Here is a 230,686-nt window from a genome sequence, read left to right on the forward strand (position 1 = left end):
CTGATCTTCTTGTTCGGGTCGTAGAAGGTCCTCACCGCTCGCTGGATACCTTCCACCGGGCTGGAGTTACTGAACGGGTTCCAGTTCTTGATGCGGCTCAGGATCGCGCGGCGGCGGCCGGGTGTATCCGGAATCCACTTGCCCCGGTAATTCGGGAACATGTAATCGCCCATGTCATTCAGTACCTGTATGCCCTTGACGCTAGGATAGAGGTCCAGGGTATTGACCATCTCATCGATCATGCGGTCCCAGCCGTAATTGAACATACTGCCGGAGGTGTCGATGATGAAGACGATGTACTCACTATCAACGGGGATGCCGCCGATCACATTGTTCTTGCGCTGGTAATTCTCACCGAGCAGGCGCTTCATCTCGTCGGTGAGGCTCTGCAGGGCGATGGTCAGCTCGCCCTTGATCTTGCCGGTCTCGCTTTCGCCTTCGGTCCGTTTCGCATATAGCGCTTCCAGGGTTTCCAGTTTGCCGCGCAGGTTGGCGATGCGGGCGCGCTCGATATCGAGCTGTTCGCGTTTGGCGTTGAGATCGCGGTTGTAAACGCGTGTCTCGCCGCGAATCGTGTTCAGTTGCTCCGTGAGGAGGCGAACCTGCCCGTCGAGATCCACTTCGGACTCCTCAAGCGGCAGCTGGTCCACGGTTTTGGCAATCATCAACAGCAGTACAATGGCGCCAAAGCCACAGCAGATCACGTCCAGGAAGGAAACGCTGATCTCCTCTTGTCCACGCCTTTTCTTTTTCACGCCATCTCTCCTTGCATGGGCGCCACGCTGTAATCAGGGCCAGTCCCTGGAGGGGCTGAGGAAGGATCCCCTGGTATCCTGCGCCAGGCGCCAGAACTCGCTGGCGGCGTAGGGGTCACCTTCCATGGGTGCGAGAATCACATTGACCGGGATGGATTCAGGCAGCAGCTTGACCGCACGCTGGAACAGCTTGATGCGATCCCGGCCGCTGATATTGTTGGCTTTCGGCCGTTCCATGCCCTGGGTCGGCAGGCCGTCGGTCAACAGGATGATGTTGTCCGGCATCGGCGACAGCTGGCGTACTGCGGCGAATACCCGCTCGAGGCTGGTACCGTTTTCGGGCACCATCTCGCGAACATTCTCAATTGCCTGATCCAGCTGGTCGCGGTCGTCGATATTGAGCCAGTTGCCCTCTGTTCCCGGTATTGCAGACTCGACTTCCGTATTGAAGGCATAGATCTGGTAGCGGCTGTCGCTTGGCAGCTGCGCGCTGATCCAGGAAACGGTATCAATACTGCGCACCCATTTTGGTGACGCGCGCTTCTCACGCGTCGACATGTTGCGGCGCCGGATGACATTGATAAGTTTGTCTCCCAGCATACTGGCGGAACGATCCATGAGAATCAGGACCCTGTCGCCGCCAAGCTTGAGACCGGTGAGGTACTGGCGGTCGCCATCACCGATGAACTTGCGCACGTTGTTGCCGAGCTGCCGGTTCTCCGCTTCGAGCTTTTCCTTGGCGTCCTCCATTTTCTTGATTTTTTCCTGCAGCTTCTTGATGTCCAGCTCCAGGTCGCTGGAGTCAATCTCAGCAATATTGCCGCGCACGTCGTCGATTTGCTCCTGAATGCGACGCGCCAGGCCCTGTGCGTCAGCAAGGTCGTCACTGACGGTATCCAGGGTGTTGCGCGCCAGCACCAGCTGCTCGCGGCCAAAAGTAACCTCCTCTTCGAGTAGGTTGACTTCGGCCTTGAGGTCCTGGTTGACCTCCACCACCTGGTTGTCGGCATCGTGCTTGATGATCAGGAAAATCAGCGCAACAGCACCGAACCCGCACGACATGATGTCGAGGAACGAGAGGCTGAATGCGTTGAACCTGCGTTTTCTTCGCGCCATGCTATTCCACGCTGATCGCTGTAATGGAGCCTGCGTGGTCGGAACTGCCGATCAGGTCGCCGGCATTCAGGCTCACTGGTGCTGCGATGGATTCACCGTTCAGGGTAAGGCGCGCATCGGCATCTACGCGCATGGCCAGTATCCCGCCGTGTTCCGTCACTGTCGCTGCCGGGTGCGTCGGCGGCTTGTCTGAAATCTCCAGCAGGCCCTCGCTGAAGCTGATAAACAGCGGGCGTTCGGCGGAAATGGCCTTGTGCCCATGCAGCAGGTGCGTGGCACTGGTAATACGGGAGCTGGTCAGCCGCTGCGGTAGTTCGGACTTTTTGGTGGCGCTCAGCAGGATGACGTGGCGCAGGGCTTCCGGGTCGCTGGCGATTTCCTGCCAGCGCCGCTGGATGGAGGTGGCGATGGCATGGGATGGCAGCAGTTCGGCACCACTGACAATGTGCGGCGCTCCGGGGATCTCTTTCCAAAGGTGTGAAAGAAAGACGATACCGCCCTCACTGGAGTTGGACTGCAGCGCACTGCGGATCTGCGCGATGATCGGCGCACTGGCGCCATGCAATTGGCCGAGTCCTACCTTGGCCGTACGCCCATCGAGCTCTGCCAGAACTTCGCCCTGATGTACCGCGGATTCCACCCAGGCAGGCAGCTGGTCGTAGAGGCGTTGCTCAGACGCAGCGGAGTGGTGCGGGTCGAAGCGGCTCTGCATGATGAATTCATCGATGAATACCTTGGCCCAGGCGTGCAGGAAGTCGTTGCGCCCGGCACCCGGAACCGCTTCCACGCCTTCCAGCACCACGCCTTCGGTCACCGATACCTTGCTGATCAGTGCCTGGTGCAATTGCAGGTCCAGGTGCAGGTGCTTTCCGGGCGGTGCAAACTGGCTCAGGCAGGCCACGGCGCTGTCGACCAGACCGCAGACGTTGAACGGGCTCTCCCGAATAATGCCCAGCAGCAGCCCGAGTTGCTCACGGGTGAAATTACCGGGCACCGCCAACACCAGCTCTTCCGGTGCCTGGCACTCCTCGGCGATGGCGCGCAGGTGGGCGAATGCGAGGTCCGCGTGATGGCGGCAGCTGTTATTGTCGCTCTGCAGGCTTTCCAGGCTCAGCCGGCGCCAGAACTGGTCGTTTGCCCTGAGCGGGTTGGTCCGCACCTGGCCGAGGGCGTCTGCGCCGGTGACTATCCGGTTCTGTTCGACAATGGCGATACCGGGGCTGAGCAGGATCGGCTGGTTACCAGCGAAAACACGCAAGCCGCAGTCGTTAATTTCCAGAACACCTTGCTTCATTTTTCACTTGCCTCTGCGAGTATTATCGTTGCTCAAATCAGCTGACTTTCAGGAACCTGACCAGCCGGTTATCGCAGTAGTTGTGCGTGTCCAGTACCAGTCGCTCCTGCATGAGTTGCAGCTGGTGGGTGAAAAACATGATGACGATGCTGATGACCAGCGCGATAAAAGTGGAGTTGAAGGCCACGCCCAGACTTACAGTCACGCCGGCAATGTCGCCCTGTACCGCCTTGTGCGCCTGCGCCAGGGCCTCGCCGATACCGCGCACGGTGCCGATAAAGCCGATCGATGGAATGGCCCAGGTGATGTAGCGCACCATAGCCAGTTCTGAATCCAGCCGGTCCCCTTCGGTATCGCAACTCTCGCGGATCGAGTTGGAAGCTGCGTCTATGTCCCGCGACGAGCCGAATCGCTGCAGTGCCGTCAGCAGGGTGCGCGGCAGCAGATAGTCGCGCTCCTCCTCCGGCAGGGCCTGGATGGGACGCGACAGGTCGCGCGCGTCCTCAGGCAATACCGTGGTGCCCTCATTCACATTGAGCAGCGACTTGTCCAGCAGCTTGCGTTCGCGCATGGTGCGCTGTGCCTTCAGGCCCATGATTGCGAATGCCCACAACATGAGGACAAAACAGGCCTCCTGCTCGTAATCCCGCATCACGATGTACAGAGAGCGCTGCTGTATATAGGTTTCGCCAGCAGCCTCTCGCGCCATCTGCTCCGCGATCAGGGCATCCGCATTAGGGCGGATGACGGTGACGTAGACTGCATGCACCAGAATCACCGCACCGATCAGGGCGAAGATCTGGAACATAAAATCCGAGGACTTGCTATTCATGGTTTTTTCCTCAATTAACGGCCGTCAGATGTCCACCGGATAGGACACGGAGAGATCTTCGGAGATCTCCTCTGTAGGCTTGTATTCCTTGTTTTTCGGTTGGTTCGGCATCAGCGGCGGTTTTTTTTCCTCAACTGGGGCACTGGCCGCGGTTTCCTTTGCCGGCTTTGCTTCCGCTGTCGCTTGCTTGTCGTCTGTCTGCTTATTGTCTGTCTGGGCCTGGCTGGCCAGCGCAGGTAGCGCAAACATCAGGGCGATCAATACTGATAGGCGTTTCATTCCCTTACTCCTGGTCGACCCAGCGCGCCAGGCGGAAGCCGACGTCCTCGCGCCCGTCCGCTCCGTAATCCCGGTAGCTCAGGCGCAGTTCCGTTACGCTGGCGTGCCGCCAGCTTGCATCGCGAATCACGTGGTAGTCGCCGTCACCGGGGCCAACCGGGTTGCGCTCGCGCTTGGTGGAAAGCCCGGTACCGATGCTGTAGAGGTCGTGAATCCACTCGGAGACGTTACCGCCCAGGTCATAAAGGCCCACCGGGTTCGGGCGGAACGAGCCGACCGGCGCGGTTGCCGGGAAATTGTCGCGGTAGTTCTGCAGGATTGCCGGCACTATGTTGGCGGCAGACAGGTCGGCAAAGTTACCGGCCTGTTCCACGATCGGCAGGTCATCACCCCACGGGAACTTCCGTTGTTTCTCTCCGGCGAAGCGTGCAGCCCAGGCCCACTCGGCCTCCGTTGGCATCCGATAGCCATTGGCTTTGGCATCGAAGCCTACGACCTTGTCTTTCTCGACTTTGTAAACCGGTTGCAGGCCTTCCTGCTCACTCAGCCAGTTGCAGTAGAGAGCCGCGTCGTTCCAGCTGATGCGAACCACCGGGTAGGGGTCGTTATCGAGGCTCACGCCCTGGATATGGCTCGAGGTGTGCATGCGCTTGAAGCGGCGGAACTCGCGGTTGGTCACTTCAGTGACACCGATATAGAAGGGCCGGTCGAGGGCGATATTGCGCAGCGCCTCATTCGCGCGGCGGCCCTGTTCGCGCCGCGAGGCGCCCATGGTGAATTCAGCCTGCGGACGGAACAGCTTCAGTTTGCCGCCGGCCCTGGTCTCAATGGTGGGCGGAACGCGGGACCAACGCGCCTGCTCCACGGTCATCAACTTGGTGTCGATGCGTTGGTCGAGGTCCGCGCTCGGAATCACGGCGGTTTCATAGGTTTCGTAGCCGGCCTTGCGCACACTGATCTTGTGCGGACGGGCGGGTAGCTTGAGAGTCTGGTTGGCGAAGCCAACCGGTTTTCCATCGACAAACAGCTTCGCATCGGCAGGCTTGGCGGAGACCCGCACCTGGCCGAACAGCGCTTTCAGGTTGACGGCAAGGTTGTCCACCGCGCCGGTGCCCACCTCGACGGTCTCCTGTACCCGCTTGTAGCCATCCTTGAAAAACTGCAGCTTGTGTTTCTGCCCGGGGGCCAGGTCCAGCGTGGCCGGTGTCTTGCCCAGGTACTCCCCGTTCAGGGTGATACTGGCACCGGATGGTGTGGAGCGCACATACAGCGTGCCGTCTGCGAGGGGCAGGGTGACCGGTGCCGGCGCCTGGGCGATGCCAGCCACGATATCCAGCTCCAGCTCGGTTGGCTTGCGGTCGGGCAGGGTAAAGGTCAGCTTGCGCTTGCCCTGGATAAGTTCGGCGTCGAGTGGCGTGGTGCCAATGACTCTGTCATCGACGGTGACAGTCGCGCCCGACGGAACCGTGTCCAGCGCAACATTCGCCCAGGCGGGCTCCAGTTTCGCAGTCAGGTCCTGTACCTGGTCCAGGCCGGTCACGTCGACTTCCACGATGTGATCCAGGTAGCGCTCGTTGCGCAGGGTCACGGTATGCACGCCGTGCGCAATGTTGCGGATTACACCGGGCGCTGTGCCCGCGGGTTCGCCATCGATCAGCACCTCGACGGTAGTGCCGGGTTCGGTGACCACGTTCAGGTGGCCGGGCTTCTTCTGCATCTCGACAGCGTGGCGGGTGTGGTTGTCGCTGGTGACAGAGACAGTACCTTCGCTATCGAGATAGCCATCTGCCACGATGCGGTACTGGTAATCACCGGGCATCAACAGGAAGCCCTCGCCAAGCCGGAAGTGCAGGCCGCTCAGCTGGATGTCGGCGTTTTCCGGGTCGGTATCGAAGATCAACGAGCGGGCGCTGACCAGATAGGTGAGTGCGGCAAGCGCAACCAGCATCAGCAGCGATGCGGAAACGGTTTTGCCGGAAAGCCGGAATCCCTTGCGTTTGACATCGCCGGATGCCGGGTTGAAATCCAGCACCTGGACAACCGCAGGATCTGCATCGGCAGGATTGGTATGCGTATTTATTTCTTTATCAGACTTCGACGCCATTGCGTTCCCTTCCTCTCCCTGTGCGGGCGCATGAACCTGGTGTGAAAATCAATTACCAGGATTTGTGACATCAGCTTGTCGAGTCTAGACGCCGTTTAGCGCACTATGACCAAACGCGCGACATAATTAAGGCTTAGGCGCCGGCGGGAAGAATGACCCTGGTTTGGCAAGTTGTTATGACAGGTGCATTTAACCGCTGGCGCTGGCGATAACTTTTTCGCCGCACTGAATCACGATTACCTGTTCTTTGTCACTCGGAGTAACAGTAAATTCCCTTCGCACGTCGCGGTATCCATCGCGACGTCCGACCGCGACATAGCGTCCCGGTTTCAGGGCGACGGCCTTGGAGGAAAAATTCCCCATCGAGCCGACGCGATAGATGACAACATCGGTCATGTTGTCGGATTGCAAGGTGATCGCCACCGGAATGGCTGCCTGCGTCAGGGCCGTTTCCAGTTTACTGATCTGTGCTTCCAGGCGCGGCGAACCGGGGTTGCGGTCGCGTACCTGGCGAGCCTCGCCCAGGAGGTCACGGGCGATTCGGTTGTTCTTTGCGTCACCGAGAATCAGAGGATCCTCGAGTGTCTTTTCGAGCCGGGTATCGAGCATGGCGCGCGCGGTGGAGCGGGCCTTGCCGGTGTGCGCATCGACCAGGCTGCTGTCCTGCTTCAACAGTGCCTGGTAAAGCGCCAGTGCCTGTTGCCAGTTCTCGGACTTTTCCTGCTTACCCGCCTGTGCAATCTTGTCCTGGATCAATTGTCGCGTAATGCCGGTCTTTGCCTGTTCGAGGCCTGTTGCAGGTGCTGTTTCCTGCGGCTTGAGTTTGGCAGCGGCGCTGAACCTGGTGCGTGCTGTTTTGAAATTCCCCGCCGCCAGGGCGGCGTAGCCCTCAGACATGGCTGCATCGTAGTCCCTGTCGGTGATGGCCTGGCGTATACGGGGCAGCAACGCCACGGCGCGGCTGGTGTCCGGGTCGATCTCGAGGGCCGCCTGCACATGCTGCAGTGCCTTGTCCAGTTGGCCACCGGCGAATGTTTGTTGCGCTGCCAATACATCTGGCCAAAGGTCTGGAAGCAGTTTGCTGCGGTCGGCGCCACGAAGGCCGCGGGGGTGGTCTTTCGACATGGTCAGCACGGTATCGAACGACTGTGTTGCGGTTTCTGCATCGCCGCTGTCGATCGCATCAAAACCCTGGCTGATCAGCTGCTCCAGCCGCTCGGGAATGCTGTCGCGCAAAGCCTGGAAGGCAGTCAGGGATTTTTCATACTGCGCCAGTGCGTCGTTGAAACGACGCTGGCGATAGATGCCGTCTGCTTCCTTCGCCAGCGCAGCTGCCGCCTCATAGGCATCATTGGCCCAGGCCTGTACCTGCCGTTCTTCCAGGTCCTCCTTGAGGTCCATGATGTCCTGCAGGATTTCCTGTACACGGCGGCGCTGGTTGGCAATCTCAGCCTCGGTAAATGGTGAGCTCTGCGCGACCTTGGCAGCGGGCGCGGGGGATGCCTGCTGGGCGGGCTGGATCACGATCGGCTTTGGTTCCGGCACCAGCCTGGGCAGCCCCCAGAATACGGCAACGAACATGCCGGAAAGCGCGGTGCCAATAATAAGGTTTCTGTAGCCGCCAGATTGCTTTGTAGCCCGGGGTGTTGCGGAAACAGGCTCCGGACCGGCCTCTGCTGCCTCGCTATTGAGGGCGACATCGGCCGGGCGGATGATGTCATGCTGTATGCCGCTTTTCTGATCTTTATTCATAGCGCTTTCAGTGGCTCGTTACTCAGTGACTCATTCCTACTGCATACCGCCTGTCTCGGCCTCATACATTTCCTGGAGTATGTCGCGCCACTGTCGATACTGGGTTTCCACACTGCCGGAGAGCGTGATGGTGCGATCCTCGAGCTCGACGATGCGCGGTTCAACTTCTGCTTCCATGGAGTCGCCCAGTTCCTGCAGGGCTTCGATATGCATCTTGGCTTCCGCGCGTCGGTCGAAGCCTGCCTTGACCATATAGCCCCCACCGGCCACAGCGACATTACCGGCCTGCCTTGCCGCACCACTGCCGGATCCGGCGGCGGCAATACCACCGATGATGGCAGCGGCCCCCATGATGGTGTTGTTGCGGGCCTTGCGGCGCAGCTCACGCATTTCCACCACTTCGTCATAACTCAACGCGCGCCACTGCTTGTAGGGCATTTCCATGGATTTCACGAAAGTCCCGTAATGGTCCTGCAGGGTGTCGATAAACAGGTAGTCGCGTTCCCGAATACGGCGAATGCGGCCCAGTGTGGGATCACTCTCCGCCGGCAGGGATTTGAGGTGGTACATGCCGGCCCCGTCGCGCACCAGGTGGCGGTCAAAGGCGTCCGGGACGAAGTCCCGCGCGAAACGGATCTCCGAGATGGTGCGCAGGTTCGCGATCTGTTGTTTGCTCAGGCTGCGCCTGTGGCGCAGCAAGTCATTGGCGATGCGGTTGTACAGGCCCTGGAAGGCGTCACCCTCGGTGGGGTGTTTGGGGTCGTAGGCATAGCGGGAGGCCACTTCTGTATATTCACGGGTGAACCAAAGTCCGCCGCGGGAATCCCGCACTGAGACTTCGACCGTCAGGGTTTCGCCGTCCGATTTGAGGATCCTGCCATCGACCACCACATCCACAGCCGTGCCGGCATTGGGTACAACGCGCACTGCGCCCCAGCCGGAGCTGCGTTGCAGGGCTTCTGTCAGGGTGACGGCAATAAAACGCGATTCGGCCTTGCGCAGTTCCGGGAAGACCAGGGTGTCTTCATCCAGCTCCACGTCTTCCAGTCCGGCATCGAATTGCACGATCCCCACATCAAGCAGGTACTCTTCCGGCACCTCTTCCTTTGCCACATCCAGCGGGTCAAAGGCGGTGGTCTTCACGGTGTGCGAAGTGCAGGCGCCGAGCGCCAGTGCCATCAGCAGGGCCGACAGCGTCGCGAATAATTTTTTTTCAGGTGCAAGGGCAGGCATGGCTCTTCCTTGAATCTCAGGTCCTTAAGTTTGTCCGGCTGACGCCGGTTTAAATTACTTCTGCTGGTTTTTGTACTTCCGGTATTCTTCCCAGAGTTTTTCACGGAGTTCCGGATCCTTTTCCCGGGTTGCCGCTTCGCGAATCTGACGGGCGACTACATCATCATCGTTGCCGGAAGGAATATCTGCCGGGACCACACCCGCACTGCCACTGTGGTCAAATTCACCCTTGCGACCCTTGGTGGGGAGCCCGGGGCCTGTGGCCTGGCCACTGGAATTGTTCTGTTCCGGGCCGGAACCGCCTTCGCCAGAGGGTGGCGGTGGCGGTAATGCGGCTTCTGCCTCGTCAATCAGGTCTTCCAGTGATTCACCCGGCGGGATTTCTTCAGGCGGTGTTTCACCATCTTCTTCCGCGCTGCTGGCCGGTTTATTGCGGACGTAATCCCGCTCGCGCAGGATCATGCCGTCGTAACTGGCCATGGTTGAATCAAGCTCGCCTTCAAGCTGTTCCAATCGCTCCTGGGCACTCATCGGGGATTCATTTGGCGCACTGCTGCTACTGCCGGGGCTGCCGGCACTGGCAGAGGACGCGGATTGTCTCGAGGCGGCGCTACTCGCGGAGGATGCGCTGCTGGCCGAGGACGCACTGGCAGCGCTGCTCGACGACGCACTGGAAGCACTCGATGAACTGGATGAAGAACTGGAAGAGGAGCTTGAAGCATTACTCGGGTTGGTCTGCTCTTCCTCGGAGAAGTCAATTTCTTCCGGTGGCTGGCCTTTGCTCTCGGAGCTGGGGTCTGGCTCAAACTCGCTGTACTCTTCGCTGTCCTCTCCACCCTGTGACTGGCTGCTTTTACGGCTCCGGGCCTGCTCGGGCGAGCCATCGCCAGGCATGCCGCTGCGCCGTGAACTCTCGGCGCCCTGGCTGCCTTCTCCCTGTTGCTGGCTACTGCTGGTGCTGCTTTGCTCGCCACTCTCGCTGCCACTTTCGATGGTCGGCATGCTGGGCATGCTCGGCATATCACTGCTGGAGACGGAAACATTGGGTGACGAGCTGGAACTGCTGGGCGAACTGGGGCTCGGCATGCTTGGGCTCGGCATGCTGCTTGAGCTCCGGCTCTGGCTCTGCCGGCTACTCGAAGACGAGGAGGAGCTCGGCTGAGAGGGACTGCTCGGCGAAGAAGAGCTCGGTGAGCTGGAGGATGGCTGCGATGGCATGGCCGGTGGCTGCTGTTGCGTCTGCTGGGTATTGCAGCCACTCACTAGGATGCCCAGAACAATACAGGACGCAGCGCCCCGCAGCCCCACAATCCTTTTGGGGTTAAATACAGCCATTATGCTCTCCAGTGTTTATCTGGCGGGCGTCTGACTGCCCGCCGTCTTAATTAGTCATCGAACACGAACCGCTGTACGACGCCTCTGGTCAGGACCGGCTCGCCGCCAGCAAAGCGCGGCCGGAATTTTGCGTTTCTCAAAAGTTTGCGAACCTTGGAGCGGGTCGACACAGAATCTGCCGGGCCTGAATCCAGGATCTGTACATTGCGGGCCTTGCCAAATTCGGTGACATCAAAGGAAACCAGGACATACTGCTCCGCACCGGTCTCTTCGTCAGGGTCGATCATCGGCAAATCGGGCAGCGCGGTAGGCTGGCCGAATATCTCTGTCATTTCGTCATTGGTCGCGCCGTTGTCCCAGAGCGCCTGGTAGGCGTGTTCATAAGTGCGCCTGGCGGTGCTCCACTTGTTGAACATCATGTACCAGTCGGCGAGCTCAACCTGGGCACGTGCGGATGCCGCAGGCGGGGCATCCGGGTTTCTCTGGTACACATCGACGATGCGGGTAATGGCATTGCGTCCGTTCCGGAAACTGTTCAACTTGTAGTGGTCGAAGCGGGCCTGCTCGGCAGTCGGGACATCGCCGCCGGGACCAAAGTTGGAATTGACGGTGACTGTCTGCGCTGGCTCGCCCCGGTAGGTTGCCAGGTAATAATTCGAGGCCTTCAGACCGCGCAGGGCTTCCACCAGCCTCAGGTCATCCTCGCCAAAGTTATTGGTAATGATGTCGACCGCCAGCTTGTAGAGATTCGTGGCATTCACCAGATGCTCGAACATGGTGCCGCCTTTCTCCTCCATGTAGGACTGGAGGTGCCACGCACTCAACTTGTTGATCACCGGCAACATGCGCGGATCGTTTTCGCCGAAGTTCTTCTTGTTGAGCCAGAAAAGGTAACTGTAGGTATCGGTCGCGCCTTCCCAGTTGCCCATGGCGATATTACTTTCGATCATCCGTTCGATGATTGGCGCCTGGTTCAAGGAGTAGAGCCCCTCGTTGACGCGGTTGACCAGCATCGCACGCTTGAAGTGGTCGATTGCCTCTTCGTGGGCACCCATTTCCTGCAGGGCGGAACCCAGCCCGATCAGGTGCTCGTCCAGGCCGTTGCCATAAGCGCCCTCGACTGCCTCGACTTCCTCCACCATTTGGCGATACCGCTCTACGGCTTCAGAAGGCCTGAGCTGCCGTTTGGTGGTTACGGAAGGTGCTTCGACGGCATCGATGTAACTCTTCGGCGGGTTATCCGCATAGGCAAAAGTGCCCAACTGGCTGGCAGCCAGGAGGGTGGCACTGAATGCAAAAACGCTGCGACTAACTTGCTTTTTCACGGTGAACCACTTCTCTTCCCTGTTACTTCTCCCGACCCAACTTCCTATTGGATTTAGGTCGAGGGCCTCAGTTCCTCACACTGCACGGAATTCATTTTCTTGTATCCCGTGCGCCAGTGTCCGGAGAAAAATTGGGTCGTTTACCTTGCCAAAAATGAAACTCACGAAATCAGTTTCGGTCGCACTGTCGCGAAAATCGGTAAACTTTTCCGCCTCTGTTTTCGAGTATAGCCAAGGCTTTTTTTTTCCCCGTTGAGGTAAACGACCGGCGTGTGATCCGCATAGAGGAGTTTGGCCGAGTTGGCGGGCGCCTTTGCGCGGCGACGAAGGTGTGATGGGGTTTGCGGCGCGTATCTCGCGTTCGGGTACTGGTAAGCGGATGGTTAATCTCAGGTTGGCAGGCGCGCCAGAATTTTGCAGTACCCCCTTCAGGGCAGACGGAGCGGTATTTCGCACCGGGTGGAATCGGGGGTACCGATAATGATTCACATCCTAAATAAAATGGATATTTGGGCCGGTTTTGTTGTGGTGCGGGCTTTTGGCGCATTTTTATCCGTTTTTGCTGCGGGTTTGCATGCAAAATTATTTGGAATGGAGCCTTGTCGCGGCCATAATCTTCCCATTGAGCCGGCGCTGGAATGCACCCCCGCGCCCGTAGGAATGCATTGAAACCCTGGTGGGAGTTGGAAGATGAGCATCGCAATCAGTCCGGAGGTTGCCGAACGGCTACGCGGGTTTGAGGCGCCGGAGCGACTGGGATTTGGCAGTGTCATGGCGCCGGTCATGTTCCGGGCCGTTTACCAGGACGGCTGCTGGTCTGGCGGCGAGCTGATCCCCTATGGGCCGCTGCAGATCGATCCCGCGGCCAAGGTGCTGCACTACGCGCAGACCTGTTTCGAGGGCATGAAAGCCTATCGTCGTGTGGACGGCAGCATTGGCCTGTTCAGGCCGGAGAAAAATGCGCGCCGCATGGCTTACTCGGCCAGGCGCCTGTGTATGCCTGAGATTCCGGAGGGCATGTTCCTGGAAGCAGTCCGGTGCGTGACAGCTTATTGTGCCTACCTGATTCCCGCTGCCAGCGGCGAGTCGCTGTACCTGCGTCCGCTGCTGATCGGTACGCAGCCGGATCTTTCGGTTTCGGCCAGCAATATCTACGAGTTCTATGTGATCGCCAGCCCTTCAGAGGCCTACCACAGCGGTAATATGCGGGTCTGGATCGAGCGTGATGACACCCGGGCGGCTCTGGGGGGCACCGGCGATGCCAAGGTCGGGGGTAACTATGCCGCCTCCCTGCAGAGCGTTGCACAGCTGAAAGCGCGCGGTTACGACCAGTCCCTGTGGTTGAGCCCCTCGGATCGCAAGCAGATCGAGGAGCTTTCCGGAATGAACTTCTTTGCGGTGATTGACGGGCAGCTGCATACGCCGAAGCTCAGTGGCTCCATCCTGGAGGGCGTGACCCGGGACTCATTGATCGAACTCGCCGGAACGCTGGGTTACCGGGTGCATGAACGGGAGATGGATATAGACGACCTGCTTGCGCTGATCGGGTCCGGGACCTGTTCCGAAGCATTCGCTTGTGGTACCGCGGCGATAATCAGCCCCATCAGCGTAATCGGCGATGCCGGTCATTCCGTCAGCTTGCCGCAAGTACCGGGCCCGGTATCAACGGCCTTGCGGAGCGCGCTGCTGGATATCCAGGAGGGCCGCGCGGAAGATCCGTTTGGCTGGATGCAGCAGGTCGAGCCAGCCTCGCCCTGACGAGCGCGCCATTCAACATAAGGTTGTGGTGCAATGTATCAAATTGCGCCAAAACTGTTTCCCAAGGAAACGCCGCCCGACAGAGGCGGCGTTTTGTTAAACAAACCGTTGACGTGGGGAACCCAGCTGTTAAAAAAGGAAGTGCATAAATATAAAAGCTGGAACTTCTCGTTTAGCCCGGGTGGCTTGCCGTTTTGACAGCAGTAACGAGGGGGAAATAGCTCGGTTAGCCCGGCTTCACGTCTGTTTACAGGCCTTGCCGTCGGGTGTGCGGTATCCGTGTGACCTCTCAAGTTCAAATAGCCCTTGTGGTTTTTGCAGACGTTCCTCTGACAAGAGGGCGGTATTATGCTGAATCACTTAGTTGGTCTTTTCTATCAGCCACGCAAAGAGTGGCAATCCATTGGCGCCATACCTGATGAGAGCCTGAAGCGCCATGTTCCATTTATCGTGATCCTATCATTGATCCCCGCGGTTGCCTGGTATTTCGGTACTACTGAAGTCGGCTGGCGTGTTGGTGATGGCGAGCTGGTGCGGATCTCGGCAGACAGCGCATTGAGTCTGGTGGCAGTTTTTTATGTCGCCATGATCGCCGGCGTCTGCGGGATTGGCTATTTTATCCATTGGATGGCCAAAACCTATGGCGGTAAAACCTACCCGATGAAAGGCATTGTCATTGCGACTTACACGGCCGCGCCGATCCTGCTTGCCGGCGTGGCAGGCGCCTATCCGGTATTCTGGCTGGATATCATCATCGCCACAGTGGCGGTGGGCTATTCACTCTACCTGTTGTACCTGGGTATCCCGATCATGACCGGTGTTTCCGAGGATAGGGGCTTCCTGTTCTCCAGTGCAGTGGTGATGGTTGGCCTGATCGCTGCGGTACTGGTGATGGTTGGCACCGTACTCTTCTGGGCGTTCGTGGCCGAGCCTACCTTCGTTTAATTCGGTTAGGTACGGGCCTCCGTTTATGACCCGGGGAACCGGGTCATTGCCTTTTCTTCAGAGCGATACTTTTGCTCCGCCACATTCCTGCGTGCGATATCTTTCTCGAGTAGCCATTGCCAGCTAAACAGCAGACCGTGGAAACGCAGGTAACCAATGGCTTCCTTGTTGCGCTGATGCGCATCCAGCAGTTTTACATAGGACCTGAACCGTTCTGAAATCTTCTGCACGTACTGTACCGGCTCGGTGCCGCGGGCGTAGCCGTATCGGGCGCGCTTGTAATATTTCGGGTCGGACAGGAGCAGCATGGCTTTCTCGACATTGTCGAACCAGATCTTGCGGTCCCAGCCCTTTTGCTCGGCCAGGTCCTGTGCATCGTAGACATGCCCCAGGCCCGCGTTATAGGAGGCCAGGGTAAACCACATCATGTTTTCCGGTGTGATGCCCTTGCTGTCAAATTTACGGTAGAGCCAGTCCATATACTTGATCCCGGCCTTGACACTGTTCTCCGGGTCAAACAGGTTGCTGATTCCCACCTGCCTGCCGGTGGCCGGCATGACCTGCATCAGGCCCCGCGCACCGACCCAGGATTTCGCTTTGGGATCGAACATACTCTCCTGGAACATCTGCGCGGTAATGAGGCGCCAGTCGAAGTCTGCCGGCTCCGCATATTTCTTTACCAGATCGTCATAGGGGGAAATACTGCCGTCGTCCTTGAGCTTGGTGATTTCCGGGCGACTCCGCTTGGGGTTCTTGAAGTAACGTTTGATACGCGTTGCCAGATCACTGCGCACTTCCTTTTCCGTCAGGAACTTATTGAGTGCGGCGAGCAACTCGTCATTTCCGTCGCGGACAATCCAGCCATGGTCATGATCGTGGTCGAGATCCAGGGCAAAGTGGATATCGTCGCGCCAGGTGCGCTCCAGCTGGACGATATGGTTGTCGGACATGGTCAGGTCATATTTGCCCTCTGCGACCCGGTCGATGATCTGTACGGTTTCCATTTCCTCCGGTGCCAGCTGTACCTTGATTGTCGGGTACTGTTTCTTGAGCTCCATCACAATGGGGTAGTGACTGCTGCTTTTTCGGATGTGGATAGTGCGGCCCTGCAAATCCTCCACCGAGTTGATCATGTCATCCTTGCGCGCCACGATGCCGACCTTCGCACTGTGATAGGGGTCGCTGAAGGCTACCCCCATTTTCTTGCGACGCTCGGTAATTGCCATAAAGTTGGCAACAATATCCCCCTTGCCTTCCAGTAGCATCGGGATCAGCTTTTCATTGGCCGGTGCGACTTCCACATCCAGGCGTACGCCGAGATAATCAGCAAAGTCCTTGAGGGTGTTGTACTCAAACCCCATGATACGGCCTTTCCACATGTGGTAGACGCCGGTACGGTTGCGCAACAAGACCCTTAAAACGCCGCGCTGTTTGATGCCTTTCAGGTCGCCGATATAGCGGTCGACACGTCCATAGGTCAGCAAACGCTGGCGAACATGCTGGTTGATCGCCTTGAGCAGATCCGGGGAGTTCTTCCTGATACCCCATGCCAGAAGCTGTTGTTGCGGGTAGCGCTTGTTGACCTTTAGATCGTCCCGGTATTGCTTGACCAGGTCGAAGATATGCTCGTCCAGCATGGTGAAATCGGAATGTTCCAATGCGACATCGATGGCCAGGTCGACAAAATTGCGTGGGCTGTGTGTCAGTACCATACCGGAATGTCTTTCCCGCAGGGACTCGCCGAATGCTTCGTAACTGGTACCCGCCGTGATCGTGAGGATCTTCCCTCGAAGGGGAGCATCTTTTTTCACCTCGGGCTCATCTTTTCTTGATACCAGGACCACCCGGGTACTGATGGTTGGATAGGAAAAGTCTATTTTGTACAGACGGTCTTCTGTGATGGTGAGATTGTTGGCGATCAGGTCGCCCTTGCCTGCCAGTAATGCCGGCACTAGATCGGAGAAGGTATTGACCAGCAGGAACACCGGGAACAGGCCAAGCTCCTCTGCAATTTTGCGGGCCTCCTCAATTTCAATATCCTGCTGGGTCGCGCCCCGGTGCAGGGCGCTCATACTGTAGGCGTCTACCAGGATACGCAGCTTGCCGCGCTTTTTCAGCGCCTCGAGATCACCAAACTCCTCGTAATTCTCGAACCTGTCCAGCAGGTAGACCTCGAATCCCTTTGGGCCGAGGTCGTCGAACAGTTCGCTGTTAAGCAGATATGCTGAATTAGGCGCGTTGTCCGGGTTGGCATGGCGGTAGGCGCCGGTATGGGGCGTGGTTTCCGGCAGGACCATTTCCGGCAAATCTGGTTTGGACTCCGGATCTTTTACAGCGCTCTTGTCTTTGGCTTTTTCAGTTTGATTTTCCTCTTTCGCGACGGGTTCTTTTTCAATGCCGGTATCAGCCGTGTCGGCCGGCTGCGCCTGTTCGGGCTCTGTTGCCCCGGGAGTTTCATCCGTCGCCCGGGACTCGGTGTTCATGGTACTGCGCACATCCGGAGCTGCGCCGCTGTCCTCAGGCGGGCGGTCGGGCGCACAGGAGATGGCCGCTGTCATCAGAAAAAGCAAACCGGCAAGCCGGAAGAGGAGTTTCACCACGTCTTCCCCACGGACTGGTACAGATGCTTAAAGTGTAGACGGGAGTGGCGTGAAAATAGTTGTAGTTGCTTTGCAGGTTGCGAAGACGGGGTTGCCTGGACGCGCCGAAGAAACAGTGTTGGCGGAAAGATACGGAATTGCGCCAATTTTCCGTCCTTGCACGCTATGGGCGCGATTTTTTTGCTAAACAATGCTTACTGAATGTCAGCGCTCACATATATAAAGGCAAACGCTATGTTGCAGCAGAGAAAACCACTTTTCGCGGCAATAGCCCTGTCGCTTTCCCTTGCGGCCCTGTCGGTCCCCACTCAGTCAGAGGCCCAGGCACAGGCCAAGCCGAACAGTTTTTGGTGGCCGGAGCAGCTGGATCTCACCCCCTTGCGCAGCCACAGCCCGGATTCCAACCCGTTTGGTGACGACTTCAATTATGCCGAGGCCTTCAAAAGTGTTGACCTCAAGGCGCTGAAGAAAGATATCGAAGCGGTCCTGACCACCTCCCAGGACTGGTGGCCGGCAGACTGGGGCCATTACGGCCCGCTGATGATTCGCATGGCCTGGCATAGTGCCGGTACTTATCGGGTACACGACGGACGCGGCGGGGCCGGGGGCGGGCAACAGCGTTTCGACCCGCTCAACAGCTGGCCGGATAACGCCAACCTGGACAAGGCCCGGCGCCTGCTGTGGCCGATCAAGAAAAAATATGGGCGCGACCTTTCCTGGGCCGACCTTATGGTGCTGACAGGCAATGTGGCGCTGGAGTCCATGGGCTTCAAGACGTTCGGGTTTGCCGGTGGGCGCGAGGATGACTGGGAGCCGGACCTCGTGTACTGGGGGCCGGAAACCAAGATGCTGGACGACAAGCGCTATAAGGGCGAGCGTGAACTGGAGAACCCCCTCGCAGCGGTTCAGATGGGTCTGATCTATGTAAACCCGGAGGGGCCGAATGGAAACCCGGATCCGGTTGCGGCGGCAAAGGATATCCGCGAGACATTCGGTCGTATGGCCATGAACGATGAAGAAACCGTCGCCCTGATCGCCGGTGGCCATACCTTTGGCAAGGTCCACGGCGCAGTCAAGGCGGACTGTGTGGGGCCGGAACCCGCCGCGGCCGCCATTGAGGAGCAGGGCTTCGGCTGGAAAAACAAGTGTGGTAAGGGCAACGCCGGTGACACCATGACCAGTGGTCTCGAAGGTGCCTGGACCGTCACGCCGGTGCAATGGAGCATGAACTACCTGCAGAACCTGTTTGCGTTCGAGTGGGTGAAAAGCAAAAGCCCGGCCGGGGCCACCCAGTGGATTCCGAAGGATAAAAGTGCCGCCAACCTGGTGCCGGATGCGCATGACAGCGCCAAGCGCAGCGCACCGATCATGTTGACTACGGACCTGTCGCTACGATTTGACCCGAGCTACGCCAAAATCTCCAAACGCTTCCTCGAAAACCCGAAGGAGTTCGAGCTGGCCTTCGCCAAGGCCTGGTACAAGCTGACCCATCGCGATATGGGGCCTGCGGCGCGCTATGTCGGTGCCGAGGTGCCGAAGGAACAGTTGATCTGGCAGGATCCGTTACCGGCGGTGGATCACAAGCTCATCAGTGATGGCGATGTTGCCCAGCTCAAGAAAAAGATACTGGATTCGGGCCTGACAGTGTCGCAACTGGTACGAACCGCATGGGGTGCCGCCGCTTCATTCCGGGGAACGGACTTGCGGGGCGGTGCCAACGGTGCCCGTATCCGGCTCAAGCCGCAGAATGGCTGGGCAGTGAACGACCCGGACGAGCTCGGCAAGGTACTGGCAAAGTTGGAAGGGGTGCAGGCTGCATTCAACAAGGGCGCGGGCGGCGGTAAGAAGGTTTCCCTGGCAGACCTGATCGTGCTGGGCGGTGCAGCTGCAATCGAGCAGGCGGCTAAGAATGGTGGCCACAGCGTAAGGGTACCGTTCAAGCCGGGGCGCACCGATGCTACACAGGAGCAGACCGATATTGCTTCATTCACCTTGCTGGAGCCGCAGGCCGACGCCTTTCGTAACTACTACGGCAAGGGCAGCCGTTACTCGCCTGCGGAAATGCTGGTGGAGAGGGCGAGCATGCTGAACCTGACTGTACCGGAAATGACGGTGCTGCTGGGGGGCATGCGCGCGCTGAATGCCAATACCGGCCAGAGCGACCACGGCGTGTTTACTGACAAGCCCGGCACCCTGTCGAACGACTTCTTCGTCAACCTGCTGGATATGTCCACCGTTTGGTCCAAGGCATCGGACAATATGTATGAGGGCAAGGATCGCAAGAGCGGCAAGGTGAAGTGGAAGGCGACTCCGGTGGATCTGATATTCGGTTCAAACTCTGAGCTGCGCGCAGTGGCAGAGGTCTATGCCGCAGATGATGGCAAGAAGAAGTTTGTGGAGGACTTTGTAGAAGCCTGGCACAAGGTCATGAATCTCGATCGTTTTGAAAGCTAATTTGCTCGTTCTGGCGACCAAAAGAAAAGGCCCCGCATCGCGGGGCTTTTTTATTGGCGGTAGACGCTGCGGGGTTAGAAAGAACTTTCGGTTTCCGTTGTGGTAGCCACTGCCGGCACCAGCCCTTTCAGCATCATGGTCACGGTGCGCTCCAGCACCGGAGATTCGATTTCCACCGCACCGGAGAGAATCTGGTATTCCAGGTTCATGATGGTGCCGTAAACAATCTGCGCTGCCGCGCCGGAGTCTGCAATCTGTAGCAGATCGAAGAATTCGCGGATCAGCTCCACACTGGCGTCACCGGAAAGGCGCACTGTCTTGGTGAGCTGCGGGTTGCGCACGGCTTCGTTGCGGAAAGCCAGCTCTACCAGACGGTTTTCACGGTCCGATGCCTGGTTGCGGATATGGCTCAGAATAAAGCGGGTGAGCTGCTGTACGATGAGTTTGCGGCCCGGGCCGGAGGCGAGCTCGGAGCGATCCATGCGGCGTGCCGCAGCAAAGCTGTCTTCTTCCAGCTGACGGGTGTCGGCGAGGCTTTGCTCAGCGAAGTAGGTGAAGGCATCGCTGATCAGGTCGTTGAGATCCTTGAAGTAATAAGTGGTGGCCGCGAGCGGAACTTCTGCTTCCTTGGCGACAGCGCGATGGCGAACACCGCGAATCCCTTCCCTGACGATAAGCCTCAGCGTGGCCTCGAGAATGGCCTTGCGACGCTGACGACTATCGGCACGCTGGGCACGGCGGCCCTGATAAACGAGTTCAGACTTTCCAGTGTCTTTGATCATTTTTGTGTCCCTGCTTTTATTATTTACTTCGTTATACGAAGCCACCGGAACTACCTCTAGCCCCAGATTCCAGCGGCGCGCCATCCTGGCTTGTGACAGGCGTTTGTGACGAAATTGCATGCAAGCCTTGCATGCTCGTACACATCCCGATGCCTGTCGCATTCGCTACTTGGCACAGTTTAGCGAATAAAGTGTTTCAGTTCACAGTTTATTAAAGTGGATTCGGCGACATAAATTGTCGATTCGTCCTACTTGAACATGAAAAGTCCCAAGTGTTCTGAATGTCAGGTTGTGCCGCAGGTGGACCCGCGTAACTGTGCCTTTGCTTAAAGAGTAACCCTGTACCAGCGCATTGGGCAATTACTGGATATTGCCTGTTGTACGTACGCGCTTGGACCCTCGTACCACCTGTCGATTCAGCTTCGCGCGGCGCTCGAATTCCGCGTCGATGGCATTCTTCGCAGCGATCAGGAGTCCGGCCACGAGGAAAGCGCCGGGTGGCAGGATGGCGATCAGGAAGCCCGGGTAGTCTTCGCCCAGCAGGGTCAGCTTCCAGTCTTTGGCCGCATCACCAAAGATCAGGTCCATATCGGCAAACAGGGTGCCCTGTCCGAGTAACTCCCGGATGGCGCCAATGGCGATCAGTACCAGCAGGAAGCCGACGCCCATCATGAAACCGTCGAGCGCTGAAGGCCCGACAGGGTTCTTGCTGGCAAAGGCATCGGCACGGCCGAGAATCGTGCAGTTGGTGACGATCAGGGGAATGAAGATACCGAGGATCTGGTAAAGCTCGTAAGTGAATGCCTTCATCAGCAGTTCGGCGCAGGTCGTGAAGGTGGCGATGATCATCACCGATGCGGGTAGTCTTACCGTTGCCGACATATTGTTGCGCAGCAGGGAGACCGCGGTGTTGGAGCAGACCAGTACCGCCAGTGTGGCGAGGCCGAGGCCAATTGCGTTGACGACGGAGCCGGTGACGGCAAGTAGCGGGCACAGGCCCAGCAGCTGCACCAGTGCGGGATTGTTCTTCCAGAGGCCGTTGTGGGTGATTTCCCTGGCAGTCGGGCTGGCCATGACTCAGTTGCTCCCCGATTCTTCTTTGGTGGCTTGCGGGCTGTCTGCCTCGGCTTTGTTGCCCGATACCGGTACCGCGCGCTCGGATTCCGGCGCGCTGAAGATTATGTCGTGGTGGGCGGCCACGAACTCCAGTACCCGCTTCACCTGGCCGACCACAGCGCGCGGGGTGATGGTGGCGCCGGTAAACTGGTCGAAGTCACCACCGTCCCTTTCCACTTTCCAGCGCTCCGGGGGCGGCTCCTGCAGGGAGGTGCCGTTGAATGACAGGATCCAGTCGCTCTTCTTCAGCTCCACCTTGTCACCCAGACCGGGTGTTTCACTGTGGCCGATGACGCGCACACCGGCGACGGTGCCATCGCGGTTGACGCCCACCAGCAGGCGAATCGGGCCGGAATAGCCATCCGGTGCCACCGCCGGGACAATCGCGGCAGTGATCTGGCCGCTTTCCCGGGCCAGGTTGATATTGCCACCCTGTTCGAGGCCCAGGCGTGACCAGTAACCGCGTGGAATCGGGTAGGTATCCACCAGCATGTCATTGCTGTGCCGATCCAGCGGGATAATTTCCAGCAGGGCCTTGGCGGAGGCTTCACGGATCGCCTTTTCGATCGGTTCGCGTGTGACCGACTCCGTAAGGGCAAGGCTGCCCGCCGTGATCAGGGCGAATGCGCCCAGCATGATGGCATTGGAGGAGATCGACTTGCCCAGCATGTCAGTCTTCCTTCTCTGTTGCGCGGCGCGGCGCGGCGTGACCGTAGGTGCGCGGCAGGGTGTAGTTATCGATAAGCGGGGCGGCAAAGTTCATCAACAATACTGCAAAAGCGACTGCATCCGGGTAGCTGCCCCAAACCCGGATCACGAACACCAGGATGCCCACGCCGATACCGAAGTACAGGCGTCCGCGGGTGCTGGTGGCGGAGCTGACCGGGTCCGTAATGATAAAGAACGCACCCAGCATGGTGGCGCCGGAAAACAGGTGCAGTAACGGTGAGCCTTCGCTGAGCGAGCTGCCGCTATCGTAAAAAACGGTGGAAAGCAGGAACAGTGCCGCGAGCATGCCAACCGGTGCGTGCCAGGTAAATACCTTCCGGTACAGCAGGTAAAGCCCGCCCACAAGGAAGGCCAGGTTCACCATCTCCCAGCCAGCGCCGGCAATGCTGCCCTTGGCAAGCACCGGCTCCTCGTTGTACAGCTGGCTCATGATGATGGAGTTATTGTGGCGCACGATCTCCAGCGGAGTCGCCATGGTGAAGCCGTCTACCTGGTAGTTGCCGAAAACCAGGGAGAAAGCTTCTTCGATATCGGGCAGGCCGTGTTCCACCGTTGCCGGGGCAACCCACAGCGTCATTTCTACCGGGAAGCTGATCAGCAGCACCACATAGCCGACCATGGCCGGGTTGAACGGGTTGAAGCCCAGGCCGCCGTAAAGCTGCTTGGCCAGAATGATCGCCGTGGCGGTGCCCACCACCGGGATCCACCAGGGGCAATAGGGCGGCAATGCGACGGCGAGCAGGGCGGCAGTGACCAGTGCGCTGTAGTCGCGCAGGTAGAACCCGATCGGGCGGCCGCGCAGTTTGAGCATCAGGGCTTCACTGGCCAGGGCGGTCAGGCCGCACAGTGCCAGGTTGAATAACACGCCGACGCCGAAGTAGGCCACCAACGCCACGATGCCCGGCACCATTGCGGCCAGCACCAGTTGCATGATGTTGGCCGAAGTCTGCGGCTGTGCCGTATGCGGGGATGAAGCGTGCATCAAGGCCATTACTGTTGTTCCCCCATCTGCTGGCGCTTCTCCGCGAGCTTGTTTTCCATCTTATCCAGGGCGGCCTGGAAAGCGGGCACATTTTCGTTGCCCTCATCCTGCGCTTTCCGGAGCCGTTGGCGCGCCTTTTCCACGCGTTGCTCCAGGCTGCTCAATTCCGCCGCCAGTTTTTCTTCGTCGCTCATGCCGGCGCGCGCTTGCGCGGCGGCGCGGGCACGCTCGATGGCCTGTTGCGCCTTGTCGTTCCCCGCCGGCGGCGTGGTGGCTTCACCCGGTTCCTGCTGTTGCAGCTGCGCGAGTTCCTGCTCCGCAACGACCAGCTTCTCCTGAAACTTGCGATGGTTGTCCCGGAGCGCGGCCTGCAGTTCCGCATCCTGCTCCTGCGGGATCTTTTCTTCCATCTTTTGAATGCGCTGGCGCAGGCTGTCCACACTCTTCTGCGCTTTCTCCAGCGGGGACATGGCAGCCTTGTTGCGCGCACGCGCAATGGCCGCATCCACCGCAGCGGCGGCGCTGGAAGTTTTTTCTGGCTGATCCAGTGCTGTCAGCTTCTGCTGTGCCTCGCCGAGTTTCAATTGTGCGGCCTTGAGCTGCGCCTGAAGCTGGTCGCGCTGCGTACCTTCGGCTGCGGAGGCTTTTTCCTCGAGTTTCTGCACCCGCTCTTGTGCGCTTTTAACGCTGCGCTCTGCGCGCGCCTTTTGCTGTTCCGGTGAGCTTTCTTTTGCCTTCACCCGTGCCAACGCCGCGGCGACGACATCGGCTTCGCTGCTGGCACCGCTAGTACCGGCCTTGTCAGAGGCTGGCTGTGCGGCCTTGCGCTTGCGCGCTTCCTCCGCGGCTTTCTTGCGGGCCTGGCGTTTGGCTTCTTTTTCCTGTTCGGCTTTTTCCAGTCGCGCCTTGCGGAACTCGAAGCGCTCGCGCGCGCGATCGGACTTGAGCTTCTCCTGCTCGGCTTCGCGCATGGTGCCCTTGGCAGCACGGTAATACTGGACCAGGGGAATGTGGCTGGGGCAGACGTAGGCACAGGCGCCGCACTCGATGCAGTCCTTGATGCTGTAGGCTTCCAGCTTTTCGTAGTCTTCGGCGCGGGCATACCAGTACAGCTGTTGCGGTAGCAGGGAGGCCGGGCAGGCCTCCGCGCAGATACCGCAGCGAATACAGGGTTGGGCTGGCACTGGTGCGGGCAGCTCTTTCCGGGCTGGCACCAGGATGCAGTTGGTGGTCTTGACCACGGGCACCCGCTCATCCTGGACGGTGAAGCCCATCATGGGGCCGCCAATGACGATTTTTGCCATCTGTTCGCGGTCAATACCATGGTTGGCAAGAATATGGCCAACCGGCGTGCCCAGCGGAACCTCGATATTGCGCTGAATATCCAGCGCCTCGCCCACCACCGTGGTAATCCGGCTGACAAGCGGTTCACCGAACTGGATTGCGCGGTAGATCGCCGCCGCGGTGCCGACGTTCTGGCAGATCACACCCACTTCCGCCGGCAGGTGCTCGGATGGCACTTCCCGGCCCGTGAGAATCTGAATCAGCTGCTTTTCACCCCCGGACGGATATTTGGTGGGGAATACCACCACTTCAAAACGGGTGCCCTCGCAGGCTTCGCGCATCTCCTTGATGGCTTCGGGTTTGTTGTCCTCGATACCGATCAGGACATCTGCCGGTTCGTGTAACAGGTGAGCGAGGATTTCGGCACCTGCGACGATTTCCTCCGGGCGCACGCGCATGATGGTGTCGTCGGCGGTGATATAGGGCTCACACTCGGTTCCGTTCAGGATCAGGGTATCGATCGGTGCATTGCCCTTCGGGTTCAGCTTGATGGCGGCCGGGAAGCCGGCGCCACCGAGGCCGGCAATGCCGCACTCGCGGATATGGTGGAGGACCTCTGAGCGGTCCCGCTCACGATAGTCCTGCATCGGGTACAGCTCGCACCAGGTATCCGAGAAGTCAGAGCTGATTTCAATCGCCTCGGCCTGCAGACCGGACGGGTGCGGCATGGTGTAGTCGCCAATACGGGTAACGGTGCCTGATGTGGGCGCATGCACCGGCGCACTGATAGGACCGTCTGCTTCTGCAATTTTCTGGCCCTTGAGGACCCTGTCTCCCTCTTTTACCAGTGCAATGGCCGGCGCACCGATATGCTGGCTCAGCGGCACGATCAGGCTTGGTGCTAGCGGAATGTGCGCGAGCGGCAGCTGCATGGACTGCGCCTTGTGCTCCGGTGGGTGCACACCGCCGGGAATGTCCCAGATCCGGCGGCTGCTGCGGGTGCGTTCGGTGGTGTGCGCCATTACGCAGCCCCCCTGATTTCACCAATCTTGTCGGTGGCGATCAGCTGGCTGTGAGCCCCCGGTTTTTCCCAGACCCAGCTGCGCGGGGTTGTCTCCACCGGAATCATATCGATACAGTCTACGGGGCAGGGCTCGACACACAGGTCACAGCCGGTGCATTCGTCGGCAATAACAGTGTGCATCTGCTTGGCAGCGCCGAGGATGGCATCAACCGGGCAGGCCTGGATACATTTGGTGCAGCCGATGCACTCGTCCTCACGGATGAACGCGACTTTCTTGATGTCTTCCGAGCCGTGCTCCTCATCGAGGGGAACGGCTTCCACGTCCAGCAGGTTGGCCAGCTGGTTGATGGTGGCCTGTCCGCCGGGTGGGCATTTGTTGATGGCATCGCCGTTGGCAATGGCCTCGGCATAGGGGCGACAGCCGGGATAGCCGCACTGGCCGCACTGGGTCTGCGGCAGTATAGAGTCGATCTGGTCGACAATGGGATCGCCCTCGACCTTGAAGCGGATGGCGGCGAAACCCAGTATGGCGCCAAATACCAGCGCCATGCCGCCAAGCACCAGCATGGCATCGGAAACAGAAGCAAACCAGCTCAATGCATTCCCCCTATACCAGACCGGTAAAGCCCATAAAGGCCAGTGACATCAGGCCGGCGGTGATCATGCCGATGGCCGCGCCCTTGAATGGGGTTGGTACATCCGCCACGGCGAGCCGTTCACGCATTGCCGCGAACAGGATCAGTACCAGTGAGAAGCCCAGGGCGGCGCCAAACCCGTAAAAAGTGGATTGCAGGAAGTTATTGGCCTTGAGGGTGTTCTGCAGGGCGACACCGAGCACCGCGCAGTTGGTGGTGATCAGCGGTAGGAAGACCCCAAGTACCCGGTAAAGGAGCGGGCTGGTCTTCTCGATAAACATGCGCGCAAACTGCACCACCACGGCGATCACCAGGATGAAGGCGATGGTGCGCAGGTACTCCAGGCCGTAGGGTGCCAGCAGGTACTTGTTGACCAGGTAGGAGCAGATTGCTGCCAGGGTTAGCACGAAGGTGGTGGCACCACCCATACCTACGGCGGTCTCCAGTTTATTGGAGACACCCATAAACGGGCACAGCCCGAGGAACTGCACCAGTACGTAGTTGTTCACCAGGACAGTGCTGAGCAGGATTACGGCGAATTCAGTCATGGCAATCCACAGGTTGAATGACCCGTTATTATCGTCGCTTCCATTATTCCCTTCAATACAGGTTCCATTTTATTGATAGTCGAAAATGGAATAACGCTAGTCACAATACCCCTTTTCCTTCTGGTAACTGGTACGTAGTGCGCTAGTTTGGACCCATTGGCAGGGCTACGCTCAGAAGCCACACGCGGCAATTCGCCGTGTGCCACTGCAAGGAGGCGTTATGCGTATCAGCAAGCAGGTGTGTGTAGCGGTAATGGTGGTATTCAGCGGTTTGGTTTCTGCCGCTGAGGCTGTTCAGGAGAAACAGCAGCAAATGACCCCATACCAAGGGGAGGAAGTGAGCGGCCAGTGGATCTACGATGCCAGTGCCGCGGGAATCTACCAGCGCAGCGGATCCATCGATAATGGTCCGCTGGTCATCACGTCCGATTCGGCCAGTGGCGACTCCCTCGGTTACGTCATGAAGCGCCTCGATGCCAGTCATTTCCGTGGCAAGCGGGTGCTCGCGACTTTCAGGGCCAAGCCAACGAAGGTCAGCCACACCGTAGTGGCATGGATCAGCGCGGCCGACCAGAAAGATGATCAGCGTGAGTACCTGACGTGGGACAACACCTGGGTAACCCCATGGGCGGGCACTTCTGACTGGGCTGAAAAGCGTATGGTGCTGCAGGTTCCGCTGGAAGCCGACTACCTCTTCGTAGGAGCCGGGCTGGCGGGGACCGGGAAGGTCGAGATAGGGCCGATTGACCTGGAAATTGTCGCAGACTCTGTTGCCGTGACGGACAAGGGGTTTATCAGCAAGCTTTACAAGGCCGGTAAGTACCGAGCCTACCTGGCTGAGCTCGACAAGATCGACTTCGGGCACCGCTACGATTACCGCTATGCGGTGTATACCCTGCAACGTTTTTACGCGCTGAGTGAACTGGGTGATGACGATGCGGCCGATGAGGCGCTGACGGAAATCTACGACCTGGTGGAAAGCGCCGACTGGCAGAGCGTGAACAATACCGCCTGGGGCCAGGAGCTACGCGCCGAAGTCCTGTTTCTTGCCGATGAAATGGGGCCCGAGGATTATCTGCGCACAGTCAGTAGTATTGAGTTCCCGGCGGAGCGCGACAGCAAGGCAGCTATGAAATCTGCGTACAGTGCAATCGGGTTTTACCACCGGATGACCGGCAATTACACCGCGGCAAAAGGCGCCTATGCCAAGGCCGCTTCACGGGAGTGGGGCAAGGACCTCAGTTACGACAGCGCGGACAGGCGACTCAAAGAGATGGAACAGCAGCTCGCAGCGATTGAGGAACAGTAGTTAGAGGGCAGGTCGTAAAAATCGAAGCCCGGCATTGCCGGGCCTTTTTGTTTCTGTCGGGTTATTTTGCCGCGGAAGGCGCGACAGTCAGCAATGCTTGAATCGAGGTGAAATAAGGTGCTGGAAGTTTTTGTGAGGTCCGTCACATACTGAAAATTAACCCTATATTCTGCATGTGATTAACATGCGTCTATATAGGTATAAAGTCGTGCGCAAACTTCTTCTTCCCCTCGTTTTCATGCTCTTCTCGATTCATCTGCATGCCCAACCAACGGAAGCGCCTGTCGATGCCGACTATTACCCGCCAGCATCGGACGAAAAGGTTCGCCTCGGGCAGTTATTGTTTTTTGACAAGATACTGAGCGGCAATCGCAATATCTCCTGCGCAACCTGCCACCATCCGATGGCTGGTACGGGCGATGGCTTGTCGCTTCCCGTAGGTGAAGGCGGGCGTGGAATCGGCGTGATGCGTGTTGCGCCTGTGAGAACAATATTGCAGCGAGTTCCGCGGAATGCGCCGCATATCTTCAATATTGGTGCAATGGAGTTCACCGCGATGTTTGCGGATGGTCGCATTGAGGTAGACCCAACGCAGCCCAGCGGTTTTCGAACGCCCGCCGGCGATGATTTGCCGATGGGGCTGGAAAATGTGGTCGCGGCTCAGGCGATGTTTCCAGTAACAAACCCGATTGAGATGGCCGGTCAGCCTGGCGAGAACCGTCAGGGGCGACTGGTGGATAATCTTCCCGCTCTTTGGAATTTCATCGCGCGGAAGTTGCGACGTAATGAAGAATATGTCGAGCTTTTCAAGGCGGCTTTTCCGGACAAGATATTCAGCGCAGGTGATATCACATTCGTGGATGCCGCCAATGCCATTGCTGCTTTCGAGATTGCAGTGGGCCGTTACGACAACAGTCCGTTCGACAAATTCTTACGTGGCGACCAATCCGCGCTGACGGACAACCAGAAAGCGGGCATGGACCTCTTCTATGGCGACGCGGGATGTGGTGGTTTCTGCCACAGCGGCAAGTTCCAGACCAATCATCGCTATTTCTCGATTGCGATGCCCCAGATTGGACCCGGTGTGGGCGATGGGATAGGCGGTGTGGAAGACTTTGGTCGCGAACGGGTCACCGGAAATGAAGGGGATCGGTATCGTTTCCGCGTACCCAGCTTGCGCAATATTTCAGTCACTGCACCATACGGTCATGCTGGCGCCTATGACACGCTGGAATCGGTGGTGGAGCACTATAACGACCGGGTTGGCTCCCTGATGTCTTACGACCCTGCCGAAGCTGTTTTGCCGGCTAACAGGAACCTGGATCCGCTGGACTTTGTGGCAATGTCCAACCAGGAAATTCTTGCGGCAATTGCGGCATCTACCCGTGCAACTGAGCTCGAGCTTACTGATACCCAGAAACGGCAATTAGTGGAATTTATGGGGGCGCTCACCGACCCGGGTGTTTACGATATGCGCTGGCAGGTGCCGGACAGCGTGCCCAGCGGCCTGCCGGTTCGCGATTAGGGTGCGGCCTGTTCGCCCGCCTGTTCGTTCTAAAGCGCGGTGATATTGGCAGTGACCCCATCGAGGAGTCGCTGTCGTGCTTCACGGCTGATCCATGCGCTGTGCGGGGTGATCAGCAGGTTGGGAATATCCCCGTCGAGTAGCGGGTGATCGGAAGGTGGAGGCTCCACGCTTAATACGTCCAGCGCGGCGCCGCCGAGTTTGCCAGACCGCAATGCCGCCGCAAGTGCAGCCTCATCCACCAGCCCGCCGCGTGCAGTGTTCACCAGCAATGCGCCGGGCTTCATGTTCTGCAGAAACGCCGCATCGACAAGCCTGTCCGTCTGCTCGGTGAGCGGGCAGTGCAGGGAGATCACGTCGGACTGCGCCAGCAATTCTTTGAGGGAAGTGCGTCCGGCATGCTCGGTGCCGGTAAAAGACTCGGCGACCAGCACCTGCATTCCGAGCGCTTTGAATAACGCTGCAGTACCCTGGCCCAGGTTGCCATAACCGATAATGCCGGCGGTCTTGCCGGCCAGCTCCATCACCGGGTAATCGAGGCGGCAGAAAACCGGCGACTCGCTCCAGCGCCCGTTTTTTACGTCGGCATCGTACTGGTGCAGGCGTGTCGCCAGCGCCAGCAACATTGCCATGGCGTGCTGCGGCACGGAGGCGCCGGCATACCCCTCCACATTCCTGACCGGGATACCACGCTCCTCTGCCGCTGCCAGGTCGACATTGTTGGTGCCGGTCGCGCAGACGCAGATCAGCTCCAGGTTAGCGGCGCCTTCGATCAACGCCCGATCCAGCACCACCTTGTTGGTGACCACCACCTCGGCGCTGGCAATGCGCTCCGCCACCTGTTCCGGGCTGGTGGTTTCAAAGAAGTCCCAGTGATCCAGGCTGGTCTCGAAGGCTGAGGTGTCCAGCTCATCGAGCTGCATGGTGAGGGTATCGAGGAATACGCCGCGCATTGCAATTTCTTCTATTGTTGCGACCGGCCATTGTGGGCGGCGCTGAGGCGCGGTCCGGGACGGGGTGACAAAACATTTGCAGCCAGCTGCAGCTTTGGAACCCCGTACCGGTAAAGCGCCGTGATAATCTTGGGTTTAGAGGACTCTCATTCCCGGCTGTGCGCCCTCATGCGGTTCCAGAATCCACAGATCCTTGCCGCCCGGGCCGGCTGCCAGCACCATGCCCTCGCTGATACCGAAGCGCATCTTGCGCGGCGCCAGGTTAGCGACCATTACGGTTAGCTTGCCCTGCAGGTCTTCGGGCTTGTAGGCGCTCTTGATGCCGGAGAACACCTGACGGGTTTCGCCGCCCAGATCCAGGGTCAGCTTCAGCAGCTTGCCGGCGCCTTCCACGTGCTCGGCCTTGGCGATCAGCGCCACGCGCAGGTCCACCTTGGCGAAGTCGTCAAACTGGACCTCTTCGGCAATCGGGTCGTCGGCGAGCGGACCGCTCTTGGTTTCGCTGGCGGCGCCCGGTGTTGCCATGGCCGCTGCCAGTGCTTCCTTGGCGGACTCCATCATGGCGTCAACCTGGGTCTGTTCGACGCGCTGCATCAGTGGCTTGAATTTGTTGATGCTGTGGCCAAGCAGCGGCTCCAGTTTCTCTCCCCAGGCCAGGTCGGCACCGAGGAACTCGGTAGCCTTGGCGGCGGTGTTCGGCAGTACCGGTGCCAGCCAGGTCATCAGCGCACGAAACATATTCACGCCCTGGGAGCAGATACCGAGTACTTCTGCTTCGGTGCCTTCCTGCTTGGCCAGTGACCACGGCGCTTTCTCTGCAATCCAGGCATTGGCGGTATCGGCCAGCGCCATGATCTCGCGCATCGCCTTGGCGAACTCGCGCTGCTCGTACAGTTCGGTAATCTGCGGTGCGGCGTCGACGAACTGCTGCCACAGGGCTTCGTCGTGAATGCTGTCTGCCAGCACGCCGCCGGACTTGGATACAAATTTGGCAGTGCGCGAGGCAATGTTCACCACCTTGCCCACCAGGTCCGAGTTGACCCGCTGGATAAAGTCCTCGAGATTCAGGTCCAGGTCGTCCACGCCGGCGGTCAGCTTGGCCGCGAAGTAGTAACGCAGGTACTCGGGGTTCAGGTGTTCCAGATAGCTGCGCGCATTGATAAAGGTACCGCGCGACTTGGACATCTTCTTGCCGTTCACGGTCAGGAAGCCGTGCACGCACACCTTGGTGGGGGTGCGGAAATCGGCGGAAGTCAGCATGGCTGGCCAGAACAGGGCGTGGAAGTTGACGATGTCCTTGCCGATAAAGTGATACACCTCGGCACTGCTGTCTTTTTTCCAGTATTCCTGCCAGTCCAGGCCCTTTTGGTCGCAGTAGTTCTTGAGGCTGGCCATGTAACCGATCGGTGCGTCCAGCCACACGTAGAAGTACTTGCCCGGTTCCCCCGGGATCTCAAAGCCGAAGTAGGGCGCATCGCGGGAGATGTCCCACTCCTGCAGGCCTTCGTCCAGCCACTCGGACAGCTTGTTCGCCACTTCGGTCTGCAGGGTGCCGGAGCGGGTCCACTCTTTCAGGAAGTCGGTGAATTCCGGCAGGGTGAAGAAGAAGTGCTCGGACGCCTTTTCCACCGGGGTCGCACCGGAAATCACGGATTTCGGGTTGATCAGTTCGGTGGGGCTGTAGGTAGCGCCACAGGCTTCACAGTTGTCGCCGTACTGGTCTTCGGTCTTGCATTTGGGGCAGGTGCCCTTGATATAGCGATCCGCGAGGAACAGCTCTTTTTCCGGGTCAAAGGCCTGGGTGATGTTGCGCACAGCGATATGGCCATTGGCGCGCAGGCGCTTGTAGATCAGCGCAGACAGCTCGCGGTTTTCCTCGGAGTGGGTGGAGTGGTAGTTGTCCACGCCAATCAGGAAGTCGGCAAAGTCGCGCTGGTGCTCGGCCTGCATATTGGCAATATGCGCTTCCGCGCTGATACCGAGCTGCTCGGCCTTGAGCATGATGGCGGTGCCGTGTGCGTCGTCCGCACACATGTACAGGCAGTCGTGACCTCGCGCTTTCTGGAAGCGGGTCCAGATATCGGTCTGGATATACTCCAGTACATGCCCGAGGTGCAGGGACCCGTTGGCGTAGGGCAGGGCGCTGGTGACAAGGATTTTGCGCGGGTGACTCATATTGCTGCCTGTATAGATGTTCACGATTCAAGGGCCTGGTCGGATGGCGGGATTTCAAAACCGTCGCGCACAAGGACGTGCGCGCCGGAGCTACATGGATGTATTCATGCGCTTTTGAAATCCCGTACCCGGACAGGCCTGGGTGGCACAGGGCCAAAAAAGAGCGCGAAATATAGCAGATTTCACGCCCCGCTGACACGCGCAGCCTGCTCCGGGGTCCATGCAGCTTGGCGCCCGCGGTCGCTCGACTTAGTATTCGCACTGGACACACAAGGACACCGGAGATTCAAGTGACCGACGATCATCACGAACACGACCTCAGCCCCGAATTGACCGAGGCCCTGGAGGGCATTGCAGAGGCCCTCGGCAGGCTGGTGGACCCGGTGACCGGCATGCCGCTGGATGAGACCGAGGCGGAAATCGAGGTGGGGTATGACGATGGTACCGTGTTTGCCGGTGTCACCCTGGGTTACCCCTGCGGGGGCCTCGCCGGGCAGTGGGAAGAGATGGCGCAGGAAGCCTGTCGCCCGTTAATGGAAAAGGCACCTCTCGTCGGCAGCGAGCTGCAGTTTGACCTGTTTTTCGAGGCCGCCGGCACCGAGGCCCCGGACCACTCTGAAACCCTGGCCGGGGTGAAGCAGATTATTGCCGTAGCGTCCGGCAAGGGCGGCGTCGGCAAGTCCACCACCGCGGTCAACCTGGCGCTGGCGCTGGTAGCAGAGGGGGCCCGGGTGGGCATTCTGGACGCGGATATTTATGGCCCGAGCATGCCACTGATGCTGGGGGTGAAAGAGGGTACCCGCCCGGAAGTGGAAGAGCAGAAATTCTTTGTCCCGATCGAGGCGCACGGGCTCAAGACCATGTCCCTCGGTTACCTGATGACAGAGGATACCCCGGCGGTATGGCGCGGGCCCATGGCCGGCGGCGCACTGCAGCAGATTCTGGGGCAGACCCGCTGGGGCGATCTGGATTACCTGATTGTGGACATGCCGCCCGGGACCGGTGATATCCAGCTCACCCTGTCCCAGAAGGCCACCCTTGCCGGTGCGATTATCGTCACTACGCCGCAGGATCTGGCGTTACTCGATGCGATCAAGGGTGTGGAGATGTTCCGTAAAGTCGAAGTGCCGGTACTGGGTATTGTCGAGAATATGGCGATCCATACCTGCTCCAGCTGTGGCCATAAGGAGCATATTTTCGGTGCGGGCGGCGGTGAGAAGATGGCGGAGAGTTACGGCGTCTGCATGCTGGGCTCGTTGCCGCTGGCGATGTCGATCCGTGAGCAGGCGGACAGTGGTAACCCGACTGTGGCGGCGGACCCTGACAGCGATGAATCCCTGATCTATCGGGCTATGGCCCGCCGGGCTACGGCAGAGGCCTGGCTGAACGCCGATGACGGCCCGGAGATTGAAATCGTCTGATCAGGTGTGCCTTAAATAAATTCTTCGGAGCAGGAGGCGGAAAACCCCCGGCCGCGCATGGGCGGCAGGGGGCAACACATATAATCTTGAGGCTTTCTTACCAGAGAATCTTCAGTTTCTTTGCGCCAAACTTTCGCGCGGCCTTCACGTCGGATTCCATCCAGATATCGATCTTGTTCCTCCAGCGCTTGTTCATCCGGTCGCGCACGGTAAAGACACCCAGCCCTTCAATTTCCACTTTGGCACCGTTGGTCAGGCCCAGTTTTTCCAGGTCGCGGGAAACGGCGATGATCTTCTGGCCCGGCTTCAGCTTGTTGTTCCAGGCTGCCAGCCATGGAGTGTCATCCGTCTGCCCGGGTACGGAGTTGTAGGCGGTGGCCGTTACAACGCGCTTCCTTTTCTTTTCGCCGGCTTTGGTTTCAATACCTGCGAATGCAGTCGGCGCAGTCATTCCGATGAAACCTGAAAGCATCAGAAAAGCCAGGTTTTTGGCGAGTTTTTTCATAACGGTCACTACCTCTCTGTCTTGTCGCTAATCCGTATTCGACGATGTAACAAGTACAAGATCGAATAACTGATTAGTTTTTAAGCATTGGTGGCTATGATACGGGTCAAAAATTGACCATCAAGGGCGGGGGGGTAATTATCCGGAAAAGACAATTGACCGCTCAGGCAGGGTGGTTCAGAGCGATATCGCCCTAGCGCATCGGGAAAATTGCGGATAATTCGATCCGCTGATTACGCTGTCATCGGACCAAAACAGGTGTTCGAATGTGCTTTTTAGAGAGGATTGCCGGTCATTCTCGCTAGAGAGCTGTCGTGCTGGAGCGGATTTCTGTCTGTAACTGACTCTTCAGGTCGTTGAGGTAGGCGAGATCCTCGGCCAGATCGGTAAATCCGTGCTCACGATCGAGCGCGACTGCCTGTTCCAGGAAATCCACCGCGGCTGACAGGTCGCCCCGCCATTCCGCCAGCTGGCCCAGGTTGTAACAGGTGATCGAAAGGTTGTGCCAGTCGCTGCCACTGATCAGCTCCTCCCGGGCATCCAGGTAGAGGCCGTTGGCGCGCCGGGTGAGCTGGCGGAATTCGACAGACTCTGTCGACAGTTGCAGCGCCTGCTGGTGATAGCTGTGCGCGAGCGCCGACAGGGCACGTCCACGCAGGATCTTGTCATCCTGCTCGTCGGCAAGCATGCGCGCAAACTGCTGGCGTGCCAGGGGCAGCATTTCAGGGCGGGCACCGAGGCCGATATGCATCAGCAGTTTGCCGTACTGGAAGCGCAGGCTGGGAGATTCGGCGTCGGTTGCGGCGGACAGGGCGGTCTCGTAGGCAAGCAGTGCCTGCTCGTATTCGCCTTGTGCCGCCAGTTGGTCGGCTGATAGCGGGCTGGCCGGCAGCTGGTTGACCGGGACCTGGTCGATGGCATCGGTAGCGCCGGCCGCCGGCATGGCCGGCAGTGCGGTCAGCGCCGCAAGGAAAAGCGGCGCCAGAATTTTTTCCCGAATTTGCCAATACACCGGTGTTTCACCCCGCAGGAACCTTCCTTCAGGTTACGCGCCATCGCGCAGCTGTGCCAGCAGTGCCTGCAGAGGATGGCGTACTTTTTCACCTTCGAGGCGCGATATCTGGCAGCGGCAGGAGTAGCCTGTTGCCACCAGGTTCTGGCGGTTGGTCGCGGTGGCGACGGCAGGCCCCCAGGACTGGCGGTAAATACGTTCTGAATCCTCGCGGTTGGCCGCTTCGTGGCCGTAGGTTCCCGCCATGCCGCAACAGCCCAGCTCGGCAATCTGCAACTCCTGGCCCAGCGCTGAGAACACCTGCTTCCAGTCTGCCATGGAGGCGGTGGCGTTGGTGCGCTCCGTGCAATGGGGCAGCATCTGGAACTGGCCGCCGCCGAAGCGCCCAGCCTGCTCCTGTAGTTGCTGGTGATTTTCTGCGAGCCACTCCTGCAGCAGCTGCACGGGTGGGGCCTTATTGCCCATCAACTTTTTATATTCGGAGCGGTAAGTCAGCGTCATCGACGGGTCTATGCCCACCAGCGGCAGGTTTTCCGCCGCGAACAGGTTGAGCATGGCGGCGTTATCGATGGCCGCGCGCTCGAACTGGGCCAGAAAGCCGTGCACGTGCAGGGGCTTGCCATTGGGCTTGAACGGCGCGAGAAAGGGTACAAAGTCCAGCTTGCGCAGCAGGCGCATCACATCGAGCACCAGCTCTGCCTCGAAATAGGAGGTGAACGCGTCCTGTACAATGATCACCGCGCGGCGCCTCTGCAATGGTCCAAGGGAGGCGATGGCCTGCGGCGTTGCAACCGGCATGCCCGCCTTGTTGCAGAGTTGCTGCAGCGACTTGCGCGAGAGCTGCGGGTTGTCCACCAGCCCGCCGAGGCGTGCCAGCGCCCAGCGCACGGCGGGAAGCCGCAGCGGCCAGTTGTACAGTTGCGGCACCCGGGACAGCGCCGGTAACAGGAACTCGAGGCTGCCTACCAGGTAGTCCTTCATCGGGCGCAGATAGCGGCCGTAATACAGCTCCAGGAACTGGCTGCGGAATTCCGGTACGTTAACCTTGATAGGGCACTGCCCGACACAGGATTTACAAGCGAGGCAAGCCTGCATCGATTCATTGATCTCGTGGCTGAAATCATACTCGCCGCGTTTTTTCGCCAACGTATTCTTGATGCGTCCCGGCAGGCTGGTGATAAAGCTCTGCTCGCGTACAAGGTTGCTCTGCTGGACCGGGTCCACGCCGCGCTCCCCGAGCAAGCGCAGCCACTCGCGCACCAGCGATGCACGCCCCTTGGGGGAGTTGAGCCGGTTGCGCGTGCCCTTGTAGGACGGGCACATGGCATCGTCCGGATCCCAATTGAAGCAGGCTCCGTTGCCGTTGCAGTAGACTGCCTCGCTATAGCCTTCCCACACCTGTACCGGGATCTGCCGGTCCAGTTCGCCGCGGGTGGTGACCTCATCGATTTTCAGCAGCTGGCTGTTCTCACCGGGCGTGGCGATCTTGCCCGGGTTCAGCTGGTTGCGGTGGTCGAAGGCGGCCTTGATCTTCTGCAGTTCCGGGTACAGCTCGCCAAAGAATTCCGGCGCGAATTCCGAGCGCACGCCCTTGCCGTGCTCGCCCCACAGGAGGCCGCCATACTTGCGTGTGAGCTCCACCACCTGCTCGGTGATGGGGCGGATTTTTTCTGCCTGTTGCGGGTCCTTCATGTCGATGGCGGGACGCACATGCAGAACGCCCGCGTCGACATGGCCGAACATGCCGTAGCTCATGCCGGCAGAATCGAGCACCTCGCGGAACTCCCTGATAAAGTCGGCCAGGTTTTCCGGAGGTACTGCGGTGTCTTCCACGAAGGGGATGGGGCGTTCCTCGCCGCTGGCGTTGCCGAGCAGCCCGACAGCGCGCTTGCGCATGGCCCAGATCTTGCCGATCTCCGCATGGCCCCGGGCGATGGAGTAGGCAAAGCTCTTGCCGGCCTGGCCGCTGGCTTTATCCAGCAGGCTACAAAAGTTCTGCAGCGCAGCATCCAGCTTGTCTTCGCTGTCCGCAGTGAATTCCACCAGGTTGATACCGCGGATGGCGCGCTCCCCCTGGGGGAAGTACTCACTTACCTTGTGCCAGACGATATCTTCCATCGCCAGCTGTAGCACCCTGCTGTCTACGGTTTCAATGGAGGTCGGGCCTGCACGCATCAGGTCTGTGGCATCGGCAAGTGCGTCCTGGAACTGGTCATACTGGACGTTTACCAGGGCCGCGCACTTCGGAATGGGCACCAGGTTGAGCTTGGCTTCCGCAATAAAGCCCAGTGTGCCCTCGGAGCCACACAGTACGCTGTTGAGGTCGAACCTGCCGGCGTCATCATAGATGTGCGCGAGGTCATAACCGGTGAGGCAGCGATTCAGTTTCGGAAACTTGGCCTCGATCAGTTCGGCCTGCTCGCGCGCGATACGGTCTACTTCGCGGTGTACATCGGCCACGCGGCTGTCGCCATGACAGATGCCCTCGAGGGTGGCCCGGTCGATCGGGGCGGACTTCCACAGGTGGCCGCCGAGCAGCACCGTATCCAGTTCCAGCACATGGTCGCGCGTCTTGCCATAGAGGCAGGAGCCCTGGCCGGAGGCATCGGTGTTGATCATGCCGCCGATGGTGGCGCGGTTGCTGGTGGACAGGTCGGGGGCAAAAAACAGCCCGTGCGGCTTGAGCGCGCGATTGAGCTGGTCCTTGACCACACCGGTCTGCACCCGTGCCCAGCGTTCTTCCACATTGATTTCCAGGATGCCGTTCATATGGCGCGACAGGTCAACCACCAGCCCATCGGTCAGGGACTGGCCATTGGTGCCGGTGCCGCCGCCGCGCGCGGAGAGGACGACGCCATGGAAACGGGGTTCGTCCGCGAGGCGTGCGACACACTGCAGGTCGCTGCTGTCCCTGGGGTATACCACCGCCTGTGGCAGTACCTGATAGATGGAGTTGTCCGTGGCGAGCACTGTTCGGGAAGCGTAATCCGGGCAAAGGTCGCCGCGAAACCCCTCGGACTTGAGGGCTTCGATAAATTCGAGGTACAGGCTCTGAACGTCAGACAGTTCGTTGAGGGCGGGGATCATTGCAGCCAGGTCCATCTAATGCGGGTTCCGCCATTGTATCCGTGGCGCGGTAAGGCGCAAGAATGACGCAGAAAGTAGCCGAATTTTCTGCGGAAATTGCCGTATAATCTGCGGCAGGCGCGGAATGGGTGGTCTTTATCGCTAATTGCTGGGTAGCCCGATTGTTAGAGTACAGCGATTCCAAGCAGCGGTTACTTTCATGTTCAAGCCATCTTTCAGCAAACGCAGCGATATCGTCAGCCGGCCCGGCGGCGAGGTCTGGGCGGTCAGCGACAGGGCCCGCGAGCGCGCTGACGCGGGCGATGACATCATCTTCCTGTGTGTCGGCGACCCGAATTTTGATACGCCCGAGCCGATCCTGGATTACGTGCGCGCACGGCTGGGAGTGGGGCGTACCCATTATTCTCCGGCTGCTGGTGAGCCGGTACTGCGCAGCGCCATTGCCGCGATTGAAACCCGGGTGTCTCCGCACCCCTGTTCTGCCGATGACGTGATCATTTTCCCGGGCGGCACTAACGCGATCTACAGCGTCCTGTCGTGCCTGCTGGATCCGGGTGACAAGCTGGTGATTCCGGAGCCGATGTATATCGGCTACGTGGGGATCGTGGATGCGCTGCAGCTGCAGGTGCAGCCCGCGGCTTTTTCGGCCGCGGAAAACTTCCGCTTCGATATCGAGGTGATCAAGGCGGCGATCACCGACGAGACCCGCGCGGTCATGATCAATACTCCCGGCAACCCGAGTGGTGCCATGGCGACTCCGGAGCAACTGCGTGAACTCGCCGCCTACTGCCGCGAGCGCGGTATCTGGCTGATTTCCGATGAGGTGTATTCGATGATCACCTTTGCCCGCCGCCACACCACCCTGCGCGCGGCGGCCGAGCACCTGGATAACATCGTGGTGATCGATGGCCTTTCCAAGTCCCACGCCATGAGTGGCTGGCGCCTTGGCTGGGCGGTGGCGGAAGGGCCGCTGGCAGAACGGCTGGCGGACTTCGGTGGCGCCACCATTTTTGGTTGCCCGCAGTTCATCCAGGACGCCGCCGCATTCGCGCTGGAGTTCGACCGTTACTTCGTCGAGGAGATGCGCTCGGCTTATGAAGCGCGCCGTGACCTGGTGGTGCAGCGGGTCAACCGGATCCCGGGTATCCGCTGTGAGGCGCCTGAGGCCGGTATGTTTGTAATGGTGGATATCTCGCAGGTCGCCGATTCCAGTCTCGCGTTCGCCGAGGAGCTGCTGGATGCGACCGGGGTCTCTGTTCTGCCTGGCGAGGCTTTCGGGCCTGGTGCCGCCCGGCATGTGCGGGTGACCCTGGCGACTTCGGAGATCGAGTTGTCCCGGGCGCTGGACCGAATCGAGGCGTTTCTGTCTGTGCGGGCTTCCGGCGCGGCGTAACAGTAAGGATTAGCAGTGAAGATAGACCGACACAATTTACTGATTCTCAAGGCGCTGCAGGAGAACGGACGAATCAGCAATCTGCACCTGAGTGAGGCAATCGGCCTTTCCGAAAGCGCCTGCCTGGCGCGGGTCAAGAAGCTGACCTCGGAGCGCTATGTCCGCCGGTTTTTTGCCGAGCCCAACCTGGAGAAGGTGCGCCACGCCGAGTTTTACGTGAACGTGGCGCTCAAGCGGCAGGACGCGCGCACCAGCACCGGTTTTCGCCAGGCTATCGACGCACTGCCGCAGGTGGTCTCCTGTGTAAAGGTGTCCGGTGAGTTCGACTACATCCTGCACTTTGTCTGTCCCGATGCGGCGGACTTCAATCGCGTGTCGGAGCAGCTGCTGGCGGATGAGAACGCGGCCATCTCCCGTATGACTTCCCAGCTGGTGATCGAGAACACCAAGCCTTTCAGTGGCTACCCCCTGGAGATGCTGTTCGCGGATGACTGATCAACCGCAAACCGTTCAGTAGGCGTTTTATTTTGCACTTTCCGGGCCGCTCCGGTAGTGTACACGCCGAGCGGTGAAATTTTGTACAGTAGGCAAGTCCGGACACCGCAACAACAATCAGAAGCGGTATTCGGAATGAAGCTCTCACACCTGCTGGTTACCTTGACCGGTGCTCTGTATCTATTGCTGGCCAACACCGCGGGGGCGAACGCGCTCTCGCCCGGGGCGAGAGAGCAGAAGACAGATGTTCAATATTCAGTGGCCGCCGAGCCGGAGTGGCTGCGCCCGGTCGCGGTACCACCCCTGGACGCACCGCTGCCGGCGGACGGTTCCGGGGTGCGCTATATCCTCTCCGATACCCAGGTCAACACAGCGGCGGAAGAAAAGCAGGAATATTCCCGTTACATTTCGCGAGTTGTGCACCAGTCTGCCCTGCGTGAAGTTTCCAATATCAGCATCGGCTTCCTGCCGGCATTCCAGAAGCTGACGGTCCACAGTGTGCGGATCCACCGCGACGGCAAGGTAATAGACAAGCTGCCGTCGCTGCAGTTCCGCCTGTTCCAGCAGGAATCCCAGCTCGACAATGACATGTACATGGGCTCCTGGACTGCGATGGCGATCCTGGAAGATGTGCGCGTGGGGGATGTGGTCGAGTACAGTTTCAGCCGCACCGGCTCCAACCCGGTACTGGGTGCGCGGCATTTCGGGCGCGAGACGCTGGCCTGGAACGTGCCCGTGGACAAGGTGTCCGTGCACCTGATTTCCCCGCTGCCGAGCCAGTATCGTGTGCATGCCGCGGAAATCCCGGTGCAGGAAAGCCGCGCTGGCGATAACTATGTCTACTCCATCGAACGCACCAATGTGGCCGGTGTGCGCGAGGAAGATGGCGCGCCGCAGTGGCTCGCACCTTACCCGTATTTCGAATACAGCGCGTTTTCCGACTGGGCCCAGGTCACTGAGTGGGCCACTGCCCTGTACCCGCTGGATGCGGAACTGCCGGCCGAGTTCGAGAAGCTGGTAGACAGCTTCGATCAACCCGACAAGCTGGCCGCTGCAGCGGCTATTGCACAGTGGGTCCAGGACAATGTGCGCTACTTCGGCATCGAGATGGGCGTCAACTCCCACAAGCCGACCCCGCCAGCAGAGACTTTCCTGCGTCGCTTCGGGGACTGCAAGGACAAGACCATGTTGCTGGTTGCCGCGCTGCGGCGTCTCGGCTTCGACGCGGTGCCAGCACTGGTCGCGACCCAGGAGAGCATGGATCTGCCCAGAAGGCTGCCGTCGCCCGGGGTCTTTGACCACGTTATTGTGTCCTTCAGCCATGAGGGGGTGCGTTACTGGATCGACCCGACGGTGACCGGCCAGCGTGGTGGCATCGTGGAAATGGCCATGCCGGAACTGCACTTCGGCCTGCTGGTGGAGCAGGGCACTGCGGCGCTGACCGAAATCCAGGCACCACACGAAAAATCCCTGCTGGGCAGTGTGGTCGCCCAGGAAGAGTTCATTGTCGATGCCGACGGCGTGGGCGCGGACCTGAACGTGGTGACGACTTATAGCGGCTGGAAGGCCGAACAGGTACGCAACTATTTCCAGTACGCCGGCGCGCGCGAGGTGACCAATAATTTCGTGCAGCACTATGCGCAGCAGTTCGGCCAGGTGCAGGCCCGTGACAATATCCGGCTCGAGGAAGTGCCCGGCAGCAATACGCTGCGCGTGCTGGAATCCTATCGCCTCGAACGACTGGGTGACCTGCATGGAGGGCGTCGCGTGGTCGCACTGCAGTCCTCAACGGTCGGGGAAAACCTGGTGCTGCCAACCGTGCGGGTGCGCAAGCAGCCGCTGCAGTTGCCGCATGTAACCGACGTTTCCCATATCATCACCCTGCGCACACGCAGCCCGGATGCCCTGCTCTGGGCCGGGGCCGAGGAACAGTTTGAAAAGAACACAGACTGGTTTTCCTATTCCCGTTCCCTCGAGCACCAGGAAGACGGCCTGCGCCTGCAATTCCGTTTCCGCAGCAAGCAGCCCGAGGTAAGCGCGACTGGCTTTGATAACTATGTCGAAGCGGTTAATGAAATTGAAGGCACGCTCTCCCACCGAATCTGGATGCGTAACTCATCCGAGAATGAAAGCCGCCGCGAGCGCATCAGCCGCCTCGCCAGCCAGCTGATCGGGGAGTAAGTGCCAGTGCGATTCAACAACGCGTTGCCAGTCATTGCTGCGATCTGCCTGTCGCTTGCCGGCTGTGCGAGCGCGCCGTCGAAACAGGCTAGCGAGCCGGGGCAGTTCAGCCGTCTGGTGCAGGACTGGCAGGTGAGCGGTAACAAGCCGGCTTACCCCGAACTGTGGTCGGCCTATGTCCAGACCGGCCAATACGAAAACTGGCTGGAGCAGAAGAATCTGCGCGATGCCCTGCGCTCCACGGACGGCGAAGTTGCCTGCGAAGGCGTCGACTGGAATGAAATCTCCGGGCTGCACTTCTGGTCTGTCTCCACCCACCTGGACGCGGCGGACTGCCTCGATCGACTGGGTGACAGCACCGCTGCGGACTTCCACGAATCAGCCGCGAGCATGCTGGTCACTGGCATGCTCGGCAGTGGCGATGGTCTCAGTGCGGCTACCGCATTCGAAGTGCCGGTGTGGTCGGAGGCGGATGAACTGCTGGAGCTCGCTGGTTACGAACTGCTGGATAACTACGTAGAGCTCGACGCGGAGAGCGGCCGGTTGTACTACGTGTTGGTTGGCAACCAGCGGGACAGCGGCACGCAGCGTCATTTTTACTTCCAGAACCAGCAGGTACTGGGGCGGTTGCTCGGGGTCGGGGAAGTGTCCGGCGAAGCCACCGGGGATCTGCCAATGATGCAACAGGTGGCTTTTGTTGCCGGTATTGCAGACCAGGTTTATTCCGCAAAGCTGGCCTGGGCCGAGATTTCAAAAACGGCGGAACGCTATGACATCGCGGAGCAGTGGTACCAGAATTCCATTGCTGCCGGTGGCGTAGTGGCTTCCTATCGACTTGGCCTGATGTGCCTCGAGCGCGGCATGCAGGAAGCGGGTACTTGCGTCGACTACCTGCTGGACGCGGCTGAAATGGGCTATATCCCCGCAGTGGTTGCTGTGGCCTATGCGCAGCGGGAAGGGCTGGGTGTGGAAGCCGACCCCTTGATGGCAGAACGGCTGTTAGCTGGCGCCCGCAAACGTATCCAGCCCGCAGCCATTGAGCGTGCTCTCGCGGCGGTTGCTTCCGCGCGGAATTATTCTCTCAGGGCTGCGCTGGACGATGGCGATGTGGAGCCGATGCCGTAACTGAAAAAAAGAGGCGGCACTGGGCCGCCGGCCGGTATATGCGGCAAGGGGACGCAAAAATTCAGCAGGCTGAATTTCAACACACGCCGCGGATCTTAATGAACGGCTGTAAAGCTGGCCAATGAATAATTCCAATGCTGGCATTTAGGCGTTGTTGCCAGGCGTTGTTACTAGGTGTTGTCGCCGTTGCCCTCGAGATGGCGGCGCCGGTACTCGGTGGGGGTGACGCCGTGGCGGCGCTTGAACGCCGCGTTGAACGGACTGATGGAACGATAGCCCACATCCAGTGCGATACTGAGCACCGGCAGCTTTTGCTGCTCCCGCAGTGCCAGTCGTTCGCTTGCCTCATCAAGGCGGTATTTGTTGAGGAAGTCGTTGAAGTTACGGAAGCCAAGGCGCTTGTTGATCAGGCTGCGTAACAGGTGTTCCTGCGAACCCAGCTGCTCCGCCAGTTCGCGAATGGTCAGCCCGGTCTGACGATACCCACCCGCATCCATGCTGGCCTTGAGCGCATCGAGCAGGCGTTGTTCCGCCGGCGCGATTACCTCCGGTTCTGCACTCTCTGTTTTATCTTCGGTACTGGTCTTTGCGGCTGCGCTGTGTGCTTCCGCGGGAGCCACCGGCTCTGGCATGGATTCATTCAGCATGCCCGGCGACAGCGCCAGCAGCGCGTAACCGGTCGCGAAGGCCAGCAGCGTGGCAAATATTGCGTGGAGCAACTCGAGGTTGGCCGGTACCGGCAGGTACTCGAACAGGTACTCGGCGCAGATCACGATCACAAAGTAGATGCCGATAAAGATCATCAACCCGGCGCGAATATTGCGGCGCGACTCCACCAGGTCAGACTGGTACTGGCGCAGCAGGGTGAACATGCCAAGCGCCACCAGCGCAATCTTGAATGGCTGTGAAACCGAATACAGCAGCGTGGCAAGCTCATCCGCGTTGGGCCCTACCGGGTCGTAAGTTCCCATGCGCGTCGCGGCCAGGTGGATGGCACAGCTCAACGCGATCAGTACCCAACCCCAGAGTGGAAACGGGGCCTCCTCGTCACAGAGCGCATGGGCGAACAACCAGAAAGCACCGGGAATCAGCAGGGTAAAGAGCTCCAGGGAAAACGACAGGAGCGGCACACCACCGGGGGTGAGCGGGCGGACCAGGTAGCAGATGATGCCCACTAGCAGCAGTACCAGCCAGCGCCCGGCGTTGCTGTGGCGATTGTTGACGACAACTTTGATAAGGGTCAGGGCAAGCAGAGCAGAGGCCGCGCCGGTGAGGAAACTGTAAGACGTATTCACTGCGTAAGATCTTTAGCGCCAGCGGTTGGCCCAGGCGTCGAGGACCTTGCTGCTGTAAGTGTGGCGGCCGTAGCTGCCATTGTAATAGGCCAGCGCGTTGGGCATGTTGCCCTTGGCCTTCTCGATGTAGTGCTTGAGGATGGCGCAGCCGTAGCGCAGGTTGGTCTCAAGGTTCATCAGGTTGTCATCGGGGCGGCCGATTTCATGCTTCCAGAAAGGCATGACCTGCATGATGCCCCGCGCACCCACGCGGGAAATTGCGTAAGGGTCGAAGGCGCTCTCAATCTGGATTACGGCAAGTACCATTTCCGGGCTGACCCCGGCCCTGGTGGCCTCTCGGTGCACCGCCTTGAGGATGTGCATGCGCCTCTCCGGGTCCTTGATATACCGCTCCAGCGGGGCGGATTTTGCCATCAGCCAGACCTGCGCATCGTACTTGTCTTCGAAACTGGCCGGGTCCTCCATTGCAGACAGCAGTGCGAGGCGGGCGGAATCATCGACGTTACCGGCCCTGTCTATGCTGCGGGCCCTTTCATTGGCATGCAGCGGATTGCTGAAAAGCGTCGAAAGGAGCAGGGCGGCGAGCAGGGGAGTGCGCAGTCTTCGCATGGCAGTGGAGGCCGCCGTTGCCGGCGGCATACCCGATTTTTATTGGTTATTCAGTTTTTCCAGGATGAAGGCTTCAACGTCACCGGCAGCCACATCGGTGGATTCCGCATCACGCCGCCCCTTGTACTCGACAGTGCCCTTTTCCAGGCCCCGGTCGCCAATCACAAGGCGGTGTGGGATGCCCATCAGCTCGGTGTCGGCCAGCATGACGCCGAGGCGTGCCTTGGGCTCGTCCATCAAGAGTACATCATATCCAGCGGCGGTGAGCTGTTCGTAAAGTGCTTCACACTTTTCACGTACCGCATCGCTCTTCTGGATGTTGATCGGCACCAGGGCAAGCTGGAACGGCGCAATCGCCTGCGGCCAGATGATTCCGGCGTCATCGTGGTTCTGCTCGATGGCTGCGGCAACAATACGCGAAACACCAATACCGTAGCAGCCCATGGTCATGATGGTGTCCTTGCCCTGCTCATTGAGCACGGAGGCATTCAGTGCCTTGCTGTACTTGTCACCAAGCTGGAAGATGTGCCCCACCTCGATGCCCCGCTTGATCTCCAGGGTACCCTTGCCATCAGGGCTTGGGTCTCCGGCTTCAACATTGCGGATGTCCTCGATACGCTGCGCTTCGGCATCGCGGCCCCAGTTGGCGCCGGTGTAGTGGTAGTCATCCTTGTTGGCGCCGCAGGTGAAGTCGGCCAGGTGTGCAGCCGAGCGATCGATCACCATCGGAATCTGCAGGCCGATTGGGCCGAGGGAGCCGATGCCACAACCGAGCTCTTCCGCGATACGGGCCTCCGGTGCAAACTCCAGCGGGCTGGCGATGCCCGGCAGCTTCTCTGCCTTGAGCTCATTGAGTTCGTGGTCGCCACGCAGGATCAGTGCCACCAGAGGCTGCTGACCCTCTTCGTCTGCCTCGCCCAGTACGATCAGGCTCTTCACCGAGCCAGCGGCCTCTTCACCCAGGAATGCGCAGACGTCGGCAATGGTTTTTTGCCCCGGGGTGTGCACTTCCGCAAGTTCCGCCGCAGGGGCAGGGCGCTCTCCGGCCGGGGCAATCGCTTCCGCCAGCTCGACATTGGCGGCGTAGCGGGATTCGGAAGAGAAGGCGATATCGTCTTCGCCGCTCTCGGCCAGTACATGGAATTCGTGTGAGGTGGAGCCGCCGATGGAGCCTGTGTCGGCCAGAACCGGGCGGTAGTCGAGACCGATACGGTCAAACACTTTGCAATAGGCGGTATGCATCTGGTCGTAGGTCTGCTGCAGGCAGTCCTGGGTGGTGTGGAAGGAGTAGGCATCCTTCATGGTGAACTCGCGCGCGCGCATCACCCCGAAGCGCGGGCGGATTTCGTCCCGGAACTTGGTCTGGATCTGGTAAAAATTTGCCGGCAGCTGGCGGTAGCTGGAAATTTCATTGCGGATCAGGTCCGTAATCACTTCCTCGTGGGTCGGGCCGAGGCAGAACGGGTTGTTGTGCCGGTCCTGCAGGCGCAGCAATTCCGGGCCGTACTGTTGCCAGCGGCCGGACTCCTCCCAGATTTCCGCGGGCTGGACCACCGGCATCAACACCTCCTGGCACCCGGCGCGGTTCATTTCCTCGCGCACAATCTGCTCTACCTTGCGCAGTACGCGCAGCCCGGTGGGCATCCACGTATACAGGCCAGAGGCCAGCTTGCGGATCATGCCGGCGCGCAGCATCAGCTGGTGGCTGATCACGACGGCGTCTGAGGGCGTTTCTTTCTTGGTGGCAACTAGGTAGCGGGATGCACGCATAATCGGTTTGACTGCTTCTTTTAATAGGGGGAAATCGGCTGCCATTTTACGCAGCGAGGTCGCGGCGGTACAGGCCTGCGGCCATTTAAGCGCCGGTTGTCTCTAAGAGCGTCTTAAAGGGGCTCTCGGAGAGTGTCTCTGCGGGCGCAGGCCTGAAACGAAAAAGCCCCGCGCAGGCGGGGCTTTGGAAATGCCTGGAATATGCCGTATCAGGACTCGGCCATTTCCTTCATCTTCTTCAGCGGGCGAATCTTGACCTGAATGCTGGCCGGCTTGGCCTTGAATACGGTCTCTTCACCGGTGAACGGGTTGATACCCTTGCGGGCCTTCTTGGCCGGCTTCTTGACGGTAGAGATTTTCATCAGGCCCGGCAGTGCGAACTCGCCAACGGAGCGCTTCTTGATGTGGCCGTGGATCACGTCGGTCAGCTCGTCCAGGACAGACTGAACCTGCTTCTTGGTCAGTTCAGTATTCTCTGCGATCTGGGTGAGGATCTGGGTCTTGGTGAACTTCTCGGAGATAGCCTTGACCTTCTTGGCTGGAGCCTTGGCTGCAGCTTTTTTCTTGGCTGGTGCTTTCTTGGCAGATTTACGAGCGGCCATGATGATATTCCTTTTTTTGTAGAGTTATATCCAATTGCGCACCCCTGAGATCGCGCAATTTCCGCAAGTATATATGGATTTTTTTTGCTTGCACCTTAAAAACAAGGGGAAAAAGTGCTTTTTTTCGGAAAAGCAGCGCTTTTTCGGGCAAAAATATCCCAATCTGGCGAAGAAGCGAGCTGCGGGCAGACTCGCCGGCCATCAGGCTCCTGCATCGGGGCCGGTGCGCCGGTCAGCATTTCCTGTTATTTGAGGGGTGTTTTGCCGGATATTTGCCGCTGCGGTACCTTCGTCTGCGCGATCGCCTCATGTATAATCTGCGCCCCCCGGCCACCGCCGCGCCTGTCTGGAAGGCGGCCGCAGAGCCGGGTCTTTAGGTCGGAATGATCAGGTTCGAGGTAGCAATGCCAATTTACGAATATGAATGCAAGGCCTGCGGGCACAGGCTCGAAGCGCTGCAGCGCATGAGCGACGCTCCCCTGAAGGACTGCCCTTCCTGCGACAAGCCGGAGCTGGGTAAGCTGGTTTCAGCCGCCGGTTTCCGCCTCAAGGGCGGCGGTTGGTATGAAACCGACTTCAAGAGCAGTAACAGGAAAAACCTGGCCGGTGACAGCAAGGGTAGTGCCCCTGCCAAGACCGGTACCGATTAAGTAAAACCGAAAGATATATAAGGAAGCCAACTCAATGCGCAGCGACTACTGTGGCGACATCCGCGCAACGGACATAGACCGCGAAATCACCTTGTGCGGCTGGGTTGATCGCCGTAGGGACCACGGCGGGGTTATTTTTATCGACCTTCGCGACCGCGAGGGCATCCTGCAGGTGGTCTTTGACCCGGATGCCGCTGAACACTTTGCCCAGGCCGACAAGGTGCGCAATGAGTATGTGCTGGAAGTGACCGGCCGTGTGCGTGCGCGCTCCCCGGAAACCGTGAACCCGAATATGGCGACCGGTGAAGTCGAGGTCTATGGCACCGAACTGAAAATCCTCAATGCGGCGGAGCCGGTGCCGTTCCAACTGGATTCCCACACCTCCGTAGGTGAGGATGTGCGGCTCAAGTACCGCTACCTGGACCTGCGCCGCGACGAGATGCAGCACAACCTGCGTTTCCGCTCCAAGCTGACCAACGCCATTCGCAATTTCCTGGATGAAGAGGGCTTCCTCGATATCGAGACCCCGATCCTGACTCGCGCAACCCCGGAGGGCGCGCGAGATTACCTGGTGCCGAGCCGCACCCACGGTGGCAAGTTCTTCGCCCTGCCGCAGTCGCCGCAGCTGTTCAAGCAACTGCTGATGGTTTCCGGTTTCGATCGTTACTACCAGATTGCCAAGTGCTTCCGCGACGAAGACCTGCGCGCTGACCGCCAGCCGGAATTTACCCAGATCGATATCGAGGCCTCATTCGTGGATGAAGCCAGGATCATGTCGGTCACCGAGGCCATGGTGCGCAAGCTGTTCCTGGAGCTGAAAGGCATCGACCTGGGCGAGTTCCCGCGTATGCCGTTCTCCGAGGCCATGGAGCGGTACGGCTCGGACAAGCCGGACCTGCGTATCCCGCTGGAGCTGGTGGAAATCAAGGACCTGATGAAGGAGGTCGATTTCAAGGTGTTCTCCGGCCCGGCCAACGATCCCAAGGGCAGGGTTGCGGCGCTGCGCGTCGCCGGCGGCAATGAGAAGCTGACCCGCAAGCAGATCGACGATTACGGCAAGTTTGTTGGTATTTATGGCGCCAAGGGGCTGGCCTATATCAAGGTCAACGATGTGGCGGATGTGGAGAACGGTCTGCAGTCGCCGATCGTGAAATTCCTGTCCAACGATGTGCGTGCGGCCATTCTCGACCGCGTTGGTGCTGAATCTGGCGACGTAATTTTCTTCGGCGCGGACACCGCCAAGGTGGTATCCGAGGCGCTGGGCGCACTGCGCTGCAAGATTGGTGAGGACCTCAACCTGTACGAGCGCGAATGGGCGCCGCTGTGGGTGGTGGACTTCCCGATGTTCGAGGACGACGGTGAGGGTGGCCTGACGCCGTTGCACCATCCGTTTACTGCGCCTTCCTGTTCCCCGGAAGCGCTGAAAGCGAATCCGGAAGTGGCACTGTCCCGCGCCTACGATATGGTGCTGAACGGTTGCGAGCTCGGTGGTGGTTCCATCCGTATTCACGACCAGCAGATGCAGTCCGTGGTGTTCGATATCCTCGGCATCGACGAGCAGGAGCAGCGCGAGAAGTTCGGCTTCCTGCTGGATGCACTGCGCTACGGTGCGCCGCCACACGGTGGCCTGGCATTTGGCCTGGACCGTCTCGTAATGCTGATGACGGACAGCGATTCCATTCGCGATGTGATCGCTTTCCCGAAAACCCAGAGCGCCGCCTGTGTCATGACCGACGCCCCGGGTGCTGTAGACAGCAAGCAGCTGCGCGAGCTCAGTATTCGCCTGCGCCAGAAAGAAGAAACCAGCGCGTAAGTCCCGCATGAAAATGAAGACCGGCGCCTCCTGAACAGGCGCCGGCATCCCAGGAGATTGTTATGGCAGGCCACAGTAAATGGGCCAATATCAAGCATCGCAAGGCGGCCCAGGACGCCAAGCGTGGCAAGATCTTCACCAAGATCATCCGTGAGCTGACTGTCGCGGCGAAAGCCGGCCCCAACGCGGACGACAACCCGGCGCTGCGGGCCGCCATCGACAAGGCGCTCGGTGCCAACATGAAGCGTGACACCATCGACAAGGCGGTCGCCCGTGGTGCCGGCAACGCGGACGGAGATAACTACGAGGCGGTGACCTACGAGGGTTACGGCGTGAGTGGTGTAGCCATTCTGGTGGAGTGCCTGACAGACAACCGCAACCGCACTGTGGCGGAAGTGCGCCACGCCTTCACCAAGCGTGGTGGCAACCTTGGTACCGATGGCTCCGTTGCCTACCTGTTCTCCAAAAAGGGCCAGATCACTTTCGGTGAAGGGGTCGATGAGGACGAGCTGATGGAAGCCGCGCTGGAGGCCGGCGCCGAGGATGTGGTGACCAATGACGATGGCAGCATCGATGTCACCACAGAATTCCAGGATTACCTGAATGTGAAGGACGCCCTGGTTGCGGCCGGTTTCGAGCCGGTAAATGCGGAAGTCGCCATGATTCCGTCCACCACTGTCGAGCTCGATGAAGGCAGTGCGGAAAAAGTGATGGGACTGGTGGATATGCTGGAAGACCTGGATGATGTGCAGAACGTCTACTCTAACGCAGATATCCCGGAATCCGTGCTGGAAAAGCTCGGCTAAGTGCGCTTTTACGGTTTGTAATAAATAGAATCTCCAATACCTCGCCCTGCGGGGTATTTTTTTGTCCCGGGGAAGGGGGAGCTGGTTATGGGAAGTGCTGCTGGGGAAGTGGGTGTTGTGGAGATCCTGGCGCCGGGTGTGCGCCGGGTCGTTGCGCCAAATGGCGGCCCCATGACTGGTGCGGGCACCAATACTTACCTGATTGGTGAGCGGGAGCTGCTGGTACTGGATCCGGGGCCGGATAATGCCGGGCATCGCGCTGCGATCCTGGCTGCGGCAGGTGACGTACCTATCCGCAAGATACTGGTCACCCATACCCACTGCGATCATTCTCCTTCGGCACTGCCGCTCGCGCAGGAGACCGGTGCCTCCCTGATCGGCGCGCCAATGGCAAACGATGGGCACCAGGACGCCACTTTCCAGTGTGATATTTGCCTGAGTGACGGTACCAGCATTGAAATCGATGGCCTGGCACTGCGTGCGATCGCCACGCCCGGGCATGTCGCCAATCATTTCTGCTTCCTGCTCGAGAGGCAGGGCATCCTCTTCACCGGCGATCACATTATGCAGGGCTCGACCGTGGTGATTATCCCGCCGAGCGGAGACATGCACGCCTATATGCATTCTCTCAGGAAGTTACAGACACTGGGGCTTGAAGCGCTGGCGCCCGGGCACGGAAACCTGATACCGACTCCACATGAAACCATCGATGCCCTGATCCAGCATCGCCTCGGGCGCGAGCGCAAGGTGCGCGAGCAACTGGCGCTGCACGGCCCGGTTTCCCTGAAAGGGCTCACGCCGCATGTTTACGACGATGTCGATGCACGCCTGCACCCGGTCGCACAGTACTCGCTCTGGGCGCACCTGCTCAAGCTTGAGAAGGAGGGCATTGCCCGCAAGCAGGTGCGGGATCACTGGTTGTTCGGCGACGAGGTCTGGTCGTTACTGGAGGAGTAACCTTCCTGGCGGTGCGAGCGGGAGACGCTGGCTCGTCTGGCTATACTGGTTGGGTTTCAATTTGCAGCCCTACGGAGGTGACCTGTGGAGCCCAGCCAGCACACCATCAACGAACTGTTTTCCCAATTGGGTCTCGGCTCGGAAGATGGCGATATCGATGCCTTTATTGACGCCCACCAGCTCAAGAGCAGCGATTCGCTACTGCGTGCCGAGTTCTGGAGCGATTCCCAGCGCAGTTTCCTGCAGGAGGCACTGGAGTCGGATTCCGACTGGTGCGAGGTAGTTGACCAGCTGGACGCGCGTCTGCGCCAATAATTGTTGCAGGGTGACGTGGCGCCGCAGTTCAGTCCGGGACCGCTGGCGGCTATAATGCGGCGCTTTCTTATAGCGCGAAACCCTGCCTTTCATGGATAGACCCCATTTCACCCCCGCACTCCTGCATCCCCGATACTGGTTTACCTGGCTGGCCATCGGCCTCTGGGTGCTGGTTGCCCACCTGCCTTATGGCTGGCAGCTGAGCCTGGGGCGCCAGCTCGGGCGCTTCATGCAAAAGTTTGCCAAGCGCCGCCGGGTGATCGCCGAACGCAACCTGGCGCTGTGTTTCCCGGAAAAGTCGGATGAGGAGCGGGCACAGCTGCTACACGCGAATTTCGATTCCATGGGTATCGCGCTGATGGAAACCGGCATGGCCTGGTTCCGCAGCACGGCGTGGATCCAGAAACTCTTTACCCTGGAAGGCGCCGAGCACCTGGAGGGCAGGGAGCAGGGGGTGGTGTTGCTGGCGATGCACTTCACCACCCTGGAAATCGGCGCCGGCTACCTGAACTCCCGCTTTGCCATCGACGGCATGTACCGCGCCCACAAGAATCCGGTGTATGACTACGTGCAGCGCAAGGGCCGGGAGAAGCACAGCCGCTCCACCCGTGTATACCCGCGCGAGGATGTGCGCGGCATGATGCGCGCCCTCAAGGGCGGGCGCACGGTCTGGTACGCGCCGGACCAGGATTACGGGATCAAGCAGGGTGTATTCGCGCCGCTGTTTGGCATACAGGCGGCCACGGTTACCGGTACCTCGCGCTTTGCCCGCGCCGGCAAGGCTGCGGTGGTGCCCTACTGTGTCGAGCGCCTGCCGCAGGGGCGCGGGTACTGCCTGCGGGTGTACCCGCAGCTGGAAGATATTCCGTCCGGGGATGAGTACCTTGATGCCTGCAGCGTAAACCGATTCGTTGAGGCGCGCCTGCGTGAGCTGCCGGAGCAGTACATGTGGGTGCACCGGCGCTTCAAGACCCGCCCGGAGGGGGAGGCCGATGTTTACGGTTTGCCCAAACGCAAGCGCAAGCGCCGCCGCTCCAGGGAGCGTGAAAAGGCGGTGGTATCGTCCAAAAAGTAACCAGCTTGTGCGCAATGATGCCTGTCAGTAACATTGCGCCTTTATAGCCGCCCGGGGCAGAAGCCCGGGCCTGATTTCCGGGAGAAATTCGCGATGTTTTCAGGGAGTATGGTGGCCCTGGTCACACCAATGCATGCAGACGGTTCAATCGACTGGGAAAGCCTGCATAAATTGGTTGAATGGCACATAGAGCAGGGAACCCACGCGCTTGTTGCGGTGGGAACCACCGGTGAATCCGCGACTCTCAATGTGAACGAGCACCTGGAGGTGATTCGCCACGTGGTCGACCAGGCCGCAGGGCGTATTCCGGTGATTGCCGGTACTGGCGGCAACGCTACCCAGGAGGCGATCGAGCTGACTGAGGCGGCGGCGAAATGCGGTGCCGACGGTTGCCTGCTGGTAACCCCGTATTACAACAAGCCGACCCAGGAAGGCCTGTACCAGCACTACCTCGCCGTGGCGAAAGCGGTGGATATTCCCCAGATCCTGTACAACGTGCCCGGCCGTACCGCCGTGGACATGTTGCCGGAGACCGTGCTGCGACTGGCTGGGGTGCCCAATATTGTCGGTATCAAGGAAGCCACCGGTGACCTTGAGCGGGCACGCAGCCTGATTGAGGCGGCGCCGGCCGACTTTGTGGTGATTTCCGGGGATGACGCTACCGCAGTCGAACTGATGCTGATGGGTGGCAAGGGTGACATCAGTGTCACCGCGAATGTGGCGCCGGCAGCGGTCTCGCAGATGTGCGAGGCGGCCATTGGCGGTGACGCCGAAACGGCCCGTGCTATCAATAAAAGAATCGCGCAACTGCACCAAAACCTGTTTCTGGAGTCCAACCCGATACCGGTTAAATGGGCGTTGCAGGAAATGGGCAGGATGCCGGCCGGTATCCGCCTGCCACTGACACCTTTGTCAGAGCAATTCCATGAGCCTGTACGAGAGGCAATGCGCCAGGCGGGCGTACTTTAAGGTCGGCAAGGTCTGCCGTCCCGGAACGAAAATTAGGTAAAAATAATGAAGAGAATTCTGACGAGTGCTGCGCTGGCGGCCCTGGCTGTGTCGACAAGCGGTTGTGGAGCACTGTTTGGCGAAGAGGGCCTGTTCCGGGACAAGAGTAACGACTACCTGCGTGCCAGCACCCTGCCACCGCTGGCACTGCCGGCCGGGGTCGAAACCGCGGCCCAGGAAGAACTTTACGAGGTGCCTCTGGTAGCTGACCAGAGTCGTCAGGCAGAGGACTTCGAGGTGCCGCGCCCGCAGCCGCTGGCCGTCAATGTGATGATCGACCGGGTCAAGATCCAGAAGCTGGGCACCAGCCGCTGGGTTCTGGTAAACCAGCCGCCGGAAGAGGTGTGGCCGCAGGTGCGTTATTTCCTCAGCTCCGCAAAACTGCCGCTGGCCGCTGCTGATGCCAGTGCCGGCACGCTGGAAACCGGCTGGTTGCGCTTCAAGGACGATACCGCCAACAAGGACAAGTACCGCCTCCAGATTGAAGAGGGCGTTCAGCCGGATACCACTGAGATCCATGTGCTGCACCACAGTGTTTCCAATGACATGCCGGACAGTGTCCGCGTCGACTGGCCGCGCAAGTCCGACAATCCCGAGCGTGAGGGCTGGATGATCGACGAACTGTCGTCCTCACTGGCGACTACGGATGCGGGCGGTGCAGCTTCTGCTTCCCTGGTGGCGCGCGCGATTGGCGGCAATACGGCCAACAAGGTGCGCCTGGCAGAACCGCGCGGACAGGAGCCATACCTGGCGATGGCGCTGCGCATGCGTCGCGCCTGGGCAACAGTTTCCCACTCCCTGAACAACGGTGCTTTCCGCACCCACCTGGATGATTCCGATATCCATATCTTCTACGTGAGCTACGACGAATCGCGCCTGTCAGAAGAAGAGGATGGCTGGTTCTCCGGTGTGTTCCGTCGCGACAACAAAGAGATCCCGGCGGATACCAACCTGACCCTGCCGGAACTGTTGGCGAACATCGACCCTGAAGCCATGCTGGCGGTGCCGGAGCAGGACGTGAAAACCCAGCGGGATATCCCGGGCTATATCGTGTTCATGTACCAGGGCACCAGCAATATCGAGGTGCGGGTGCGCGATACCCGCGGTATGCCGATTTCCCGGAACAAGGCAGCCAAGTTGCTGTCCGAGATTCGCCGTAACCTGATTTGATCTGTCGATGACGCTTCGCTTTGCCTCTATTGGCAGCGGCAGTCGCGGTAATGGCACGCTGGTCGAGTCCTCCGGCCAGCTGCTGCTGGCGCATTGTGGTTTTACCATCAAGGAAACCGAGCGGCGCATGGCGCGGCTCGGGGCGTCGCCTGAAGACCTGTCTGCGATTGTCGTCACCCACGAACACAGTGACCACCTTTCCGGTGTCGCGCCGCTTGCGCGCAAGTACGGTATTCCTGTTTACATGACGCCGGGTACTTTCCGTGCGCGTGATATCGGCAAGCTGCCGCAGCTGCACCTGATCGAGGGCCATGAACCGTTCAGTGTTGGTGATATCGAGGTCACGCCTGTGGCAGTGCCACACGATGCGCGCGAGGCAGCGCAGTATGTGTTCGCCTGTGCCGGCAAGTCAGTGGGACTGCTCACAGACCTGGGAACTGTCACGCCGCACGTCGAGGCGCATTTCGGCCGTTGCGATGCGCTGGTGCTGGAGGCCAACCACGACCCGCAGATGCTGGCGGCCGGGCCTTATCCACCGTCACTCAAGCGCCGGGTCGGCGGCGCCTACGGGCACCTGAGCAACCAGCAGGCAGCCGGATTCCTGCACCGGACTGGCAGCAGTCATCTGCAGCACCTGGTGGTTGCCCATATCAGTGAGAAAAATAACAGTATTGAAGTCGCGCAGAAGGCGCTGGCAGAGGTTGCGGAAGCAGCAGCCAACTGCATTTATGCGTGCCAGGAGCAGGGCTTCGCCTGGCTCACGGTCGAGTAGCCGCGTCATTCAATATTCGCCGATTGCGGTAACGGGAAGGGAAGGCCTGTGGAAATATTACTGATCTATCTCGGTGTCGGTATCGCCGCCGGCCTGATCGCGGGCCTTTTTGGTGTGGGCGGGGGCCTGATCGTTGTGCCGGCGCTGGTGCTGGCATTTAGCGCGCAGGGATTCGACAGTGCTGTCCTGACACATATGGCAGTGGGCACCTCCCTCGCGACCATTATCATCACCTCCCTCAGCTCCATTCGCGCGCATCACCTCAAGGGTGCGGTGGACTGGCCCCTGTTTCGGCGCATGGCGCCGGCGATTTTTGTAGGCTCCTGGCTCGGTGGCATCACCGCGGATTATATTCCCGGCGCGAAGCTGCAGTTGCTGATCGGTGTGTTTGCCATAGCGATCGGTATTCGTATGTGGCTGTCGCGGCGCGCGGCCGCTGCCGATGGTGAAGAGCAGATTCCGGCTGCACCGGTAGTTCTGGGTGCGAGCGGCCTGATCGGATGGGCCTCGGCCATCTTTGGTATTGGCGGTGGCTCACTGACGGTGCCACTGCTGAGCCGATTTCGTGTGCGCATGCAGCGCGCCGTTGCCACCTCGGCTGCCTGTGGTTTGCCCATCGCAATATCCGGCACATTGAGCTTTATGGTGCAGGGTTGGGACAACCCGGCACTGCCGGCCTGGAGCAGTGGCTATGTCTACTGGCCGGCATTTTTGGGGATAGTCATCACCAGCAGCGTGATGGCCAAGGTCGGGGCTAAGCTGGCCCACAGCCTGTCCCCGGAGGTATTGAAAAAGCTGTTTGGCCTGCTGCTGTTCCTGATTGGCCTGCGCTTTCTCCTCAGTAATATCTAGAAACGCGTGATTTTTTCAGGCTGCCGCGGGCGCGGCCCCGGGTTGACGGGTAGCTGCCAACCAGCCTGCCATGCAGGCAATCATCCCCAGTACGGTCCCGAAGGCAAAGACAGCAATGGCGGACACATTGCTTAATGCCATCATCATGTCTTTCCAGGCATCGGTACGCCCCAGAGTCCAAAAAAGGATATAGGAGAAAAGCGTGATCGCACCGGCGAGTAGCCATGGCCAGCCATCCTTCCTGTTGCGCAGGTACAGGAAAATTGTAATCCCTACCGCCAGGGCCATGCTCAGTAGTACGTTGTACTCGAAGCGATACAGCGTTTCGAGCCCTGTGACCAGCAGACCCGGCACATAGTTGCCAAGCAGGCGGGCAAAAATCGGCGAGATCATGGCGATGACGGTGCTGAGCATTAGTGCCGAGTGAAGCTTCACATTCCGGCGGAACTTAAGCGCCAGATAGACCAGCAGCGCGGTAGCGAAAACATAAAGAATATCGGCGGTCAGCAACGGCATGCCGACTTGTGCATAAAACGGGCTCCCGGCGGCGAACCTGACTGCGCCCAGGTGGGATACCAGGGCAAAGGATCCGATCAGCAAAGGAACAAGCACGAATAGTGTTAGGCCTAACTGCTTGTGAGCATTAAAGTTTTTTCGGGTAGCCAGCCAGTTTTGTGCCGCAAGCAGGAGGATCCAGGCTGTTCCGGTGATGCCGTGCCAATGGTGGACGTAGTTCGCGGTGCCCAGCCGGCCAAAGTAAGATGGCCAGAATGCAATGACCGTGACGGGTATTAGCGCCAGTAACCAATAATGTGCGGTTTTGTAAGGCATTGAGGTGTCTCCCTCATTTTATTGTACCGTTCAAATATTCGGCAGCGCCTTACTGGTTGTCAATTACACAGCACTACGCAAATCAGCGCTTCTGCGCGAGCATCCGGTCGAGCTGGTTGGCGAATGCCTGTTTGTCCTGGGGGCTGTAGGGTGGCGCACCGCCGGACTGGACGCCACTTGAGCGCATGGTTTCCATAAAGTCGCGCATGTTGAGGCGTGCGCCGATGTTGTTTTTGGTCAGGCGCTCGCCGCGGGTATTGATGACCTGTGCTCCTTTCTCGATCACCTCTGCGGCCAGGGGGATATCGCCGCTGATCACCAGGTCGCCTTCCTGTGCCCGCCTGACAATTTCGTTGTCGGCAATGTCGTAGCCTTTCTCGACCTGCAGGAATTTAAGGAACGGCGACGGGGGAATGGACAACGTGTGGTTGGCCACAAAGGTCACCAGGGTTTCCGTGCGGCGCGCCGCTTTAAAAAGAACTTCTTTTACCGGTACCGGGCAGGCATCGGCATCGACCCAGATCTGCATTGCTTTAACTGTATTTCCGGTTGATCATCTCTGCTCGGGATGGTGCCACATAGGTCATGGGAAAACGACTACCACAGCAATCCTCTTTGATGCCTTGATGGGCCGTGCAGGTGCGTGGATGATTGTCCGTGTGTCACAGGGAGCAGAGATGGGAGCGCGCGTGAGAAATATGGAAGTATTTTTGCTGGATGGGGGCCGGGACCTGGACCCGGTCTGTACCGTGTTGCTGGAATTGCGCCCGCAATACACGCTGGAGTCCATAAGAGAAGCCGTGCTCGAACAGCTGGCAGAAGGATATCGGGTGGCGTACGTGAAGCATGCGGGGGAGGTCGTCGCAGCGGCCGGGTTTGTCATTTCGCGCAAACTCGCCTGGGGTAAGCATATCTACGTTGACGATCTGGTAACTGCGGAGCACTGCAGATCGGGTGGTGCGGGCAAGCTACTGATCAGCTGGCTGAAGCAGTTCGGGCGCGAAAACGATTGTGTCGAACTGCACCTCGACTCCGGTGTGCAGCGGTTTGCCGCGCACGGTTTTTACCTGCGGGAAGGTTTCCATATCTCCAGCCACCATTTCACGCTGACCGACCTGCAAGGTGATTCCGGCAGCGCTGAAAAATAACCACTCGGCTTGTGTGTGTAAATTTTATGCCGAGATGGTCCCTCTGATACCCTGACAGTCACCGGGATACGGGACTTGGCGGTTTCAATTGCAACGATTCGCCTGACAATCCCCCAGCTGTTACACTCGGGGGGTTTTGTTCTTGAAAGCCGGACGCCGGTTGAGCGCGGACGCAGCAATAAATTTTAATAACAAGTGGGATTCAGCTTATGTCGTCGAATGCACACCAGAACACCGAGGGCTTCTTCGGTCACCCGAAAGGGCTATCCACCCTATTTTTCACTGAGATGTGGGAGCGCATGAGCTACTACGGTATGCGCGCCCTGTTGGTCATGTTTATGACCGCCAGTCTGCAGAGAGAAGGCCTCGCATTCACCGCAGCTGCAGCCGCGGCCATCTATGGCCTCTACACCGGTGCGGTGTACTTCCTCGGCCTGCCGGGTGGCTGGATTGCTGACCGCCTGCTCGGTGGCCAGCGCACCGTATGGTACGGCGGCATCATTATCATGTGCGGCCATATTGTTCTGGCCATTCCGAGTGAAAGCACTTTCTTTGTCGGCCTGATTCTCGTTGCGACTGGTACCGGCCTGCTCAAGCCCAATATCAGTGCTCTGGTCGGTCACCTATACCAGCCTGATGATGTGCGCCGGGACAGCGGCTACGCCTTGTACTACATGGGTATCAACATCGGTTCATTCATTGGCTACATGGTCGTAGGCACATTGGGTGAGAAAGTTGGTTGGCACTGGGGCTTCGGTGCAGCGGCCGTGGGTATGGCAATCGGCCTGATCCAGTATCGCAAGACTATCGGTAACTTGGGCGATGCCAGTCTTGAGCCGGAGCACCCGATGAGTGCTGCAGGTGCTAAAAAGGCATGGAGCGTGATTTGGGCCGTCGTTGCTACTGCGGTGGCGATCACCGGCCTTACCATGGCGGGAGTAATCACTATTAACCCCGTAGCTATGGCCGAGTATGTAGCCTATGCGTTCACTGCAATTTTCCTTCTCTACTTCGGCTATATCTATTTTGGTGGTGGCCTTAGCGAGGCTGAGAAAAAAAGCATGTGGGCTTTGTTCCTGGTCTGTGTGGCTTCGGCCTGCTTCTGGTCCGGTTTCGAGCAAGCAGGTTCATCTCTGACTCTATTCACCCAGGATTTCACCGACCGCATGATCGGTTCCTTCGAGGTACCGGTGAGCTGGTTCCAGAATATTAACCCGCTTACGATTATTATTCTGTCGCCCTTCTTTGCCGCGCTGTGGATCAACTTGGGTAAGCGCATGATCTCCCCGTCGTACACCCTCAAGTGTGCAGTCGGCCTGATGATCATGGCTACTGGCTTCATCGTTATGTTTTTCGCCGCCCAGCAGGCGGCAGCTGGCCTCAAGGTGGCACCTTACTGGCTGGTAGCCACATACTTCCTGCACACGGTGGGTGAGTTGTGCCTGAGCCCGGTAGCGCTGAGTGCAGTGAGCAAGCTGTCCCCGCGCCGTTTTGCCGGCCAGATGATGGGTGTGTTCGTACTGACTTACTCTATCGGTAACGTAATCGCCGGTCTGCTTGCAGGTAACTTTGACCCGGAGAATGTTTCTACATTGCCGAACCTGTACCTGCAGATCGCGATCTTCAGTATTGGTATCGGTGCGGTGATCGCCCTGATCAGCCTCAAGTCCAAGTCTTGGGAAGCCCGAAGTGAGGGAACCCAGGCTGGCGTGAAAGGCGCTTCAGGCTCCGCAGCCTGATCCCTCTGACACCCGGATGATCGAGAAGGCCGCTGGAGACAGCGGCCTTTTTTGTGGGTGGCCGAATACCCGGGCATGTACCGGGACGCTCGAGGAGGGGATTGCAATTGCCCGCTCAATAAATGTACAGTCTTGTGGTGTGCCTTTTTGTCGTTGTATGAGCTGTATGACAACCGGGAGAATAATTTGAAGGGGCTGGTCCTCGTCCTGCTTTGCTGTGCCTTGCTCAGTGGCTGCGCCAACCCGCGCCAGCCTGTGATCCAGGAGCCCGTGGATGCGGGTTACCTGCTGAGCGGCGAGGCACTGCTGGGGCGTGAGGTGACTTCTGCCGAGCTGCCGGCGGACCCTGTGCTGCAGCTCTCCCCGGAGATGCGGGGCTTCCTCGATACCATCTCCCCGGATGCCTCCCCGCATACCCGCCTTAATCGCCTGCTACGGACCTGGGGCCGGGGCCGTTTCAATATGCAATACGACGCTTCCCAGACCTTTCCGGCCAGTGAGACCTTCGATAGCCGGGTTGGTAACTGCATGTCGTTCGCGAACATGATGGTGGCGCTGTCGCGGGAGCTGGGCACCAACGCCTATTACAACTTTGTCGAGGTACCGCCGACCTGGGGGCAGGACGACCGCAGTTTTGTGACCTACCAGCACATCAATGTGGTGGTGGAGCAGCCGCACGGCCGCCGGGTAATGGATTTCAACCTCGCCGCCTATGACGCCACCTATCCACAGTGGCGCCTGACCGACCGCGAGGCATTTGCCTATTACTACAGTAATCGCGGGGTAGAGGCCATGAACCGCGGGCAGCCGGAGCTGGCGTTCCTGAATATGCGCAAGGCGCTGGACCTCAACCCGGGCAACAGTTATTTCTGGGTGAACCTGGGCGGCCTCTATAGCCGCAGTGGCAAACAAGGCCCTGCTGAGCAGAGCTATCGCCAGGCGTTGCTTATCCGGCCGGATAACCTGCTGGCGATGAGTAACCTGGAGCGACTCTATCGCGCGCAGGGGCGCTTTGCCGAGGCTGATGCCTATGCGCAGATGGTGGTTTTCCATCGCCAGCGCAACCCGTTTTATCTCTATCACCTGGCAGAGCAGGCATTCGAGGCGGGTGACTACCGCACGGCCCGTAGCAACCTGCAGCGCGCCCTGCGCAAGATTCCCGAGGATCATCGCCTGCACTTCCTGCGCGGCAAGGTAAATCACCAGCTTGGCCGCTATGACCAGGCCAGAGAGGATTTTCGGACCGCGGTGACGCTTGCAGACACTGACGAGAGCAAGCAAATCTATATGCAGCGCCTGGCTGAATTCGGTGAGCAGATGCGTGCCGAGGTGGCAGAGCAGTGATCGGGTTGGCTGATTCAGTGAAAATCATGTGATTGAACATCCAGTGTGAGCCTGTCGCTCAGGTCCTGGATATTGCCTGCCACCACATGGATTACCGGCGTGGTTTCCACACCGTCGGCAAAGCGGCTTTCGGTACGCTGTACCGTACCCTTGATCAGCAACAGCTTGCCGCGCAGGATTTCCCGCTGGTGCCGCTCCTGCACACCCTCCCAGACCACGATGTTGCTGTTACCAGTTTCATCTTCCAGTGTCATAAACAGTACCCCGGCGGCAGTCGACGGACGCTGGCGGCAGGTCACCAGGCCGCAAATCCGCACGAAACGCCCGTGCGTCAGTTTCGCCAGATCCGCTGCACGGGTGCAGCGGCTGAACGGGTGCTGCGTACGTAACAATGCAAGAGGGTGGCGGCGCAGGCTGAGCCCCAGGTGCTGATAGTCTGCACTCACTTCTTCCACCTCCAGTGGTGTCGGCAGGTAACTGCCATCGTGCAGCGGGCCATCCTCCACCAGTAGCGGGCGCGACTCCTCGATGGCGCTGACTTCCCACTGGCTCTGGTGGCGGTGGCCGCTGAGGCTGTGCAGGGCATCACCGTGGGCAAGGCAGTCGAGGTCGCGGCTACTGAGCCGATAGCTACCGGCACGGCAGCGATTGTTGAGATCGCCGATACTTGCGAAGGGCGTTGTGCCGCGTGCGGTGAGCAGTGTTTCTGCGGCCTGCCTGGCGAGCCCGCGCACCAGGCGCAGGCCGAGGCGCAGCTGCGGTTTGCCCGGGTTGCTGGTGGCGATGAGGGTATGGTCCCAGTCACTGTGGTTGACGCACACCGGCAGGATTTCCACATGGTGGCGGCGCGCATCCTGGATCAGCTGTGATGCGGAATAGAAGCCCATTGGCAGGCTGTTGAGCAGGCCGCAGAAAAATGCCGCGGGGTGATGCCGCTTGATCCACGCAGAGGCATAGGCCAGCAGGGCGAAGCTCGCGGAGTGGGATTCGGGGAAGCCGTAATCGCCAAAGCCTTTCATCTGCTCGAACAGGCGCCCGGCATAGTCTTCGCTGTAGCCGTTGGCGAGCATGCCGTCGATCAGTTTCTGGCGGTAGTGCAGCAGGTTGCCGTTCTTGCCCCAGCTACCCATAGCGCGGCGCAGCTGGTCGGCTTCGCCGCCAGAAAAATCGGCAGCTTCCATGGCGATCTGTATCACCTGTTCCTGGAAAATTGGCACACCGAGGGTGCGCGCCAGTACATTGCGCAATTTGAGATAATTCTCGTCCTGCTCCGGGCTTTCCAGTCCCTGGCGGCGACGCAGGAAGGGATGCACCATGCCCCCCTGAATCGGGCCCGGGCGGATAATGGCGATTTCGATTACCAGGTCGTAGAAGCACTGCGGGCGCAGCCGCGGCAGCATGCTCATCTGTGCACGCGACTCCACCTGGAACACGCCGATGCTGTCTGCCTCGCACAGCATGTCGTAGGTAGGTTTGTCGTCGCGCGGTATCTGCGCCAGCTCGAATGGCCTGCCCAGGTAACCGGATATGTAGCCGAGGCTCTTGCGAATCGCACTCAGCATACCCAGTGCCAGCACGTCTACTTTCAGCAGCTTGAGTGATTCCAGGTCGTCCTTGTCCCACTGGATGATGGTGCGGTCTTCCATGGCCGCGTTCTCCACCGGCACCAGCGCGCTGACGGTGTCTTTGGCAATCACGAAACCGCCCACATGCTGCGACAGGTGGCGCGGGAAGCCGACGATCTCCTCCACCAGTGCCACAAACTGTTGGGCGATGCGGGATTGCAGATCGATGCCGGCTTCCTGCAGTTTTTCATTCAGCAGGGCGGGGTTCCTGCGCCACGACAGTGAGCGGGCCAGCTGCGCCACCAGTTCCTCGCCGAGGCCGAGCGCCTTGCCCACGTCGCGCACGGCACTGCGGGCGCGATAGCTGATGACCGTTGCGGCGAGGGCGGCACGCTCGCGGCCGTACTTGCGATAGATGTACTGAATGACTTCCTCGCGCCGCTCGTGTTCGAAGTCCACATCGATATCTGGCGGCTCGTCGCGTTCACGGGAGATAAAGCGCTCAAACAGCAGTGAACTTTCCGCCGGGTTGACGCTGGTGATAAACAGGCAGTAACACACAGCGGAGTTGGCAGCGGAGCCGCGCCCCTGGCAGAGGATCTGCTGGCTGCGGGCGAACTGGACTATGTCGTATACAGTGAGGAAATAATGCTCGTATTGCAGCTCTGCGATCAGCGCCAGTTCCTTTTCAATCAGCTGGCGCACGCTGTCTGCAGTGCCTTCCGGCCAGCGCTGTTGCGCACCATCTTCCACCAGTTCGCGCAGGTACTCCGATGGCGTTTTGCCCTCCGGGACTACTTCCCCCGGATACTCGTAGCGCAGGGTGTCGAGAGAGAAATTGCATTGTGCGGCAACCCGTGTGGTTTCCTGCAGCAGCTTTTTCGGGTAAAGGCTTTGCAGCAATTGCCGCGGGCGCAGGTAGTGTTCGGCATTGGCCATGAGCCTGTGGCCAAGCTGTTCGACGCTGGTGTTGTGGCGGATGGCGGTCAGCACGTCCTGCAACGGCTTGCGCGCAGGAATATGCATATGCACATTGCCGCAGGCCACCAGCGGTGCTTCCAGCAGGGTGCCAAGCCCGTACAGCGACTCCAGGTATTCCTGCTCGCTATGGTGCCAGTGCAGGTGGGCACCTACCCACATCCTGCCGGGAAACCACTGCGCCAGCTGTGCGCCCAGCGCTGCTTCTTCATCCAGCCGGTGTCGCTCCGGCAGCCAGATCACAAGGCAGTTGCGCAGATGTTTTTTCAGGTCTTTTAACCCAAGTTCATACTCGCCCTTGGGGCTGCGCCGGCGCGCGCGGGTGATCAGCTGTGACAGCGCCGCATAGCCGCCGCGGTTCTGCGCAAGCACGGCAATGCTGGTTTCTTCACGCAGGCGAAAGGTGCTGCCGATCAGCAGCTTGATGCCGTGTACCTTGGCTTCATTGTGCGCGCGCACTACGCCGGCCAGGGAACATTCGTCGGTAATAGCGATGGCACTGTAGCCGAGTTCTGCGGCGCGCCGCACCAGCTCCTCGGGATGCGAGGCGCCGTGCAGGAAGGTGAAGTTGCTCAGGCAATGGAGCTCTGCGTATGACATAGCCAGTGCTCGCTACGCAAACACGCCGTGCAGGAACCAGCGTCGGTTGCCCAGGTGCTGGAAGATCCAGTAAAGGCCGCCGTCTTCAGTTGCCGCGATGTAATAGTCCCGCGCGCAGCGAGCCTGCCACCAGTTACCGTCGATCCGTTCCGGCCCTTCTACCAGGGTCAGCGGTCCGTTGTACCAGGGCTTGTCATCCCGCAATGGCAGCAGCTCGGGTTTAGGCAGCAGCCAGTGCGGCCGCGGCGGCAGTGTCTCGATGGCGATCTCTGCCCGGGCCTTGCCGCTGCTGATGGGAAACGGCCGCTCTTCCCACGACAGTTCCGGCACATGGTTCTCCACCAGTGCAAACTGCATTGCGGCGCCGCTGCCGAGACGGGCGTTGAGCCTGTCCGCCAGGCGCCGCAACTTCTCCTGCTGTAGCGCCTGTTGCTGTGCCGGATCCGGGAACAGGTCGGACGCGCCCAGCAGGGACTGGTCGGCAACCGGGCTGAATGCATCGCTGTGCAGGCGAATGGTTTCCACTCCGTCGGGGAAGCGCTGCTGCTCCAGTTTGAGCTGGCTCAGGCTGGCAAAGGTTTCCCGGTCGTTACCCGGTTGCGCCAGGTCCACGGCCAGCTCGCGCGATTGTTTGTCGGCACTGATAAAGGTCCAGTGCAGCCGGCCGCACAGCAGCTGGCGCACGCGCAGGTAATCTTCCAGATAGCCCAGCAGGCGCCCCATGGGGAAGCGCATCTGCTCGGTGGAGGTGAGACTGTGGCCGATCTGGACTTCCTGCCGGAATACCTCCGGAGGGGCGAACAGCGGTTGTGGATCGGTTTCACTCCCGTCGATGCGGTCCAGATAGCGGCAGAATTCCTTGCCGAACCGTTTGCCCACCTGTGCGCGCGACAGGCGCAGTATTGCGCCGAGCTGGCGCAGGCCCATGCCGTGCAACTGTTTGCGCACCCGCGCACTGCAGTCGAGGCTGTCCACCGGCAGTGCCCGCAGGCGCTGCAGCAGCTTTTCCCGGTCCAGTGCCTGTGTGTCAGGTTGCCAGCAGGCCAGCGGCGACTCGGGGTCATGCAGGCTAAGCAGGCTGGCGGCTTCCGGACTGTGGGCGAGGCCGAACACAGGTGCGCTGACCTGCTCAGCAAGACCACTGCTAAAGCGCTGCCAGAAGGTTTCCAGCGAGCCGTGCAGGCGCAGGCAGGAGCCTATTTCCAGCAGCAGGGCATCCGGCTGGCGCAGGCTGACCTGGGGGGTAAAGCGATAGCTCCAGGTGGCAAGGCGCTCCAGTGCCTGCTGCTCGCGTTCACGTTCTTGCGGTATCACCTGCAGGGCCTGGTGCAGGCTGCGTGCCCGGCTGACCAGTAATCCCGCTTCTATACCGGCTTCCAGGGCCGCGGCATTGGCCATGACCACGCGCTGCCCGGCCGCAATCGCGGTGGGACGGGCGCTGCGCTCGGCGGCAAAGACCGCCAGTGGCAGCAGGGGAAAACGGGTACACAGCCAGAGCATCGGGGCACAGGTAGGGCTCAGTTAATAACGGTACTGTGAATATATACAGTATTTCGGGGATGGCAAGGGTGATGTGCGGCCGGGGCGTCAGGGGAGGGAGAGTTGACGCCAGGGAGGCGTCAACCGTCGAGGATTGAGTTTAGTGCCAGGCTCCGAGTATCGCGCCCATCAACGTAAACGCCACCAGGTTGTAGCCGGCATTGATGGACCAGAGTTTGAAGGAGCGTCTTTCGAACAGGTCGTTGACCCCCATGGTGGTTGCCACGAAAGCGACGGCCAGCAGAATGCCGTGGATAATGCCGGCAACGATACTCTTCTTGCCCAGAATCATGGCCAGCGCGGTGGCCGCAATCAGCATCAGGATAAAGCTCAGACCGAAAGTGATGGCCGGGTGCCCCTGCCGGGCCTTTTCCTCGGTCATTCCGGTTTCCGCCATCCAGGGCTTTGAAAACAGCGGGCCATACCAGATGCCGCCGACGATAAAGGCTGAAAAAGCCGCAACGAAAACGGCAGCAAAGTTGATATCTGCGAATGCGTGTTCCATGGTGGATCCTCGTTTTTATTATTGAACGGGGCGAGAATATCACGCCAGAGCGCCATGTGACGCTACAGTTAAGAGGCGGGATATTAATTAAAAGGAAATCCCTTGGCTGGAATACCGAATAATCCTGGCGGCACCAACTTCGCGGGTACTGATCGACTGCCGCCGGACGAGGCCGGTCAGCAGCTGGCCAACTTCATTGGCCGCCACAGGCGTTTGCTGGTCCTGACCGGTGCTGGCATCAGTACCGATTCGGGCATTCCTGCCTATCGTGACGAGCGTGGCGTCTGGAAAAACCCGCCGCCGGTTCAGCACCAGGACTTTATGGGTAGCGAGGAAGCGCGCCGACGCTACTGGGGGCGCAGCCTGCTGGGTTGGCCGCTGCTGAGTACCTCGCAGCCAAGCGCCGGGCATCACCACCTGGCTGAGATTGAACAGCGCGGGCACCTGGAGCTACTGGTGACCCAGAATGTGGATCGCCTGCACCAGCGGGCCGGCACCCGACAAGTACTGGACCTGCATGGTCGCGCGGACGAAGTGGTGTGCATGGGTTGCGGTGCGCGTAGTGAGCGGCAGCGGATACACGACCACAGCGCTGCGATGAACCCCTCATTTCTACAGCATCAGGCGGGCGCGGCACCTGATGGTGACGCACAGCTGGAATTAGACTTCAGCAAATTCCTTGTTATTGACTGTGAACACTGTGGCGGGATTCTGAAGCCGGATGTCGTGTTTTTCGGGGACAATGTACCGCGCGATCGCGTGGATGTGGCGCTCCGGGCGCTGCAGCAGAGTGACGCGCTGCTGGTGGTGGGTTCATCATTGATGGTGTACTCGGGCTTCCGTTTTTGCCGCCACGCACACGCATGGGGCAAGCCCATTGCCGCGCTGACACTGGGGCGTACGCGGGCCGATGACCTGCTCGACCTGAAGCTGAACGCCAGCATCGGTGAAACCCTGCAGGTATTGCTCGAACAAATGTAACGGGTTGAGGGATCGCACTGCCGCACCCGGCGTGAAGATCGTGTGAAGATCACGTGAAAATGCGCGAAATCGGCTGCCATACGATTGCAGCTATGGCTGCGGCACAGAATAATCCGCCCAAACCGTCTATCTATAAGAGTTATGAAAAAGATATATCTCTGTGGTGCCTTGCTCTGCGCCGTCTCGAATGCCGCCCTGGCCCAGAACCCGTTTGCGATTCCGCAGGAGAAAGGTTGGTCCGGCTGGGTGAACCTGGGCGTTGGCGGCATACGCCGGGCCAGTAACCTGTCGGCGGGATCCTCCCTGGAGGCAGACAAGGGGGCGCGCACAGACTCCCTGTTTGAGTCGCCGGACGCGGTTTCGGTACCGACGCCCGCATTTGCCGCCGACATCCGTTACACCATGGTGCCCGGCAAGCTGCAGTTCTATTTTGGTGGCCTGATACAGGACATCCTGCGATTCGACCTGGCCCAGCAGGTGGGGGTGCGATATCACCCCGAAGGTTACGGTGTGGTGAGTGCGTCGGTGGTATTCACCGGCGTGCCGCGGAATGTCTGGGAAGATCCCTATCTGGAGAATATCGATCGGGATGAAACCCAGCGCGAGGCGCTCGGATTCAGGCTTGGTTACAGCAGTATCGAGCGAGCCGGCCCGGAATTCGACTACACCTATCGCAGCATCAGTCTGGATGAAGAATCCGGTGCTGCGCTGGTGGCCTCGGATGTGCTGACACCATTCCAGGCGGCCATGCTGGACAGGGAGGGCAGCACGCACTTTGTGTCTGCCGGCTACCGTGTACCGGTGGATCGCTGTAACCGCCTGATTCCTCAGGTCATTTACGAGGAGAGCGACCTGGATGGGGAGGCCGTCTCAGGTAGTCGTGTGGGGCTGCAGATGACTCATGTCTGGACCAGCAAGCCCTGGACTGTCATTACCAATACCTATGCCGGCCTGCGCGATGCGGATGACGAGCACCCGTTATATAGCGAGCGCGCGGACGCCAGCGAGTGGGCCATCAACTCACGGGTTTCCTACCGGCAGTGCTTCGGCTGGGAAAACTGGTCGTGTTTTGCCAGCGCCGGCTACGGGCGCAGCAACTCGGACATCTCCTTCTTCGATGTCGACCTGACCAATGTTTCGGCCGGGGTTACTTACCGTTTCTAGGCTTTTGGCACGCGTCCGGGTTCAGGCCCGGGTCAAGCCTGCGACAAGCCGAGCCGATCGGTCCAGTCTCCAATCAGTGTGCGGTCATCCACGTCCCAGGGGTGGAAATCTTCCCGGTAGAAATCGCGATAGGGCTTGCGTACGCTCGGCATAAGGCCGTGTTTGCCATAGAAAAATTTCCACGCCTTTTTCAGGTGTCGCCAGCGCGGCAGGATACGCAGTCGCCACAGAGTAATGGTGGTGTAGCGGATCATCCGCAATACGAATATCGTGACGCTGATCCTGCACATGGCGCGCAGTATCTTGCGATCACCGCATTGCTGCATAAAAACGTCAAAAGCCACAGCCTTGTGCTCGATCTCTTCCACCGCATGCCAGAGAAACATTTCCCGGATGGACTTGGGGAAGTCTTCCAGCACCTGCGGGGCTGACAGTATCCAATGTGCCATGATCGCGGTGATATGCTCCATGGAGACGGTCATCGCGAGGATTTTTTCGGGCGGCAGCTTGCTCAACCGGTCATCCAGCACGGACTGCAGGCGCTGCTCGAACCTCGCCATGGGTATCCCCATTTCCGCAAACTGCTGGTTGATCCGGTCGTGGGCCACACCATGGTGGGCTTCCTGGTGGATAAAGCCGCGTACCTGTTCTTTGAGCTTCTCCCCTTTCAGGTTGTCCTGGTAATGGCGTGCGGACTTGATGAAATTGCGCTCGCCAGCCGGGAACGTCGAGGACATCGACGCAAAGAATGCCGCCACTATGGGATTTTCGGAAAACCACTGCTCCAGCGCATCCTGTTCCTCACGGAAGCGCATCGCGCGCGCCGGAACCTTCAGGCTGGAACCCAGGTGGGCTGTGTCAGTCATGGGTCAGTCCTATCTTGCCTGAGTGTATTGATAACACAGTTACCTCGCCCGTGGTTTGACCTGAGTGAATATTCCGCAGATGAATGGGGTCAGAGCCGATTGGTGGGGTCAGAGCGCAAGCTCTGACCCCTTATATTCGAGCGTGGACCTATAGGATCAGAGTGAACACTCTGACCCCTCTAATCCATGCCTCGAAACCGTACAGTGGTACCTGAGATCGCCTTGTGAGCGGAATTATCCTCCGATATTCTCGAATGGAACAATAAAAAAGGAGAGGTAAATAATGGCTGATTCAAAGTCTTTTCCGTCTCAGCAGGAAGGCCGAATTTATCTTTCTGAAGGAGGCTCTGAAACTGAACTTATGTACAAGCATGGCTTTGAACTGCCCGAATTTGCCATGTTCCCGATGCTGGATAATCCGGATGCCGTGGCAACGATGCGGGATATGTTCAGAAGTTACCTGGATGTTGTCGCAAAGCACAAAGCATGTGCACTCATGGGCGGGCTGGACTACCGTGCTAGTCCGGATTGGGGCAAGTTGCTCGGATATTCTCCGGAGGGGCTGGCCGAGGCAAACCTGAAGGCGATCGGATTCTTGAGGGAAATCGCCAGCGAATACACCTCGGATATCGAGGATATTCGGTTCCAGGGGCTGATTGGCCCACGCGGTGATGCTTATGAAAGAAACGAAACCATCACCGAGAGTGAAGCAGAGGACTACCACTCTGTGCAGCTCGAAACCCTGAAAAAAGCGGATGTTGATCTGGCTCTGGCCATTACCTTCAACAACATTCCGGAATCTATCGGCGTGGCACGGGCAGCTGCCAAAATTGGCGTACCGCTTGCGATTTCATTTGGTCTGGATAGTAATTCCCGGCTTAACTCCGGTCCCAGCCTGGCCGAGGCAATTACCATGATCGATGAGGCAACAGGTGGCTCACCCGAATTTTATTCCATCAACTGCTCGCATCCGGTGGAATACGAACCAGCGATCGGGCCGGGCGACTGGATCAAGCGCATCAGGGGAGTGCGGCCAAACGCCTCAAAGATGGAAAAAATTGAGCTTTGTGCGATCGGCCACCTGGAAGAAGGTGATCCGGTAGAACTCGGCCAGCTATGTGGCGACCTTGCCAGGCGTTATTCTCATATGGATATCTGGGGTGGCTGTTGTGGTACATGGAGCAGACATCTGGACGAGATCGCCAGGAATGTCTTGGCTGTACGCAAGACCTATTCAAGGGAACTCACGCCTGCCGACTGACAATCAGGCCGGTAATCACGATAAATGGGGTCAGAGCGCAAGCTCTGACCCCATTTATCGTTCTGGCCTCATTCATTTTATGCCCAGGTACGCAGGCCAATCACGCCGAAATACAGCAGGTAGAGCATTACACTGCCGTGCAGTAGCGCGCCCAGCGTCGAGTGCCAGTAGGCCACGCGGTTCATGGTGACATTACGCGCACGGTAAACGGCATACAGGCCCATTACGGAAAACGCCGCAAACAAGACGGTCGCGAGCATGATGCCGACCGAGATAGGGCTGGGATTTCCCAGAATCTGCATCGGGTTTGTACGAGCGCTAATAATCAGACTAACCAGCGCAAGAATGGAAAGGCTGCTCAGCAGGGGCCAGATGCGCACATGGGTGGGCAGGCCGGAGGGTATCTTTTGCTGTAAGCGTCGCACGCCCCAGATCGGGAAGATCAGGAATGAGCTGGCCATAAACACACCCCATGCACCGCCGGTACCTAGCAGGCCATATACTGTTGCACTGCTTACCGGTTGGTAGGTGTTCCTGTCTGTCTCGATGATGTCTCCAGCCAGCGGATCACTGGTAATTGCGAGCCCGGCCAGACTGATATCCTTCGGACGGAAAAGGCCCTCGCCAAGCGGGTAATAATACTCGGGCTTGCCCCCCAGCAGGGGCTTGCGCGCGATGCGGTTGTCCTCAATCCAGATTGATTCGACCCCGGTGATACGTTCCAGGAAATGGCCTATCTGCATTCGTGGGTTGATAGGCATGTACAGGCCGGTGATATTCGCCGGAAGGCTGGCAAGCGCGGGGTCTTGGTCAATTGCCTGCGGTTTGAGATCTCGTGTTTCATAGGCGCGCACCAGTCTTGAGATTTCCTGTCTGGCTGCGCTATTACCTGAATTGAGCATAATTGCGTGGCCGGCTTTCGCCTGCGGCAGGTAAGCGAGCACTGTCCGGCCACCATTTACTGCACCACCATGTTCCCGGTACACCCAGTTTCCGTAGGCTGATGAATAGTTGCTCAAGCCATAGCCCAGCTTTAGCCCGGCTAGGGCGCCATTGGTGCTGGTGCTGCGCTCCATCCGTGAGAGGGATTCCGGCGTTATCAGCGCCTGGTCGTCAACACTGCCCCGATTGACAAAAAACTCGACAAAACGCGCCATGTCCTTCGGCGAGATATTGATGGCACCGGAGGGCCGCATGATGATGTGGTGGTAATCAAGCGGCTGGTTATTGGCATAAAGCGTAACGCCGTGCTTCTTTACGTCTTCATTCTGGCGGTAGCTCACGGTTTCCATACCCAGAGGCCGGAAGAACTGTTCAGCGACATAGTCCTCGAAATCTTGCCCCGTGATCTTCTGGACTATGTAGGCGGCGACAGGTGGGCCCGAGTTGCAGTAGGCCATGCGGGTACCGGGTTTCCAGCGCGACTTACGTGAATGTGGGTGGTAGTCGAGGCCCTGCTTGAGCGTCACGGGATTCGGGTTGCTGTAGGCAAATTCCGCCAGGTGAATGTCGTCCCAGCCAGTGGTGTGTTCAAGCAGGTGCGCTACGCGAATCGGGTCGGTGTCTTCCCAAGGGTTCTCATATGCAATTTCCGGGGCCAGGTCTGACAGCCTGTCATCCAGAGACAGTCGCCCTTCCTCCACCAGCTTCAGTACGGCGAGAGAGACAAACATCTTCGAAGTCGAGCCGATGCGGTACATGGTTCGCTCATCCGCGATGATCCCCTTCTCAAGATTGGCCTTGCCCAGCGAACCTACCCAGACAGGGCCGTTTTCATCCACCATGGCAATACCGACAGCCGGTACCTTGTGTCGTTCCATGGTCTCGGCAATTGCCGCCTTTAGCTCCGCGAGTGTGGTTGGCTTGAATTCGGGTTCGCTGGAAGCAAATGTGTTGAAGGAAGAGAACCCCCAAAAGATAGTGAGTGCAGCAATAAATCTGAGCATATTGATAATTCCCGTACTTTTTTATTTGCTAGCTCCGGGGGTTCACGACGATCAGTGATCCATCGCAATTTTTTTCCCTGAAAATGGTAAATACCATAGAGCCCCGGGTGTGTCATTGTCTGATGCTTGTCAAAAAATTATACGGTGAAAACAGATCGCTGCTCGTTTAATACCTTTTGTTCGAAGTGTTATTAAGCCATTCTGAAGATGTGTGATGAATGTCGTTGATTTTTTTGGGTGATTGATCCAGCTTTATTCTGCGCTGGGACCTTGTGCCCTCCGTAATTAATGGACAAGCGTACCACTCAGGGTTGGCGCGCGATGCTAGCGGGGAAGAAAAATAATATGCCTTATCCAAATTCCAGATATTACGTCCTAGCTGTTCTGTTAACCATAATTGTCGGGTTTTGGGATAGTTATTTCGTATCGTTTTGGGGGGGGCCTCTGGCATTTCATGTTCATGCAATGACGTCTCTTGTCTGGATCGCACTATTGTTGTTTCAGGATTGGTCGATTCGCAATCGCAGGCGGGATCTGCACAAAGTCGCCGGGATGGCCAGTATGGCGATTTTTCCCTTCGTGATTGTTGGATTTGTAATGATAGTCAACTTTTCGGCAGCTGGTTTCGTTGCAAACCAAAGTCCCGTCGCCAGGTATGTGGCACCTAGCTTTGCCCTAGGGATGATAATTGCGATTCTTGCCTACCTGACAGTTTTTTATCAGGCGCTAAGAAACCGTAATAACGTGCGCTTGCATGCTGGTTATATGTTGGCGACTCCACTTATTCTCGTCGAGTCTCCTTTTAGTCGTATTATCATGGCCTATCTCCCGTTTCTGATTGTCACTGGCTCCGACTACCCACAACGTATTATCGATGCAATTGTCGTGGCAATGGCGCTGTCTGTTGTGCTTGCATTATTTCTGTATTTCCGTTTTAGGGAATACGGCATGCCGTTTCTGGTTGCCGCTATATTTTTATTTGTTGAGGCAATATTCATGTATTCAGGTACATATGCAGAATGGCTTCACCCATTGCTGGAGTCCTATGCGCAGGTGCCAGCAGAGGTCACCTTATCTATTGGATTTGTCCTGGGCGCATTGGCAAGCTATCTGGGCTGGAAGTCGACGGAGAAACGGGCGCTACCAAATGAAGCAGTGGTGTCGTAATGAGGCTATCTATCCGTTTCCGGTAAGCAGCAAATTCTGTAGTTTGAACCGGTGTTACTTCATAAGAAACCATAAGGCTTGACCTCCAGGGGAGCTGACTAATGTACGAACCCAAGGATGTGGTATCGACACCGGAAGTTGTACAGGAAGTACTGGGAGATGTTCTTTTCAGCCAGGACACCAAGTGTATTGATCATATTGATGCGCACTGTCGAGCCTGGATTGAACGTTCCCCATTCGTGGTCGTCTCGACCTACAACGCACGCGGGCAGGTAGATGTCGCTCCCAAGGGAGATCCGGTGGGATCCTGGAAGGTACTGGATGAACACACCATCGCCATTCCGGATCGGCTTGGAAACAATCGTGCCGACACCTTTCGCAATATCCTCGAAACTGCGCGGATTGGCCTGATGTTTGTCGTCCCCAGGCGCCGTGAAGTAGTACGTGTCAGTGGTTCAGCGGTAATTGCCAGGGATGCGGATCTGCTGGAGAGCATGACCGTGAGCGGCAAGCAGCCAACCTTGGCGATTATCGTGCGCGTGGAGGAGGCCATGTTTCACTGTGGCAAGGCGATGATTCGCTCCAATATGTGGACGCCTGAAGAGTGGGGACCGATTGACGGCCTACCCACTTACGGACAGGCGCTGGTGGATCACGGCAAGCTGCCTATACCCGTGGAGGATATGCAGGCCGGTATTATCCGCAATGAGGAAAACCGGTTGTATTGAGTGGATTAGTGGGGGCAGAGCAGATAGATGGGGTCAGAGCTTTGGCTCTGACCCCAATCATTTGGCGCATAGCGCGGTATGGCAGTCTGTGAAAGAATGGGGCGGATAAGCGGAAGATAAAAAGGAGCCGCCATGAATAGAATAATCGGAATGCTGACCGCGCTGTTGTTGCTTGCCCCGGTGGCCTTCGCGAAGCCGGTGGTGAAGCTGGAAACCACGGCAGGCAACCTGACCATCGAGCTGCATGAGCAGGAGGCGCCCAAGACTGTGGACCAGTTCATCAAACTGGTTGAGGATGGCTTCTACGACGGCAAGGAGTTCTACCGACTGGTGAAGGATTTCGTCGCGCAGGCTGGCGATGTCGATGGCAAATCCGCTGGCACAGTACCGCTGGAGACCTCGCCCAAGCACCGGCACGTCAAGGGCGCTGTGGGCCTGGCACGGGACGCGGACCCGAACTCCGGCACCACAGAATTCTATATCTGCCTGACGGCCATTCCGCGCCTGGATGGACACTACGCCGTTTTTGGTCAGGTCATTGAGGGCATGGGTGTATTGGATGCGCTTAACGCCAGTCCGGTCGAGGAAAGCTACATCGACTACGAGGGCAAGCAGGTGGCGTTCCACAAGCCCAGTCCCCCCATCCGGATCATTGCCGCGCAGGTGGTATCCCGTTAAGCCGGGCGCCTGGCAGTTTGCTGGGCGTTTTGGATCTAAATTCGGCCATTCTGGCCGCATCATTTCCCGAGGGCCGCGCCTCCTTATAATATGCGGCCTTCAGAATTAAGTGTCTCAATCGGAGAACAGGCATGATTATCAAGCCGAAAGTGCGCGGTTTTATTTGCACCAATGCCCACCCGCAGGGCTGCGCTGCCCATGTGCGTGAGCAGATCGACTACATCAAGGCCCAGGGCCCGATTGAAGGTGGCCCCAAGAACGTACTGGTCGTCGGTGCATCCACCGGTTACGGCCTGGCCTCCCGCATCACCGCCGCGTTCGGCTGTGGCGCCAAGACCCTGGGCGTGTTCTTTGAAAAGCCGCCGACAGAGAAGCGCACCGCTTCCGCCGGTTACTACAACTCCGCGGCGTTCGAGAGTGCTGCGCGTGAGGCGGGCCTGTACGCCGAGAGCATCAATGGCGATGCGTTTTCCGATGAGGTCAAGGCGCAGACCATCGACCTGATCAAGCAGAACATGGGCAAGATCGACCTGGTCGTATACAGCCTGGCTTCCCCGCGTCGCACCGACCCGGAAACCGGCGAGCTGCACTCTTCCGTGCTGAAGCCGATTGGCAAGTCCTACACCGCCAAGAACCTCAACACTGACAAGCTGGAAGTATCCGATATCACCGTTGACCCGGCGACTGAGGAAGAGATCGCCGCGACCGTAAAAGTCATGGGCGGCGAGGATTGGGAACGCTGGCTGGATGCCCTGGCAGATGCCGGTGTGCTGGCGGATGAGTGCAAGACTGTGGCCTACACCTACCTCGGTAAGAAAATCACCTGGCCGATCTATGGCGATGCCACCATCGGCAAGGCCAAGGAAGACCTGGATCGTGCTGCAGTGGCTATCCATGAGAAGCACAACAATGTTGCCGCCAACGTGGCGGTGCTCAAGGCGGTGGTGACCCAGTCCAGCTCCGCAATCCCGGTGATGCCGCTCTACATCTCCCTGGTCTACAAGGTGATGAAGGAAGAGGGCACCCATGAGGGAGTGATCGAGCAGCTGTATCGCCTCTATACCGAAGGCCTGTACACTGACAGCCCGCGTCTCGACGAAGACAACCGTTTCCGTGTGGACGAGAAGGAGCTGCGCGATGAAACCCAGGCGCGTATTGAGGAACTGTGGCCGCAGGTAACCGCGGAAAACCTGTTTGAGCTGACCGACTACAAGGGCTACCAGGAAGACTTCCTGCGCCTGTTCGGCTTTGGCTTTGATGGTGTCGACTACGAGGCAGATACCAGCCCGGTTGTGGAAGCGCATTTCAAGTAATTTCTATGATTACCTGAATTCGAAAAGGCCTCTTCGGAGGCCTTTTTTGTGGATGAAGATCGAAGGAATAGAGAATGAAACTTTATGGAAGTTATACATCGCCCTATGTGCGTCATTGCCGCATCGCGTTGATGCAGTCCGGCCTCGACTGGGAAATGGTGGAGCTGGATATCCATGCCAGCAAGAATCCCGGTACGCCAACCCTGCGTATTCCCTATCTCGAGGACGGCGGGCTGAAACTGACCGATTCCACGCCCATTGTGAAATACGTACGTGAAAAATCCGGCACTGCGTTTATCCCGGATATCGGGGACCTGGACCGTTACTGCCTTGCCAACACCCTTTTGGATGCCGCAATCAACCTGTTCCTGTTGCAACGCAGTGGGCTGGATGTGTCAGAAAATGCCTATGCCCGGCGCCAGCAGGCGCGTATCGAACTGATCCTTGCCGAACTGGATTCTGCACCGCTGCCTGAAAGCGGAACGCTCAATGATGCGGACCTGCGCGTGGCGATTGCAGTAGCCTGGGGCGTGTTCCGCGAGCGATTCTCTATTGAGGCATTCAGCAACCTGCAGCAGTTGCTGGAAATTGCCGATCAGGATGCAGCTTTTGCCGCTACCGCACCGCCGGCAGCATAGGGGCAGCCGCTTACCAGTCCATTGCCAGGTTCAGCAGGGCACCGGCAAAGAACAGCAGTGAGAACCAGCGGTTATAGGCGAAGGTTCTGGCCACAAAATGCAGCGGCCAGTGGTTGCCTGCACTGCCTTCGGGTCGGGACTGAGGGTAGGGGTTCGCGAAGACCCGCAGCAACCCAATAAGGCCCGGCGCCATCAGGGCAACCAGCAGGTATCCGTAGCCAAAGTAACCGCTGGCCGAAAGTGCGATGAGTAGGGCCATCTGCCCGAGCAGCAGTGCGCCAGCGGTTTGCCGCGCCAGCGATTCGCCCAGCAGCACCGGCAGCGTACGGACATTTTTCTCGCGGTCCTGTTGCAACTTGTCGATGTGCTTGCCGAACAGCACGGCGGTGGGGCCAATGGCGTACAGGCAAGCGAGCCAGAGGATAGCTGTGGGTGGCTGGCTGCCGCTCAGGGTGTAGTAGGTGCCACCAATCATCAGCGGTCCCCACACCAGCAAAACTGCTGGCTCGCCCAGCCCGAAATATTTCAGCGGCCAGGTATAAAACAGCACAAAAAAAGCACCGGCGAGCAGGTAGTAGAGCACTGTCAGGTCTGTGCGCCACACCAGCGCCAGTCCTGCCGCCAGTGCAAGGCTGCCGGTCAGCACCGTCAGCGCAACAAAGCGCCCCTCGCTCATAAAGCCCTTCACCAGCAGCTGCGGCCCGTAACTGTTGCGAAAGTAGTTATCGGTATCGAGGCCCTTGCGAAAATCCACCAGATCGTTGATCAGGTTGTTGCAGCCATGGGCCAGGCAAAGTCCCGCCATGCATAGCAGTGCGTTGACCCAGTCAACCGCCCCGGATTGGGCTGCATAGATCAGCCCGAGCAGGAATGAGAACAGGGTCATGATCAGGACCCCGGCCCGCATTGCCACCAGCCAGGCGGTAAAGCGGTTCATCCTTTGCCACTGCGCCTGATCAAAGCGGGGGATGGTTGAGACGGCGTCCTGCGCAGTGATCTGTTCCATGAGGCTGCTCCTTGCGAACTGCTGACTATCAGGTTCCGAGTGTAATCGCTGACGCGAGCAGCATAAAGCCACGCGCTACTTGACCGGCTTCGCCCATCTTGGGACACTGCCCCGATAACAAATTAGTGTATAAATATACATGGTTCGGATTCTCGGGATTGACCCCGGCTCACGCAAAACCGGTTACGGATTGATCGATCTGGAAGGCGGCAGTGCCCGTTATGTGGCCAGCGGAGTCGTGCGCATACCCGATGCGGCGCTGCCGGAGCGACTGAAGCTGATTTTCGATGCGATCAGCCAGATTACCGAGCAGTACGCGCCTACCGAGATGGCGATCGAGAATGTCTTTATGGCGAAGAGCGCCGGTTCGGCACTCAAGCTTGGCCAGGCTCGCGGTGCGGCGATTGTTGCGGGCACCCATGCTGGCCTCGGTGTTTCCGAGTATGAGGCGCGCAAGGTCAAGCAGGCTGTTGTTGGCACCGGCGCGGCAGACAAGCTGCAGGTACAGCACATGGTACGCATACTGCTCAACCTGCCAGCGGCGCCGCAGGAAGATGCCGCCGATGCGCTGGCCGTAGCACTGTGCCATATGCACACCCGCGAGTCCCTGACGCGCGGTGCGGGCAAGCTTGAGGGTAGATTCCGGCGTGGTCGCCTCACCATCTGAGTGGGCACCGTTAAAAAATAGATAGAAACAGAGATAACAATGATCGGACGCTTGAAGGGCATACTGGCTGAAGTACAGCCACCGCAATTGCTGGTTGATGTAAACGGCGTGGGTTACGAGGTGCTCGCGCCCATGACCACAATATTCCAGCTGCCCACTTCCGGCTCAGCCGTTACCCTGCATACCCACTTCGCCGTTTCGGAGACCGCACAGCAACTGTACGGCTTTTCTTCAGTGAATGAGCGCCAGCTGTTCCGCACCCTGATCAAGGTCAATGGCGTTGGTCCCAAGATGGCGCTGGCGATTTTGTCGGGCCTGGATGCGCAGGCGCTGGCGCGCTGCGTGGCAGAGGACAATGTCGCAGCCCTGACCAAGGTGCCGGGCGTGGGCAAGAAAACTGCGGAGCGCCTGATTGTAGAGCTGCGCGATAAGCTACCGGAGATGGAAGCTGGTGGTGCTGCGCCGGAGCTGACCGAGCTTGCCGGTGCCAGCAGTCCGAAGGCGAGTAATGACCAGCTTGCCGAGGCCGAAAGCGCCCTGATTGCGCTGGGTTACAAGCCCGCGGATGCCGCTAGGATGATCAGCAGGGCACAGTCTGAAGATGCCAGTGCAGACAGCGCGACCCTGATCCGCCTGGCGCTGCGCAGCATGGCGCCGGCGTGATAGCGCTGCGCATAAATAAGATTTCTATCGAGAAAATTCGTGATTGAAGCAGATCGCCTGATTGCCCCTGAAGCACAGGGTCCAACCGGACAGGAAGAGCGTTACGACCGTGCCGTGCGTCCGCAACAACTGGCAGACTATGTTGGTCAGCCAGTGGTGCGGGAGCAGATGGAGATATTTATCCAGGCGGCAAAGCTGCGCAAGGAAGCGCTCGATCATACGCTGGTATTTGGCCCGCCCGGCCTCGGCAAAACCACACTGGCAAATATTATTGCTGCGGAAATGGGGGTGTCGATCAAGACAACCTCTGGCCCGGTCCTGGAGAAAGCGGGTGACCTGGCTGCGATCATGACCAATCTCGAGCCCGGCGACGTGCTGTTTATCGATGAAATCCATCGCCTGTCGCCCCATGTGGAGGAGGTGCTCTATCCGGCCATGGAAGACTACCAGCTGGATATCATGATTGGTGAAGGCCCTGCCGCACGCTCGATCAAGCTCGACCTGCCACCGTTTACGCTGGTGGGTGCCACCACCCGTGCTGGCCTGCTGACCTCTCCGCTGCGCGACCGTTTCGGCATTGTGCAGCGCCTAGAGTTCTACAGCGTCGCGGACCTGACCAGCATTGTGCAGCGCGCTGCGGGCCTGATGGGCATCCGCATCGAGACTGCCGGTGCGGGTGAGATCGCCAAGCGTTCGCGCGGTACCCCGCGTATTGCAAACCGCTTGCTGCGGCGTGTGCGGGACTATGCAGATGTGAAAGCCGATGGCGTGGCGACCGCGGATGTTGCGGATAGCGCGCTGAACATGCTGAACGTGGATGCCCGTGGCTTCGATCACCTGGACCGGCGCATGCTGCTGGCAATGATCGAGAAGTTTGGCGGTGGCCCTGTGGGTATCGACAGCCTCGCTGCCGCTGTGAGCGAGGAGCGTGGCACCCTGGAGGATGTGATCGAGCCCTACCTGATCCAGCAGGGGTATGTGGCGCGCACCCCGCGCGGCCGCATCGTGACCCAGCTGGCGTATGATCATTTTGGGCTCAAATCGCCAGAGCAGGAAAGCCGGGCATGAGTGAGACATTTTCAATCCCGGTGCGTGTCTACATCGAGGACACCGATGTTGGCGGAATTGTCTATTACGTCAACTACCTGAAATTTATGGAGCGTGCCCGTACCGAACTGCTGCGCTCGCTCGGTTACGGTAAGGCTGCCATGCCACAGGCGGGCCTACTTATGGTTGTACACTCGGCGAATATCGAATACCTGAAATCTGCGCAACTCGATGACGAGCTGCAGGTTACCGCGCATATCGCCAGGCTCGGGCGCGCCACGGTGGTGTTTGAGCAGGGGGTGCTGCGGGGTGAGGAGCGCATTGCTACGGCGACGGTGAAAGTGGCCTGTATTGATGCCGGGTCCCGCAAGCCGACTCCTTTGCCCAAGGATATGTACGCCAACCTGAAGCGTTTTAACTGATGGGGTCAGAGCTCGTGATACATGGGGTCAGAGCTTACGCTCTGACCCCTGAAATCCCGCTCCGATACATGGGGTCAGAGCTTGCGCTCTGACCCCTGAAATCTCCCGCTCTGACCCCTGAAATCTCCCGCTCTGACCCCTGAAATCCCGCTCCGATACATGGGGTCAGAGCCCAAGCTCTGACCCCAAGAATCTCCCGCTCTGACCCCTCCCCGCCTTTCATCTCAAAATGCATAGGTTTTGTCGATAAAAAGCAGTTCATATTGGACTTTGCCCAGCTTTTGCATAATATTTGAATAAGTTTCTGGACAAGCCTATGAATGATCAGTCGAAACCACGGCGAGAGCGTTTCTACAGCATCGGTGCGGTAACCGAGATGACCGGCGTCACCGCGGCAACCCTGCGCTCCTGGGAGCGCCGGTACGGCTATATCCGTCCGGAGCGGCGGGAGAGTGGTCATCGTCTGTACAGCCGTGATCAGGTGGAGCGGATTCAGCACATTGTGCAGCTGCTCGGGCAGGGCATCCGCATTGGGCAGGTGCAATCCCATCTTGATTTCCTGCAGGAAGAAGCGGACGCCAACAGAACTGCCGCGCAAGAGCCGGTTGCCGATATCTGGGACGGACGCCGGCAGGCGATGGTTTTTGCGGTTCAGGCCTTCAACGAAGGTATGCTGGACGCGATCTACGAAGAGGTGCTGTCTGTTCACAGCCTCAATAGCGTTACGCAAAAGCTTTTGATTCCGGTACTTCTGACACTGGGTAACCGTTGGGAGTCCGGTGACGGTAGCGTTGCCGAAGAGCACTTTTTTTCGTGCTACCTGCGGAACAAGCTTGGGGCCCGGTTGCACCATAAGGGTGCAGCACCTGCCCGGTTCACAATCCTTGCGGCCTGTCTTCCGGGGGAATTACATGAACTGGGGTTGCTTATGTTTGCTTCCCAGGCCCACGAGTCCGGAATCAGGGTGGTCATGCTCGGCGCCAACACCCCGCTTGGCAACCTGAATAACGTGGCGACCAAAGCCGGCGCAGATGCTGTCGTGTTATCGAGTTCACAGAGTCGAGTGGACTGCGGCTTGTATAAAGAACTCAAGGAACTCGCCGGCAGGGTACAAGTGCCCTGCTTTGTGGGCGGTGTCGGGGCTGTAGAAGACGGCCGGATCATAAAGGAAATCGGATGCTACCCGGTAGGGCAGGACATCGATAACGGGCTTGCGGAAATACTGCGGACCCTGGAACAACATGGAGTGGCAAATGGGCGTAGTGAATGATTTTTCCATGCAGTGGGTAGAGGCAGGGATGGTGCCTGACAGCCTGATTCGCGGCGGCATTCGGCGTTTGCTCGAACAGCGCCTGGAAGAGGTGGGGGCAGCAGACATCGAGCTGTTGTCCGAGCGCAATCAGGCCTTCTACAAAAGCATGTACCTGGCGCCCGTGGCCCCGTTGCCGGAAAAGGCTAATGAGCAGCATTACGAGGTGCCTGCGGAATTTTTCAGGCAGGTACTGGGTAGCAACCGCAAATACAGTTGTTGTTTCTGGAGCGAGAACAACCGTAGTGACCTGGACCAGGCGGAGCGCGATGCGCTGGAAATCACCGTCTCACGAGCGGGCATCCGTGATGGTATGAAGGTGCTCGACCTCGGCTGTGGCTGGGGCTCTGTTTCTTTACATATTGCGCAGAGCTTCCCGGGTTGTGAAGTGATTGCGGTTTCCAACTCTGCGTCGCAACGCGAGTGGATTGAAAACGAGGCGACCAAGCTAGGCCTGGATAACCTTGGTGTCATTACCGCAGACATGAATGATTTCGAGATTGCCCAGACATTCGATCGCGTGATCTCCGTGGAGATGTTCGAGCATATGCGCAACTATCCGGAGTTGTTTGAGCGCATTTCCCGCTGGCTCAAGCCTGATGGTCAGTTCTTTATGCATATTTTCTGTCACCGGGCTGCGGTGTATGAATTCTCGGTACGGGACCAGGACGACTGGATGGGTAAATATTTTTTCTCGGGTGGCATCATGCCATCCGGTGAGTTGCCTCTGCAGTTTCAGGATCACCTTGCCATCGACAAGCAGTGGTGCTGGGACGGGAGGCATTATCAGCGGACGGCGGATGCCTGGCTCGAGAAAATGGACCGCCAGAGAACCGAAATAATGCCGATATTACGCGACGTGTACGGCAGTGAGGCATCGCGCTGGTACCAGCGTTGGAGGCTGTTCTTTATGGCGTGTGCCGAGTTGTTCGGTTACGACAATGGCCAGCAATGGTTTGTTGGGCATTACCTGTTCCGGCGCCGCTGATCGGAGGGGAGTTATGAAGAAGGTTACGAATTTCGTTCTGTTTCAATTGGGGTGGCTTGTCGCAGTCGTCGGTGCCGCCTGGGGTTATCCCTGGGCGGGGCCGGCGGCAGCGCTCGTCCTTCTGTCTGTGCATCTCTGGCTTACCGACAGTCCCCGTGCGGAACTCGTCCTGGTGGCCGTTGCTGCAATACTCGGCACCGCCTGGGATTCGCTTTTGATTGTTGGTGGGCTGCTCGACTATCCGGAATGGTCATATTTGGTTGCACCAATCTGGATTACCGCACTGTGGGTGATGTTCGCCTGTACCCTGAATGAATCGCTCGCGTGGCTCAAAGGCCGTTTCCAGCTGGCTATTGGTTTCGGTGCAATCGGTGGCCCGCTGGCTTATTTCGCTGCCGAGCGCCTGGGAGCTGTCACGATCGTAGAACCCCTGCAGCTTGCTCTCGCACTGGGTGTGGGTTGGGCGGCTTTTACACCGCTTCTGCTTTGGCTGGGCAGCTATCTCAGCATGCAGGTTTTTCCTGTCGCCAGCGGGGTCAAGCACTGATATGAGAACGTCGACTTTTGTTACTGCGATTTTTGCCTGCCTGGTCTTTGTATCGCCTTCGTGGGCGTCTGCGGCAATTGTGGATCGGGAGTGGAACTTTACCGCCTACCTGGATGGCAAGCCCATCGGTTATCACCGCTTCAGTCTCAAGCGCCAGGGGGAGCGGGCCTCCCTGTCATCGCGGGCCTCTTTCGATGTGAAGTTTCTGTTTTTTAATGCCTACCGATACCGCCACAGGGCGAACGAAGCCTGGGAGGGCGGATGCTTGCGCGAGTTTTCCTCCACCACCGATGACAATGGCAGGCAGTACCGGGTGGTAGGGCGCAAGGCTGGACAGGATTTCCTTCTCTCCAGCGCCGGCAGCCAATCCAGTCTGCCAGACTGTGTGATGACGTTCGCCTACTGGAACCCGGCGTTCCTCAAGCAGCCGGTACTGCTAAATAGCCAGAACGGCAGCTATGTGCCGGTTCAGGTCACTGAACGTGGGAGGGAGGCGATAACTGCCAAAGGGCGCGAGTACATCGCCACCCGGTATGAACTTTCAGCGGAGAAGCTGAATATCAGCCTGTGGTATAGCGACGCCGGTGATTGGCTGGCGCTCGAATCGGTGACGGAGTCCGGAAGAGTCCTGCGGTACCGCCTTGATCAATGAGGATGATTATGAAAACACTTTTCAGATTAATTGCCGTAGTAGGTGTCGCGATGCTCTTCAGCGGGTGTGCTAATCGGGAGCCGATCCCGGTTGTGGACTATGTAGACCTCAAGCGCTTCTCCGGGGATTGGTACGTTATCGCCTCTATCCCTACGCCCTTTGAGAAGAATGTGTTCAATGCCATTGAGTCGTATCGCCTTGACGAGCATGGAGACATGATCACCACCTTCACATATAACAAGGGTGGGTTTGATGGCGAGCGCAAGCAGCATGAGTTTCGGGGAATTGTCCTCGACGATCCCAGTAATGCGATCTGGAAGATGCAATTCTGGGGGCCGATTAAAGGCGATTACAAAATCTTTTATGTCGACCCCGAGTACAGGGTGACTGTAGTTGCGCGCGATCAGCGTGATTATGTGTGGATCATGGCCCGGGACTGGAAGCTCGCGCCAGAAAAAATGACGGAGCTGAGGCAAAAGCTGGAAGCCATTGGTTATGACCTGCAGGGGCTGAAAACCGTCCCGCAGAAATGGTAGGTGGCTCTTGAAGATAGGAATCATCGGGACCGGTATTGCCGGTAATACCATCGCCTACAAGTTACGAGAAGAGCATGATATCACCGTGTTTGAGAGCGCGGGCTATGTAGGGGGCCATACCGCAACAGTAGAAGTGCAGGAGCCTGGTCGGGTGGATGCTTCCCTCGCGGTCGATACCGGCTTTATCGTATACAACGACCGCACTTACCCGGAGTTTTGCCAGATCCTCGACGCGCTCGATGTGCCGACCAAGCCCAGCGATATGAGTTTCTCCGTGCGCTGTGACCGGTCCGGGCTGGAATACAACGGCACCAGCATCAATGCGCTGTTCGCCCAGCGCCGCAACCTGATGCGGCCGGGCTTCTACCGCATGATCGGGGACATTCTGCGTTTCAACAGGGAGGCGCCCGCCTACCTGGAGCAGGGCGGGGCGGAGCAGTCGCTTGGAGATTTCGTCGCGACAGGCGGCTACTCCGACATGTTTCGGGACAAGTACCTGCTGCCCATGGGGGCAGCCATCTGGTCTGCCACCCGTGCATCTATGCTCGCCATGCCATCAAGATTTTTTATACGCTTTTTTCAAAATCATGGTTTGCTCAGTTTGAAAGACAGGCCGGTGTGGCGGGTGATCGAGGGCGGCTCGCGAGAGTATGTGAGACGTATGGTGGAGGGCCACCGGGATCGCATATTGCTTGGGGAAGGAGTGGCGAGTGTCGTCCGTCGCCGGGACGGGATTATTGTCCGCACCACCATAGGGCGGACTTTCGAATTCGACTACCTGTTTGTCGCCTGCCACAGTGACGACGCGCTTGCGCTGCTGGAAGACCCGAGCCCGGCGGAGCGCGAAGTACTCGGAGCCATCAACTACCAGGATAATGAAGTCGTATTGCATACCGATGCCGGGCTGTTGCCCCGCCGCAAGCGCGCGTGGGCTGCATGGAATGTTCGGGCTGCCAGCGATCCCGGGCCTGCCAGATTGACCTACAACATGAATATTCTGCAGGGCCATGAAAGCAGTACAACTTACTGTGTGACTCTGAATGATACCCGGTCGATCGACCCGGGAAAGATCCTGCACACTGCAAACATGCGCCACCCTGTGTTTACTGAGTCGGCTACAGCGGCGCAGCAACGCCAGCAGGAAATCAACGGCCCATTGCGCACTTATTATTGTGGCGCCTACTGGCGAAACGGCTTCCATGAAGATGGGGTTGTCAGTGCGTTAAAGGCGCTGGAGCACTTCGAGCAGAGGGTGCAGGAAAAATGCGAAGCGGAATCTATGAAGGCAATCTGAGCCATGCGCGGCAGCAGCCCGCACGGCACAAGTTCAGCCAGCGCCTGTTCATGATGTACCTGGACCTGGACGAATTGCCGACGCTGTTTTCAAAGCGATGGTTGTGGTCTGCAAGCGGACCCAATGTTGCGCGGTTCCGCCGGGAAGATCACATGGGGGATCCGCGTAAGCCGCTGAAGGAAGCCGTCGAAGAGCTGATACTGCAGGAGACCGGCAAAACGGTTCGTGGGCGTATCGGTCTGCTCACCCACCTTGGTTATTTTGGTTTCAGGTTCAACCCTATCAGTTTCTATTACTGTTTTGCTGACTGTGGTGATCTTCAGTTCATCGTCGCGGAAGTAAATAACACGCCCTGGGGAGAACAGTGCTGCTACCTGCTGGATCTGGACCAGGCGGATGGCGGCAAGGGGTACTGGCGGTGGCAGAGCGAGAAGAAAATGCATGTCTCGCCGTTCATGCCCATGGGTGTTGTGTATAAGTGGCAGCTCAGTGCGCCGGCTAAAAATTTGCGTGTGCAGATTACCAATGAAATAGACGGACATGCCGTCTTCAGTGCCGGCATGAACCTGGTGCGCAAACCGATCACAGGACTGCAGTTGGCAAGAATCCTGCTTCGCTATCCACTGATGACGATGCAGGTGATGTTTATGATCCACTGGCATGCGTTGAGGCTCTGGCTGAAGCGCGTGCCGGTTGTGACGCATCCAAGAAAAATGGCTCAGAGGGGAGGGAAGGTATGAAGTCTGTGGCCGTTAACTCAAGCAAGGTGCTCTCGGGCACGCGCAAGCCACGTATGTCTTCCAGGTTCGCCCGGGCCGCGGTGCTTGGCAAACTTGCAGGGCTGCGCGGCGGTTCGCTGGTAGTGGAAGAGGATGGGGAACGGCAGGCCTTTGGCGAAGTGAATGCCAATTCGGGTATCCATGTCACTATTGTCGTGAAGGACAGCCGCTTTTATCGCGAGATTGCTTTTGGTGGCTCTATCGGGGTGGGCGAGGCTTATATGCTCGGGTACTGGTCCTGCTCCAGCCTGACCAACCTGGTGCGACTGTTTGTGCGCAATCGCGAGCTGCTCGAGGGCCTCGAGGGCGGCCTGGCAATGCTGAGCAAGCCCCTGTTCCATCTGTTCGCCTGGGCCAACAGGAATTCCCGGGACGGTAGCCGCCGCAACATTTCCGCGCACTACGACCTGGGTAACGAGTTTTTCCGGCTGTGGCTGGACGAGCGCATGATGTACTCCTCGGCGGTGTTTGAGGACCCTGCCATGTCCCTTGAGCAGGCGTCAGAAGCCAAGCTCCGGCGGATCTGTGAGAAATTGGCCCTGTCGGAGAAAGATCACCTGCTGGAGATCGGCACCGGCTGGGGCGGCCTGGCTATCTACGCTGCCGGCAACTATGGCTGCCGGGTTACTACCACTACCATCTCCCGTGAGCAGTACGAGGAGGCCAAGGCGCGCATCAAGGCTGCGGGCCTTCAGGATCGGGTCACCCTTTTGCTGGAAGATTACCGGGACCTGAAGGGTCAGTATGACAAGCTGGTTTCCGTTGAGATGATCGAGGCAATCGGTCACCAGTACCTGGACACTTATTTCAAAAAATGTGCAAGCTTGCTCAAGCCCGATGGCCTGATGCTGCTGCAGTCCATCACCATCAATGACCAGCGCTATGAGGCGGCGAAGAAATCTGTCGATTTTATCCAGCGCTACATTTTCCCGGGCGGCTGCCTGATGTCGGTCACTGCCATGGCTGAGGCTCTGACTCGCGTGACGGACATGCGGATTTTCCACCTCGACGATATTGGCCCGCACTATGCGCGGACGCTGGCAGCCTGGCGCGAGCGTTTCTGGGGCAAGGTCAGGGAAATCCGTGACATGGGGTATCCGGAAGAGTTCCTCCGTATGTGGGACTACTACTTCTGCTATTGCGAGGGTGCCTTTATTGAGCGCTATATAGGTGATGTACAGCTGTTGCTGACCAAGCCCCTGGCAAGGCGCGCTGCGCTGGCAGAGTCCTCCTAGCCAGCCCCTGAATGCGCACCGGGAAGTGTTAAATCTGTAGCAACAACGGGCCAAACCGTGTGTTATATTCTGGCGGATAAATATCCGTCGGGATTTGGCGCACGACTGAACTGCTCGGTAAGAGTGGTGTCTCAGTCACTGTCGTCGCCGTCCGGCACGAAATAACGATGTAGACCGAGATACCGAATATGACGCAAGGTGAGACCCTTTCCCTCTGGGCTCTGGTGGAGAATGCCAGCCTGCTGGTCCAGTTGGTGATGCTGACACTGGTCTTGGCTTCCATTTTTTCCTGGGTACTGATCATCCAGCGCGGCGGCTATATGTCGCGCGCGCGCAAGGACCTGGTGCAGTTCGAACACGATTTCTGGTCCGGTGCCGACCTTAACCAGCTGTTCCGGGATGGTAACGAGCGCTCGGAGAAGGGCCTGGTGCACGGGGTTGAGTCCATTTTCCGTGCAGGCTTCACTGAATTTGCCCGCCTGCGCCAGCAGGGCAGGGCCGACCCGGACGCGATCATGGAGGGCACCCAGCGCGCCATGCGGGTGGCGCTGTCCCGTGAGCAGGAGCGCCTCGAGCAGCATCTGCCGTTCCTCGCCAGCGTCGGCTCGGTTAGCCCCTATATCGGCCTGTTCGGTACCGTCTGGGGCATCATGAATTCTTTCCGCGGCCTGGCCACCATGCACCAGGCCACTATTGCCACGGTTGCGCCGGGTATCAGTGAGGCGCTGGTGGCAACTGCCATGGGTCTGTTTGCGGCGATCCCTGCGGTAATGGCGTACAACCGCTTCAGCTCCCGCGCCGAGCGCCTGCTGGTGGGTTATGAAACCTTTGCCGAGGAGTTTTCCGCAATCCTGCATCGCAAGGTTCATGCCTGATTTTCGGCTGGAGTTAACCAATGAGTAGCGAATTTCGCCGAACGCCGAAGAAGAAGCTGGTTGCCGACATCAACGTGGTGCCCTACATCGATGTGATGCTGGTGCTGCTGGTGGTGTTCATGGTGACCGCGCCGCTGCTGATGCAGGGCGTGAAAGTGGACCTGCCGGATGCCCCGTCCGCGCCGATCGACAACCAGGACGAGGAGCCGCTGATTGTATCTGTACGCCCGGATGGCACCTACTACCTGAATATCGGCAAGGACGAGAAAACTGCGCGGCCGCTGGCTGAGATACGCGATACCGTTACCAAGATCCTGCGTCAGAAGCCCAATACGCCGGTGCTGGTGTGGGGGGATACCGCCACGGATTACGGCCTGGTAGTAGGGCTCATGACCGAGTTACAGAAGGCGGGCGCCAAGAGCGTTGGCCTGGTGACCGAGCCGCCCCAGTAGCGGAACCCGGCATGAACGATCGCAAGTCTTACCTGTTCCCGATCCTCGTCAGTGTTGCCTTGCACGGTCTGCTGGTGGCCGTGCTGTCCTTCGGCTGGGAGGCCACTTCCAAGCCGACCCCGCGCACCATGCCCAAGTTCGTGGAGGCGAAGCTTGTGACTGTGGAGCCCAAGGTGAAGCAGAAGAAGGCTCCGCGCAAGAAAGTCGACCTGGAGAAGCGTCGCCAGGAACAGGCCGCGCGCAAGAAACGCGAAGAGGCGGAGAAGCGCCGCAAGGCGGCTGTCGCGCGCAAGAAGAAGCAAGAGGCCGAGCGCAAGAAGAAGGAAGAGCAGGAGCGCAAGCGTCGCGAGGACGAAGCGCGCAAGAAAAAGCGCGAGGAAGAGCTCAGAAAGCAACGTGCGAGTGCCTTTGAGGACGCATTGCTGGAGGAAGAAGACCTGCTCGATGCAGAGGAAGATCTGGTCCAGTCCACATCCATCATGGCGTCCATCGAGCGGCGGATTACCGAGAACTGGAGTCGTCCACCAAGCGCCCGCAACGGCATGCAGACAATCCTCAATATCCAGCTGGTGCCCACCGGTCGCGTAACCGCGGTGAATGTGGTGAAATCGTCGGGTAACAGTGCATTTGACCGCTCAGCCCAGCAGGCGGTAAAGAAAGTGGAGTCATTCCCGGAAGTGGCAAAGCTGGCCCGGGAGAACCCGGGTTTGTTCGAGCGCAATTTCCGCAGCCTGAACCTTAATTTCCAACCTGAAGACCTAAGGCAGTAATGAATAAAAAAATCGTGCTTTGGATGGGGCTGGTGGTTTCACTGGTGTTTGGCAATGTCGCCAATGCCCAGTTGACCATCGATATCAAGCAGGGGGTGGATAATCCCACCTCCATCGCCGTGGTGCCGTTCGACTGGCAGGGCTCCGGCATCCTGCCCGAGGATGTGTCCCGCATTGTGAATGCGGACCTGCGCCTCAGCGGCCAGTTCGCACCGGTACCGGCGCAGGACATGCTCTCGTTCCCCAAGTCCCCGCAGGACATAACCTATCGCGACTGGCGTGTTCTCGGTACTGAATATGTGGTGACCGGCCGCATCCAGCCGCAGGCGGGTGGTAACTATCTGCTGTCGTTCGAGCTGGTGAGTGTGCTGGACCAGCGCCAGGTGTTCACCACCAAGCAGGTGACCGGCGGGCAGAACCAGCTGCGCGACCTGGCCCACTATGTTTCAGACCAGGTTTACGAAGCGATTACCGGTATCCGCGGCGCCTTCTCTACCCAGATGATCTATATCCAGGCGGAGCGCGACCAGCGCGGGGTGGATACTTTCTACCTGATGCTCTCGGATGCCGATGGCGCGCGCCCGCGTCAGCTGCGCCGCTCCAGCAAGCCAATGATGTCTCCAATGTGGTCGCCGGATGGGCAAAAAGTAGCCTATGTTTCTTTCGAAACCGGTCGCTCCGCAATCTTCATCGAGCGCATCGATGGGTCTGATCGCCAGCAGATCACCAACTTCAAGGGCATCAACGGTTCGCCGGCCTGGTCCCCGGACGGTAGTAAGCTGGCCCTGGTGCTGTCCAAGGACGGTAACCCGGAGATCTATATCATGGATCTCGTCACCCGCAAGCTCACCCGGATGACCCGTCACTTTGCGATCGATACCGAACCAAACTGGATGCCGGATGGAAAATCCATTGTTTTTACCTCTGATCGGGGAGGTAGGCCACAAATTTACCAGTTGACCCTTGCCACGGGGCAAGTAGACCGCTTAACCTTCGATGGCGACTATAATGCGCGACCTCGGGTTTCTCCGGATGGTAAGACGCTGGTGATGGTGCACAGGTCCCAGGGGGTGTTTCATATCGCCACCATGGACATCAACACCGGATACCTGCGTGTCCTGACGGAGACCCGGCTCGACGAATCGCCAAGTGTTGCACCAAATGGCGCGATGCTGATGTACGCGACCAAGCGGGGGGATAAAGGTATTCTGGCAGCTGTATCGCTGGATGCAGGGGTTAAATATCGACTGCCGTCGCAGCGCGGAGACGTGCGCGAACCGGCATGGTCGCCGTTTTTCAATTAGTTGGTTTTATTGGAAAGTGGAGCTCACCGGATGTCTGGTGGGCGCAAACTAAAAAAATAGCGGTTAAAAACCGCGGATTTCTTACTCACTAGCAGGAGTTGCTCATGTTGAAATCTGTTAAAAATGGGGTGGGCCTGGCTGCACTGGTAGCCGTACTTGCCGGTTGTTCTTCTACTGACACCCAGAATACCAGCGAGTCTGCGCTGAATGCTGGCAGTACTGTGACCCCGGAAGTTACTACTCCGGTAGAGCAGGAAGTTGTAAGCCTGGAAAACGTAATCTACTTCGACTTCGACAAGTCGCTGCTGCGTCCTGAAGTTCGCTCCCTGCTGGTTCAGCACGCTGAGCAGCTGAAGGCCAACCCTTCCGCTCTGCGTCTGGAAGGTCACGCTTCTGAAGAAGGTACCCGTGAGTACAACCTGGCCCTGGGCGAGCGTCGTGCTAACGCGGTTCGCGACTTCCTGATCATGCAGGGCGTTGATGCGTCCAGCCTGGAAGTGATCAGCTACGGTGAAGAGCAGCCGGCCGTTCTCGGCAGCGACGAATCTGCTCGTTCCCAGAACCGTCGCGTAGTACTTAACTAATCCCCGGATGGTTATTCGTACTACTCTGGCCGCAGCCTTTATGGCTGCGGTTTCCCAGGTTTCCGCGCAGGCGCCGATCGTAGAGATCTCAGGCGATGCTGCGCAGTCACGTGTCGCTGTTGCCCGGGTAACGCCCCGGCAAAGCGATCCCCAGCCCCAACCTCAGGCTGCCGCCAATGGTGAAGCCTATTACCAGATGCAGGTATTGCAGCAGGAAGTGCTGCAGCTGCGCGGTATGGTGGAGGAGCTGGCGCATGAGGTGAAGCGCCTGAAGCAGCAGCGCCTCGACGATTATATGGATCTGGACCGCCGCATCGCGCGTCTGTCGGGCGAGGCCCCCAGGTCTGCGCCCGATGGGGCCGCTGCCCCGGCTGCTGGTGGTTCTGCCAGCGTTCAGCCGGTAACGCCGCCGGCACAGGTTCGCCCGCAGCCACAACAGCCGGCAGCCAATGCCGGCGATGAGCGTGAGCGTTACCAGGCGAGCTTCAAGCTTGCCCGCAGTGGCGATTACCTGCAGGCCACGGATTCCTTCAAGCAGTTCCTGCAGGATTTCCCCAGTGGCCAGTTTGCACCGAATGCCAACTACTGGCTCGGTGAGATTGCGCTGGTCGAGGGCGATCTGGAAGAGGCCCGCAAATGGTTTGCGGTACTGGTCGATGAGTTTCCGTCGTCCAGCAAGGCCTGGGATGGTCGCTACAAGCTGGGTACCGTGTACCACCAGCTTGGCGATAAGGACAAGGCCCGCCAGTATCTGCAGGCCGTTGCCGATGCCAATGTGCGCGCGTCCCTGCTGGCGAAAAAGTACCTGCAGGACAACCTCTAAAGGCAAACCGGACTGGCGTAATCAGTCGGAAAGCTCTAGTATCTCGCGCCCGGTGGAGTTGCCTCCCCCGGGCGTTTTGCATTCCGGGGTGAGCAAATCCCGACTGACCCAGCTGCTATACCATCTATATGACTGACCTGACGACAGAGACACTGCGGATCACCGAGATCTTCTACTCCCTGCAGGGGGAGGCGAGGGAGGCGGGCATACCGACAACCTTCGTACGCTTGACCGGCTGTCCACTGCGCTGCGTATACTGCGATTCCGAGTATGCGTTCTACGGCGGCGACAAGCTGTCCCTCGCCCGGATTCTCGAAGAGGTGGGCAAGTACCCGGCGCGCCACGTATGCGTGTCCGGTGGCGAGCCGCTGGCGCAGCCAAACTGCCTGCATCTGCTGACAGCGTTGTGCGACGCCGGTTATCAGGTGTCACTGGAGACCAGTGGCGCCATGCCCCTGGGCCAGGTAGACGCGCGTGTGTCGCGGGTGATGGACCTGAAGACGCCGGGCTCCGGCGAGGTTGCCCGTAACCGCATGGAGAATATTCCGCTGCTGAATGCACGCGACCAGGTCAAGTTCGTGATCTGCAGCCGCGAGGATTACGAGTGGGCCCGCTTTACCCTGGACCAGCACCAGTTGACGGAGCGGGCGGGCGAAGTACTGTTTTCGCCGTCCTACGAGCAGGTGGCGCCGAAAGACCTGGCGGAATGGATACTGGCTGACGGCCTGCCGGTACGCATGCAGGTCCAGTTGCACAAGTTACTTTGGGGAGACAAACCGGGTGTCTAGGAAGGCGGTTGTACTTTTATCGGGCGGGCTGGATTCCGCCACGGCGCTGGCAATGGCCAGGGATGAGGGTTTTGAGTGCTATACCCTCAGCTTTGATTACGGCCAGCGTCACCGCGCTGAACTGCTGGCCTCAGAGCGGGTCAGTGCAGCACACGGAGCCGCAGCGCACAAGGTTGTGAAACTGGATCTGCGCACCATCGGCGGCTCCGCGCTCACAGATGACGCTATCGACGTCCCCGAGGAGGAAACCCAGGGTATCCCGGTGACCTATGTGCCGGCACGCAACACGGTTTTCCTGTCCATCGCGCTGGGCTGGGCCGAGGTGCTGGGCGCACAGGATATCTTTGTGGGGGTCAATGCGGTGGACTATTCCGGCTATCCGGACTGCCGTCCCGCATACATCGACGCGTTCGAACGTATGGCCAACCTTGCTACCAAAGCGGGCGTGGAGGGTAATAAGCTGTCGATTCGCGCGCCACTAATGGATATGACCAAGGCCGAGATCGTCGAGCGGGGTACGGAGCTTGGCGTAGACTACGCCCTCACCGTGTCCTGCTACCAGGCCGATGAGGCCGGCGCGGCTTGCGGCCGTTGCGACAGCTGTCGTCTGCGCGCGGAAGGCTTTGCCCAGGCCGGCCTGGCGGATCCAACCGTCTACGCTTGAAGGCAGGGGTAAATTCGGGGGCGGCGTCAAAAATACAAGGCGAACGTAACCCCTTAGATTCATTGAAAAAAACGGATTAAAGCACTTGTGTTTTGAATTTAGATCCGTACTATATGCGCCTCGTTCAGGGTCGTTAGCTCAGTTGGTAGAGCAGTTGGCTTTTAACCAATTGGTCGCTGGTTCGAATCCAGCACGACCCACCATATTTCGGGCATTCGCGTTGCGGGTCCCAGTGGTGGAAAACATCACAAAATCTCTACCGGGTCGTTAGCTCAGTTGGTAGAGCAGTTGGCTTTTAACCAATTGGTCGCTGGTTCGAATCCAGCACGACCCACCATACAAAGAAAACCACCCTCCGGGTGGTTTTTTTGTATGTGCGCCTGCTGGATTCGAACTCTCTAGTTCGGCCAATCGCGCCTCCCTCCAAACCGAACCCAAGGTCACACTAGAATGCAAAGAGGGTGTTTCCGGTATAATGCGCGACCAAACGAGGCCCCTCAGTACCAATCAAGGCGGGGCAGGTCGGACGCACATACGGACGGGTAGCAGTTATGTCTGAAAAAATTGTGGAAACCGGGCAGGTATCCAGCGCCACCACCGACGCGGTGGACCGCGCGCTGGTGCGTGCATTCCTGGCGGAGCGCGAGCATCACGAGCACTCCGAGGAGCAGCTGCTGGCGTGGAAGAATCGCATCAAGCAGTTGCTGGAGCAGCAGAATGCGGTTCTCGTAGCACATTACTACACGGACCCGCTGATCCAGTCCCTGGCCGAGGAGACTGGTGGCTGCGTTTCCGACTCTCTGGAAATGGCCCGCTTTGGCGCGCAGCACAAAGCCGAGACCCTGATCGTCGCGGGCGTAAAGTTCATGGGGGAGACCGCCAAGATCCTCACCCCGGACAAGCGCGTGCTGATGCCGACTCTGGAGGCTACCTGTTCCCTGGATATCGGCTGCCCGATCGACGAATTCTCCGCATTCTGTGACGCGCACCCGGATCGTACTGTGGTGGTTTACGCCAATACCTCGGCTGCCGTGAAGGCGCGTGCAGACTGGGTTGTGACCTCCAGTATTGCGCTCGATGTGGTGGACCATCTAGACAGTCAGGGCGAGAAAATCCTGTGGGCGCCGGACAAGCACCTCGGCGGCTATGTGCAGCGTGAAACGGGCGCAGACGTCCTGCTTTGGGACGGTTCCTGTATCGTGCACGAGGAGTTCAAGGCCAAGGGTGTGGCGGATCTCAAGGCGCTGTACCCGGAGGCGCTGGTGCTGGTACACCCGGAATCTCCGGTGGCGGTGGTGGAACTGGCTGATGTGGTCGGTTCCACCTCGCAGCTGATCAACGCAGCCAAGAACAGCCCGAACAAGCAATTTATCGTGGCCACAGACCAGGGCATCTTTTACAAGATGCAGCAACTGTGTCCGGACAAGGAATTCATCGTGGCGCCGACCGCCGGTGCCGGTGCAACCTGCCGCAGCTGCGCCAATTGCCCGTGGATGGCGATGAATGCGCTGGAAAACCTGTGCGCGGTGCTGGAGCCGGGCGGAGCCGAGGGTCATGAAATCTTTGTCGACCCGGAGCTGGGCAAGCGGGCCATGAAGCCGTTGCAACGGATGCTCGATTTCAGAAAACCACTGGATTAAAAAAATAACCCCGGCATGCCGGGGTTATTTTTTATCTGGTCAAAGCGCTATTTAAAGCTCTTTGGCATCCTGCTGCATGGCCATCACATCCTTGAGGCGCTGCTGCAGGATGGCGTGGGTCTGGTAATCGTTCTGCGCGAGGCGCAGGCCGTGACGCAGGTGTTGCTGGGCCTTGTCAAAAACGCCGTTGAGGATGTAGTACTCGGCGCGTGCCTCGTGCACACCGACGATATCACCGGCCAGGCCATGGGTTTCCGCCAGCAGGTACCAGATGGCAGGGTCTTTCTTGCGCACACGGCTCTGCCGTTCGAGGATGCGCTCCGCAGCCAGGTAGTTGCCCGCCTTGAAGTGGGTGTTGGCAAGGCCCATGGTCAGCGGGTAGTTGCCGGGATTGAGCTTGAGGGTTTCCTGGATCCTTTCAATTGCGCCGATAAAGTCTTCGCGCACGGCGTCAATTTCCGCCTGAGCCAGCACGAAGGGTACGTAATAGGGCTCTTTTTCCAGCAGCGGCGCGAGGGTCTCCTCCGCGTCGTCCGCCCTGCGGGCCTTGGCCTGGGCCAGGGCCAGACCATAGCGCGCGGCCTCTTCGGAAACCGTCACCCCCTGCAGCTCCGCCTGGAAACGTTTGATGGCCTGCTGCGGGGTTTTTTCAGCGGCAACACGAATACGGGCGCGCATTAGCTGGTATTCCCGGTCCTCAGGGTAATGGTGCGCAGTGTCCATGCGGTTCGCGCGCAATTTCGCATCGGCAATACGGGATTCTGTCACCGGGTGGGTCAGCAGGAATTCCGGCGGCCGGCGATAGTAACGCGTGGCTTTGAGCATCTGCTCGAACATCTCCCCGGCGGCACGCGGATCCTTGCCCGCCTTGGCCAGGGTTTCGATACCGACCCGGTCTGCTTCCTGCTCATTCTGGCGGCTGAAACGCAGGCGATTGTCCAGTGCCGCGGCCTGGGTTGCGGTCATGGCCGCTAGGCCGGCATCACCGCCGGCCGTGGCTGCCAGTACAAGGCTGGCCAGCATGCCGGCGAGGGTGGGCAGGGTAGAATTTTTCTGCGCTTCCAGCGCGCGGGCGTAGTGGCGCTGGCTGAGGTGCGCGAGTTCGTGGGTGAGGACCGAGGCAAACTGGTGCTCATCTTCGGCGAACAGGAACAGCCCGGTATGGACCCCGACAACGCCGCCGGGTACGGCAAACGCATTCATGGTGGGGTTTTCCACCACCACGATATCGAGCTTCTTGTCTGCCAGTGGGCTGTGCTGGGCCAGTTCAGCCATGGTGCGTTCGACGTAGTCCTGCAGCAGAGCATCGTTGCTGGTGGGCACCTGGCTGCGAAACATGCGCAGCCACATCTGGCCGAGCATCTTCTCCCGGGCGGGGGAAACCAGGCCGCTGCTGGCATCGCCAAGGGCGGGCAGCTTGATGTCCTGGGCGTAACTGGTGCTTACTGACGCAGTGGTCAGTAGCAATGCGCACACGCCACTGAGGACGCTGGTAATCAGCCCGGAGCGACGGGGCTTGCCGGTGATACTGCTCATTTATTCAACCTTGCTTTGCAATGCGGCACCTGAATCCGTTTCGCGCTGGAATCGCGGCACTTCATTTTTTCTGGGTTCCCCTTCTTTTTACACGCTCGGCCTGCGTTTGTCTGCCTTGCCGGACTGACTTTCTGTTAGAACCCGGCAGCGGGAAAAGGTTCTGTCGCGCTGGTCGACCGGCCGGTATACTTGGGTCAAAATCACGCCGGGCGTTGTTCGCCGGGCCAGGCAGGATCCCCCGGCAGGCAAAAACGATGCAACCTATCCGCACTCTGGAAGTTGATGCCCGCGGGCTCGCCTGCCCGATGCCGCTGCTGCAAATGCGGCGGGCGCTGGCCGGGCTGCAGCCGGGTGAACGGGTGCATGTACTGGCGACGGATCCGGGGTCCTGGCGCGATTTTCACAGTTTTGCCGAATTGAGTGGCAACCGCCTGCTGTCTGCGCGGGAGCGGGGCGGTGAATATGAATACCTGCTTGAAAAAGCAGGCGTCTGATACGGGGTTTTGGGGCAGTGAAAAGGCATACGATGTTAGCCATTGTCAGGAATTGGGTCGACAGGCACTTCGGTCGTGAAGAGGCCGTGCTGCTGGTCGCGTTGCTGCTGTTGGGGCTGTTGCTGCTGGCAACCCTTGGCGATGTACTGGCGCCGGCGCTGGCCGCGATCGTGATCGCTTTCCTGCTGCAGGGTATGGTGGACCGCCTCAACAGCTGGCGCGTGCCCAACTGGCTGTCCGTGACTATCGCCTGCCTGGTGTTGGTCGGCACCATCGTGACGCTGCTGTTCTTTATCATGCCAATCATCTGGCGCCAGCTGGTGCGCCTGTTCAACGAAATCCCCAATATGCTGGCGCAGGGACAGGAATACCTGATGCTGCTGCCGGAGAAATATCCGACCCTGGTGACCGCCAAGCAGGTGGATGACATGGTGGATATGATCGGCGCAGAACTGGGTTCCTTTGGTCAGTCGATCCTGACGTTTTCCCTAACCAACCTGCCCGTACTGGCTGCCGTGCTGATTTATGCGGTGGTGGTGCCGATCCTGGTGTTCTTCTTCCTCAAGGATTCACGCAAGATCCTCGACTGGTTTCGCGGCTTCCTGCCCAAGGACCGGCCCATGCTGAGCCAGATCTGGGGCGAGATGAACCAGCAGGTGGCCAACTATGTCCGCGGCAAGGTGGTGGAGATCCTGATCGTGACCGCGGTCAGTCTTGTGACTTTTATGGCGCTTGGGGTCAATTATGCCCTGCTGCTGGCGGTCGCCGTGGGCCTCAGTGTACTGATCCCCTACATTGGCGCCGCGGTGGTGACCATTCCGGTGGCCGCGATTGGCCTGTTCCAGTGGGGCTGGAGTGGCGAGTTTCTCACCCTGATGGTGGCGTACGGCGTTATCCAGGTGCTGGACGGCAATGTGCTGGTGCCGCTGCTGTTCTCGGAGGCGGTCAACCTGCATCCGGTCGCAATCATTATGGCGGTGCTGGTGTTTGGCGGCATCTGGGGCTTCTGGGGGGTCTTTTTTGCCATCCCGCTGGCCACCCTGATCAAGGCCATCATCAATGCCTGGCCCACCGCGAAGAAAGTCGAGGCGCTGGAAAAGGCCTGACCCATAACGAAAATTTATGGTTGGCACGGTCGTGCAAGGCGTATTTCGGCCTGTAACCCAGCGACATCGGCCAGTGATGGATAGTCCGAAAGTTTCGCTTGAAACGAAATAGATTTCTCCAAATTATGGCTGTGGCTCAATACGCATCCTAACTAGAAAATAATTTGTAGTAATACTACAATCTGCCACCGTTCCGCGTTGTGGGGATGGGAGCTGCTCATTTTGGGGGGAGCACAGCTTTACGCGGGTACATCCGGAAACTTCGGACACCCTGTATATCGGGGTGGATAGGGCGCCTTAGGTGGCAGCCCGGTCTGGAGTTGGGGGATGCTGCCCTATACTTTTCTCCGTTATTTGCTACCCCGCCCATATCTCCTGTCGCCCAACGCCGTATTTCTCTCCGAGGAGCATTTGATGCACGACGATATAGATAACCTCGAAATGCAGGAGTGGCTCGACGCCCTCCAGTCCGTCATTCGCCACAGCGGCAAGGAAAGGGCGACGGAGCTGATCAAGGCACTTTCAGACCGGGCGACGGACGCAGGCGTCAGTTTGCCGGCGGCAATCACCACCCCGTACCGCAACACGATTCCAGTGAATGCGGAAAAGCGCATGCCGGGCGACCTGTTCATGGAACGCCGTATTCGCTCCCTGATCCGCTGGAACGCACTGGCGATGGTGGTGCGGGCCAACCAGAATGCCGATGGCATCGGTGGCCACATTTCTTCTTTCTCCTCGGCAGCCACGCTGTACGACGTTGCCTTCAACTATTTCTTCCGCGGCAATGACGGCGAGGAGAACGGCGACCTGGTGTTCTTCCAGGGTCACAGCTCTCCGGGCATCTATGCGCGTTCCTACCTGGAAGGCCGCCTCGACGAGGAGAAGCTGGACAACTACCGCCGCGAAGTTGGCGGCAATGGCCTGTCCTCCTACCCGCACCCGTGGCTGATGCCGGATTACTGGCAGTTCCCGACCGTATCCATGGGCCTGGGCCCGATCCAGGCCATCTACCAGGCGCACATCATGCGCTACATGTCCGCCCGCGACCTGTCGCCGCGCGGCAACCGCAAGGTCTGGGCGTTCCTCGGTGACGGTGAGTGTGACGAGCCGGAATCCCTCGGCGCGATTTCCCTCGCCGGTCGCGAGGGCCTGGAAAACCTTATCTTCGTGGTCAACTGCAACCTGCAGCGCCTGGACGGCCCGGTGCGCGGCAACGGCAAGATCGTGCAGGAGCTGGAAGGTGTATTCCGCGGTGCCGGCTGGAACGTGATCAAGGTGCTGTGGGGCCGCCATTGGGACGCCCTGCTGGAGAAAGATACCTCCGGCATGCTGCAGAAGCGCATGGACGAAGTCTGCGACGGCGAACTGCAGAATTACAAGGCCAACGGTGGCGCCTATACCCGCGAGCACTTCTTCGGCAAATACCCGGAGACGGCAGAGCTGGTCAAGGACATGACCGATGACGAGATCTTTGCCCTGAACCGCGGCGGCCACGACCCGTACAAGGTGTACGCGGCCTACGCAGCGGCGATGGAGCACAAGGGCCAGCCGACCGTGATCCTGGCACAGACCGTAAAAGGCTACGGCCTGGGTGCTGCCGGCGAAGCGGCCAACGACACCCACTCCGTCAAGAAGCTGGACCTGGAGAGCCTGAAAGGCTTCCGCGACCGTTTCGCGATTCCGCTAACGGACAAGGAGCTGGAAGAGGTTCCTTACTACCGCCCGAGCCCGGACAGCCCGGAAATGAAATACATGCGCGAGCGTCGCGAGCAGCTGTATGGCTTCGTACCGTCGCGCAAGACCAACTTCCCGGCACTGGAAATCCCCGGCCTCGACGCCTTCAGTGCCCTGACCAAGGGCTCCGGTGAGCGCGAGCAGTCCACCACCATGGCGTTTGTGCGTGCGCTGTCTGTGCTGGTGAAAGACAAGAAGATGGGCAAGAATGTCGTGCCTATTGTGCCGGATGAAGCGCGTACCTTCGGTATGGAAGGTATGTTCCGCCAGCTCGGCATCTACTCCTCCCAGGGCCAGAAGTACACGCCGGAAGATCACGGCGAGATCATGTACTACAAGGAAGACAAGAAAGGCCAGATCCTCGAGGAAGGGATCAACGAGGCCGGTGCAATGTCTGCCTGGATGGCTCTGGCGACTGCCTACAGCAACTACAACGTGCCGATGGTGCCGTTCTACATCTACTACTCGATGTTCGGCTTCCAGCGTATCGGTGACCTGGCCTGGGCCGCCGGTGATATGCAGGCGCGCGGTTTCCTGATTGGCGCCACCGCCGGCCGTACCACCCTCAACGGTGAGGGCCTGCAGCACCAGGATGGCCACAGTCACCTGCTGGCATCCACTATTCCGAACTGTCATCCGTACGACCCGGCATACGGCTACGAGCTGGCTGTGATCATGCAGCACGGCCTCAAGCGCATGTACGAGGACAAGGAAAACTGCTTCTACTACGTCACCGTAGAGAACGAGAACTACGTTCAGCCTGAAATGCCCAAGGGCGTGGAAGAGGGTATCGTTCGCGGTATCTACAAGCTGAAAGCCGCCAAGCCGAAGGCCAAGAAGCATGTACAGCTGATTGGTGGCGGTGCCATCCTGCGTGAAGTGATCGCCGCAGCAGAAATCCTGGAGAAGGAATTCGATGTGGCTTCCGACATCTGGAGCCTCACCTCCGCGGTTGAAGCCGGTCGTGAAGCGGGCGATGTAGCGCGCTGGAATATGCTGCACCCGGAAGAGACCCCGCGCAAGTCCTGGATCGAGGAGCAGTTTGCCGGCAACGAGTCGCCGGTAGTGGCCTCTACTGACTACATGCGTTCTTACGTTGACCCGCTGCGCAACTTCATCGACGGCGATCTCACCGTGCTGGGTACCGACGGCTTTGGCCGCAGTGACACCCGCGCAAGCCTGCGCCGCTTCTTCGAAGTGGATCGCAACTACGTTGCGGTGGCAGCGCTGGCCGGCCTTGCCAGCCAGGGCAAGATCAAGCCTGCCGAGGTCACTGAAGCGATCAAGCGCCTTGGCGTTGATCCTGAAAAACTCAACCCGCGGTTCTGCTAAGGAGAGACACGTTTATGGCCATTGAAGTCATTAAGGTGCCTGATCTCGGCGGCGCCGACCAGGTAGATGTAATCGAGCTTTCCGTTGCCGTCGGCGATACCGTCGAGGCCGAGGACGGTCTGATCGTGGTGGAGGGCGACAAGGCCTCCATGGATATCCCGGCACCGGTGGGCGGCAAGATCGTCAAGCTGACCGTTGCCGAGGGTGACAAGGTCTCCGAAGGCGCCGTGATTGCCGAGATCGAGACTGGCGCCGCAGCTGCAGAAGCACCTGAGGAAGCTGCGCCAGCCAAAGAAGAGCCCGCCGCACCGGCCCAAGAGCCGGCTGCAGCGGAACCTGCTGCCGCGCCGGCCGCAAGCGGTGCCCCGGTAGAGGAAAACGTGGTGTTCCCGGACCTCGGCGGTGCCGACAATGTCGACGTGATCGAGGTTTGCGTACAGCCTGGCGATGAAGTTGCGGAAGGCGACTCCATTGTGGTCCTGGAAACGGACAAAGCCTCCATGGATGTGCCGGCGCCGAAAGCTGGCAAGATCGTTTCCCTGGCGGTCAAGGAAGGCGACAAGGTTTCTGCCGGCGATGCCATGATGGTGCTATCTGTTGTTGCCGGTGAAGCCGCACCAGCGGCCGCGCCTGCTCCTGCGGCAGCGGCGCCTGCGCCGGCCAAGGCAGAGCCTGCACCCGCACCTGCGGCGCCGGCCCCGTCCGAGACACCGCAAACGCCCGCGCGTGACCACAGTGTTGAGCGTGGCCACACCCCGGCTGCAGAAGTCTACGCCGGCCCGGCCGTGCGCAAGCTGGCGCGTGAGCTGGGCGTGACCCTGAACCGGGTCAAGCCGAGCGGCCCGCGCGGTCGTGTCACCAAGGACGACCTGCACCTGTACATTCGCGAGCAGGTGAAGAAGGCGGAAACCGGTGCGGCGGTTGGTGCCGGCCTGCCGAAGGTGCCGGAGATCGACTTCAGCCAGTGGGGCCCGGTCGAACTCGAGCCGATGAGCAAGATCAAGAAGATCACCGCGGCCAACATGTCCCGTGCCTGGCTCAACGTGCCGCACGTGACCCAGTTCGACGATGCCGATATCACCGAGCTGGAATCCTTCCGCAAGTCCATGAAGGCCGAAGGCGAGAAGCGCGGCACCAAGCTGACCCCGGTACCGTTCCTGCTCAAGGCGGCGGCCGCAGCGCTGCGCCGCGAGCCGAGCTTCAATGTGTCCCTGCATGCGGATGGTGAGCACATAGTGCACAAGGACTACGTCCACATCGGTATGGCAGTGGATACCCCGAACGGCCTGATGGTTCCGGTTATCCGCGACGTGGACAAGAAAGGCCTGTGGGAACTGGCGGCGGAAAGCGCCGAAATGGCGAAGAAGGCCCGTGATGGCAAGCTGCAACCACGCGATATGCAGGGCGCATGCTTCACCATCTCCAGCCTCGGTGCCATGGGCGGTAAGGGCTTCACGCCGATCGTGAATACCCCGGAAGTGGGTATCCTCGGTGTGTCCAAGCTGAGCATGCAGCCAGTCTGGAACGGCAAGGAGTTTGAGCCTCGCCAGATGCTGCCGCTGGCCCTGTCCTATGATCACCGCGCCATCAATGGCGGTGACGCGGGGCGCTTCATGACCTATCTGGTCGCCGTTCTGGGCGACATCCGCCAGCTGCTGCTCTAAGCGAGTCTGGCCAGCGGGCGCCCCGTACCGGGGCGCCCGTATTCATTTTTGATCCCGTCGAATCCCCCTTCCGGCCTGATGTCTACACTATCCGTATCAGTCAGGGAGGATTGTGCAATGGGGATCAGGGGCATTTTCGCCGCGCTGCTGGCGGCCAGTCTGCTGGCAGGGTGCGGCATGGGGACTTATCAGGAGCCGGTGGTGCAGCCGGTCAGTGAACCGATACCTCGTCCGCCGGCACCCGCACCGGTACCAAACCCGCCGCCGAATCCCGACGCAGAGCCGGCCACCTCCGAAATGAATACGCCGCAGCCGCCGGTTTCCAGCAACCCGGATACCTCGGCCACTACGTCTCCGCCCAAGCCGACCTATATCAGTGATGCCTGTCCGGCGGATTCAGAGGAACTGGCACCGGGTTCGAGTTGCCCCGAGGGCGCGCGCTGCTTCAAGCGCAGCGGCAAAATGTGCATGTATTACGACGACTGATTCCCGTTTTGCAAGCCCGGGTGGATTTTCACGCAATCCACCCGTGGCGCGTGAAATAACAACTACACTCTTTCTCGGGTACAAAACAAATAGGGGAAGGGGATGAAACCATTCACCGGTTCGCTATCCAGATTCGTCGCGCGGCTTCGTCTTGCAGTCCTGGCAACTGCCGGAGCCCTGTTCCTTGGCGCCTGTAGCATGTACACGCCGATCAATGGCGAGCGTCCACAGGAGTCCGGCTGGAATGACTTTTACTACGACCTCAGTGGTCTGCCGGCGGAAGAGCGGCCGGAGTTCCCGCGGGTCTGCTACAACGGCGATACCGTGGTCAGCTCGGCGGCGGAGTGCTTCAGTGGGGACAATGCCTGTTACCAGACCGATGATGGGCAGTGGTGTACCGGCGAGCGCTCAACCCGTTGCCCGGCGGGCAGTGACCCGATTGCGCCGGATGAAATTTGTCCGGACGGGGCCGTTTGCTGGGTGGAGACGCAGGGCCTCCATTGTATGTCCGATAGTTGAGAAAGTAGCGGGCGCAATGCGCCCGCTACTTTATGTTACTCAGGAAGGGTAACCGTCAGCTCCAGTACGGAAACGTCGCCATCCTGCAGGTCTACCTGGACCTGGTCCACGTCGACTGAAACATACTTGCGGATCACCTCCACCAGCTCGCGCTGCATCTGCGGCAGGTAGTCGGGCTGGTTGCGGCTTTTGCGTTCGTGCGCAACGATGAGTTTCAGGCGGTCACGCGCGACCGAAGCGCTGCCTGGCTTTTCGTTGCGAAAATAGTCAATGATGCCCACGTATCAGCCCCCGAATACCCGCTTGAAAAATCCTTTTTTCTCGGCTTCCAGGAAACGGTACTCGACCTTTTCCCCGAGGAAGCGCTCGATTGCATCCATGTAAGCCATGCCGGCAGTGCTGTCTTCGTCCATAACAACGGGGATACCGCGGTTGGAAGCATTCAACACTGACTCGGATTCCGGGATCACACCCAGCAGCGGTACCGCCAGGATCTCTTCTACATCCTCGACCGTCAGCATATCGCCGTTCTCGACCCGCTCAGGGTTGTAGCGGGTCAGCAGCAGGTGCTCTTTGACGCTCTCTCCCTGTTCTGCTTTCAGTGACTTGCTCTGCAGGACGCCCAGGATACGGTCGGAATCGCGTACGGAGGCGATCTCCGGGTTGGTTACCACAATAGCCTCGTCGGCATAGTAGAGCGCCATCTGCGCGCCCTGTTCAATACCGGCAGGGGAGTCACAGAGGATGTAATCGAAATCCTGCTTGAGCTCGTCCAGTACCTTCTGCACGCCTTCCTGGGTGAGGGCGTCCTTGTCGCGGGTCTGGGACGCCGGCAGGATATACAGGTTGTCGAAGCGCTTGTCCTTGATCAGGGCCTGCTTCAGGTTGGCTTCACCATTGATCACGTTGATGAAATCGTAAACAACGCGGCGTTCACAACCCATGATCAGGTCCAGGTTGCGCAGGCCCACGTCAAAGTCGATCAGAACGGTCTTGAAGCCTTTCATCGCAAGGCCGGTACCAATGGCGGCGCTGGAGGTGGTCTTGCCGACGCCCCCTTTACCAGACGTAACAACAACTATCTTGGCCAATTTTGAATTCCTGCAAAAATTATAATTTTTGGATACGCAAGGCATCATCTTCCAGTGATACCTGAATACTATTACCCCAGAAGCGTTTGGGGAAGTCATCGCTCAGCTTGTAGCAGCCGGCGATGGAAATCAGTTCAGCCAGCAGTGCGCGACAGAAAATACGTGCGTCCTGATTGCCGCTGGCGCCGGCAATGGCCCTTCCGGCCAGGCGGCCGTAAACATGGATATTGCCATCGGCGATTATTTCGGCTCCCGGGCTTACCGAGGCGGTTACGATCAGGTCTGCATCGCGGGCGTAGATTTGCTGGCCGGAGCGCACCGGCTTGTCCACAACCATGGTGCTGCCCTGTTGGGATTCTGGTGCTTCTTCAGTTTTCTTCGCGCCGGAGTCATGCTCGCCGGCAGGACGGTGCTTGCCGAGATGAACATGCGCAAGCTGTGCGTCGCTGATTGCAGAGGCAAGGGCGTCCGGCGCTTTTACGCCGATCGGTCGAATACCGTGTTCACGGCAGGCGTTTAGGAGGCCTTCGAGGTCGATGCCGTCGACATCGCTGGCGTGCTCGAGGCTCACCACTACCGGCGCTTGCGCCAGGAATGCGGCATTTTTCGCGGTCGACTTCTGCAGTTCCGTGGCGAGGGTGTGCGGCTCAAATTCCTGAAGCTCGAGAATCGTCAGGGGGACAAGACTGCCTTTGAATTTGAAGGGGGTTCCCATTTGATGACACCGCAATGAAATACCCACATACGATACCACTTGTGGTGTCTGCTGCCCACGTAAAACCCGTGCGAGAGGCTGGTTCCAATTTCTGTTACGCGCGGTCGGTGGTCCGTTCGATTTCGACCTGCCAGGCTGCGGCTTCGTTGTGCTCTGTGAACAGGAATGGTTCGAAGCTGTATGAAAAATCGCCAGGCAAGAGGTCGTCCAGCAATGTGAGGTCTTGCTCATCGAGGGCCGCCGTCATCATCGAGCGGTTACGCCCGGCAAATGACTTGAGCTCCAGCTTCAGCCCGTCGAACCAGTTGAAGATACTTGCAGGGTCATAGTTGGGTATGCGCTGGAACATATACGCCATATCCCGCGCAACCTGCTGCAGCAAGCCACCGGCAGCATGGGGGCCCTGCTTTGCAAGAATGCTTTTCAGCTCTTCGATAGCTGGTGCCATGGTTTTATTGGCTTTCTTCACCAGCGCGCGGTTGCCGCCGGACAGACTCTTGAAGCCGTACTCAAATGCCTTCCGAGCTTGTCTAAGGCAGCTGCCCTGCAACAGCGCGAGGATCGCCGCAAGGCTCTGCTGGCTTTCCTGGTAAATCAGCCCGTCGGCCTTGTGCATCAGTGCTACCAGTTTGCCGCTGGGCTTCAGCGCCATTGCAACCAGGGGCAAAGTATCTTTACCCGCGTACTCAATCCCGAACTGGCTGATGATCAGGTCGCAGCTGTTTTCCGGCAGAGGTAGTTGGTGCGCGCTGGCCTGAACGCAGTGGGCGTGGAGTTGGTTGTGCTTCAGCTTTTTTAATGCAAACCCGGAATAGTCGATCAAAACCAGGTCGGGCTTGAGAGAGGGCGGCGCGGCGTGTTGCAACAGCGGGGAGTCGTCCCCGCAACAGATATCGGCCCAAACCGGTGTGGCGCTGCTAGTCGATGGAGTTGCGGCAATTTGCTGTGCCCAGAATCTTGCCAGGGCAGGATCCGACACGCCGCTCTGAGGTGGTTGGCCACCGCTTGCGGCAAGGCCACGCCAGTAGTGATCCCAATCGGTGCGGTGATCGAGTACCGGCATGATGGGTTAGTCTCCTCGCAATTGGTACGGAACTACAGTGTGCGCTATCGGGCAGCCGACCCGAATTAGGGGGGGGGCGCAAGTATCAAAATAGTAGTTGTTAGCCGATTGTCAGAGGAGGTAATTCACCGGAAAGGAACGCCGAATTACGCCAGTTGTCGCAGATTATTGATCGTCTCGTTTAGATGGAACTTTTGCGCCAAGTAGCCAGCCAATAAGGCCCTGCTCATTATTCAGCTCTGACATGGTTACACCCTCAAAACCGGCTGCCCTGAAAATACCTTCAAATTGGGCCGGGTCGGACACTGCCGCCGCGACCATATCCTGCAGACGACTCCGGGCAGCGACAAGCTCGGCGGCCCTGCTGTCGATTTCAATGAAAAGGGTCTTTGAGTCCCCGGTCTTTATTTTTCTTGCAAGGGCTGAGATGTCGGCCTGTACCTCCCGGGCCAGCGGCATGGTGCCAAACTGTTGTCTGAGGCTGTTGATGCCATGATTCAGCTGGGCGCCAACTTGCCGAAGTTGGTCAGCCTTACCTTGATAATGTTCGATGTATTTTTTGAGCACGGGATATACCTGCGCTGTATCCAATACATAACGGTAGATTTCCAGCTCCGAACGGGAGCTTTTTAGCAGGTTTGAGTCAGCATGATGAATGACGGCCTGGAATGAACCACCCGGTTTCAGAATCCGATAAATTTCTTTTGCTGAGCGCTCCAGGTTGCTGTACTCCACACCATACTGGCTTGTTACCAGTGCAAAGTAGTCATCTTCGAAGGGCAGCTCTTCGCACGGGGTCTCACTGAGAAACTGAACGGCGCTGCGCGCTGGGGAGTTCGACTCGGTGACACCGGCAGATATTGTGGATGCATCCGCCCCATAAACTGAGAATCCTTTCCTGAGCTCCAGCGAGTAGTCTGCGGCAAGGACAGCAATTGCACCGTTACCTGTGGCAACGTCGAGAATGCGCGAGCCATCAGCCAGCAGAGAGAATTGCTCCTGCCAGAATGACTTTAAGCTTCCCGAGTAGTTGTTTTTCAGGCTGCTTCCGAAAGTCGTGATGTAGCCCTGTTCCCAGAATTTGCTCCAGTGCTCGTGACTCACTTCGAGACTCCAGACGTTTTACTTAAATAAAAAAAGGGCCAGCAAAGCCGGCCCTCCAGTGTAGTCGGGAGCCGTCACCGGCTCCGACTATTTTGTCCAGATTTCTTAGAACTGGATCTTGTACTCTGCGTACACCACGCGACCAGTATTGTCATACAGGTTGTAGTGGTCACGAGAGAACTTGCCGTCCTTGTCCAGAACCGGCTCTTCGTTGGTCAGGTTGCGCGCACCAACTTTGATCGCGCCCCAGTCACCAGCATCGAAGCCGTAAGACAGGTTCATGGTGGTCCAGGATTCCAGCATGTTGCCGCTGTCTACCAGGTTGCCGTTGGCGTCTACAGTGGTGAACTCGTCGTGTTCGCCGATGTAGTCAACGGTCAGGTTCACGCTGTGCGCGTCGTAGAACCAACCGAATACTGCCTGTGCTTTCAGGTCAGGAGTCATGTTGAAGCCAACAGTGTCCTGAACAGGGCCTTTGTAGTAGGCGTCTTCTTCATAGGACAGGGTGTGGGTAACCAGAGTGTTCAGGGTGAACATACCGAAGGAAGTGTCAACACTACCGTTCAGCTTCACATCCAGGCCGGATACGTTCAGTACACCGATGTTTGCACTGGTGGAGTAGAACTCGGTCTGGGCGCCAGTACCTACACGGTAGATGCCGGAAGACGGATCCAGGCTAACGCCGGAAGCCAGGGCGTAGAACAGGCTCTGGGTAGACGGCTGAGCGATTACATCGTCAACTTCTACGCTCCAGTAACCTACGTCCAGGTCCCAGCTGTCAGCGAACTGCCAGTTACCGCCGAAGGAGAAGGAAGTGGACTTCTCTGCATCCAGGTCTTGGTTGGTGCTGTAGTAGGTGTCCCACTGACGGCTCAGGCCAGTTACCGGGTCGGTTGCGTCTTCAGCGGAGAAAGAAGACGGGCCGTACAGCTCAGACAGGGACGGAGCGCGGAAGCCCTTGCCTACACGGGAGCGCAGGGTGATGTCTTCGTTAACCAGGAAGGTTGCGGACAGAGCCGGGGAAACGTTGCTACCGAAGTCGCTGTAGTCATCGTAACGAACAGATGCATTCAGCTCGAGCTGCTCGGTGGTCGGGATAACCGCTTCAGCGAAGACCGCCTTCACGTCACGCTCACCACCGGAAGAGTTGCCCGCGCTGCCGCCAACCAGACCAGCTTCAGAAGCGGAGTCGTACTGGTTGTTGTACTCAACGCTGAACATTTCACCGCCAACCAGGTAAATCGCGTTGCCAGCGCCGAACAGGTCGGAGCCTTCAAACTGCATGTTACCGTAGACTTTGGTCAGTGCGGTGTAGTTGTCCTGGGAGGTGGTTGCACGCATTGCGCCAGCACCTTCTTCGGAGAACGGATCGATGCCATTTTCCAGCACGTAATCCAGGCCCGGGTAGCTCAGGTAGTAGTTACCGAACTCTTTGGACTCGTACAGGCCGTGGGAGGCGTATACGTCGAAGCTTACGGTGTCAGAAACGTCACCCTTGAAACCAGCAACAAAGTCGTACTGGGTGTCAGTTACCAGACCGTCGCGCGGGCCGATGTTGGTCCAGCGGTAGTAACCGTTTACTTCGTAGTTCGGGTTGCCGTTTGCATCAACAGAGATGTCGCCGCTGGCAATCAGAGCGTCGATATCAAACGGAACATCGGCGTAGTCTTCCGGCATGTTGTTCCAAGCAGCAGCCGGCGGAGCGTAGCGGCCGAAGGAATCTACCTTGGAGAAGATCGCGTTGGTGTAGAACTCGATCTCGTCGGTGATCTGGTAGTTCGCGTTCAGGTAAGTGTTTACGCGGTTCAGCTCGGCCTTGTTGGCAGAGATGTTAGCGTACGCGAAGGTACACAGGGAGCCGTCCGGCATTCCGAATGCAGCTGCGCCCATCGGGCCCATGAAGCCGTTGTCGCTCGGGCAGTTTGCGGCAGCCTGCAGGTCATAGTAACCAGTGGTCGGATCCCAGATCTCAATAGTCTTGCCGTAGTAGGAGATGCCGTCGGTGTCGAGGTAGGTGTCCAGGCGTCCGTCACCATTGTCACGGATCCAGGCTGCGGTGTACTCACGGTCCGCGTCCATGATCGCGTCACGACGGTTCCACTCAGCAGCGAAAGTGATGTTGCCCTTGTCACCAGTAATACCGGTGATGAAGCTCATGCCTTCTTCGATGCCGTCATCTTCAGAGCGGGAACCATGGCGGGAGGAGAACTCGAAACCTTCGAAGTTTTCACGCATTACCATGTTCACAACACCAGCAACGGCGTCAGAACCGTAAACAGCAGAGCCGCCGTCAGCCATGATTTCCATGCGCTCTACAGCTGCCATCGGAATCATGTTCAGGTTAACGGAAGCTGCGCCCAGGTTCGGGGAACCCGGCATACGACGGCCGTTGATCAGAACCAGGGAACGGTCAGAGCCCAGACCACGCAGGTTAACAGTTGCGTTGGACTGTGCGGAGCTACCGGAGCGCTCGTTGAAAGAGCCCAGGGAGTTCAGCGGAGAGGAACGCAGGGTGTCTGCGATCATCAGGCTGCCGATTGCGTCGATGGACGCGCGGTCCATGGTTACAACCTGGGAGCCTTCGTCGAATTTGGAAGCACGCTTGATCAAGGAGCCGGTTACGACTACTTCTTCAACGGTTTCGGTGTTGTCTTGCGCGAAAGCCGGCATGCTCGGGAGCAGTACGGCAGCAGCGGTGAGGCCCAGGGCGCTCTTAACTGCGGAAGAAAGCAGGTTCTTCTTCATTGTAAATCCTCAATAGATCGTTGGATTTATTGTGATTGCCAGTTTCCTGGCGGTGATTAAGAGCCACTGCCCCCATGCAATGACTCTGTCCCAACGCTATGTAAGACGTACGTCCGTCCGAACCCCGCAACTTTTTGTTGCATAAAAGTCAGGTTTTCCCAAATAGGGCGCTTAAAAATGTCTAAATAATGAACGTAGTGAGTGGAAAGTGATCGCCTCGGTTTTGGTCGGCAGGATAATAGGCTGAAAACGATTGAGTAGCTGGGGGTAAGCTCTGCTCGCAAGAGGCTTTTTAGAGAAAAATTGTAATCTGAGGGTTTGCCCATTTAGAGCAGATTTTTCCCATGGCAACCCCGAGCGCCAGTATTACCGGGTGCGTCGGGCGTCGAAAGCAATGGTGATCCGACGGGCCTGTGCGTCGAAAGGCTCGGTGCCGTGCCACATGTAGGATGGAAAAATAACCAGTTTGCCCCGCTGTGGTTTGACGTGTCGCCGCGGTGGCAAGCGCTCCGTAATAGGCCCGGACAGGTTGGGCTGTCCCAGTTTGAGCCAGCCTTGCTGGCTTCCGCAGGCGTCGAGATCCGGTAAGGAAACATAGAGGACTGCGCTCACCCAGCCCATCGGGTGGATGTGGGACGCGTGGTAACCCTGTTCCCGCAAGACTACCGACCAGGATCCGGAGAACTGCCATTCCCGGGCACCGCGAAAGCCGATGGCGGATTCGAGTAGAGGCGCTGTCTCCTCCACGTATTGGCTGATGCTCCGGTTGGCCTGACCCTGGACATGCCGGATCAGCAGGTTGGAGTCATTAAACAGGTTGCCCCGGGTCTGGGAGCCATTTACCAGCGTCTGATCGATGGGCTCATGCTCACCGCCATGCAGTGTCAGAAGGTAAGATTCCAGCTCCGAGCAGAAAGCTTCAATGCTGGCATACCCGGCCGGGGGCTCGAGCATAAATTCCCGCACCATCTCCCCATAATTATTGAGGCGGTCGTATTTTTTGTTGCCATTGAGCCGCCAGCAGGTGCCAAGATAAGCCAGCGCCATCTGGTCGTCCGGGTAACGCGATACCAGGGGTTCCAGTATTTCTGCGGCTTCAGCGCCTCTCTCAGCCTCAATCAGGCTACGGGCATATGCAGTTAGCTGCTGCGGTGTGGCCGATTGCTGCCGGGCAAGCGGCTGCTGGATGTCTGCTGCACCCTGCAGGTCACCGCGCCCGCTCAGCGCGCGACCGGACAGGCTGAGGTACTCCGCCTCTTCGTTAAAATGCGGGTGGGACCGGCCCAGCTGATTGAGGTGAGCCAGGGCCTCGTCGAACAGTGATACACAGATCAGTGCATCAACGTAGGAAAAGTGCAGTGCGGTATCGGAGGGGTGTTGCTGCATTGCGGCACGATAGGAGGCGAGAAACTCTTCGCGGTTGCCGGTTTCCCACAACAGGTCATTCAGGTTCTTGTGGGCAGGGACATAAGTCGGGTTCAATTTGATCGCTGCTTGATAGAGCTCTATCGCCTCGCCGTTTTCAGCGCAGTCAGCGTGGGCATTTGCCGCATTGTGGAAGAGCTGGAAGCTGCTGGTGCCCTCATTCATCAGCTGCTGGTAAATTGCTAGCGCGTCACGAGATTTTCCGGAAAGGCGCAGTGCAATGGCAAGGTTGTGCCGGTAGCTGGCAGAGGAGGGATTACGTAGGACAAGCGAACGGTAGATTGCTATCGCATCGGTATACTGTTCGTGTTCCTGGGCAAGGCGTGCCTTGTACTGCAGGAGGCGCGCTTCTGAAGGCCACCGTTGTAAGGCCTGGTGGAGCATCGCATCGGCTGCCGGGAGGTCATCGGCCTCCATTGTTGCGTTGATAAAACCCAGGTAAGGGTCCAGGTAGTCCGGCTTTAGTGCGATGGCCTGGCGAAACAGACTCAGTGCAGAGGGGCTGTTACCCAGTTGCCGCTCGCAGCTGGCCAGGTTATTCATAACGTGTGGTTGTTTGCCGTGTATGGCCAGCGATTTTTGCATCAGTGCCTGTGCAGCCTGAAGTTCCCCCTGTCTTACCTTCACCAATCCCAACAGTTGCAGGGCATTGAAGTCGGATGGGGATGATTTGAGATGCACCTCCAATAGTTGCTGTGCCGAGGCTATATCTCCGGACTGAATCTTCCGGATGGCTTGGTCCAGGTTGTTCATCAATACCGCTTCCAACTTACACTGGTTATTTTATTTGCACTATGGTCTGGTGGCATGAATTGCCCATGCTACAGGCTGTGTGTACTCCGGCAGGGTAAACTCCCTGATGCTGATGTCGCGAAAGTTTTCCGCTTCGAGGCGTGCACGAAGTTGATCGATATCATCTTTTGAAAGCGTGGCCCCGCGGATTTCGCCAATGCGTGTTTCCGCTTTTGCCTGCTCTTCACGCATGGCTTCCAGCCAGCCAACGATATCACTGGTGCGGTATCGCTGCCGGTTGCAAAACATAGTCCTGAAACCCTGATACAGGTGTGAGTGGAAGCCGTGGGGGTTTTTGGCAACAAAGGCTGCAACTTCGGGTTCTATGCTGGTGAACGCCTCTACAGCCGCTTTTGCGCTGGCTTCGTTCCGGGAGGCGGTTTCACTGGTCACGGATATGGCGTGGTCGATAAACCCGGTATCCCTGATCAGTTTCAGCCCGGCCAGCTCGCGCTGATTCCTGTCGTCAATAAAGCCATCTTCAATGTGGCAGAGCAGGCGCAGCTGGCCCGAAGCTGCTACCAGTCGCATGGCTTCTTGCAGACCTGCATGGCCGGCGTATTCGACGCCGAACTGGCTGACGACCATGTCGAAGGCTCCGCTGGCTTCCGGCACATCGTCGGCAGAGCAGACAATGGTTTCGACAGCTGGCATTTGATCTTTCAGCTGTTGTGTTGCTTTTTCGGAAAGGTCGGCCGCGGCCAGCCTGTAACCGCTGCTGGCCGAAGCAATATCGCGGTAAATGGATCCGGCTCCGCAAGCCAGATCCAGAATACGGGTTCCTTCAGGCAGCCCAGAGAGGGCCTCTTGCCAGTACTCTCTCAGCTTCGGGTGTTTCTCACCCTGGCGGTTGACGAACACTTCACCGCCTGCGCCTTCATTGGACCAGTACTCGGTCCACTGGTTTTCTGAATCAGTCATTACCTTGTAAACCTCAAAAAAAAGGGTGGGCAAATGCCCACCCTTTTTATGGTGCAAACTTATGCCTTAGCCTTAGAAATCAGCTCGCAGGCTCAGGTAATACGTGCGACCAAACACGTCATAAGTTGCTGGGTAGGTGTTGGCCTGCTCCTGGTTGTCACCGAGGATCGGCGGCTCTTCATCCAGAAGGTTATCAACACCGAAGGTCACCTTGTAGTTTTCCATGAAACCGTAGGATACGGTTGCATCGAAGTAGTTGGTGGCGTCGATGGACTCGATGAAGTAGTCAGTACCTTCGTCGTCATCGCTCACTTCACCAACGTAACGCCACAGAACCTGTGCGGTCAGGTTGTCCTGGCTCCACAGGAAGCCGGCGCGGTGCTTGTACTCGGGCACAGGCTCGCCACAGTCGAGGCCGAAGTTGCCGGCACACTCGATAGTGGTGCCACCGTCGAACGGCAGGAAGTCGCTCTCGGTGGTGAAAGTACCCAGGTAGTTCACGCTGGCCAGGCCACCGAAGAGATCGAAGTCGTAGCTGGTTGCTACATCGACACCCTTCAGGGTGATGGAGGCCACGTTCTGGGAAGCCGTCAGTACAGACTCGATGGTACCGTCGGGGCGACGGGTGATTGCGTTACAGAAGGCAGAGCCCACGCCACCAGCAGCATCGGACGGGTCGTAACAGGTCGCCAGAATGTTGTTGGCACCGCCACCGAAGGCCGCTACCGCGTCTTCGATTTCGATGTCGAAGTAGTCAACGCTGATGTCCAGGTTGTCCATCGGGGTTACTACCAGACCAACAGTCATGGTTTCTGCAGATTCTTCGATCAGGTCCGGGTTACCGCCGCCAAGTGCGCGCACCTGACCGGAAGCCGGGTTGATCGCAGCGGTGTGTACGGCATTGGCCGGTACGCCGGTGGCGATACACAGGTCACGAACGGCCTGGCTCTGGTCCGGGGAGTTGCCCGCACACGGGTCGGTAGCGCCCGGGAAGCCTTCAGAGATCGGCGCGAACAGCTCACCAATGTTCGGTGCGCGAACTGCGGTGTTGAAACCGGCGCGGAAGCGGACCATTTCAGTCGGCGCCCAGGAGCCGGAAACCTTGTAGCTGTCTACAGAGCCAACGGTGTTGAAGTCAGAAGAGCGGAAGGCCACTTCCATGTCCACCAGCTCTGCGAACGGAGCGCCGGAAAGGATCGGCAGGTAAGCTTCGACGTAGAACTCGTCCACGCTGTAACCACCTTCCAGGGCCGGGGCGCCGTTAAAGCCGGCGATGGTGCCAGCGGCCAGATCCTGGGACGGATCAAAGGCAAAGGTGTCACGACGGGTTTCAAAACCGGCCGCCAGGCCGATAGCGCCGCCCGGCAGTTCGATCAGGCCTTCAGTGTCGCCGCTCAGGTTGATCGCTGCAACTTCCTGGTCGAAGATCGCAGTGGAGGCAACCGCAGTACGCAGGAAGGCTGCGCCGGCTTCGGAGATGTTGCCGGCACCGAAAATGTTGATCGGGGAGCAGGCAACGGTGCCGCCGTTAGAACTGGTGTTAGCACAAACACCACCGTTCGGGTCGGCATCCAGATCCAGCAGCAGAGCCTGCTGGAAGCGGTCACGGTTGACGTTACCGTACTGGTTTTCAGTTATGGTTACGCGACCCTTCTGGTAATAGGCGTCGTAAGTCCAGTTGGTATCGACGATATCACCGCGGATACCGCCATTGATCTGCCAGGAGCTGAAGCCGGACTTGGCAATACGCGGGCCCACTTCTTCCAGGCGACGACGAACGAACGCGGTAGCAGTGTCGTCGATGCCGTTCATGTCGGTGTCGACACCGCTGCCCAGCGCGTCAGACAGTACCTGCTGTGCCTGCTGGCTCAGGAACGGGTTGCCGTCCAGGGTAAAGTCCACAGTCTGGAAGATCGGGGTCGGCGCAAGCTGCTGCGGTACTTCACTGTTAGTGAACATCGCGCGGCCGTAGACCTGGGTGCTGTCGGTCAGGTCAAAGTGACCCAGCGCGTTGAACTGGTAGCGTTCCTGCGGCAGCTGGATGTAGTTGACCGGGGCATAGTTGTAAAAGTCATTGGTCTCGCCGGTACGGAACTGGCGGATGTCACCATTCGGGTCGAAGGTCACACCGAGGCTGTCCGGGGAGAAGCCTGCCAGGCCGCCAGAGAAGATGGAGGTGCCCGGGATACCGGAAGAACCACCGTCAATCAGGATCGGGTTGCCGTTGGCATCCGTGGAGTCGAACTGGGCGAAGGTTGAGAAGTCGCGGTCGCCCTGGAACAGAGCTTCACGGCTGGTATAGCCCATGTTCAGTACGGCGTTACCACGATCGTCGGCGAAGTTGCCGCCGATGGTCAGGTCGATGCTGTCAACGCCAGCGTCGCTGTCGCCAGTCATTTCGGAGCTGGCGCTCAGGGAGACACCTTCGAAGTCATCTTTGAGGATGAAGTTCACAACGCCCGCAACCGCATCGGTACCGTATACCGCAGAAGCACCGCCTGTCAGAACTTCTACGTTCTTGATCAGTGCGGTAGGGATCTGGTTGATATCTACAACGCCACCTGCAGTGGTCGGAACCATGCGAGTGCCATTGACCAGTACCAGCGTACGGTTGGCGCCGAGGCCGCGCAGGTCAACAGTGGCAGTACCGTTACCCGGGTTGTTGGAAGTGCGGTCGAGACCTGGGATTACCTGCGGCAGAGTGTTCAACAGGGACTCAGTGTTGACGGTACCGGTCAAGGAAAACTGCTCTTCACCGATCGTGGATACCGGTGCGTTGGACACGAAGTCCGCTTTTTTAATACGCGAACCGGTTACTACAACTTCTTCGACTGCTTCTGCTGCTTCGTCCTGCGCGAACGCAGGCATAGCAGGAAGCAATACCGCCGCCGCAGTCAGACCAAGGGCACCCTTGATTGCTGTCGAAAGGAGGTTCTTTCTCATTGTAAATCCTCTCTTGATCGTTGGATCTTTTTGATTGTTTTGCCAAATTTGGCGTTGTGTCGAACAGCAGCCCCCAAGCAACTGTTCTATCCCAACAATCTTGAGACGTATGTCGCGTAAAGTACCGTAATAAATTTGGGAAATTTTTCCGCTAAAAAGGGCTTTTGGGGAGGAAAGGGGTTGCAGACAGGTTTGTCAGGTAGGCTCGCGAGGATTTTTTCCTCAGCGGCTCAATGCAAACGTGGTGTACCAGTAGCGGCCGCCCAGATCATAGGTACGTGCGTCAAAGTTGTCATTGAATGCCGTTGCGGCAAACGGGGGTGCCTGGTCGAGCAGGTTGTCCACGCCGATGGCCACGCGGATGCCCGCCGGGATGGCGTAGGCAATCTGCATGTCGTGGCTGGTCCAGGACTTGATGGTGCGTACCGTGTTCTTGCCAACCTCGAAGGTTTCTTTCAGATCGTCGACAAAGTGTACGGTGTAACCGCCTTCCCAGCGGCCGCGCTGCCAGTAGAGGCCGGTATTGGCTTTCCAGCGCGGGATTGCGCCGAGGCCGCCGCGGGCCTCATCGGTAAAGGTGCCTGCCACGTCGTGGAACGGTACCCCAGGTGCGGCCTGATTGCGGTAGCGGTCGGTGTAGGACGCGTTGAGGGACAGCTTCAGCCTGCCCAGCTTCTCTGTCTGACGGTCGAAGCGCACGGACAGATCCGCACCGCGAATCTCACGCGCGCCGATGTTCATGGTGGGGGCCAGGATCCTGGTGATATCGCCGTAGCTGTCGCGCAGCACCTGGTCGCGGAACAGTCCCAGCCGCGCGTTTTCATTGAGCAGGTACTGGGGGTTGGTGTCGACCACGTCATTCTGGCGGATCTCGAATGCATCGAGGCTGGCCTGTAGGGATTTGATGTTCGCCGGTGTCCAGATTACGCCGACGGATACGTTCTCGGACGTCTCAGGCTTGAGATCCGGGTTGCCGCTGTAGAGTGTCAGGAACTGAATCCTGGTGGGGTCGGATGGCAACAGGCAGCCGCCGCTGCGCGGGCCCTGGCTCGATGCGCAGGGGTCTACCAGGAAGGCCTGGCTTTCGTAGCCCTGTTGGTGCAGGTCGGAAAGTGATGGCGCGCGGAAGCCGGTGGCGTAGCTCGCGCGCATCACCACTGAAGGCAGGGGTTCAAACCGCAGGCTCACCCGCGGGTTGGTGGTCTTGCCGAAATCGCTATAGGCGGAATGGCGCACCGCGCCGTCCAGCCAGAGCCTGTCCTTGACGAGCGGAAGCGAGCTCTCGGCAAAGGCCTCCGCCACCAGGCGATCCCCTTCCGCCGCGCCCGCATTCACAGTGCCGAGCAGCGTGAGGTTGCCGATGTTTGTGCCGGCGCCGTTGCCTGAGTGGAAGTCGATATGTTCGCTGCGCAGCTCGAAACCCGTTGCCACCAGCAGTTCCCCGGTAGGCAATTGCGCGGGTATGCCGGAGAAGGTGGCGCTGAAAGAGGAGAGGCGGCTATAGCCGTCGAATGTACCGCGCGCGCGAATGAAGTCTGCCTGCTGCGCAGTGACGCTGCCGGCAGGACCGAACAGGTTCACCGGCACACAGTCGCCGCTGCAGGCATCGGGGCCTTTCAGGGCCTGTCCCAGCCTGACCGGGTCGATCAGGTTGCTGATGTTTTCATCGGCGCTGGCGACATGATGGTTGAGTGCCATATTCCACACCCAGTCTTCACTGCCGCCGTTGATGCCGAGGGTGAAGCGCAGGTTGTTTGTCGCGTTGTCCTGGACCCGCGGGCCCAGCTCGACGAAACGCTTGCGCACGTCTCCAACAGCCTCACCAAACGGGTTGTAGGCTTGGTCGGGCGCCACTGTGAGGTCGCCATTGTCAAAGCGGGTGAATACCGGCGTGGGAGCGTACACCACGCTGGATTTGGTGCGCGACAGCAGGCTCTCCAGGAAAACTTCGGTGCCGTCGGTCAGGTCGCCGCTCGCGTACAGGTACAGGGCATCACGCTCGGAAGGCGAGGTCGATGAGGTGTATTCGCGGTAATTGAACAGGTCTTCGGCGGTGGCTGCGCGGAAGTCGTCGGGGCTATCGCCATCCGCGCCCTCCCGCAGTATCCGGGTGCCGTCGCTGCTGAACAGGATGCGTGCATTGGGGGTGGCACTGGAACGCTGGTCGCTGCCGCCCCGGTTGCGATTGTCGGCGTTCTCCGACAGTGCGCGATCGCGGCTCCAGAGCGCCGAGCGCTTGTAGTGGGACAGGTTGAGCATGACCTGGCCGCGCTCGCCATTCGTGCCCCAGCTTATATGGTGGGAGCTGGTATCCAGCCCTGTCTGCTCGGAGGAGCCCGCGTAGCTGTTGGCTTCAAAGCCTGTGAAGTCGGTGCGCAGGATGATGTTGACCACGCCCGCGATTGCATCGGAACCGTATACCGCGGATGCGCCGCTTTTCAGGATCTCGATACGGTCGACTGCCGCCAGAGGAATGTTGTTCAGGTCTGCAGACTTGCCGCCGTAACCATCCAGTGCGACCCGGCGACCATTCAGGAGTACGAGGGTGTTGGTGGCTGGCAGGCCGCGCAGGGTGACCGAGGCCGTGCCGTTGCCGCCATTACTGACCGCGGTGCTGGTGGAGTTACCGGCAACGGATGGCAAATATTTGAGCAGCTCCGCAACGGTGCGGGCGCCGGTGATTTCCAGTTCCGGCTGGGCCAGTACATCTACCGGGGCGTAGCCGTCAAAATGCTGGCGGCGCAAATGTGTGCCGGTCAGGTGGCGTGCGGTTACCAGAATCTCGTCTGGCTTTTCCTCGACCGGGACAGACTCTTCATCTATCCGGCGCTGCCGATCGACGATTGCATAAACGCCGGGAGAAATCTTGCGGTGGTCAAACTGGGTCCTTTGCAGGAAATCGGACAGGAGTTGATCCACATCGCCACTGCTGGTCGCGAACGTGTGCGCGGGCACAAGCAGTGAGGCTGCCGCCTTGCTCTCGAAAATTACCGACACTTTGCAGGATTTTCCCAGCGAGATCAGCGCATTTTCGAGTGGGCCGGCTGGGACAGAGAGGTTTTCGCTGGCGCAGGTGTCTGCGTGCGCCGGGTTTCCCAGTGCCAGCAGTGCTGCAATCGGTGCTGTCGCCAGTCGCCAATTCATTCGCCAGTACGCCCGGTCAGGCTCAGCCTGGCCAGGCCGGGCAGGTAGAGCAGAGGTTTATTGGTTATCTGGGCGGGCAGCGGCGAGCTGCAATATAACCGCCCGCACAAGTAAGAGGCTGCCAGCTGGCGGCTCAATTATTGTGCACAAGGCGGGTTTATAACTTACTTAGTAGGGACAGACAAGTGAGTCAGGTTGGGGTCGCTGTCGTCAGTTTGCAGGTTGAGGGCCGTGGCAATGGCGGCCAGGGTGCCCTCCGGATTGGACAGCTTGAAGGTGCCGGATACGGCAAGTTGCTGTGCATCCGGGCTTGCGGAGGCCGGTTTGCTCAGATAGCGGTTCAATTCGGAAAGAACTTCCGCCAGCGGCGTGGAATCGAAAACAAGGATTCCGCGGGTCCAGTCCAGCACCTGCTCTTCGCTGGTCGCCTTGACGGCACTGATGCCGGCCTTGCCCACGCTCACTTTCTGGTTTTTGGTCAGTTTGACCGAATCTGCCATCAGGGTGTCATCGGCGCCGGTTTCTGAAACGGCAACCGTGCCCTGGGTTACGGCGACCCGGGTGGCTTCCCGGCCAAACTCGACATTGAATTCAGTGCCCAGTACCCGGACCTCGGCATTGCCGGCTTCGACGGTAAACGGCCGGCCGGTGAGGTGGGTGACGGAGAAGAAGGCTTCGCCGCGGGTGAGGCGGGTTTCACGCGCACCGCGGCTGTAGCTGACTTCGAGCTCGGTATTGGTGTTCAGGTGTACCGAACTGCCATCCACCAGGGTAACTACGCGGGTTTCGCCAACGGCGGTGGCGTAACGCTGCATGTCCTGTTTTTCTGCGGGCAGGTTCAACCAGGCGACGACCGCCAGACAGGCGGCCGCCAGGCCACCACCCATCCAGGCCATGGGTGACCAGCTGCGAGCGGGCTTGCGCGGGGTGGCTGTGCCGGATGCGGCCCGGGTAGTAGGTACGCTTTCCGGGAAGAGTTCGTCCAGTGGCAGGGCAGAGAGGGCACCCAGGTCGGCCCACATCTCCACGGCAGCGTCAAACGCCGCCCGGTTTTCGTCGCAGGCCTGGATCCAGGTGGAGAAGGCAGCGCGATCCGAGGCGCTCAGCTGATCGGAGCGCAGGCACGCGACCCAGGCATAGGCCTGGTCAAGCTTCTCCTCGCTGATGGCTTCGGTGCGGTCCACTGTCTTTCCCGTTTTCTCTCTCGCCGATATGGTTGCCGATACTTTGCCGGCCGGCGTTTTCATCGCTTTGTTAACCTGACGCGCTTCCCGTTACCAGCTGCGAGCGAATCGGAAATATTTATCCGTCAAGTTACGTTATTCATTTTAGTGGCGCAGCATGATCTCGATCAGCTGTGCCCTTTGTAAGCTAGACGGGATAAACCCGCTTGTCCTCAAGAAAAATTTTGAAAGAATCAAAAATTGGTGAATTTGCGCGATTTTTGCGAAAAGCTCGCCCGAAATATGACCAAAACTGCCAGGTCAGTTCGCTTCGGCGTGCTTTTTACATGCGCGCAGCGCCTGCAGGATGTATTTCTCCACGCTGCTGACGGAAATGTTCATCTCGTGCGCAATCTCTGAATAGGACAGGCCACGGGTGCGGTGCAACAGGAATGCCTGGCGGCATTTGAGCGGCAGCTTGTCCATGGTGTCATAAATGGTCTGCAGCTTTTGCCGCGCGGCGAGCACCCGCTCCGGGGACAGGCTCTCTTCGGGGCCGCCAAAGTCCTCGCCCTCGGCCGGGCGCTGCTGGTTCAGGTATTCCTGGTGAAGTTTGCCCCTGCGCAGCTGGTCCACGGCCAGGTTGTTGGCAATCTGATAGAGGTAGGCGCGGGGGTTATCCAGTTCCGTGGTGCTGTTCATCTTCTGCAGGCGGACGAAAGCCTGCTGGGCGATATCCTCGGCATCCTCGGTATTTCGGGTGATTCTCGCAATGAAGCGCACCAGGGGCTGACCGTGCTGGGTAAAGAGCTTCTCCAGTAGCGAGTGCCGCGATCTATTCATTCTTTATTTGTGGTGTCCCGCTTGTGGCGTTCTTTATCGGGGTGCCCCGGATCACGGGCTAAATTGAGAACAGTGTCCCAATCCCGGTGGCAGTTATATCACACCCCGCAACATACCCCAACGCCCCGATGGCGCCCCGGCGCAAGGGCTTTTGCCCCCTGTCGCGCCGGCCGGATGTCGCTATAATGGGCGACTTTGCACAGAAATCGACGCGCCTTGCGAGCAGGCTCGCACGCATGCTGGAGAATAAATGAGCTATCAGGTATTGGCCCGTAAGTGGCGCCCCCGGGTATTCCGGGAGATGGTGGGGCAGGAGCATGTACTGCAGGCCCTGATCAATGCGCTGGATCACGGCCGCCTGCACCACGCCTACCTGTTTACTGGCACCCGGGGTGTGGGCAAGACCACCATCGCGCGGATCCTGGCCAAGTGCCTGAACTGTGAGACCGGCATCAGCTCCGAGCCCTGCGGTACCTGTGGCACCTGTACAGAGATCGCCGAAGGGCGTTTCGTCGACCTGATCGAGGTGGATGCGGCCTCGCGCACCAAGGTGGAGGATACCCGTGAGCTGCTGGAAAACGTGCAGTACGCACCCACTCGCGGGCGCTACAAGGTCTACCTGATCGACGAAGTGCACATGCTTTCCAACAGCTCCTTCAATGCGTTGTTGAAAACGCTGGAAGAGCCGCCCCCGCACGTCAAGTTCCTGCTGGCCACGACAGATCCGCAGAAGCTGCCGGTCACGGTGCTGTCCCGCTGCCTGCAGTTCAACCTGAAAAACATGAGCCCGGAGCGAATTGTCGAGCATCTCAAGTATGTACTTGAGAAAGAGCTGGTGCCGTTCGACGAGCCGGCGCTGTGGCAACTCGGCCGCGCTGCCGATGGCAGTATGCGTGATGCCATGAGCCTTACGGACCAGGCGATCGCGTTTGGCGGTGGCAAGGTGCTGGAGCCAGAAGTGCGGGCAATGCTCGGTACCATCGACGCCGGCCTGGTCTGGAAAATTCTTGAAGCTCTGCAAAGTGAGCAGCCGGCGGCCCTGTTTGATGCAGTGGCCCAGCTAGCGGAGCAGGCGCCGGATTACCGTGCGACCCTGGGCGAGCTGGCAAGCTGTCTGCACCGGATTGCCATGGCCCAGGCCGTGCCGGACGCGGTGGACAATGCCCTCGGCGATCGCGACCAGGTGCTCGAATTCGCACGGCAGATGCCGGCGGAGAATATCCAGTTGTACTACCAGATGGCGATTCTTGCGCGCAAGGATCTGCCCCTCGCGCCGGATCCGCGTGGTGGCTTTGAAATGGCATTGCTGCGCATGCTCGCATTCCGTCCGCAGGGCGTGGACGATATTCCGGTGCAGACGCTCGAGGCGGCGCAGCAGCAGGCCGTTCAGCCTGTCCCGCATCAGGAGGCACCGGATCAGCAGGCGCCCCAACAAGAGGTACCCGCCCCGGCAAAAAAGCCTGAAGCGGAAGTAGAAACTGCGGCGGTTACAGCGGTCGCGACGGAAGCGCCTCAGGCTCCTGCACCGCAGGTACAACCTGCACCGCAAATGCCAGAGCAGGCGGTGCCCGCGCCGGAAGAGTGCCCGCCCTGGGCTATGCCGGAGGAGCAGCCGTCAGAAGCTAGTGCAGAGCTGCAATCGCCCGCACCGGTGGAGCCGCAGGTGTCAGCCCAGCAGCAAGCCCCGGCCACAGCGCCGGTTGAAAGCGCAGCCGACAAGGCGGCCAAGGTTGCCGCGCTGCGCGCGCAGCTGGCGCAGGTCGAATCCGCGCCGCGTCCTGCCAGTGAAACACCACTGCGCAAGCCGGAGGCGGCCGCGCCCGTGACGGCGGAAACCGGCGGTGCGCCCGAACCTGACGCGGTCAACGTGGAGGGGCAGGGGCCTGAGGCGCTGTTCAAGGCCCTGTCGCCGGGGAGCTGGCCGGCAATTTACCCACAGCTGAAAGTCAGCGGCATCCTGCACAGCATCAGTTCGCATATGGAGCTGGTGGGGCGGCAGGAAAACCTGCTGGCGTTCACCCTGGATGAAGAATTCAGCAGCCTCTATGACGAGGCGCACCAGCGCCGCCTGGCGGACCTGTTCAGTGACTTTTTCGGTCAGCCGGTACAGGTGCAGATTCAGGTTGGTCGTGTGTCCGGCGGCACCCCGGCGCGGCTTGCGACCGCAACCCGCGAAGCGAAACTGGTCGCAGCCAGGGACTCCCTCGCGCAGAACCCTGTAGTCAGGGGGCTGTGCAGCACCCTCGGTGCGGAACTGCTGGACGAATCGGTAGAATATCTCGAATAGCTTATAGCCGGTGAATCCGGCTTTTGAAAAAGGTAGAGGAAGAAGTGATGAAAGGTTTGGGCGACCTGATGAAACAGGCGCAGCAGATGCAGACCGAAATGCAGACCCGCATGGAAGAGATGCAGCAGAAATTGACGGATGCGCGCATTGAGGGCGCGGCCGGTGCGGGCATGGTCAAGGTTGTCATGAATGGCCGTCACGATGTGGTTTCGGTCGAGATTGACCCGGACCTCCTCAAGGAAGACAAGGAAATGCTGGAAGACCTGCTTGCCGCGGCGGTGAATGATGCCGTGCGCAAAGTCGAGGAAGAGGTCCAGAAGCAGCAGAAGGAACAACTGGGTGGGCTGGCAGGCGGCATGCAGATGCCGGAGGGCTTCAAATTCCCGTTTGGCTAAGCGGCTTTATCTTGCGTGGGGGCTACCCGGGGACCGAATTTCAGAGGGCCCCGGAGACAGGTGCCCGAAAATAAAATGATCTAAACATGGATCGAAAACATACCTATGTTCAGTCCCCTGATTGAAAACCTGATCCAGGCGCTGCGTTGCCTGCCGGGCGTCGGCCCGAAATCTGCGCAGCGGATGGCGATGCACCTGCTGGAGAGGGATCGCGAGGCCGCTGCACAGCTGGCAGAGCGCCTGACCCTTGCGATAGAGAAGGTTGGCCACTGCAGCAAGTGCCGCACCATGACCGAGGCGGAAACCTGCGCGCTCTGCGACAACCCCAATCGTGATGCTTCCGTGCTCTGCGTGGTGGAAACGCCCGCAGATGTGCTTGCCATTGAACAGGCCGGTAATTTTCACGGCCGCTACTTCGTGTTGCTGGGACACCTGTCGCCGATTGACGGTGTTGGCCCCGGCGACCTGGGCATCGACCTGTTAATGAGCCGTCTCGACAGCGAGCCGGTGGAGGAGTTGATCATCGCCACCAACCCCACCGTCGAGGGCGAAGCCACGGCGCAGTTCATTGCTGAGCGTGCGCGCGGCAAGGGCGTCAAGGTCAGTCGTATTGCGCACGGCGTACCGATTGGCGGTGAGCTCGAATACATTGATGGCGGAACCCTTGCCCACGCCTTTAGCAGTCGCCAGGTCATTTGATGTCGGAAAATGTAATTGATACCACGCCCCGCTGGGTAGACTCCGGGGAAGAGCTGGCTCGGTTGTGCGAATCCTGGTCCAGTCAGGCCGCCATTGCGGTCGATACAGAATTCATGCGCAGCCGCACTTTTTTTCCGATTCCCGCTCTGGTGCAGGTCAGCGACGGGCGCCATTGCTACCTGATCGATAACCTCGCCATCGAGGATCTCTCGCCGCTGAAGGCTTTGTTGACCAATCCCGAGGTCATCAAGATTTTCCATGCCTGTTCTGAAGACCTGGAAACTTTTGTGTGCCTGCTGGGCAGCTGCCCGACACCGATTGTGGATACGCAGATCATGGCGGCGATGTGCGGCCACGGCAGTAGCCTTGGTTACGCCAACCTGGTGAAGGCCACGTTGAATATCGAGCTGCCGAAAAGCGAGACGCGCTCGGACTGGTTGCAGCGCCCCCTGAGCGATGCGCAGAAAAAATATGCGGCGCTGGATGTTGCCTATCTGCCGGTAATTTACGGGCTGTTGAAGGCGCGCCTGCGCGAACTGGAGCGCGAAGACTGGCTGGCGCAGGATTGTACGGCCCTGGTGGCGGCTTTTGACCATGAAGAGCCACCGCAAAACTACTATGTAAAAGTGAAGGGCGCATGGCAGCTTTCCCGCGAGCAGCTTTCCGTGCTGCGCGAGATCTGTGCATGGCGCGAGATTGAGGCGCGTAAACGGGACCTGCCCAGGAACAGGCTGGTGCGGGAAAACGTGTGCCTGGATATCGCGCGCAAGTTGCCACAGTCCAGGGGTGCGCTGGCAGCACTCGGTGTGGAGGGGCGTTCGCTGCGTATCGACGGTGAAACTATCCTTGATCTGGTCGAGAAAGGCCGCAACAGCGAAAGCCTGCCGCCGCTGTTGTCCAAGCCCCTGAACCGTTATCAGGGTGAAACCCTGAAACTGCTACGGGAGGAAGTGCGGCGTATCGCGGAGGCGCTGGACATGCCACCGGAGCTCCTGATTCGCAAGAAAGAACTTGAAGAGCTGGTGCTTTCCCGGAAGCAGGTGCTGGATGGCAGGCTGCGCGGCTGGCGCGGTCATGTACTGGGTGAAGAGTTGCTGGAAATTCTCGAGGAGCGGAAGCGGTGAAATTGATTTGTGATATCTACAAAAGCGCTCGCGAGGAAGAAATGTATCTTTACGTGGATAAGCGTGAAGGTACCAGGCGCATACCGGGAAAACTCCGGGAAATTTTTGGCGAGCCGGTGCACGTGGTCACCATGCTACTGGAACCCGGCAAGAAACTGGCACGCGCAGACGCGGCCAAAGTCATGGCGGAGATCCGCCGGCAGGGCTTTTACCTGCAGATGCCTCCGGCCAAGGATGACGAAATGCGCGAGATCAGCCTCAAGAATACCAAGTTAACCCGGTAACCCTGTATGGAACAGCCATTCTGGCAGCGTAAATCCCTGCAGGAAATGACGCGGGAAGAGTGGGAATCCCTGTGTGATGGCTGTGCACGTTGTTGCCTGCATAAGCTTGAGGACGAGGACAGCGGGGAGGTGGTGACCACCCGTGTGGCATGTCGTTATCTCGACGAAGACCACTGCCGCTGCACCGAGTATGAGCGTCGCCTTGAACTGGTTCCGGATTGTATGAACCTCGATATCAGTAGAATTGCGGAATTCCACTGGTTGCCGGCCACCTGTGCCTATCGCCTCATTGCGGAAGGCAAACCCCTGGCGTGGTGGCATCCACTGGTATCCGGGTCTGCGGATACCGTGCATGAAGCGGGGATTTCAGTGCGCGGCAAGGTGGTGTCCGATGAGTTCGTGCACCCTGATGCTTACGACGAGCACATCATCTACTGGGTAGACGACCAGGAATGATTTTCCGGAAAATAATTCGAATAAACTGATTTAAGAGACACTATGGCTGAAGAATTCAAGACTGCATGGCACCTGTATCTGGCCGGTACAGGAATTCTGCTGGTATCCCTCTGGTGGTTGATGCGCAACTGGGGCTGGAGCTGGTTTCGCCGGGGTTTCCTGCTGTTGCTGGCGGTGCTGTTGCTGGTGCCCGGCAAGGGCACCCAGCCCGACGCGCCCATGATGCCGGCGCTACCGCTGTATATTTACCAGTTGGTATTTGAGGAAGAAGCTTCAGCGGAAGTTGCGGCCAACCTGGTATTTGCCAGTGCCGGCGCCTTCGCGGTGCTGCTGTTGTGGGTGCTTGGCGCCTTTACCTACGCCCGCCATCGCGAGCGCCGCAAGGTGGAAGAATAGAACGCTCACCTGAAGTTGGTCACTGAGCGGCCAACCGGTTCCCGTTGTGTTTCACAGAATGCAATTCGTGGCGCCAGAATATAGGCTCTTGCCGGAATCCGGGCGGCAGGAGCTGCATCCCTCACTTACACTAACCTGACGATAAGGAAGCAAAGCTGCGCCGTATCCGGGCAGGCACTGAGGGTAGGGAATGATTGACCATATCTTGATTCTGGCGGCAGTAATGATTGTCTCCGGGGTGTTGGGTGGGTTGGTCAATTACTACCAAATGCTCTTTACCGAAGAAGATCCCGCTGGCCTGGCCCGTTGCCTCATTCTCGGGCTTTGCGGCGCACTCCTGGTACCAGTGGTGCTCAGGTTCCAGCAGAGCGACCTTATTATCGAGATCCAGGGCGATCCGTCGCGCCTGCTTGTCTTTACCGGCTACTGCCTGTTGGCCGCCATCGCATCCCGTTTCTTTGTCTTCAATGCCGCCCGGCGCCAGCTGCGCGACGCCAGCATTGCTCGCGCGAGGGTTGAACACCTGGAGCAGGAGATGCGGGCCATGCAGCTGGAGCTGGATCCGCTGCTGGAGCACGAAATCGAGGGAGATCCCCAATCCGGTGCGACCCTGGACTTCCAGGAGATCCGCAAGCTGGACGATAACGCACTGCGGGTGTTGAAGCTGCTGGCCGATGGCAACTGTGTATTTCGCTCGGTGGCGGGCATGTCAGAGGAAGCGGGTATGGCCGAAAATTCCATTGCCCGCTCCCTCAATAACCTGCTGGTGCTGGAAATGGCGGGCAAGATCCATAGCCGCATGGGTATCCGCTGGTTCATCACCGACCGTGGCAAGCAGGTTGTCAGCAAGCGCAGCAACGCGGTAGCCTGACCCTCTCAATCACTGCTTGTCACTCTCCCCAATGGAAGCTTCTTTCCTTGAGCCGGTGCAGCTGCCACTGGTGAATCGTTTTTACAAGTCCATTCGTTACTCTGCCAGTGCCGGTCGCGGCGAGCGCGTGATGGTGGTGCGTGATGGTGCTGTGATCGTCGGCGCGGTGCGCATGCAGCCAAAAGAACTGGCAGCTATGGGGCCGGCCTGGTTCCTCCGCAGTATGGCGGTTTCCCCGGAATACCGGCGCGAGGGTGTCGGTACCCTGATGCTCGAGCAGCTGTTGCAGGCATTTCCGCGGGATACCGTCTGGTGCTACCCGTTTTCCCATCTTCAGGGCTTCTACCGGCTCGGCGGCTTTGAACCCTTGTCTGCGGAAGATGTGCCACCAGAGATTCGCCAGCCATATGAGCGTTATTGTCGCCAGGGGCGGGACATCCTGATTATGGCCAGGAACCTGGAATAACGTAAAATCGGGGCATTCGACGATAAAACGGTGAAGTTATGTCCAAAGATTCAACTGGTTCCAATCACGGCGGTGACGGTTTCCGCGGTACAGACTCCTATGTTGCAACGGATGACCTGCAGGTAGCCGTCAATGCGGCCGTAACCCTGCAGCGGCCGCTGCTGGTCAAGGGTGAGCCCGGCACCGGCAAGACCATGCTGGCAGAGGAGGTTGCGGCGAGCCTCGGCCTCAAGCTGATCCAGTGGCATATCAAATCCACCACCAAGGCGCAGCAGGGGCTATACGAGTACGACGCTGTATCGCGCCTGCGTGACTCCCAGCTGGGGGTGGACAAGGTTCACGATATCTCCAATTACATCAAGCGCGGTAAGCTGTGGGAGGCCTTTGACGCCGATGAGCCGGTGGTATTGCTGATCGATGAAATCGACAAGGCCGACATTGAATTCCCCAACGACCTGCTGGTGGAACTCGACAAGATGGAGTTCTTCGTTTACGAAACCGGCGAGGTGATCAAGGCGCGCCAGCGTCCTATCGTCATCATCACTTCAAACAATGAGAAAGAGTTGCCGGACGCTTTCCTGCGACGCTGCTTCTTCCACTACATTACCTTCCCGGACCGGGAAACCATGCAGAAAATCGTTGACGTCCACTACCCGGGCATCAAGCAGAGCCTGGTAGGTGAAGCTATGGATCTTTTCTTCCAGGTGCGGGAAGTCCCGGGTCTCAAGAAGAAACCGTCCACCTCCGAATTGATTGACTGGCTCAAGCTGCTGATGGCAGATGACATTCCCGAGGAAGTGCTGCGTGATCGCGATCCCACCAAGGCGGTGCCGCCGCTGTATGGTGCGCTCCTGAAAAATGAGCAGGACGTACATATGCTCGAGAGGCTTGCATTCATGGCGCGCAGAGAAAACCGCTGATGTTGATCGGTTTTTTCTCCACGCTGCGGCGCTACCGGGTGCCGGTCAGCCTGACCGAGCTGCTGGTACTGTTGGAAGCGCTGAAGCAGCGTCTGGTCTTTGCCGATATGGATGGCTTTTATCTGTTGTCCCGCACCTGCCTGGTCAAAGATGAAAAGCATTTCGACAAGTTCGATCGTGCGTTTGCCGCCTACTTCAAGGAACTGGAAACCCTGGATGACGTGCTCGAAGCTTTGATTCCGGAGGACTGGGTGCGCAAGGAGTTCATCCGGCAGCTGTCCGAGGAAGAAAAGGCCAAGATCGAGAGCATGGGCGGTCTGGAGAAGTTGCTCGATGAATTTCGCAAGCGCCTGGAGGAACAGAAGAAACGGCACCAGGGCGGCAACCGCTGGATTGGCACCGGTGGCACCAGCCCGTTTGGCAACAGCGGCTACAACCCGGAAGGCATCCGCGTTGGCGGCGAGGGTCGCAACCGCAGTGCGGTCAAGGTCTGGGACAAACGCCAGTTTCGCAACCTCGATGACAGCGTGGAGTTGGGCATCCGCAATATCAAGGTGGCGCTGCGCAAATTGCGTAAGTTCGCTCGCACCGGTGCAGCGGAAGAACTCGACCTGGACGACACCATCAGTAGCACGGCGCGCAATGCCGGTATGCTGGATATCAAGATGGTGCCGGAGCGACACAATGCGGTGAAGGTGTTGATCTTCTTCGATGTGGGCGGGTCCATGGATCCTTACATCCGTGTATGCGAGGAGCTCTTCTCCGCCTGCCGCACCGAGTTCAAGCACCTGGAGTATTTCTATTTCCACAACTTCGTTTATGAAAAGGTGTGGAAGGACAACAGCCGCCGCTTTGAGGAGGCCACCTCAACACTCGAGGTAATGCGTACTTACGGCAAGGACTACAAGGTGATTTTTGTCGGCGATGCCGCCATGGCGCCTTACGAGATCACCAGCCGTTACGGCAGTGTCGAACATATGAACGAAGAGCCGGGTGCGACCTGGATGCAGCGCATTAGTGAGACCTGGGACAAGCTGATCTGGCTGAACCCTACTGAAGAGCGTTACTGGGAGTTTACCCACAGCACTGAGATGGTGAAACAGTTGGTGGATGGCAGGATGTTTCCGCTGACGCTTGAGGGGATTGATCGCGGTATTGCCAGCCTTGTGAAGGGGCGGTAAGGATGGAGAACCGCAACATCACGCGGGTCGTGTATTTCGAAAACGCATAAATACTTCCCTGTAGCTCCGGCGCGCACGTCCATGTGCGCGACGGTTTCGAAATACACTCCCCCGGTGATATTGCTGCGGTCGGTCGTATGTTTAGGATCCGTGATCCCGCGGCATAGCTTCGTGATCCGCGGTGATGCTCAGCTCTTCCTGAGTAGTGCTCTTGATTTCGGTGTGCACCTCTTCCGCGCCATGCATCCAGTCCACCAGCTTTTCCCGGATAAAGAACAGGATAATGCCCGCGCCTATCGCTGCGATAGCGACACCACCAAAGGTGGCAAGAGGACCCGACTCGCCCACCAGCTTACCGATCTCCGCAGCGCCCTTGTTGGCAATACCGATAAAGGCAAACCACAGGCCCATCATCAGTGACAGGTAACGCAGCGGCGACAGCTTGGTCACCATTGAGAGGCCAATGGGTGACAGGCACAGCTCGCCGATGGTGTGGAAGATATAGGCAGCCACCAGCCACCAGGGGCTCGCCTTGATACCACTTTCCAGGTTGCCGATTTCCAGGGCAGCGCCCACCATGCACAGGAAGCCGATGCCGAGGAAGATCAAGCCGAGCGAGAACTTCGCCGGCGAACTGGGTTCATTGTCACCGGACTTGACCCAGATGCTCGCAATGATCGGCGCAAGGATAATGATGAACAGCGGGTTGACTGACTGTAGCCAGCTGGCCGGCATTTCCCAGCCAAAGAAGTTCAGGTCCGTATGGTTCTTGGCAAACAGGTTCATGGAGCCCGCAGCCTGCTCAAAACCGGCCCAGAACACCACAGTGAAGAAGCCGAGGATCAGGATGACCTTGATGCGGTCGCGCTGCACCGGGGTGAGCGGCGCCAGATCCTGGCCCTTGTTGGCGCTGGCCGCCAGCTTGGCAGAAGGCTGTTTGCCGATGTTGCCAAGGTACTTGTCGGACATGGTCAGCTGCATGATCAGGCCGACCAGCATACCGATACCGGCCGCGACAAATGCCAGCTGGTAATTGATTTTCTCGCCGATGGTGCCGATCAGCAGGTAACCCAGGATTGAGCCGAGGTTGATACCCATGTAGAAAATGGTGAAGGCCGCATCGCGGCGTTTGTCACCTTCCTTGTACAGGTCGCCCACCATGGTGGAGATATTCGGCTTGAAGAAGCCGTTACCCAGGATCAGAAGTGCGAGGCCCACCCACAACATGGTGAGCTGGGAGCCTTCCGGCAGCCAGCTGTGGGGGAAGCCGAGTGCGAACTGTCCCAGCATCATCAGGATGCCGCCCACGATGATGCACTTGCGCTGGCCCCAGACATTGTCCGCGAACCAGCCACCGATAACCGGTGTGAGGTAAACCAGCATGGCGTACCAGCCGAGGTAGTCCAGTGCCTTGGATTGCAGCTGTGTGGTGGAGAGCTGGTCCCAGCCAAATACTGCCGCGGTTGCAGCCTGGGTCAGGTAAAGGACGAAAATGCCGCGCATGCCGTAGTAGGACAGGCGCTCCCACATCTCGGTACCGAACAGTAGGAAGAGGCCCTTCGGGTGCCCCATCATTTCGCCAACTTTCGGGGGGGAGGGTTTGTTCGACTGCATGGTAACTCCGCAGTGATCGGAAGGATTCGAAAGAATTGAGTGAGTATAGACTGGCGCCCCATCACACGTAGGGCAAATGCTCGGGCTATAATGCGCGGCTGTAATTAGGTGACGAGTTTTTATGCCGAAAGAGCCAAGGGAACCAATCAGTCCCGAAAACCTGCCCAGCCTGGACGACCTGTCCGGCCTGCTGGATACGTGCCTGTTACGGGACCGACATCGCCTGCGCCGGGCACTGCGGGATATCCGCGAGCGCCGCAAAGCCGGCAAGCCGTACGACCGCCTGCTGGTGCGTACCGCTGCAGAAATAGAGGCTTCTGTGGCAGTGGTGCAGGCGAGGCGCGACAAGCTGCCGACGCCACAGTGGCCCGAGCAGCTGCCCGTGGTGGCGCGTCGCGAGGAGATCGCTGAACAGATTGCCAAGCACCAGGTGGTCGTGATTGCGGGTGAGACCGGCTCAGGCAAGACCACCCAGCTGCCCAAGATCTGCCTGGAGCTGGGACGCGGTATTTTCGGCCGCATCGGCCATACACAGCCGCGCCGGATTGCGGCGCGTACTGTTGCCAGTCGCATTGCCGAGGAACTGGGCCAGCCGCTGGGAGAGTCTGTGGGCTATCAGGTGCGCTTCACTGACCACAGCACACCGCACTCACATATCAAACTGATGACCGACGGCATCCTGCTGGCGGAAATCCAGCGTGACCGTTTCCTGACCCAGTACGACACCCTGATTATCGATGAGGCGCACGAGCGCAGCCTCAATATCGATTTCCTGCTGGGCTATATCAAACAGATTTTGCCGAAGCGTCCGGACCTCAAGGTTATCGTTACTTCGGCCACCATTGACCTGGAAAAATTCTCAAAGCACTTCAATGAAGCGCCGATCATCGAGGTATCCGGCCGTACCTATCCGGTGGACATCCGCTATGAGCCACCTGCCGGCGGCGAAATGGATCTCAACCAGCAGATCCTCGAGGCCGTGGAAGGCCTGCTCGCACATGAGAGGGAAAGCGACCAGCGCGGCGGCGACATGCTGGTATTCCTCAGTGGTGAACGCGAAATTCGCGAGTGCGCCAACTTCCTGCGTAAGGCGCAGTTGCCGCACCTGGAGATATTGCCGCTGTATGCGCGCCTCAGCATGGCTGAGCAGAATCGCGTGTTCCAGGGGCACAAGGGCCGGCGCATCGTGCTCGCCACGAATGTGGCGGAAACCTCCATTACCGTGCCGGGAATTCGCTATGTGATCGACCCGGGTACCGCACGGGTCAGCCGCTACAGCTACCGCAGCAAGGTGCAGCGCCTGCCGGTGGAAGCCGTTTCGCAGGCCAGCGCCAACCAGCGCGCGGGCCGTTGCGGCCGTGTCAGCGAGGGTGTGTGTGTGCGCCTGTACGACGAGCAGGATTTCCTGTCACGGTCCGAATACACCGATGCGGAAATTCTGCGTACCAACCTTGCAGCGGTCATTCTGCAGATGCTGCAACTGCGTATTGGCGATATCCGCGATTTCCCGTTTGTGGATCCGCCGGACGAGCGCCTGATCAACGATGGCTTTTCCCTGCTGCAGGAATTGCAGGCGGTCAACAACAAAGGCGTGGTGACTAAGTCCGGCGCGGCCCTGGCGCGCCTGCCGGTGGACCCGCGCCTGGGACGAATGCTGCTGGCGGCCGAGAAAAGTGGCAGCCTGGCGGAAATGCTCATCATTGCCAGTGCGCTGGCTGTACAGGACCCGCGCGAGAGGCCGGCAGAAAAGCAGCAGGCTGCGGATGAAAAGCATCGCCAGTGGCGCGATGAAAATTCAGACCTGCTGGCCTACGTCAACCTGTGGGGCGCTTTCGAGGCTCAGCGGCAGGAGCTGAGCCAGAATCAGCTGCGCAAGTGGTGCAAGGAAAATTTCCTGTCGTTCCTGCGCATGCGCGAGTGGCGGGATATTCACCATCAGCTGCGGCTTGCTGCGCGGGATCTGGGCTTGAAGGAAAACCACGAGCCCGCCACCTATAGCGACGTCCACCGTCCGTTGCTGACCGGCCTGCTCGGTAATATTGGCTATCGCGAGGAGAACAAGGAATTTGCCGGCTGTCGCAACCGGCGCTTCTTCGTGTTCCCCGGGTCGGGGCAATACAAGAAACCGCCGAAGTGGCTGGTGGCCTCGCAGTTGCTGGAGACCAGTCGCCTGTTCGCCCATGGGGTGGCAAGGATCGAGCCGGAATGGGTACTGGAAGCCGCGCAGCACCTGGTGCGCCGCAACTATTCCGAGCCGCATTACGATCCGAAGCGCGGCGCGGTCATGGCCTACGAGAAAATCTCCCTGTACGGCCTGGTGCTGGTGGAAAAGCAGCGGATCAATTACTCCAAGATCGACCCGAAGACCTGTCGCGAAGTATTCATCCGTTCGGCGCTGGTCGAGGGTCGCTATCGCGGCAAGGGCAAGTTTGCGAAATTCAATGCGGATCTCTGCGAAGAGTTGGAGGGACTGGAAGCCAAATCCCGTCGCCGCGACATCCTGGTGGACGAGCAGGTGATGTTCGACTTCTTCGATGAGCGGGTGCCGGCGGATGTAGTGAACCTCGCGGGTTTCGAGCACTGGCGCAAGTCGGTGGAGAAGGAAACGCCCAGGCTGCTGTTCATGTCACGCGAAATGCTGACCCAGCAGGGCGCGGGGGATGTCAGCGAGGTGCAATTCCCGAACCAGCTTACCTGGCAAGGCGTGGTGTATCCGGTGGCCTATCACTTTGAGCCGGGTAATGTGGCCGACGGGGTCAGTCTGCGCGTCCCTGTAGGGGTGCTGCACCAGGTGCCCGCCAACCGGCTGGAATGGGTTGTGCCGGGCATATTGCGCGACAAATGTATCGCCATGATCAAGGGGCTGCCGAAACAGTGGCGGCGCCATTTTGTGCCGGTGCCGGCGGCAGTCGACAAGGCGCTGCCGCGCATGCAGGCTTCAGACAGCCCGCTGTGGCAATCCCTCGCACACGAACTCAAGCGCCAGACCCTGCAGGAAGTGCCGGAGGAAGCCTGGGCGGCGGTGCAGCTGGACAATTTCTACCGCTTCAATATTCAGGTGGTGGATGAGCGCGGCAAGCTGATCGAGCAGGGCAGGGATCTGGCCGCATTGCAGGCGCGTTACCGTGACCGCGTCCAGGAAGGTCTGGCCTCTGCGGCAGAATCTCTCGAGCGGGATGAAATTACCCGCTGGGATTTTGGCGAACTGAAGGAGCGTTGCCAGCTGCCGCAGGGGGAGCTGACGGTACAGGCCTATCCGGCGCTGGTCGCGGCCAGGGATTCGGTTTCCCTGAAAATGCTCGATAACCCCGCCGAGGCACGCCGCGTTTCGCGCAAGGCCATCTGTCGGCTCGCCTTGCTGGAAATGCAGGACACCGCAAAATATTTGCGCAAGGAACTGCTGCGCGGTAAAGAACTGGGGTTGTCTGCCGCAGACATGGGGCGCCGCGAGGACGTTGCTGAAGATATCCTGCTGGCAGCCTGTCGCGAACTGTTCTGGCCGGATGAGAACTGGCCGCGCTCTCGTGAGGCATTTGAGCAGGCGCTGCAAAAACAGCAGCAGCTGGTCGCAGTCGCGCAGGAATACGCGGACCTGCTGGTGGCGGCACTGGCGGAGCTGGTGCCGCTGCGCAAGCAGCTCAAGCAGCAGAAAAACCTTGCGCTGGCCATGGCTATTGGTGACATGGGCAAGCAGTTGGGTGAGCTGTTCTACCGCGGCTGCATGTTTGATACGCCACTGGAATGGCTGCGCCAGTACGGGCGCTACCTGAAGGGCATCAACCTGCGGCTGGAAAAGGCGGCGCTGGACGTCAACCGGGACCGCAGGCTGCAGCTGGAGCTGGAGGCGGCCATGGACCCCTGGCGTGACGCGCTGGAAAAACACGGCCGCGAAACCCTGATGGCTACTCCCGCGCTGGCGCAGTATCGCTGGATGCTGGAGGAGTTTCGGGTATCACTGTTCGCGCAGTCGCTCAAGACACTGATGCCGGTATCTGCCAAGCGGCTGGCCAAATACTGGCGCGAGGTTTCCGCTGAGCTGGAATAGTCAGTCCAAGGCGTGTGCAACGGAGAACAAAGATTCGGTATCGCGGTGCGCAAAACAGGACGTTTTTTCGGCTAGTGTCGATTTTTGTGCATCGCAAAGGTTTTTTTGCGTCGTTTGCGGCGAAACTTATTCTACAGTTGGAAGTCTGAAATACTATGGCACTGGATGCCCCGGTGGTGCTATTCGCCTGCCGGAGCCTGCTCAGGCTGTCTATTAACAAGGTGTTTACGATTAGGGTTCTGCACAGGAGAAACCACGACATGAAAAAGAAGAATATGACCCCGTTAGCGGCCGCTGTAGGTGCAGCGTTCCTGACCTCGGCGGCAATCAGTGCCAACGCTGAAGCGGCGAATCCGTTTGCTGCAGTTGAGCTGTCCGCAGGCTATAACCTCTCCTCTACCCTGGATGGCCACAAAGGTGGCGAGGGTAAATGTGGTGAAGGTAAGTGCGGCGAAGGCAAAGACAAAAAGAAAGAAGGTAAGTGCGGCGAAGGTAAGTGCGGCGAAGGCAAAGACAAAAAGAAAGAAGGTAAGTGCGGTGAAGGCAAGTGCGGTGAAGACACCGACAAGAAGAAAGAAGGCAAATGTGGCGAAGGTAAGTGCGGTAGCTGAGCCCGGCGCCCGTTTCTAGTAAAAGCCGGGCAGCGTTTGTGCCCGGCTTTTTATTGCCTGATCCAAATCACATCTGCTTTTAGCCTGGTCGGGCAGAGCGACCACAGGTACACGGCATGAAAAATTCGCAAACTAACAAATATCCGGTGCAGGGTGCCGGCCTCGGCCTGCGCCGTTCCGCCATGGAAGAAATGCTTACCCTGTCGGATGCCGATGTCGATTTTCTGGAAGTGGCGCCGGAAAACTGGATCAATGTCGGCGGCCGCTACGGACGGATGTTTCGCGAGATGACGGAGCGTTTTCCGTTTGTGATTCATGGCCTGTCGCTCTCCATCGGTGCGCCGGAACCCCTGGATATGGACCTGGTGCGCTCCGTCAAGGCATTCATGGCGGAGCACAACATCCGCTATTACAGCGAACACCTGAGTTACTGCTCTGAACACGGCCACCTGTATGACCTGATGCCAATCCCGTTTACCGAGGAAGCGGTGCACTATGTGGCGGGACGGATCCGCCAGGTGCAGGACGTACTCGGCCAGCGTATCGCCATGGAAAACGTTTCCTACTACGCCGCGCCGGGGCAGGAAATGGATGAACTCAGCTTTATCAATGCGGTCATTGCTGAGGCGGACTGTGACCTGTTGCTGGATGTAAACAATATCTATGTCAACGCCATCAACCACGGCTACGACGCACTCGAATTCCTGCAAGGCCTGCCGGGCGACCGCGCACGCTATATGCATGTGGCGGGGCACTTCAATGAGGCGGAGGACCTGAAGGTCGATACCCACGGTGCGGACGTGATTGACCCCGTCTGGACGCTTTTGCAACAGGCTTACGCACTGTATGGCCCGCTGCCAACGCTGCTGGAACGCGACTTCAACATACCGCCGCTTCCCCAGCTGTTACGCGAGGTTGAGAAAATCAAGCGTCTGCAGGCAGAGGCAGGCGCGAATGCGCATGCTGGCCGGCTTGCAGATACGGAAAAAGTAGCGGCGAGGGGCGGAGCATGAACAGGGCAAAGGGCCTGGGCACTCCGGAGCCAGCTTTCCAGCAGGTGCAGAAAACATTCGCCGATCACCTGCGGGAGCCACAGCGTGCGGCGGCGCCGCAAGGCATCGAAGACCGGCGCATGAAGATCTACAGGGATCTTATTTTCAATAATATCGAATCTTTTATTGCCAGCGGTTTTCCTGTGATCCGGTCGCTCTACAGGGACGACGACTGGACAGAATTGGTACGCGGGTTCGTTGGCAAGCACCGCGCCCAGAGCCCTTATTTCCTGGAAATCAGCCAGGAATTCCTGCAGTACCTGCAATCGGAATATGTGCCGCGCGATTGCGATCCGGATTTCCTGCTGGAACTTGCCCATTACGAGTGGGTGGAGCTGGCGCTGGATGTCAGTAACGAAAACTTCCCGGAGCGCCGTATCGAGGCGGGTGTTCTGGAGGGTTGTCCGCAGGTATCGCCACTGGTCTGGAGCCTGTCCTACCGCTACCCGGTGCATATGATCGGGCCACAATTCCGGCCGCAGGAACCGCCAGCGGAGCCCACTTTCCTGTTGGTATACCGCGACCGCCAGGAAGAAGTCGGCTTTATGCAGGTGAATGCCGTGACAGCGCGGCTGTTGCAGATACTTCAGGATGCCGAAGAACCATTGACCGGCCGCGGCGCGCTGGAAGTACTGGCGCAGGAAATGGGCCAGGCTGATGCGGCGGGGCTGTTATCGTTTGGAGAAGATTTGCTCAACAAATTGTTGTCCAGAGACATACTGGCGGCGGTCCTTAAACCTGCTTCGGGCTGATAGTGGCCGTGTTCGGTGTAAGGGGTTATATACACCCGGGGTGCCGCTCGTGCGCGCAACAGAGCCAGGCCTGACGCAAAAAAAGCATCATTTGTGGCTAGACTGCGTATGGGACAGGGGGCCGCAATGCGGTAGAAAACCCCGGGTGTAAATCCCTGTAATTGTGCCTATAAAAAACTTCTATCACAGTATGTGCAGAAATCTGGCAAAATAAGTGCCATTCTGATGTCGCGGCGAGTGATGAATCCGCGCCAATCGAAACATGGAAAGGAAACCCTGGATCTTGCCTTCAAGAATTGGCCTCTCTGGCGCCGCGCTTCTGCTGCTTCTCTCTGTGCATTCAGTTGCTGCTGACGACGCACCCGCGCCCGCAGATCCTGAAGCTCCGGTTTCCGCCGCCAATGATGATCCTTTCGCAGAACCCGCCGCTGCCGCCCAAGAACCTGCTGCCGCCCCGGCACCTGCTGTTGGCACTGAGGGCGATCCCTTTGCCGATCCCGATCCAGCGCTGCTCGCGCCGGAGCCCGCTGAACAGCCGGCGGCCACACCGGAAAGCAGCATCGAATCCAGCGGAGGCGACCCTTTTGCTGATCCGGCTGAGCTGGAAGAGAAATCCACCGGAGAGGAGGACCCCTTTGCGCTCGAAGACGATCCGTTCGCTGATCCTGCAGCCAGTTCGGACGGCGACTGGGACGATGATGAATATGGTTTTGGCGATGAGGAATTCGATGGCGAGTCCTTTGCCGAGCGCGATCCCTGGGAGCGCTTCAACCGCGTCATGTTCGGCTTCAACGACACGTTCGATCGCTGGATTCTGAAGCCGGTCGCCAAGGGCTACCAGAAGGCGACGCCGGAGTTTGTGCGAACGGGTATCGGTAACTTTTTCAGCAACCTGTTTGAGATTCGCAACGGCGTCAACAGTGCCCTGCAATGGAAATGGGGCGAGGCCGGGCGCGATGCCAGCCGTTTTGGCATCAACACCACATTCGGCATCGTGGGCCTGTTTGATGTGGCCACCAAGCTGGGTATCGAGGCCGGGGATGGCGAGGACTTTGGCCAGACCATGGCGGTCTGGGGCCTGCCGGCGGGGCCTTACCTGGTAGTGCCGCTATATGGCCCGACCACAATCCGCGATGGCGCTGGCGACTTTGTCGATTACTACCTGTACCCGCCCAATTACCTGGATAACACCCGCACCCGCAACCAGCTCTATCTGTTGCGGACCATAGACACCCGTGCCGACCTGCTGAGCGCGGAGGAACTGCTGAGCGGGGACCGCTATACCCTGTTGCGCGATGCATTCCTGCAGCGCCGCGATTACCTGATCGCCGACGGTGAGATCGAGGATGACTTCGGTGGCGACTTCGGCGACTTCGGTAACGATGATTTCGGTGAGGATGAATCCGACGACACTACCGAAGCTTCTTCCGACACCTCCTCTGGCAGCAGTGGTGCGGAAGCGGAAGCCGCTGACAGCGACCCGTTTGCGGAGCCGTCCGAATCGGAGCCCGGTGAAAATACCGCCCCTGCCGAAGGGGATGATTTTGGCGCCGGATCGGACGAGTACGATTTCTAACCCCCTCCGTCAGGCTAATTACCAAAACGGTACAAATTGGCGCAGACAGCTGTTATTGTCATAACGAAGACTTAATTTGCGAAGCTTCTGTGGACACACAGCCTGGCGTCTTGCTAATCAAGAGCGAATCCGAATCCTCCGCTGGCCTGGGGCATTTCCTGAGTGGCCGGGGATACCTGGTCGAGGAGCACGCCTCGGCGGTAGAGGCGCTGACGCGTTTCCGCTCGGAATATCACCAGCTGGTCATCACTGACCTGCGCCTGCCCGACATCAGCGGCCTCGATGTACTGCGCCGTATCAAATCCGACTCCCCTGAAACACCGGTCATGGTGCTGGGCGGCCATGCCGATCTGGGTGACGTTGTGCGCGCGTTGCGCGAAGGCGCCAGCGATTACCTGCTGCACCCCCTCAGTGATCATGAAATTGTGAACCTGGCGGTCAAGCGCCTGATGCAGGCGCGCAAGCTGTTGACCCAGAACCGGGTAATTCGCGAGGAGCTGGAGCGCCGCAATCGCGAGCTCAAGGAGCACCTGCAGGTGCTGCAGCAGGACCAGCAGGCGGGCCGCCTGCTGCAGCAGCACATGCTGCCCCGTACACCCTATCGTTACCCCGGCGGCATCGAGGCATCGTTCCGGCTGTTGCCGACCCTGTACCTCAGTGGTGACTTTGTCGACTACGGCCTGTTCGGCGAGCGCTTTGTGGCGTTCTATCTCGCCGATGTCTCCGGTCACGGGGTATCCTCCGCGCTGGTCACGGCGCTGATCAAGCATTCCACCACGCATTTGGTGCGGGAGAAGGCCCTGTTTGCGAGCCTGACGGAGCTGGAAAACGATCTGCAGTACCTGATCGAATTTCTCAACAGGGAGCTGTTCGAGGCACCGCTCGACAAGCATGCGAGCCTGTTTATCGGCGTTGTGGATACGCGTGCGCAGGAACTCTACTACTGTGTTGGTGGCCAGTTGCCGATGCCCGCGCTGATTGATCGGGGCAAGGCGAGCTGGTTGCCCGGCAAGGGCAAGCCGGTGGGGCTTTTTGCCGACGGGTCCTGGGAAGTCTTTCGTTGTAAGCTACCGCAGCACTGGAACCTGGTGGCCTGCTCGGACGGCGTGCTGGAGCTGCTTTCCGGGGATAGCCTGATGGAGAAGGAAGCGCAGTTGCTGGACCTGATTGAGGAGAGCGAGGGCAGTATCGATACGCTTTGTCGCCTGCTCAAGATCGATCGCCCGGAAGAGCAGCCCGATGACATTGCCGTGTTGCGCCTGCGACATGTTAAAAGCTGATTGAAAAAGTCGAATGTAAAGTGATGCTGTACCCGGAGTCCCGAGATGTCTGCTGAAAAAGCCCATTCCACCGCAAGCGATCCCAGCTCCGCTTCGCCCGGCAAGATATTGCTCGGTAATCACAATGGCGTCTACGTGGTGCGCCTCGAGGGGGATGTCCGCCTCAACCTGTGTATGCCGCTGGAAGGCTTTATCAGCGACATGTTTGCCGCAAAGGACTTTCGCGCAGTTCTGTTCGACCTGGAGAGCGCGCGAGGCATAGACAGTACCTCCCTGGGGCTGCTGGCAAAAATTGCGCTGTTCACCCGGGACAAGGGCACGGTCAGGCCGGTGGTGGTGGGTGCCGACCCGGGTATGTGCCGCTTGCTGGACAGCATGGGTTTTGAAGACCTGATGGACTACGGCGAGGGCCTGGTAGCGGCACCGGTCATACCGCAGGTGACGGAAGAGGTCCTGGCGGAGCCACAGGATGAGGAAGCGACGCGGCAGGTGGTGCTGGATGCGCACCGGGTGTTGATGTCGCTGAACGAGAAAAACCGCGAGACCTTCCGCGACCTGGTGGCCTCGCTGGAGCAGTGCTCCCTGAAGCCCTAGCTGTCCGGTTCCCCAGCCCCCTGGCCGCCGGAGGCGTCCCGGGCTTCCGAGCGGGCCTTGGTAAACAGGCCGTGCGGCAGATAGATCAATTCCGATACGCGCCGGATCAGGTGCTCCTCGAACGGCTCGATCTTTTCATCGGCGAACGCCACCTTCCACATATTACGAATCAGCTGGTACTTTTCGGGATCGCCCAGCCTGTCATTGATTGCGCGCGTGAACTCGAACAGGGATGTGGCCTTCTCCCGCTCGATCATGGCGGTTTCGATCATCTCGCTGGATTCGCCGTCGGCCATGCCGTAATGGTCGCGTAGCACTGCCTTGAGGGTGGCCACCTCGCGATCATCCAGGTGATGATCGGCGGTGGCTACTTCTGTGAGCAGGGCCGCGCTGACCAGCAGCATATTTTCCTGCGGCTGTTCATCGCGGTTGCTGGATTCGCCGATTTCGGTCAGTAGTTTACGAATGTGCTGCAACATTACTGTCAATCTGTTCCTGGATCAGAGCCTCGAGTTTTTCCTGGTCCGCGATAAAGTTGCGGATACCCTCGGCCAGCTTTTCCGTGGCCATGGCGTCGTCGTTGAGCTGCAGGCGGAATTCCGCTTCTGTTAACGGCGCTTCAGCCGCATCGCCGGAAGGGCCTTCGTCAACGAGCTGGCGCTCAAGCGTGCCACTGTCCTGTGCCAGTTCATCCAGCAATTGCGGGCTGATGGTGAGCCGGTCACAGCCAGCCAGTGCCTCGATTTCACCGGTGTTGCGGAAGCTGGCGCCCATCACGATGGTGCTGCAGCCGCGTGCCTTGTAGTAACGATAGATTTTCTGCACGGAAAGCACACCCGGGTCTTCCTGTGCGGGGTAGCTGTCGCGCCCGGTGGACTTCTTGTACCAGTCGAGGATGCGGCCCACGAACGGGGAAATCAGGGTGACGCCCGCATCGGCACAGGCGCGCGCCTGGCAGAAGCTGAACAGCAGGGTCAGGTTGCAGTGGATGCCTTCCTTCTCCAGGATCTCCGCGGCGCGGATGCCCTCCCAGGTTGAAGCGAGCTTGATCAGGACCCGGTCGCGGCTGATACCGGCTTCCTCGTACAGACCGATCAACTGGCGGGCCTTGGCAAGGGAGCCCTCGGTATCGAAAGACAGGTGGGCGTCTACTTCTGTGGAAACGTAGCCGGGTACCAGCTGCAGGATCTCGCAGCCGATCTCGACGGAAAGCTTGGTGACGGCCAGCTTGGTGGTATCGCCTCGCTGGTCTTTGGCCCATGCAATCGCACTGGCCATATGCGACTTGAACAATGGCAGCTGCGCCGCCTTGAGTAGCAGGGACGGGTTGGTGGTGGCGTCCTGGGGCTTGAAGCGGGCAATTGCATCGATATCGCCGGTATCCGCTACCACAAGGCTGTACTGGCGTAACTGCTCGAGCTTGTTCATTCGGAGAACTTCCTTTTTATCCTGATTGTTCGGGTATTAACTTATGAGGTGCACAGTGCGGGTTTTATGCCGCTTGTGCAACCAGTTCCAGTGCCTGCTCAAGCACTTCGGGGCCGGCACCCGGCTTTACCGCGTTTTCGCTCAGGTGGCGGCGAAAGCGGCGTGCCCCGGGTACACCCTGGAACAGGCCCATCATATGCCGGGTAATGTATTTTAGTTGTTGCCCCTGCTGCAGTTGCGCCTCGATGTAGGGGAGCATCTGCTGTGCTACTTCGATGGGGGTTACTATGTCTGCCGCCGGCTCAAAGAATTCTCGATCGACCTGGCCCAGCAGGATAGGGGTCTGGTAAGCGGCGCGGCCCAACATGACGCCATCCACATGCTGCAGGTGCTGGTGGCACTCCTCGATAGAGTTTATGCCGCCATTGATGACGATTTCGAGGTCAGGTCTTTCCCGTTTCAGGCGGTACACCATTTCATAGTCCAGCGGCGGCACCTCGCGGTTTTCCTTCGGGCTCAGGCCCTGCAGCCAGGCCTTGCGCGCATGCACGATAAAGGTGCTCACACCCGCCTCGGCAACCGTATCGACGAAGCCGACCAGGCCCGGGTAATCCTCCATATCGTCCACACCAATGCGGTGCTTGACGGTCACCGGGATAGACACTGCATCCTGCATGGCCTTCATGCAGTCCGCCACCGTCTGCGGCTCCTGCATCAGGCAGGCGCCAAAGCGCCCGGACTGGACCCGGTCACTGGGGCAGCCGCAATTGAGGTTGATCTCGTCGTAGCCCCAGCGCTCTGCGATACGCGCGCACTCCGCCAGCTGGGCCGGATCGCTGCCGCCGAGTTGCAGCGCCAGTGGGTGTTCACTCTCATTGAAGTCCAGGTGGCGTGGCTGGTCGCCGTGCAGGATCGCACCGGCGGTCACCATTTCCGTGTACAGCAGGGCGTGGCGGGAGAAACGCCGCCACAGGTAGCGGCAGTGTCTGTCACTCCAGTCCATCAGCGGGGCCGTGCAAAACTTGCGGCTGAGGGGTGCCGAAGCCGGGTGATTGTCGGATTGGGTGCCTGGGTTATGGCGGGTCACGTGAATACTCTTGGGGTAATGCCTGGCCAGCTATTATATCGTCAAAGTGTATCGCTGATGGTACGCCTGTGGTGTTGCTGGTTCAGTTTGTCGCGGAGTGTAAATTGTGTTTGAAGTGATCATGGCCCTCCTGAATCTGGTACTCGGTCTGTACCTGATGGCGATCGGCAAGGGCAGGGCGCTGCCCAGGACCCGCAAGCCTATCAGCCCCGAGCGCGAGGCACGTTTCAGGCGCCTGTGTTACTGGGCGGGCATTGCCATGTTGATTCTTGCCGTGCTCTACCTGCTGAAGCTGTTTTTCGTACCGGCAGCTTAAAGTGTGCCCCATCAGGTGCCGCTGGCAGACTGGTCCTCGCCCTCCGGTAACGGTGGCTCGCCTTCCACGCCTGCCGCAATGGTGGTGCTCTCTGTCGGTTCCGGCTGCAGCGACGGGCGAATCATCGACAATACCTTCGCAGCGGTGGCGCGGTAGCTGGTGAGCTTGCCGCCGGCTACCGCCACCATCCTGGGCTTACGCGGGTCGTCCGTGGCAATGAGTGTTTCACGGGGCCGGGAAAACGGCAGGTCGGCACTTTTGGGCAGTACCCTCAGTCCCGCATAACTGTTTTGCAGGTCCTGCAGCTGTAGTTTGCCGGTTTCCGGGAAGTGCCGCTGTACCGCATGTAACAGGTACAGCTCTTCCTCGACGGTAGGCATCACGCTCTCCGGCGAGCCGGCATAGCTGCGTTCGGTGGTGCCGACCAGTGTCCTGCCTTTCCACGGCATCACAAAGATCGCGCGCCCGTCTTCCGCCTCGATATAGAAGATGCGCTCGCCCAGGGAAACGGGCAGCAGGATATGTGTGCCCGCCACCAGCTCCAGCGGCGGTAACTTCAGTGCCGGGGTGCAAAGGGAGTTGACGTTTTCCACCCAGGGACCGGCGCAGTTGACCAGCACTTTACAGCGCGCCGTTTTCAGTGCGCCATTATCAAAGTAATCCACACGCACCCGGTTACCGACCAGTTCCGCGCCGATCAGGCTCGCCGGGCACAGCAGTGTCGCGCCGTGGGTGAGCGAGTCATCGATCACAGCGCGGGTCAGTGCCTTGTCATCGGTCTGCGCATCGTAGTACTGGAACACCGCGCGCAGGTCACGCTGCTCGATACCGGCCAGCAAATGCCATTGTGACCTGGGCACCTGCCGGAAGCGGGCGCCTTTCCAGGCATCCCTCCACGACCGGATACGCGCACCTGTCAGCATCGAATACAACACAAGCCCAAGGCGCACCAGCCAGGGTGAGCGACGGCTGTGCCGGTAGACGGGGATATAGAAGGGCACCAGTCGAACCAGCTCCGGCTTGTTCTGCAGCAGCCAGTGGCGCTCCCTGAGGCATTCATGGACGAGGCGAAACTGCCGGCTTTCGAGGTAGCGCAGGCCACCGTGAATCAGCTTGGACGAACGGCTGGATGTACCTGAGCCGACTCCGGTCTGCTCCAGCACCAGCACGCGTGCGCCTGCCGCGCTGGCTGCGGAGGCGACGCCGGCGCCCTGAATGCCGGCCCCTATAACAACGACATCAAAATCCGTGGGCATGCTCAGAGCCCATAGACATTGCTCGCTTCACGGGAGCGCATCAGGCGGGGAAGGTCTCCGGTCAGGATGTGATGCGCGCCGCGGCTGGACCACTCGACGGCCTGTTCCGGTTCGTTAACCTCGTACACCACCCACTGCCAGGGGCCGGGCGGCAGTTCGTCGGCGTTGACCCGGCTATCCCGGATGAAAAGGTAATCCGGCGCCAAGGTGACCACTTCCGGCCGCAGGCACTCGGCCAAAGATTTGATATTCAGGCCGACGCGATGGCAGCCGCGGCTGCGGGCAAAGCGCAGGCTTTCGCAGTCGCGTGTGACCACGATAAAGGGGCTGGTATCTTTCGGCAGTATGCGGGCGAGATGCTCGATGACCAGCTCAAACCCGAAATGCCCGAGGCTGCTGGGCTTGAGCTCCAGAAAACAGTCCAGGTGGGGGTGGCGCCCGACCCAGTCGATCAGCTCCCGTGCAGTGGCGAGCCCCGCGCCGTCGATGCGCAGTTCAGCGATCTCGGTGTCTTCCAGTTCGAAAAACTTTTCCGGCCGGCCCGCAACCCGCAACAGATCGTCGTCGTGAAAGCACCAGGGGGTGCCGTCGGCAGACATCTGGATATCGGTCTCGATGGCACAGGTGCCAAGCCCGTGCGCCGATTCAAAGGACGAGATGGTGTTTTCCGGTTGCTGGATTTTGTTTCCGCGATGGGCGATCAACATTGGGTTTTATCTGGTATCGATTGAAGGTTTCTGCTGCGTTCAGTATAGCGTTGCCGGGTCCGGTCGGTCGGTCCAGGCAGGAAAGTCTCGCGCACGCACAGGGGCGGTGGCGCCAGGCCGGCGAGGGTCGCAATCCCGGTCAGGGTCGCGAAGTTGCCCGCAACCAGCGCAATGGGTTTCTGCATCAGGTCGGCCAGCCACTGGCCGACACAGTGCCGTCCGGGGAGGCCGCCCGCCAGATACACTCTGGGACATTGCCCGGCGACGTGATTGTCTGCAATCAGCTGATAGATGGAGAAGGCGATATGCTCCAGCACCAGCAGGGCCTGGATGTCCGGCGGGCAGTCACAGGTAAACCCGGGTTCGCCCTCCACCGCCTCGAAATGCAATGTACAGGGCAGGCGCGCGGCATCGTCGGGATCCAGGTGATCATAGTCGGTAGCCTTGCCGCTCTGCAGGCCGTGCCAGCGCAACAGGGATCCGCACTCCGGCAGGGTGTGCTCCTGTATCCAGAAAGTTCCGTTGCTGGTGTCCAGGCGCGTGTCCTGGCGTGCGGCATCCAAAACGCTCGCCTTACTGCGTTCTGGCCAGGGGCCGGTGCTGATACTGGCGCAGGTGCCGAGTTCAATTAGCAGTTTGTTGCTGTCGGGCCCCAGCTGCCACAGGCCGGCACTCTTGTCTCCGGCCAGCGCGCGCACGGGCAGGGGGCCGCGCCCGGTTTCCAGTTCGCAGAAAGTCATGCCATTTTTGAGGATCTGCGGAAGCTGGCCACCGCCGGCTGCGGGAATACCGAATAACTGCATCAGCTCAACTGACCAGCGTGCACTGTCGATATCGAGTAACTGGGTGCGCTGGGCCAGGCTGGTATCGCAAACGAAGGGTTTGTCGACACCACAACGGTATAGCAGCCAGCTGGGTAGCGGGCCCCAGAGCAAACTCCCATCCCTTGCGGCTGCGCGGATTTGCGCATTGTGTTCCAGCAACCAGCGCATCTTGCTGGCGCTGAAGTGGGGTAGCGGAGGCAGGCCGGACAGCTGCCTGATCCTTTCCGGCTGCGCATAGGCGGCAACGGGAAAAGCCGCTGCCCTGCGGTCCTGCCAGCTGATGATCGGCGCGAGCAGTTTGCCGTCCGGTCGCCAGGCACAGAGCGTGGATCTCTGGCTGGCAATGGCGATGGCGCTTGCCTCGGGCGGGCAGCGCTTGAGGTGGCGGTGAAAATCCCTGAGCAGGGAATAGGGCCCCAGCTCGATCTGGTTTTCGTGGCGGAGTATCTGTAACGGTGTACTGAGCAGGACTTCAGGGGTCTCGCCGGGCGCAACCAGCGCGCTGCGAATGCCGCTCGAACCCACATCGATGGCGAGTATGGGCGGGTTGACCGGGCCGGCCATGTGAGCTGGCGAAACGGGGTTCTGCACAGGCGCCTACCTTTACCTTGTTCGCTGCGGGTCGCCGAATATTCCCTGACCCCGTCTAGGCTATGTGTAAAGCGGTATTTCGGGGTTTTGACATGGCCAGTGCTCTGTGTACGCGGGCGGCCAGTTTTATTGTGGCAGCTTTCCTGATGTTTGCAGCGGGAGCCGCTGCAGTAGCGCAGGAGGCGGCGGTGTCCGACTCGGCGTCGGTCACTATTCGGCTGGTGATCGAAAGGAATGTGCAGCTGCAACAGCAGGAGTCGCAACAGGACGCCGGCGCCAGACTCCAGGACGCGGGGTCTTCCGGTTTCTGCCTCAGTAACCCTTCCGGAATGCCGGTCACGCTGAGCTGGGTGCCGGCGCTGATCGAGGACGGCGCCAGTGTGCAGGCGGGCAGTTATGCGCAAGTTACTCAGCAGAGTCGTGAGGGCCAGGAGGGCTGTATTGCCCCCGAGTTACTGGGCGGGACTGGGGGTGGCCCCGGCCTGGTGGAATTGCTGGTTGCGCCCGAGTAGTCCTCACTGGCTTTTGTTCAGTTGAGGTTCATGGTCGTCGTGCATAAAATAGCGCCAACTAGCATAAAAACGGACAGCGACCTGCACCATGTTGACGCGCGCCCTGAAATCTCTCGTTTTCCTCTGTATTACAGCAGCTGCCGTTCTCTTCAGTAGCCTTGCCTCTGCCAGCATGCAGCTGGACAAGATGATCATCTATCTCGATGCCTTGCCGAACCAGCGCGAGGACATAGTGGTGCGCAACCCGGATGCAGAAACCCTGTACCTGCAGACCGAAGTATTCCGGGTGGATAACCCGGGGCAGGAAGACGAAAAGCTGGTGCCGATTGTGGATCCCAGGGACTTCATGTTGCTGGTCAATCCGCGCAAGGCGGTGATCCCGTCCGGTGCGCAGAAGCGTTTCCGGCTTATGTCGCTGGAGAGCGGGCTTGAGCAGGAAAAAGTTTACCGGGTAACTTTCAAGCCGGTGGTGGGTGAGATTACTTCCGACGTAACCGGGGTGAAGATCCTGGTGGCATACCAGGCGCTGATCTTTGTGCAGCCGCCAAGCGGCGCCTACGAGCTCAAGCTTGAGAAACGCGGCGAGCAGTGGGTGCTGCGCAACAATGGCAATATCAATGTGGAGGTGAGCAAGGCGCGCTGGTGTGTCAGTGAAGACAGCTGTGAAGACGTCGAGTTTGCTGGCCGTATCTACGGTGGCGCGGAAAAGGCGATCAAGCTGCCAGCCAGTGGCGGTTATCTTGAGCTGCGTGCCTACGATGGTGAGCAGAGTCGGCTGGAAAAATTTCCGCGCTGATCTGCCTGGCCTGAAATGTTTCTGTTATTCCGGCGCTTATTCCGGCGCTTATTCAGGCTCTACGGTGAGCGTCAGCGTGTCCGTGTAGCTGGAATCCTGCGCGGCCTGCACGTCCGCCAGTAGCACGCGTATCGTCAGGCGCATATTTTCCCCGCCGGTGACACACTCTTTTGAAGTGGACCCGGGCCAGCTCGCGGTACTGATCATCCCCTCGCTCAATTGTTCTGCTGCGCCTGCAGCCACATCCTCCACCGTCACCTGATAGGGAATCTGGTCCGTTGCCTGCAACAGGAAGCTGCCGTTACCGTTGCTGCTGTCTCCGGTAATTTTGAAGTTGGCACCGGTCAGGTGATACACACAGAAATCCTGGCTCGCCGAAGTATCCGCCGCGATATTCGCAGTCAGGTTCATGTCCTCCAGGCCACTGATCTGGATGACGCCCTCGACGGTAATTTCGATAGTGAAGGAAACGGTGACTGTTCTTGGGGGGGCTGTCGCTGGGTTACAGGAGGCGTCGCCGACATCACAGAAAGCGCTCTCCTGCCGGACCGTCATGCTGAAGGTGCCGGTGTAGGTGCCCGATGCTGGTGTCTGGCCGGGTGCCAGGTCCACGCGTAAAAACTGTTGCCGCGGCTCTACCTTGTTGGAGCCATTGATGGCCGCTGTTTCCACCCCGGGGTTCAGGTTGGTTCTGGTGCCGCTGAGCGCGCGGTCAAAATACAGTTCGACCAACTGCGGGTCTCCGGAGGCGTTGGTCAGGCGGAAGTACTCCGCATCACCGTCGCCGGACACTGTCAGCTGGAACTTTTCCGGGTTCTGGCAGTTGTCTCTGTTCGGCCGGCAGCTGCGGATACCAAAGGTGATATTGCCCTGTTCGAGCTGCGCGGCGTTATACGGATAATTGCTGATGCTGCCATCCAGGTTGCAGACGGCCAGGTGGATACCATCGCACGGGCCGGCGATTGCCTGCGCCGGGAATCCGCCTGTGGCTATGGCCAACAAAAGCAGGCCGACTGCCGACAGTAGTTTACTTGCGTGCAAGAGTCGCATTGCGTTTGCAGCTCGCTGTATTCAGTTCGATGGTGCCGAGGTTAAGCCAGTCCTTGTCGGAGCTCTGTTCGGCAACCGGCACAGTGCAGTTATTCCACTGAATGGCAGTGGATACCAGTTTCTTGGGCACGCCATAGTAGTCCAGCTGGAATACGCCGTATTCGTTGGTTCGTGTCTGCTGGCCCTCAATCTCAAAAGTCGCATTGGTGACCGGCTTGCCGTTGCGGATGATGCGGCCAAACACCATCACCAGCGTCTTGATCTCGTAGCGGGTGCTGGCGATGTTACCCGGGTACAGGGTTACGGTTTCGCTGTTGTCCTGGTAATCGAAGAAGCCGCTGCCGAGTGGCTTCACGCTAACAGAGTAGGTGTCGAAGGCCGGAACGCTGATCAGCGAGCGTCCGCCACCGGTGGCGTAGCCACGGCGCTGGCCGTTTACCAGGATTTCGAACTCATCATCTTCAGCACCATCGACTTCCACCAGCACGCCGCTGCCGAAGCCCTGCTCGCCGCCCCAGCCATAGTAGTCGCCATCGGAGACCAGGTTGGTACTGAAGTTGCCCACGTAGCTCAGGGTGTTGCCATTGTTGCCGGAGACATTGTTATCGGAGCCGCTGCTATCCAGGTAGTTGACGCTGGAAGAGAAGTGGCCGCGCCGGCCGGCAACACGGGTATTGCTGCGCATGGAGTGGGCGTCCCCGTCGGTCTCCGCAAAGAACTGCTGTTGTACTTCGTTGGCCCACAGGTCGCGGTCATCCCAGCTGCTGCTGAAGCCCGCGAAATTGCGCTCGCCCTCGAGGCTGCCGGAGTCACTGCGCAGGAAGGTGCCGTGGTTCCAGCGTTTGGAGCGGTAACGGAATTGCAGGTTGAGGCTGGTGACCTGGTCGATACCGCTATCGCTGTAGGCGAGGCGAAGGTCGCCATACCAGGAACGGTTGCGCAGCAGCGGGCGCTGGTATTCCAGTGTGCGTAGTGGTTCGTTGCCAGCAAAAAGCTCCGGCAACTGCAGTTGCTCGTCGGCGTAGGTGAGGCCTCCATCACGCTGCGAGTAACGTGCATTCAGGCGGCCTTTCCCCATCGGTACGAACAGCGAGTAGGTGCGGTAGGCGAATCCGCGCGGCAAGACACTGCCGGCAACCGGTGCATCGGGGCTGTCGAGGCGTGATTCCTGCACGGACAGGGTGGCCCAGTCGGTTTTGAGGCTTGCGCTCAGGCGGAACCCGGAGCGGCCATCATCGGTGGCGATCACGCTTGGCGACAGCTCGAAATACTCATTGATCCAACGGCTGCCGAGTTCCAGTGCCTGCTGTTCTTCAGTCAGCGTGGCGGTGGCGAACAGGCCAAACTCATCCAGCAGGCGTCGCCCCACACCGGCCTGCAGTAGGGTTTCGTCTGTGGCTTCCGGCATCAACGAATCGCTGGATAGCAGCGCGGGTGTGCCCAGCATGACATTCCACTGCCACTCCCCCATGGCGGGTAGCAGGGAATCCTTGGCAAAAAACTGGGTGAATTCATTCAGTGGGCGGCCGTCTTCGGAGAAGGTGCGCACCGTCACCTCGTAGGCGCCCTGTGGGAAACTGCGGGTGCCCAGTAACTGGTTGCCGGCCTCCAGCAGTTCGCTGTGGATCAGGCGGCCATCGCGGTAGACCTCAACACGGCCGCGCACCGGCAGGTGTACTTCCAGCGGCGTGCCGGTGCGCTGGTCGTTGTCTGTGCGGGTATTGTCAGACTTGTAATATTCGATGCCGTACAGCGCGCCGCTGTTGATAAACAGGCTGCTGCTGCCGCGCGGCTGGAACAGGCCGGCCGACAACGCCTTGCCGCGGTAGTCCCGTGTCCAGAACAGGTCGGACACCTGGCCGTTGGACTGCAGGTCGCTGTCACTGACGGACCAGCGGCTTTGCAACGAGGACTCGCCAAAGCTGACGATGGAATCACCGAACAGGGTGGCGGAGCTGCTGCTCACCGCATTGCCATCGCTATCGGTGCGCGCGCCGGCCCAGCTTCCCGATAATCGCTGGGAAACCGCAAAGCGGTTGCTGGCTGGTGGCAGGTACGGATCGATTACAGCCTCGCGGGTGGGCAGGTAATCGCGCCCGATAAAGATATCCACCCGGAACCGGTCCGGGTTGTAGATGACCTCGAGCACTTCCGCGTTGATCACGCCACAGCCGGACTGTTGTGTGCGCAGGCACACCCGGTGGGAGTTGGTGGGAAGTACGGAAGAGAGTCGCGCGAGTAGCGCTTCGTATTGCGCCGTTGCAGGCAGCTTGTCCAGCACCGCTTCTGGCTGCTCGAACTGCAGGGTTTCCGGACCGACAAGCGCGGTCAGGTTATTGGCCAACAGTCGCCCACCGTAATACACATCCAGCACGATGGAGGATGGTTTGGTGAGGTCTTCGAAGCCTTTGGGCGGCGCTGTTTCCAGGGTGACAGCCGTCGCGGCTGCTATGGCTGAAGCACCATTGAGGAGGAGAGCGCCGCACAAGGCGATTTGCCAGGCGGTGCGATACATAATCTCGAGGAATGCCGCCGGAACTGAGTTCAGGCGGCTTTCTGTACTTTAGTTAGCAGTAACTGTAACGACCAGTGTGTCGGTATAGGTGTCAGCGGCTACGGTTTGAACATCTGTTTCGTCAACGGTAACGATGATCTTAGAGTTGGCATTTGTATCATCGAAAGTGGGGTCACAGTCTGTTCCGGCGAAAAGAGTGTTGTAAGTAGCGCCTGCAACTCCGGATGTTACATTGGCTTGGTCGCCTGCGGCAGCGCCAAGGTCCTGGGTAAATTGGACTGTGTACGGGATCAGCTCTGAACCGTTGCTCAAATTAAAGCGTTCACTAGCGGGACCATAGTTTCCACCATCGAAGACAATAGTAAATCCCGTAATGCCGCCTGTCTGGCCTACGCAGATTGGGTCTTCCGCGCTATATACGCTACCTTGCTGGGTGAGAACCATGTCATCGAGGCCAGCTACGCGGATCAGCTGTGAAATATCCAGTGAGATATTTAGATCACCGGTGGAGCTGGTGGCGCCAACTAGGCCATCATTCGCAGCCATCGCAGTTATGGAGGCTACCGCTACAGCTGAAGCTGCTACTGCACGAATTATCTTTTTCATATCGGGGATCCCCCTAAGTTTCCTAAAATCTGTACCTTTTATACCCCAAGCCAAAGATCCTTTTTCGGCCATCTGGCATTGGAATCTTCTATGTAGCTTTGGGCGTGATTTTACCCACTTTTTGAACCTTGTCACATTTTTTTGTGCAAAATGCAGGTCATTTGTACGTTATTTATCGAATTTCCCTAGCATACGTGACCAAATGTCCGTTTTTTGGTCGATTTTGCCTGGGCGGTCTTGTCCACAATATTACTGCCACGTGACAGATTTATGACACTGCCCCCTATCGCAACCTCAGCGTGTTGTTTTAGTCCGGCAGCGCTATAATCCCGCGCTTTTCCAATCAGCAATTGGTTTGCTCATAAAATGACCGTTAGAACCCGTATCGCGCCGTCCCCGACCGGTGATCCTCATGTCGGCACGGCCTATATCGCCCTGTTTAACCAGTGCTTCGCCAAGGCCCAGGGAGGCCAGTTTGTCCTGCGTATTGAGGACACCGATCAGGTCCGCAGCACCCCAGAGTCTGAAAAGGCGATCCTGGACAGCCTGCGCTGGCTGGGTCTGGACTGGGACGAGGGCCCGGACGTGGGCGGTCAGCATGGCCCCTACCGCCAGAGCGAGCGCGCGGATATCTACAAGAAGTACTGTGATGTGCTGCTGGATGCCGGCAAGGCGTTCCGTTGCTACCGCACCGCGGAAGAGCTGGATATGCTGCGCACCCAGCTGCGCGAGGAAGGCCGCACGGCGCTGAAGCCCAGTGACCTGGCCCTGCCGGAAGAAGAAGTCGCCAAGCGCGAGGCGGGTGGCCTGCCTTATGTCGTGCGCATGGTAGTGCCGGAAGAGGGCACCTGCGTGGTGGAAGACCTGCTGCGCGGCACCATCGAGATCGACTGGGGTCAGGTGGACGCCCAGGTCCTGCTGAAGTCCGACGGCCTGCCCACCTACCACCTCGCCAATGTGGTGGACGATCACCTGATGGAGATCACCCACGTGCTGCGCGGTGAGGAGTGGATCAACTCCGCGCCCAAGCACAAGCTGCTGTACGAATACTTTGGCTGGGACATGCCGGTGCTGTGCCACCTGCCGCTGTTGCGCAACCCGGACAAGTCCAAGCTGTCCAAGCGCAAGAACCCGACCTCCATCCTCTATTACCAGCGCATGGGCTTTATGCCGGAAGCGGTAATGAACTACCTCGGCCGCATGGGCTGGTCCATGCCGGACGAGCGCGAGAAGTTCACCCTGGACGAGATGCTGGAAGCGTTTGATATCCAGCGCGTGTCCTTGGGTGGCCCGGTGTTCGACGTGGAGAAGCTGTCCTGGCTGAACGGCATGTGGGTCCGCGAGCTGGAGCAGAAGCAGCTGGCAGATCGCCTGCAGCAGTGGCTGCTGAACCGGGATAACCTCCTCAAGGTGCTGCCGCACGCGCAGGGCCGCATGGAAACCTATTCCGACTTTATGCCGCTGGTGGCGTTCCTGGCCTCCGGTAACCTGCCGTTGACTGAAGAGTCTTTCGCGTCCAACAAGCTGCCGCTGGATGACCAGAAAAAGCTGCTCCAGTTTGCCCTGTGGAAGCTGGAAGTACTGCGCCCCTGGACCAAAGACGCGATCTTCGCGGAGATGAAGGGCCTGTCTAAGGCCATGGACATTAAGCTGAAGGACTTCAACGCGCCGCTGTTCGTGGCGGTAAGCGGCACCACATCCTCCTTCTCCGTGATGGACGCGATGGAACTGCTCGGTCCGGACCTGACTCGCGCGCGCCTGCGCTTCGCCGTGGACCTGCTGGGCGGCGCCGGCAAGAAAGTGCTCAAGCGCTGGGAAAAGGAGTTTGCGGCACTGCCCGCGGCAGAGGCCTAAGCCTTTGTTTTAAAAAACCTTTTAAAGTGGTTGACAGGCTAGGGCGGGGTGTTAGAATGCGCCCCGCTTTCGCGAGAAAGCAAACAATTTGGGGCTATAGCTCAGCTGGGAGAGCGCAACACTGGCAGTGTTGAGGTCAGCGGTTCGATCCCGCTTAGCTCCACCAAACAAAGAAACCCTCGTACCGAAAGGTGCGGGGGTTTTTTTGTTTGTCCTGAGGGTCGAACCGCTGAAAGCGGTTTGAGACCGTGGGGGCGCCTAGCTCGGGGGGCGTAGCCTTAGCTCCACCAACCTCGCCAGCACAAATCTTCACATTCTCTTCACGTCCCGATTGCTACCTTGCGTGCAACTTAACTCATATCGGTTGGTATGGAATTGCAAAGGAACGTGAAGATGAAAAGTCCAATGAAGAATCTTATTTCGTTAGTCGCGGCTGCCGCCTTGGTGCTGCCTGGCATCAGTGTTGCTGCAGAAGTCGGTAATCCGAAAGTTTTGATGGTGCTCAGCAGCTATGGCGAACAGGACGCGGAGGGCAAGCTGGTCAAGCCCGGCTATGAGTTCGATGAAATGAGCAAATCGTATCTGGTATTTGCCGCTTCAGGTGCGCAGGTAACCTTCGCCTCACCCAATGGCGGCAAATTGGTGACAGATAAATATGATGCGTCAAAGCCTTACAACGAAAAATTCCTGGCCAATCAGGATGCGGTGGCGGCACTGGAGTCCACACGGAAGCTCAGCGATATCCGTTCCGCGGATTACGATGCGGTATACGTGGTCGGGGGCAAAGGACCGATGTTCGACCTGGCCAAAGACCAAAATGTGAAACGCATTATCCAAGAGGTGTACGAAGACGACGGTATTGTCGGTGCAGTGTGCCATGGCCCTGCCGCATTGCTGGATGTGAAGCTCGGCGACGGCAGCCATCTGGTAGATGGCAAGCGTATATCGGCGTTTACCAATGAGGAAGAGTCGGTATTTACCAAGGCCTGGACAATGCCATTCCAACTGGAAGACAAGCTGGTAGAGCAGGGCGCAGTATTCCGTCAGGACGGACTGATGCTCAACCAGGTCAGTATCGACGGTCGCGTGATCACCGGGCAGAACCCGTTTTCCACGGCTGATACCGCCAGGGCGGTAGTGAAGGCATTGGGACTTGAGAATGATGGATCGCTTGAGTTCAGGGATGACCGAACAATTATGCTCGTGGAACGGTTTTTCGCGGACAGAGTCGCCGCAATGCAGGATTTCACCGCTCATATGGATCGGTATGACCCCATGCTGCTGGCAATGTTCGGTGTGTACCAGGCACGTTATGCCAATACCCAAGCCGAGTTAGACGTAGCGCTGACCTTGATGCAGGCCACACAGGAGACAATCAAGCATCCGATGCTGGATGTTGCCATCGCCAAGGGATTTCTGGCAAAGAATGATTCGAGGCAGGCGCGGGTAGTATTGACGGCATCGAATCAGAAGTTTCCCGAGAATGAGGAAATTTCAGGCTTGCTGGAAAGCTTGACGGATTAACGGCCATGTGGAAAAGAATGAGCTTGGCTGCGATTTTGGATCTTGTAGGCCTTGCGGCCTGATGACCAAGTCGCATTGGTGGCGCCCAGGAATGTGGTGCACAATATTACAGATGAGAAGGTGTGGCTGGTGACGGCAAATGACGATGAGCATGCTTCAAAGAAAGATAACGAGTATTTGTTCAGCCAGATTGCCAGCGATAATAAGAAGCACGTTCAGATGGAAGGCGGGCACGTGTTGCCAGAGGGTTACTTTCAGGCACTAAGTGGATGGTATGAGTGAGCAAGGCAAAACTCAAAATTCTGGTCGTTGAAGACAATATTGCGATATCCAAAAACATTGCTGCGTTTATGGAAAAGCACAATGTGGAGCTGGATTTTGCCTACGATGGCCAGCTTGCCTGCGAGCTGGCCTTGTCGGAATACTACGACTGCATCGTGCTGGATATTGCCATGCCGAAGATGGACGGATTGCAGGCCTGTAAGTTGCTCCGTGAGAAATCGGCACGGCATATCCCTATTATCATGCTGACGGCAAGAGATACCCTGGATGATAAGCTTGCCGGGTTTGCCCAGGGGGCCGATGATTACCTCACCAAACCGTTTGCCCTGGAAGAGCTCTATGCGCGCTGCCAGGCTCTGGTCATGCGGCAGTCTGCAGCTTCCTCAAAGGTAATTGCCCTGGGATCCGGCAACAAGGCAGTCAGTCTTGATATCACCAGTAAAAAGGTGCAGCGGGCGGGGAAAGATATCCATTTGCAGCCTATCCCATTCGCCATCCTGAAAATGCTGATGGAAGCACATCCCCGGGTCGTTACGCGCAGCGAGTTACTCGAAAAGATCTGGGGCGGTGAGTCGACGCAGTCAGATGCATTGCGTTCGCATTTGTTCCAGCTAAGGAAGGCTCTGGACAAACCATTTGAGGAGCAGGTCATCAAAACTATCCACGGGGTTGGCTTTAGCCTGGACCTATGAGCAAGGCAGGATAGTTATCCGTTATGATTTTTAATCGAATTCGAACGCGCGTAGTGGCGTATTTCATCGCTACTGCCGTATGTATCAGTCTCTTGTTTGGCCTCCTCGGTCTGCTGTTCTCCTATTACGTTGAAGACGCCATGTTCAATCAGCTGCTGGTGGACGAACGTGAGCGGATAGAGCAGCAACTGGAGCGTGGCGAAACACCCGTTCCGACCCTGGCATACGTGCAGTATTACCCCGATATCAGGCTACTGCCCGGGGAAGTCCTGACGGTTCTGGATGAAGAGCCAAACCGGGTTGAGTTTTCGGGTGCTGATGGTAAGCATTATCACCTGAAGCACCTGGATCAGGGGGTTATCTTGGCCGAGGTCAGTGACTATCTGGTAGTGCGCAAGATCAAGGGCGGAATGGCCTATATACAGCTGATCATACTGGCTGTGATAGTCCTGATCGTCGCGCTGGTCGCATGGTTCATGGCCAAACGCCTGATCCGTCCCATTGACCAGCTTCATGCCGTGTTGACAGACGTCGAGGGCCAGGAGCTTCCCGTCGGCTTCTCGTCACAGTTCGGCAATGATGAGATCGGCATGTTTGCCAAGGAGCTGGACAGCGCGCTGTCCCGGGTCCAGGCGTTTATTAAACGTGAGCAGGATTTTACCCGGGATGTTTCGCACGAACTGAGAACCCCTGTTGCGATCAGTCAGGGGGCGGTATCTCTGCTAAAGGACACCAGGCTGGACCGGGAGCAGCAAGAGCTGGCAGATCGATTGGAGCTGGCACAAGAGCAGATGCAGCAATGTATCGATGGGCTACTTGCCCTCGCGCGGGAGGAGGGTTTTCGGGAAGAGAATGTTCGTATTTTACCGCTTCTGGAGAGCGCCATTGTTGAGCATCATCAGCTGCTTGAAACGAGGGTCGATGATGAGACCGTCAAGAAAGATGTTGAGCTGGATCTGGATGTGGCGCCCGATGTCGAGTTCTGGTGCGATGTGCAGGCTATGCGCATTATTCTTGGAAACCTCATTGCCAATGCCTTTGCGCATACTGACTCCGGTACCATCCGTATCGTGGCCGGACCGGACACACTGACCATCAGTAACACCGGAACGCCAATCGACCCTGAATTGCTGCCGGATATTTTTCAGTCTGGCATCAAGGGAAAGCAGAGTAGCGGCTATGGTATTGGCCTGTCTTTGGTTCAACGCCTGTGTGAGCGGCTGGGAATTGACATTTCCATAGAAAGTGATGAAAGCAGGATAGCGGTCGTGCTGAATTGGGCTCCGGGTCTTATGCCCCGCTAGAACCCGCCTCAATCAACTCCGAAACCGTCACAAACCGGTAACCCTTTTCCTTCAGCCCCTCAATGATCTGCGGCACGGCCTCCATTGAATTCTTACGGGCATCAAACATCACGTGCATCAGGATGATGGAACCCGGTTGGATATGCTCAATCGCGTAATCGGCAATGGCTTCCGGTTCGGCGTTGAGCGGCAGGTCGCTATCGGGGGCAAGATCCCACATGACACTGGTCATACCTGCCTCTGACAGGTAGTAGGGCAGTACAAACAGCTTTTTGCCGTAGGGCGGCCGGAAAGTAATGTTCCGTTCATAGCCGGACTGGCGGATGATCGCGGTGGTTTTTTCAATTTCATCACTGACGAAATCATAAGGCTTGAACAGCATCCGGCTATGGGTATAGGAGTGGTTGCCGATCTCATGGCCGGCTTGCCAGATCAATTCCGCCAGCACCGGGTTGCGCTCCATGGCGCTGCCCACCAGGTAGAAAGTGGATTTCACGTCGTGGGAGGCGAGGATTTCCAGGATCTGCTGAGTTTTGCCCTGGGTTGGGCCGTCGTCAAAGGTCAGGGCAACCAATTTCTCCTGGCTCTCTACCCTGGGGACTATTTCACCGAAGAACTGGAAAGAGGTGCTTCTGCTGGCCTGCAGGAGGCCAAGGGCCACAAGGAGCACCGCAAAAAGCAGTATGGCGGTGCTGATAATTACCTTCTTGATCATTGATGCGTTTCCGCTCCCCATGCATCCAAGCGCCCGCAAATCGACGCTTTTTTATACAGTGGTCTGCAAGCATATCCGTGCTATAGGAGAAAAGCGAGTCATCCCGTCGTATCTGGTGTGGCTAAGCTGTGAAAGTCACGTGGCTTTGGCTAAACCTATCGGCTATCTATAAAGATGCATTAACCCTGTATTCCCCATGGAGATCTGTTATGCCCTGTTCCAGAGTGGCCTCACACGACAATCACGACCACGGCCCAGGCTGTGGCCATACCGCCATCCGTCATGGTGACCACGTAGACTATGTTCACGACGGCCACCTGCACTGCCCGCACGAGGACCACTACGACGACCACGTTATTGAGGTGAGCGACGCCAACCCGGACGGGTGTGCGCCGGTACATTCCTGTGGCGGCCATGTGCATGGGCCGGGCTGCGGACATGAGGCAGTGCCGCATGGTGACCATATTGACTATATCGTCGACGGGCGTCTGCACCATGTGCATAACGGGCACTGTGATGATCACGGCCCGGTGGAAGTTTTAAAAAACTGATCCGGTAGCGATCTATTTACGAGGCTTCCGGATCCGGCGCGCGCGCCTTCCTGCGCCGCGCCTGCCACCGGAGCGCCATGGTAGTAAGTGCCGGCAGGGCGGTTAGTGTCACGACTGTCGAGGCGATAATGCCGGCCATGACAATTACACCCACGCCCCGGTATAGCTCGGTGCCGGCGCCTGGGAGTAACACCAGCGGTGCGATGCCGAAGATGGTGGTGATGGACGAGATTGCGATGGGGCGCAGGCGGCTGCTGACCGCCTTTTGCACGGCATCTATCGGGCTCATGCCCAGCGTTTTTACATTCTCCGCGGCGGTATGCACGATCAGGATGGGGTTGTTGACTACGGTGCCCATCAGGATCAGGAAACCCAGCATCGAGATCATGTCGAACGGCTGGTGAAATCCCTCCAGACCGAGCCCCCTCGCTGTTGCACCAATCAGGTTGAGCAGTGCCAGTCCCGCTAGGCCACCGGCAATGCCCAGCGGGATGGTGGTCATGATCAGCAGCGGGTATCCCCAGTGGGTAAAGATCGCCACCATCAGCAAGTAGATGATGATCAGGGCCACGAGGTAATTGTTACTGAGCGATTCCCGTGTGGCATCCAGCTGGTCCGCAGCACCGGAAATGTTCATGCTCACCCCCGCAGGAATCTCGCCGTTATCGCGCAGGTATCCCACCAGTTGTTCGCGTACCCGCTCCACCCCGGTTTCCAGTGCCACCGAGCGCGGCGGGATGATATTCAGGGTAATGGTGCGGCTGCCGCTTACCCGTCGTACGGTGCTGGTATCCACAGTTTCACGAATGTTCGTCAGGTCCGATAGTGGCAGGGCGACCCCGGCAGGCGTCTCCAGGAAAATACTCTCCAGTGTGTCAATGCTGGCGTTTGCACCACCGCGGTTGAACAGATAGATATCGATCTTGTCGTCGTCGTAAAAGAATTCATTGACGAAGGCGCCGTCGGTCAGTGCGGCCACGGAAAAACCGATCTGTTCCGCGCTCATGCCCAGCTCCGCAGCGCGCTCCCAGTCGGGCTCTATCTGTAGCAGTGGCTGTGCCAGTGCGAGGCTCGAGGGTTCCGTCTGGATACTGGGGCTCTCGAAAATCTCCCGCGCGCGATCGTAGGCTTTGCGCGCCACTTCATAGAGTTTGGCCAGGTCTGGCCCGGAAATATCGAGACTGACGCTACGGGTACCGCCATCGTTGCTACTGATGATGGAACCACGCGCGGCGAAGGCGCGCATGCCCGGATAGGTTTCGTATTTCTTTACCAGCCCCTGCATCAGTGCATTGATATCCTGCGGGTGCTCGGGCTCGGAAATAACCAGCAGGCGTTGCGGCGATACGATCATAAATGCGTACTTGATCGGCGGCAGGCCACCGGGTAAACGATCGGGTAAGTCATCGGGCAGGGCATCGCCTTCGGTCTTACCGGTCGCAGGGCGCAGATACTCGTCAATCTCTCCGGCGATGCGCTCCATGGTCGCCAGGTTATAGCCCGGCGGCGGGCTCAGGCTGGCAAAGGTTTTGGCCTCTTCGCCTTCCGGCAAGTACTCCGCCGGTGGCGTGAGAAAAATTGCGATTGCGGCACTCGTGGCGACGGCCACGGCTATGGTGGCGAGGCGCCGCTGCGGGGTCTCGAGCAACCAGCCAACCGCGCCGAGAATCGCGCTGCGGACAGCCACCCGCTGCCGGCCGCGCTCAAAGGCGAAATGTAAATCCATATGCGCACTGGCCGTGGGAATTACCACAATGGCCACCAGCATGGAGGTGAGGATGGCGGCGGAAATCGCAATGGCGACATCCGAGTAAAGCTGCCCGGCTTCCTCTGCGATAAAGACCACCGGCAGGAATACCATGACCGTGGTCAGGGTAGAGGCGAGCACGGCAGGCCAAACAGCAGACACGCCCTTGATCGCGGATTCCAGCCGGCCGTGCCCTTTCTTGCGCTCTTCCTCGATGCTTTCAAGTACCACCACGCTGTTGTCCAGCGTCATGCCAATGGCGAACGCAACGCCCGCCAGAGAAATGACATTGATGGTGCGGCCAGCCATCAGCAGCCCAAGGAATGCGGCGATGGTACACACCGGAATGCCGATCACACCAAGCGCTGTGGTGCGCGCAGACTTCAGGAACAGGTACATGACCCCGGTTGCCAGCAGTGCGCCGAGCAGCAGGTTCTTCCATACATTGACGAGGGAGCCCTGCACATAGACCACGTCGTCCGCGGTGCGCGCCATCTGCAGGCCGGCGGGTTCGAGGATGTCGCGATTGACACGCGCGACTTCCTCCATCATGGCCTTTTTGATGCGGATGACATTGGAGCCGCTCTCGCGCCGCACTGACATACCGAGCACCTGTTGCCCGGCGAAGTAGGTGGTGGTGCGTACCCGCGAGTGGTCGAGCACCACTTCCGCCACATCGCCAAGGCGCACGATGGCATCGCCTTCCCGGCGCAGGATTAGCTGGCGCAACGCTTCCAGGTCTTCAAACCGGCCGATGGTGCGCAACAGGTAGCGGCGCTTGCCGGACTCGATTTCACCGCCGGAAATATCCCGGTTACGGGCGTTGATGGCGCTGCGTATATCGGCAATGGTCATCCCCATTTCCGCCAGCTTCTGCGTATCGAGGCGGATCTGGATCTGGCGGCTGGCACCGCCCCAGATATCCACCTGGGCGACCCCGGGCACGCTGGAAAGGCGCGGCCGAATGTGGTCTTCAAGGTAGTCGCGCATCATGTTGATATCGAGCTGGCGCGGATTGCCCGGCAGCGGCGAGATACGGAAATACATAAATGCATTGGAGGAGAACGAGGTGGCGATCACCCGCGGTTCATCCACATTGAGCGGGTAGGTGGGTACCTGTGTCAGCGCATTGATGACACGAATGGTGGACTGGGTGATATCGACCCCGAAGGGAAATTCCAGCTCAATTCGGGCACTGCCAAAGTCGGCAGTGGAGCGCAGTTTCTGCAGGTAGGGAATGTTGCGCAGGAACTCTTCTTGCTCGATCAGGATTTCCCGTTCGATATCCTGGGGTGTGGCGCCTGGCCAGCGGGTTTCCACGCTGATGGTGCGCACTTCCAGATCCGGAATCATCTGCACGGGAATACGCATAGCTGCCAGTACGCCAAGCACGCACAGGATCAGGGTGCCGACCGCGACCAGCACGCCATTGCGAACAATTCCTTCGAACATTCCGTTGTTGCTTACCAGTTTTTATGCGGTTATTCGGGCTTGCGCACGATCACCTGCAGACCTTCGCTCAGTGCCTCGTTACCGGTGACTATGACCATAGCCTGCTCGGTGAGACCGGAACGGATTTCAACCTGCCCGGAGAAGCTGATTCCCGGGCTGACAATTACTTCGGTGACTGGCAGAGGGGCGCCATAGGCGCTGCCGCCTCCCGTGACCCAGACGGTTACCCGGCCATCGGGGTAGCGAATCAGGGCATCCCGCGGTACCGCAATGCCGCTGCGACCGGTGGCCAGGCGCAGCTTGGCACTCACTGACATGCCGGGGATCAGTGCACGCCTGATCGTGGCCTGGTCCCCGTCCTTCTCTATCCGGGCGCGGAGCAGGAACGTGCGGCCCTGGTCGCGTGCGAGCGGCACTTTTTGTTCTACTGTTGCCACTGACCGGCTGCGCTCGAGGTCCGATAGCTGCAGCTGTATTGCATCGCCGGCCTGTATCCGCGAGAAGTAGCGCTGGGGCACCTGCAGGTCTGCGAAATAACGCTGTGGGGTGATCAGCTCGAACAGTTCGTCACCCGGATCCACCCATTGCCCTACCTCGGTGAGCTTGCGCGCCACTATGCCGTTGAATGGAGCCTCGATCCGGCGGCGGGTGAGCAACGCCTGCTGTCGCGCGACTTCTGCCTCGGCCGCGCGCAGGGTGGCCTGGTCTATGTCTACCTGTGCAGCCAGGTCCTTTACCTGAGTTTCCGCGATGTAACTTTTTTCGATCAGTGCGTCTACTTCCGCCAGGCGGCGCCGGCTCTTGCCCAGGGCCGCCCGGGCACGTTGCACCTGTGCCTCGGCGACCTGCAGGTCGATCTGGTTCAGCTCCCGGTCCAGGTCTGCCAGCGATTGGCCCTGCCGGATTTCATGGCCGGCATCCACATGCACGGCCGCCACATAGCCCGATACCTCAGCGGAGATACGCGATTGCTGAAACGGCGACAGGCTGCCGCTGACGGCGACTTCCTCGAAGATGGGTTGCGCGGTGACGCGGATGCCCTCCACCAGGATCGGTTTGGAGGCCTTGTCGGGCTGTGCAGGAACCGGAGTGCTGACGAACGCTGCACAGCAGAAAAAACACAGCCAACAGAGCGCCCGCCGCCGAGCCAGTGACAGTGTCGGGGGCGGGCGGATTGGTATTGCCGGTTTCTGCGTCCTTGCGATTATGCGACCGTCCTTAAGTTTTCGGTCAGGTGAACTGGCGCTGTGTTAGTTGCCGTTGAGGCGGCGGTAAAGGTGGTCTTTGAGTTGAGCGCGTTCCCGCTTCAGCTGGTTGAAGCGATCGTCGTTGACGGGAACATTGGCCCCTTCGAGCCCCCTGATGGTCTTATCGAGTTCGTGGTACCTGTCACTTTCTGCTTTGAAGTCGAGATCCTGTTGTTGTAACTGCTGAATCTGGTCGGCGAACTGGGGGAAATCGATATGCAGGGCGTGACTCGTGATGGACATTGACAGGCCTCCTGGTGTCGGCTGATGACTGAATTGGCGGGTGGGTTTCCTGCGGGTAAACGCCGGGCCCATAAGTAATTAATAGAGAGGGGAGTGGAGGCTTGCAAACTGCGATTGGCCAAAATGTGGCCGCATCTGCATTTTTTTGCCTGACCCTGCATCCAATCGCTGTTGGCGCTACGTCACAGATACAACGGCGGGTTATTGAGAGTTGAGCGCGCCGGCCAACTGGTACGGATAAAAAGAATGATCAGAGATACCTCGGGGCAGGACGTGGTTCTTCGCCCAACGGCAGCCTGGCGCAAGCCAGAAAACCTTTTCCGGCTGCTGGGTGGATTTGCCGCCGCTGCGCTGGTGGCCTGGGGTCTGCTGGCGTGGCGTGAAATAGATTCTGTCGATGCAGTCATTTCCCGGGCGCGCCTGAATATTGCGGAAGTCCAGCGCGGTGATCTCGTGCGAGACCTGGTGGTGCAGGGCAAGGTTGTGGCGGCCAACAGCCCGACGTTGTTCAGCCCGGCCCAGGGCATTGTGAAGTTCTCTGTGAAGGCCGGCGATCTGGTTGAGCGCGGCCAGTTACTGGCTCAGATGGAAAGTCCGGAGCTGGCAAACCTGCTCGCGCAGGAACAGGCGATGCTGAGTAAGCTCAATGTTGAACTGGAGCGCCAGAAGATCCAGGCCAAGCGCCAGCGGCTGGAGAATACCCAGAAGGCGGATCTCGCTCAGGTCAGCCTTACTGCGGCCAGGCGCGAATTACAGCGCGCCGAAATTTCCATGGAGAAAAACATCATTTCCCGCCTCGATTACGAGAAAGTCGGGGACGACCTCACGCGTGCGGAGCTGGAGTACGAGCAGGCGGTGCAGAACAGTGCACTGGAGAACGAGGCGCTGGCGTTCGAGACCCGTACCCTCGAGCTCCAGTTGTCCCAGCAGACGCTGCGGGTCGAAGAGCTGGAGCGCAAGGTCGGTGAGTTGAATATCGTTTCGCCGGTCTCCGGCGCCGTAGGTAGCCTCTCGGTGGCACAGCGCAGCGCCATCGGCCCGAACCAGGCATTGATGACCGTTGTTGACCTTTCCAGCTTCGAACTGGAGGCAGCGGTACCGGAAAACTACGCGGATGACCTCGGCATTGCCATGGCGGTTGAGATCAATCTTGGCGGGCGGCGCATGCCCGGCGAGGTCACGGCAATCTCGCCCGAAGTCATCGATAACCAGGTGATTGCGCGAGTGCGTTTTACCGAGGGCCAGCCGCAAAACCTGCGCCAGAATCTGCGCCTGACCGCGCGCATCCTGCTGGAGAATCGCACTGATGTGGTGATGGTCCGGCGCGGCGCATTCCTGGACCAGGACGGAGGCCGATTTGCCTGGAAGCTGAATGACGAGGGCCAGGCTGTGCGGGTGCCTATCCGTACCGGTGCACTGGGGCTGAGTGAAGTCGAGATTCTGTCCGGTCTGGGTGCGGGTGACCAGATCATCATATCCGCAGTACAGGACCTGAACGGTGCGCAGATAGTCGCCCTGACAGATTGATCAAAGCATTCGTAATAAAAAAAACGTAACAAACATAACTACGGCAGGAACAACCCAATGTTGAAAATGCACAATATCCGCAAGGTCTATCGCACCGATACGATCGAGACGCACGCGCTGCGCGACTTCAGTCTCGAAGTGGAAGAGGGCGAATTTGTTTCCGTCACCGGGCCGAGTGGTTCTGGCAAGACCACATTCCTGAATATCGCAGGCTTGCTGGAGACCGCTACCGATGGCCAGTACCTGCTGGACGGTGTGGACATCAGCAAACTCGGCGACAGCGATCGCTCGCGCCAGCGCAACGAAAAAATCGGGTTTATCTTTCAGGGCTTCAACCTGATCCCGGACCTCAACCTGTTCGACAACATCGATGTGCCGCTGCGCTATCGTGGTTTCAACAGCAAGGAGCGGCGCCGCCGTATTGAGCATGTGTTGCAGCTGGTTGGCCTGTCAGCCCGCGCAAAATATCTACCAGCCCAGCTATCGGGTGGCCAGCAGCAGCGTATTGCCATCGCGCGTGCGCTGGCCGGCGAGCCACGTTTCCTGCTGGCGGATGAGCCAACCGGTAACCTCGACTCGGAAATGGCGGCGCAGGTAATGGAGTTACTTGAATCCATTAACAGTGCCGGAACCACCATCATCATGGTGACCCACGACCCGGAGCTGGCCGCCCGCGCGCGCCGCAATATCCAGATCGTTGACGGCCGGGTGAGCGACAGCAAGGCAGCGCCGGTAGCGCCCGTCGCTGAGCCGGCATAAGGAGGTCGCCATGCTTGGATATTATATTTCCCTGGCGATGCGCAGCCTCAGGAGCATGCCGATTCTCAGCAGCCTGATGGTCGCAGCCATTGCGGTGGGGGTGGGTGCCGCCATGACTGTGCTCACAGTCAACTACACCATGTCCCGCAATGCCCTTCAGCACAAGGACGATGTATTGTTCGCGGTACAGCTGGATAGCTGGGACCCGAACAAGGCCTATGACAGTGTTAATGAGCTGCCAAAGGAGCTGACTTACCAGGATACGCAGGCACTGCTGCGCTCTGATATTCCCACGCGCCAGGTCGCGATGCACCGGTATGGTTTCACCGTGAGCCTGGATGACGATTCCGTGCGTCCATTTACCGCCGAAGCACGTGTGACCACCCGCGACTTCTTCGCGCTGTTCGATGTGCCATTCCTGTTTGGCGGCACCTGGGAAGATGGCGCCGACAGCGGGCCTGTAAAGCAGGTGGTGCTGTCGAAAGCCACCAACGACAAACTGTTCAATGGCGAAAACAGTGTTGGCCGTATCGTGAACCTCAAGGGCGAGCCGTTTGCGGTAGTCGGCGTGATCGCCCACTGGAGCCCGTCGCCAAAAGTTTATGACCTGAACAACAACCCTTTCGCGGAGCCGGAGGAACTATTCATCCCGTTCGGGTTGCACCGGACCTTTGAAATCTACAGCTGGGGTAACACCAACGGTTGGAAGAATGATGGGTTGGAAGGCTATGAGGGGCACCTGCAAAGCGAGTCTGTATGGATACAGTACTGGGTTGAGATGGATTCCTCTGAGCAGCGCCAGCGCTATGAAGACTTCCTGACGGGCTATATTCGCGAACAAAAGGCGCAGGGGCGGTTCGAACGCCCTCTGAAGTTCGCGCTTTCCAAGCCGTCGGAGTGGCTGGTCATCAACGAGGTGCTGGGTGACGATGTACAGGTACTTGCAGCGCTGTCGCTCTCGTTCCTGCTGGTGTGTGTGGTTAATGCAGTGGCGCTGTTGCTGGCGAAGTTCCTGCGCAAGGCGCCGGAGGCCGGGGTGCGTCGCGCCCTTGGTGCCAATCGCAAGGCGATCTTTATACAGCACCTGGTAGAGAGTGGGGTGATCGGGGTGCTCGGCGGTTTGCTCGGGATAGTGCTGGCGCTGATCGGGCTGGCGGGAATCCGTTACCTGACGCTGGGTATGGTCGACCGGATTGCAACCATGGACTGGGTGATGATGCTTTCTTCTGTCGGGCTCGCGATTTTTGCAAGCCTGCTTGCCGGGCTCTATCCCGCATGGCGTATCAGTAACACCAACCCATCTGTTTACCTGAAAACACAGTGAGGCAAAAATCATGCTGGAATTAAAACCCATGCTGTCTGCGCTGTGGCGCAACAAAACCTCAGCTTTCCTGATTGCCCTGCAGTTGGCACTGACCCTGGCAATTGTCAGTAATGCCGGCGTTATCGTCAGCGAACGCGTTGAAAAAATCGCGCGACCTACCGGCATGCAGGTGGAAGACCTGATTTCCGTCACCTTCATGCCGATTGCGCAGGAATATGACATGGCAGGCGCGGTTGCTGCAGACATGGACCTGTTGCGCGGCCTGCCGGGTGTGGTGGATGCCTTCCCGACCAACCAGATCCCGGTCTCCGGTTCCGGTTCCGCAAGCCGCTACTTTTCTGAACCGAACCAGGAAATTGGCGGCGAAGTAGCGAATTACTATCAGGTAGACCCGAACTTTATCAATACACTGGGCCTTGAGCTGGTGGCGGGCAGGAATTTCACCGCGGCCGAAATGGACGTGATGGGCCCGAATGAGAACTACGATGCGCGCGTCGCAATCATTACCCGCGATTTCGGCGAGGCACTGTTCCCCGGCGAAGAGCCACTCGGAAAGTTTTTCTTTCCCCTCGGGGAAAACAACCCGATCGAGATCGTGGGCGTGATTGACCGGCACCTCGGTGCCTGGGTGGGTTGGCAGAAAGCGGGGCAGGTTGTGTTTTACCCGTTGCTAATCAAGACCAACCACAAGCGCTATATGATCCGCGCCGAGCCTGGCCAGCGCGATGCAGTAATGAAGCTGGTGGAGGAGAAGCTCGCGCAGCGCGATGCCAACCGCGTGTTGCAACTTGAAACCCTTTCTCGGGACCTGGAGCAAAGCTATATGAGCGATAACGTGATGGTAAAGGTGCTGTCCGCCGTGATCGCACTGTTGACCTTTATCGTGAGCCTCGGGATTGTTGGCCTGACCATATTCTGGATCAACCAGCGCCGTAAGCAGATTGGTATCCGGCGTGCACTGGGCGCCACGCGCGCCAATATCAGTCGCTACTTCCTGTTGGAGAATGGCCTGATTGCCGCCCTGGGCATTGCCATGGGGTTCGCCATCGCCATGCTGATCAACCGCATGATGGTGACCAGTTTTTCCCAACCAGCCATGCCGGCTGGCCTGCTCCTCAGCTGTGCGGCACTGTTGCTGCTGGCCAGCCTTGGAGCCGCACTGGTGCCGGCGCTGAGGGCGGCCAATATCTCCCCGGCGACGGCAACTCGCAGCGTCTAAAAAACACACACATCTGACTCGCGGGACTACCCCCTGGTCCCGCGAGTCAGTGAGTGCCGGGCTCTGCCCATCCGTGTAAAATCTCCCGCCTGCATGCAACTCCTGCCTTCCCGGCTGGCGATAAAAACAACAGGCGATCAATTTTTATGTGGTTCAAGAATCTTCGCGTTTACCGTTTCACTAAACCGTTCGAACTGACCGCTGAGGCACTGGCAGAGAAGCTGGAGCCCGGTGAGTTTGTCCCCTGCGGCAGCCAGGACACGCAGCGCCGCGGCTGGGTCGCCCCGTTGGGTCGGCACGGCGTGGAGCTGGTGCACGCCGCCAATGGCCGTTTGCTGCTGTGCGAGAAGCGCCAGGAGAAGGTGATCCCGGCAGCGGTTGTGAACGAGCGCATCGAAGAAAAGGCGCTGGCCATTTCAGAGGCGGAGCATCGCCGTGTGGGGCGCAAGGAGCGCCAGAATATCAAGGATGAAGTACTGCTCGAGATGCTGCCAAAGGCATTTGCCCGTTCCAGCGTGCAGCACGCGTTTATTTCTCCAGCGGACAATCTGCTGGTGGTCAACGCTTCCTCTGCCAAGCGCGCGGAAGAGCTGCTGGAAAGCCTGCGCGAGGCTGTCGGCAGCCTGTCCCTGATTCCGCTGGGCACCAAAAACCTGCCGCTGCAGGCCATGACCAGTTGGCTTACGGCAGGCGAGCCGCCGGCAGAGTTTGAGTTCGGCAGTGAGTGCGAACTGCGCGACCTGTCCGGCAACGAGGGGGTCATCCGCTGCCGCAATCAGGACCTCTACGCGGAGGAGCTGCAGAATCACCTGGTGGCAGGTATGCAGGTGTCCAAGCTGGGGCTGGTCTGGAAGGATGGCATCGAATTTATCGTCGACGACCAGTTGGCCATCAAGCGGGTCAAGTACTCCGATGCCGTGCAGGAAAAGGCTGATCGAGCGGATGGTGCCGACGCCGCCCAGCAGCTGGATATGGAATTTGCCGTGATGACGGTTGAGGTTATTGCCATGATCGAGGCTTTGCAGTCTGCCTTTGGCGGATTGGATACCGAAGGCCGGGATGTCGATGAAATTGTGGCACGCGCAATGCGGGCTGACAGTGACGCCCAGCTCGCACGCGAGGTCGAGGAAGTCTGATCACGCGGGGCGCCCTGCCTCTTCTATCCTGACGGGAATCTACTGATTTCCATCAAGATGCCACTATGACCTCGGTCACCAGTCTCGTGGGAATGGCGTTGCTGCTTTGCATCGCCATTGCCTTTTCTGAAAATCGCAAGGCGATTCGCTTCCGCACGGTGGGTTGGGCGTTTGCGCTGCAGTTTGCCCTTGGCGCATTTGTGCTGTTTGTGCCGTGGGGCAAGGCGGTGCTGGAGGCCGCAACCAATGCCGTTTCCGCCGTGATTGGTTACGGCAACGAAGGCATTGAGTTCATTTTCGGTCCGCTCGTTTCGGACAAGATGTTCGAGGTGTTCGGTGATTCCGGCTTCGTATTCGCGTTTCGCGTACTGCCGGTCGTCATTTTCTTTTCTGCCCTGATCAGCCTGCTCTACTACCTGGGTGCGATGCAATGGATCATCCATGTGATCGGTGGCGCCCTGCGCAAGTTGCTGGGCACCAGTGAAACAGAATCGCTGTCAGCGACCGCCAATATCTTTGTGAGCCAGACGGAGGCGCCGCTGGTGGTGAGACCCTACCTGTCGCGCATGACCCGTTCCGAGCTGTTCGCGGTAATGGCGGGCGGCATGGCGTCCGTGGCGGGTTCAGTACTCGCCGGTTATGCTGGGCTCGGGGCAGACCTCAGCTACCTTATCGCAGCCAGCTTTATGGCCGCTCCCGGGGGGCTACTTTTTGCAAAGTTGCTGGTGCCTGAGACCGAGACGCCACACGAGGAACTGGTGGAGCAGGTGCCGGAACAGGACCAGCCGGCGAATGTCTTTGATGCGGCGGCAACCGGTGCGGCCAACGGCCTCAAGCTCGCGGTGAACATCGGCGCAATGCTGCTGGCCTTTATCGGCCTGATTGCACTGATCAATGGTCTGTTTGCCGGCGTTGGTGGCTGGTTCGGGTTTGAGGGGCTGACGCTGCAGAAGGTGCTGGGTTACGCCTTTGCACCACTGGCGTGGGTGATTGGCGTCCCTACAGATGAAATCGCGGCGGTGGGCTCCCTTATCGGGCAGAAGCTGGTGCTGAATGAATTCGTCGGGTTTGTGAGCTTCGCGGAAATCAAGGACGGCCTGTCGCCGGTCAGCCAGGCCATTGCCACTTTCGCGCTTTGCGGTTTCGCCAACTTCGGTTCCATTGCGGTGCTGCTTGGCGGTCTGGGGGTACTTGCACCGGACCGGCGCCAGGAAATCGCACGTCTCGGCCTGAGGGCGGTATTGGCAGGCTCACTCTCGAACCTGATGAGCGCCGCGATAGCCGGGTTCTTTATCGGTATCGGCTAGGGCCGGGAAAAGGCAGGGGGAAAGGGACAGGCATGCCTCACAAAATGTTACTGGTCGGCATTGCCGGAGCGTCGGCTTCGGGCAAGAGCCTGCTGGCAAAAACGCTGGCGCGATCCCTGCCTGCAGATCAGGTCAGCATGATCTCCGAGGACTCTTACTACCGCGACCAGTCGCACCTGACCATGGAGGAGCGGGCCAGTGTGAACTACGATCACCCGTCTTCAATGGACCATGAGCTGCTTACCCGTCACCTCGAGGCATTGAAAGCGGGGCAGGCGGTGGACGTGCCGGTTTACGACTATTCGATCCACACCCGCAGTGACAAGGCCGAGCATGTAACTCCCACCTGTGTGGTGATCGTCGAGGGTATCCTGCTGTTCACGGACAGCCACCTCCGCGACTGGTTTGACGTCAAGTTATTCATGGATACGCCCCTGGATATCTGCCTGATCCGGCGATTGCACCGGGATATCGAGGAGCGCGGCAGGACGCTGCAGTCTGTCTTGCAGCAGTATGTGCAGTTCGTGCGCCCCATGTACCTGCAGTTTATCGAGCCCTCAAGGCAGCACGCCGACCTGATCATCCCGCGCGGCGGCAAGAACGAAATTGCGCTGGATCTGATCCGCACCAGGCTGCACGCTCAGTTGGGTTAGCCGCTTTAGTGGCCCCAGTCTCCCTGATTGTCTGAGCCCGGAATCTCGAACTCCAGGTATTCCTTCAAATCAAATGGCATGGCCTCCACCACCGCTTTGACACGATCGGCGATCGCCTCAGTTTCCGGCCTTGCATTGGACAGCCCGGTATAGGGAATTCCCTTGGCGTTGGGCACATCCGGGTATTTTTTCTTGAACAGCCGGTGCCTGGCCACCATCTGGTTGAACTGTCCCTGGGTATGGATCAGTGGGGTCAGCTGTGGGTTTTCCTCCCGCGGATCCATATAGAGATCGAAGTACGCCTCCGGCATACCGGAGGCCGCCACATCACCGGCACCGATCCAGTGGCGCTTGTAGCGGCCCTTGACGGTCGCCCCCAGCTCATGCCCCGCGTAGATAAACACATAGTCGCGGCGGCTGTTGCCATCACCCTTGAGCAGCAGCGCAGTCTGGTCCAGGCCGTCCACTATGCGGTCGGTGGGGATGTGACTGGTGGCATTGCCGAGTCGGGCGAAGGTCGTGTACAGATCTGTGACGTGGATGATATCCCCCACAACCTGGCCGGTATCGATCACCCCGGGCCACCAGGCAAATGCGGGTACGCGCACGCCGCCCTCGGTAAAGTCACCCTTGCCACCGCGGTACATCATCGGCAGCATGCCCCAGCCGGGAGGCGGGCTGTGTACCATCGGGCCGTTGTCCGCCATGGCAATAAACAGCGTATTCTCCGCGATGCCGAGTGTTTTCAGTTCTTGCATGAGTTGCCCGATAAAACCGTCAACTTTTGGAAACGCATCTGCGACCTTGAGCCCGGCAACACTGTTCTTCGGCATGACGGGTGCAAGAAAATTCAGGAAGTTTGGCCAGTAGGAAACAAAGAAGGGTTTGCCTGATTTGGCATTCTTGCGAATGAAGGCGAGGGTACGTTTCTCCGCCTCCGTGTCCAGCTTTTCATAACATTCATTGGATGTGCCGCACCATTCCTTGCCCTTTTCGCCCTTGCGGCCCTCGATATTCATCACCCAGCCCTCCGGCACCAGGCCCGGCTTGTCCAGTGCGTAAGGGTCGGGTGGGTAGATTTCCGGGTGCAGCCCCAGTACCGCATTCACCGCGTTGCCTTGCGGGTTGTACACCGAGGTCAGCTGGTTCATGGGCGTGAACAGGGCCTCATCGAACCCCTGGTTGTGCAGGTAGCTTTCCTCTATGTCACCCAGGTGGCCCTTGCCGAAAAACGCGGTGGCATAACCTGCTTCGGACAGTACTTCGGCGATGGTGACTTCTTCCTTGCGCAGCCCGGAGAATTCGTGCGGCATACCGACTACGCCCATGCCGTGTCGTACCGGGATGCGCCCCGTCAGCATTGCCGCACGGGTGGGGGTGCAGGACGGTTCCGTGTACATGCGGGTGAAATTGATTCCCTCTGCCGCCATTCGGTTGATATTGGGGGTCTCATAGCCGAAGTTTTTTTGCAGGGCCGGGAAGCCCACCGCGCCAAATGCGGTATCGTCCCAAAGCAGGTAGACAATGTTTGGCGGTGCGCCGTGTTTTTCCTTCAGCGCCGCCAGCTTTCTGGAGAGCTCCTTGTCTTCCTCTGCCCAGCGTTCTCCGTGTTGCTGCTTCAGCATATAGAACTCGGCATCGTGGATGATTTCGCTGACCGCGGGACAGGAAACAAGCAGGCTGAGGAAAAATACGAGTGTAATTCTGGAACTGGACATCTGGCTTCCCCTTGAGACTCCAAAGGAAAGACTAGAAGAAGGCTTGGGAGAATTGGCGCGGAGATAGGGATAGGTACGGTTAATTCGTTTTCTTGCTGCAAATTAAAAAGGGCGCCGTGTGGCGCCCCTCTGGTGAGATTTGTGATCAGTGTACCCAGTGGTGACGCTGCTGCTTCTCCTGGATTGCCTTGGCGGTCGGTGCCGGCATGGCACTGATCGGCAGGCGCTCGTGGAAGAAAGCCATGCGCTGGTCGCTGTCCAGTTCGTTCATGCTCTCCGCTTCGAAGATGCGGCCATTGATCACCGTGTAAGCCACTTTCTCCGAAAGGCGCAGGTCGGACAGGACATCGCCGTCGATGATGGCGAGGTCCGCCAGTTTTCCGGCTTCGATACTACCGATATCGTTATCCAGGCCAAGGTAGCGGGCACCGTCGATGGTGCCGGCACGCAGCGCTTCCCAGGCAGAGAAGCCACCCTGTTCCATCATCCACATTTCCCAGTGCGCACCCAGGCCTTCACGCTGGCCGTGGGCACCGATGTGCACAGTCACACCCTTGTCGCGCAGCTGCTTGGCATGCTTGGCGACGTTGACGTGGTTGTAGTGCGAATCCGGCGCGGTCGGGCGGCGGATACTACGCGGGTTGACGATGTAATCCGGCGTATAGGTGGTCAGGCGCTTGTTCTTCCACACCTCGGTGCGGTCATACCAGTAGTTCTCGCCGGAGAGGCCGCCGTAGGCCACCACGAAAGTCGGCGTATAACCCACTTCGGTCTGGCTCCAGAGCTGCTCCACATCACCGTAGATATTGGCGATCGGCAGGGAATGCTCAACACCGGTGTGACCATCCACAATCATGTTCATGTTGTGCTGGAACTTGCCGCCACCCTCGGGCACCACCATGATGTTGTGCTTCTGGGCCGCCGCCAGTACCTGCTGGCGCTGGTCGCGGCGCGGCTGAGCATAGCTCTTGACGGAAATGGCTCCCATCTCCTTCATGCGGCGGATATGGAACTCCGCGTCTTCGAGGGAGTTGATCTTTGCCTTGTAGCCAAGTGCCTTAGCGCCGTACAGGATGGTGCCGGTAGAGAAGATGCGCGGACCGGTGATGATGCCGGCTTTCTGCATTTCCGCGGCGGAGAAGATCTCGCTGCTGTCGTTGGACGGGTCGTGGATAGTGGTCACGCCGAATGCGAGGCTGGAGAACAGGTTCCAGTTCTGCTGCGGGATGATTTCCTCGCGACCCTGGGGGCCGTGCGCGTGTGCGTCCACCAGTCCGGGCATTACGGTCTTGCCGCTGACATCCATCTGGCGCGCGCCCGCCGGGATCTCGACTTCGCCAGCCTTGCCGACCGCCGCAATACGGTTGCCTTCAACAATCACGACGCCGTTCTCGATGATCTCCTGCTCGGCATTGGCATTGCGCATGGTTACCACGCTGCCACCGACGAGGGCGAAAGTCTGCTGCGGTACCGCAGTGTCTGTACTGAAGCCCAGGTGGATACCTTCTTCAACCGGCTCCGGCAGCTCCGCCGGTGCGCCCGGCAGGAATGCAAAGGCATCCTTGAGCTTGCGCTCGAACAGGCGCGGGCCGTGGGCCCAACGCAGGGTGCTGCTGTCACCGGACCAGTGCAGGTATTCACCGGCCTGGCCGGAAACCTGCTTGACCGCAACGGCCTTGCTTTTCGGGCTGATGGTCTCGGATTTTCCGGTCGGCATGAATGGTGCTGCGAATGCCTTGAAGTCCTGGGTGAAGGCGATCCACTTGCTGTCCGGGGACAGGCGGAATGAGGTGATCTCTGCACCGTTCAGGTGTTCGCGCTCTTCCTTGCCCTCCAGGTTCATGCTTTTGAACATGACCTTGGCGGAACCTTTTGCCCAGCTGACATCACTGAAATAGACGCGGTCATTGTCGGCACCGAAGTGCGGCTCGAAGCCATCCTTGTTGATGCGGCGCTGCCAGCGGCCGCGCGCATCGGCCAGGTAAATACCAGGCTCCAGCGAGTACTCGGGGCTCAGCAGGTAACCGCCGGTGAAGCGGCGGTAGGTAACCAGTTCGCCGTTGGGAGAGAAGGCGGGCTCAACGTAAAGGCCGGGCTGGCTGGTGACGTTGTAACCGCGGCCGCTGCGTGCGGAAACGGAGCGCACGTGGCCAAGTTTTTCGTCATCCCAGGAAACGTAGGTGATGCGGCTGCCATCGCGGGACCAGCTCGGGTAGAACTCGAAGTGATCCTCCTGGCGGGTCAGGCGGCGCTGTGCGCCGGTGGCGAGGTCCTTGATGTAGATCTTGCCCAGTGCCTGGAAGGCAACCTGCTTCCCATCCGGGGACTTCTGTGCCCAGCGGATCATCTTCACATCGAATTTTTCCGGGGCCACATCGACGGCATAGCGCACTGCCGGGGCAACCTGCTTATCCACCTGTACGTGGGCAACGATTTCCGTGCGCGCGGAGCCGTCTGCCGGGATGCGATGGAACTTGCCGCCGGTCCAGACTACGAGGGATTCACCGTCCGGCATCCAGTCGTACTGTACGTAGTTGCCGTGGGAGCCGAAGGTCTCCTGCAGGTCGCGCTCGAGACCGCTAAAGAGCGGCTTCTCGAGGCCGGACTCCAAGTCCTTGATAAACAGGCTGGTCTTGTTGTCCTGGCGACGGATGAATGCCAGCTTGTTGCCGTTCGGGGACGGAACCGGGGAGATAGCGCCACCGGGGCCGGAAACAAACTGCTCTTCCTTGCCGTCCAGCAGGTCGTAGCGGTTGATTGCGAACAGGCCCTCGGTGGAGTTCTTGTTGTACTCCCAGCGGGTGCCTGGGGTCACATCAATTGAGTAATAGATGTAGCGGCCGTCCGGGGAGAAGGCCGGATCGGAGATGTTTTTCTGCGCAACCGGGCCACCGATGCGCTCCTTGATCTGGCGACCGGTACCGCCACCGATGTGGTACATCCAGATTTCACCCGCGGCGATACTGCGGGTAGACATGATGCCCTTGCGAGCCACCAGGAACTGTCCGTCCGGGCTCCAGTTGGGGGAGTGGATCACGTCCTCGCCGGTTTCGCTGGTGATGGCCCGCAGGTTGCTGCCATCGCGGTCCATGACCCACACATTGTCCGTGCCGTTACGGTCACTGACGAATGCGATCTGCTTGCCATCGGGGCTGAAGCGCGGCTGGTGGTTCCAGGCCAGCTCATTGGTAATCGGGGTGGCCTTGCCGCCAGAAACCGGCATGGTGTAGATGTCACCGAGCATGTCGAAGATGATGGTGCGTCCATCCGGGCTGATGTCGAGGTTGCTCCAGGTGGTTTCGCGCGTGTCGATGGCGATCTTTTTGAGCTCGAACGGGGGCTTGTTTACGTCCCACTTGTCGGCCTTCTTTTGTTCCTTGCTTGCGGTCTCGGCAGCAGGTGGGGTGGCCACCTCCTTGGCTGCGAGGCTCGCCTGGGTGGCGACCAGCAGCGCCAGTGCGGCGCCGGTTCTGACTATTTTCTGCATCGTAGTTCCCGATTGAGTCCACCGCTTGTGGCGGCAGGTTTATTGGAATTTGGGACGCTTAACCTAACGGCTGGTGGGGTAGGGCGCAAGCGGGGTGCGGCAAGTTGAAGCTGGCGCCGGTCGGCCGGGGCCGGCTATAAAGAGCGGGGCACAAAAAAGCCGGGGCATGCCCCGGCTTTCGGTGGAAACGAAGTACCGCGACTGGCTTACGCCGGGTAGTCGCGCTTCTCGTAACCGGTGTACAGCTGGCGCGGACGGCCAATCTTGTACGGGTTGGAGATCATCTCGTTCCAGTGCGCAATCCAGCCAGCGGTGCGGCCGGTGGCGAAGATCACGGTGAACATATCGGTCGGAATGCCGATTGCCTTCATGATGATGCCGGAGTAGAAGTCGACGTTCGGGTACAGCTTCTTCTCGACGAAGTACTCGTCTTCCAGCGCGATCTGCTCCAGCTTCTTGGCGATCTGCAGCAGCGGGTCGTTCTCTGCGCCCATGGCACCCAGTACCTGATCGCAGATACCCTGCATGACGCGGGAGCGCGGGTCGAAGTTCTTGTAGACGCGGTGACCGAAGCCCATCAGGCGGAACGGATCGTTCTTGTCCTTGGCTTTCTTCACGTACTCGCCGATGCGGTCGACGCTGCCGATTTCCTGCAGCATGTTCAGTACCGCCTCGTTGGCGCCACCGTGTGCGGGTCCCCAAAGGGCGGCAATGCCGGAAGAGATACAGGCAAACGGGTTGGCACCGGAGGAGCCTGCCAGGCGCACGGTAGAGGTGGAAGCGTTCTGCTCGTGGTCTGCGTGCAGCAGGAAGATGATGTCCATCGCCTTGGCAACGATCGGGTCGATCTTGCTCGGCTGGGTCGGCGTGCCGAACATCATGTGCAGGAAGTTCTCGGAGTAAGACAGGCTGTTGTCCGGGTACATGAACGGCTGGCCCTTGGAGTGCTTGTAGCACATGGCGGCCAGGGTCGGCATCTTGGCAATCAGGCGGTCCGCGGAAATACGGCGGTGCTCCGGATCGGTGATGTCCAGCGAGTCATGGTAGAAGGACGCAAGCGCGCCAACCACACCGCACATCATCGCCATCGGGTGCGCGTCGTAGCGGAAGCCCTTGAAGAAGTTGACGATAGATTCATGAACCATGGTGTGGTTCAGGATGGTGTTGACGTACTTGTCTTTCTCGGCGGCGGACGGCAGTTCGCCGTTCATCAGCAGGTAGGCTGTCTCGAGGTAGTCGGACTTCTCCGCCAGCTGCTCGATCGGGTAGCCGCGGTGCAGCAGCACGCCCTTGGCGCCGTCGATAAAGGTAATCTTGGATTCACAGGAGGCCGTCGAAACGAAACCCGGATCATAGGTAAACATGCCGTTGGCAGTCAGACTGGCCACGTCAACAACATCGGGGCCCAGTGTGCCGGAGCGAATCGGCAGGTCGATACCGCCTTCCTTGCCATCGATAGTAAGGTGGGCTTTCTTTTCAGACATTAACAGACTCCTGAAACTATTGTTCTGATCTGGCCAAAGCGGTGGAATATTGTGTTGTTGTGACCACCAGTGCGTGTGTGTTCCCTGGCCCGCAAAAGCGGGGCCAACTATAGTCCCGCGGGCCCGCATGTCAATTGGTTTAAAGTCGTAGTCCGGCGCGAAAACGAGATTATCTGCGGCTCTGGCGCCGCCTTTCTATTGAAAATCCTTGCCTCTGGCGGGTGGTGCCGGAGTTTTAGTTTGTCAAACAAGTGTTTGAACTGTTTTTGTGCTGAACTCCATCTGGTGCGCCGGAGTGTCGACAATTTACCCCGCTTTTGTTCGTTTTAGGTGCCATTCGGTGACAAAGTGAACGCTGGTTATCAAAAAATGAAACCCGCTGCAATTCGACGAACTGCGCGCCTGGGGTTGAATTGTTTTTTAAGGCGCAAATGCCTATAATCCGCGCGGCTTGCGCCCGGCCAGGGGGGCTTTGCGCGCACTAAAAGGGTGCTTCACCCTGAGCGCAGGGCTTGGCCGGAGTTCGCAAAAACGCGGCTTTATATGCCGTTCGACTCTACAGTGAAATTGGTGCCCAGTTTTTGGGGCGACAAGGTGTCCTACCAGTGAACCACAAAAGACCTGTCAATCTCGACATTTCGACGATCAAACTCCCCGTAACCGCGAAGGTTTCCATTCTGCATCGTGTCTCTGGCGTCATTCTTGTCGCTGCAGTCGCTGTACTGATGTGGATGCTGGATACCAGCCTGGAATCCGCGGAAGGGTTTGCTTCAATCTCTGAAATCTTTAGCAGCACGCCAGCCAAGCTGCTGCTCTGGGCCTGTCTTGCAGCCCTGGCTTATCACCTGGTGGCCGGCTTGCGCCACCTCCTTATGGATATGGGGATCGGGGAATCCCTGGAAGGCGGCAAACGCGGCGCGGTGCTCGTGTTCGTGATTGCCCTGGTATTGATCGTACTTGCGGGGGTTTGGGTATGGTAACCGCGGCAACCAGCTTTGGCCGTAACGGCCTTGCCGACTGGGTTGTACAGCGCGCGTCCGCGCTGGTGATGACAGCCTATGTGTTCTTCCTTCTTTATTTTATTTTCGCAACACCGGACTTCGGTTACGAAGCCTGGAAAGAGCTCTACAGCCAGCTCTGGATGCGTATTTTCAGCCTTCTGGCCCTGCTTTCCATCGTCGCGCACGCCTGGATCGGGATCTGGGCGGTGCTGACGGACTACTTCACTACCCGCCTGATGGGGCCCAAGGCGACCGCGATTCGCCTGGTCTGCCAGCTGCTGCTCGCCGTGGTGCTGGTGACGTTCCTGGTCTGGGGTATTGAGATTTTGTGGGGGTTATAAGAATGGCGAACATGAGAACAATTTCATTTGACGGGATCGTCGTAGGTGGTGGCGGTGCCGGTATGCGCGCCGCACTGCAGATGGCCCAGTCCGGTTTCAAGACCGCGGTAATCACCAAGGTTTTCCCGACCCGCTCCCACACGGTATCCGCGCAGGGTGGTATCACCTGTGCAATTGCCAGCGATGACCCGAACGACGATTGGCGCTGGCACATGTACGACACCGTCAAGGGTTCCGACTACATCGGTGACCAGGACGCGATCGAGTACATGTGTTCCGTGGGCCCGGAAGCCGTGTTCGAACTGGAACACATGGGCCTGCCGTTCTCCCGTACCGAAAATGGTCGCATCTACCAGCGTCCGTTCGGTGGCCAGTCCAAGGACTTCGGCAAGGGCGGCCAGGCAGCACGTACCTGTGCGGCGGCTGACCGTACCGGCCACGCGCTGCTGCACACCCTGTACCAGGGCAACGTCAAGAACAACACCGTATTCCTGAACGAGTGGTTCGCGGTGGACCTGGTGAAGAACCAGGACGGTGCCGTGGTTGGCGTTATCGCCATGAACATTGAAGACGGCGAAGTGGTCTTTGTTAAGTCCAAGGCGACCGTTCTCGCGACTGGTGGCGCAGGCCGTATCTTCGCCTCCACCACCAACGCACACATCAATACCGGTGACGGCGTGGGCATGGCCCTGCGTGCAGATATCCCGGTACAGGACATGGAATTCTGGCAGTTCCACCCGACCGGCATTGCCGGCGCCGGTGTACTCGTGACAGAGGGCTGTCGCGGTGAAGGCGGCTACCTGGTTAACAAGGACGGCGAGCGCTTCATGGAGCGTTACGCGCCAAACGCCAAGGACCTCGCGAGTCGCGACGTGGTTGCGCGTTCCATGGTCCTGGAAATCCTCGAAGGTCGTGGTTGTGGCCCGGAAGGGGACCACGTGTTCCTGAAGCTGGATCACCTGGGTGAGGAAGCGCTGAATGCCAAGCTGCCGGGCATCCTCGAGCTGTCCCGTACCTTTGCGCACGCGGATCCGGTCAAGGTACCGATCCCGGTTGTGCCGACCTGTCACTACATGATGGGTGGCCTGGCAACCAATATTCACGGCCAGGTCCTGACCCAGGACGCGTCCGGCAATGAAAAGGTTGTCGACGGTATCTATGGCTGTGGTGAAGTGGCCTGTGTATCCGTGCACGGCGCCAACCGTCTTGGCGGCAACTCGCTGCTGGATCTGGTGGTATTCGGCCGCGCATCCGGCCTGTTCATCGAGAAGGCCCTGCGCGAGGGTGTCGAGCACCGTGAAGCTTCCGATTCCGATATCGAAGCGGCCATGGCGCGCCTGGATCGCCTCGAGAACAAGAACGACGGTGAGAAAGCCTCCGACCTGCGCAAGGAACTGCAGAACGTCATGCAGAATCACTTCGGTGTATTCCGTCGTGGTGACTTCATGGCTGAAGGCGTCAAGAAACTGCACGACCTGCGTGAGCGTATCGAAAACGTGCGCCTGGACGACAAGAGCCGTGCATTCAACACCGCCCGTATCGAGGCGCTGGAACTGCAGAACCTGCTGGAAGTTGCAGAAGCAACCGCGGTTGCCGCAGAGACCCGTACTGAAAGCCGCGGTGCGCATGCACGCGAAGACTTCCAGGATCGCGACGATGAAAACTGGCTGTGCCACTCCCTGTACTTCCCGGAAGACAAGCGTGTTGGCAAGCGAGCTGTAAACTTCGCGCCGACCACCATGGAAGCGTTCGAGCCTAAAGCTCGTACTTACTAAGCGGGGGAATAAGAATTATGTTGAACGTAAGCATTTACCGCTATAACCCGGAAACCGATAGCGCCCCGTACATGCAGGACTATCAGGTCGATACCCAGGGTAAGGACATGATGGTGCTGGACGTGCTGGAACTGCTGAAAGCGCAGGATCCGACGCTGGCATTCCGTCGCTCATGCCGCGAGGGTGTGTGCGGTTCCGATGGCATGAACATCTCCGGCAAGAACGGCCTGGCCTGTATCATGCCGCTGTCCGAAGCTGCGCCTAAAGGCAAGCTGGTACTGCGCCCGCTGCCGGGTCTGCCGGTAATCCGCGACCTGGTTGTGGACATGGAGCAGTTCTACGAGCAGTACAAGAAAATTGAACCCTACCTGCAGAACGATACGCCGGCGCCGGCCATCGAGCGTCTGCAGTCGCCGGAAGACCGCGCCAAGCTGGACGGCCTGTACGAGTGCATTCTGTGTGCCTGCTGTTCTACCAGCTGCCCGTCTTTCTGGTGGAACCCGGACAAGTTCATCGGCCCGGCCGGCCTGTTGCAGGCATACCGCTTCCTGGCGGACAGCCGCGATAATGCGACCGACGATCGTCTGGCCAACCTGGACGACCCGTTCAGTGTCTTCCGTTGTCACGGTATCCAGAACTGTGTCAGCGTTTGCCCGAAAGGCCTGAACCCGACTCGTGCGATTGGCCACATCCGCAACATGCTGTTGGCCCGGGGCGTCTAGGCGCCAGAGCAGGCGTAACAAACGCCTTCCAGACACCGCCCTCAGGGCGGGGCAAAAACCGGTACCTTGGTTACCGGTTTTTGCCTGTTTAGCAAGAGTTAACTGATGCAGCGGGAAGCCTGCGCTGCAAATCAAGGTAGGTAAAATGCAAGAAAGCATCATGGAGCAACTGTGGAGCACCTCCCATATCTCAGGGGGAAACGCTGCCTATGTTGAAGAGTTGTACGAGACTTATCTCCACGATCCTCAGTCCCTTCCGGAAGAATGGCGCAGCTACTTCGATAGCCTGCCGCGCATTGATGGCGCGCCGTCTCGCGATGCCTCCCACGCTGCCATTCGCCAGCATTTCGAGTTGCTTGGCAAGAACCGCGCGCGTCCGCTGGTTGCGCCGGGTTCCGGTGCTGTAAACGTAGAGCACGAACTCAAGCAGGTCAAAGTCCTGCAGCTGATCAGTTCCTATCGTCATCGCGGCCACAAGAAGGCCACCCTGGACCCGCTCGGTCTGATGGCGCGTGAGCAGGTGCCGGATCTGCAGCTGAGCTACCACGGCCTGACGGATGGCGACCTCGACACCACTTTCCAGACCGGTGACCTGTTCCTGGGCCAGGCAGAAATGCCGCTGCGCGACATTATTTCTGCGCTGGAGAAAACCTATTGCGGCAATCTGGGTGCAGAGATCATGCACCTGTCCAACCTCGAAGAGCAGCAGTGGTTCCAGCAGCGCCTGGAAAGCACCCAGAGCCATCCGGGCTTCGGCAAGGACGCACAGGTGGAAATCCTGGAGCGCCTGTCTGCGGCGGAAGGTCTCGAGCGTCACCTGGATTCCAAGTACCCGGGCACCAAGCGTTTCGGTGTCGAGGGTGGCGAAAGCATGATCCCGCTGCTGGACGCGTTCATCCGTCGTTCCGGCACCTACGGTGCCAAGGAAGTCGTACTGGGCATGGCCCACCGCGGCCGCCTGAATACGCTGGTCAATATCTGGGGCAAGAACCCGGTTGACCTGTTCGAGGAGTTTGAGGGTAAGAAGACCCTGCACACCTCCGGTGACGTGAAGTACCACCAGGGCTTTTCCTCCAACGTCATGACTCCGGGTGGCGAAGTGCACCTGGCCATGGCGTTCAACCCGTCGCATCTGGAAATCTGTGCGCCGGTAGTGGAAGGTTCCGTGCGTGCACGCCAGGATCGCCGTGGCGACACCACCGGTGACAAGGTTGTACCGATCAACATCCATGGCGATGCCGCATTTGCGGGCCAGGGCGTGGTACAGGAAACCCTGCAGATGTCCCAGACCCGCGGTTACTACACCGGCGGCACCCTGCACATCGTGCTAAACAACCAGGTGGGTTTCACCACGCACAAGCGTGAAGATGCGCGCTCCACCGAATACTGTACCGACGTCGCCAAGATGATCGATGCACCGGTGCTGCATGTAAACGGTGACGACCCGGAAGCGGTGGTGTTCGCCGCGCTGCTGGCGGTGGATTATCGCTACCAGTTCAAGAAAGATATCGTGATCGACCTGGTCTGCTACCGCCGTCGCGGCCACAACGAGACCGACGATCCGTCCGGCACCCAGCCGCTGATGTACCAGGTGATCCGCAAGCACAAGACCACCCGCACCCTGTATGCGGAGAAGCTGGTCAATGCCGGCCTGCTGAGCAAGGCTGAAACCGATACGATTGCCAACGACTACCGCGACAAACTCGACCGCGGCGAAGACGTGGCCTCTGGCCTGGTGAAGGAGCCTGACAGCTCCCTGTTCGTGGACTGGACCCCGTATCTGGATCACGACTGGCGCACCGCTGGTGATACCTCTGTGGAGCTCTCCAAACTGCAGGATATCGCAACCCGCATGACCACCATCCCCGATGGTGTGGTGGTGCAGCGCCAGGTTTCCAAGATCTATGAAGACCGTCGCAAGATGGCCGGCGGTGCGTTGCCGCTGAACTGGGGCATGGCGGAAACGCTTGCCTACGGTACGCTGCTCGAAGAAGGCTACATGGTGCGCCTGACTGGTGAGGACGTGGGTCGCGGTACCTTCTCCCACCGTCATGCTGTCGTGCACAGCCAGAAAGACGGTGCGGCCTACGTACCGCTGCAGAAAATGGCCAGCGACCAGCCGGAGTTCTACATCTACGACTCGCTGCTGTCCGAGGAAGCGGTGCTCGCGTTTGAATACGGCTACGCCACCACCACGCCGAAGTCCCTGATCGTCTGGGAAGCCCAGTTTGGTGACTTCGCCAACGGCGCCCAGGTGGTGATCGACCAGTTCATCACCTCCGGTGAGCACAAGTGGGGCCGTATGTGTGGCCTCACCATGCTGTTGCCGCACGGTTACGAAGGGCAGGGCCCGGAGCACTCTTCTGCGCGCCTCGAGCGTTACATGCAGCTGTGCGCCGAGCACAACATCCAGGTTTGTATCCCGACCACGCCGGCACAGATCTTCCACCTGCTGCGTCGCCAGGCCATTCGCCCGATGCGCCGCCCGCTGGTGATCATGAGTCCGAAGTGGATCCTGCGTCACAAGCTCGCGACGTCCACCCTGGAAGAGCTGTCCGGCGGAGAGTTCCAGACGGTCATCCAGGACGAGGCTGTCGATCCGGCCAAGGTCAAGCGCCTGGTGCTGTGTTCCGGCAAGGTCTACTACCACCTACTGGAAGCACGTATGGAGCGCGAGCAGGACGACGTGGCATTTGTGCGTATCGAGCAGCTGTACCCCTTCCCGGACGAGCGCTTTGCCGAAGTGCTGAAGCCGTACACCAACCTGCAGGATGTGGTGTGGTGTCAGGAAGAGCCGATGAACCAGGGTGCCTGGTATCACAGCCAGCACCACATGCGCCGCGTGATTGCCGAGCACGATGAAAAGCTGTACCTGCACTACGTGGGTCGTGAAGCGTCTGCTGCTCCGGCATCCGGTTACATGTCCACGCACCTGGAAGAACAGAATCAATTCATCAACGAGGCGCTGACCATCACCAAATAGGTGTTGCAAGCGGAACAAAAGAGTAAATAGAGCGAACACTCTCAGGAACAGGAACGATGACAATCGAAATTAAAGCGCCAACCTTTCCAGAATCCGTACAGGACGGCACTGTTTCCACCTGGCACAAGCAACCGGGTGAAGCGGTTTCCCGTGATGAACTGATCGTTGATATTGAAACAGACAAGGTTGTGCTGGAGGTTGTTGCTCCGGCCGACGGCGCGCTGACCGAAATCATCAAGGGCGAGGGCGATACCGTCCTGTCCAACGAAGTAATCGCCAAGTTTGAAGCGGGCGCAGGCGCTGCGCCGTCTGCCGAAGCTGAAGAGGCCCCGGCTGCGGAAGCCGCAGCACCGGCGGCAGCGGGCGAAAAGATCGCCATGCCGTCTGCCAAGAAAATGGCGGCGGAGAAGGGCGTTGATATCGCCGCGGTTGAAGGCACCGGCAAAGGCGGCCGCGTACTGAAAGAAGACGTGATGAAGGCGGGTTCCGCACCGGCTGCTGCTGCAACTGCAGCTGCGGCGGTAGACGTACCGGCTGGCGAGCGCGTTGAGAAGCGTGTGCCGATGACCCGCCTGCGCAAGCGCATCGCCGAGCGCCTGCTGGATGCGACCCAGTCCACCGCCATGCTGACCACGTTCAACGAGGTCAACATGAAGCCGATCATGGACCTGCGCAAGAGCTACAAGGATCTGTTCGAGAAGAAGCACAACGGCACCCGCCTCGGCTTCATGGGCTTCTTTGTGAAAGCGGCCACCGAAGCGCTGAAGCGCTACCCGGCGGTAAACGCTTCCATCGATGGCAACGATATCGTGTACCACGGTTACCAGGATGTGGGCGTTGCGGTTTCCACCGAGAAAGGCCTGGTGGTTCCGGTACTGCGCAACTCTGAAAACATGGGCCTCGCGGACATCGAGAATACCATTCGCGACTACGCGATTCGTGCCCAGGCCGGCAAGCTCGGCATCGAGGAAATGACTGGTGGTACCTTCACCATCACCAACGGTGGTACCTTCGGCTCTCTGCTGTCTACCCCGATCCTGAACCCGCCGCAGACTGCGATCCTGGGCATGCACAAGATTCAGGAACGCCCGATGGCGGTAAACGGCAAGGTGGAAATCCTGCCGATGATGTACCTGGCGCTGTCTTATGACCACCGCCTGATCGACGGTAAGGAAGCGGTTGGCTTCCTGGTGGCGATCAAGGAAATGATCGAGGATCCGGCACGCATCCTGCTGGAAATCTAAAGGTATTTATAAGCGTTTTTCAAAACGCTAACCGGCAGGCGCCCGCCAAGGCGGGGCCTTGCCATACCGGCTGAGGCCGGAGACTCAAGACCAATTTCAACTCTGGAACAGACTATGTCCGAAAAATTCGACGTTATCGTAATCGGCTCCGGCCCGGGCGGCTACGTAGCGGCCATCCGCGCTGCGCAGCTGGGTTTGAAAACTGCCTGTGTCGAAAAATGGCGCAACAAGGACGGCAAGGGCGTTAATGGCGGCACCTGCCTGAACGTTGGCTGTATTCCTTCCAAGGCGCTGCTGGACAGTTCCCACAAGTACCACGAAGCCAAAGACGACTTTGACGTGCACGGTATCACCGTTGGCGACATCAAGATGGATGTGCCGGCGATGATCAAGCGCAAGGACGAGATCGTGGGCAAGCTGACCGGCGGCGTGGCCGGCCTGTTCATGGCCAACAAGGTGACCTCCCTTTGGGGTACCGGCAAGCTGCTGGCTGGCAAGAAAGTGGAAGTTACCGACCACGACGGCAACGCTACAGTCTACGAAGCAGACAACGTGATCCTGGCGTCAGGTTCCGTGCCGGTGAACATTCCGCCTGCGCCGGTAGACGACAAGATTATTGTCGACTCCACGGGTGCACTGGAATTTACCGAAGTGCCGAAGCGCCTCGGCGTCATCGGTGCCGGCGTGATCGGCCTGGAGCTGGGTTCTGTCTGGAGCCGTCTGGGTTCTGACGTCGTGGTACTGGAAGCCATGGACAATTTCCTGGCCATCATGGACCAGCAGATTGCCAAGGAATCCCAGAAGATATTCAAGAAGCAGGGCCTGGACATCCGTCTTTCCTGCCGTGTAACCGGCAGCGAAGTGAAGGGCGATGAAGTTACTGTGACTTACCAGGACAAGGATGGTAACGAGCAGACCGAGACTTTCGACAAGCTGATCGTCTGTGTTGGCCGTCGTCCTTACACTGAAGGCCTGCTGGCTGAAGATGCGGGCGTCAAGATGGACGAGCGCGGCTTCATCTACGTCAACGACTTGTGCAGCACTTCTGCGCCGGGCGTCTGGGCCGTGGGTGATGTGGTACGCGGCCCGATGCTGGCCCACAAGGCGTCTGAAGAGGGCGTTGTGGTTGCCGAGCGTATTGCCGGCCAGAAGCCTATGATGAATTACGACGTGATCCCGAACGTGATCTATACCCACCCGGAGATCGCTGCAGTTGGCCGCACTGAAGAGCAGGTGAAAGCGGACGGAGAACCCTACAATGTAGGCCTGTTCCCGTTTGCAGCGTCTGGCCGCGCCATGGCTGCGAACGATACTCAGGGCATGGTGAAGATCATCGCCCACGCTGAGACCGACCGTGTGCTGGGTGCTCACATTGTGGGCCCGTCTGCCGCTGATCTGGTGCAGCAGGTGGCGATTGCGATGGAGTTCGGCTCCAGCGCTGAAGATATCGGTATGACCGTGTTTGGCCACCCGACTCTGTCCGAGTGTGTCAAAGAGGCAGCACTCGCGGCCAACGGTCACGCGATTCACATCGCCAACCGCAAGAAGCGCAAGAAGTAAGCGCGAGATTTAGAAAACCGGGGCGGTGACGAACTGTCCCGGTATTTTTTTGGTGCAGCATTTCAAATTCCGCCAAGAGAAGTGAAAAGGCTGCAAGGTTCAATACACAGAACGTGTAGGAATATTGGTAGGAACTTATGAACTTGCATGAGTATCAGGGCAAGCAACTGTTTGCTGAATACGGATTGCCTGTTTCCCAGGGGATCGCAGTAGACACCCCGGCGGCAGCGGCAGCAGCGGCAAAAGAAATTGGCGGAAATAAGTGGGTTGTAAAGGCCCAGGTGCACGCTGGTGGCCGCGGAAAGGCTGGCGGTGTAAAGCTGGTAGACAGCCCGGCAGAAGCGGAAGAGTTTGCGAAGAAGTGGCTGGGTGAAAACCTGGTAACTTACCAGACTGACGAGAATGGCCAGCCGGTATCCAAGATCCTGGTTGAAGACTGCACTGACATTGCTCAGGAGCTGTACCTGGGCGCGGTCGTTGACCGTTCTACCCGTCGCATCGTTTTCATGGCGTCCACAGAGGGCGGCGTTGAAATCGAGAAGGTTGCGGAAGAGACTCCGGAAAAAATCCTGAAGGCCACTATCGACCCGCTGACCGGTGCGCAGCCGTACCAGGCGCGCGATCTGGCGTTCAAGCTGGGCCTGAATGCGACCCAGGTCAAGCAGTTCACCAAGATCTTCCTGGGCCTCGCCAAGATGTTCGAAGAGAAGGATCTGGCGCTGCTGGAAATCAACCCGCTGGTAATCACTGACGAAGGCAACCTGCACTGCCTGGACGCCAAGATCGTGATCGACAGCAATGCCCTGTACCGTCAGCCGGCCCTGCGTGAAATGCACGACCCGAGCCAGGAAGACGCGCGCGAAGCGCACGCGGCCAAGTGGGACCTGAACTACGTGGCACTGGATGGCAACATCGGCTGCATGGTGAACGGTGCTGGCCTGGCCATGGGCACCATGGACATCGTGAACCTGCACGGCGGCAGCCCTGCAAACTTCCTGGACGTTGGCGGCGGCGCGACTAAAGAGCGTGTTGTTGAAGCGTTCAAGATCATTCTGTCTGACGAGAATGTGAAGGCAGTTCTGATCAACATCTTCGGCGGTATCGTACGCTGTGACCTGATTGCGGAAGGCGTAATCGGTGCGGTTGAAGAAGTTGGCGTTAAGGTACCGGTTGTTTGCCGCCTGGAAGGTAACAACGCGGAGCTGGGCTCCAAGGTGCTGGAAGAAAGCGGTCTGAACATCATTGCTGCGAGCAGCCTGACCGATGCCGCTCAGAAAGTGGTAGCTGCTGCGGAGGGCAAATAAATGAGCGTTCTGATCAATAAAGACACCAAGGTAATCTGTCAGGGCTTTACTGGCGGCCAGGGTACCTTCCACTCCGAGCAGGCGATTGCTTACGGCACCAAGATGGTTGGTGGTGTAACGCCGGGCAAGGGCGGTCAGACTCACCTGGGCCTGCCGGTGTTCAACACCGTAGCAGAAGCCGTGGCAGCGACCGGTGCGGAAGCCTCCGTGATCTACGTACCGGCACCGTTCTGTAAGGACTCCATCCTGGAAGCGGCCAATGGCGGTATCAAGCTGATCGTTTGTATCACCGAAGGTATCCCGACCATCGACATGCTCGAGTGCAAGGTCAAGTGTGACGAGCTGGGCGTACGCCTGATCGGCCCGAACTGCCCGGGTGTGATCACTCCGGGTGAGTGCAAGATCGGCATTATGCCGGGCCACATCCACAAGCCGGGCAAGGTCGGTATCGTATCCCGTTCCGGCACACTGACTTATGAAGCAGTGAAGCAGACCACTGATTACGGCTTCGGCCAGTCCACCTGTGTGGGCATCGGTGGCGACCCGATTCCGGGCTCCAACTTCATCGACATCCTGGAAATGTTCCAGAATGACCCGCAGACCGAAGCGATCGTAATGATCGGTGAGATCGGCGGCACCGCAGAAGAAGAAGCCGCTGCGTACATCAAGGAAAACGTCACCAAGCCGGTGGTTTCCTACATCGCAGGCGTGACTGCACCTCCGGGCAAGCGTATGGGCCACGCTGGTGCGATCATCTCCGGCGGCAAGGGTACTGCGGACGAGAAGTTTGCGGCACTCGAAGACGCAGGCGTCAAGACTGTGCGTTCACTCGCGCAGATCGGCGATGCGCTGAAAGAGGTTACCGGCTGGTAAGTTCATTACTGCTGCAAACCTTGCGAAAGGCCGCTCACAGAGCGGCCTTTTTTTATGCTTGCACGCCCGCTAATCGCGAATGGAACTATGGGCGCCCGGCGCATCAATCATCCACCTGCTAGGCTTGAGGTATCGCGTGGCAGAACTGTCGCGAGACAACTGGTTCAGGCAAACAGGTATCCGATATGTGGCAAGTAATGCGTAAGGGTGGTTATCTCGCATTGGCGCTGGTGGTTCTGCTGCTGGCTGCAGGGCAGGTCAGTGCGGACGCGCACAAGAAAAAGGGGCTGGGTGCCGATTTCTGGGAAAAGTATGCAGATATCACTGACTGGATGACCCTGGAAATGAAGTTGACGCCGGAGCAAGAGAAGAAGGTGTTACCGATGTTGCAGGACAGCTTCAAGAGCAAGGTTCAGGTACTCAAGGACTACGGTTTTGAGGTTGGCAAGAAACCCGAGTTGAGCTGCGAACAGATCCTGGAGATCGATGAGAAAATATTGAAAGTGCGGGTGGAAACCGTGAAAAAAGTGAAGCCGGAACTGTCCGAAGAGCAGGTGCAGTCCTATATCGATATTGTCCGCGGCTTCCATATGGATATGAAGGAACGCCTGCTGGATCTGGAGAAGGGACACTGAGGCGTCAGGTAAAACCGGAAATACTGGTCGAATTTCGTCCACCGACCTGTTAGACTCCGCTGCCGCATTTGAACAGGGTGTGACTGATGGTCACGCCCTTTTCTATGCTTCAAATATACCAGACGCATTTCCACGGTGAGTAACGACACGGCGATGTGTCTCCTCAGGTGATGTGTAAATGACTGATAATTCCCAGGTAACCAGCTTTGACGAGCTGGGCCTTCCCTCGTCCATCCTCGACGCTATCCGTAAAGTCGGGTATGAGACGCCGTCCCCGATCCAGGCTGCGACTATCCCGCACCTGCTCGAGGGGCGCGATGTGCTGGGCCTTGCCCAGACCGGTACCGGCAAGACGGCTGCTTTTGCGTTGCCGATTCTCGCCAATATCGATTTGCGCCAGAAATCCCCGCAGGTACTGGTACTGGCGCCTACCCGTGAGCTGGCCATCCAGGTTGCCGAAGCCTTCCAGACTTACGCGCAGGGCATCCGCGATTTCCACGTTGCTGCGATCTACGGTGGTGCCGACTACCGCGGCCAGCTGCGCCAGCTGAAGCGCGGCGCACACGTGATTGTAGGTACCCCCGGACGGGTAATGGACCATATGCGTCGCGGTTCACTGGATATTTCCGAGCTGCGTACCATGGTGCTCGATGAAGCCGACGAAATGCTGCGCATGGGCTTTATTGACGATGTGCGCTGGATCCTCGATCACGCGCCGGAAGAGCGTCAGGTGGCACTCTTCTCCGCCACCATGCCCAAGGAAATCCACGCGATCGTCGGCGACTACCTGAACGATCCGGCGGAGGTGAAGTTCCAGGTCAAGACGCGCACGGCGGAAACCATCCGCCAGCGCTTTATGATTGTGAGTAATGCGCGCAAGATGGAAGTGCTCACGCGCATCCTTGAGGCCGAGCCTGTAGACGGCATGATCATCTTTGTGCGCACCAAAAATGCCACGGTGGAAGTGTCTGACAAGCTTTCTGCGCGCGGTTTTGCCAGCTCGGCGCTGAATGGCGACATGGCGCAGAATCTGCGCGAAAACGTAATCGACAAGCTGAAGAAAGGCCGCCTGGATATCGTGGTTGCCACCGACGTTGCCGCGCGCGGTATCGACGTCGAGCGTATCAGCCACGTGATCAATTTCGATATCCCTTACGATGCCGAAGCCTATGTGCACCGCATCGGTCGTACCGGCCGTGCGGGCCGAGAGGGCGACGCTATCCTGTTTGTGGCGCCGCGTGAGAAGCGCATGCTCAGTATTATCGAGCGCGCCACCCGCAAGCAGCTGGAGCAGCTTGAGCTGCCGAGCGTCGACAAGATCAACGATGTGCGTATCGCCAAGTTCCGCCAGCGGATCAGCGATACCATTACTTCTTCCTCAGAAGTCAGCTTCTTCCGTGACATGCTGATGGAATACATCCGCGAGCACGACCTGGCACCAGAGGATGTTGCCGCGGCACTCGCGGTCATGGCACAGGGCGACCAGCCGCTGATTCTCAAAGAGGAAATGCCGGCTCCGCGTGAGCGCCGCGAACGTGAGCCACGCGAGCGCCGGGAGCGCGGTGAGCGGGGCGACAGGGGTGAAAGACCGCGTCGCAGGGACAAGAGCCTGGCAAGCGCACCGGCCGCAGATGAAGGTTCCGAGCGTTTCCGCATCTTTGTCGGCCATGAGCACGGCGCCAAGCCCGGCAACATTGTTGGTGCCATAGCCAACGAGGCTGGCATTGATGCCAGCTATATCGGCCGTATCGAAATCTATGACCGTTTCTCCACCGTGGATCTGCCGGAAGGCATGCCGAAAGAAGTATTTCAGCACCTGAAAAAAGTGCGGGTGGCCGGTGAGGCATTGAAAATCATCCACGAGAAGGACGCGCCGGATACCCCGGACGACAGCTTCCGCTCCAAGCCGCGCCGCAAGCCGGACCTCAAGCGCAAGCCGGACTTCAAGAAAAAGCAGGGTTTCAACAAGAAACGCGACTAAAAAAATGGCGCCCCTCGGGGCGCCATTTTACGTTTGGGAAAACACCGGCCAGTAGGCCTGAACTTTTCCGTCTTCAAAAACAGCCAGATCGCCAAACTGCAGGAATACAAATTCACTTTGGGTTGGGCGCAGGAATACCCAGTCGTCCACCCGTAGATCGGTGGCTTCTGAGCCGTTGAGCATTTCCTGGTTGGTGGAGCGGCCGTAGAGCGGGTTTACGCTGAGGCCGGCTGGCGACACCGGCTCGGCTTTCCATGCACCGCCATAGGTGAACACGGTGCGCCTACGGTTGGGATCCCAAAGGGACTGCAATGGCCCCAGGTTGATGCCCGGTATCTGAACGCTGCCAGTGCTCTTAAGGACTGGTGTGGCGATATACGAAGCGGGGACATGGTCGGCCAGCGTCGGTATGTCAAAGTCGGACGGTTTGACCAGGCACGATCCCGCAGCCAGTTCATTGAAGGGATAGTCGCCGTGATTGTAGAGCTGGTAGGTCGGGCTGCCGGCACAATTGAGAATCACATCCCCGGGCCAGTCGTCGCCGAGGTGTGACTTCGCAAGCTCCACGTAATGGCTATATGCCGTCATGGCCTTATCCCGGTAGGTCTCGGGATTGCCCGGGACTTTCACTACGTGGGGTTCGTAGCCCATCAGCCCGGTAAACTGGAGGTGGCTGGCCGACCGGATTTCATCCAGCATCTTTAGTAGTTGCGTGTCTGTCTGCACACCGCCTCGATGCAGGCCGACATCCAGCTCGATGCATACCTGCAGCTGCTCATTGAGTTCTGCCGCAAGGCGAGCGTATTGTTGCACCCGCGCTGGCGTATCCATCAGCCAGTGCAACTGCCGCGATGGATTGAAGGTTGTATTTGGCCGCTGTTGGTAGAAAGCTGCCGCGGCCGCAACCGGCATAGGTTTGCCGAGCAGGACGTCGGCTTCGGGCAAATCTTCAGCGACGCGACTGATAAATGGCTGATGAAACAACATCAGCCGGTTGCTACCTGAAATCTGCATGACTTCGCGGAGCAAGGGAATTGAGGGCAGGGACTTGGCCACGATACGATACGCAAAGCGATTGTCGATGTGGCCAAGCAGGGTGTCGATATTCGCGCGCAGTAGCTTCCTGTCGATCACCAGACGCGGCCCGCTATGACCGGCGCTGTCCAGCGCCGAGCTCAGAGTGCGGAAGTAGGGGGCGTGCGGTGCACCCCGGTCACTCGGGCGGAGCAGGAGGCCTGCTCCAGCGGCGCCGGCCAGCCCACCCAAAAGCAGCGTACGTCGTTTCATCCAGGCTCCAAAGTCAATAAAAGCCGTTAGCCAAACAGGCCGTGCAGGTAATCGTTCAGGAAGCGGCCGTGCGGGTCGAGCTCACGGCGCACGGCTGCGAAGTCGTCCCAGCGAGGGTACAGGGCGCGCAATTGTTCCCCGTTCAGGGTGTTGAGCTTACCCCAATGCGGGCGGCCCTGATATTTCTGCAGGATCGGCTCGATGGTCTGGAAGTAGGGCTGGAAATCTTCTTCGAAGTAGCGGTGTACCGCGATGGAGATACTGTCGCGCTTGTAGAAGGGGCTCAGCCACATATCATCGCCTTTTACAAAGCGCACTTCGATCGGGAAGAATACCTCATGGTGTTGCGACTCCAGCGCGTCGCGGATTTCTTTTAGTGCCTGCAGGCCGGTTTCCCGAGGCAGGTGGTATTCCATCTCGTTGAATCGTACGTTGCGCTCGCTGGTGTAGTTTTTCCACGACCGCTCGATGGTGATCTCGTCCGGTACCGTCCTGGCGTAGCTCCCGAGGATCAGTTCCCGCAGGCCCGGGGACCAGGAAAGCCAGTCCCGCGCAGTCTTAAGCTCCATTGCCCCTTCATTGCTATCCAGCTTTTCCGTACTGCTGATTGGCTCATCAGTGAGATCATGTGCATCGGTAAAGCCCATGCCGGAGAACGGGATATAGTAGAACTCAAAATTGCGGTGAGCATCCGCCATGTCTTGGGCGATTTCGAGAATTTCGTCAAACTCGCGCCAGACAGTTTCCCGGCGCAGTCGGTAGGTGGCCTGGTTTTGCATGCGCACCTGAGTAATAACACCCAGGCTTCCCAGAGAAACCCGGGCAGCCTCGAAGACCTCGGGATTATTCTGCGCATCGCAGTCGACCAGCGTGCCGTCTGCGGTAACCAGCTGTAAGCCGGTTACATAGGCGGACAGGCAGCTCAGACCGGCGCCGGTGCCGTGCGTGGCAGTGGCCAGGCACCCGGCAAGGGACTGCGCATCAATATCAGGCATGTTAATGAGGGCCTGTCCCTGCTCACTAAGGGGCTGGCCGATTTCACCGAGTCGGGTGCCGGCCATGATGGTCGCCTGTAGTTTCTCGTCATCGTGATCGACAACGCCACTCAGGCGGGATAGGGAAACAATGGTGTGATCGGTAGGGACTAGCGGGGTGAAAGAATGTCCCGCGCCTACCGGGCGAACAATACCCCGAGTGGACGCCAGTAATTCCTGCAGCTCCGCCACAGATGCCGGGGCCTTGCGAGATTCCGGGAAGCACTGCTGCGATCCCGACCAGTTGCGCCAGGGGAGGCGACGTTTACCTCCGCCGGTTTGTGCCAATGCACCGAGTGGCGCAAGTTGGGTACCAATGGCTGCGGCGACCATCGCGCTGAGCATTGTGCGGCGTGTGAGCATCAGTCTTTTCCTCTGGCCATAAATTCGATCAGGGCCTCGAACTGATCCAGGTCGCAGTCCATGCACATACCGAAGGGCGGCATGCCCCCTGAGCCATTCACGACATTGTTCACCAGTGTGTCCATGCCTTTTTCCAGACGCGGCGACCAGCCTGCCACATCGCCGGTCAGCGGCGCGCCGGTCGCAGCAACGGTATGGCAGCTTCTGCAACTGCGGCTGTAGATTTCTGCCAGCGCCGGGTCTGCCGGTTGTAGTACCTGGCTTGTTGCCTGATCAAACTCCGTGGTGCTACCCATATCCTTACCGCAGCCAGCAGTGAACGCAATCAGGGCAATAAGTATTACGCGAATCATCATCACATTTACCTCAGGCGTAGGCGTATTCAGTCAGTCCAAGTTCCTCCAGCACACCTTCCAGGTGCGCCTTGGCTTCCGCCGTGGGGCCAGGGTAGTCGCCGGCGATCGGCTTGTTACCCTGGTATCCGATGTCGCGAGTCCCTTCCGGCGAACTGAAGTAGGCAATACTGATCAGCGTGCGCACGCCGTCAAAAACGCGTGCCATGTAGGCAAAGCGGAGGTCCGACTCTGCTTTCTCGTACGCGATGTCGTCGATGATTTCGAGTTGTTGCTGTGGCGATGCCTGCACGAAATTCTTGCCGAAGCGTCGAGTGGACTCTTCATCCAGCCAGACAAGTCCGGAAAGAATCTCCACGCGGTCAGCCTGAAAGCTGGGATAGGGGGCGCTGACCCACTCATCGATCACATCGGTAACCTGTACTTCGGAGGCCGATGGATTACTGCCTTCACGGGGAATCAGAATGTCCGCGATGACAGAAACCAGTTTACGTTGTGCAGCGGTCATGGTGAGTGGCCACGGACGCGTCGGCGGTTGAAGCAGGTTCGGGTCTGTGCCGTAGCCTTTTCCGGTAATGGGCTCCAGCTTCAGGTCGGGCCAGTTGCCGGCGATTTTTGCCGCCGAGACCAGTGCCTTTTCACAGCCGCTGATCAGTGGCAGGGTCAGGCCTGCACTGATCGCGCCAAGCCACTTGAGTGCCTGCCGTCGTGAGACGCGGCCACGGGGTGCTTCTTCAGTGGCCGGGATACGGTGTTGGATATGAAAATTCTGGTTCATTAGATCGCCCCCTTATCCAGTTGCTCTGAAAGCCAGCTGGCGTTCCGCATTGCCAGGGTCATGATGGTCAGGGTGCAGTTCTTGTGTGGATTGGAGGCGAATACACCGGCGTCCATCACAAACAGGTTGTTGCAGTCCCAGGTCTGTCCGTACTGGTTGGTGACAGAATCTTCCGGTGAAGAGCCCATTCGAGTGGAGCCCACTTCGTGGATGATTTCGCCCCCTTTCTTGATAGCCTCTTCTGGTGAAGGCATGGAGTCAACCTCGACGCCCATGTTGTTGAGAATGGCCCTGATGGTTTTCAGGCCATGTTCTACCTGATTCAACTCCTGTTCGGACCATTTCCAGTGAAACCTGGCCACGGGGATGCCCCATTTGTCTTTCACCTTCTCGTCAATTTCCATAAAGCAGTCTTTGTTCGGCACCATTTCGCCGCGCAGCGAGAAACCCACTTGCGCGCCGTAATCGTGCTTGGCCTGCTTTTTCAATTCAGGGCCATAGCCCTGCAATTTCGCCGGGTAGTATGATCCCGGTGCCTGGAAACCGGTTTTCAGTTCGAGATGGTAGCCGCGGGCAAAATCCAGTTCGCCTTTTGCCTGTGCCTTGTGGCCCCACCAAGGGATGAACAGGTGATTGGCTGTGTGACCGTCTTCGTTGTAAATCGGCCTACCCTTGAGCGCCGGGATCTCTGCACTAAAGTCGGCTCCGGTGGAATCCATGATGTTGCGCCCAACCTGGCCGCTGGAATTGGCCAGACCCTGCGGGAACTGCTCGCTCTTCGAGTTGAGGAGGATGCGGGCAGACTCACAGGCGCTGGCCGCCAGGATGACCACCTTTGCTGGCAGCGTAACGGGTTGAGCGGTGTTCTTGTCGATATAGGTAATGGCATTCACGACGCCTTGCTCATCGACCTCTACCGTCTTTGCCATGGCGTCGGTGATGATTTTCAGGTTGCCGGTGGCCTTCGCCATTGGGATCAGGGAAGTCGTGGTCTGGAAGGCCGCGCCTATCGAGCAACCGCGACCGCATTCTGTGGCATAGAAGCAGGCGCTTCGATTGTCCTTGGGACGTGTCAGAACTGCACGATGCATTGGCGCGGCGGGAATTCCCAGTTTTTTTGCAGCTGCTGCAACCAGCAGTTCCGGTATGCGGGGTTTGGGTGGTGGCTGTAAAACACCTTCCGGTGAATCCGGCATGTCATCGAGGCCGGTATTGGTACCGCAAACGCCAACGAGTTCTTCGGTCTTGTCGTACCAAGGCGCAATGTCCTTGTACTCAAAGGGCCAGTCAGCACCCAGGCCATCCCGGCTGTAACCTTTGAAGTCGTGCTCGCTGAAGCGTAGGGCGTAGCGGCCCCAGTGATTGGTGCGTCCGCCGAGCATGCGCGCGCGCCACCATTTGAACTCGGTACCTTCCCCGGCAGTGTAGGGCTCTCCCGGCACGGTCCAGCCGCCGTCGACGGTCGCATCGTAGTAGCCGAAGTCTTTATCCGGCGTGGGTGCGCCCACCAGCGGGGCTTGGGCCGGGGTGTTGAACATGGGGGTTTCTTTAACCGGGTCGTAATCGCGCCCGGCTTCGAGCATCAATACTTTTTTGCCTTCTTTCGTCAATGTGTAGGCAGCCATGGCGCCACCCGCGCCGGAGCCAACGACGACAACGTCATAATCAAAATCAGACATTACTTCAGTTCCTTGATCTTGATGTTTTTGAATGCGACCGGGTCATTATGGTCCTGCAGACCGATGTGGCCTTCGCGGGCTTCGCCAAAGCCATCGAAATCGCTCATCAGGCCCCAGAACCAGCTCTTGAACTTGCTGCCTTCCAGCAGGGTGTTCCACGTACTGTCACCGAGGGTGATGTTCACTGTCTTCACCTGGTTCTGCCAGACCTGCAGGAAGCCGTCGCGGAACAGGATGCGAACCTGGTTCCACTCACCCGCCGGCTTGTGCGAGGAAGGGTGCGAAGCCACCATGTCGTAGAGAGAGCCCGACAGGTGTGAGTCAATCTTGTTGTCCGAATGGCGCTCGTTATCCAGAATCTGGATTTCCGGTCCACGTGAGTAAATTTGGTCGCCCTTTTCGCTAACCAGGATAAAGATGCCGCTGTTGCCGGCTTCGGAAATTTTCCATTCCAGTTGCAGGTCGAAATTTTTGTAGGACTTGCGCGTCATGATGTCGCCACCGCCCTTGCCGGTGAGCTTCATGGTGCCGTCTTCCACTAGCCACTTCTCATTCAGGGTATCGCTCTTGAAGTTGCGCCAGTGGCGCATATCGTGACCGTCAAAAAGTAGTTCCCAACCTTCGGCATCCTCTGCATCGGTGAGGGTGTTGTCTTCGGCAAACGTGAGCAATGGCGTGCTGACTAAAACCACAGCGGATGCCAGTGATCGCCAGAATGCTGTATTTCTTTGCGCTTTTGTATTTGCTTTGTGCATAGAAAGTCCTTAACTCAGTGTTGCCATTGATATGGCCTGTTATAAATCTATGTGGGCTTTGACTACGTAAGTGCCCGGTTATTCCGCCCGATATAGTCGTGTTCAGTCTTCCACTCGCTCCCAGTAGGTGAGTGTGCCCGGGTTCCAGGTGGCCACAATAATGTCCTGGTTGGGCAGGAATATCGCATCGTGGGGATACTTTACACCCTGTTCGCCCAGCTGCTGCGCTACCTCGATTTTGCTTACAACCTGATTGTTGCCATCCAGAATAACCAGATGGCCGGACAGATCTGGTATCAGCAGGTATTCTCCCATCACGTCGAAATCGCAGGGCTCTGCAATGGCATCCGCCGTGACTTCGGATACCGGGTTGCCGGCCAGGTCAATATATTGCAAGCGGCTGTTGCCACGGTCGGCGACCAACAGCTGCTGCTGACGCGGGTCGTAGATCAGTCCGTGGGGTGTGTTGAATTGACCCGGCTGTTCTCCCGGTCCACCAAATGACACTTCCTGATAGCTGCCGTCGCGGGTGGAAAATTTATGGATCAGGGAGCTGCCGTAGCAGTCGGCCATGTAGAAGGCCTCTTCACTCGGGTGAAAAGCCACGTTACAGGGCATGTAAGCAGTCGGGAACAATGTCAGGTTTTTGGAGAACAGGCTGAAGGCGCCGTCAATAATCCACCCCTGAACCATCGCCAGCCAGTCGTTTTCATAGGCGGGCTGGGCTGGTGCTCCTTCAAAAGACCACAGGAGTTGCCCGTCTTTGTCTGTCTTGGTGACGCGACCGTCAAAATTACTGTGGTAGAGGTAGAACTGCCCTTGTTCCTCTTGCCCGTCAAGTCCGTGCGGGTTGCCGCGAGCCATTGCCGCGCTGCCGAGAGTACCGAGAAAACTCCCGTCCAGATCGAAGTGGGCAAGGGCCCGGGTATCTTCGTTCTGTTGTCCGTCGGTAGAGTAGGTAACAAAGATGTCGTTGTCTGGCCCGAGTGTGATTCCGTGAACATGTTGCCAGGTCGAAGTGATTGTTTCGGGCAGCACCAGTTTGTCGGCACGGTAACGGTAGCGAAATTCGCCCTGCCCGATTACCTCTGTTCCATTGTCGAGTGCGGGAGCCGGGTCTGCGATCGCGGTGGCAGCGCCATACAGGCCGCCACCGATTGCCAGCATCAATACGAGGGAATAGCTTTTCACACTGCACCTTCCCTGTTTATCACCGGTGTGCCTTCTTCAGGAGTCCAGTTTGGGGGCATGATCAGGTATCGGAATTTGTCGACCCAGCGCGGGGTCTGGCGAACATCCCGAGCGAGGGAAGCAATTTCTCCAAAATAGCATTCGAAAAAGTTGTTGCCGTCTTTACGCTTGATGCCGTATTCCGGGCGAATGTTTGGATCCTGCTCCTGGTAAGTGCCAAAGACCCTGTCCCAGACATTCAGCAGGTTGCAGTAATTTGTATCCACATAAACTGGGTTTTTCGCGTGATGTACCCGGTGATGGGAAGGTGTGAGGATGTACTTGTGCAAGCGGCCCATGCGCCCGTCCGGCATCAGCTCTTCGCCGATATGAATCAGCGAACCCCAGATGGCGTCAATGCCGATAACGATCATCAGCACCAGCGGATCCACGCCAAGCAGGGTGCAGATGCCAATGCGCACCAGATCAGCGTAGGGCGCTTCCAGGAAAAAGTGCGCGTAGGAAACCGACAGGTTCATGTGTTGCGGCGCGTGGTGGGTGGAGTGAATACACCACAGCAGACGCACCTTGTGTCCGGCCCAGTGATAGATGAAGTGGGCAAACTCCCACACCAGGTAACCGTACACGAACCAGTACCAGGTAAAGCTGGTTTCCAGTAGCGCGAACGGTTGCAGGGTGCTGGCTACAGTGACGGCAATAGCGAGGGAAATAAAGCGGCCGATAATACCGTTTGTCACAAGGGTCAGCAGGGGGACCCGGAAGTGCTGCCACTGGAACTGGCCACGTGCAATTGCGGCCAGGATTTCGATGATCAGCAATACAGGAATCAGCGGCGCAAACAGCGCGTAAAGCCCGTCCAGAGACAACAGGCTCGCGCTGTCGCCCGAGCCAAGCAGTACGATCAAGTCTTGCAGGCCGAGAAACTGCAGGACTTCCTGCAGCGCGGCGCTAAGTACTTGGGTCAGTCCGAATTCCTGGGACATATTAGGCATTTCCTGCGTGTGCCTGGGTAGAGCCACTGCGGCGCTGCCACAGCCAGATGGCGCCAAATACCGGCAACAGCAATAGTGGCACCACCGCCACCGACTGGAACGACTCTACCGAGGCAAAGCGCACTACCTCGGCCATTGCTTCCGGCGACAGGCTTGCCAGTTTATTGGCGCCGCCTGCAGCCTCCGCCTTGGCGCTGTCAAAAATAGCGCCCATTTTCGGAAGTACGAACTGGATTGACAGACCACCGGCGAAGCCCATCAGGCCCATGGCCACGGCGCCACCTTTTGGGAAATGCTCGGATACGATGGCCAGCATGGTCGGCCACATGTAGCACACGCCGATGCCCCAGACGGTAGCTGCGCCGAAGGCCAGCAGTGGGGAGTCGGCCAGGCTTAACAGATAGAGGCCGATGCCGGCTGCGAGGCAGCTGGCAAACATCAGGCCAGTGGAAGAAATGCGTTTTACGATGGGGCCGGCAAAATGTCGCATTACAAACATCAGCGCGCTCACATACACCAGCAGAAGAATGCCCTGCATACCGACGATGTTGGAAAGGGTGATGTTCACCCACTGGCCCGGCGCGAGTTCGGCAGCGGCGGTGAGGAACATGCAGGCCCAGAACACCCAGAACAGCGGGCGACGCAGTAGCTCGCCAAACATCTCGCCATAGCTGACGCCGGAAGAAACGCGCTCTGTGACCGGGAACGCTGCGCCCGCGACCATCCAGGCCAGTACCAGTGCTGGTATCAGCAGGATGAACATGTTGATCTTCCAGGACAGTCCCATTGCGCTAATGGCAACGCCCATCAGCCCACCAACCACGATGCCGGCTGGCCACCATGCGTGAAGGATATTGAGTCGATGAGTTTTCTCTTCGGGATAGAGGGTGGCCACCATGGGATTGGAGGCCGCTTCTACCGCGCCCCAGCCGAGTCCTGTGAGCAGAAGGCTTGCCAGTACCACCATTTCAACCGATGGGCCCACCGGCATCATTGTGGCGGCCAGCAATCCCAGCGCACCGGCAACGTAGCCGAGTGCGGAGAGCAGCAGCATCCGCTTCATGCCGACCAAGTCCACCAGGGCACTGCCGAACAGCAGCGTCAATGCGAACCCGGTAAAGGTCGCGCCGAGTGCCTCGCCCACCATGGCGGCGGAGTTGGCCAGATCAATGTGATTGTAGATATCGGCTTGCAGGTCGGGTGCGATGTTCGCGCGCACGGCAAAGCCGAGGCCAATCATGAAAATGGAAAGATTGCCTATGTGGTACAGGCGGCGGCGGTCGATTTGCATATCCGTCATTGTGTGGCTCCGGACTGTATTTATACGTTGTGGTTATGCCAGGCCGAGAATGCGTCGGTTGGACGCTTCGTCAGACCCGGTTCCGGCGAAATCATCAAAGGCTTTGTCGCTGGGGCGGATAATGTGGCGGTTGATAAACTCCACGCCCTCGCGCGCGCCATCTTCGGGGTGCTTCAGGCAGCATTCCCACTCCAGCACTGCCCAGCCTTCATAGCCGTAGCGTGCGAACTGGCTGAAGATGCGGCTGAAATCCACCTGCCCATCGCCGAGGGAACGGAAGCGTCCCGGGCGGTCTTGCCAGGACTGGTAGCCGCCGTAGACACCGCTGCGGCCATTTGGATTGAACTCCGCATCCTTGACGTGGAACATCTTGATGCGTTCGTGATACAGGTCGATGAATTGGATGTAGTCCAGCTGCTGCAGCAGGAAGTGGCTCGGATCGTAGAGGATGTTGCAGCGCGCATGGTTGCCTGTGGCTTCGAGGAAACGCTCGAAGCTGGCCCCGTCGTGCAGGTCTTCGCCCGGGTGAATCTCGTAGCAGACATCAACCCCCGCATCGTCAAAGGCATTGAGAATCGGCAGCCAGCGCGCGGCCAGCTCGCGGAAACCGGTTTCCACCAGTCCCTCGGGGCGTTGTGGCCACGGGTACATGGTGTGCCATAGCAGGGCGCCGGAGAAAGTCGCGTGGGCATTCAGTCCCAGGTTTTGGCTCGCCTTTGCTGCCAGTAACAGTTGCTGTATCGCCCAGTCCATACGTGCCGCCGGGTTACCGCGCACCTGCTCCGGGGCAAAACCATCGAATTGCTGGTCGTAAGCGGGGTGCACCGCCACCAGTTGTCCCTGCAGGTGGGTAGAGAGCTCGGTGATTTCCACACCACCTTCGGCACAAATGCCTTTGAGTTCATCGCAGTAGTCTTTGCTGTCTGCGGCCAGGGACAGGTCGATCAGGGAACTCTCCCAGGTGGGTACCTGGATGCCCTTGTAACCGAGGTCTCCGGCCCAGCGGCTTATGGCCGCCAGGCTGTTAAAGGGCGCTTTATCGCCGACGAACTGGGCGAGGAAAATCGCCGGGCCTTTCATTGTTGCCATATGCTGGGTTCTCTCTCGCTTTATTAGTGTTTGGGAAATGGGTGCCACTTTACGTCGCTATTGCTGGCGGCGACGGCAAGCTCGATAAAGGTCATGCCGCGCACGGCCTCGTCGATACCAGGGCAGTCGGCACTGCGGGCGTCGAGAGGAATATCGGCTTCACTGGCCCGGATTTGGCCTGCAAACGCCATATACAGGTTGGCGAAGGCCTCCAGGTAGCCTTCCGGGTGTCCCATGGGGGTGCGGGTATTGGCCGCTGCCAGCGCGCCCAGATAGCCACCGCCGGCGCGCAGCATTTCAGTGGGGCGGTCGGGCCATTTCAGCCACAGGGTGTTGGGTTCCTGCTGGGCCCATTCCAGCCCGCCGTGCTCACCGTAGACGCGGATGCGTAAACCGTTTTCCTCACCGGCGCAGACCTGACTTGCGTGGAGTACGCCACGCGCGCCGCCATCAAATCGCAGCAGCACGCTGCCGTCATCGTCGAGTTCACGCCCTTCGACGAAGGCGGTGAGATCCGAGCACAGGGACGATATCTGCAGGCCCGAGACATATTCGGCGAGGTTGGAAGCATGCACGCCGATATCTCCCATACAGCTGCTGATGCCAGCCTGTTTGGGGTCAAGGCGCCAGCTCGCCTGCTTGTTACCGGTGTCTTCCTGCCGGTCTGCCAGCCACCCCTGGGGGTACTCCACCACCACTTTGCGGACCTTGCCCAGGTCACCACGGCTAATTCGCTCACGAGCTTCTTTCACCAGCGGGTAGCCGTTATAGGTGTGGGTGAGGCCGTACAGGAGGCCGGTCTCTGCGACCAGTTCCTTTAACTGCAGTGCCTCATTCAAATTGAGGGTTGCGGGCTTGTCACTCAGGACGTGAAACCCGGCACGCAGAGCCGCTTCAGCGACCGGAAAATGCATATGGTTGGGGGTGACGATGGCCACGAACTGCATACGCAACTCGGGAGGCAGCGCCGCCTCCGCAGTCATCATGGTCTGGAAGTCGGTGTAAACCCGCTCCGCAGGCAGGTGTAGGGCGGCACCAGAGCGTTGCGAGCGGGCCGGGTCACTACTGAAGGCGCCGCACACAAGCTCGATTTCCCCGTCGATCGCGGCGGCCATGCGATGAATCGTACCGATAAAGGCGCCTTCACCGCCGCCGACCATGCCCATTCTTATTTTTGCCATAAGGACTCTTCCCCGTCTCCGGTCAGACGCCTGTTGACCGGTCATTTATCCGCCAATTCTTGGGGGTCACTATGCGGGGAATGGAGTGCCAATACTTGGAAAAATTCGCTTATAATTTGTAAAAAATCGGCGCAGGGGCCTATTTTGACAAAACTAATGGTTCGAGATTTGGCCAGTGTGCACCAGAGCCTGGCGGTGTTGGAGCTCATTCCCGGTACCCATGCATGGGCCAAGGACAGGGAGGGGCGGTTTGTGTTCGGCAGCCGGCTCTTCTTTGAGCGTTTCGGGTTCGCTTCCATGGAGGCGCTGCTGGGAAAGACCGACTACGACTTGGCGCCGGCAGAGATGGTCCAGAGCTACCGGGTGGACGATGAGCTGGTACTGGGCGGCGGGGTGATCACGGACCGTCTGGAGCTTATCCTCAGCGGGCCGGAAACCGTTGGCTGGTTCCTGACCTCAAAGTGGCCGATCTACGATCCTCAAGGGCAGGTAATTGGCACCTTCGGCATCAGCCGGAGCATTGATGAGTCGGAGACCAGCGCGCTGTCGTATCAGGATTTGCGGGTGCCCATCAATTATATCGGTGAGCACTTCGCCAGTAATATATCTGTCGCCGCGATTGCGAGCGCCTGCAATATTTCCGTCAGTGCGTTGGAACGGCGTTTTCGCAAACACTTAAAAAAAACGCCGAGGCAATACATCAATGAGGTACGACTGGAGCACGCCCGGTCTCTACTTTTGAAAACCCGCAAGAGCGTCGGAACAATCGCACTGGAAACTGGCTTCTCCGACCACAGCCATTTTACGCGTGCCTTCACCAAGTACTTCGGCTTATCGCCGAGGGATGCACGCCGTGGAGGCTCCGCCGAATAAAAATCGCATAGACGATCCCACAAGTCAGGTTGCGTATAGGCTTGTATGGAGATTGGTCAGGGCAAGAGTAGAGGCGAGCGAAATTTAATGTGGCCGTTCTGTCTTTATCGGAAAGTACTAACAGCGCGTATCAATCTCCATCGCGCTGATGAGCGCCAGCGCTTCGATGCGACTGTCGCCGCAGACCGATTCGCAGGGCTGGAAGGCCGCGCACAGAGCCGGCCGCTCGGGCTTACCGAACAGCCTGCACAGGTTGTCGTCATCCAGGTTCACGCAGCGGACGCCCGCCGGCTTGCCGTTGGGCATACCGGGAATCGGGTTGTTGATGGACGGCGCGATACAACAGGCGCCGCAGCCGAGTCGGCATTCCACTTCAACAGGCCCTTGTATCAGCCACGATAGACGTCGCGGGTCATGTTCTCATTGCCGTCGGCATAGACCGCGATATTGTCCTCGATACGAATGCCACCAAAGGGTCGGAACGCATCGACACGGGCCCAGTTTACCTCGCTGGTGTGCGCGCCCTTTTTCAGGTCTGCCAGCAGGCTGTCGATAAAATAGAGGCCCGGCTCAATGGTAAACACGTGGCCGGCTTCGACCTTGCGTGTGGTGCGCAGGAACGGGAATTTCTTCGGTGGCTGGATGACGCCGCCATCCGGCCCGGCCTGGTGGCCGCCGACATCGTGTACCTGCAGGCCGAGGAAGTGGCCCAGGCCGTGCGGCAGGAAGGTGCCACTTAGGCCGCTGTCCACGGCGCTCTGCGGCTCACAGTTGAGTACGCCGAAGCGCTTCAGGATATCCGCAACCCCCAGATGGCACTGCTCGTGCAGGTCCGGGTAATTCACGCCCGCCTGCAGGCCGTCGCACAGCTTCAGCTGCATTTCGTCCATGGCGGCAATTATGTCGGCAAACTCGCCGCCATTCTTCGCGTAGGTACGGGTGATGTCCGATGCATAGCCGTAACAGTTGGCGCCGGCATCGATCAGGAAGCTGAGCAGGTCACCACCGAGGCGACGATTACTCAGGTGCGTGTAGTGCAGGATCGCGGTGTGCTCATTGAGCGCCACGATATTGCTGTAAGGCACAGTGTTCTCGCCCTGGCCTGCAGCGCCCAGGTAGGCGAGGTTGATTTCAAACTCGCTGGCGCCATCGTGGAACGCGGCTTCGGCAGCGCGGTGGCCGGCAACGGCCAGGCGGTTGGCTTCGCGCAGGCAGGCCACTTCGTACGGGGTCTTTACCGCGCGCTCCCAGTGCAGGCGCGCAGTCAGCAGTTGCGGGTTTTCATCGCCCAGGGGCCAGCCCGGCAATTTTTCGGTTTCGCCGAGGAAGGCCGGTTTGTCGGCATTGAGGTGTGCCTTGGCCTCATCCGGGGAGGCAATCAGTACTATGTCGAATTCGTCGGTCCAGAAATCGTTGGGCTCCGGCGGCACGTAGTGCCAGAAGTCCACCGGGCGATAGAAAAGCAACTGGGGCTTCTGGCCCGCGCGATAGACGACCCACGAATGCGGGTTGTCGATGACCGGTACCAGCGCCTTGAAATGCGGGTTCACCTTGAACGGGTAATCCATATCGTCCAGGAACTGGCGCTTGGGGCTGCCGCTGAAGATATACAGGGCGTCGTAGTCGCACTCGTTGAGGATACGGTCGTAGCGTGCCCGCAGGGTGCTCATGTGGTCTGCAAACAGTGACTTGTCCATAGGGTGATTCCGGGGTTCCCGTTTTGGCAATGGCTTGGTGTGAATGCCGCTTAGTGTATATTGGGCTTCCGGCAAAAGCATTCCCGCACGGATGAACAGAATAATTATGCGAAAAACCCTGTTGATAGCCGCCGCCTGTGTGGTGGCGGCCTGCAGTAGCAACACAAATATGCCGGAGGGCATGTTCGACGAGTCGTTTGATACGGAAACCGGCAGTGACGGGGCGCTTCGCTTCAGGTATCGGCTGGAGCCAGCCCGCAAGGGTGGGTTGCGCCCCTATACCCGCAGCCCGAGCATGAGCCAGGCGCAGTATGAGGCTGCGGTCAGACAGCGGGCGAGTATGGGGCCGCGCTTCGAGCGCTGGTTTGATGCCGGCCTCGCCAGAAAACTGGAGGAGACCGGCTACTGCCCCAACGGCTATTTCGTGCTCGAAAGAGTGGTGGGGCGGGATCTTGGCCTGTTACGCGGCGAATGCCGTTAAAACCCGCCGCGCTTGGCTACGCGCTGCTATTTGTACTTCACGGAGCAGCCGTAAGGGCGTGATGCCTTGACGGAGACATCCTCGCCGGCCAGCAGCTCGCCCAGGCCCTGGTCTACATAGTTGGTGGCCTTGGGGATATCCGCCGGGTTGGCAGACTTGATGCTGTCAATGGCGCCGGCGTAGCGCAGGGTGCCTTCCGGGTCGATGATATACATGTGCGGTGTGGTGCGCGCGCCGTACAGCTGCCCGACAGTGCCCTCTGGGTCCAGCAGTACCGCAGACGGGGTGGCGTTGCGGCTCTGGGTCAGCTGGTCCGCTTCCTCCGGGCTGACGTGTCCCTGTTTGCCCGGGGATGATGAAATCACCGACAGCCACACAATGTCCTTGCCAGTGAACTTCTTCTGCAGACCCTGCATATTGCCGCTTTCATAGTGCTTCTGCACATAGGGGCACAGGTGATTGGTCCACTCCAGCACCACGTACTTGCCTTTGTGATCGGCCAGCGAAACAGTCTTGCCATCGGTTGCGGTCAGAGAGAACGCCGGTGCCGGCTGGTCTACCTCAACCTTGGCATGCGCAGAAAATGCCAGCGCCAGCGAGCACAGGAACAGGGATAACTTTTTCATCGGGTTTCTCCTTTCTTGGGAATCGGAACTGACTTACGAATCGGGTTGTCCTGGCGATGATTCGATTGCCGCGCCTGCATGGGCGGCGCGCAATTCACGCAATACCAGGTCTGCGGTCAGGATCTGGGGCAGTAGCTTCGGTTTTCTGCCCTGTTTGTAAATCACGTACAGCGGCACGCCGGAGCGCTCGAAACCGGTCAGCAGGTTGAGAATGGCCTCATCCCGGTTGGTCCAGTCTGCCAGCAGGTAGGTATAGCCCTCACTGGCGAGTAGTGTACGCAACTCTTCATTACGGAACGCAACCTGTTCATTCACCTTGCAGGTAATACACCAGTCTGCCGTGGCGTTGAGCAGTACCGTATCGCCCTCTGCGATGGCCTGCTGCAACTGTTGCTCGGTGTAACTGACCGCGAAAGCCGGGCCGCTGTCCTGGCCGGGTACGGACTTGAAGCCGGTCTGGCCGGCGAGTACCCAGAGCAGCCATGCGGCAGTAAGGAACATGGGGATAGCCATGGCCTGCTTGAAGCGCAGCATCCACGGGCCGGGCTTTGGTATCCAGTTGTGCAGGCGCGGGAACAGGCTGATTGCGGTCAGCGGCAGGCCGAAGCCGAGTGCCAGCGCCGTGAAAATGGCGAACGATGTCGTGGCCGGCTGCGTCAGGGCGTAACCGAGTGCGGCGGCCATAAACGGTGCGGTGCAGGGTGATGCCACCACCACCGCCAGCGCGCCGGTGTAAAAGCTGCCGCTGGCGCCGTCTTTTTCTGTCAGGTGTTGTCCGGTGCCGGAGATCCGCGCAAACAGTTTGCTGTCGCCGAGCAGTGCCAGTCCGATGGCCACGAACAGCGCCGCCAGCAGGCCCACCACCCACGGGGATTGCAGCTGGAAGCCCCAGCCGATGCTGGCGCCACCGTGACGCAGCAGGATCAGCAGCCCGGCGATCAACCAGAAGGTCAGCAGCACGCCGGCCATGTACATGAGGCCCTGGGTGCGCTGGTCGCCTTTCTGCAGGCTGATGGCCTTGAGGCCAAGGACCGGCAGTACGCAGGGCATCAGGTTGAGGATCAGGCCGCCAACAAACGCAAAGAGTATGGCGCTGGCGAGGGAGAAGTCGCTGCTTGCGGGCATCAGGCTGGCCGGGCGGGTGGAAACCTCGTACACACGGCTGGCATCCTGATTGACCAGTAGCCACTGCATCTCCGCCGGCGGTTGCAGCAGGTATTCGCTTCGCGTGAAGCTGGCAAGCAGGCGTCCGTCTTCCGTAACGATGGTAGGCTTTTGGGCGTGCACCACCCACCCGTCGACAAACGGGAAAATCGACCATTCGTCACTTGCCAGATCGCCGACAAGGCTGACGGACACGGCGTCCGAGGACACCTCGAATTCACCCTGTATGTCGTTTGCCATGGGGTGGGTGCTGCGCGCTTTTTCAAACAGTGGCGCCTGCTCTGACGGCGTACCTTCCGTGTCAGTAACAGGCAGTTGCAGCATCAGGTCGGCCCAGCCGGGAATACAGTCTTCCTTGCACACCAGCCAGGAAATGCTGGCCTTCAGAGGCACACTGGTAGCGGAGTAGCCCTTGTCGATGGTCAGCGGCACCATCAGCAGGGATTCGCCCTCGTAACCGAAGTTGACCAGGTGCGCCACCGGAATGCGCTGTGGCGCGCTCCAGAGTATTTCGCCGGCAGTTACGCCCTCTGGCAGGGTCCAGTTGATGGAGGGGGCCTCTCCGGAATCACCGGGGTTGCGCCAATAGGTGTGCCAGTGGTGCTCCGGTTGCAGGCGGATGCCCACCCACTGGGTCTGCCCGGCCTGCAGTTGCGATTGCTCGCTGACAAGCGCCACGCGAATATGCGGGCCCTCCGTTTCACTGGACTGGGCGTGGGCCTGTAGCAGCAGGCAGAAGTAGATAAGCAGCGTGGTCAGCAGGCGCAAGAGTCGGGCTCCGGATTATTGGATGACTCACTGTACCTCAAACCGCGGGCCCGCTACAGGCTGCTCGTCGTGGCCTGGTGGCAGTTTGTCGGGCACAAAAAAAGCGGGCTCGGGGGCCCGCTTTTCGATACACCAGTTTTGCTGGTGGCTTACTCCATGTATTCCTCAATGGAAGGGCAGGAGCAGATCAGGTTGCGATCGCCATACACGTTGTCGATACGGTTCACCGACGGCCACACCTTGTGGTGCTTGAGCCAGCTGGCCGGGCGCCCGGCAACGTCACGGCTGTAGGCGTGGCTCCACTCGTCGGACATGACGTCGTCGAGGGTGTGCGGGGCGTTGTGCAGCGGGTTGTCTTCCGCCGGGTAATTACCCGCTTCCACTTCCGCGATTTCGTTGCGGATGATGGCCATGGTTTCGATAAAGCGATCCAGCTCTTCCTTGGATTCACTCTCGGTCGGCTCGATCATCAGGGTGCCGGCAACCGGGAAGGACATGGTCGGTGAATGGAAACCGAAGTCCATCAGGCGCTTGGCGATGTCCTCCTCCGTGACGCCGCTGGTTTCCTTCAGCGGGCGCAGGTCGATCAGGCACTCGTGCGCAACAAAACCGTTTTTGCCGGTGTAGAGCACTTTGTAGTGCTCGCTGAGTTTCTTGGCCACGTAGTTGGCGTTGACCATGGCCATTTCAGTGGCCTGCTTCATGCCGGTCTTGCCCATCATACGGATATACATCCAGCTGATCGGCAGGATGCTGGCGGAGCCCCAACCTGCAGCGGAGATAGTGCCGTTGGCCATGTCGGTGCCCGGAACCGGGGTCACCGGGTGCGCCGGCAGGAACGGTTTCAGGTGCTCGCCCACACCGATCGGGCCCATGCCCGGGCCGCCGCCACCGTGCGGGATACAGAAAGTCTTGTGCAGGTTCAGGTGGGATACGTCGCCACCGAACTTGCCCGGTGCCGCAACGCCCACCAGCGCGTTCATGTTGGCGCCGTCGATATACACCTGGCCACCCACAGAGTGGATCAGGTCGCAGATCTCGGTAATGCCTTCCTCGAATACACCATGGGTGGACGGGTAGGTAACCATCAGCGCAGCGATGTTTTCACCGTGTTCTGCAACCTTGGCTTTCAGGTCGTCGATGTCGACGTTGCCCATGTTGTCGCAGGCGGTAACCACAACCTTCATGCCCACCATCATGGCGGAGGCCGGGTTGGTGCCGTGCGCGGATGCCGGGATCAGGCAGATGTTGCGCTGCTCGCCCCGGGACTCAAAGTATTTCTTGATGGCTACGAGGCCCGCGTATTCGCCCTGGGAGCCGGCGTTTGGCTGCAGGCTGACGGCATCGTAGCCGGTACAGGCTTCCAGCATCTGCTGCAGGCTTTCGAACAGTGCCTGGTAGCCCTCGGTCTGGCCTGCCGGCGCGAACGGGTGCAGGCGGCCGAATTCGGGCCAGGTCACCGGGATCATTTCCGCGGTGGCGTTCAGCTTCATGGTGCAGGAGCCGAGCGGGATCATGGAGTGGTTCAGTGCGATATCGCGGGACTCCAGGCGCTTGAGGTAGCGCAGCATCTCGGTCTCGCTGTGGTAGCTGTTGAATACCGGATGGGTCAGGAAGTCGCTGGTGCGCTGCAGCGCATGCGGAATACCCATCGGGCCTTTCGCGGCGATTTCGGTATCCAGCATCTGCAGGTCGAGGCCGTGGCTGGCGCCCTTGAAGGCATCGAGGATGTCGGAAACGTCGTGCAGCTTGGCGGTTTCGTGGAAGCTCACACCCAGTTTGTCTTCGCCAACCTTGCGCAGGTTGATCTCGGCTGCCAGTGCGCGCTCGTAAATGGCACTCTGCTGGTCACCGACGTTGACTGTGACGGTATCGAACCAGCTGTCGTGCGCCAGCTCGAAGCCGGATTCCTGCACGCCACGGGCAAAGATGTCAGCCAGGCGCTGGATGCGCGAGGCAATATTCCTGAGGCCTTTCGGGCCGTGGTAGCAGGCGTAGAAGGCACTCATCACGGCCAGCAATACCTGGGAGGTACAGATGTTGGAGTTGGCCTTTTCGCGGCGAATGTGCTGCTCACGAGTCTGCATGGCCATGCGCAGGGCCTGCTTGCCCTTGGTATCGATGGAAACGCCGATGATGCGGCCCGGCGCGGAGCGCTTGTAAGCCTCACGGAATGCGAAGAAACCGGCGTGCGGGCCACCGAAGCCCATCGGAATGCCGAAGCGCTGGTTACAGCCAACCACCACGTCAGCGCCCATTTCGCCCGGTGCCTTCAGGGCCACGAGGCTCATCAGGTCTGTCGCGACGGTGACCAGCGCATTCTTGCCGTGTGCGTCGGCGATGATGTCGGTGAGGTCGCGCACTTTGCCGGTGGAAGCCGGGTATTGCAGCAGCGCGCCAAACAGCTCTTCCGGCAGGGATTCCGGGTTACCCACGACAATTTCAAAACCGAAGTGCTCTGCACGGGTCTTCACTACCGCGATGGTCTGCGGGTGGCAATCCTCGTCCACAAAGAACACGTTGGACTTGTTGCGCTTTACCTGGCGTTTGCACAGGGTCATGGCCTCGGCGGCAGCAGTGCCTTCGTCCAGCATGGATGCATTGGCGAGCTCCATGCCGGTCAGGTCGGTGACCATCTGCTGGAAGTTCAGCAGGCCTTCGAGGCGGCCCTGGGCAATTTCCGGCTGGTACGGGGTGTAGGCGGTGTACCAGCCCGGGTTTTCCAGCACGTTGCGCAGGATGACATTCGGGGTAAAGGTGTCGTGATAGCCCATACCGATGAAGGTGCGGTAAATCTTGTTGCGTTGTGCAATGCCGCGCAGCTCCGCCAGCGCATCCTGCTCGGAAATGGCATCTTTCAGGTCCAGTGCGTCCTGCTTGCGGATTCCGGCCGGGACCGTCTTGGCGATCAGGTCTTCTACACTGGAAACCCCGAGGGTATCCAGCATGGCCTGGGTCTGCTCTGCGTCCGGGCCGATGTGGCGGCCGATGAATTCGTCCTGTTGTTCCAGCTGGTTGAGGGTCGACTGGGTCATAAATCGGAATCCTTAGTCAAAGTACCGCGGCCATCTGAGACCGCCAGAGGCGTGCCATAGGGGTAACCGGAATAGCCGGTCAGGCAATTAGCCGTGCCCCGAAACCTCTGGGGGAGTCGGGTGCCCGGTAAAAATTGCGCGCATGGTAGCAACAGTAGTAGGAGTGGGCAATCTTGGTGCTGTAACGCGTACTTCTGTTGCGGGTCAGGCCTGCGGTACAGCACAGATATGAATAAATTGGTCATTTTGTGGAACTCATCGCCTCAGATAACCCCGCTGAGCGCCTGCTGACCGAGGTACGCGCCTGCAGCCTGTGTCGCGCCCATTTACCGCTGGGCCCGCGGCCGGTTTTGCAACTGGGGGACACTTCAAAAATTGTAGTAATCGGGCAGGCCCCGGGGCTGCGTGTGCATGAAACCGGCGTGCCCTGGAATGACCCGAGTGGCGAGCGCCTGCGCGGCTGGATGGGCATCGCGCGTGAGGACTTTTACGATCCGACGCTCGTTTCGATTTTTCCGATGGGGTTCTGTTATCCGGGCAGGGGGCGTTCCGGTGACCTCCCGCCGCGGCCCGAGTGCGCACCGCGCTGGCATGCCCCGCTGTGGGCACAGCTGCAGTGCGTGGAGCTGGTGCTTTGTGTGGGCCAGTATGCACAGAACTTTTACTTGCCGGGGAAGTACACATCACTCACGGCGAGGGTGGCTGCATGGCGGCAGTTCACGCCGCGCTTTCTGCCTCTGGTGCACCCGTCACCGCGCAATACCCACTGGCTGCAGAAAAATCCCTGGTTTGAGGCCGAGGTCGTGCCCTGGCTCCGGGCGAGGGTGGCGCAATTAATCACGGATGGCGCGGGTGCCGCGGGCAGGCAACCTGGCGCGTGAATTGTTACGGGTGCGGGTCTGGAGAGGGCGGAAGCTTTTTTCGCGCCATTTTGGCGGCATAGCGCACACCCCGAAAAAAACTCAGCTACCTTTAATTAAGTAGCTAGTCCAAATTAAGCGTTTCAGACCATCATGGCTCAACGAGTCTACCTCACCAACGATACGTTGCTGATCCGCGCCCTGTGTGAGCGCCTTGATCGCAGTGGCATCTGTGCATCGGTCCAGAATGCAGTACCGCCGCCGGGCAATGAATTTCCACTGGTGGAAAGCTGGGTTGAGCTCTGGATCCTGCGGGACGCCCAGCTCGTTGAGGCAAAGGGGGTGATCGAGCAGTATCTGGTCGACGACCCTTCCGTGCCATCACCGATACCGCAATCCTTTGATGCGGAACTGAGTCCCCGCTTCAGGATTGCCTGAAACGGGGCTTCCTTTCAAATCAAAGTCGGCTCACAGCCGGTATTGGCGGCAGCCTTACATCTGCTCCATGACTTCAATACCCAGCAAGCCGAGGCCGTGCTCGATGGTTGCCGCAACCAGCTGGCAGAGGCGCAGACGGCTGGCCTTGTCTTCCTCGCTAACACCTTCCTTGAGCACCGGGCAGGCCTCATAAAACGACATGTAGGCGCTGGCCAGGTCGTAGAGGTAGGTACAGAGTACGTGCGGGAAGGCATCCTTGGAAACCTGTTCCAGCATTTCCTCAAACTGGCATAGCTTCAGCGCCAGCTGCTGTTCCTGCGGCGCAGCCACGACGATACTGCCGCTGAGCTGTTCCGGGTTGATACCAGCCTTGCGGAAGATGCTGCGTACGCGGGTGTAGGCGTATTGCAGGTAGGGCGCGGTGTTGCCCTCAAAGCTGAGCATGGAGTCCCAGCTGAAGATGTAATCGTTGGTGCGGGTCTTGGACAGGTCGGCGTACTTGACCGCACCGATGCCCACCTTGCGTGCGATTTCCGCGCGGGTCTCCGGCGCAAGCTCGGGGTTCTTCTCTGCCACCAGCTTGTCGGCGCGCTCAACCGCCTCATCCAGCAGTTCTGCCAGCTTGACGGTGCCGCCAGTGCGGGTTTTGAACGGTTTGCCGTCCGCACCCATCATGGTGCCGAAGGGGTGGTGCTCGAGGCTTGTGTCATCGGACGCGTAGCCGGCCTTGCGCGCAACGGTGAAGACCTGCTGCATATGCAGCGACTGGCGCGCATCGATGAAATACATGATGCGGTCGGAGTCGAGCTTGCTGACGCGGTAGCGGATTGCGGCCAGGTCGGTGGTGGCATACAGGTAACCGCCGCCGCGCTTCTGCACGATCACGACACTCGGGTTGCCTTCCTTGTCTGCCATCTCCGGCAGAAACACGACCTGGGCGCCGTCATCTTCCACCGCCAGGCCCTGCTGTTGCAGGTCTGCCACCAGCACGGGCAGGTCGGCGTTGTACATGCTCTCCGGTGCGACATCGGAATGTTTCAGGGTGACATTCAGCTTGTCGTAGATTTCCTCACTGTGGCTGACGGAAACCTCGATGAATTTCTCCCACAACGCACTGCACCGCGGGTCGCCGCCCTGCAGCTTGACCACGTAATCGCGGGCGCGGTCGGCGAAGCCTTCCTCGTCATCGAAGCGCAGCTTGGCCTCGCGGTAAAAAGCTTCCAGGTCTGAAAGTGCGACTTCCGCCACTTCATTGGCTTCCAGCTTGTCCTGCAGGTGCGCCAGCAGCATGCCGAACTGGGTGCCCCAGTCGCCCATGTGGTTCTGGCGGATGACCTTGTGGCCCTGGAATTCCAGCAGTCGCACCAGCGCATCACCGATGATGGTGGAGCGCAGGTGGCCAACGTGCATTTCCTTGGCCAGGTTCGGCGCAGAATAGTCGACCACCACAGTCTGCGGATTGGTGGTATTGCCGATGCTCAGGCGCGGGTCAGCCAGTGCCTTGTCCAGTGAGGTGCCGAGGAAGGCCGGGTCCAGGTGGATGTTGATAAAGCCCGGGCCTGCGATTTCAACCTTGGTGGCAATGCCCTCGAGATTCAGTTTCTCGACGATGCTGGTCGCCAACTCACGCGGGTTGGTGCCCATGTGCTTGGCCGCGGCCATGGCGCCGTTGGCCTGGTAGTCGCCAAAGCCCGCCTTTTTTGCGGGTGCGAGGTGCGGGCCGAACTTGGCCGGAATATGGGCTTCCAGCATGGCGGCTTGTACTTTGTCGGTCAGCAGCTGACGGATATTCATCGTGTCGGACGGTCTCGGTGTTTGCTCGGTGCTGGCTCGGTGCTGGACAGTCTCGAGGCTTGCCCGGCTTTCCCGCAGGGGAATACCGGCTATTCAGGTATAGAGGGTAGCGGGATTTTAGCGACCGGGGCATGCATTGCAAGCTCGGGCATTTTCCCGGCGCGGCGTGCGCGATAGACTGCGACAAAGCATAAGATAAGGAAGCCGGTGCCTTGAACAATCAGTCAACCCTCTATTGGCACGATTACGAGACCTGGGGAACGGATCCCGCCCGGGACAAGCCGGCGCAGTTTGCCGGCATTCGCACGGATGAGGACCTGAACATCATCGGCGATCCGTTGATGATCTACTGTCGCCCGCCGGAAGATTGCCTGCCGCAGCCGATGGCCTGCCTGGTGACCGGCATTGCCCCGCAGAAGGCGGAGGCGGAGGGCCTGCCGGAGCCGGAGTTTATGGCGCAGATCCACCGCGAGTTTATTCAGGCGGGAACCTGCGGGGTGGGTTACAACAGTATCCGTTTTGACGATGAGGTAACCCGCTATGGCCTCTATCGCAATTTTTACGACCCATACAAGCGCGAGTGGTTCGGTGGCAACAGCCGCTGGGACATCATCGACATGGTGCGGCTTACCTATGCGTTGCGCCCGCAGGGCATCGAGTGGCCTGAGCGGGAAGCGGGAGTGCCGTCCTTCCGCCTTGAGCAACTGACCGCGGCCAATGGTATTGCCCATGAAGGTGCGCACGATGCATTGTCGGATGTGCTGGCCACTATCGAGATGGCACGCCTGATCCGGCAAAAGCAGCCGAAATTGTACGAGTTCGCATATCGCCTGCGGCGCAAGCAGGAAGCCACAAAATTGATCGATGTGCACACGCGCAAGCCGCTGCTGCATATTTCCGGCAAGGTACCGGCCGCCAACGGCCACCTGACCTACATTCTCCCGCTCGCCATGCACCCGGTGAACCGCAATGCGGTCATCTGCGCGAACCTGGGTGAAGACCCCGAAGCCATACTTTCCCTGGATGCGGACCAGCTGAGGGAAAGGCTCTACACGCCGCGTGCAGAGTTGCCGGAAGGGGCGGCCCCGGCCGGCCTCAAGCTGGTGCACCTGAACAAGTGCCCGATCCTGGCGCCGCCCAATATGCTCGATGACAGGCGCGCTGCGGAACTCGGAATTGACAAGGCGCGCTGCGAAGCGCACTGGCAGAAGTTGCGGCAAGCGGATGTTGCGGCCAAGGTGCGGGAGGTATTCACAGGCGATGACTTCCCGCAGCGGGATGCGGAAGCAAGCCTCTATGCCGGTTTTATCAGCGATGCAGACCGGGACCTGTGCCGTGAGGTCCTGGGCAGCCCACCGGAGCGGTTGGCGTCGCTGGGGCATGGTTTCAGTGACGAGCGCCTGCCGGAGTTGCTTTTTCGTTACCGCGCACGGAATTACCCCGCCACCCTCTCCGAGAAGGAGCAGGTGACCTGGCGCGACTGGGTCTATCGTCGCCTTACAGACCCGGCTGCGGGTGGTAGCCTCACTCTGGAAGACTACTTTAATACCGTAGAGGCGCTGCGGGCGGACCATACCGATCCGCGTGAGCAGGCGCTGCTGGACCAGCTGGTGGCCTGGGGGGATTCGCGCCTGGCCTGACGTGGTCACTGCCCGATACGCTTCTGGTGCTAGGGCCACAAGCCATTAGGCAGTACAATGCCGACCCGGTAAAGGCGGGCCTGCGCCAGGGCGTCTGCAGAGGAGTAAAGCGTGGACTTTATCGGTACCCATATCTTATCGGTCAACCAATTCGAGCGGGCAGACATCGAGCATGTTTTCGATGTGGCTGATCGCCTGGTGCCCTACGCGCGGCGCCAGAAAGTTACCCGCGTGCTCGAAGGGGCCATTCTCGGCAATATGTTCTTCGAGCCCAGTACCCGTACGCGCATGAGCTTCGGCGCCGCTTTCAACCTACTTGGCGGTACGGTGCGGGAAACCGTCGGTATTTCCAGCTCGGCAATCGCCAAGGGCGAATCCCTGTACGATACGGCGCGTGTACTCTCCGGGTACAGTGACGTGGTCTGCATGCGTCACCCGCAGCCCGGATCCGCGGCGGAATTTGCCGCGGCGAGCCGTGTCCCGGTCATCAACGGTGGTGACGGCGCCAATGAACACCCGACCCAGGCGTTGCTGGACCTGTACACCATCCGCAAGGAGCTGGCTGCAAAACAGCGGGGCCTGGATGGGCTGCGCATTGCCATGATCGGGGATCTGAAACACGGCCGCACAGTGCACTCGTTGTGCAAACTCCTGTGCCTGTTCAACAGGGTGCAGGTTGTACTGGTATCGCCGGCTGCGCTGGCGATGCCGGGTGAAATTGTGGAAATGTTACGTGGTGCCGGGCACGAAGTGCGAACTTCGGACGAGCTTGAGGGTTCGATCAGTCACGTCGACATTGTCTACTCCACGCGTATCCAGGAGGAGCGATTCGAGTCACAGGAAGAGGCCAACCATTACCGTGGCCAGTTCCGCCTGAATCGTGCGATCTATACGCGCCACTGTGAGCCAAACACGGTCATCATGCACCCGCTGCCAAGGGATTCACGTGCAGAAGCCAATGAGCTGGACACCGACCTGAACGAGCACCCGAACCTGGCGATTTTCCGACAGACGGATAACGGCCTGCTGGTGCGCATGGCGCTGTTTGCGCTGATTCTCGGTGTTGAGGATAAGGTGGACTACTACTCACACCCGGTACGCTGGCACAGTCGTCGGGAATATTGAATAGATTGCTGGGCCCTGGAGGGCGGGACCTGTTCAGCAAAAGGTTCAAGAGCACGTACTTTTCAGCACCCGCCGTCAATCGTCCTTAATGATCGCGAGCGAGCCTCAGCCTCTCTCCAGAGGCACAACGAGGCTGCCTGCCCACGCAATAAAACTCGCCGAACGTCAGCGTTAATAATGTAAGTCTTGTCTCAGCTCTGGCAAAAAAACGCCGAATCTTTCGAGACGGCGCTTTGTGCCAGATCTGACTCGACTTAAATTACTTGACCACCTTCATGCAACGAGTGTTGTCGTCGACCATAAAGCAGTCCGCATCAGATGGACAAGCCATGTTGGTAGGAATCTGCTCCGTCCCCGCTGGGCACATCACAGGCGCTGGTGTGCTACAACAGCCGGCGAGCAGCAATGAACAAACGATACCCATCAAATAGGTGGTTGGAGTGAATTTCATCCCCTGACTCCTTTCGGTTGATTTCATTCAAAAGCGTAGACAAAAATATGTCACTTGTTCGGTGTGTTCGTAAAAATATTTACTATGCACTTACCGCTTATTGGAGTGTAATAGGCCGGCAGAAGAAATTTGGGGTAGGCACCAATTCGAGAGGATTCGCGCGCCGGTTTTTACCTTTTTTTAAGGGTTTTTTTCACGGTTACCCGATTTTTTGCGGTTTGCAGAATTCCTGAAATGCGGAAAATGGCAGATTAATTTTTAATTCGCTGCTGTTGGCGGATTTCTTTTTTGGGAAAATATTTCTCTCGGGTATCTCGGAATGCCAGGCGGTGGTGATGGCTAAACTAGAAGGCAACACCGTGCCGACTTTCATGCCAGTTACATCTCAATGTGCCTGATTTGGCGGCGCGCTCCGGCGTAACTTTTCTGTTTTTCGGGACATCATTAACCCAATGCCTGCCCAAAACATCCTGATTCTCGGCGCGAGCGGCTTTGTAGGTAGCCACCTGGTCCCTGAGCTGATCGCGGAGGGACATCTTGTCCGGGTTGCCTCCAGGGACCTGCCGCCACTGGAGAGCTTCGGGTGGCCGGGTGTTGAATTGCTCCCGCTGGATTTTGATCGCTCGGAAACGCTGGACCGGGCCTGTGGTGATATCGATACCATCTACTACCTGCTGCAGGGACGCGCCTCAGATGAGAGTATCGAGGATGTAGAGCAAAGCATGGCGCGCTCTGTCTGCAAGGCTGCGGATCGAGCGGGGGTAAAACGCATTATTTACCTGAGCGTGCTTCAGGAGGGTGGCGGGGAGCCTCTTCGAAGCAGCCAGTACCTGCGGGCGCGCTACCGGACATCAAAGATACTCGCCTCGGGTTCAGCATCACTGACCGAATTACGCGCCGCCATTGTCATTGGGCCGGGTTCGGTGGCGTTCGAGCTGATGCGCGACGTGGTGGTGCACCTGCCTGTGGTTTTCGCGCCTCCTGTAATCGAGAACCGCGCCCAGCCAATCGCCCTGGACAATGTGCTGGAGTACCTGCTGGCGGTTCTGAATCTGCCTGAGACCGAGGGGCGTCGCTTCGATATCAGTGGCCCCGCGATGCTCAGCTATCGCGAGCAGATGGAGCAGATGGCGACGGTGATGGGGAAGAGTATCCAGGTAAAAGTGTCCTCTCGTATTTCCCGTAAAATCGCCCGTGCCGGCCTCTCGCTGGCCTCCTCTGTGCCGCGGGACTCTGCCAATGCGCTGCTCAGCGGTATGGGATTCGATTTTCGCGCCAAGCCCGAGGCCCTGCGTGCGCTGGTGCCGCAGAAGTTGTTGATGTTCGATGAGGCCGTGCAGAGCAGCCTGCTACGAGAGCAGGCCAGCGCCGGTGCGACTCGCTGGCGGCAGGGCTCCCTGCGCTACCGCAATTACGACCCCCGCAATGGCTACTTTGCAAAAACAGCGCGCGGTTCGGCCACAACCAATGCCTCACCGGCAGAGGTCTGGTCGCTGGTGGAGCGGATTGGCGGCGAGCGCGGGTATTATTTTGGCGACTGGCTGTGGCGACTGCGCGGCTGGATGGACTTCTGCGCGGGCGGGCGCGGGAATATTCGGTGCAGGGACGATGCGGTGCATCTGCGTCCGCGCGGGCGTGTGGATTCGTGGCGGATCATCACTGTGCAGGAGGGGCGCATGGTCGAGCTGGGCCTGCGTATGAAGGCACCGGGCGCTGGGATTCTGCAGATCGAGGTAATACCTGAGGGTAGTGGTAGTCGCCTGGAGATTATCTCCTACTGGCACCCGTCCGGCTTCTGGGGAATGCTCTACTGGCGTGCACTGGCGCCCGTTCTGGGGTATGTGCTGCCGGGTATGGCCCGCTCTATCTGTATGCGGGCAGAGCAGCAAGGCAGTGAAAATGGCGTGGTGTCGGGCTAGCTGCGGGGCAAGGTGCAGGGCAGGACGCGGGCGTTAATGCACCGAGCCGGGTGTGTCGCTGGCACCGCGCAGGAAAGCGCCAAATTTTGCGGCAATAACTTCATCGCGATCCGGGCTGCGGATAACCTGCAGCAGGCGGTTGCGCACTTCAGGCAGGTACATCAGGTCGGAAAGCAGCAGGTTAAAGCCGCTCTGGTCCAGGTGTTCTGCCGCCTTGCTGAGCCACAGCGCTGCCAGCCTGTCGTCTTCAAAATCCGTACAGCAACGGCTCGCAAGTGCGGCCAGTACTTCAACGTTGGCGCCCGCTTCGGACCCCAGCAAATCGATCAGAAAGTCGCGGCGCATGCCTGAGGCGGCGCTGTTCGAAACGCCGCGTACTGCGGCGGCGATCAGGCCAAAATTGGGTTCACTGGTCGCGCGCTCGGCCCGTGCGCGGCGGATGATCCTTTCACACAGCTGGTGCGGAATGGCTTCGCTTTCCAGGCACTGGCAAAGCGCAATGAATACCGGCCCCTCGATAAGTTCGAGTTGCTGCTCCAGCAGTTCCTGTTGTTCCTGCCAGCGCACGGAAACATCCGCGATGCCCTGCATGGCAAGGTTTTGCCAGCCGGCTTTCCCTTCGCTGCGCAGGTAGTCCATTGTCGCCCCAAAATGTGGCCCCGGTTTCTGGGCCAGGGCGAGTGCAGCCCTGGCATGGAATACGGCGCGACGATCCTCAGCCGGCGTGTAGATAACTTCGCTACCATCGAGGGCGCGCTGCAGCCCGGCGGCTGGATCCTGGTCACCGGCGTCTGCGAGGCTCTGCAGGAGTCGACGCAGGAATGCGTCGCGTTCGCTCAGTCTGAGCTTGCCCTGCTCGTCGAGGGGCAAGCGCAGGAACCAGACGATCGGGGTCTGCTTGTCTTCGTCAAACCACAGCAGCAAACCGAGCCAGGCCTGCTGCAGGTAGGGGTGGGGCCAGGGGGCATCGCCCGCTTCAAAAGACTCCACCACCTTGCGCGGCACAGGCTGCAGGCGCCGGCCGAGATCGAACCAGCGCTGCCGGAGGCCGGCCTGGTCCAGAAGTTCGAACAGGGTGGTGGGTGTATCCATGGTTTAGCCAGCCTGTTGGATATTGGCGCGGTTCAGGGGCATCTGCTTGAAGTTGAAGTAACCGTAAGCGATGGCCAGCAACGGGCAAATCAGGTTGAACAGGGCGAACGGCGCGTAGGCAAAAGTCGCAACGCCGAGGGTTGCACTCATGTAGGCACCGCAGGTGTTCCACGGGATCAGCACGGAGGTGATGGTCCCGGAGTCTTCCAGCGTACGGGAAAGGTTGAGGCCATCGAGCCCCTTCTCCTCGAAGGCTTCGCGGAACATGCGGCCCGGCAGGATAATCGCCATGTACTGGTCGCCGGCGGCGACGTTCATGCCAAAACAGGTGAAGACGGTTGTCGTAATCAGCCCGGAAACGGTTTTCACACCGGACAGTGCGGACTTGACGATGCGCTCCAGGAAACCGGCCTTTTCCATCGCACCGCCGAATGCCATGGCAGAAACGATCAACCATACCGTATTGAGCATGCTCTCCATGCCGCCCTTGGAAAGCAGCTTGGCAACCGCCGGCAATTCAGAGGTGGATGAATAGCCCCCGAACAGGCTGATCCACACGCCCTTCAGCAGGTCCCAGCCGCTGCCGGAGCTGTCCGCGAGCTTTTCCACTGCCTGCGGCTGCAGGAAGACAGCCATGACGCACGCGGCCAGGGTGCCGATCATCAGGGCGGGGAAGGCCGGGACCTTTTTCCAGGCCAGGTAAAGCAGCAGGGCCAGCGGTAACAGGGTAATTGCGCTGATATGAAATTCACCTGCAAGGGCGGCGCGCAGGGTCTCTATCTGTTCGCCGGATACGCGAGCGTGCTCCGAAGTCAGGCCCAACACACTGAAGATAACCAGTGCGGCGACGAACGCCGGGATAGTGGTCCAGAGCATATGGCGGATATGCTGGAACAGGTCCCGCGATGCCACGGCAGCGGCCACGTTGGTGGTGTCCGACAGCGGTGACAGCTTGTCACCAAAATAGGCGCCGGAAATAATCGCACCGGCGGTGATGGCGTCGTTCAGGCCCAGCGCCTTCGAAATGCCGATCAGCGCGATACCGAGGGTGGCTGCAGTCGTCCAGGAGGAGCCGATGCTCAGGCCGACGATGGCGCAGATGATGGTGCAGGCGGGGTAGAACCAGTCCGGCGACAGAATCTGTACGCCGTAGTAGATCATGGAGGGCACCGTGCCCGACAGGATCCAGCTACCCACCATGGCGCCGACCATCAGCAGGATCAGTACGGCACCGAATACGAGGCCGATACCGTGCAGCATGCCCGCTTCCATTTCCTTATAGCTGAAGCCGTTCTTGATACCGATCAGGCTGGCGAGCAGCGCACACAGGATCAGTGCAATCTGGTTAGGGCCATAGGATGAGTCGGCACCGAAAAACTGAACCGAGGCAATGAGAAGCGCTATCAGGACAAGCAGCGGGGTAAGTGCGTCAAGCAGGCTTGGCGCTCTGGTGGTTTGGCTGGTTTGGGTCACATTTCACTCCACAACTTTATTCTTATAGGTCCGCCGGTATTGCTATAGGCCCGCCGGTGGCATTGAGGTTGCCTGCCCGCAGCACTTCTTGAGCTTCCGGCCGCTGCCGCAGGGACAGGGCTGGTTGCGGTCCAGTTTGGCTTTTTTGTGTACACCGTCCAGGTAATACCAGTTGCCATCCTTGCGGACGAACCGGGACAATTCCCTGAGCGTGCGAATGCGGCCATTCTCCCGATAGATGGCAGTAAAGTCCACTGTGCCGCCGGTATCCGCGGGTTTGCCTGCCGCGGTTTCATTGATTTGCAGTGCCAGCCACTCGATACCCCGGTTCCAGTCCCGGATCGCGGCCGCGGGGTGCTGGTCGCGGGTTTCCACTGCGGTGGTGGCGACGAGGTAATCCACCTCGCCCCGGCAGTAGGCGCTATAGCGCGAGCGCATCAGCGCCTCTGCCGTCTTTGCGGGCTCCTTACCCAGGATACAGGGCCCGCAGCAATGCTCGAAGGAGGCCCCGCTGCCGCATGGGCAGACTTTCTGGTCAGTTGGCATTTTTATGGTAGTTCCGGTATGTTCTGCGGCGTTTTAGCCTGGGTCCGGTCTGCGGCCGCCGCCCGGGTAGCCGCGACCGCCCGGGCATGTACAGTTCTGGCCAGCGCAGGTTGCGGCTTCCGACACAATAATGAACAAAAGCCCACGACTGCAGGCTGTTGCAGTATAAGGGCGATCAAGTGGTTTTCATGAAAGCGAGCAACATAGATCCCGCTGTGTTCGAGGATATGCGCCCCTACCGCGATGATGAGGTGCGTGCGGTCCTTGATCGAATGATCAACGACAAGGAAGCGGCCCGCGCGATGGCGCACTTCCTGGTACCCGGCTACGCGAGCAAGCTGGAGCGTCCGTTTGCCTGGATGGTGCGGCAGTTCCTGCGCTTCCAGCTGCGCAACGTCACCAATGTTTATGAATTCCAGGAAGTCATTGCTTCCTACATGGGCAAGGTCATCGATCGCTCGACATCGGCCCTTACCATCTCTGGCCTGGATGAGCTGCCGAAGGATCGGGCCTGCCTGTTTGTCAGTAATCACCGTGATATCGCCATGGATCCCGCGTTGTCGATTATCAGCATGTACCGTAAGGGTCACAATACCGCACGTATCGCCATCGGCGACAACCTGCTCTCCAAGCAGTTCGCGGCAGATTTGATGAAGCTGAACAAATGCTTTGTGGTGACCCGTAACGCCAGCTCACGTCGTGAGAAGCTGGCGGCGGCCACCCGGCTGTCCAACTATATCTACCATTCCATCGTCAACGACAATGAACATGTCTGGATCGCACAGCGCTCCGGGCGCGCGAAGGATGGCCTGGACCGCACCAATCCCGCGCTATTGGCGATGTTCTCCATGACCAAGGACAAGGAGACGCCGTTTGCAGACTTCTGGCGCAAGCTGCACATAGTGCCGCTGGCCATCTCCTACGAGTGGGATCCGGGCGATCGCAGCAAGGCGCGCGAGGTCTATGTAAAGACCCATGAAGGCGAGTACCAGAAGGGCAAGCACGAGGACCTGGGCAGCATTGGCAAGGGAGTCATGGGTTACAAGGGCCATGTCCACGCTGCCTTCGGTACCCCGATCGAAGCGGACTTTGCAGATGTGACCGAGATGGCGGAGGAGATTGACCGCCAGATCATCAACAATTACGTGCTGCAT

General features: G+C 58.9%; 200 protein-coding genes and 3 tRNA genes (2 of these 203 running past the window's edge). 116 read left to right on the plus strand and 87 right to left on the minus strand.

From position 1 onward, the window contains the following. The 9 genes from QSJ80_RS07475 to QSJ80_RS07515 form a co-directional block, all read right to left on the minus strand. Nucleotides 1-755, minus strand: the 5' portion of a protein-coding gene (locus QSJ80_RS07475; protein WP_285763807.1) for a vWA domain-containing protein. Its footprint begins 250 nt before the window's first position; 755 of the gene's 1,005 nt are visible here — the first part of the coding sequence; the start codon lies at nucleotides 753-755; its stop codon lies beyond the left edge, outside the window. Nucleotides 756-788: 33 nt separating this feature from the next. Further along, nucleotides 789-1,871 (minus strand): VWA domain-containing protein, encoded by a 1,083-nt coding sequence (locus tag QSJ80_RS07480; protein ID WP_285763808.1) that lies wholly within the window; start codon nucleotides 1,869-1,871, stop codon nucleotides 789-791. 1 nt (nucleotide 1,872) lies between these two features. Further along, nucleotides 1,873-3,165, minus strand: coding sequence for a hypothetical protein (locus QSJ80_RS07485; RefSeq protein ID WP_285763809.1), 1,293 nt, complete (start codon nucleotides 3,163-3,165; stop codon nucleotides 1,873-1,875). A gap of 37 nt (nucleotides 3,166-3,202) precedes the next feature. After that, nucleotides 3,203-3,997: a MotA/TolQ/ExbB proton channel family protein gene (locus QSJ80_RS07490; protein WP_285763810.1), complete on the minus strand. Its 795-nt coding sequence runs from the start codon at nucleotides 3,995-3,997 to the stop codon at nucleotides 3,203-3,205. 24 nt (nucleotides 3,998-4,021) lie between these two features. Then, complete coding sequence (locus QSJ80_RS07495; protein WP_285763811.1) at nucleotides 4,022-4,276, minus strand: hypothetical protein; 255 nt, start codon at nucleotides 4,274-4,276, stop codon at nucleotides 4,022-4,024. Between the two features lie 4 nt (nucleotides 4,277-4,280). After that, nucleotides 4,281-6,380 carry a PEGA domain-containing protein gene (locus QSJ80_RS07500; RefSeq protein ID WP_285763812.1) on the minus strand — a complete coding sequence of 700 codons (2,100 nt, stop codon included), beginning with the start codon at nucleotides 6,378-6,380 and terminating at the stop codon, nucleotides 4,281-4,283. Nucleotides 6,381-6,569: 189 nt separating this feature from the next. Next, a complete protein-coding gene (locus QSJ80_RS07505) occupies nucleotides 6,570-8,132 on the minus strand; it encodes a tetratricopeptide repeat protein (RefSeq protein ID WP_285763813.1) in 1,563 nt (520 codons plus the stop codon). Between the two features lie 36 nt (nucleotides 8,133-8,168). Beyond that, entirely contained in the window at nucleotides 8,169-9,365 is a 1,197-nt protein-coding gene (locus tag QSJ80_RS07510) for a hypothetical protein (protein ID WP_285763814.1), read from the minus strand. Nucleotides 9,366-9,419: 54 nt separating this feature from the next. Beyond that, nucleotides 9,420-9,845 (minus strand): hypothetical protein, encoded by a 426-nt coding sequence (locus tag QSJ80_RS07515; protein ID WP_285763815.1) that lies wholly within the window; start codon nucleotides 9,843-9,845, stop codon nucleotides 9,420-9,422. On the opposite strand from QSJ80_RS07515, the gene QSJ80_RS07520 reads away from it, so the two are divergent. Beyond that, nucleotides 9,844-10,527, plus strand: coding sequence for a hypothetical protein (locus QSJ80_RS07520; RefSeq protein ID WP_285763816.1), 684 nt, complete (start codon nucleotides 9,844-9,846; stop codon nucleotides 10,525-10,527). The two genes, QSJ80_RS07515 and QSJ80_RS07520, sit on opposite strands and share 2 nt — an antisense overlap. 223 nt (nucleotides 10,528-10,750) lie before the next feature. On the opposite strand, the gene QSJ80_RS07525 is transcribed toward QSJ80_RS07520, so the two are convergent. Next, complete coding sequence (locus QSJ80_RS07525) at nucleotides 10,751-12,025, minus strand: hypothetical protein (RefSeq protein WP_285763817.1); 1,275 nt, start codon at nucleotides 12,023-12,025, stop codon at nucleotides 10,751-10,753. 480 nt (nucleotides 12,026-12,505) lie between these two features. Here QSJ80_RS07525 and QSJ80_RS07530 point away from each other — a divergent pair, with 480 nt between their 5' ends. The 3 genes from QSJ80_RS07530 to QSJ80_RS07540 all read left to right on the plus strand — a co-directional run bounded on the left by QSJ80_RS07530 (nucleotide 12,506) and on the right by QSJ80_RS07540 (nucleotide 14,728). After that, nucleotides 12,506-12,694, plus strand: a complete 189-nt coding sequence (locus QSJ80_RS07530) for a hypothetical protein (protein WP_285763818.1) — start codon at nucleotides 12,506-12,508, stop codon at nucleotides 12,692-12,694. A 21-nt stretch (nucleotides 12,695-12,715) separates the two neighbouring features. Next, nucleotides 12,716-13,783: a branched-chain amino acid aminotransferase gene (locus QSJ80_RS07535; RefSeq protein WP_285763819.1), complete on the plus strand. Its 1,068-nt coding sequence runs from the start codon at nucleotides 12,716-12,718 to the stop codon at nucleotides 13,781-13,783. A 348-nt stretch (nucleotides 13,784-14,131) separates the two neighbouring features. Then, nucleotides 14,132-14,728: a Yip1 family protein gene (locus tag QSJ80_RS07540; protein WP_285763820.1), complete on the plus strand. Its 597-nt coding sequence runs from the start codon at nucleotides 14,132-14,134 to the stop codon at nucleotides 14,726-14,728. A gap of 23 nt (nucleotides 14,729-14,751) precedes the next feature. Here QSJ80_RS07540 and QSJ80_RS07545 read toward each other — a convergent pair whose 3' ends face one another. After that, nucleotides 14,752-17,325: a transporter substrate-binding domain-containing protein gene (locus QSJ80_RS07545; protein WP_285763821.1), complete on the minus strand. Its 2,574-nt coding sequence runs from the start codon at nucleotides 17,323-17,325 to the stop codon at nucleotides 14,752-14,754. 237 nt (nucleotides 17,326-17,562) lie between these two features. Between QSJ80_RS07545 and katG the strand changes: the two genes are divergently transcribed. After that, nucleotides 17,563-19,782: a catalase/peroxidase HPI gene (gene katG / locus QSJ80_RS07550; RefSeq protein ID WP_285763822.1), complete on the plus strand. Its 2,220-nt coding sequence runs from the start codon at nucleotides 17,563-17,565 to the stop codon at nucleotides 19,780-19,782. 74 nt (nucleotides 19,783-19,856) lie between these two features. Here katG and QSJ80_RS07555 read toward each other — a convergent pair whose 3' ends face one another. The 7 genes from QSJ80_RS07555 to rsxA form a co-directional block, all read right to left on the minus strand. Next, nucleotides 19,857-20,564: a TetR/AcrR family transcriptional regulator gene (locus QSJ80_RS07555; protein WP_285763823.1), complete on the minus strand. Its 708-nt coding sequence runs from the start codon at nucleotides 20,562-20,564 to the stop codon at nucleotides 19,857-19,859. Between the two features lie 360 nt (nucleotides 20,565-20,924). Beyond that, a complete protein-coding gene (locus QSJ80_RS07560) occupies nucleotides 20,925-21,638 on the minus strand; it encodes an electron transport complex subunit E (RefSeq protein WP_285763824.1) in 714 nt (237 codons plus the stop codon). A 3-nt stretch (nucleotides 21,639-21,641) separates the two neighbouring features. Beyond that, nucleotides 21,642-22,349, minus strand: a complete 708-nt coding sequence (rsxG, locus tag QSJ80_RS07565; protein ID WP_285763825.1) for an electron transport complex subunit RsxG — start codon at nucleotides 22,347-22,349, stop codon at nucleotides 21,642-21,644. 1 nt (nucleotide 22,350) lies between these two features. Then, complete coding sequence (rsxD, locus tag QSJ80_RS07570) at nucleotides 22,351-23,400, minus strand: electron transport complex subunit RsxD (RefSeq protein WP_285763826.1); 1,050 nt, start codon at nucleotides 23,398-23,400, stop codon at nucleotides 22,351-22,353. Next, nucleotides 23,400-25,697: an electron transport complex subunit RsxC gene (gene rsxC / locus QSJ80_RS07575; protein ID WP_285763827.1), complete on the minus strand. Its 2,298-nt coding sequence runs from the start codon at nucleotides 25,695-25,697 to the stop codon at nucleotides 23,400-23,402. The genes rsxD and rsxC overlap by 1 nt, the downstream gene beginning before the upstream one ends. Next, nucleotides 25,697-26,266 carry an electron transport complex subunit RsxB gene (gene rsxB, locus QSJ80_RS07580; RefSeq protein WP_285764291.1) on the minus strand — a complete coding sequence of 190 codons (570 nt, stop codon included), beginning with the start codon at nucleotides 26,264-26,266 and terminating at the stop codon, nucleotides 25,697-25,699. Before rsxB ends, rsxC begins: the two co-directional genes overlap by 1 nt. Before the next feature lie 40 nt (nucleotides 26,267-26,306). Further along, nucleotides 26,307-26,882, minus strand: coding sequence for an electron transport complex subunit RsxA (gene rsxA, locus QSJ80_RS07585; RefSeq protein ID WP_285763828.1), 576 nt, complete (start codon nucleotides 26,880-26,882; stop codon nucleotides 26,307-26,309). Nucleotides 26,883-27,102: 220 nt separating this feature from the next. Between rsxA and QSJ80_RS07590 the strand changes: the two genes are divergently transcribed. After that, complete coding sequence (locus QSJ80_RS07590; RefSeq protein ID WP_285763829.1) at nucleotides 27,103-28,191, plus strand: hypothetical protein; 1,089 nt, start codon at nucleotides 27,103-27,105, stop codon at nucleotides 28,189-28,191. 208 nt (nucleotides 28,192-28,399) lie between these two features. Next, nucleotides 28,400-29,716 carry a cytochrome-c peroxidase gene (locus tag QSJ80_RS07595; protein WP_285763830.1) on the plus strand — a complete coding sequence of 439 codons (1,317 nt, stop codon included), beginning with the start codon at nucleotides 28,400-28,402 and terminating at the stop codon, nucleotides 29,714-29,716. Nucleotides 29,717-29,745: 29 nt separating this feature from the next. Here the strand turns inward: QSJ80_RS07595 and QSJ80_RS07600 are convergent, their stop codons facing one another. Both QSJ80_RS07600 and metG read right to left on the minus strand, forming a co-directional pair. Continuing rightward, entirely contained in the window at nucleotides 29,746-30,669 is a 924-nt protein-coding gene (locus QSJ80_RS07600; protein ID WP_285763831.1) for a D-2-hydroxyacid dehydrogenase, read from the minus strand. 135 nt (nucleotides 30,670-30,804) lie between these two features. Next, the gene (gene metG / locus QSJ80_RS07605) at nucleotides 30,805-32,844 is read right to left on the minus strand and encodes a methionine--tRNA ligase (RefSeq protein ID WP_285763832.1); all 2,040 of its coding nucleotides are present in this window, start codon (nucleotides 32,842-32,844) and stop codon (nucleotides 30,805-30,807) included. A gap of 290 nt (nucleotides 32,845-33,134) precedes the next feature. On the opposite strand from metG, the gene apbC reads away from it, so the two are divergent. Then, nucleotides 33,135-34,265: an iron-sulfur cluster carrier protein ApbC gene (apbC, locus tag QSJ80_RS07610; RefSeq protein WP_285763833.1), complete on the plus strand. Its 1,131-nt coding sequence runs from the start codon at nucleotides 33,135-33,137 to the stop codon at nucleotides 34,263-34,265. A 97-nt stretch (nucleotides 34,266-34,362) separates the two neighbouring features. Here apbC and QSJ80_RS07615 read toward each other — a convergent pair whose 3' ends face one another. From QSJ80_RS07615 to ydiJ, 3 genes are all read right to left on the minus strand, one after another. Then, nucleotides 34,363-34,770, minus strand: coding sequence for a 3D domain-containing protein (locus tag QSJ80_RS07615; RefSeq protein WP_285763834.1), 408 nt, complete (start codon nucleotides 34,768-34,770; stop codon nucleotides 34,363-34,365). A gap of 301 nt (nucleotides 34,771-35,071) precedes the next feature. Continuing rightward, complete coding sequence (locus tag QSJ80_RS07620; RefSeq protein ID WP_285763835.1) at nucleotides 35,072-35,782, minus strand: tetratricopeptide repeat protein; 711 nt, start codon at nucleotides 35,780-35,782, stop codon at nucleotides 35,072-35,074. A 33-nt stretch (nucleotides 35,783-35,815) separates the two neighbouring features. Continuing rightward, the gene (ydiJ, locus tag QSJ80_RS07625; RefSeq protein WP_285764292.1) at nucleotides 35,816-38,869 is read right to left on the minus strand and encodes a D-2-hydroxyglutarate dehydrogenase YdiJ; all 3,054 of its coding nucleotides are present in this window, start codon (nucleotides 38,867-38,869) and stop codon (nucleotides 35,816-35,818) included. A gap of 199 nt (nucleotides 38,870-39,068) precedes the next feature. Here ydiJ and QSJ80_RS07630 point away from each other — a divergent pair, with 199 nt between their 5' ends. The 4 genes from QSJ80_RS07630 (at nucleotide 39,069) to QSJ80_RS07645 (ending at nucleotide 44,063) form a co-directional block, all read left to right on the plus strand. Then, complete coding sequence (locus QSJ80_RS07630; RefSeq protein WP_285763836.1) at nucleotides 39,069-40,262, plus strand: pyridoxal phosphate-dependent aminotransferase; 1,194 nt, start codon at nucleotides 39,069-39,071, stop codon at nucleotides 40,260-40,262. Between the two features lie 15 nt (nucleotides 40,263-40,277). Then, on the plus strand, nucleotides 40,278-40,757 hold the full coding sequence (locus QSJ80_RS07635; protein WP_285763837.1) for an Lrp/AsnC family transcriptional regulator: 480 nt from the start codon (nucleotides 40,278-40,280) through the stop codon (nucleotides 40,755-40,757). A gap of 135 nt (nucleotides 40,758-40,892) precedes the next feature. After that, entirely contained in the window at nucleotides 40,893-42,938 is a 2,046-nt protein-coding gene (locus QSJ80_RS07640) for a DUF3857 domain-containing transglutaminase family protein (RefSeq protein WP_285763838.1), read from the plus strand. A gap of 6 nt (nucleotides 42,939-42,944) precedes the next feature. Further along, complete coding sequence (locus QSJ80_RS07645; protein WP_285763839.1) at nucleotides 42,945-44,063, plus strand: SEL1-like repeat protein; 1,119 nt, start codon at nucleotides 42,945-42,947, stop codon at nucleotides 44,061-44,063. 170 nt (nucleotides 44,064-44,233) lie between these two features. Here QSJ80_RS07645 and QSJ80_RS07650 read toward each other — a convergent pair whose 3' ends face one another. The 5 genes from QSJ80_RS07650 to QSJ80_RS07670 form a co-directional block, all read right to left on the minus strand. Further along, nucleotides 44,234-45,358, minus strand: coding sequence for a helix-turn-helix domain-containing protein (locus tag QSJ80_RS07650; RefSeq protein ID WP_285763840.1), 1,125 nt, complete (start codon nucleotides 45,356-45,358; stop codon nucleotides 44,234-44,236). 12 nt (nucleotides 45,359-45,370) lie between these two features. Further along, the gene (locus tag QSJ80_RS07655; protein WP_285763841.1) at nucleotides 45,371-45,967 is read right to left on the minus strand and encodes a lytic transglycosylase domain-containing protein; all 597 of its coding nucleotides are present in this window, start codon (nucleotides 45,965-45,967) and stop codon (nucleotides 45,371-45,373) included. A 39-nt stretch (nucleotides 45,968-46,006) separates the two neighbouring features. Continuing rightward, nucleotides 46,007-47,737, minus strand: a complete 1,731-nt coding sequence (locus QSJ80_RS07660; protein WP_285763842.1) for a proline--tRNA ligase — start codon at nucleotides 47,735-47,737, stop codon at nucleotides 46,007-46,009. Nucleotides 47,738-47,946: 209 nt separating this feature from the next. Further along, the gene (locus tag QSJ80_RS07665; protein ID WP_285763843.1) at nucleotides 47,947-48,339 is read right to left on the minus strand and encodes an HU family DNA-binding protein; all 393 of its coding nucleotides are present in this window, start codon (nucleotides 48,337-48,339) and stop codon (nucleotides 47,947-47,949) included. Then, on the minus strand, nucleotides 48,326-48,541 hold the full coding sequence (locus QSJ80_RS07670) for a hypothetical protein (RefSeq protein WP_285763844.1): 216 nt from the start codon (nucleotides 48,539-48,541) through the stop codon (nucleotides 48,326-48,328). The genes QSJ80_RS07665 and QSJ80_RS07670 overlap by 14 nt, the downstream gene beginning before the upstream one ends. Nucleotides 48,542-48,743: 202 nt before the next feature. Between QSJ80_RS07670 and QSJ80_RS07675 the strand changes: the two genes are divergently transcribed. From QSJ80_RS07675 to QSJ80_RS07720, 10 genes are all read left to right on the plus strand, one after another. Continuing rightward, entirely contained in the window at nucleotides 48,744-48,989 is a 246-nt protein-coding gene (locus QSJ80_RS07675; protein ID WP_285763845.1) for an FmdB family zinc ribbon protein, read from the plus strand. Between the two features lie 34 nt (nucleotides 48,990-49,023). Next, entirely contained in the window at nucleotides 49,024-50,802 is a 1,779-nt protein-coding gene (gene aspS / locus QSJ80_RS07680; protein ID WP_285763846.1) for an aspartate--tRNA ligase, read from the plus strand. Between the two features lie 62 nt (nucleotides 50,803-50,864). Continuing rightward, on the plus strand, nucleotides 50,865-51,608 hold the full coding sequence (locus tag QSJ80_RS07685; RefSeq protein WP_285763847.1) for a YebC/PmpR family DNA-binding transcriptional regulator: 744 nt from the start codon (nucleotides 50,865-50,867) through the stop codon (nucleotides 51,606-51,608). Nucleotides 51,609-51,695: 87 nt separating this feature from the next. Beyond that, nucleotides 51,696-52,565, plus strand: coding sequence for an MBL fold metallo-hydrolase (locus QSJ80_RS07690; protein WP_285763848.1), 870 nt, complete (start codon nucleotides 51,696-51,698; stop codon nucleotides 52,563-52,565). Between the two features lie 84 nt (nucleotides 52,566-52,649). Further along, nucleotides 52,650-52,880, plus strand: coding sequence for a DUF2789 domain-containing protein (locus QSJ80_RS07695; protein ID WP_285763849.1), 231 nt, complete (start codon nucleotides 52,650-52,652; stop codon nucleotides 52,878-52,880). A 91-nt stretch (nucleotides 52,881-52,971) separates the two neighbouring features. Next, on the plus strand, nucleotides 52,972-53,955 hold the full coding sequence (gene lpxL / locus QSJ80_RS07700) for an LpxL/LpxP family Kdo(2)-lipid IV(A) lauroyl/palmitoleoyl acyltransferase (RefSeq protein WP_285763850.1): 984 nt from the start codon (nucleotides 52,972-52,974) through the stop codon (nucleotides 53,953-53,955). Nucleotides 53,956-54,048: 93 nt separating this feature from the next. Continuing rightward, nucleotides 54,049-54,924, plus strand: coding sequence for a 4-hydroxy-tetrahydrodipicolinate synthase (dapA, locus tag QSJ80_RS07705; RefSeq protein ID WP_285763851.1), 876 nt, complete (start codon nucleotides 54,049-54,051; stop codon nucleotides 54,922-54,924). A gap of 45 nt (nucleotides 54,925-54,969) precedes the next feature. Then, nucleotides 54,970-56,133: an NlpB/DapX family lipoprotein gene (locus tag QSJ80_RS07710; RefSeq protein WP_285763852.1), complete on the plus strand. Its 1,164-nt coding sequence runs from the start codon at nucleotides 54,970-54,972 to the stop codon at nucleotides 56,131-56,133. A 7-nt stretch (nucleotides 56,134-56,140) separates the two neighbouring features. After that, on the plus strand, nucleotides 56,141-56,905 hold the full coding sequence (locus tag QSJ80_RS07715; protein ID WP_285763853.1) for an MBL fold metallo-hydrolase: 765 nt from the start codon (nucleotides 56,141-56,143) through the stop codon (nucleotides 56,903-56,905). A 48-nt stretch (nucleotides 56,906-56,953) separates the two neighbouring features. Continuing rightward, a complete protein-coding gene (locus QSJ80_RS07720; RefSeq protein ID WP_285763854.1) occupies nucleotides 56,954-57,757 on the plus strand; it encodes a sulfite exporter TauE/SafE family protein in 804 nt (267 codons plus the stop codon). Nucleotides 57,758-57,772: 15 nt separating this feature from the next. Here QSJ80_RS07720 and QSJ80_RS07725 read toward each other — a convergent pair whose 3' ends face one another. After that, the gene (locus QSJ80_RS07725) at nucleotides 57,773-58,588 is read right to left on the minus strand and encodes a hypothetical protein (RefSeq protein WP_285763855.1); all 816 of its coding nucleotides are present in this window, start codon (nucleotides 58,586-58,588) and stop codon (nucleotides 57,773-57,775) included. An 82-nt stretch (nucleotides 58,589-58,670) separates the two neighbouring features. Continuing rightward, nucleotides 58,671-59,117, minus strand: a complete 447-nt coding sequence (locus tag QSJ80_RS07730; RefSeq protein ID WP_285763856.1) for a YaiI/YqxD family protein — start codon at nucleotides 59,115-59,117, stop codon at nucleotides 58,671-58,673. 169 nt (nucleotides 59,118-59,286) lie between these two features. Between QSJ80_RS07730 and QSJ80_RS07735 the strand changes: the two genes are divergently transcribed. The 3 genes from QSJ80_RS07735 (at nucleotide 59,287) to QSJ80_RS07745 (ending at nucleotide 62,819) form a co-directional block, all read left to right on the plus strand. Further along, nucleotides 59,287-59,736, plus strand: coding sequence for a GNAT family N-acetyltransferase (locus tag QSJ80_RS07735; protein ID WP_285763857.1), 450 nt, complete (start codon nucleotides 59,287-59,289; stop codon nucleotides 59,734-59,736). A gap of 209 nt (nucleotides 59,737-59,945) precedes the next feature. Further along, complete coding sequence (locus QSJ80_RS07740; protein WP_285763858.1) at nucleotides 59,946-61,475, plus strand: peptide MFS transporter; 1,530 nt, start codon at nucleotides 59,946-59,948, stop codon at nucleotides 61,473-61,475. Between the two features lie 186 nt (nucleotides 61,476-61,661). After that, complete coding sequence (locus QSJ80_RS07745; RefSeq protein ID WP_285763859.1) at nucleotides 61,662-62,819, plus strand: tetratricopeptide repeat protein; 1,158 nt, start codon at nucleotides 61,662-61,664, stop codon at nucleotides 62,817-62,819. Nucleotides 62,820-62,833: 14 nt separating this feature from the next. Here the strand turns inward: QSJ80_RS07745 and QSJ80_RS07750 are convergent, their stop codons facing one another. From QSJ80_RS07750 to QSJ80_RS07760, 3 genes are all read right to left on the minus strand, one after another. Further along, nucleotides 62,834-65,962 (minus strand): error-prone DNA polymerase, encoded by a 3,129-nt coding sequence (locus tag QSJ80_RS07750; protein WP_285763860.1) that lies wholly within the window; start codon nucleotides 65,960-65,962, stop codon nucleotides 62,834-62,836. A gap of 12 nt (nucleotides 65,963-65,974) precedes the next feature. After that, nucleotides 65,975-67,462: a Y-family DNA polymerase gene (locus QSJ80_RS07755; RefSeq protein ID WP_285763861.1), complete on the minus strand. Its 1,488-nt coding sequence runs from the start codon at nucleotides 67,460-67,462 to the stop codon at nucleotides 65,975-65,977. Between the two features lie 139 nt (nucleotides 67,463-67,601). Beyond that, on the minus strand, nucleotides 67,602-68,006 hold the full coding sequence (locus tag QSJ80_RS07760; RefSeq protein WP_285763862.1) for a DUF1761 domain-containing protein: 405 nt from the start codon (nucleotides 68,004-68,006) through the stop codon (nucleotides 67,602-67,604). A 102-nt stretch (nucleotides 68,007-68,108) separates the two neighbouring features. Between QSJ80_RS07760 and QSJ80_RS07765 the strand changes: the two genes are divergently transcribed. Next, a complete protein-coding gene (locus QSJ80_RS07765) occupies nucleotides 68,109-68,987 on the plus strand; it encodes an NAD-dependent protein deacetylase (RefSeq protein ID WP_285763863.1) in 879 nt (292 codons plus the stop codon). Between the two features lie 141 nt (nucleotides 68,988-69,128). Next, nucleotides 69,129-70,151, plus strand: coding sequence for a DUF2860 family protein (locus QSJ80_RS07770; RefSeq protein WP_285763864.1), 1,023 nt, complete (start codon nucleotides 69,129-69,131; stop codon nucleotides 70,149-70,151). Nucleotides 70,152-70,183: 32 nt separating this feature from the next. Here the strand turns inward: QSJ80_RS07770 and QSJ80_RS07775 are convergent, their stop codons facing one another. Next, nucleotides 70,184-71,017, minus strand: a complete 834-nt coding sequence (locus tag QSJ80_RS07775) for a metal-dependent hydrolase (RefSeq protein ID WP_285763865.1) — start codon at nucleotides 71,015-71,017, stop codon at nucleotides 70,184-70,186. Between the two features lie 283 nt (nucleotides 71,018-71,300). Between QSJ80_RS07775 and QSJ80_RS07780 the strand changes: the two genes are divergently transcribed. Further along, nucleotides 71,301-72,278, plus strand: a complete 978-nt coding sequence (locus tag QSJ80_RS07780; RefSeq protein ID WP_285763866.1) for a homocysteine S-methyltransferase family protein — start codon at nucleotides 71,301-71,303, stop codon at nucleotides 72,276-72,278. Between the two features lie 77 nt (nucleotides 72,279-72,355). On the opposite strand, the gene QSJ80_RS07785 is transcribed toward QSJ80_RS07780, so the two are convergent. Continuing rightward, nucleotides 72,356-74,224 carry a serine hydrolase domain-containing protein gene (locus tag QSJ80_RS07785; RefSeq protein WP_285763867.1) on the minus strand — a complete coding sequence of 623 codons (1,869 nt, stop codon included), beginning with the start codon at nucleotides 74,222-74,224 and terminating at the stop codon, nucleotides 72,356-72,358. 288 nt (nucleotides 74,225-74,512) lie between these two features. Between QSJ80_RS07785 and QSJ80_RS07790 the strand changes: the two genes are divergently transcribed. The 5 genes from QSJ80_RS07790 to QSJ80_RS07810 all read left to right on the plus strand — a co-directional run bounded on the left by QSJ80_RS07790 (nucleotide 74,513) and on the right by QSJ80_RS07810 (nucleotide 78,748). Then, on the plus strand, nucleotides 74,513-75,391 hold the full coding sequence (locus QSJ80_RS07790; protein ID WP_285763868.1) for a hypothetical protein: 879 nt from the start codon (nucleotides 74,513-74,515) through the stop codon (nucleotides 75,389-75,391). Nucleotides 75,392-75,492: 101 nt separating this feature from the next. Next, complete coding sequence (locus tag QSJ80_RS07795; protein ID WP_285763869.1) at nucleotides 75,493-76,119, plus strand: MSMEG_1061 family FMN-dependent PPOX-type flavoprotein; 627 nt, start codon at nucleotides 75,493-75,495, stop codon at nucleotides 76,117-76,119. A 132-nt stretch (nucleotides 76,120-76,251) separates the two neighbouring features. After that, nucleotides 76,252-76,797, plus strand: a complete 546-nt coding sequence (locus tag QSJ80_RS07800) for a peptidylprolyl isomerase (protein ID WP_285763870.1) — start codon at nucleotides 76,252-76,254, stop codon at nucleotides 76,795-76,797. A gap of 131 nt (nucleotides 76,798-76,928) precedes the next feature. After that, nucleotides 76,929-78,110: an enoyl-ACP reductase FabV gene (gene fabV / locus QSJ80_RS07805; RefSeq protein WP_285763871.1), complete on the plus strand. Its 1,182-nt coding sequence runs from the start codon at nucleotides 76,929-76,931 to the stop codon at nucleotides 78,108-78,110. Nucleotides 78,111-78,184: 74 nt separating this feature from the next. Next, a complete protein-coding gene (locus QSJ80_RS07810) occupies nucleotides 78,185-78,748 on the plus strand; it encodes a glutathione S-transferase family protein (protein ID WP_285763872.1) in 564 nt (187 codons plus the stop codon). 10 nt (nucleotides 78,749-78,758) lie between these two features. On the opposite strand, the gene QSJ80_RS07815 is transcribed toward QSJ80_RS07810, so the two are convergent. Beyond that, entirely contained in the window at nucleotides 78,759-79,754 is a 996-nt protein-coding gene (locus tag QSJ80_RS07815; protein WP_285763873.1) for a prenyltransferase, read from the minus strand. Between the two features lie 139 nt (nucleotides 79,755-79,893). On the opposite strand from QSJ80_RS07815, the gene ruvC reads away from it, so the two are divergent. The 23 genes from ruvC (at nucleotide 79,894) to nadA (ending at nucleotide 97,793) form a co-directional block, all read left to right on the plus strand. Further along, nucleotides 79,894-80,421: a crossover junction endodeoxyribonuclease RuvC gene (gene ruvC / locus QSJ80_RS07820; protein ID WP_285763874.1), complete on the plus strand. Its 528-nt coding sequence runs from the start codon at nucleotides 79,894-79,896 to the stop codon at nucleotides 80,419-80,421. A gap of 39 nt (nucleotides 80,422-80,460) precedes the next feature. Then, a complete protein-coding gene (gene ruvA / locus QSJ80_RS07825; RefSeq protein ID WP_285763875.1) occupies nucleotides 80,461-81,084 on the plus strand; it encodes a Holliday junction branch migration protein RuvA in 624 nt (207 codons plus the stop codon). Nucleotides 81,085-81,123: 39 nt separating this feature from the next. After that, nucleotides 81,124-82,152: a Holliday junction branch migration DNA helicase RuvB gene (gene ruvB, locus QSJ80_RS07830; protein ID WP_285763876.1), complete on the plus strand. Its 1,029-nt coding sequence runs from the start codon at nucleotides 81,124-81,126 to the stop codon at nucleotides 82,150-82,152. Next, a complete protein-coding gene (gene ybgC / locus QSJ80_RS07835; RefSeq protein ID WP_285763877.1) occupies nucleotides 82,149-82,553 on the plus strand; it encodes a tol-pal system-associated acyl-CoA thioesterase in 405 nt (134 codons plus the stop codon). Before ruvB ends, ybgC begins: the two co-directional genes overlap by 4 nt. 316 nt (nucleotides 82,554-82,869) lie before the next feature. Continuing rightward, entirely contained in the window at nucleotides 82,870-83,823 is a 954-nt protein-coding gene (locus QSJ80_RS07840; protein ID WP_285763878.1) for a MerR family transcriptional regulator, read from the plus strand. Further along, the gene (locus QSJ80_RS07845) at nucleotides 83,807-84,850 is read left to right on the plus strand and encodes an SAM-dependent methyltransferase (protein WP_285763879.1); all 1,044 of its coding nucleotides are present in this window, start codon (nucleotides 83,807-83,809) and stop codon (nucleotides 84,848-84,850) included. Before QSJ80_RS07840 ends, QSJ80_RS07845 begins: the two co-directional genes overlap by 17 nt. A gap of 13 nt (nucleotides 84,851-84,863) precedes the next feature. Continuing rightward, nucleotides 84,864-85,397, plus strand: a complete 534-nt coding sequence (locus QSJ80_RS07850) for a DUF2878 domain-containing protein (protein WP_285763880.1) — start codon at nucleotides 84,864-84,866, stop codon at nucleotides 85,395-85,397. A gap of 1 nt (nucleotide 85,398) precedes the next feature. Beyond that, nucleotides 85,399-86,049 (plus strand): DUF6134 family protein, encoded by a 651-nt coding sequence (locus QSJ80_RS07855; RefSeq protein ID WP_285763881.1) that lies wholly within the window; start codon nucleotides 85,399-85,401, stop codon nucleotides 86,047-86,049. A gap of 8 nt (nucleotides 86,050-86,057) precedes the next feature. Continuing rightward, nucleotides 86,058-86,585 (plus strand): lipocalin family protein, encoded by a 528-nt coding sequence (locus QSJ80_RS07860; RefSeq protein WP_285763882.1) that lies wholly within the window; start codon nucleotides 86,058-86,060, stop codon nucleotides 86,583-86,585. A 7-nt stretch (nucleotides 86,586-86,592) separates the two neighbouring features. After that, nucleotides 86,593-87,879 carry an NAD(P)/FAD-dependent oxidoreductase gene (locus QSJ80_RS07865; RefSeq protein WP_285763883.1) on the plus strand — a complete coding sequence of 429 codons (1,287 nt, stop codon included), beginning with the start codon at nucleotides 86,593-86,595 and terminating at the stop codon, nucleotides 87,877-87,879. After that, complete coding sequence (locus QSJ80_RS07870) at nucleotides 87,849-88,619, plus strand: DUF1365 domain-containing protein (RefSeq protein ID WP_285763884.1); 771 nt, start codon at nucleotides 87,849-87,851, stop codon at nucleotides 88,617-88,619. The genes QSJ80_RS07865 and QSJ80_RS07870 overlap by 31 nt, the downstream gene beginning before the upstream one ends. Further along, nucleotides 88,616-89,893: an SAM-dependent methyltransferase gene (locus QSJ80_RS07875; protein WP_285763885.1), complete on the plus strand. Its 1,278-nt coding sequence runs from the start codon at nucleotides 88,616-88,618 to the stop codon at nucleotides 89,891-89,893. The genes QSJ80_RS07870 and QSJ80_RS07875 overlap by 4 nt, the downstream gene beginning before the upstream one ends. A 188-nt stretch (nucleotides 89,894-90,081) precedes the next feature. Then, on the plus strand, nucleotides 90,082-90,768 hold the full coding sequence (gene tolQ / locus QSJ80_RS07880) for a protein TolQ (RefSeq protein ID WP_285763886.1): 687 nt from the start codon (nucleotides 90,082-90,084) through the stop codon (nucleotides 90,766-90,768). A 20-nt stretch (nucleotides 90,769-90,788) separates the two neighbouring features. Next, entirely contained in the window at nucleotides 90,789-91,220 is a 432-nt protein-coding gene (gene tolR / locus QSJ80_RS07885; protein ID WP_285763887.1) for a protein TolR, read from the plus strand. An 11-nt stretch (nucleotides 91,221-91,231) separates the two neighbouring features. Beyond that, entirely contained in the window at nucleotides 91,232-91,990 is a 759-nt protein-coding gene (gene tolA / locus QSJ80_RS07890; RefSeq protein ID WP_285763888.1) for a cell envelope integrity protein TolA, read from the plus strand. Then, entirely contained in the window at nucleotides 91,990-93,294 is a 1,305-nt protein-coding gene (tolB, locus tag QSJ80_RS07895) for a Tol-Pal system beta propeller repeat protein TolB (protein WP_285763889.1), read from the plus strand. The genes tolA and tolB overlap by 1 nt, the downstream gene beginning before the upstream one ends. 104 nt (nucleotides 93,295-93,398) lie before the next feature. Beyond that, on the plus strand, nucleotides 93,399-93,878 hold the full coding sequence (locus QSJ80_RS07900; RefSeq protein WP_285763890.1) for an OmpA family protein: 480 nt from the start codon (nucleotides 93,399-93,401) through the stop codon (nucleotides 93,876-93,878). A 7-nt stretch (nucleotides 93,879-93,885) separates the two neighbouring features. Beyond that, a complete protein-coding gene (gene ybgF / locus QSJ80_RS07905; RefSeq protein ID WP_285763891.1) occupies nucleotides 93,886-94,701 on the plus strand; it encodes a tol-pal system protein YbgF in 816 nt (271 codons plus the stop codon). A 128-nt stretch (nucleotides 94,702-94,829) separates the two neighbouring features. Then, a complete protein-coding gene (gene queE / locus QSJ80_RS07910; protein WP_285763892.1) occupies nucleotides 94,830-95,489 on the plus strand; it encodes a 7-carboxy-7-deazaguanine synthase QueE in 660 nt (219 codons plus the stop codon). Then, the gene (queC, locus tag QSJ80_RS07915; RefSeq protein WP_285763893.1) at nucleotides 95,482-96,153 is read left to right on the plus strand and encodes a 7-cyano-7-deazaguanine synthase QueC; all 672 of its coding nucleotides are present in this window, start codon (nucleotides 95,482-95,484) and stop codon (nucleotides 96,151-96,153) included. The genes queE and queC overlap by 8 nt, the downstream gene beginning before the upstream one ends. A gap of 127 nt (nucleotides 96,154-96,280) precedes the next feature. After that, nucleotides 96,281-96,356: transfer RNA gene (locus QSJ80_RS07920), tRNA-Lys, on the plus strand. Between the two features lie 58 nt (nucleotides 96,357-96,414). Next, a tRNA-Lys gene (locus tag QSJ80_RS07925) sits at nucleotides 96,415-96,490 on the plus strand. A gap of 214 nt (nucleotides 96,491-96,704) precedes the next feature. Continuing rightward, nucleotides 96,705-97,793 (plus strand): quinolinate synthase NadA, encoded by a 1,089-nt coding sequence (nadA, locus tag QSJ80_RS07930; RefSeq protein ID WP_285763894.1) that lies wholly within the window; start codon nucleotides 96,705-96,707, stop codon nucleotides 97,791-97,793. Between the two features lie 51 nt (nucleotides 97,794-97,844). Here the strand turns inward: nadA and QSJ80_RS07935 are convergent, their stop codons facing one another. Beyond that, entirely contained in the window at nucleotides 97,845-99,329 is a 1,485-nt protein-coding gene (locus tag QSJ80_RS07935; RefSeq protein WP_285763895.1) for a M48 family metalloprotease, read from the minus strand. A gap of 254 nt (nucleotides 99,330-99,583) precedes the next feature. Here QSJ80_RS07935 and QSJ80_RS07940 point away from each other — a divergent pair, with 254 nt between their 5' ends. The 6 genes from QSJ80_RS07940 to QSJ80_RS07965 all read left to right on the plus strand — a co-directional run bounded on the left by QSJ80_RS07940 (nucleotide 99,584) and on the right by QSJ80_RS07965 (nucleotide 106,664). Further along, nucleotides 99,584-99,823, plus strand: a complete 240-nt coding sequence (locus QSJ80_RS07940) for a sulfurtransferase TusA family protein (RefSeq protein WP_285763896.1) — start codon at nucleotides 99,584-99,586, stop codon at nucleotides 99,821-99,823. A gap of 32 nt (nucleotides 99,824-99,855) precedes the next feature. Next, nucleotides 99,856-100,929 (plus strand): AI-2E family transporter, encoded by a 1,074-nt coding sequence (locus QSJ80_RS07945; protein WP_285763897.1) that lies wholly within the window; start codon nucleotides 99,856-99,858, stop codon nucleotides 100,927-100,929. Between the two features lie 414 nt (nucleotides 100,930-101,343). Beyond that, on the plus strand, nucleotides 101,344-103,995 hold the full coding sequence (gene aceE, locus QSJ80_RS07950; RefSeq protein WP_285763898.1) for a pyruvate dehydrogenase (acetyl-transferring), homodimeric type: 2,652 nt from the start codon (nucleotides 101,344-101,346) through the stop codon (nucleotides 103,993-103,995). 14 nt (nucleotides 103,996-104,009) lie between these two features. After that, nucleotides 104,010-105,659 (plus strand): dihydrolipoyllysine-residue acetyltransferase, encoded by a 1,650-nt coding sequence (gene aceF, locus QSJ80_RS07955; RefSeq protein ID WP_285763899.1) that lies wholly within the window; start codon nucleotides 104,010-104,012, stop codon nucleotides 105,657-105,659. 117 nt (nucleotides 105,660-105,776) lie between these two features. Next, complete coding sequence (locus tag QSJ80_RS07960) at nucleotides 105,777-106,145, plus strand: hypothetical protein (RefSeq protein ID WP_285763900.1); 369 nt, start codon at nucleotides 105,777-105,779, stop codon at nucleotides 106,143-106,145. 102 nt (nucleotides 106,146-106,247) lie between these two features. After that, on the plus strand, nucleotides 106,248-106,664 hold the full coding sequence (locus QSJ80_RS07965) for a hypothetical protein (protein WP_285763901.1): 417 nt from the start codon (nucleotides 106,248-106,250) through the stop codon (nucleotides 106,662-106,664). Between the two features lie 35 nt (nucleotides 106,665-106,699). On the opposite strand, the gene minE is transcribed toward QSJ80_RS07965, so the two are convergent. The 12 genes from minE to QSJ80_RS08025 form a co-directional block, all read right to left on the minus strand. Then, nucleotides 106,700-106,945: a cell division topological specificity factor MinE gene (gene minE, locus QSJ80_RS07970; protein ID WP_285763902.1), complete on the minus strand. Its 246-nt coding sequence runs from the start codon at nucleotides 106,943-106,945 to the stop codon at nucleotides 106,700-106,702. 3 nt (nucleotides 106,946-106,948) lie between these two features. After that, on the minus strand, nucleotides 106,949-107,755 hold the full coding sequence (gene minD, locus QSJ80_RS07975) for a septum site-determining protein MinD (protein ID WP_285763903.1): 807 nt from the start codon (nucleotides 107,753-107,755) through the stop codon (nucleotides 106,949-106,951). A 19-nt stretch (nucleotides 107,756-107,774) separates the two neighbouring features. Beyond that, nucleotides 107,775-108,470, minus strand: coding sequence for a septum site-determining protein MinC (gene minC / locus QSJ80_RS07980; RefSeq protein WP_285763904.1), 696 nt, complete (start codon nucleotides 108,468-108,470; stop codon nucleotides 107,775-107,777). A 94-nt stretch (nucleotides 108,471-108,564) separates the two neighbouring features. Further along, on the minus strand, nucleotides 108,565-109,533 hold the full coding sequence (locus QSJ80_RS07985) for a class I SAM-dependent methyltransferase (protein WP_285763905.1): 969 nt from the start codon (nucleotides 109,531-109,533) through the stop codon (nucleotides 108,565-108,567). Between the two features lie 165 nt (nucleotides 109,534-109,698). Then, a complete protein-coding gene (locus tag QSJ80_RS07990; protein WP_285763906.1) occupies nucleotides 109,699-110,637 on the minus strand; it encodes a class I SAM-dependent methyltransferase in 939 nt (312 codons plus the stop codon). A gap of 105 nt (nucleotides 110,638-110,742) precedes the next feature. After that, complete coding sequence (locus tag QSJ80_RS07995) at nucleotides 110,743-113,382, minus strand: TonB-dependent receptor domain-containing protein (protein WP_285763907.1); 2,640 nt, start codon at nucleotides 113,380-113,382, stop codon at nucleotides 110,743-110,745. Nucleotides 113,383-113,748: 366 nt separating this feature from the next. Beyond that, a complete protein-coding gene (locus tag QSJ80_RS08000) occupies nucleotides 113,749-115,560 on the minus strand; it encodes a putative 2OG-Fe(II) oxygenase (protein WP_285763908.1) in 1,812 nt (603 codons plus the stop codon). A 39-nt stretch (nucleotides 115,561-115,599) separates the two neighbouring features. Beyond that, nucleotides 115,600-116,520, minus strand: a complete 921-nt coding sequence (locus tag QSJ80_RS08005) for a class I SAM-dependent methyltransferase (RefSeq protein WP_285763909.1) — start codon at nucleotides 116,518-116,520, stop codon at nucleotides 115,600-115,602. 72 nt (nucleotides 116,521-116,592) lie between these two features. After that, nucleotides 116,593-119,463, minus strand: a complete 2,871-nt coding sequence (locus QSJ80_RS08010; protein ID WP_285763910.1) for a TonB-dependent receptor domain-containing protein — start codon at nucleotides 119,461-119,463, stop codon at nucleotides 116,593-116,595. A 222-nt stretch (nucleotides 119,464-119,685) separates the two neighbouring features. Further along, entirely contained in the window at nucleotides 119,686-122,607 is a 2,922-nt protein-coding gene (locus QSJ80_RS08015) for a TonB-dependent receptor (protein WP_285763911.1), read from the minus strand. A gap of 164 nt (nucleotides 122,608-122,771) precedes the next feature. Beyond that, nucleotides 122,772-123,791 carry a FecR family protein gene (locus QSJ80_RS08020; RefSeq protein WP_285763912.1) on the minus strand — a complete coding sequence of 340 codons (1,020 nt, stop codon included), beginning with the start codon at nucleotides 123,789-123,791 and terminating at the stop codon, nucleotides 122,772-122,774. 300 nt (nucleotides 123,792-124,091) lie between these two features. Next, entirely contained in the window at nucleotides 124,092-124,613 is a 522-nt protein-coding gene (locus QSJ80_RS08025) for an RNA polymerase sigma factor (protein ID WP_285763913.1), read from the minus strand. 250 nt (nucleotides 124,614-124,863) lie between these two features. Between QSJ80_RS08025 and dnaX the strand changes: the two genes are divergently transcribed. The 11 genes from dnaX (at nucleotide 124,864) to QSJ80_RS08080 (ending at nucleotide 133,692) form a co-directional block, all read left to right on the plus strand. Further along, the gene (gene dnaX / locus QSJ80_RS08030) at nucleotides 124,864-126,900 is read left to right on the plus strand and encodes a DNA polymerase III subunit gamma/tau (protein WP_285763914.1); all 2,037 of its coding nucleotides are present in this window, start codon (nucleotides 124,864-124,866) and stop codon (nucleotides 126,898-126,900) included. A 47-nt stretch (nucleotides 126,901-126,947) separates the two neighbouring features. Next, on the plus strand, nucleotides 126,948-127,295 hold the full coding sequence (locus tag QSJ80_RS08035) for a YbaB/EbfC family nucleoid-associated protein (RefSeq protein ID WP_285763915.1): 348 nt from the start codon (nucleotides 126,948-126,950) through the stop codon (nucleotides 127,293-127,295). A 105-nt stretch (nucleotides 127,296-127,400) separates the two neighbouring features. Beyond that, a complete protein-coding gene (recR, locus tag QSJ80_RS08040) occupies nucleotides 127,401-127,994 on the plus strand; it encodes a recombination mediator RecR (protein WP_285763916.1) in 594 nt (197 codons plus the stop codon). Continuing rightward, on the plus strand, nucleotides 127,994-129,118 hold the full coding sequence (gene rnd / locus QSJ80_RS08045; RefSeq protein WP_285763917.1) for a ribonuclease D: 1,125 nt from the start codon (nucleotides 127,994-127,996) through the stop codon (nucleotides 129,116-129,118). The genes recR and rnd overlap by 1 nt, the downstream gene beginning before the upstream one ends. Further along, nucleotides 129,115-129,402, plus strand: a complete 288-nt coding sequence (locus QSJ80_RS08050; protein ID WP_285763918.1) for a YcgL domain-containing protein — start codon at nucleotides 129,115-129,117, stop codon at nucleotides 129,400-129,402. Before rnd ends, QSJ80_RS08050 begins: the two co-directional genes overlap by 4 nt. 6 nt (nucleotides 129,403-129,408) lie before the next feature. Further along, complete coding sequence (locus QSJ80_RS08055) at nucleotides 129,409-129,858, plus strand: YcgN family cysteine cluster protein (protein WP_285763919.1); 450 nt, start codon at nucleotides 129,409-129,411, stop codon at nucleotides 129,856-129,858. A gap of 42 nt (nucleotides 129,859-129,900) precedes the next feature. Further along, nucleotides 129,901-130,254, plus strand: a complete 354-nt coding sequence (locus QSJ80_RS08060) for a hypothetical protein (RefSeq protein WP_285763920.1) — start codon at nucleotides 129,901-129,903, stop codon at nucleotides 130,252-130,254. Nucleotides 130,255-130,444: 190 nt separating this feature from the next. Continuing rightward, nucleotides 130,445-131,125, plus strand: a complete 681-nt coding sequence (locus QSJ80_RS08065; RefSeq protein WP_285763921.1) for a YEATS-associated helix-containing protein — start codon at nucleotides 130,445-130,447, stop codon at nucleotides 131,123-131,125. A gap of 31 nt (nucleotides 131,126-131,156) precedes the next feature. Further along, nucleotides 131,157-131,591: a GNAT family N-acetyltransferase gene (locus tag QSJ80_RS08070; protein WP_285763922.1), complete on the plus strand. Its 435-nt coding sequence runs from the start codon at nucleotides 131,157-131,159 to the stop codon at nucleotides 131,589-131,591. Nucleotides 131,592-131,629: 38 nt separating this feature from the next. Beyond that, complete coding sequence (locus QSJ80_RS08075; RefSeq protein WP_285763923.1) at nucleotides 131,630-132,511, plus strand: AAA family ATPase; 882 nt, start codon at nucleotides 131,630-131,632, stop codon at nucleotides 132,509-132,511. Continuing rightward, nucleotides 132,511-133,692 (plus strand): vWA domain-containing protein, encoded by a 1,182-nt coding sequence (locus QSJ80_RS08080; RefSeq protein ID WP_285763924.1) that lies wholly within the window; start codon nucleotides 132,511-132,513, stop codon nucleotides 133,690-133,692. The genes QSJ80_RS08075 and QSJ80_RS08080 overlap by 1 nt, the downstream gene beginning before the upstream one ends. Nucleotides 133,693-133,833: 141 nt before the next feature. Here QSJ80_RS08080 and QSJ80_RS08085 read toward each other — a convergent pair whose 3' ends face one another. Next, nucleotides 133,834-135,306, minus strand: coding sequence for a peptide MFS transporter (locus QSJ80_RS08085; protein WP_285763925.1), 1,473 nt, complete (start codon nucleotides 135,304-135,306; stop codon nucleotides 133,834-133,836). A 121-nt stretch (nucleotides 135,307-135,427) separates the two neighbouring features. Here QSJ80_RS08085 and hrpA point away from each other — a divergent pair, with 121 nt between their 5' ends. From hrpA to QSJ80_RS08120, 7 genes are all read left to right on the plus strand, one after another. Continuing rightward, nucleotides 135,428-139,351, plus strand: coding sequence for an ATP-dependent RNA helicase HrpA (gene hrpA / locus QSJ80_RS08090; protein ID WP_285763926.1), 3,924 nt, complete (start codon nucleotides 135,428-135,430; stop codon nucleotides 139,349-139,351). A 260-nt stretch (nucleotides 139,352-139,611) separates the two neighbouring features. After that, nucleotides 139,612-139,962, plus strand: coding sequence for an HvfA family oxazolone/thioamide-modified RiPP metallophore (locus QSJ80_RS08095; RefSeq protein WP_285763927.1), 351 nt, complete (start codon nucleotides 139,612-139,614; stop codon nucleotides 139,960-139,962). A 116-nt stretch (nucleotides 139,963-140,078) separates the two neighbouring features. After that, nucleotides 140,079-140,975 (plus strand): HvfB family MNIO-type RiPP peptide maturase, encoded by an 897-nt coding sequence (locus QSJ80_RS08100; protein WP_285763928.1) that lies wholly within the window; start codon nucleotides 140,079-140,081, stop codon nucleotides 140,973-140,975. Next, nucleotides 140,972-141,766 carry an HvfC family RiPP maturation protein gene (locus QSJ80_RS08105; RefSeq protein WP_285763929.1) on the plus strand — a complete coding sequence of 265 codons (795 nt, stop codon included), beginning with the start codon at nucleotides 140,972-140,974 and terminating at the stop codon, nucleotides 141,764-141,766. The genes QSJ80_RS08100 and QSJ80_RS08105 overlap by 4 nt, the downstream gene beginning before the upstream one ends. A 283-nt stretch (nucleotides 141,767-142,049) precedes the next feature. Then, nucleotides 142,050-143,342, plus strand: coding sequence for an MlaA family lipoprotein (locus QSJ80_RS08110; protein WP_285763930.1), 1,293 nt, complete (start codon nucleotides 142,050-142,052; stop codon nucleotides 143,340-143,342). A gap of 89 nt (nucleotides 143,343-143,431) precedes the next feature. Next, nucleotides 143,432-144,622: a PP2C family protein-serine/threonine phosphatase gene (locus QSJ80_RS08115; RefSeq protein WP_285763931.1), complete on the plus strand. Its 1,191-nt coding sequence runs from the start codon at nucleotides 143,432-143,434 to the stop codon at nucleotides 144,620-144,622. Nucleotides 144,623-144,667: 45 nt separating this feature from the next. Next, nucleotides 144,668-145,216 (plus strand): STAS domain-containing protein, encoded by a 549-nt coding sequence (locus QSJ80_RS08120; protein WP_285763932.1) that lies wholly within the window; start codon nucleotides 144,668-144,670, stop codon nucleotides 145,214-145,216. Here the strand turns inward: QSJ80_RS08120 and QSJ80_RS08125 are convergent. From QSJ80_RS08125 to dusA, 3 genes are all read right to left on the minus strand, one after another. Continuing rightward, complete coding sequence (locus QSJ80_RS08125) at nucleotides 145,213-145,695, minus strand: tellurite resistance TerB family protein (protein WP_285763933.1); 483 nt, start codon at nucleotides 145,693-145,695, stop codon at nucleotides 145,213-145,215. The genes QSJ80_RS08120 and QSJ80_RS08125 overlap by 4 nt on opposite strands. Next, entirely contained in the window at nucleotides 145,676-146,644 is a 969-nt protein-coding gene (gene tal / locus QSJ80_RS08130; protein WP_285763934.1) for a transaldolase, read from the minus strand. Before tal ends, QSJ80_RS08125 begins: the two co-directional genes overlap by 20 nt. A gap of 64 nt (nucleotides 146,645-146,708) precedes the next feature. After that, the gene (gene dusA, locus QSJ80_RS08135; protein ID WP_285763935.1) at nucleotides 146,709-147,731 is read right to left on the minus strand and encodes a tRNA dihydrouridine(20/20a) synthase DusA; all 1,023 of its coding nucleotides are present in this window, start codon (nucleotides 147,729-147,731) and stop codon (nucleotides 146,709-146,711) included. 106 nt (nucleotides 147,732-147,837) lie between these two features. Between dusA and QSJ80_RS08140 the strand changes: the two genes are divergently transcribed. Then, nucleotides 147,838-148,047, plus strand: coding sequence for a hypothetical protein (locus QSJ80_RS08140; RefSeq protein WP_285763936.1), 210 nt, complete (start codon nucleotides 147,838-147,840; stop codon nucleotides 148,045-148,047). A gap of 11 nt (nucleotides 148,048-148,058) precedes the next feature. Here QSJ80_RS08140 and QSJ80_RS08145 read toward each other — a convergent pair whose 3' ends face one another. The 3 genes from QSJ80_RS08145 to QSJ80_RS08155 are packed head-to-tail and all read right to left on the minus strand — an operon-like array spanning nucleotide 148,059 to nucleotide 151,425. Next, complete coding sequence (locus QSJ80_RS08145) at nucleotides 148,059-149,303, minus strand: FAD-dependent oxidoreductase (protein WP_285763937.1); 1,245 nt, start codon at nucleotides 149,301-149,303, stop codon at nucleotides 148,059-148,061. 2 nt (nucleotides 149,304-149,305) lie between these two features. Continuing rightward, entirely contained in the window at nucleotides 149,306-150,010 is a 705-nt protein-coding gene (locus tag QSJ80_RS08150) for a glycerophosphodiester phosphodiesterase family protein (protein ID WP_285763938.1), read from the minus strand. Then, the gene (locus QSJ80_RS08155) at nucleotides 150,004-151,425 is read right to left on the minus strand and encodes an FGGY family carbohydrate kinase (protein ID WP_285763939.1); all 1,422 of its coding nucleotides are present in this window, start codon (nucleotides 151,423-151,425) and stop codon (nucleotides 150,004-150,006) included. Before QSJ80_RS08155 ends, QSJ80_RS08150 begins: the two co-directional genes overlap by 7 nt. Before the next feature lie 92 nt (nucleotides 151,426-151,517). Here QSJ80_RS08155 and QSJ80_RS08160 point away from each other — a divergent pair, with 92 nt between their 5' ends. Further along, nucleotides 151,518-151,937: a hypothetical protein gene (locus QSJ80_RS08160; protein WP_285763940.1), complete on the plus strand. Its 420-nt coding sequence runs from the start codon at nucleotides 151,518-151,520 to the stop codon at nucleotides 151,935-151,937. 88 nt (nucleotides 151,938-152,025) lie between these two features. After that, nucleotides 152,026-152,733, plus strand: a complete 708-nt coding sequence (locus QSJ80_RS08165; protein WP_285763941.1) for a fimbrial biogenesis chaperone — start codon at nucleotides 152,026-152,028, stop codon at nucleotides 152,731-152,733. A 48-nt stretch (nucleotides 152,734-152,781) separates the two neighbouring features. On the opposite strand, the gene QSJ80_RS08170 is transcribed toward QSJ80_RS08165, so the two are convergent. Genes QSJ80_RS08170 through QSJ80_RS08180 form a run of 3 tightly spaced genes read right to left on the minus strand, consistent with a single transcriptional unit; the run spans nucleotide 152,782 to nucleotide 156,904 of the window. Further along, nucleotides 152,782-153,783: a hypothetical protein gene (locus tag QSJ80_RS08170; RefSeq protein ID WP_285763942.1), complete on the minus strand. Its 1,002-nt coding sequence runs from the start codon at nucleotides 153,781-153,783 to the stop codon at nucleotides 152,782-152,784. Next, nucleotides 153,761-156,298 (minus strand): TcfC E-set like domain-containing protein, encoded by a 2,538-nt coding sequence (locus tag QSJ80_RS08175; RefSeq protein WP_285763943.1) that lies wholly within the window; start codon nucleotides 156,296-156,298, stop codon nucleotides 153,761-153,763. The genes QSJ80_RS08170 and QSJ80_RS08175 overlap by 23 nt, the downstream gene beginning before the upstream one ends. 48 nt (nucleotides 156,299-156,346) lie before the next feature. Beyond that, nucleotides 156,347-156,904 carry a hypothetical protein gene (locus tag QSJ80_RS08180; protein WP_285763944.1) on the minus strand — a complete coding sequence of 186 codons (558 nt, stop codon included), beginning with the start codon at nucleotides 156,902-156,904 and terminating at the stop codon, nucleotides 156,347-156,349. A gap of 366 nt (nucleotides 156,905-157,270) precedes the next feature. Here QSJ80_RS08180 and gltX point away from each other — a divergent pair, with 366 nt between their 5' ends. The 6 genes from gltX to QSJ80_RS08210 all read left to right on the plus strand — a co-directional run bounded on the left by gltX (nucleotide 157,271) and on the right by QSJ80_RS08210 (nucleotide 162,560). Continuing rightward, nucleotides 157,271-158,758, plus strand: a complete 1,488-nt coding sequence (gltX, locus tag QSJ80_RS08185; protein WP_285763945.1) for a glutamate--tRNA ligase — start codon at nucleotides 157,271-157,273, stop codon at nucleotides 158,756-158,758. A 90-nt stretch (nucleotides 158,759-158,848) separates the two neighbouring features. Beyond that, nucleotides 158,849-158,924, plus strand: a tRNA-Ala gene (locus tag QSJ80_RS08190). Nucleotides 158,925-159,163: 239 nt separating this feature from the next. Next, nucleotides 159,164-160,282 carry a type 1 glutamine amidotransferase domain-containing protein gene (locus tag QSJ80_RS08195; RefSeq protein WP_285763946.1) on the plus strand — a complete coding sequence of 373 codons (1,119 nt, stop codon included), beginning with the start codon at nucleotides 159,164-159,166 and terminating at the stop codon, nucleotides 160,280-160,282. Nucleotides 160,283-160,378: 96 nt separating this feature from the next. Next, nucleotides 160,379-160,564 carry a hypothetical protein gene (locus QSJ80_RS08200; protein ID WP_285763947.1) on the plus strand — a complete coding sequence of 62 codons (186 nt, stop codon included), beginning with the start codon at nucleotides 160,379-160,381 and terminating at the stop codon, nucleotides 160,562-160,564. Further along, nucleotides 160,561-161,256: a response regulator transcription factor gene (locus QSJ80_RS08205; RefSeq protein WP_285763948.1), complete on the plus strand. Its 696-nt coding sequence runs from the start codon at nucleotides 160,561-160,563 to the stop codon at nucleotides 161,254-161,256. The genes QSJ80_RS08200 and QSJ80_RS08205 overlap by 4 nt, the downstream gene beginning before the upstream one ends. A 23-nt stretch (nucleotides 161,257-161,279) precedes the next feature. Continuing rightward, nucleotides 161,280-162,560, plus strand: coding sequence for a sensor histidine kinase (locus QSJ80_RS08210; protein WP_285763949.1), 1,281 nt, complete (start codon nucleotides 161,280-161,282; stop codon nucleotides 162,558-162,560). Here QSJ80_RS08210 and QSJ80_RS08215 read toward each other — a convergent pair. After that, nucleotides 162,547-163,275, minus strand: a complete 729-nt coding sequence (locus QSJ80_RS08215; RefSeq protein ID WP_285763950.1) for a polysaccharide deacetylase family protein — start codon at nucleotides 163,273-163,275, stop codon at nucleotides 162,547-162,549. The two genes, QSJ80_RS08210 and QSJ80_RS08215, sit on opposite strands and share 14 nt — an antisense overlap. A gap of 209 nt (nucleotides 163,276-163,484) precedes the next feature. Here QSJ80_RS08215 and QSJ80_RS08220 point away from each other — a divergent pair, with 209 nt between their 5' ends. Further along, entirely contained in the window at nucleotides 163,485-163,826 is a 342-nt protein-coding gene (locus QSJ80_RS08220; RefSeq protein ID WP_285763951.1) for a hypothetical protein, read from the plus strand. A 16-nt stretch (nucleotides 163,827-163,842) separates the two neighbouring features. Here QSJ80_RS08220 and QSJ80_RS08225 read toward each other — a convergent pair whose 3' ends face one another. The 3 genes from QSJ80_RS08225 to QSJ80_RS08235 all read right to left on the minus strand — a co-directional run bounded on the left by QSJ80_RS08225 (nucleotide 163,843) and on the right by QSJ80_RS08235 (nucleotide 168,515). Further along, the gene (locus QSJ80_RS08225; RefSeq protein WP_285763952.1) at nucleotides 163,843-167,025 is read right to left on the minus strand and encodes an efflux RND transporter permease subunit; all 3,183 of its coding nucleotides are present in this window, start codon (nucleotides 167,023-167,025) and stop codon (nucleotides 163,843-163,845) included. Nucleotides 167,026-167,054: 29 nt separating this feature from the next. Continuing rightward, nucleotides 167,055-168,071 (minus strand): efflux RND transporter periplasmic adaptor subunit, encoded by a 1,017-nt coding sequence (locus QSJ80_RS08230; RefSeq protein WP_285763953.1) that lies wholly within the window; start codon nucleotides 168,069-168,071, stop codon nucleotides 167,055-167,057. Between the two features lie 204 nt (nucleotides 168,072-168,275). Continuing rightward, a complete protein-coding gene (locus QSJ80_RS08235) occupies nucleotides 168,276-168,515 on the minus strand; it encodes an HP1242/YdcH family protein (protein ID WP_285763954.1) in 240 nt (79 codons plus the stop codon). Between the two features lie 246 nt (nucleotides 168,516-168,761). Here QSJ80_RS08235 and QSJ80_RS08240 point away from each other — a divergent pair, with 246 nt between their 5' ends. The 7 genes from QSJ80_RS08240 (at nucleotide 168,762) to udk (ending at nucleotide 176,440) form a co-directional block, all read left to right on the plus strand. Beyond that, a complete protein-coding gene (locus QSJ80_RS08240; protein ID WP_285763955.1) occupies nucleotides 168,762-170,042 on the plus strand; it encodes an efflux RND transporter periplasmic adaptor subunit in 1,281 nt (426 codons plus the stop codon). 57 nt (nucleotides 170,043-170,099) lie between these two features. Then, complete coding sequence (locus QSJ80_RS08245; protein ID WP_285763956.1) at nucleotides 170,100-170,801, plus strand: ABC transporter ATP-binding protein; 702 nt, start codon at nucleotides 170,100-170,102, stop codon at nucleotides 170,799-170,801. Nucleotides 170,802-170,811: 10 nt separating this feature from the next. Next, nucleotides 170,812-172,125 (plus strand): ABC transporter permease, encoded by a 1,314-nt coding sequence (locus tag QSJ80_RS08250; protein WP_285763957.1) that lies wholly within the window; start codon nucleotides 170,812-170,814, stop codon nucleotides 172,123-172,125. Between the two features lie 10 nt (nucleotides 172,126-172,135). After that, on the plus strand, nucleotides 172,136-173,344 hold the full coding sequence (locus QSJ80_RS08255) for an ABC transporter permease (protein WP_285763958.1): 1,209 nt from the start codon (nucleotides 172,136-172,138) through the stop codon (nucleotides 173,342-173,344). A gap of 146 nt (nucleotides 173,345-173,490) precedes the next feature. After that, on the plus strand, nucleotides 173,491-174,480 hold the full coding sequence (gene rdgC, locus QSJ80_RS08260; protein ID WP_285763959.1) for a recombination-associated protein RdgC: 990 nt from the start codon (nucleotides 173,491-173,493) through the stop codon (nucleotides 174,478-174,480). Nucleotides 174,481-174,545: 65 nt separating this feature from the next. Next, entirely contained in the window at nucleotides 174,546-175,787 is a 1,242-nt protein-coding gene (locus QSJ80_RS08265; RefSeq protein ID WP_285763960.1) for a NupC/NupG family nucleoside CNT transporter, read from the plus strand. A 32-nt stretch (nucleotides 175,788-175,819) separates the two neighbouring features. Then, nucleotides 175,820-176,440 carry a uridine kinase gene (udk, locus tag QSJ80_RS08270; RefSeq protein ID WP_285763961.1) on the plus strand — a complete coding sequence of 207 codons (621 nt, stop codon included), beginning with the start codon at nucleotides 175,820-175,822 and terminating at the stop codon, nucleotides 176,438-176,440. A 5-nt stretch (nucleotides 176,441-176,445) separates the two neighbouring features. Here the strand turns inward: udk and QSJ80_RS08275 are convergent, their stop codons facing one another. From QSJ80_RS08275 to gltA, 3 genes are all read right to left on the minus strand, one after another. Then, nucleotides 176,446-178,158 carry a sulfatase-like hydrolase/transferase gene (locus tag QSJ80_RS08275; RefSeq protein WP_285763962.1) on the minus strand — a complete coding sequence of 571 codons (1,713 nt, stop codon included), beginning with the start codon at nucleotides 178,156-178,158 and terminating at the stop codon, nucleotides 176,446-176,448. Between the two features lie 145 nt (nucleotides 178,159-178,303). Then, nucleotides 178,304-181,645 (minus strand): amidohydrolase family protein, encoded by a 3,342-nt coding sequence (locus tag QSJ80_RS08280; RefSeq protein WP_285763963.1) that lies wholly within the window; start codon nucleotides 181,643-181,645, stop codon nucleotides 178,304-178,306. 206 nt (nucleotides 181,646-181,851) lie between these two features. After that, entirely contained in the window at nucleotides 181,852-183,129 is a 1,278-nt protein-coding gene (gltA, locus tag QSJ80_RS08285; RefSeq protein ID WP_285763964.1) for a citrate synthase, read from the minus strand. 605 nt (nucleotides 183,130-183,734) lie between these two features. Here gltA and sdhC point away from each other — a divergent pair. The 11 genes from sdhC (at nucleotide 183,735) to QSJ80_RS08340 (ending at nucleotide 197,548) form a co-directional block, all read left to right on the plus strand. Then, a complete protein-coding gene (gene sdhC, locus QSJ80_RS08290) occupies nucleotides 183,735-184,109 on the plus strand; it encodes a succinate dehydrogenase, cytochrome b556 subunit (RefSeq protein WP_285763965.1) in 375 nt (124 codons plus the stop codon). Then, nucleotides 184,103-184,471, plus strand: a complete 369-nt coding sequence (gene sdhD, locus QSJ80_RS08295) for a succinate dehydrogenase, hydrophobic membrane anchor protein (RefSeq protein WP_285763966.1) — start codon at nucleotides 184,103-184,105, stop codon at nucleotides 184,469-184,471. The genes sdhC and sdhD overlap by 7 nt, the downstream gene beginning before the upstream one ends. A 2-nt stretch (nucleotides 184,472-184,473) precedes the next feature. Beyond that, on the plus strand, nucleotides 184,474-186,246 hold the full coding sequence (gene sdhA / locus QSJ80_RS08300) for a succinate dehydrogenase flavoprotein subunit (RefSeq protein WP_285763967.1): 1,773 nt from the start codon (nucleotides 184,474-184,476) through the stop codon (nucleotides 186,244-186,246). Between the two features lie 17 nt (nucleotides 186,247-186,263). Beyond that, complete coding sequence (locus tag QSJ80_RS08305) at nucleotides 186,264-186,968, plus strand: succinate dehydrogenase iron-sulfur subunit (protein WP_285763968.1); 705 nt, start codon at nucleotides 186,264-186,266, stop codon at nucleotides 186,966-186,968. Nucleotides 186,969-187,113: 145 nt separating this feature from the next. Continuing rightward, nucleotides 187,114-189,951, plus strand: a complete 2,838-nt coding sequence (locus tag QSJ80_RS08310; RefSeq protein WP_285763969.1) for a 2-oxoglutarate dehydrogenase E1 component — start codon at nucleotides 187,114-187,116, stop codon at nucleotides 189,949-189,951. Nucleotides 189,952-190,007: 56 nt separating this feature from the next. Then, complete coding sequence (odhB, locus tag QSJ80_RS08315; RefSeq protein WP_285763970.1) at nucleotides 190,008-191,195, plus strand: 2-oxoglutarate dehydrogenase complex dihydrolipoyllysine-residue succinyltransferase; 1,188 nt, start codon at nucleotides 190,008-190,010, stop codon at nucleotides 191,193-191,195. Nucleotides 191,196-191,309: 114 nt separating this feature from the next. Beyond that, complete coding sequence (gene lpdA / locus QSJ80_RS08320) at nucleotides 191,310-192,755, plus strand: dihydrolipoyl dehydrogenase (RefSeq protein WP_285763971.1); 1,446 nt, start codon at nucleotides 191,310-191,312, stop codon at nucleotides 192,753-192,755. A gap of 137 nt (nucleotides 192,756-192,892) precedes the next feature. Next, nucleotides 192,893-194,059 (plus strand): ADP-forming succinate--CoA ligase subunit beta, encoded by a 1,167-nt coding sequence (sucC, locus tag QSJ80_RS08325; RefSeq protein WP_285763972.1) that lies wholly within the window; start codon nucleotides 192,893-192,895, stop codon nucleotides 194,057-194,059. After that, entirely contained in the window at nucleotides 194,060-194,932 is an 873-nt protein-coding gene (gene sucD / locus QSJ80_RS08330) for a succinate--CoA ligase subunit alpha (protein ID WP_285763973.1), read from the plus strand. A 185-nt stretch (nucleotides 194,933-195,117) separates the two neighbouring features. After that, on the plus strand, nucleotides 195,118-195,567 hold the full coding sequence (locus QSJ80_RS08335) for a hypothetical protein (RefSeq protein ID WP_285763974.1): 450 nt from the start codon (nucleotides 195,118-195,120) through the stop codon (nucleotides 195,565-195,567). 178 nt (nucleotides 195,568-195,745) lie between these two features. After that, nucleotides 195,746-197,548, plus strand: coding sequence for a DEAD/DEAH box helicase (locus QSJ80_RS08340; RefSeq protein WP_285763975.1), 1,803 nt, complete (start codon nucleotides 195,746-195,748; stop codon nucleotides 197,546-197,548). A gap of 27 nt (nucleotides 197,549-197,575) precedes the next feature. Here the strand turns inward: QSJ80_RS08340 and QSJ80_RS08345 are convergent, their stop codons facing one another. The 11 genes from QSJ80_RS08345 to QSJ80_RS08395 all read right to left on the minus strand — a co-directional run bounded on the left by QSJ80_RS08345 (nucleotide 197,576) and on the right by QSJ80_RS08395 (nucleotide 209,550). After that, complete coding sequence (locus QSJ80_RS08345) at nucleotides 197,576-198,835, minus strand: DSD1 family PLP-dependent enzyme (protein WP_285763976.1); 1,260 nt, start codon at nucleotides 198,833-198,835, stop codon at nucleotides 197,576-197,578. A 26-nt stretch (nucleotides 198,836-198,861) separates the two neighbouring features. Then, a complete protein-coding gene (locus QSJ80_RS08350; protein WP_285763977.1) occupies nucleotides 198,862-200,232 on the minus strand; it encodes a D-arabinono-1,4-lactone oxidase in 1,371 nt (456 codons plus the stop codon). Next, nucleotides 200,232-200,588, minus strand: a complete 357-nt coding sequence (locus tag QSJ80_RS08355) for a c-type cytochrome (protein WP_285763978.1) — start codon at nucleotides 200,586-200,588, stop codon at nucleotides 200,232-200,234. The genes QSJ80_RS08350 and QSJ80_RS08355 overlap by 1 nt, the downstream gene beginning before the upstream one ends. A gap of 10 nt (nucleotides 200,589-200,598) precedes the next feature. Further along, nucleotides 200,599-201,363, minus strand: coding sequence for a gluconate 2-dehydrogenase subunit 3 family protein (locus tag QSJ80_RS08360; protein ID WP_285763979.1), 765 nt, complete (start codon nucleotides 201,361-201,363; stop codon nucleotides 200,599-200,601). Continuing rightward, nucleotides 201,363-203,042, minus strand: a complete 1,680-nt coding sequence (locus QSJ80_RS08365; RefSeq protein ID WP_285763980.1) for a GMC family oxidoreductase — start codon at nucleotides 203,040-203,042, stop codon at nucleotides 201,363-201,365. The genes QSJ80_RS08360 and QSJ80_RS08365 overlap by 1 nt, the downstream gene beginning before the upstream one ends. Then, the gene (locus tag QSJ80_RS08370; RefSeq protein WP_285763981.1) at nucleotides 203,042-203,734 is read right to left on the minus strand and encodes a 3-keto-disaccharide hydrolase; all 693 of its coding nucleotides are present in this window, start codon (nucleotides 203,732-203,734) and stop codon (nucleotides 203,042-203,044) included. The genes QSJ80_RS08365 and QSJ80_RS08370 overlap by 1 nt, the downstream gene beginning before the upstream one ends. A 165-nt stretch (nucleotides 203,735-203,899) precedes the next feature. Then, the gene (locus QSJ80_RS08375) at nucleotides 203,900-204,988 is read right to left on the minus strand and encodes an NHL repeat-containing protein (protein ID WP_285763982.1); all 1,089 of its coding nucleotides are present in this window, start codon (nucleotides 204,986-204,988) and stop codon (nucleotides 203,900-203,902) included. Then, nucleotides 204,985-205,971, minus strand: coding sequence for a sterol desaturase family protein (locus QSJ80_RS08380; protein ID WP_285763983.1), 987 nt, complete (start codon nucleotides 205,969-205,971; stop codon nucleotides 204,985-204,987). Before QSJ80_RS08380 ends, QSJ80_RS08375 begins: the two co-directional genes overlap by 4 nt. Before the next feature lies 1 nt (nucleotide 205,972). Then, the gene (locus QSJ80_RS08385) at nucleotides 205,973-207,280 is read right to left on the minus strand and encodes an MFS transporter (RefSeq protein ID WP_285763984.1); all 1,308 of its coding nucleotides are present in this window, start codon (nucleotides 207,278-207,280) and stop codon (nucleotides 205,973-205,975) included. Nucleotides 207,281-207,313: 33 nt separating this feature from the next. Next, entirely contained in the window at nucleotides 207,314-208,369 is a 1,056-nt protein-coding gene (locus QSJ80_RS08390) for a sugar phosphate isomerase/epimerase family protein (RefSeq protein ID WP_285763985.1), read from the minus strand. A 23-nt stretch (nucleotides 208,370-208,392) separates the two neighbouring features. Then, nucleotides 208,393-209,550, minus strand: a complete 1,158-nt coding sequence (locus QSJ80_RS08395; RefSeq protein WP_285763986.1) for a Gfo/Idh/MocA family protein — start codon at nucleotides 209,548-209,550, stop codon at nucleotides 208,393-208,395. A 156-nt stretch (nucleotides 209,551-209,706) separates the two neighbouring features. Here QSJ80_RS08395 and QSJ80_RS08400 point away from each other — a divergent pair, with 156 nt between their 5' ends. After that, on the plus strand, nucleotides 209,707-210,423 hold the full coding sequence (locus QSJ80_RS08400; protein WP_285763987.1) for an AraC family transcriptional regulator: 717 nt from the start codon (nucleotides 209,707-209,709) through the stop codon (nucleotides 210,421-210,423). 117 nt (nucleotides 210,424-210,540) lie between these two features. On the opposite strand, the gene QSJ80_RS08405 is transcribed toward QSJ80_RS08400, so the two are convergent. Both QSJ80_RS08405 and pepQ read right to left on the minus strand, forming a co-directional pair. Further along, complete coding sequence (locus QSJ80_RS08405) at nucleotides 210,541-210,795, minus strand: YkgJ family cysteine cluster protein (protein ID WP_285763988.1); 255 nt, start codon at nucleotides 210,793-210,795, stop codon at nucleotides 210,541-210,543. Nucleotides 210,796-210,812: 17 nt separating this feature from the next. Continuing rightward, nucleotides 210,813-212,120 (minus strand): Xaa-Pro dipeptidase, encoded by a 1,308-nt coding sequence (gene pepQ, locus QSJ80_RS08410; protein ID WP_285763989.1) that lies wholly within the window; start codon nucleotides 212,118-212,120, stop codon nucleotides 210,813-210,815. Nucleotides 212,121-212,226: 106 nt separating this feature from the next. Here pepQ and QSJ80_RS08415 point away from each other — a divergent pair, with 106 nt between their 5' ends. Beyond that, nucleotides 212,227-212,601: a hypothetical protein gene (locus QSJ80_RS08415; protein WP_285763990.1), complete on the plus strand. Its 375-nt coding sequence runs from the start codon at nucleotides 212,227-212,229 to the stop codon at nucleotides 212,599-212,601. Nucleotides 212,602-212,627: 26 nt separating this feature from the next. On the opposite strand, the gene QSJ80_RS08420 is transcribed toward QSJ80_RS08415, so the two are convergent. The 3 genes from QSJ80_RS08420 to gcvP all read right to left on the minus strand — a co-directional run bounded on the left by QSJ80_RS08420 (nucleotide 212,628) and on the right by gcvP (nucleotide 218,194). After that, nucleotides 212,628-213,227 carry a thioredoxin family protein gene (locus tag QSJ80_RS08420; RefSeq protein WP_285763991.1) on the minus strand — a complete coding sequence of 200 codons (600 nt, stop codon included), beginning with the start codon at nucleotides 213,225-213,227 and terminating at the stop codon, nucleotides 212,628-212,630. Nucleotides 213,228-213,260: 33 nt separating this feature from the next. Further along, complete coding sequence (locus QSJ80_RS08425; RefSeq protein ID WP_285763992.1) at nucleotides 213,261-215,159, minus strand: protein-disulfide reductase DsbD family protein; 1,899 nt, start codon at nucleotides 215,157-215,159, stop codon at nucleotides 213,261-213,263. Nucleotides 215,160-215,308: 149 nt separating this feature from the next. Further along, complete coding sequence (gene gcvP / locus QSJ80_RS08430; protein ID WP_285763993.1) at nucleotides 215,309-218,194, minus strand: aminomethyl-transferring glycine dehydrogenase; 2,886 nt, start codon at nucleotides 218,192-218,194, stop codon at nucleotides 215,309-215,311. A 248-nt stretch (nucleotides 218,195-218,442) separates the two neighbouring features. Here gcvP and QSJ80_RS08435 point away from each other — a divergent pair, with 248 nt between their 5' ends. Continuing rightward, a complete protein-coding gene (locus QSJ80_RS08435; protein WP_285763994.1) occupies nucleotides 218,443-219,075 on the plus strand; it encodes a uracil-DNA glycosylase family protein in 633 nt (210 codons plus the stop codon). Nucleotides 219,076-219,207: 132 nt separating this feature from the next. Beyond that, nucleotides 219,208-219,492 (plus strand): hypothetical protein, encoded by a 285-nt coding sequence (locus tag QSJ80_RS08440; protein ID WP_285763995.1) that lies wholly within the window; start codon nucleotides 219,208-219,210, stop codon nucleotides 219,490-219,492. 54 nt (nucleotides 219,493-219,546) lie between these two features. Here QSJ80_RS08440 and argS read toward each other — a convergent pair whose 3' ends face one another. Further along, nucleotides 219,547-221,286 carry an arginine--tRNA ligase gene (gene argS, locus QSJ80_RS08445; protein ID WP_285763996.1) on the minus strand — a complete coding sequence of 580 codons (1,740 nt, stop codon included), beginning with the start codon at nucleotides 221,284-221,286 and terminating at the stop codon, nucleotides 219,547-219,549. A 212-nt stretch (nucleotides 221,287-221,498) separates the two neighbouring features. Here argS and sbcB point away from each other — a divergent pair, with 212 nt between their 5' ends. Next, on the plus strand, nucleotides 221,499-222,926 hold the full coding sequence (gene sbcB, locus QSJ80_RS08450) for an exodeoxyribonuclease I (protein ID WP_285763997.1): 1,428 nt from the start codon (nucleotides 221,499-221,501) through the stop codon (nucleotides 222,924-222,926). Between the two features lie 111 nt (nucleotides 222,927-223,037). Continuing rightward, complete coding sequence (locus QSJ80_RS08455; protein WP_285763998.1) at nucleotides 223,038-224,051, plus strand: aspartate carbamoyltransferase; 1,014 nt, start codon at nucleotides 223,038-223,040, stop codon at nucleotides 224,049-224,051. Between the two features lie 650 nt (nucleotides 224,052-224,701). On the opposite strand, the gene QSJ80_RS08460 is transcribed toward QSJ80_RS08455, so the two are convergent. After that, entirely contained in the window at nucleotides 224,702-224,875 is a 174-nt protein-coding gene (locus QSJ80_RS08460; RefSeq protein WP_285763999.1) for a hypothetical protein, read from the minus strand. Nucleotides 224,876-224,954: 79 nt separating this feature from the next. Between QSJ80_RS08460 and QSJ80_RS08465 the strand changes: the two genes are divergently transcribed. After that, a complete protein-coding gene (locus QSJ80_RS08465; RefSeq protein ID WP_285764000.1) occupies nucleotides 224,955-226,421 on the plus strand; it encodes a DUF2867 domain-containing protein in 1,467 nt (488 codons plus the stop codon). 33 nt (nucleotides 226,422-226,454) lie between these two features. On the opposite strand, the gene QSJ80_RS08470 is transcribed toward QSJ80_RS08465, so the two are convergent. From QSJ80_RS08470 to QSJ80_RS08480, 3 genes are read right to left on the minus strand one after another with little or no spacing between them, the layout of a single operon-like run. Then, a complete protein-coding gene (locus QSJ80_RS08470) occupies nucleotides 226,455-227,513 on the minus strand; it encodes a DUF3549 family protein (protein ID WP_285764001.1) in 1,059 nt (352 codons plus the stop codon). A gap of 3 nt (nucleotides 227,514-227,516) precedes the next feature. Then, nucleotides 227,517-228,986, minus strand: coding sequence for a Na+/H+ antiporter NhaC (nhaC, locus tag QSJ80_RS08475; protein ID WP_285764002.1), 1,470 nt, complete (start codon nucleotides 228,984-228,986; stop codon nucleotides 227,517-227,519). A 42-nt stretch (nucleotides 228,987-229,028) separates the two neighbouring features. Then, complete coding sequence (locus QSJ80_RS08480) at nucleotides 229,029-229,532, minus strand: YchJ family protein (RefSeq protein WP_285764003.1); 504 nt, start codon at nucleotides 229,530-229,532, stop codon at nucleotides 229,029-229,031. 188 nt (nucleotides 229,533-229,720) lie between these two features. Here QSJ80_RS08480 and QSJ80_RS08485 point away from each other — a divergent pair, with 188 nt between their 5' ends. Beyond that, nucleotides 229,721-230,686: the 5' portion of a 1-acyl-sn-glycerol-3-phosphate acyltransferase gene (locus QSJ80_RS08485; protein ID WP_285764004.1), read on the plus strand. It continues 213 nt past the right edge of the window; 966 of the gene's 1,179 nt are visible here — the first part of the coding sequence; its start codon is at nucleotides 229,721-229,723; the stop codon falls past the right edge of the window.

The sequence above is a fragment of the Biformimicrobium ophioploci genome (genome assembly GCF_030270605.1).
Lineage (GTDB): Bacteria > Pseudomonadota > Gammaproteobacteria > Pseudomonadales > Cellvibrionaceae > Biformimicrobium > Biformimicrobium ophioploci.

What these genes read in the sequence shown, in the direction of transcription:
- QSJ80_RS08390 (WP_285763985.1), bottom strand. Translation starts at nt 208,369, where the DNA reads ATGGCAACAATGAAAGGCCCGGCGATTTTCCTCGCCCAGTTCGTCGGC.
- QSJ80_RS08460 (WP_285763999.1), bottom strand. Translation starts at nt 224,875, where the DNA reads ATGAAAGTCGGCACGGTGTTGCCTTCTAGTTTAGCCATCACCACCGCC.
- QSJ80_RS08380 (WP_285763983.1), bottom strand. Translation starts at nt 205,971, where the DNA reads ATGTCCCAGGAATTCGGACTGACCCAAGTACTTAGCGCCGCGCTGCAG.
- rsxA (WP_285763828.1), bottom strand. Translation starts at nt 26,882, where the DNA reads ATGACTGAATTCGCCGTAATCCTGCTCAGCACTGTCCTGGTGAACAAC.
- QSJ80_RS08100 (WP_285763928.1), top strand. Translation starts at nt 140,079, where the DNA reads ATGAAAAATTCGCAAACTAACAAATATCCGGTGCAGGGTGCCGGCCTC.
- QSJ80_RS07515 (WP_285763815.1), bottom strand. Translation starts at nt 9,845, where the DNA reads ATGGCCAGTTACGACGGCATGATCCTGCGCGAGCGGGATTACGTCCGC.
- QSJ80_RS07965 (WP_285763901.1), top strand. Translation starts at nt 106,248, where the DNA reads ATGAAACCATTCACCGGTTCGCTATCCAGATTCGTCGCGCGGCTTCGT.
- gcvP (WP_285763993.1), bottom strand. Translation starts at nt 218,194, where the DNA reads ATGACCCAGTCGACCCTCAACCAGCTGGAACAACAGGACGAATTCATC.
- queE (WP_285763892.1), top strand. Translation starts at nt 94,830, where the DNA reads ATGACTGACCTGACGACAGAGACACTGCGGATCACCGAGATCTTCTAC.
- QSJ80_RS08360 (WP_285763979.1), bottom strand. Translation starts at nt 201,363, where the DNA reads ATGAACCAGAATTTTCATATCCAACACCGTATCCCGGCCACTGAAGAA.
- minC (WP_285763904.1), bottom strand. Translation starts at nt 108,470, where the DNA reads ATGGGAACCCCCTTCAAATTCAAAGGCAGTCTTGTCCCCCTGACGATT.
- QSJ80_RS08465 (WP_285764000.1), top strand. Translation starts at nt 224,955, where the DNA reads ATGCCTGCCCAAAACATCCTGATTCTCGGCGCGAGCGGCTTTGTAGGT.
- QSJ80_RS08440 (WP_285763995.1), top strand. Translation starts at nt 219,208, where the DNA reads ATGGCTCAACGAGTCTACCTCACCAACGATACGTTGCTGATCCGCGCC.
- QSJ80_RS07710 (WP_285763852.1), top strand. Translation starts at nt 54,970, where the DNA reads ATGAAGAGAATTCTGACGAGTGCTGCGCTGGCGGCCCTGGCTGTGTCG.
- tolR (WP_285763887.1), top strand. Translation starts at nt 90,789, where the DNA reads ATGAGTAGCGAATTTCGCCGAACGCCGAAGAAGAAGCTGGTTGCCGAC.
- QSJ80_RS07555 (WP_285763823.1), bottom strand. Translation starts at nt 20,564, where the DNA reads ATGATCAAAGACACTGGAAAGTCTGAACTCGTTTATCAGGGCCGCCGT.
- QSJ80_RS07750 (WP_285763860.1), bottom strand. Translation starts at nt 65,962, where the DNA reads ATGTCATACGCAGAGCTCCATTGCCTGAGCAACTTCACCTTCCTGCAC.
- QSJ80_RS07730 (WP_285763856.1), bottom strand. Translation starts at nt 59,117, where the DNA reads ATGCAGATCTGGGTCGATGCCGATGCCTGCCCGGTACCGGTAAAAGAA.
- QSJ80_RS07900 (WP_285763890.1), top strand. Translation starts at nt 93,399, where the DNA reads ATGTTGAAATCTGTTAAAAATGGGGTGGGCCTGGCTGCACTGGTAGCC.
- QSJ80_RS07775 (WP_285763865.1), bottom strand. Translation starts at nt 71,017, where the DNA reads ATGACTGACACAGCCCACCTGGGTTCCAGCCTGAAGGTTCCGGCGCGC.
- QSJ80_RS08175 (WP_285763943.1), bottom strand. Translation starts at nt 156,298, where the DNA reads ATGTATCGCACCGCCTGGCAAATCGCCTTGTGCGGCGCTCTCCTCCTC.
- QSJ80_RS07530 (WP_285763818.1), top strand. Translation starts at nt 12,506, where the DNA reads ATGATTCACATCCTAAATAAAATGGATATTTGGGCCGGTTTTGTTGTG.
- QSJ80_RS08225 (WP_285763952.1), bottom strand. Translation starts at nt 167,025, where the DNA reads ATGTTCGAAGGAATTGTTCGCAATGGCGTGCTGGTCGCGGTCGGCACC.
- hrpA (WP_285763926.1), top strand. Translation starts at nt 135,428, where the DNA reads ATGCCGAAAGAGCCAAGGGAACCAATCAGTCCCGAAAACCTGCCCAGC.
- nadA (WP_285763894.1), top strand. Translation starts at nt 96,705, where the DNA reads ATGTCTGAAAAAATTGTGGAAACCGGGCAGGTATCCAGCGCCACCACC.
- QSJ80_RS08060 (WP_285763920.1), top strand. Translation starts at nt 129,901, where the DNA reads ATGGCTGAAGAATTCAAGACTGCATGGCACCTGTATCTGGCCGGTACA.
- udk (WP_285763961.1), top strand. Translation starts at nt 175,820, where the DNA reads ATGCCTCACAAAATGTTACTGGTCGGCATTGCCGGAGCGTCGGCTTCG.
- fabV (WP_285763871.1), top strand. Translation starts at nt 76,929, where the DNA reads ATGATTATCAAGCCGAAAGTGCGCGGTTTTATTTGCACCAATGCCCAC.
- QSJ80_RS08105 (WP_285763929.1), top strand. Translation starts at nt 140,972, where the DNA reads ATGAACAGGGCAAAGGGCCTGGGCACTCCGGAGCCAGCTTTCCAGCAG.
- QSJ80_RS08065 (WP_285763921.1), top strand. Translation starts at nt 130,445, where the DNA reads ATGATTGACCATATCTTGATTCTGGCGGCAGTAATGATTGTCTCCGGG.
- ybgC (WP_285763877.1), top strand. Translation starts at nt 82,149, where the DNA reads ATGAGTGAGACATTTTCAATCCCGGTGCGTGTCTACATCGAGGACACC.
- QSJ80_RS07640 (WP_285763838.1), top strand. Translation starts at nt 40,893, where the DNA reads ATGAAGCTCTCACACCTGCTGGTTACCTTGACCGGTGCTCTGTATCTA.
- QSJ80_RS07660 (WP_285763842.1), bottom strand. Translation starts at nt 47,737, where the DNA reads ATGCGTGCATCCCGCTACCTAGTTGCCACCAAGAAAGAAACGCCCTCA.
- QSJ80_RS08220 (WP_285763951.1), top strand. Translation starts at nt 163,485, where the DNA reads ATGCCCTGTTCCAGAGTGGCCTCACACGACAATCACGACCACGGCCCA.
- odhB (WP_285763970.1), top strand. Translation starts at nt 190,008, where the DNA reads ATGACAATCGAAATTAAAGCGCCAACCTTTCCAGAATCCGTACAGGAC.
- QSJ80_RS08355 (WP_285763978.1), bottom strand. Translation starts at nt 200,588, where the DNA reads ATGATGATTCGCGTAATACTTATTGCCCTGATTGCGTTCACTGCTGGC.
- aceE (WP_285763898.1), top strand. Translation starts at nt 101,344, where the DNA reads ATGCACGACGATATAGATAACCTCGAAATGCAGGAGTGGCTCGACGCC.
- QSJ80_RS07760 (WP_285763862.1), bottom strand. Translation starts at nt 68,006, where the DNA reads ATGGAACACGCATTCGCAGATATCAACTTTGCTGCCGTTTTCGTTGCG.
- QSJ80_RS08120 (WP_285763932.1), top strand. Translation starts at nt 144,668, where the DNA reads ATGTCTGCTGAAAAAGCCCATTCCACCGCAAGCGATCCCAGCTCCGCT.
- QSJ80_RS07590 (WP_285763829.1), top strand. Translation starts at nt 27,103, where the DNA reads ATGCGTATCAGCAAGCAGGTGTGTGTAGCGGTAATGGTGGTATTCAGC.
- QSJ80_RS08470 (WP_285764001.1), bottom strand. Translation starts at nt 227,513, where the DNA reads ATGGATACACCCACCACCCTGTTCGAACTTCTGGACCAGGCCGGCCTC.
- QSJ80_RS08000 (WP_285763908.1), bottom strand. Translation starts at nt 115,560, where the DNA reads ATGAACAACCTGGACCAAGCCATCCGGAAGATTCAGTCCGGAGATATA.
- ybgF (WP_285763891.1), top strand. Translation starts at nt 93,886, where the DNA reads ATGGTTATTCGTACTACTCTGGCCGCAGCCTTTATGGCTGCGGTTTCC.
- QSJ80_RS08400 (WP_285763987.1), top strand. Translation starts at nt 209,707, where the DNA reads ATGGTTCGAGATTTGGCCAGTGTGCACCAGAGCCTGGCGGTGTTGGAG.
- QSJ80_RS07505 (WP_285763813.1), bottom strand. Translation starts at nt 8,132, where the DNA reads ATGAATAAAGATCAGAAAAGCGGCATACAGCATGACATCATCCGCCCG.
- QSJ80_RS08160 (WP_285763940.1), top strand. Translation starts at nt 151,518, where the DNA reads ATGGCCAGTGCTCTGTGTACGCGGGCGGCCAGTTTTATTGTGGCAGCT.
- ydiJ (WP_285764292.1), bottom strand. Translation starts at nt 38,869, where the DNA reads ATGATCCCCGCCCTCAACGAACTGTCTGACGTTCAGAGCCTGTACCTC.
- QSJ80_RS07670 (WP_285763844.1), bottom strand. Translation starts at nt 48,541, where the DNA reads ATGGCCGGCGAGTCTGCCCGCAGCTCGCTTCTTCGCCAGATTGGGATA.
- lpdA (WP_285763971.1), top strand. Translation starts at nt 191,310, where the DNA reads ATGTCCGAAAAATTCGACGTTATCGTAATCGGCTCCGGCCCGGGCGGC.
- QSJ80_RS07490 (WP_285763810.1), bottom strand. Translation starts at nt 3,997, where the DNA reads ATGAATAGCAAGTCCTCGGATTTTATGTTCCAGATCTTCGCCCTGATC.
- QSJ80_RS07995 (WP_285763907.1), bottom strand. Translation starts at nt 113,382, where the DNA reads ATGAAGAAGAACCTGCTTTCTTCCGCAGTTAAGAGCGCCCTGGGCCTC.
- QSJ80_RS07655 (WP_285763841.1), bottom strand. Translation starts at nt 45,967, where the DNA reads ATGCGAAGACTGCGCACTCCCCTGCTCGCCGCCCTGCTCCTTTCGACG.
- QSJ80_RS08215 (WP_285763950.1), bottom strand. Translation starts at nt 163,275, where the DNA reads ATGATCAAGAAGGTAATTATCAGCACCGCCATACTGCTTTTTGCGGTG.
- QSJ80_RS08265 (WP_285763960.1), top strand. Translation starts at nt 174,546, where the DNA reads ATGACCTCGGTCACCAGTCTCGTGGGAATGGCGTTGCTGCTTTGCATC.
- ruvA (WP_285763875.1), top strand. Translation starts at nt 80,461, where the DNA reads ATGATCGGACGCTTGAAGGGCATACTGGCTGAAGTACAGCCACCGCAA.
- QSJ80_RS07685 (WP_285763847.1), top strand. Translation starts at nt 50,865, where the DNA reads ATGGCAGGCCACAGTAAATGGGCCAATATCAAGCATCGCAAGGCGGCC.
- QSJ80_RS08015 (WP_285763911.1), bottom strand. Translation starts at nt 122,607, where the DNA reads ATGAATTGGCGACTGGCGACAGCACCGATTGCAGCACTGCTGGCACTG.
- QSJ80_RS08420 (WP_285763991.1), bottom strand. Translation starts at nt 213,227, where the DNA reads ATGAAAAAGTTATCCCTGTTCCTGTGCTCGCTGGCGCTGGCATTTTCT.
- QSJ80_RS08150 (WP_285763938.1), bottom strand. Translation starts at nt 150,010, where the DNA reads ATGTTGATCGCCCATCGCGGAAACAAAATCCAGCAACCGGAAAACACC.
- QSJ80_RS08415 (WP_285763990.1), top strand. Translation starts at nt 212,227, where the DNA reads ATGCGAAAAACCCTGTTGATAGCCGCCGCCTGTGTGGTGGCGGCCTGC.
- rsxB (WP_285764291.1), bottom strand. Translation starts at nt 26,266, where the DNA reads ATGCTGGTGCTTGGCGGCATGGCGCTGGTATTTGGCGCCATACTGGGT.
- QSJ80_RS07945 (WP_285763897.1), top strand. Translation starts at nt 99,856, where the DNA reads ATGTTAGCCATTGTCAGGAATTGGGTCGACAGGCACTTCGGTCGTGAA.
- QSJ80_RS08170 (WP_285763942.1), bottom strand. Translation starts at nt 153,783, where the DNA reads ATGCGACTCTTGCACGCAAGTAAACTACTGTCGGCAGTCGGCCTGCTT.
- QSJ80_RS08055 (WP_285763919.1), top strand. Translation starts at nt 129,409, where the DNA reads ATGGAACAGCCATTCTGGCAGCGTAAATCCCTGCAGGAAATGACGCGG.
- QSJ80_RS07870 (WP_285763884.1), top strand. Translation starts at nt 87,849, where the DNA reads ATGCGAAGCGGAATCTATGAAGGCAATCTGAGCCATGCGCGGCAGCAG.
- aceF (WP_285763899.1), top strand. Translation starts at nt 104,010, where the DNA reads ATGGCCATTGAAGTCATTAAGGTGCCTGATCTCGGCGGCGCCGACCAG.
- QSJ80_RS08125 (WP_285763933.1), bottom strand. Translation starts at nt 145,695, where the DNA reads ATGTTGCAGCACATTCGTAAACTACTGACCGAAATCGGCGAATCCAGC.
- aspS (WP_285763846.1), top strand. Translation starts at nt 49,024, where the DNA reads ATGCGCAGCGACTACTGTGGCGACATCCGCGCAACGGACATAGACCGC.
- QSJ80_RS07855 (WP_285763881.1), top strand. Translation starts at nt 85,399, where the DNA reads ATGAGAACGTCGACTTTTGTTACTGCGATTTTTGCCTGCCTGGTCTTT.
- QSJ80_RS08210 (WP_285763949.1), top strand. Translation starts at nt 161,280, where the DNA reads ATGATTTTTAATCGAATTCGAACGCGCGTAGTGGCGTATTTCATCGCT.
- tolA (WP_285763888.1), top strand. Translation starts at nt 91,232, where the DNA reads ATGAACGATCGCAAGTCTTACCTGTTCCCGATCCTCGTCAGTGTTGCC.
- QSJ80_RS07755 (WP_285763861.1), bottom strand. Translation starts at nt 67,462, where the DNA reads ATGCTCTGGCTGTGTACCCGTTTTCCCCTGCTGCCACTGGCGGTCTTT.
- tolQ (WP_285763886.1), top strand. Translation starts at nt 90,082, where the DNA reads ATGACGCAAGGTGAGACCCTTTCCCTCTGGGCTCTGGTGGAGAATGCC.
- sucD (WP_285763973.1), top strand. Translation starts at nt 194,060, where the DNA reads ATGAGCGTTCTGATCAATAAAGACACCAAGGTAATCTGTCAGGGCTTT.
- QSJ80_RS07940 (WP_285763896.1), top strand. Translation starts at nt 99,584, where the DNA reads ATGCAACCTATCCGCACTCTGGAAGTTGATGCCCGCGGGCTCGCCTGC.
- QSJ80_RS07615 (WP_285763834.1), bottom strand. Translation starts at nt 34,770, where the DNA reads ATGAAAAAACTCGCCAAAAACCTGGCTTTTCTGATGCTTTCAGGTTTC.
- QSJ80_RS07875 (WP_285763885.1), top strand. Translation starts at nt 88,616, where the DNA reads ATGAAGTCTGTGGCCGTTAACTCAAGCAAGGTGCTCTCGGGCACGCGC.
- QSJ80_RS08340 (WP_285763975.1), top strand. Translation starts at nt 195,746, where the DNA reads ATGACTGATAATTCCCAGGTAACCAGCTTTGACGAGCTGGGCCTTCCC.
- lpxL (WP_285763850.1), top strand. Translation starts at nt 52,972, where the DNA reads ATGGATAGACCCCATTTCACCCCCGCACTCCTGCATCCCCGATACTGG.
- QSJ80_RS08250 (WP_285763957.1), top strand. Translation starts at nt 170,812, where the DNA reads ATGCTTGGATATTATATTTCCCTGGCGATGCGCAGCCTCAGGAGCATG.
- ruvC (WP_285763874.1), top strand. Translation starts at nt 79,894, where the DNA reads ATGGTTCGGATTCTCGGGATTGACCCCGGCTCACGCAAAACCGGTTAC.
- QSJ80_RS08070 (WP_285763922.1), top strand. Translation starts at nt 131,157, where the DNA reads ATGGAAGCTTCTTTCCTTGAGCCGGTGCAGCTGCCACTGGTGAATCGT.
- metG (WP_285763832.1), bottom strand. Translation starts at nt 32,844, where the DNA reads ATGAGTCACCCGCGCAAAATCCTTGTCACCAGCGCCCTGCCCTACGCC.
- QSJ80_RS07785 (WP_285763867.1), bottom strand. Translation starts at nt 74,224, where the DNA reads ATGCTCAGATTTATTGCTGCACTCACTATCTTTTGGGGGTTCTCTTCC.
- QSJ80_RS07600 (WP_285763831.1), bottom strand. Translation starts at nt 30,669, where the DNA reads ATGCGCGGCGTATTCCTCGATACCCTCACCATGCAGCTCGATGAGCTG.
- QSJ80_RS08025 (WP_285763913.1), bottom strand. Translation starts at nt 124,613, where the DNA reads ATGAATAGATCGCGGCACTCGCTACTGGAGAAGCTCTTTACCCAGCAC.
- sucC (WP_285763972.1), top strand. Translation starts at nt 192,893, where the DNA reads ATGAACTTGCATGAGTATCAGGGCAAGCAACTGTTTGCTGAATACGGA.
- QSJ80_RS08075 (WP_285763923.1), top strand. Translation starts at nt 131,630, where the DNA reads ATGTCCAAAGATTCAACTGGTTCCAATCACGGCGGTGACGGTTTCCGC.
- QSJ80_RS07560 (WP_285763824.1), bottom strand. Translation starts at nt 21,638, where the DNA reads ATGGCCAGCCCGACTGCCAGGGAAATCACCCACAACGGCCTCTGGAAG.
- dnaX (WP_285763914.1), top strand. Translation starts at nt 124,864, where the DNA reads ATGAGCTATCAGGTATTGGCCCGTAAGTGGCGCCCCCGGGTATTCCGG.
- rnd (WP_285763917.1), top strand. Translation starts at nt 127,994, where the DNA reads ATGTCGGAAAATGTAATTGATACCACGCCCCGCTGGGTAGACTCCGGG.
- QSJ80_RS08180 (WP_285763944.1), bottom strand. Translation starts at nt 156,904, where the DNA reads ATGAAAAAGATAATTCGTGCAGTAGCAGCTTCAGCTGTAGCGGTAGCC.
- QSJ80_RS07740 (WP_285763858.1), top strand. Translation starts at nt 59,946, where the DNA reads ATGTCGTCGAATGCACACCAGAACACCGAGGGCTTCTTCGGTCACCCG.
- QSJ80_RS08395 (WP_285763986.1), bottom strand. Translation starts at nt 209,550, where the DNA reads ATGGCAAAAATAAGAATGGGCATGGTCGGCGGCGGTGAAGGCGCCTTT.
- QSJ80_RS08010 (WP_285763910.1), bottom strand. Translation starts at nt 119,463, where the DNA reads ATGAGAAAGAACCTCCTTTCGACAGCAATCAAGGGTGCCCTTGGTCTG.
- QSJ80_RS08345 (WP_285763976.1), bottom strand. Translation starts at nt 198,835, where the DNA reads ATGAAACGACGTACGCTGCTTTTGGGTGGGCTGGCCGGCGCCGCTGGA.
- gltA (WP_285763964.1), bottom strand. Translation starts at nt 183,129, where the DNA reads ATGTCTGAAAAGAAAGCCCACCTTACTATCGATGGCAAGGAAGGCGGT.
- QSJ80_RS07840 (WP_285763878.1), top strand. Translation starts at nt 82,870, where the DNA reads ATGAATGATCAGTCGAAACCACGGCGAGAGCGTTTCTACAGCATCGGT.
- QSJ80_RS07630 (WP_285763836.1), top strand. Translation starts at nt 39,069, where the DNA reads ATGTTCAAGCCATCTTTCAGCAAACGCAGCGATATCGTCAGCCGGCCC.
- QSJ80_RS07725 (WP_285763855.1), bottom strand. Translation starts at nt 58,588, where the DNA reads ATGCCTTACAAAACCGCACATTATTGGTTACTGGCGCTAATACCCGTC.
- QSJ80_RS07675 (WP_285763845.1), top strand. Translation starts at nt 48,744, where the DNA reads ATGCCAATTTACGAATATGAATGCAAGGCCTGCGGGCACAGGCTCGAA.
- sdhA (WP_285763967.1), top strand. Translation starts at nt 184,474, where the DNA reads ATGGCGAACATGAGAACAATTTCATTTGACGGGATCGTCGTAGGTGGT.
- QSJ80_RS07800 (WP_285763870.1), top strand. Translation starts at nt 76,252, where the DNA reads ATGAATAGAATAATCGGAATGCTGACCGCGCTGTTGTTGCTTGCCCCG.
- tolB (WP_285763889.1), top strand. Translation starts at nt 91,990, where the DNA reads ATGAATAAAAAAATCGTGCTTTGGATGGGGCTGGTGGTTTCACTGGTG.
- QSJ80_RS08035 (WP_285763915.1), top strand. Translation starts at nt 126,948, where the DNA reads ATGAAAGGTTTGGGCGACCTGATGAAACAGGCGCAGCAGATGCAGACC.
- QSJ80_RS07770 (WP_285763864.1), top strand. Translation starts at nt 69,129, where the DNA reads ATGAAAAAGATATATCTCTGTGGTGCCTTGCTCTGCGCCGTCTCGAAT.
- QSJ80_RS07715 (WP_285763853.1), top strand. Translation starts at nt 56,141, where the DNA reads ATGACGCTTCGCTTTGCCTCTATTGGCAGCGGCAGTCGCGGTAATGGC.
- rdgC (WP_285763959.1), top strand. Translation starts at nt 173,491, where the DNA reads ATGTGGTTCAAGAATCTTCGCGTTTACCGTTTCACTAAACCGTTCGAA.
- QSJ80_RS08145 (WP_285763937.1), bottom strand. Translation starts at nt 149,303, where the DNA reads ATGCCCACGGATTTTGATGTCGTTGTTATAGGGGCCGGCATTCAGGGC.
- rsxD (WP_285763826.1), bottom strand. Translation starts at nt 23,400, where the DNA reads ATGGCCTTGATGCACGCTTCATCCCCGCATACGGCACAGCCGCAGACT.
- QSJ80_RS08310 (WP_285763969.1), top strand. Translation starts at nt 187,114, where the DNA reads ATGCAAGAAAGCATCATGGAGCAACTGTGGAGCACCTCCCATATCTCA.
- QSJ80_RS08275 (WP_285763962.1), bottom strand. Translation starts at nt 178,158, where the DNA reads ATGTCCAGTTCCAGAATTACACTCGTATTTTTCCTCAGCCTGCTTGTT.
- QSJ80_RS08080 (WP_285763924.1), top strand. Translation starts at nt 132,511, where the DNA reads ATGTTGATCGGTTTTTTCTCCACGCTGCGGCGCTACCGGGTGCCGGTC.
- rsxG (WP_285763825.1), bottom strand. Translation starts at nt 22,349, where the DNA reads ATGCTGGGCAAGTCGATCTCCTCCAATGCCATCATGCTGGGCGCATTC.
- QSJ80_RS08255 (WP_285763958.1), top strand. Translation starts at nt 172,136, where the DNA reads ATGCTGGAATTAAAACCCATGCTGTCTGCGCTGTGGCGCAACAAAACC.
- tal (WP_285763934.1), bottom strand. Translation starts at nt 146,644, where the DNA reads ATGAACAAGCTCGAGCAGTTACGCCAGTACAGCCTTGTGGTAGCGGAT.
- QSJ80_RS07935 (WP_285763895.1), bottom strand. Translation starts at nt 99,329, where the DNA reads ATGAGCAGTATCACCGGCAAGCCCCGTCGCTCCGGGCTGATTACCAGC.
- QSJ80_RS08385 (WP_285763984.1), bottom strand. Translation starts at nt 207,280, where the DNA reads ATGACGGATATGCAAATCGACCGCCGCCGCCTGTACCACATAGGCAAT.
- QSJ80_RS08480 (WP_285764003.1), bottom strand. Translation starts at nt 229,532, where the DNA reads ATGCCAACTGACCAGAAAGTCTGCCCATGCGGCAGCGGGGCCTCCTTC.
- QSJ80_RS08085 (WP_285763925.1), bottom strand. Translation starts at nt 135,306, where the DNA reads ATGCAGTCGAACAAACCCTCCCCCCCGAAAGTTGGCGAAATGATGGGG.
- QSJ80_RS07735 (WP_285763857.1), top strand. Translation starts at nt 59,287, where the DNA reads ATGGAAGTATTTTTGCTGGATGGGGGCCGGGACCTGGACCCGGTCTGT.
- QSJ80_RS07985 (WP_285763905.1), bottom strand. Translation starts at nt 109,533, where the DNA reads ATGCCGGTACTCGATCACCGCACCGATTGGGATCACTACTGGCGTGGC.
- QSJ80_RS07480 (WP_285763808.1), bottom strand. Translation starts at nt 1,871, where the DNA reads ATGGCGCGAAGAAAACGCAGGTTCAACGCATTCAGCCTCTCGTTCCTC.
- QSJ80_RS08165 (WP_285763941.1), top strand. Translation starts at nt 152,026, where the DNA reads ATGTTGACGCGCGCCCTGAAATCTCTCGTTTTCCTCTGTATTACAGCA.
- QSJ80_RS07790 (WP_285763868.1), top strand. Translation starts at nt 74,513, where the DNA reads ATGGACAAGCGTACCACTCAGGGTTGGCGCGCGATGCTAGCGGGGAAG.
- QSJ80_RS07500 (WP_285763812.1), bottom strand. Translation starts at nt 6,380, where the DNA reads ATGGCGTCGAAGTCTGATAAAGAAATAAATACGCATACCAATCCTGCC.
- QSJ80_RS08305 (WP_285763968.1), top strand. Translation starts at nt 186,264, where the DNA reads ATGTTGAACGTAAGCATTTACCGCTATAACCCGGAAACCGATAGCGCC.
- QSJ80_RS08365 (WP_285763980.1), bottom strand. Translation starts at nt 203,042, where the DNA reads ATGTCTGATTTTGATTATGACGTTGTCGTCGTTGGCTCCGGCGCGGGT.
- QSJ80_RS08240 (WP_285763955.1), top strand. Translation starts at nt 168,762, where the DNA reads ATGATCAGAGATACCTCGGGGCAGGACGTGGTTCTTCGCCCAACGGCA.
- QSJ80_RS08005 (WP_285763909.1), bottom strand. Translation starts at nt 116,520, where the DNA reads ATGACTGATTCAGAAAACCAGTGGACCGAGTACTGGTCCAATGAAGGC.
- QSJ80_RS07845 (WP_285763879.1), top strand. Translation starts at nt 83,807, where the DNA reads ATGGGCGTAGTGAATGATTTTTCCATGCAGTGGGTAGAGGCAGGGATG.
- QSJ80_RS07485 (WP_285763809.1), bottom strand. Translation starts at nt 3,165, where the DNA reads ATGAAGCAAGGTGTTCTGGAAATTAACGACTGCGGCTTGCGTGTTTTC.
- QSJ80_RS07780 (WP_285763866.1), top strand. Translation starts at nt 71,301, where the DNA reads ATGGCTGATTCAAAGTCTTTTCCGTCTCAGCAGGAAGGCCGAATTTAT.
- QSJ80_RS07690 (WP_285763848.1), top strand. Translation starts at nt 51,696, where the DNA reads ATGGGAAGTGCTGCTGGGGAAGTGGGTGTTGTGGAGATCCTGGCGCCG.
- QSJ80_RS07860 (WP_285763882.1), top strand. Translation starts at nt 86,058, where the DNA reads ATGAAAACACTTTTCAGATTAATTGCCGTAGTAGGTGTCGCGATGCTC.
- dapA (WP_285763851.1), top strand. Translation starts at nt 54,049, where the DNA reads ATGTTTTCAGGGAGTATGGTGGCCCTGGTCACACCAATGCATGCAGAC.
- QSJ80_RS08245 (WP_285763956.1), top strand. Translation starts at nt 170,100, where the DNA reads ATGTTGAAAATGCACAATATCCGCAAGGTCTATCGCACCGATACGATC.
- QSJ80_RS08280 (WP_285763963.1), bottom strand. Translation starts at nt 181,645, where the DNA reads ATGCAGAAAATAGTCAGAACCGGCGCCGCACTGGCGCTGCTGGTCGCC.
- QSJ80_RS07540 (WP_285763820.1), top strand. Translation starts at nt 14,132, where the DNA reads ATGCTGAATCACTTAGTTGGTCTTTTCTATCAGCCACGCAAAGAGTGG.
- QSJ80_RS07810 (WP_285763872.1), top strand. Translation starts at nt 78,185, where the DNA reads ATGAAACTTTATGGAAGTTATACATCGCCCTATGTGCGTCATTGCCGC.
- QSJ80_RS08235 (WP_285763954.1), bottom strand. Translation starts at nt 168,515, where the DNA reads ATGTCCATCACGAGTCACGCCCTGCATATCGATTTCCCCCAGTTCGCC.
- QSJ80_RS07535 (WP_285763819.1), top strand. Translation starts at nt 12,716, where the DNA reads ATGAGCATCGCAATCAGTCCGGAGGTTGCCGAACGGCTACGCGGGTTT.
- QSJ80_RS07520 (WP_285763816.1), top strand. Translation starts at nt 9,844, where the DNA reads ATGGTTGAATCAAGCTCGCCTTCAAGCTGTTCCAATCGCTCCTGGGCA.
- QSJ80_RS08335 (WP_285763974.1), top strand. Translation starts at nt 195,118, where the DNA reads ATGTGGCAAGTAATGCGTAAGGGTGGTTATCTCGCATTGGCGCTGGTG.
- argS (WP_285763996.1), bottom strand. Translation starts at nt 221,286, where the DNA reads ATGAATATCCGTCAGCTGCTGACCGACAAAGTACAAGCCGCCATGCTG.
- QSJ80_RS07815 (WP_285763873.1), bottom strand. Translation starts at nt 79,754, where the DNA reads ATGGAACAGATCACTGCGCAGGACGCCGTCTCAACCATCCCCCGCTTT.
- QSJ80_RS07795 (WP_285763869.1), top strand. Translation starts at nt 75,493, where the DNA reads ATGTACGAACCCAAGGATGTGGTATCGACACCGGAAGTTGTACAGGAA.
- sdhD (WP_285763966.1), top strand. Translation starts at nt 184,103, where the DNA reads ATGGTAACCGCGGCAACCAGCTTTGGCCGTAACGGCCTTGCCGACTGG.
- QSJ80_RS07665 (WP_285763843.1), bottom strand. Translation starts at nt 48,339, where the DNA reads ATGGCCGCTCGTAAATCTGCCAAGAAAGCACCAGCCAAGAAAAAAGCT.
- QSJ80_RS07960 (WP_285763900.1), top strand. Translation starts at nt 105,777, where the DNA reads ATGGGGATCAGGGGCATTTTCGCCGCGCTGCTGGCGGCCAGTCTGCTG.
- QSJ80_RS07510 (WP_285763814.1), bottom strand. Translation starts at nt 9,365, where the DNA reads ATGCCTGCCCTTGCACCTGAAAAAAAATTATTCGCGACGCTGTCGGCC.
- QSJ80_RS08095 (WP_285763927.1), top strand. Translation starts at nt 139,612, where the DNA reads ATGAAAAAGAAGAATATGACCCCGTTAGCGGCCGCTGTAGGTGCAGCG.
- katG (WP_285763822.1), top strand. Translation starts at nt 17,563, where the DNA reads ATGTTGCAGCAGAGAAAACCACTTTTCGCGGCAATAGCCCTGTCGCTT.
- recR (WP_285763916.1), top strand. Translation starts at nt 127,401, where the DNA reads ATGTTCAGTCCCCTGATTGAAAACCTGATCCAGGCGCTGCGTTGCCTG.
- QSJ80_RS07495 (WP_285763811.1), bottom strand. Translation starts at nt 4,276, where the DNA reads ATGAAACGCCTATCAGTATTGATCGCCCTGATGTTTGCGCTACCTGCG.
- gltX (WP_285763945.1), top strand. Translation starts at nt 157,271, where the DNA reads ATGACCGTTAGAACCCGTATCGCGCCGTCCCCGACCGGTGATCCTCAT.
- pepQ (WP_285763989.1), bottom strand. Translation starts at nt 212,120, where the DNA reads ATGGACAAGTCACTGTTTGCAGACCACATGAGCACCCTGCGGGCACGC.
- QSJ80_RS08195 (WP_285763946.1), top strand. Translation starts at nt 159,164, where the DNA reads ATGAAGAATCTTATTTCGTTAGTCGCGGCTGCCGCCTTGGTGCTGCCT.
- rsxC (WP_285763827.1), bottom strand. Translation starts at nt 25,697, where the DNA reads ATGGCGCACACCACCGAACGCACCCGCAGCAGCCGCCGGATCTGGGAC.
- QSJ80_RS08350 (WP_285763977.1), bottom strand. Translation starts at nt 200,232, where the DNA reads ATGCTCACACGCCGCACAATGCTCAGCGCGATGGTCGCCGCAGCCATT.
- QSJ80_RS07850 (WP_285763880.1), top strand. Translation starts at nt 84,864, where the DNA reads ATGAAGAAGGTTACGAATTTCGTTCTGTTTCAATTGGGGTGGCTTGTC.